211 protein-coding genes, 2 tRNA genes, 1 other RNA gene and 1 pseudogene (1 of these 215 cut by a window edge) are annotated in these 227,671 nt (G+C 71.2%); 133 read left to right on the top strand and 82 right to left on the bottom strand.

Annotated features, from left to right (window positions below; genetic code table 11):
- From EDF33_RS15925 to EDF33_RS15900, 6 genes are all read left to right on the top strand, one after another.
- Positions 1–450, top strand: partial view of a DMT family transporter gene (locus EDF33_RS15925; protein ID WP_181437562.1) — the 3' end only. Its footprint begins 462 nt before the window's first position; 450 of the gene's 912 nt are visible here — the last part of the coding sequence; the start codon falls outside the window, past its left edge; the stop codon is at positions 448–450.
- Between the two features lie 148 nt (positions 451–598).
- Entirely contained in the window at positions 599–1,810 is a 1,212-nt protein-coding gene (locus tag EDF33_RS15920; RefSeq protein WP_132100550.1) for a glycosyltransferase, read from the top strand.
- A gap of 10 nt (positions 1,811–1,820) precedes the next feature.
- A tRNA-Ile gene (locus EDF33_RS15915) sits at positions 1,821–1,895 on the top strand.
- A gap of 7 nt (positions 1,896–1,902) precedes the next feature.
- Positions 1,903–3,027, top strand: a complete 1,125-nt coding sequence (locus EDF33_RS15910; protein WP_207906710.1) for an AI-2E family transporter — start codon at positions 1,903–1,905, stop codon at positions 3,025–3,027.
- On the top strand, positions 3,024–3,854 hold the full coding sequence (locus EDF33_RS15905; RefSeq protein ID WP_132100549.1) for a DUF1684 domain-containing protein: 831 nt from the start codon (positions 3,024–3,026) through the stop codon (positions 3,852–3,854). Before EDF33_RS15910 ends, EDF33_RS15905 begins: the two co-directional genes overlap by 4 nt.
- 170 nt (positions 3,855–4,024) lie before the next feature.
- Positions 4,025–4,525, top strand: a complete 501-nt coding sequence (locus EDF33_RS15900; RefSeq protein ID WP_243692469.1) for a DUF3145 domain-containing protein — start codon at positions 4,025–4,027, stop codon at positions 4,523–4,525.
- A gap of 87 nt (positions 4,526–4,612) precedes the next feature.
- Here EDF33_RS15900 and EDF33_RS15895 read toward each other — a convergent pair whose 3' ends face one another.
- The 6 genes from EDF33_RS15895 to aceE all read right to left on the bottom strand — a co-directional run bounded on the left by EDF33_RS15895 (position 4,613) and on the right by aceE (position 12,327).
- Entirely contained in the window at positions 4,613–5,857 is a 1,245-nt protein-coding gene (locus EDF33_RS15895) for a beta-ketoacyl-[acyl-carrier-protein] synthase family protein (protein ID WP_123292578.1), read from the bottom strand.
- 83 nt (positions 5,858–5,940) lie between these two features.
- Positions 5,941–6,189 carry an acyl carrier protein gene (locus tag EDF33_RS15890; protein ID WP_017886710.1) on the bottom strand — a complete coding sequence of 83 codons (249 nt, stop codon included), beginning with the start codon at positions 6,187–6,189 and terminating at the stop codon, positions 5,941–5,943.
- Between the two features lie 120 nt (positions 6,190–6,309).
- Complete coding sequence (locus EDF33_RS15885) at positions 6,310–7,314, bottom strand: beta-ketoacyl-ACP synthase III (RefSeq protein ID WP_132100548.1); 1,005 nt, start codon at positions 7,312–7,314, stop codon at positions 6,310–6,312.
- Positions 7,311–8,252 (bottom strand): ACP S-malonyltransferase, encoded by a 942-nt coding sequence (locus EDF33_RS15880; protein ID WP_132100547.1) that lies wholly within the window; start codon positions 8,250–8,252, stop codon positions 7,311–7,313. Before EDF33_RS15880 ends, EDF33_RS15885 begins: the two co-directional genes overlap by 4 nt.
- Positions 8,253–8,330: 78 nt before the next feature.
- A complete protein-coding gene (locus EDF33_RS15875; protein WP_132100659.1) occupies positions 8,331–9,545 on the bottom strand; it encodes a helix-turn-helix domain-containing protein in 1,215 nt (404 codons plus the stop codon).
- Between the two features lie 37 nt (positions 9,546–9,582).
- Positions 9,583–12,327 carry a pyruvate dehydrogenase (acetyl-transferring), homodimeric type gene (gene aceE / locus EDF33_RS15870; protein ID WP_132100546.1) on the bottom strand — a complete coding sequence of 915 codons (2,745 nt, stop codon included), beginning with the start codon at positions 12,325–12,327 and terminating at the stop codon, positions 9,583–9,585.
- A gap of 241 nt (positions 12,328–12,568) precedes the next feature.
- On the opposite strand from aceE, the gene EDF33_RS15865 reads away from it, so the two are divergent.
- Positions 12,569–13,057 (top strand): peroxiredoxin, encoded by a 489-nt coding sequence (locus tag EDF33_RS15865; RefSeq protein WP_111085695.1) that lies wholly within the window; start codon positions 12,569–12,571, stop codon positions 13,055–13,057.
- A gap of 53 nt (positions 13,058–13,110) precedes the next feature.
- A complete protein-coding gene (locus EDF33_RS15860) occupies positions 13,111–14,037 on the top strand; it encodes an alpha/beta hydrolase (RefSeq protein WP_165918842.1) in 927 nt (308 codons plus the stop codon).
- Between the two features lie 174 nt (positions 14,038–14,211).
- Here the strand turns inward: EDF33_RS15860 and EDF33_RS15855 are convergent, their stop codons facing one another.
- From EDF33_RS15855 to EDF33_RS15835, 5 genes are all read right to left on the bottom strand, one after another.
- Positions 14,212–15,798: an alpha/beta fold hydrolase gene (locus EDF33_RS15855; protein WP_132100544.1), complete on the bottom strand. Its 1,587-nt coding sequence runs from the start codon at positions 15,796–15,798 to the stop codon at positions 14,212–14,214.
- Positions 15,795–16,763: an amino acid--[acyl-carrier-protein] ligase gene (locus EDF33_RS15850; RefSeq protein ID WP_207906709.1), complete on the bottom strand. Its 969-nt coding sequence runs from the start codon at positions 16,761–16,763 to the stop codon at positions 15,795–15,797. The genes EDF33_RS15855 and EDF33_RS15850 overlap by 4 nt, the downstream gene beginning before the upstream one ends.
- The gene (locus EDF33_RS15845; RefSeq protein WP_207895428.1) at positions 16,760–17,935 is read right to left on the bottom strand and encodes an acyl-CoA dehydrogenase family protein; all 1,176 of its coding nucleotides are present in this window, start codon (positions 17,933–17,935) and stop codon (positions 16,760–16,762) included. The genes EDF33_RS15850 and EDF33_RS15845 overlap by 4 nt, the downstream gene beginning before the upstream one ends.
- Complete coding sequence (locus EDF33_RS15840) at positions 17,932–18,240, bottom strand: acyl carrier protein (protein ID WP_123292585.1); 309 nt, start codon at positions 18,238–18,240, stop codon at positions 17,932–17,934. The genes EDF33_RS15845 and EDF33_RS15840 overlap by 4 nt, the downstream gene beginning before the upstream one ends.
- Before the next feature lie 124 nt (positions 18,241–18,364).
- On the bottom strand, positions 18,365–18,742 hold the full coding sequence (locus EDF33_RS15835) for a holo-ACP synthase (protein WP_123340429.1): 378 nt from the start codon (positions 18,740–18,742) through the stop codon (positions 18,365–18,367).
- A gap of 103 nt (positions 18,743–18,845) precedes the next feature.
- Between EDF33_RS15835 and EDF33_RS15830 the strand changes: the two genes are divergently transcribed.
- Together EDF33_RS15830 and EDF33_RS15825 are read left to right on the top strand one after the other, a co-directional pair.
- The gene (locus EDF33_RS15830) at positions 18,846–19,883 is read left to right on the top strand and encodes a hypothetical protein (protein WP_132100543.1); all 1,038 of its coding nucleotides are present in this window, start codon (positions 18,846–18,848) and stop codon (positions 19,881–19,883) included.
- Positions 19,880–21,463 (top strand): CoF synthetase, encoded by a 1,584-nt coding sequence (locus EDF33_RS15825; RefSeq protein WP_243692468.1) that lies wholly within the window; start codon positions 19,880–19,882, stop codon positions 21,461–21,463. Before EDF33_RS15830 ends, EDF33_RS15825 begins: the two co-directional genes overlap by 4 nt.
- A gap of 21 nt (positions 21,464–21,484) precedes the next feature.
- On the opposite strand, the gene EDF33_RS15820 is transcribed toward EDF33_RS15825, so the two are convergent.
- Genes EDF33_RS15820 through EDF33_RS15810 form a run of 3 tightly spaced genes read right to left on the bottom strand, consistent with a single transcriptional unit; the run spans position 21,485 to position 23,601 of the window.
- A complete protein-coding gene (locus EDF33_RS15820) occupies positions 21,485–22,036 on the bottom strand; it encodes a hypothetical protein (RefSeq protein WP_123292588.1) in 552 nt (183 codons plus the stop codon).
- A complete protein-coding gene (locus tag EDF33_RS15815; RefSeq protein ID WP_132100542.1) occupies positions 22,033–23,013 on the bottom strand; it encodes an aldo/keto reductase in 981 nt (326 codons plus the stop codon). Before EDF33_RS15815 ends, EDF33_RS15820 begins: the two co-directional genes overlap by 4 nt.
- 60 nt (positions 23,014–23,073) lie before the next feature.
- Entirely contained in the window at positions 23,074–23,601 is a 528-nt protein-coding gene (locus tag EDF33_RS15810) for a hypothetical protein (RefSeq protein ID WP_111085686.1), read from the bottom strand.
- A gap of 258 nt (positions 23,602–23,859) precedes the next feature.
- On the opposite strand from EDF33_RS15810, the gene EDF33_RS15805 reads away from it, so the two are divergent.
- Positions 23,860–24,759: a hypothetical protein gene (locus EDF33_RS15805; RefSeq protein WP_132100541.1), complete on the top strand. Its 900-nt coding sequence runs from the start codon at positions 23,860–23,862 to the stop codon at positions 24,757–24,759.
- A gap of 159 nt (positions 24,760–24,918) precedes the next feature.
- On the opposite strand, the gene EDF33_RS15800 is transcribed toward EDF33_RS15805, so the two are convergent.
- Both EDF33_RS15800 and EDF33_RS15795 read right to left on the bottom strand, forming a co-directional pair.
- Positions 24,919–25,776, bottom strand: coding sequence for a hypothetical protein (locus EDF33_RS15800; RefSeq protein ID WP_132100540.1), 858 nt, complete (start codon positions 25,774–25,776; stop codon positions 24,919–24,921).
- Positions 25,776–26,420 carry a SatD family protein gene (locus EDF33_RS15795; RefSeq protein ID WP_132100539.1) on the bottom strand — a complete coding sequence of 215 codons (645 nt, stop codon included), beginning with the start codon at positions 26,418–26,420 and terminating at the stop codon, positions 25,776–25,778. The genes EDF33_RS15800 and EDF33_RS15795 overlap by 1 nt, the downstream gene beginning before the upstream one ends.
- A 111-nt stretch (positions 26,421–26,531) precedes the next feature.
- On the opposite strand from EDF33_RS15795, the gene EDF33_RS15790 reads away from it, so the two are divergent.
- Both EDF33_RS15790 and EDF33_RS15785 read left to right on the top strand, forming a co-directional pair.
- A tRNA-Val gene (locus EDF33_RS15790) sits at positions 26,532–26,604 on the top strand.
- Positions 26,605–26,630: 26 nt separating this feature from the next.
- The gene (locus tag EDF33_RS15785) at positions 26,631–26,828 is read left to right on the top strand and encodes a hypothetical protein (protein WP_123938243.1); all 198 of its coding nucleotides are present in this window, start codon (positions 26,631–26,633) and stop codon (positions 26,826–26,828) included.
- A gap of 149 nt (positions 26,829–26,977) precedes the next feature.
- Here EDF33_RS15785 and EDF33_RS15780 read toward each other — a convergent pair whose 3' ends face one another.
- Positions 26,978–27,859, bottom strand: a complete 882-nt coding sequence (locus tag EDF33_RS15780; protein ID WP_131846194.1) for an NAD-dependent epimerase/dehydratase family protein — start codon at positions 27,857–27,859, stop codon at positions 26,978–26,980.
- Positions 27,860–27,940: 81 nt separating this feature from the next.
- Between EDF33_RS15780 and EDF33_RS15775 the strand changes: the two genes are divergently transcribed.
- Entirely contained in the window at positions 27,941–28,519 is a 579-nt protein-coding gene (locus EDF33_RS15775) for a TetR/AcrR family transcriptional regulator (RefSeq protein WP_123292596.1), read from the top strand.
- Positions 28,520–28,629: 110 nt separating this feature from the next.
- On the opposite strand, the gene EDF33_RS15770 is transcribed toward EDF33_RS15775, so the two are convergent.
- Positions 28,630–29,796 carry a N(5)-(carboxyethyl)ornithine synthase gene (locus EDF33_RS15770; protein WP_132100538.1) on the bottom strand — a complete coding sequence of 389 codons (1,167 nt, stop codon included), beginning with the start codon at positions 29,794–29,796 and terminating at the stop codon, positions 28,630–28,632.
- 88 nt (positions 29,797–29,884) lie between these two features.
- Complete coding sequence (locus EDF33_RS15765) at positions 29,885–30,571, bottom strand: HAD family hydrolase (protein WP_132100537.1); 687 nt, start codon at positions 30,569–30,571, stop codon at positions 29,885–29,887.
- A 130-nt stretch (positions 30,572–30,701) separates the two neighbouring features.
- Here EDF33_RS15765 and EDF33_RS15760 point away from each other — a divergent pair, with 130 nt between their 5' ends.
- The gene (locus tag EDF33_RS15760) at positions 30,702–31,691 is read left to right on the top strand and encodes a hypothetical protein (protein ID WP_132100536.1); all 990 of its coding nucleotides are present in this window, start codon (positions 30,702–30,704) and stop codon (positions 31,689–31,691) included.
- Positions 31,692–31,694: 3 nt separating this feature from the next.
- Positions 31,695–32,027: an ASCH domain-containing protein gene (locus EDF33_RS15755; protein ID WP_123938239.1), complete on the top strand. Its 333-nt coding sequence runs from the start codon at positions 31,695–31,697 to the stop codon at positions 32,025–32,027.
- A gap of 118 nt (positions 32,028–32,145) precedes the next feature.
- Here the strand turns inward: EDF33_RS15755 and EDF33_RS15750 are convergent, their stop codons facing one another.
- On the bottom strand, positions 32,146–33,156 hold the full coding sequence (locus EDF33_RS15750) for an AraC family transcriptional regulator (protein WP_123292601.1): 1,011 nt from the start codon (positions 33,154–33,156) through the stop codon (positions 32,146–32,148).
- A 235-nt stretch (positions 33,157–33,391) separates the two neighbouring features.
- On the opposite strand from EDF33_RS15750, the gene EDF33_RS15745 reads away from it, so the two are divergent.
- From EDF33_RS15745 to EDF33_RS15715, 7 genes are read left to right on the top strand one after another with little or no spacing between them, the layout of a single operon-like run.
- Positions 33,392–34,432, top strand: coding sequence for an LLM class flavin-dependent oxidoreductase (locus EDF33_RS15745; RefSeq protein WP_159573002.1), 1,041 nt, complete (start codon positions 33,392–33,394; stop codon positions 34,430–34,432).
- Positions 34,429–35,805, top strand: coding sequence for an LLM class flavin-dependent oxidoreductase (locus tag EDF33_RS15740; RefSeq protein WP_131878873.1), 1,377 nt, complete (start codon positions 34,429–34,431; stop codon positions 35,803–35,805). The genes EDF33_RS15745 and EDF33_RS15740 overlap by 4 nt, the downstream gene beginning before the upstream one ends.
- Positions 35,802–37,124 carry an NtaA/DmoA family FMN-dependent monooxygenase gene (locus EDF33_RS15735; RefSeq protein WP_123292604.1) on the top strand — a complete coding sequence of 441 codons (1,323 nt, stop codon included), beginning with the start codon at positions 35,802–35,804 and terminating at the stop codon, positions 37,122–37,124. The genes EDF33_RS15740 and EDF33_RS15735 overlap by 4 nt, the downstream gene beginning before the upstream one ends.
- A gap of 56 nt (positions 37,125–37,180) precedes the next feature.
- The gene (locus tag EDF33_RS15730) at positions 37,181–38,743 is read left to right on the top strand and encodes an ABC transporter substrate-binding protein (protein ID WP_131878871.1); all 1,563 of its coding nucleotides are present in this window, start codon (positions 37,181–37,183) and stop codon (positions 38,741–38,743) included.
- Positions 38,740–39,723 carry an ABC transporter permease gene (locus tag EDF33_RS15725; RefSeq protein ID WP_132100535.1) on the top strand — a complete coding sequence of 328 codons (984 nt, stop codon included), beginning with the start codon at positions 38,740–38,742 and terminating at the stop codon, positions 39,721–39,723. The genes EDF33_RS15730 and EDF33_RS15725 overlap by 4 nt, the downstream gene beginning before the upstream one ends.
- On the top strand, positions 39,720–40,616 hold the full coding sequence (locus EDF33_RS15720) for an ABC transporter permease (RefSeq protein ID WP_123938233.1): 897 nt from the start codon (positions 39,720–39,722) through the stop codon (positions 40,614–40,616). The genes EDF33_RS15725 and EDF33_RS15720 overlap by 4 nt, the downstream gene beginning before the upstream one ends.
- On the top strand, positions 40,613–42,256 hold the full coding sequence (locus EDF33_RS15715) for an ABC transporter ATP-binding protein (RefSeq protein WP_165918841.1): 1,644 nt from the start codon (positions 40,613–40,615) through the stop codon (positions 42,254–42,256). The genes EDF33_RS15720 and EDF33_RS15715 overlap by 4 nt, the downstream gene beginning before the upstream one ends.
- Before the next feature lie 143 nt (positions 42,257–42,399).
- Here the strand turns inward: EDF33_RS15715 and EDF33_RS15710 are convergent, their stop codons facing one another.
- On the bottom strand, positions 42,400–43,236 hold the full coding sequence (locus EDF33_RS15710; RefSeq protein ID WP_123938231.1) for an alpha/beta hydrolase: 837 nt from the start codon (positions 43,234–43,236) through the stop codon (positions 42,400–42,402).
- Positions 43,237–43,443: 207 nt separating this feature from the next.
- Between EDF33_RS15710 and EDF33_RS15705 the strand changes: the two genes are divergently transcribed.
- Positions 43,444–43,758 carry a hypothetical protein gene (locus tag EDF33_RS15705; protein WP_123672695.1) on the top strand — a complete coding sequence of 105 codons (315 nt, stop codon included), beginning with the start codon at positions 43,444–43,446 and terminating at the stop codon, positions 43,756–43,758.
- A gap of 77 nt (positions 43,759–43,835) precedes the next feature.
- Here the strand turns inward: EDF33_RS15705 and EDF33_RS15700 are convergent, their stop codons facing one another.
- Positions 43,836–44,168, bottom strand: a complete 333-nt coding sequence (locus EDF33_RS15700) for a hypothetical protein (protein WP_123292610.1) — start codon at positions 44,166–44,168, stop codon at positions 43,836–43,838.
- 104 nt (positions 44,169–44,272) lie between these two features.
- Between EDF33_RS15700 and EDF33_RS15695 the strand changes: the two genes are divergently transcribed.
- A complete protein-coding gene (locus EDF33_RS15695; RefSeq protein ID WP_243650021.1) occupies positions 44,273–45,208 on the top strand; it encodes an AraC family transcriptional regulator in 936 nt (311 codons plus the stop codon).
- A 121-nt stretch (positions 45,209–45,329) separates the two neighbouring features.
- On the opposite strand, the gene EDF33_RS15690 is transcribed toward EDF33_RS15695, so the two are convergent.
- On the bottom strand, positions 45,330–45,992 hold the full coding sequence (locus tag EDF33_RS15690; RefSeq protein WP_165918840.1) for a GAP family protein: 663 nt from the start codon (positions 45,990–45,992) through the stop codon (positions 45,330–45,332).
- Positions 45,993–46,009: 17 nt separating this feature from the next.
- Positions 46,010–46,264 (bottom strand): DUF6458 family protein, encoded by a 255-nt coding sequence (locus tag EDF33_RS15685; protein ID WP_123340453.1) that lies wholly within the window; start codon positions 46,262–46,264, stop codon positions 46,010–46,012.
- Between the two features lie 179 nt (positions 46,265–46,443).
- On the opposite strand from EDF33_RS15685, the gene EDF33_RS15680 reads away from it, so the two are divergent.
- The 9 genes from EDF33_RS15680 (at position 46,444) to EDF33_RS15640 (ending at position 54,028) form a co-directional block, all read left to right on the top strand.
- A complete protein-coding gene (locus EDF33_RS15680; protein WP_131878859.1) occupies positions 46,444–46,872 on the top strand; it encodes a DUF6325 family protein in 429 nt (142 codons plus the stop codon).
- Between the two features lie 8 nt (positions 46,873–46,880).
- Entirely contained in the window at positions 46,881–47,183 is a 303-nt protein-coding gene (locus tag EDF33_RS15675; protein ID WP_132100532.1) for an SHOCT domain-containing protein, read from the top strand.
- A gap of 56 nt (positions 47,184–47,239) precedes the next feature.
- The gene (locus tag EDF33_RS15670; RefSeq protein WP_132100531.1) at positions 47,240–47,740 is read left to right on the top strand and encodes a DUF1269 domain-containing protein; all 501 of its coding nucleotides are present in this window, start codon (positions 47,240–47,242) and stop codon (positions 47,738–47,740) included.
- Between the two features lie 28 nt (positions 47,741–47,768).
- Complete coding sequence (locus tag EDF33_RS15665; RefSeq protein ID WP_123292617.1) at positions 47,769–48,263, top strand: DUF1269 domain-containing protein; 495 nt, start codon at positions 47,769–47,771, stop codon at positions 48,261–48,263.
- Between the two features lie 81 nt (positions 48,264–48,344).
- On the top strand, positions 48,345–49,064 hold the full coding sequence (locus tag EDF33_RS15660; protein ID WP_132100530.1) for a GAP family protein: 720 nt from the start codon (positions 48,345–48,347) through the stop codon (positions 49,062–49,064).
- 31 nt (positions 49,065–49,095) lie between these two features.
- Positions 49,096–50,454: a hypothetical protein gene (locus EDF33_RS15655; protein WP_132100529.1), complete on the top strand. Its 1,359-nt coding sequence runs from the start codon at positions 49,096–49,098 to the stop codon at positions 50,452–50,454.
- Between the two features lie 51 nt (positions 50,455–50,505).
- The gene (locus EDF33_RS15650) at positions 50,506–51,717 is read left to right on the top strand and encodes an AI-2E family transporter (RefSeq protein WP_132100528.1); all 1,212 of its coding nucleotides are present in this window, start codon (positions 50,506–50,508) and stop codon (positions 51,715–51,717) included.
- Complete coding sequence (locus EDF33_RS15645) at positions 51,714–52,391, top strand: GAP family protein (protein WP_131878849.1); 678 nt, start codon at positions 51,714–51,716, stop codon at positions 52,389–52,391. The genes EDF33_RS15650 and EDF33_RS15645 overlap by 4 nt, the downstream gene beginning before the upstream one ends.
- Entirely contained in the window at positions 52,391–54,028 is a 1,638-nt protein-coding gene (locus EDF33_RS15640; protein WP_243692467.1) for a solute carrier family 23 protein, read from the top strand. The genes EDF33_RS15645 and EDF33_RS15640 overlap by 1 nt, the downstream gene beginning before the upstream one ends.
- Before the next feature lie 58 nt (positions 54,029–54,086).
- On the opposite strand, the gene EDF33_RS15635 is transcribed toward EDF33_RS15640, so the two are convergent.
- Together EDF33_RS15635 and EDF33_RS15630 are read right to left on the bottom strand one after the other, a co-directional pair.
- Positions 54,087–54,287, bottom strand: a complete 201-nt coding sequence (locus tag EDF33_RS15635; RefSeq protein ID WP_123292622.1) for a hypothetical protein — start codon at positions 54,285–54,287, stop codon at positions 54,087–54,089.
- Between the two features lie 144 nt (positions 54,288–54,431).
- A complete protein-coding gene (locus EDF33_RS15630) occupies positions 54,432–56,987 on the bottom strand; it encodes a LuxR C-terminal-related transcriptional regulator (RefSeq protein WP_132100527.1) in 2,556 nt (851 codons plus the stop codon).
- Between the two features lie 172 nt (positions 56,988–57,159).
- Here EDF33_RS15630 and EDF33_RS15625 point away from each other — a divergent pair, with 172 nt between their 5' ends.
- Positions 57,160–58,185 carry a formylglycine-generating enzyme family protein gene (locus EDF33_RS15625; RefSeq protein WP_132100526.1) on the top strand — a complete coding sequence of 342 codons (1,026 nt, stop codon included), beginning with the start codon at positions 57,160–57,162 and terminating at the stop codon, positions 58,183–58,185.
- Positions 58,186–58,193: 8 nt separating this feature from the next.
- On the opposite strand, the gene EDF33_RS15620 is transcribed toward EDF33_RS15625, so the two are convergent.
- The 3 genes from EDF33_RS15620 to EDF33_RS15610 form a co-directional block, all read right to left on the bottom strand.
- On the bottom strand, positions 58,194–59,858 hold the full coding sequence (locus tag EDF33_RS15620) for a SulP family inorganic anion transporter (RefSeq protein ID WP_132100525.1): 1,665 nt from the start codon (positions 59,856–59,858) through the stop codon (positions 58,194–58,196).
- Position 59,859: 1 nt separating this feature from the next.
- Positions 59,860–62,202, bottom strand: a complete 2,343-nt coding sequence (locus EDF33_RS15615; protein WP_132100524.1) for an arylsulfatase — start codon at positions 62,200–62,202, stop codon at positions 59,860–59,862.
- Positions 62,203–62,321: 119 nt separating this feature from the next.
- Positions 62,322–63,182, bottom strand: a complete 861-nt coding sequence (locus tag EDF33_RS15610; protein ID WP_132100523.1) for a mechanosensitive ion channel domain-containing protein — start codon at positions 63,180–63,182, stop codon at positions 62,322–62,324.
- A gap of 201 nt (positions 63,183–63,383) precedes the next feature.
- Here EDF33_RS15610 and EDF33_RS20575 point away from each other — a divergent pair, with 201 nt between their 5' ends.
- Positions 63,384–63,977, top strand: coding sequence for a DapH/DapD/GlmU-related protein (locus EDF33_RS20575; RefSeq protein WP_132100522.1), 594 nt, complete (start codon positions 63,384–63,386; stop codon positions 63,975–63,977).
- A gap of 210 nt (positions 63,978–64,187) precedes the next feature.
- Positions 64,188–64,604 (top strand): VOC family protein, encoded by a 417-nt coding sequence (locus tag EDF33_RS15600; RefSeq protein ID WP_123672882.1) that lies wholly within the window; start codon positions 64,188–64,190, stop codon positions 64,602–64,604.
- Here the strand turns inward: EDF33_RS15600 and EDF33_RS15595 are convergent.
- A complete protein-coding gene (locus EDF33_RS15595) occupies positions 64,585–65,550 on the bottom strand; it encodes an isoprenylcysteine carboxylmethyltransferase family protein (protein WP_165918839.1) in 966 nt (321 codons plus the stop codon). The two genes, EDF33_RS15600 and EDF33_RS15595, sit on opposite strands and share 20 nt — an antisense overlap.
- Before the next feature lie 30 nt (positions 65,551–65,580).
- Between EDF33_RS15595 and EDF33_RS15590 the strand changes: the two genes are divergently transcribed.
- A complete protein-coding gene (locus EDF33_RS15590; RefSeq protein ID WP_132100521.1) occupies positions 65,581–66,324 on the top strand; it encodes an alpha/beta hydrolase in 744 nt (247 codons plus the stop codon).
- Here EDF33_RS15590 and EDF33_RS15585 read toward each other — a convergent pair.
- A complete protein-coding gene (locus tag EDF33_RS15585) occupies positions 66,314–67,213 on the bottom strand; it encodes an SDR family oxidoreductase (protein ID WP_123938225.1) in 900 nt (299 codons plus the stop codon). The genes EDF33_RS15590 and EDF33_RS15585 overlap by 11 nt on opposite strands.
- A 108-nt stretch (positions 67,214–67,321) precedes the next feature.
- Here EDF33_RS15585 and EDF33_RS15580 point away from each other — a divergent pair, with 108 nt between their 5' ends.
- Both EDF33_RS15580 and EDF33_RS15570 read left to right on the top strand, forming a co-directional pair.
- Positions 67,322–67,663, top strand: coding sequence for a DUF3140 domain-containing protein (locus tag EDF33_RS15580; RefSeq protein WP_132100520.1), 342 nt, complete (start codon positions 67,322–67,324; stop codon positions 67,661–67,663).
- A 106-nt stretch (positions 67,664–67,769) separates the two neighbouring features.
- Complete coding sequence (locus tag EDF33_RS15570; RefSeq protein ID WP_123292629.1) at positions 67,770–68,024, top strand: Rho termination factor N-terminal domain-containing protein; 255 nt, start codon at positions 67,770–67,772, stop codon at positions 68,022–68,024.
- Here the strand turns inward: EDF33_RS15570 and EDF33_RS15565 are convergent.
- Positions 68,018–69,016, bottom strand: a complete 999-nt coding sequence (locus EDF33_RS15565) for an alpha/beta hydrolase (RefSeq protein ID WP_132100519.1) — start codon at positions 69,014–69,016, stop codon at positions 68,018–68,020. The two genes, EDF33_RS15570 and EDF33_RS15565, sit on opposite strands and share 7 nt — an antisense overlap.
- Positions 69,017–69,160: 144 nt before the next feature.
- Between EDF33_RS15565 and EDF33_RS15560 the strand changes: the two genes are divergently transcribed.
- Positions 69,161–69,364, top strand: a complete 204-nt coding sequence (locus tag EDF33_RS15560; RefSeq protein WP_111085656.1) for a hypothetical protein — start codon at positions 69,161–69,163, stop codon at positions 69,362–69,364.
- Positions 69,365–69,393: 29 nt separating this feature from the next.
- Here EDF33_RS15560 and EDF33_RS20225 read toward each other — a convergent pair whose 3' ends face one another.
- Positions 69,394–69,657 (bottom strand): hypothetical protein, encoded by a 264-nt coding sequence (locus tag EDF33_RS20225; protein WP_123672725.1) that lies wholly within the window; start codon positions 69,655–69,657, stop codon positions 69,394–69,396.
- 76 nt (positions 69,658–69,733) lie between these two features.
- On the opposite strand from EDF33_RS20225, the gene EDF33_RS15555 reads away from it, so the two are divergent.
- Positions 69,734–70,696 (top strand): SDR family NAD(P)-dependent oxidoreductase, encoded by a 963-nt coding sequence (locus tag EDF33_RS15555; RefSeq protein WP_165918838.1) that lies wholly within the window; start codon positions 69,734–69,736, stop codon positions 70,694–70,696.
- Positions 70,697–70,817: 121 nt separating this feature from the next.
- Here the strand turns inward: EDF33_RS15555 and EDF33_RS15550 are convergent, their stop codons facing one another.
- Positions 70,818–72,044 carry a cobalamin-independent methionine synthase II family protein gene (locus tag EDF33_RS15550; RefSeq protein WP_123292632.1) on the bottom strand — a complete coding sequence of 409 codons (1,227 nt, stop codon included), beginning with the start codon at positions 72,042–72,044 and terminating at the stop codon, positions 70,818–70,820.
- A gap of 79 nt (positions 72,045–72,123) precedes the next feature.
- On the opposite strand from EDF33_RS15550, the gene EDF33_RS15545 reads away from it, so the two are divergent.
- On the top strand, positions 72,124–73,131 hold the full coding sequence (locus EDF33_RS15545) for a transporter (protein ID WP_123340473.1): 1,008 nt from the start codon (positions 72,124–72,126) through the stop codon (positions 73,129–73,131).
- Positions 73,132–73,234: 103 nt separating this feature from the next.
- Here the strand turns inward: EDF33_RS15545 and EDF33_RS15540 are convergent, their stop codons facing one another.
- From EDF33_RS15540 to EDF33_RS15520, 5 genes are read right to left on the bottom strand one after another with little or no spacing between them, the layout of a single operon-like run.
- Positions 73,235–74,257, bottom strand: a complete 1,023-nt coding sequence (locus tag EDF33_RS15540; RefSeq protein WP_123340474.1) for a Gfo/Idh/MocA family oxidoreductase — start codon at positions 74,255–74,257, stop codon at positions 73,235–73,237.
- Between the two features lie 44 nt (positions 74,258–74,301).
- Positions 74,302–75,306 carry a Gfo/Idh/MocA family oxidoreductase gene (locus tag EDF33_RS15535; RefSeq protein WP_123938216.1) on the bottom strand — a complete coding sequence of 335 codons (1,005 nt, stop codon included), beginning with the start codon at positions 75,304–75,306 and terminating at the stop codon, positions 74,302–74,304.
- Between the two features lie 39 nt (positions 75,307–75,345).
- Positions 75,346–76,737, bottom strand: coding sequence for an ABC transporter substrate-binding protein (locus EDF33_RS15530; protein WP_165918837.1), 1,392 nt, complete (start codon positions 76,735–76,737; stop codon positions 75,346–75,348).
- The gene (locus EDF33_RS15525) at positions 76,734–77,678 is read right to left on the bottom strand and encodes a carbohydrate ABC transporter permease (protein ID WP_111085649.1); all 945 of its coding nucleotides are present in this window, start codon (positions 77,676–77,678) and stop codon (positions 76,734–76,736) included. Before EDF33_RS15525 ends, EDF33_RS15530 begins: the two co-directional genes overlap by 4 nt.
- Before the next feature lie 3 nt (positions 77,679–77,681).
- Positions 77,682–78,680 carry a sugar ABC transporter permease gene (locus EDF33_RS15520; RefSeq protein ID WP_111085648.1) on the bottom strand — a complete coding sequence of 333 codons (999 nt, stop codon included), beginning with the start codon at positions 78,678–78,680 and terminating at the stop codon, positions 77,682–77,684.
- A gap of 167 nt (positions 78,681–78,847) precedes the next feature.
- On the opposite strand from EDF33_RS15520, the gene EDF33_RS15515 reads away from it, so the two are divergent.
- Both EDF33_RS15515 and EDF33_RS15510 read left to right on the top strand, forming a co-directional pair.
- A complete protein-coding gene (locus EDF33_RS15515) occupies positions 78,848–80,095 on the top strand; it encodes an ROK family transcriptional regulator (protein ID WP_165918836.1) in 1,248 nt (415 codons plus the stop codon).
- A 93-nt stretch (positions 80,096–80,188) separates the two neighbouring features.
- A complete protein-coding gene (locus EDF33_RS15510; protein ID WP_132100515.1) occupies positions 80,189–80,998 on the top strand; it encodes a DUF1684 domain-containing protein in 810 nt (269 codons plus the stop codon).
- Between the two features lie 201 nt (positions 80,999–81,199).
- Here the strand turns inward: EDF33_RS15510 and EDF33_RS15505 are convergent, their stop codons facing one another.
- Positions 81,200–81,760, bottom strand: a complete 561-nt coding sequence (locus EDF33_RS15505) for a histidine phosphatase family protein (protein ID WP_132100514.1) — start codon at positions 81,758–81,760, stop codon at positions 81,200–81,202.
- Positions 81,761–81,898: 138 nt separating this feature from the next.
- Between EDF33_RS15505 and EDF33_RS15500 the strand changes: the two genes are divergently transcribed.
- The 21 genes from EDF33_RS15500 (at position 81,899) to EDF33_RS15400 (ending at position 105,888) form a co-directional block, all read left to right on the top strand.
- A complete protein-coding gene (locus tag EDF33_RS15500) occupies positions 81,899–83,545 on the top strand; it encodes a TIGR04028 family ABC transporter substrate-binding protein (protein WP_132100513.1) in 1,647 nt (548 codons plus the stop codon).
- Between the two features lie 16 nt (positions 83,546–83,561).
- Entirely contained in the window at positions 83,562–84,497 is a 936-nt protein-coding gene (locus tag EDF33_RS15495) for an ABC transporter permease (RefSeq protein WP_132100512.1), read from the top strand.
- The gene (locus EDF33_RS15490; protein ID WP_132100511.1) at positions 84,494–85,336 is read left to right on the top strand and encodes an ABC transporter permease; all 843 of its coding nucleotides are present in this window, start codon (positions 84,494–84,496) and stop codon (positions 85,334–85,336) included. Before EDF33_RS15495 ends, EDF33_RS15490 begins: the two co-directional genes overlap by 4 nt.
- Positions 85,333–87,045, top strand: a complete 1,713-nt coding sequence (locus EDF33_RS15485; protein WP_132100510.1) for an ABC transporter ATP-binding protein — start codon at positions 85,333–85,335, stop codon at positions 87,043–87,045. The genes EDF33_RS15490 and EDF33_RS15485 overlap by 4 nt, the downstream gene beginning before the upstream one ends.
- Positions 87,042–88,124 carry a putative FMN-dependent luciferase-like monooxygenase gene (locus EDF33_RS15480; RefSeq protein WP_132100509.1) on the top strand — a complete coding sequence of 361 codons (1,083 nt, stop codon included), beginning with the start codon at positions 87,042–87,044 and terminating at the stop codon, positions 88,122–88,124. The genes EDF33_RS15485 and EDF33_RS15480 overlap by 4 nt, the downstream gene beginning before the upstream one ends.
- Positions 88,121–88,744, top strand: a complete 624-nt coding sequence (locus tag EDF33_RS15475) for a CMD domain protein (protein ID WP_132100508.1) — start codon at positions 88,121–88,123, stop codon at positions 88,742–88,744. The genes EDF33_RS15480 and EDF33_RS15475 overlap by 4 nt, the downstream gene beginning before the upstream one ends.
- The gene (locus EDF33_RS15470) at positions 88,741–89,361 is read left to right on the top strand and encodes an alkylhydroperoxidase domain protein (RefSeq protein WP_132100507.1); all 621 of its coding nucleotides are present in this window, start codon (positions 88,741–88,743) and stop codon (positions 89,359–89,361) included. The genes EDF33_RS15475 and EDF33_RS15470 overlap by 4 nt, the downstream gene beginning before the upstream one ends.
- A complete protein-coding gene (locus EDF33_RS15465) occupies positions 89,358–89,996 on the top strand; it encodes a VOC family protein (RefSeq protein WP_132100506.1) in 639 nt (212 codons plus the stop codon). Before EDF33_RS15470 ends, EDF33_RS15465 begins: the two co-directional genes overlap by 4 nt.
- Positions 89,997–90,035: 39 nt before the next feature.
- On the top strand, positions 90,036–91,520 hold the full coding sequence (locus EDF33_RS15460) for a reverse transcriptase family protein (protein ID WP_132100505.1): 1,485 nt from the start codon (positions 90,036–90,038) through the stop codon (positions 91,518–91,520).
- A gap of 95 nt (positions 91,521–91,615) precedes the next feature.
- Positions 91,616–92,836 (top strand): acyl-CoA dehydrogenase family protein, encoded by a 1,221-nt coding sequence (locus EDF33_RS15455; protein WP_132100504.1) that lies wholly within the window; start codon positions 91,616–91,618, stop codon positions 92,834–92,836.
- 171 nt (positions 92,837–93,007) lie between these two features.
- Complete coding sequence (locus tag EDF33_RS15450; protein ID WP_132100503.1) at positions 93,008–93,829, top strand: LLM class flavin-dependent oxidoreductase; 822 nt, start codon at positions 93,008–93,010, stop codon at positions 93,827–93,829.
- The gene (locus tag EDF33_RS15445; RefSeq protein WP_207906708.1) at positions 93,826–95,103 is read left to right on the top strand and encodes an NtaA/DmoA family FMN-dependent monooxygenase; all 1,278 of its coding nucleotides are present in this window, start codon (positions 93,826–93,828) and stop codon (positions 95,101–95,103) included. The genes EDF33_RS15450 and EDF33_RS15445 overlap by 4 nt, the downstream gene beginning before the upstream one ends.
- A 288-nt stretch (positions 95,104–95,391) precedes the next feature.
- Positions 95,392–95,829, top strand: a complete 438-nt coding sequence (locus EDF33_RS15440) for a carboxymuconolactone decarboxylase family protein (protein ID WP_132100502.1) — start codon at positions 95,392–95,394, stop codon at positions 95,827–95,829.
- Between the two features lie 10 nt (positions 95,830–95,839).
- Positions 95,840–97,045 carry an LLM class flavin-dependent oxidoreductase gene (locus EDF33_RS15435; protein WP_132100501.1) on the top strand — a complete coding sequence of 402 codons (1,206 nt, stop codon included), beginning with the start codon at positions 95,840–95,842 and terminating at the stop codon, positions 97,043–97,045.
- Positions 97,042–98,478 (top strand): NtaA/DmoA family FMN-dependent monooxygenase, encoded by a 1,437-nt coding sequence (locus EDF33_RS15430; RefSeq protein WP_131846168.1) that lies wholly within the window; start codon positions 97,042–97,044, stop codon positions 98,476–98,478. Before EDF33_RS15435 ends, EDF33_RS15430 begins: the two co-directional genes overlap by 4 nt.
- Entirely contained in the window at positions 98,475–99,497 is a 1,023-nt protein-coding gene (locus EDF33_RS15425) for an LLM class flavin-dependent oxidoreductase (protein WP_132100500.1), read from the top strand. Before EDF33_RS15430 ends, EDF33_RS15425 begins: the two co-directional genes overlap by 4 nt.
- Positions 99,494–100,549: an ABC transporter permease gene (locus tag EDF33_RS15420; protein ID WP_132100499.1), complete on the top strand. Its 1,056-nt coding sequence runs from the start codon at positions 99,494–99,496 to the stop codon at positions 100,547–100,549. Before EDF33_RS15425 ends, EDF33_RS15420 begins: the two co-directional genes overlap by 4 nt.
- Positions 100,546–101,439, top strand: coding sequence for an ABC transporter permease (locus EDF33_RS15415; RefSeq protein ID WP_131920367.1), 894 nt, complete (start codon positions 100,546–100,548; stop codon positions 101,437–101,439). Before EDF33_RS15420 ends, EDF33_RS15415 begins: the two co-directional genes overlap by 4 nt.
- Complete coding sequence (locus EDF33_RS15410) at positions 101,436–103,070, top strand: ABC transporter ATP-binding protein (protein ID WP_132100498.1); 1,635 nt, start codon at positions 101,436–101,438, stop codon at positions 103,068–103,070. Before EDF33_RS15415 ends, EDF33_RS15410 begins: the two co-directional genes overlap by 4 nt.
- Entirely contained in the window at positions 103,067–104,713 is a 1,647-nt protein-coding gene (locus tag EDF33_RS15405; protein WP_132100497.1) for an ABC transporter substrate-binding protein, read from the top strand. Before EDF33_RS15410 ends, EDF33_RS15405 begins: the two co-directional genes overlap by 4 nt.
- Positions 104,710–105,888, top strand: coding sequence for an LLM class flavin-dependent oxidoreductase (locus EDF33_RS15400; protein WP_132100496.1), 1,179 nt, complete (start codon positions 104,710–104,712; stop codon positions 105,886–105,888). The genes EDF33_RS15405 and EDF33_RS15400 overlap by 4 nt, the downstream gene beginning before the upstream one ends.
- Before the next feature lie 443 nt (positions 105,889–106,331).
- Here the strand turns inward: EDF33_RS15400 and EDF33_RS15395 are convergent, their stop codons facing one another.
- The 3 genes from EDF33_RS15395 to EDF33_RS15385 are packed head-to-tail and all read right to left on the bottom strand — an operon-like array spanning position 106,332 to position 109,403.
- Entirely contained in the window at positions 106,332–107,366 is a 1,035-nt protein-coding gene (locus EDF33_RS15395; RefSeq protein WP_132100495.1) for an ABC transporter substrate-binding protein, read from the bottom strand.
- Positions 107,367–107,418: 52 nt separating this feature from the next.
- Positions 107,419–108,192, bottom strand: coding sequence for an amino acid ABC transporter ATP-binding protein (locus tag EDF33_RS15390; protein ID WP_132100494.1), 774 nt, complete (start codon positions 108,190–108,192; stop codon positions 107,419–107,421).
- Positions 108,192–109,403, bottom strand: coding sequence for an amino acid ABC transporter permease (locus EDF33_RS15385; protein WP_243692466.1), 1,212 nt, complete (start codon positions 109,401–109,403; stop codon positions 108,192–108,194). Before EDF33_RS15385 ends, EDF33_RS15390 begins: the two co-directional genes overlap by 1 nt.
- 131 nt (positions 109,404–109,534) lie before the next feature.
- Between EDF33_RS15385 and EDF33_RS15380 the strand changes: the two genes are divergently transcribed.
- The 4 genes from EDF33_RS15380 (at position 109,535) to EDF33_RS15365 (ending at position 113,882) form a co-directional block, all read left to right on the top strand.
- On the top strand, positions 109,535–109,786 hold the full coding sequence (locus EDF33_RS15380) for a DUF4287 domain-containing protein (RefSeq protein ID WP_132100493.1): 252 nt from the start codon (positions 109,535–109,537) through the stop codon (positions 109,784–109,786).
- Positions 109,787–109,835: 49 nt separating this feature from the next.
- Complete coding sequence (locus EDF33_RS15375) at positions 109,836–110,804, top strand: hypothetical protein (RefSeq protein ID WP_123292853.1); 969 nt, start codon at positions 109,836–109,838, stop codon at positions 110,802–110,804.
- Between the two features lie 76 nt (positions 110,805–110,880).
- On the top strand, positions 110,881–112,335 hold the full coding sequence (locus EDF33_RS15370) for an alpha/beta hydrolase (RefSeq protein WP_132100492.1): 1,455 nt from the start codon (positions 110,881–110,883) through the stop codon (positions 112,333–112,335).
- Positions 112,332–113,882, top strand: coding sequence for a GMC family oxidoreductase (locus EDF33_RS15365; protein ID WP_132100491.1), 1,551 nt, complete (start codon positions 112,332–112,334; stop codon positions 113,880–113,882). Before EDF33_RS15370 ends, EDF33_RS15365 begins: the two co-directional genes overlap by 4 nt.
- 80 nt (positions 113,883–113,962) lie before the next feature.
- Here EDF33_RS15365 and EDF33_RS15360 read toward each other — a convergent pair whose 3' ends face one another.
- Positions 113,963–114,529: a GIY-YIG nuclease family protein gene (locus EDF33_RS15360; RefSeq protein ID WP_132100490.1), complete on the bottom strand. Its 567-nt coding sequence runs from the start codon at positions 114,527–114,529 to the stop codon at positions 113,963–113,965.
- A 332-nt stretch (positions 114,530–114,861) separates the two neighbouring features.
- Positions 114,862–115,707 (bottom strand): siderophore-interacting protein, encoded by an 846-nt coding sequence (locus EDF33_RS15355; protein WP_131878768.1) that lies wholly within the window; start codon positions 115,705–115,707, stop codon positions 114,862–114,864.
- A 58-nt stretch (positions 115,708–115,765) separates the two neighbouring features.
- Here EDF33_RS15355 and EDF33_RS15350 point away from each other — a divergent pair, with 58 nt between their 5' ends.
- From EDF33_RS15350 to EDF33_RS15300, 11 genes are all read left to right on the top strand, one after another.
- Complete coding sequence (locus EDF33_RS15350; protein WP_131878766.1) at positions 115,766–116,449, top strand: biliverdin-producing heme oxygenase; 684 nt, start codon at positions 115,766–115,768, stop codon at positions 116,447–116,449.
- Positions 116,446–116,739 (top strand): DUF2470 domain-containing protein, encoded by a 294-nt coding sequence (locus EDF33_RS15345; RefSeq protein WP_207906707.1) that lies wholly within the window; start codon positions 116,446–116,448, stop codon positions 116,737–116,739. The genes EDF33_RS15350 and EDF33_RS15345 overlap by 4 nt, the downstream gene beginning before the upstream one ends.
- Positions 116,740–117,006: 267 nt before the next feature.
- Positions 117,007–119,664 carry a phosphoenolpyruvate carboxylase gene (locus tag EDF33_RS15340; RefSeq protein ID WP_132100489.1) on the top strand — a complete coding sequence of 886 codons (2,658 nt, stop codon included), beginning with the start codon at positions 117,007–117,009 and terminating at the stop codon, positions 119,662–119,664.
- A 324-nt stretch (positions 119,665–119,988) separates the two neighbouring features.
- Entirely contained in the window at positions 119,989–121,197 is a 1,209-nt protein-coding gene (locus EDF33_RS15335) for a multidrug effflux MFS transporter (RefSeq protein ID WP_235036022.1), read from the top strand.
- 60 nt (positions 121,198–121,257) lie between these two features.
- Complete coding sequence (locus EDF33_RS15330) at positions 121,258–121,593, top strand: STAS domain-containing protein (protein ID WP_123292661.1); 336 nt, start codon at positions 121,258–121,260, stop codon at positions 121,591–121,593.
- Positions 121,593–122,006 (top strand): ATP-binding protein, encoded by a 414-nt coding sequence (locus EDF33_RS15325; RefSeq protein WP_111085614.1) that lies wholly within the window; start codon positions 121,593–121,595, stop codon positions 122,004–122,006. Before EDF33_RS15330 ends, EDF33_RS15325 begins: the two co-directional genes overlap by 1 nt.
- Before the next feature lie 113 nt (positions 122,007–122,119).
- A complete protein-coding gene (locus EDF33_RS15320) occupies positions 122,120–123,079 on the top strand; it encodes an AraC family transcriptional regulator (protein WP_132100488.1) in 960 nt (319 codons plus the stop codon).
- A 29-nt stretch (positions 123,080–123,108) separates the two neighbouring features.
- A complete protein-coding gene (locus EDF33_RS15315; protein WP_132100487.1) occupies positions 123,109–123,684 on the top strand; it encodes an alpha/beta fold hydrolase in 576 nt (191 codons plus the stop codon).
- Between the two features lie 117 nt (positions 123,685–123,801).
- Positions 123,802–124,908 carry a hypothetical protein gene (locus EDF33_RS15310; protein ID WP_132100486.1) on the top strand — a complete coding sequence of 369 codons (1,107 nt, stop codon included), beginning with the start codon at positions 123,802–123,804 and terminating at the stop codon, positions 124,906–124,908.
- A gap of 71 nt (positions 124,909–124,979) precedes the next feature.
- Positions 124,980–125,825 (top strand): Nif3-like dinuclear metal center hexameric protein, encoded by an 846-nt coding sequence (locus EDF33_RS15305; protein WP_132100485.1) that lies wholly within the window; start codon positions 124,980–124,982, stop codon positions 125,823–125,825.
- Between the two features lie 2 nt (positions 125,826–125,827).
- On the top strand, positions 125,828–126,562 hold the full coding sequence (locus EDF33_RS15300; protein WP_132100484.1) for a hypothetical protein: 735 nt from the start codon (positions 125,828–125,830) through the stop codon (positions 126,560–126,562).
- 228 nt (positions 126,563–126,790) lie between these two features.
- Here EDF33_RS15300 and rnpB read toward each other — a convergent pair.
- The 3 genes from rnpB to map form a co-directional block, all read right to left on the bottom strand.
- Positions 126,791–127,151, bottom strand: an RNA gene (rnpB, locus tag EDF33_RS15295) — RNase P RNA component class A.
- Between the two features lie 242 nt (positions 127,152–127,393).
- Positions 127,394–128,143: a polyphosphate--glucose phosphotransferase gene (ppgK, locus tag EDF33_RS15290; RefSeq protein WP_111087008.1), complete on the bottom strand. Its 750-nt coding sequence runs from the start codon at positions 128,141–128,143 to the stop codon at positions 127,394–127,396.
- Positions 128,144–128,201: 58 nt separating this feature from the next.
- Positions 128,202–129,065: a type I methionyl aminopeptidase gene (map, locus tag EDF33_RS15285; RefSeq protein WP_123292854.1), complete on the bottom strand. Its 864-nt coding sequence runs from the start codon at positions 129,063–129,065 to the stop codon at positions 128,202–128,204.
- A gap of 149 nt (positions 129,066–129,214) precedes the next feature.
- Here map and EDF33_RS15280 point away from each other — a divergent pair, with 149 nt between their 5' ends.
- The 6 genes from EDF33_RS15280 (at position 129,215) to EDF33_RS15255 (ending at position 138,949) form a co-directional block, all read left to right on the top strand.
- Positions 129,215–129,394, top strand: a complete 180-nt coding sequence (locus EDF33_RS15280; RefSeq protein ID WP_111087009.1) for an SPOR domain-containing protein — start codon at positions 129,215–129,217, stop codon at positions 129,392–129,394.
- A 120-nt stretch (positions 129,395–129,514) separates the two neighbouring features.
- On the top strand, positions 129,515–130,852 hold the full coding sequence (gene glnA, locus EDF33_RS15275) for a type I glutamate--ammonia ligase (RefSeq protein ID WP_111087010.1): 1,338 nt from the start codon (positions 129,515–129,517) through the stop codon (positions 130,850–130,852).
- A gap of 13 nt (positions 130,853–130,865) precedes the next feature.
- Positions 130,866–133,817 carry a bifunctional [glutamine synthetase] adenylyltransferase/[glutamine synthetase]-adenylyl-L-tyrosine phosphorylase gene (locus EDF33_RS15270; protein ID WP_132100483.1) on the top strand — a complete coding sequence of 984 codons (2,952 nt, stop codon included), beginning with the start codon at positions 130,866–130,868 and terminating at the stop codon, positions 133,815–133,817.
- 503 nt (positions 133,818–134,320) lie between these two features.
- A complete protein-coding gene (locus EDF33_RS15265) occupies positions 134,321–135,922 on the top strand; it encodes a glycosyltransferase family 2 protein (RefSeq protein ID WP_132100482.1) in 1,602 nt (533 codons plus the stop codon).
- On the top strand, positions 135,915–137,525 hold the full coding sequence (locus tag EDF33_RS15260) for a glycosyl hydrolase (protein WP_123938183.1): 1,611 nt from the start codon (positions 135,915–135,917) through the stop codon (positions 137,523–137,525). Before EDF33_RS15265 ends, EDF33_RS15260 begins: the two co-directional genes overlap by 8 nt.
- Positions 137,522–138,949 carry a UDP-glucose/GDP-mannose dehydrogenase family protein gene (locus tag EDF33_RS15255; protein ID WP_123292672.1) on the top strand — a complete coding sequence of 476 codons (1,428 nt, stop codon included), beginning with the start codon at positions 137,522–137,524 and terminating at the stop codon, positions 138,947–138,949. Before EDF33_RS15260 ends, EDF33_RS15255 begins: the two co-directional genes overlap by 4 nt.
- A gap of 365 nt (positions 138,950–139,314) precedes the next feature.
- On the opposite strand, the gene glnA (EDF33_RS15250) is transcribed toward EDF33_RS15255, so the two are convergent.
- Positions 139,315–140,739 carry a type I glutamate--ammonia ligase gene (gene glnA / locus EDF33_RS15250; RefSeq protein ID WP_123938182.1) on the bottom strand — a complete coding sequence of 475 codons (1,425 nt, stop codon included), beginning with the start codon at positions 140,737–140,739 and terminating at the stop codon, positions 139,315–139,317.
- A 142-nt stretch (positions 140,740–140,881) separates the two neighbouring features.
- On the opposite strand from glnA (EDF33_RS15250), the gene EDF33_RS15245 reads away from it, so the two are divergent.
- Entirely contained in the window at positions 140,882–141,337 is a 456-nt protein-coding gene (locus EDF33_RS15245) for an RDD family protein (RefSeq protein ID WP_123292673.1), read from the top strand.
- Positions 141,338–141,521: 184 nt separating this feature from the next.
- Here EDF33_RS15245 and EDF33_RS15240 read toward each other — a convergent pair whose 3' ends face one another.
- Positions 141,522–142,235, bottom strand: coding sequence for a DUF4191 domain-containing protein (locus EDF33_RS15240; protein ID WP_132100481.1), 714 nt, complete (start codon positions 142,233–142,235; stop codon positions 141,522–141,524).
- 128 nt (positions 142,236–142,363) lie between these two features.
- On the opposite strand from EDF33_RS15240, the gene EDF33_RS15235 reads away from it, so the two are divergent.
- On the top strand, positions 142,364–143,194 hold the full coding sequence (locus EDF33_RS15235) for a hypothetical protein (protein ID WP_132100480.1): 831 nt from the start codon (positions 142,364–142,366) through the stop codon (positions 143,192–143,194).
- Positions 143,195–143,313: 119 nt separating this feature from the next.
- Here EDF33_RS15235 and sucB read toward each other — a convergent pair whose 3' ends face one another.
- The 3 genes from sucB to EDF33_RS15220 form a co-directional block, all read right to left on the bottom strand.
- Positions 143,314–144,813 (bottom strand): 2-oxoglutarate dehydrogenase, E2 component, dihydrolipoamide succinyltransferase, encoded by a 1,500-nt coding sequence (sucB, locus tag EDF33_RS15230; protein ID WP_132100479.1) that lies wholly within the window; start codon positions 144,811–144,813, stop codon positions 143,314–143,316.
- 73 nt (positions 144,814–144,886) lie between these two features.
- Positions 144,887–146,260, bottom strand: a complete 1,374-nt coding sequence (gene lpdA, locus EDF33_RS15225) for a dihydrolipoyl dehydrogenase (protein ID WP_123292677.1) — start codon at positions 146,258–146,260, stop codon at positions 144,887–144,889.
- A 154-nt stretch (positions 146,261–146,414) separates the two neighbouring features.
- Complete coding sequence (locus EDF33_RS15220; protein ID WP_131846138.1) at positions 146,415–147,893, bottom strand: leucyl aminopeptidase; 1,479 nt, start codon at positions 147,891–147,893, stop codon at positions 146,415–146,417.
- A 75-nt stretch (positions 147,894–147,968) separates the two neighbouring features.
- Here EDF33_RS15220 and EDF33_RS15215 point away from each other — a divergent pair, with 75 nt between their 5' ends.
- The 5 genes from EDF33_RS15215 to EDF33_RS15195 all read left to right on the top strand — a co-directional run bounded on the left by EDF33_RS15215 (position 147,969) and on the right by EDF33_RS15195 (position 153,852).
- A complete protein-coding gene (locus tag EDF33_RS15215; protein ID WP_131879155.1) occupies positions 147,969–148,898 on the top strand; it encodes a PAC2 family protein in 930 nt (309 codons plus the stop codon).
- Positions 148,899–149,054: 156 nt separating this feature from the next.
- A complete protein-coding gene (locus tag EDF33_RS15210) occupies positions 149,055–150,374 on the top strand; it encodes an MFS transporter (RefSeq protein WP_123938178.1) in 1,320 nt (439 codons plus the stop codon).
- Positions 150,375–150,567: 193 nt separating this feature from the next.
- A complete protein-coding gene (locus EDF33_RS15205; protein WP_123292681.1) occupies positions 150,568–151,818 on the top strand; it encodes an RNA polymerase sigma factor in 1,251 nt (416 codons plus the stop codon).
- 4 nt (positions 151,819–151,822) lie between these two features.
- Complete coding sequence (locus EDF33_RS15200) at positions 151,823–153,082, top strand: MurT ligase domain-containing protein (protein WP_131920324.1); 1,260 nt, start codon at positions 151,823–151,825, stop codon at positions 153,080–153,082.
- The gene (locus EDF33_RS15195) at positions 153,079–153,852 is read left to right on the top strand and encodes a hypothetical protein (RefSeq protein WP_132100478.1); all 774 of its coding nucleotides are present in this window, start codon (positions 153,079–153,081) and stop codon (positions 153,850–153,852) included. The genes EDF33_RS15200 and EDF33_RS15195 overlap by 4 nt, the downstream gene beginning before the upstream one ends.
- Positions 153,853–153,989: 137 nt before the next feature.
- On the opposite strand, the gene EDF33_RS15190 is transcribed toward EDF33_RS15195, so the two are convergent.
- Positions 153,990–154,214: a hypothetical protein gene (locus tag EDF33_RS15190; protein ID WP_071255055.1), complete on the bottom strand. Its 225-nt coding sequence runs from the start codon at positions 154,212–154,214 to the stop codon at positions 153,990–153,992.
- Between the two features lie 168 nt (positions 154,215–154,382).
- Here EDF33_RS15190 and EDF33_RS15185 point away from each other — a divergent pair, with 168 nt between their 5' ends.
- Positions 154,383–156,509 (top strand): DNA topoisomerase IV subunit B, encoded by a 2,127-nt coding sequence (locus tag EDF33_RS15185; protein ID WP_132100477.1) that lies wholly within the window; start codon positions 154,383–154,385, stop codon positions 156,507–156,509.
- 257 nt (positions 156,510–156,766) lie between these two features.
- Here EDF33_RS15185 and EDF33_RS15180 read toward each other — a convergent pair whose 3' ends face one another.
- Positions 156,767–159,253, bottom strand: coding sequence for a DNA topoisomerase (ATP-hydrolyzing) (locus tag EDF33_RS15180; protein WP_123292685.1), 2,487 nt, complete (start codon positions 159,251–159,253; stop codon positions 156,767–156,769).
- A gap of 26 nt (positions 159,254–159,279) precedes the next feature.
- Here EDF33_RS15180 and EDF33_RS15175 point away from each other — a divergent pair, with 26 nt between their 5' ends.
- Entirely contained in the window at positions 159,280–160,446 is a 1,167-nt protein-coding gene (locus tag EDF33_RS15175) for a nucleotide pyrophosphatase/phosphodiesterase family protein (RefSeq protein ID WP_132100476.1), read from the top strand.
- 47 nt (positions 160,447–160,493) lie between these two features.
- Here the strand turns inward: EDF33_RS15175 and sepH are convergent, their stop codons facing one another.
- Positions 160,494–161,528, bottom strand: coding sequence for a septation protein SepH (gene sepH / locus EDF33_RS15170; protein WP_131920312.1), 1,035 nt, complete (start codon positions 161,526–161,528; stop codon positions 160,494–160,496).
- 267 nt (positions 161,529–161,795) lie between these two features.
- On the opposite strand from sepH, the gene EDF33_RS15165 reads away from it, so the two are divergent.
- Entirely contained in the window at positions 161,796–162,095 is a 300-nt protein-coding gene (locus EDF33_RS15165) for a DUF4193 domain-containing protein (RefSeq protein ID WP_031263038.1), read from the top strand.
- Positions 162,096–162,194: 99 nt separating this feature from the next.
- Here the strand turns inward: EDF33_RS15165 and EDF33_RS15160 are convergent, their stop codons facing one another.
- Together EDF33_RS15160 and EDF33_RS15155 are read right to left on the bottom strand one after the other, a co-directional pair.
- On the bottom strand, positions 162,195–164,321 hold the full coding sequence (locus EDF33_RS15160; protein ID WP_132100475.1) for an acyltransferase family protein: 2,127 nt from the start codon (positions 164,319–164,321) through the stop codon (positions 162,195–162,197).
- Positions 164,322–164,350: 29 nt separating this feature from the next.
- Positions 164,351–164,788: a DUF3093 domain-containing protein gene (locus EDF33_RS15155; RefSeq protein ID WP_123938171.1), complete on the bottom strand. Its 438-nt coding sequence runs from the start codon at positions 164,786–164,788 to the stop codon at positions 164,351–164,353.
- A 66-nt stretch (positions 164,789–164,854) separates the two neighbouring features.
- Between EDF33_RS15155 and dut the strand changes: the two genes are divergently transcribed.
- The 6 genes from dut (at position 164,855) to EDF33_RS15125 (ending at position 172,777) form a co-directional block, all read left to right on the top strand.
- Positions 164,855–165,346 (top strand): dUTP diphosphatase, encoded by a 492-nt coding sequence (gene dut, locus EDF33_RS15150; RefSeq protein ID WP_123292689.1) that lies wholly within the window; start codon positions 164,855–164,857, stop codon positions 165,344–165,346.
- Entirely contained in the window at positions 165,343–166,080 is a 738-nt protein-coding gene (locus EDF33_RS15145) for a DUF3710 domain-containing protein (protein ID WP_243648788.1), read from the top strand. Before dut ends, EDF33_RS15145 begins: the two co-directional genes overlap by 4 nt.
- 25 nt (positions 166,081–166,105) lie before the next feature.
- A complete protein-coding gene (locus EDF33_RS15140; protein WP_132100474.1) occupies positions 166,106–166,897 on the top strand; it encodes a DUF3159 domain-containing protein in 792 nt (263 codons plus the stop codon).
- 129 nt (positions 166,898–167,026) lie between these two features.
- Positions 167,027–169,843: an aconitate hydratase AcnA gene (gene acnA / locus EDF33_RS15135; RefSeq protein WP_123292691.1), complete on the top strand. Its 2,817-nt coding sequence runs from the start codon at positions 167,027–167,029 to the stop codon at positions 169,841–169,843.
- A 199-nt stretch (positions 169,844–170,042) separates the two neighbouring features.
- Positions 170,043–171,974, top strand: coding sequence for a 1-deoxy-D-xylulose-5-phosphate synthase (dxs, locus tag EDF33_RS15130; protein ID WP_123938169.1), 1,932 nt, complete (start codon positions 170,043–170,045; stop codon positions 171,972–171,974).
- A gap of 68 nt (positions 171,975–172,042) precedes the next feature.
- Positions 172,043–172,777 carry a hypothetical protein gene (locus EDF33_RS15125; protein WP_123938168.1) on the top strand — a complete coding sequence of 245 codons (735 nt, stop codon included), beginning with the start codon at positions 172,043–172,045 and terminating at the stop codon, positions 172,775–172,777.
- A gap of 152 nt (positions 172,778–172,929) precedes the next feature.
- On the opposite strand, the gene EDF33_RS15120 is transcribed toward EDF33_RS15125, so the two are convergent.
- The 4 genes from EDF33_RS15120 to EDF33_RS15105 form a co-directional block, all read right to left on the bottom strand.
- Entirely contained in the window at positions 172,930–175,074 is a 2,145-nt protein-coding gene (locus EDF33_RS15120; RefSeq protein ID WP_131879926.1) for a 3-hydroxyacyl-CoA dehydrogenase NAD-binding domain-containing protein, read from the bottom strand.
- Positions 175,071–176,291, bottom strand: coding sequence for a thiolase family protein (locus EDF33_RS15115; protein ID WP_123292696.1), 1,221 nt, complete (start codon positions 176,289–176,291; stop codon positions 175,071–175,073). The genes EDF33_RS15120 and EDF33_RS15115 overlap by 4 nt, the downstream gene beginning before the upstream one ends.
- Positions 176,292–176,418: 127 nt before the next feature.
- Positions 176,419–177,600 carry an HRDC domain-containing protein gene (locus EDF33_RS15110; protein WP_123938445.1) on the bottom strand — a complete coding sequence of 394 codons (1,182 nt, stop codon included), beginning with the start codon at positions 177,598–177,600 and terminating at the stop codon, positions 176,419–176,421.
- A gap of 71 nt (positions 177,601–177,671) precedes the next feature.
- Entirely contained in the window at positions 177,672–178,253 is a 582-nt protein-coding gene (locus tag EDF33_RS15105) for a DUF3000 domain-containing protein (protein WP_123938166.1), read from the bottom strand.
- A gap of 23 nt (positions 178,254–178,276) precedes the next feature.
- On the opposite strand from EDF33_RS15105, the gene EDF33_RS15100 reads away from it, so the two are divergent.
- Positions 178,277–179,500, top strand: coding sequence for an alpha/beta fold hydrolase (locus tag EDF33_RS15100; RefSeq protein ID WP_165918834.1), 1,224 nt, complete (start codon positions 178,277–178,279; stop codon positions 179,498–179,500).
- Positions 179,501–179,628: 128 nt separating this feature from the next.
- On the opposite strand, the gene EDF33_RS15095 is transcribed toward EDF33_RS15100, so the two are convergent.
- From EDF33_RS15095 to EDF33_RS15070, 6 genes are all read right to left on the bottom strand, one after another.
- The gene (locus tag EDF33_RS15095) at positions 179,629–179,988 is read right to left on the bottom strand and encodes a hypothetical protein (RefSeq protein WP_123938164.1); all 360 of its coding nucleotides are present in this window, start codon (positions 179,986–179,988) and stop codon (positions 179,629–179,631) included.
- Between the two features lie 199 nt (positions 179,989–180,187).
- Positions 180,188–180,637, bottom strand: coding sequence for a hypothetical protein (locus EDF33_RS15090; protein WP_123938163.1), 450 nt, complete (start codon positions 180,635–180,637; stop codon positions 180,188–180,190).
- 274 nt (positions 180,638–180,911) lie between these two features.
- Positions 180,912–181,331 carry a DUF6188 family protein gene (locus tag EDF33_RS15085; RefSeq protein WP_123938162.1) on the bottom strand — a complete coding sequence of 140 codons (420 nt, stop codon included), beginning with the start codon at positions 181,329–181,331 and terminating at the stop codon, positions 180,912–180,914.
- Positions 181,319–186,694, bottom strand: coding sequence for a DUF6531 domain-containing protein (locus EDF33_RS15080; RefSeq protein ID WP_132100473.1), 5,376 nt, complete (start codon positions 186,692–186,694; stop codon positions 181,319–181,321). Before EDF33_RS15080 ends, EDF33_RS15085 begins: the two co-directional genes overlap by 13 nt.
- A gap of 144 nt (positions 186,695–186,838) precedes the next feature.
- Complete coding sequence (locus EDF33_RS15075) at positions 186,839–187,297, bottom strand: SufE family protein (protein WP_123938160.1); 459 nt, start codon at positions 187,295–187,297, stop codon at positions 186,839–186,841.
- Positions 187,294–188,199: a sulfurtransferase gene (locus EDF33_RS15070; RefSeq protein ID WP_123292706.1), complete on the bottom strand. Its 906-nt coding sequence runs from the start codon at positions 188,197–188,199 to the stop codon at positions 187,294–187,296. The genes EDF33_RS15075 and EDF33_RS15070 overlap by 4 nt, the downstream gene beginning before the upstream one ends.
- A 136-nt stretch (positions 188,200–188,335) precedes the next feature.
- Here EDF33_RS15070 and zapE point away from each other — a divergent pair, with 136 nt between their 5' ends.
- From zapE to EDF33_RS15055, 3 genes are all read left to right on the top strand, one after another.
- Positions 188,336–189,355 carry a cell division protein ZapE gene (zapE, locus tag EDF33_RS15065; RefSeq protein ID WP_123292707.1) on the top strand — a complete coding sequence of 340 codons (1,020 nt, stop codon included), beginning with the start codon at positions 188,336–188,338 and terminating at the stop codon, positions 189,353–189,355.
- A gap of 205 nt (positions 189,356–189,560) precedes the next feature.
- Entirely contained in the window at positions 189,561–190,835 is a 1,275-nt protein-coding gene (locus tag EDF33_RS15060; RefSeq protein WP_111086361.1) for an ammonium transporter, read from the top strand.
- A gap of 130 nt (positions 190,836–190,965) precedes the next feature.
- Complete coding sequence (locus EDF33_RS15055) at positions 190,966–191,616, top strand: tyrosine-protein phosphatase (protein WP_131879930.1); 651 nt, start codon at positions 190,966–190,968, stop codon at positions 191,614–191,616.
- A gap of 139 nt (positions 191,617–191,755) precedes the next feature.
- On the opposite strand, the gene EDF33_RS15050 is transcribed toward EDF33_RS15055, so the two are convergent.
- On the bottom strand, positions 191,756–192,727 hold the full coding sequence (locus EDF33_RS15050; RefSeq protein ID WP_131879932.1) for an aldo/keto reductase: 972 nt from the start codon (positions 192,725–192,727) through the stop codon (positions 191,756–191,758).
- A gap of 131 nt (positions 192,728–192,858) precedes the next feature.
- Here EDF33_RS15050 and EDF33_RS15045 point away from each other — a divergent pair, with 131 nt between their 5' ends.
- Entirely contained in the window at positions 192,859–193,827 is a 969-nt protein-coding gene (locus EDF33_RS15045; protein WP_132100472.1) for a beta-ketoacyl-ACP synthase 3, read from the top strand.
- Positions 193,828–193,925: 98 nt separating this feature from the next.
- Here EDF33_RS15045 and EDF33_RS15040 read toward each other — a convergent pair whose 3' ends face one another.
- Positions 193,926–194,828 (bottom strand): hypothetical protein, encoded by a 903-nt coding sequence (locus EDF33_RS15040; RefSeq protein ID WP_207906706.1) that lies wholly within the window; start codon positions 194,826–194,828, stop codon positions 193,926–193,928.
- Positions 194,829–194,866: 38 nt separating this feature from the next.
- Between EDF33_RS15040 and EDF33_RS15035 the strand changes: the two genes are divergently transcribed.
- Positions 194,867–195,496, top strand: coding sequence for a hypothetical protein (locus tag EDF33_RS15035; RefSeq protein WP_131879936.1), 630 nt, complete (start codon positions 194,867–194,869; stop codon positions 195,494–195,496).
- 35 nt (positions 195,497–195,531) lie between these two features.
- On the opposite strand, the gene EDF33_RS15030 is transcribed toward EDF33_RS15035, so the two are convergent.
- The 5 genes from EDF33_RS15030 to EDF33_RS15010 all read right to left on the bottom strand — a co-directional run bounded on the left by EDF33_RS15030 (position 195,532) and on the right by EDF33_RS15010 (position 199,874).
- Entirely contained in the window at positions 195,532–196,455 is a 924-nt protein-coding gene (locus EDF33_RS15030; protein ID WP_131879938.1) for a hypothetical protein, read from the bottom strand.
- Between the two features lie 258 nt (positions 196,456–196,713).
- On the bottom strand, positions 196,714–197,082 hold the full coding sequence (locus EDF33_RS15025; protein WP_111086356.1) for a flagellar assembly protein FliW: 369 nt from the start codon (positions 197,080–197,082) through the stop codon (positions 196,714–196,716).
- Positions 197,079–197,960 carry a flagellar hook-associated protein FlgL gene (gene flgL / locus EDF33_RS20715; protein WP_132100471.1) on the bottom strand — a complete coding sequence of 294 codons (882 nt, stop codon included), beginning with the start codon at positions 197,958–197,960 and terminating at the stop codon, positions 197,079–197,081. The genes EDF33_RS15025 and flgL overlap by 4 nt, the downstream gene beginning before the upstream one ends.
- 2 nt (positions 197,961–197,962) lie before the next feature.
- Positions 197,963–199,384, bottom strand: coding sequence for a flagellar hook-associated protein FlgK (gene flgK, locus EDF33_RS15015; protein WP_132100470.1), 1,422 nt, complete (start codon positions 199,382–199,384; stop codon positions 197,963–197,965).
- A 4-nt stretch (positions 199,385–199,388) separates the two neighbouring features.
- Complete coding sequence (locus EDF33_RS15010) at positions 199,389–199,874, bottom strand: flagellar protein FlgN (RefSeq protein ID WP_123292716.1); 486 nt, start codon at positions 199,872–199,874, stop codon at positions 199,389–199,391.
- A gap of 455 nt (positions 199,875–200,329) precedes the next feature.
- On the opposite strand from EDF33_RS15010, the gene EDF33_RS15005 reads away from it, so the two are divergent.
- From EDF33_RS15005 to EDF33_RS14915, 18 genes are all read left to right on the top strand, one after another.
- Positions 200,330–201,148 carry a sigma-70 family RNA polymerase sigma factor gene (locus tag EDF33_RS15005; protein ID WP_131846873.1) on the top strand — a complete coding sequence of 273 codons (819 nt, stop codon included), beginning with the start codon at positions 200,330–200,332 and terminating at the stop codon, positions 201,146–201,148.
- A gap of 117 nt (positions 201,149–201,265) precedes the next feature.
- Positions 201,266–202,105, top strand: coding sequence for a flagellin (locus EDF33_RS15000; RefSeq protein ID WP_207896253.1), 840 nt, complete (start codon positions 201,266–201,268; stop codon positions 202,103–202,105).
- A gap of 92 nt (positions 202,106–202,197) precedes the next feature.
- Positions 202,198–203,598 (top strand): flagellar filament capping protein FliD, encoded by a 1,401-nt coding sequence (gene fliD, locus EDF33_RS14995; protein WP_132100469.1) that lies wholly within the window; start codon positions 202,198–202,200, stop codon positions 203,596–203,598.
- 10 nt (positions 203,599–203,608) lie between these two features.
- Complete coding sequence (locus EDF33_RS14990; protein ID WP_123292717.1) at positions 203,609–204,082, top strand: flagellar export chaperone FliS; 474 nt, start codon at positions 203,609–203,611, stop codon at positions 204,080–204,082.
- Positions 204,072–204,428: a hypothetical protein gene (locus tag EDF33_RS14985; protein WP_132100468.1), complete on the top strand. Its 357-nt coding sequence runs from the start codon at positions 204,072–204,074 to the stop codon at positions 204,426–204,428. Before EDF33_RS14990 ends, EDF33_RS14985 begins: the two co-directional genes overlap by 11 nt.
- Before the next feature lie 219 nt (positions 204,429–204,647).
- Positions 204,648–204,992: a flagellar basal body protein gene (locus tag EDF33_RS14980; protein WP_123292719.1), complete on the top strand. Its 345-nt coding sequence runs from the start codon at positions 204,648–204,650 to the stop codon at positions 204,990–204,992.
- Complete coding sequence (locus EDF33_RS14975) at positions 204,989–205,384, top strand: flagellar basal body rod C-terminal domain-containing protein (protein ID WP_235035933.1); 396 nt, start codon at positions 204,989–204,991, stop codon at positions 205,382–205,384. Before EDF33_RS14980 ends, EDF33_RS14975 begins: the two co-directional genes overlap by 4 nt.
- Positions 205,384–205,719: a flagellar hook-basal body complex protein FliE gene (gene fliE / locus EDF33_RS14970; protein ID WP_131879949.1), complete on the top strand. Its 336-nt coding sequence runs from the start codon at positions 205,384–205,386 to the stop codon at positions 205,717–205,719. Before EDF33_RS14975 ends, fliE begins: the two co-directional genes overlap by 1 nt.
- On the top strand, positions 205,719–207,392 hold the full coding sequence (fliF, locus tag EDF33_RS14965; protein WP_131879951.1) for a flagellar basal-body MS-ring/collar protein FliF: 1,674 nt from the start codon (positions 205,719–205,721) through the stop codon (positions 207,390–207,392). The genes fliE and fliF overlap by 1 nt, the downstream gene beginning before the upstream one ends.
- A gap of 8 nt (positions 207,393–207,400) precedes the next feature.
- Complete coding sequence (gene fliG / locus EDF33_RS14960) at positions 207,401–208,459, top strand: flagellar motor switch protein FliG (protein WP_132100467.1); 1,059 nt, start codon at positions 207,401–207,403, stop codon at positions 208,457–208,459.
- Positions 208,452–209,114, top strand: coding sequence for a hypothetical protein (locus EDF33_RS14955; RefSeq protein WP_123292722.1), 663 nt, complete (start codon positions 208,452–208,454; stop codon positions 209,112–209,114). Before fliG ends, EDF33_RS14955 begins: the two co-directional genes overlap by 8 nt.
- Positions 209,111–210,454 (top strand): FliI/YscN family ATPase, encoded by a 1,344-nt coding sequence (locus EDF33_RS14950; protein ID WP_132100466.1) that lies wholly within the window; start codon positions 209,111–209,113, stop codon positions 210,452–210,454. The genes EDF33_RS14955 and EDF33_RS14950 overlap by 4 nt, the downstream gene beginning before the upstream one ends.
- Positions 210,454–210,885: a flagellar FliJ family protein gene (locus tag EDF33_RS14945; protein WP_123292724.1), complete on the top strand. Its 432-nt coding sequence runs from the start codon at positions 210,454–210,456 to the stop codon at positions 210,883–210,885. The genes EDF33_RS14950 and EDF33_RS14945 overlap by 1 nt, the downstream gene beginning before the upstream one ends.
- Complete coding sequence (locus tag EDF33_RS14940; protein WP_131879957.1) at positions 210,882–211,616, top strand: C40 family peptidase; 735 nt, start codon at positions 210,882–210,884, stop codon at positions 211,614–211,616. Before EDF33_RS14945 ends, EDF33_RS14940 begins: the two co-directional genes overlap by 4 nt.
- Positions 211,613–213,079, top strand: coding sequence for a flagellar hook-length control protein FliK (locus tag EDF33_RS14935; RefSeq protein ID WP_132100465.1), 1,467 nt, complete (start codon positions 211,613–211,615; stop codon positions 213,077–213,079). The genes EDF33_RS14940 and EDF33_RS14935 overlap by 4 nt, the downstream gene beginning before the upstream one ends.
- Before the next feature lie 25 nt (positions 213,080–213,104).
- Positions 213,105–213,548, top strand: coding sequence for a flagellar hook capping FlgD N-terminal domain-containing protein (locus EDF33_RS14930; RefSeq protein ID WP_131879961.1), 444 nt, complete (start codon positions 213,105–213,107; stop codon positions 213,546–213,548).
- A 56-nt stretch (positions 213,549–213,604) separates the two neighbouring features.
- Positions 213,605–214,780: a flagellar hook protein FlgE gene (locus EDF33_RS14925; protein WP_123292728.1), complete on the top strand. Its 1,176-nt coding sequence runs from the start codon at positions 213,605–213,607 to the stop codon at positions 214,778–214,780.
- Between the two features lie 769 nt (positions 214,781–215,549).
- Entirely contained in the window at positions 215,550–217,742 is a 2,193-nt protein-coding gene (locus EDF33_RS14915; RefSeq protein WP_207906705.1) for an arylsulfatase, read from the top strand.
- 129 nt (positions 217,743–217,871) lie between these two features.
- Here the strand turns inward: EDF33_RS14915 and EDF33_RS20560 are convergent, their stop codons facing one another.
- Complete coding sequence (locus EDF33_RS20560; protein ID WP_243692465.1) at positions 217,872–218,030, bottom strand: hypothetical protein; 159 nt, start codon at positions 218,028–218,030, stop codon at positions 217,872–217,874.
- 297 nt (positions 218,031–218,327) lie between these two features.
- Between EDF33_RS20560 and EDF33_RS14905 the strand changes: the two genes are divergently transcribed.
- Positions 218,328–219,140, top strand: a complete 813-nt coding sequence (locus tag EDF33_RS14905; protein WP_165918833.1) for an acyl-CoA thioester hydrolase/BAAT C-terminal domain-containing protein — start codon at positions 218,328–218,330, stop codon at positions 219,138–219,140.
- A gap of 46 nt (positions 219,141–219,186) precedes the next feature.
- Complete coding sequence (locus EDF33_RS14900; RefSeq protein ID WP_132100461.1) at positions 219,187–219,381, top strand: hypothetical protein; 195 nt, start codon at positions 219,187–219,189, stop codon at positions 219,379–219,381.
- Between the two features lie 436 nt (positions 219,382–219,817).
- Here EDF33_RS14900 and EDF33_RS14895 read toward each other — a convergent pair whose 3' ends face one another.
- From EDF33_RS14895 to EDF33_RS14875, 5 genes are all read right to left on the bottom strand, one after another.
- Complete coding sequence (locus EDF33_RS14895; protein ID WP_132100460.1) at positions 219,818–220,909, bottom strand: NADH:flavin oxidoreductase/NADH oxidase; 1,092 nt, start codon at positions 220,907–220,909, stop codon at positions 219,818–219,820.
- Between the two features lie 23 nt (positions 220,910–220,932).
- Positions 220,933–221,247, bottom strand: coding sequence for a putative quinol monooxygenase (locus EDF33_RS14890; protein WP_165918832.1), 315 nt, complete (start codon positions 221,245–221,247; stop codon positions 220,933–220,935).
- Positions 221,244–221,987, bottom strand: coding sequence for an SDR family oxidoreductase (locus tag EDF33_RS14885; RefSeq protein ID WP_132100458.1), 744 nt, complete (start codon positions 221,985–221,987; stop codon positions 221,244–221,246). The genes EDF33_RS14890 and EDF33_RS14885 overlap by 4 nt, the downstream gene beginning before the upstream one ends.
- 97 nt (positions 221,988–222,084) lie before the next feature.
- On the bottom strand, positions 222,085–222,486 hold the full coding sequence (locus tag EDF33_RS14880; protein WP_132100457.1) for a RidA family protein: 402 nt from the start codon (positions 222,484–222,486) through the stop codon (positions 222,085–222,087).
- Between the two features lie 32 nt (positions 222,487–222,518).
- Entirely contained in the window at positions 222,519–223,175 is a 657-nt protein-coding gene (locus EDF33_RS14875) for an NAD(P)-binding oxidoreductase (RefSeq protein WP_132100456.1), read from the bottom strand.
- Between the two features lie 149 nt (positions 223,176–223,324).
- Between EDF33_RS14875 and EDF33_RS14870 the strand changes: the two genes are divergently transcribed.
- From EDF33_RS14870 to EDF33_RS20220, 4 genes and pseudogenes are all read left to right on the top strand, one after another.
- Entirely contained in the window at positions 223,325–224,239 is a 915-nt protein-coding gene (locus tag EDF33_RS14870) for a helix-turn-helix transcriptional regulator (RefSeq protein WP_132100655.1), read from the top strand.
- A gap of 248 nt (positions 224,240–224,487) precedes the next feature.
- On the top strand, positions 224,488–224,970 hold the full coding sequence (locus tag EDF33_RS14865; RefSeq protein ID WP_132100455.1) for a histidine kinase dimerization/phosphoacceptor domain-containing protein: 483 nt from the start codon (positions 224,488–224,490) through the stop codon (positions 224,968–224,970).
- A gap of 303 nt (positions 224,971–225,273) precedes the next feature.
- A pseudogene (locus tag EDF33_RS20555) lies at positions 225,274–225,645 on the top strand (integrase core domain-containing protein); the annotation flags it as partial.
- Positions 225,646–225,839: 194 nt separating this feature from the next.
- Complete coding sequence (locus tag EDF33_RS20220) at positions 225,840–226,010, top strand: hypothetical protein (protein ID WP_165918831.1); 171 nt, start codon at positions 225,840–225,842, stop codon at positions 226,008–226,010.
- A gap of 459 nt (positions 226,011–226,469) precedes the next feature.
- Here EDF33_RS20220 and EDF33_RS14850 read toward each other — a convergent pair whose 3' ends face one another.
- Entirely contained in the window at positions 226,470–227,354 is an 885-nt protein-coding gene (locus EDF33_RS14850; protein ID WP_132100452.1) for a hypothetical protein, read from the bottom strand.
- Positions 227,355–227,671 lie beyond the last annotated feature (317 nt).

The raw sequence follows: 227,671 nt of genomic DNA, 5'->3' as shown, positions 1-227,671 counted from the left end.
CTGGTGACCGTCCTGATCATCCTGGCGGTGGTGCTCGTGCTGGTGCTGGTGTCGTTCCGACTCGTGGCCAAGCACAAGAGCGCGCTCTACTACATCGTCGGCGCGGGCATCCTCTACGGGTTCGTCGCGACGCTCGCCAAGGTCGTGCTGAACCGGTTCGTGAACGGCACGTTCGACTGGTTGACGGTCCTGGCGATCATCGGGGTGGTCGTCGCGGCGTCGCTCGGCGGGTACTTCGTGCAGAACGCGTACTCGGCCGGTTCGGCGGACCTCGTCATCGCGGGGCTGACCGTGATCGACCCGATCGTCGCCGTCGGGATCGGCGTGGTCGTGCTCGACGAGGCGTCCGGGGCACCGTGGGGTGCGGTCGCCGGGTTCGTGGTCGCGGCCGGCATCGCCATCACCGGGGTGTTCCTGCTCGCCAAGCACCACCCGCAGACGCGCGCCTGACCGCGCGGGCCGCGGGGCGGCGCCGCGCCGTCGCCCCGTCACCCCGCGGGAGCACGGGGTCCTCCGCGCGGCTGACGCGGCCGCGGAACCAGGTGCGGTACCGTCGGCAGTCCGACCAGCAATCGCCCACGAGAGGACGACGCCAGCCGTGTCAGGAGATGTCACCACCGCCACCGCCGAACCGACGGGTGCGACGGGCGGACACCGACCCTTGCGCATCCTGATCGCCGCGGACACCTTCCCGCCGGACGTCAACGGCGCCGCCACCTTCGCCGAGCAGCTCGCCGTCGGCCTGGCCGAGCGCGGGCACGAGGTCCACGTCGTCGCCCCGGCCTCGAGCCGCAACTACGGCACCTTCGACGAGGAGCACCAGGGCGTGACCCTCGTCGTGCACCGCCTGAAGTCGTACAAGTGGCCGCTGCACGCCTGGCTCCGTTTCGTGTGGCCGTGGAGCGTCAAGAAGTGGACCGGCCCGATCCTCGACGCCGTGAAGCCCGACGTCCTGCACATCCAGTCGCACGTCGTCATCGGTCGCGGGATCGTTCCCGAGGCGAACGCGCGCGGCATCCGGGTCATCGCGACGAACCACTTCATGCCCGAGAACCTGCTCGAGTACACGCCGTTCGGCAAGTGGACGCTGCCCATCGCGCTGAAGATCGCGTGGAGCGACGCCGCGAAGACCTACCGGCTCGCCGACACCATCACGACGCCGACGAACCTGGCCGCCGACTACCTGCGCAAGGCCATCGCCGGTCAGCGGGTGCTGGCGATCTCGTGCGGGATCGACGCGTCGCGGTACGTCGCGCGCGAGGGCCGTCCGGTCAACAACGACATCGTGTTCGTCGGCCGCGTGGCGCCGGAGAAGAACCTCAACGTGCTGGTCCGGGCCGTGGCGCTGCTGCCCGGTTCGCTCGCGGCGACCCTGACGATCGTCGGCGACGGCGAGATGATCCCGAAGCTGACCGCCCTGGCGAAGGAGCTCGGGCTCGAGGACCGCGTCCGGTTCCTCGGGTTCGTCTCGGACGAGGTCAAGCGCACCGCCCTGACGAACGGCACCGTGTTCGCGATGCCCTCCACCGCCGAGCTGCAGAGCATCTCCTCGCTCGAGGCCATGGCGTCCGGGCTGCCGGTCGTCGCCGCCGACTCGATGGCGCTGCCCCACCTCATCGACGGCAACGGGTACCTGTTCGCCCCCGGCGACGAACACGACCTCGCCGCCAAGCTCGAGGCGGTGCTCACGGCGTCGGAAGCGGAGTACACGGCCATGCGGGAGCGCAGTTCGGCCATGATCGAGGCACACGACATCAACCGCACGCTCACGACGTTCGAGGCGCTGTATCGTGGGGAACCGGTGGCCTGACGGTCGTCGAGGGGCGGTAGCCAAGCTGGTCAAGGCAGTCGGCTCATAACCGAACGATTCGCGGGTTCAAGTCCCGCCCGCCCTACGTGCAGATGAAACGCAAGCGCGAGGACGACCACGACGCAGCTGGTCCGACGCCGAACGTCACGTTCCAGGTGAACCGTGGTGGCACCGGCGTGCGCGTCAACGCCTTCCGCATCGGGTTCATGGGTGCCATCGGTGTGCTCGTCGCGCTGCTCGCCGGCACCATCATCGGCGAGCTCAGCACCGTCCTCGTCTACATCGGGGTCGCGCTCTTCCTCGCGCTCGGCATCGACCCGCTCGTCTCGTTCCTCGAGCGGCTCATCCCGCGGTGGGCGGCGATCACCGTCGTCGTCGTGGGGGTCCTTGCGGCGTTCGCCGGGGTCGTCTTCGCGGTCGTCCCGATCCTGGTCGAGCAGGCGACGAACCTGATCCAGAACTTCCCCGAGGTCGTCGACGACATCTCGAAGCAGCAGTGGGTGCAGGACCTGTCGAAGCAGTTCGCCGGGTCGTTCGACATCGACCACGCGCTCGAGTCGGTGCAGTCGTTCGTCGAGAACCCGGGCAACCTGCTCAGCGTCGGCGGCGGCATCCTGGCGGTCGGCAGCGGCATCCTGTCGGGGCTCACCGGCGTGCTGATCGTCCTCATCCTGATGCTCTACTTCCTCGCGTCGATGCGGGGCATGAAGCGTGCGGCGTACCGGTTCGTGCCGGCGTCCCGCCGCGAGAACTTCATCGACGTGAGCGAGCAGATCACCCAGGCGGTCGGTCGGTACGTCGTCGGCCAGGTGTCGCAGGCGCTCATCAACGGCATCCTGAGCCTGGTGCTCCTGCTCATCATCGGTGCGCCGCTGCCCGTGCTGCTGGCCTCGTTCGCGTTCCTCGGCTCGCTCATCCCGCTCGTCGGCACCCTCGGCGCCGCGGTCGTCATCTCGTTGCTCTGCCTCTTCGCGTCGCCCGCCACAGCACTCGCCGCGGCGATCTACTACCTCGTCTACATGCAGGTCGAGGCGTACCTCATCTCGCCGCGCATCATGTCGCGTGCCGTGCAGGTGCCCGGGGCCCTCGTGGTCATCGCCGCGGTGGCCGGTGGCACGATCGGCGGCGTGCTCGGTGCCCTGGTCGCCCTGCCCGTCGCCGCGTCGATCATCATCATCGTGCAGAAGGTCATCTACCCGCGGCAGGAGCTGGCGTGACGGACGCCGCCTCCGGCTTCGCCGACCACGTCGCGGAACGCGATCGCTGGGCGCGCAGTCCCCGTGGCCCCTTGGCCCTCGTGAACGCCCAGCACGTCGACCACCCGCAGCCGGTGTGGCCGGTGCCCGGCACCTGGGCGCCCGCGGTCGGCGGCCTCGCGGTGACGGCCGCCGCCACCGACGGTGTCGTCGTGGACGGCGTCCCGGTCGACGGCACGGTGCTCGTCGCCGGTGACACCGCCGTGGTGCCGTCCGCCGTCGCGTTCCCCGACGGCTTCGCGGGCACGGTGTCCGGCTCGACGCTGCGCGTCTGGGATCCCGCAGCGGAGCCGATCCACCGCTTCGAGCGCATCGCCCGGTTCGACCGGTCCGACGACTGGGTGGGTTCCGGCACGTACGTCCCGCTGGACGCCGGTGCGGGCGACGACCGGGAGGCCCGTGGCAGCGTCCTCGACGCCGCCGGCGACGCGCTGCCGGTCGCCGGGCACATCGAGACGGCCGTCGGCAGCACGACCATGCGGTTCGTCGCGGTCCGGTCCGCGGCGTTCCGGAGTGCTCCGCGGCTGCAGCTCATCGTGCAGGACGCCACGAGCGCCCTCGCCGAGGACGACCCTGGCAGCGCCTACTCGATGGGCCGCTTCCTGTACCTCGACGACCCCGGCGCCGCGGGCCCGGTCGAGCTCGACTGGAACCTGCTCGTCCTGCCGCCCTGCGCGTTCTCGTACCAGTTCGCCTGCCCGATCCCGCCGGCCGACAACCGCGTGCCCGTGCCGATCACGGCGGGCGAGCGGCACCCCGTCGACGCTGCGGGCACCGTCCTGCACTGAACCGGACCGCGCTCGGCGGGGTCCTTGCCGTTCCCAGCCGGAACGCTGCATAATGGGCGTGTCCTGTCGGGACATCACAATCGCATACCGAATGGTTCCGTGGCTCGCAGCCGCTCGGATCCTCCGCACCAGGTCGATGGGGAAGTCGCACCTGACGTATCGGAGGAACCGTGAACGGAACGACGACAGGAGTGCTCTACGTGCACTCCTCACCCCGCGCGCTCTGCCCGCACGTCGAATGGGCGGCAGGTCGCGCGATGAACCGCGCCGTGAACTTCTCCTGGCTCGACCAGCCGGCACAGGACGGTGCCCGGCGGACCGAGTTCACCTGGGCCGGCGCGGTCGGTGCCGGTGCCGCGATCGCCTCCGCGCTGCGTGGCTGGGAGCACCTGCGCTACGAGGTGACCGAGGAACCGACGACCGAGTCCGACGGTGGCCGCTGGATGCACACGCCTGACCTCGGGGTCTTCTACGCGCAGACCGACGTGACCGGGAACATGGTCATCCCCGAGGACCGCGTCCGCTACGCGATGGAGGTCGCGGGCAGCAACGCGCTCGAACTCCACCGTGAGCTCCGGCTCGCGCTCGGACAGGCCTGGGACGACGAGCTCGAGCCCTTCCGTCACGCGGCCGAGGGCAACCCCGTCGTCTGGCTGCACCGCGTCGGCTGACCCGTCGTCGGGCACTGGACGGTGCCACGGAACGACGGAAGCCCGCCCCGACGACGCGGGACGGGCCTCCTGGCAGGGTGCGACGGATCAGACGCTGCGGAACGCGACCACGGCGTTGTGGCCGCCGAAGCCGAACGAGTTGCTCACCGCGAGGAGGTCGCCGTCGGGCAGCGCGCGCGGCTCGCGCGCGACGTCCATGACGATCTCCGGGTCCTGGTCGTTCAGGTTGATCGTCGGCGGCGCGACACGGTTGTGCAGCGCGAGGACCGTGAACGCGGCCTCGATCGCACCGGCGCCACCGAGGAGGTGACCCGTCGACGCCTTGGTCGCCGACACGACGATGTCGTCGAGGTGGTCGCCGAACACTCGGCGCATGGCGTGGTACTCGGCGACGTCGCCGACCGGGGTCGAGGTGGCGTGCGCGTTGACGTGCACGACGTCCTCGCGGCTGGCACCGGCGTGGTCGAGGGCCTGCAGGACCGCACGGGCGGCCGCGCTGCCCTCGGGGTCCGGTGCCGTGATGTGGAACGCGTCCGAGGTGATGCCGGCGCCGGCGACCTCGGCGTAGATGGTCGCACCGCGGGCCTCTGCGTGCTCCTTCGACTCGAGGATGAGCGCCGCGGCGCCGTCACCGAGGACGAAGCCGTCACGGGTGACGTCGTACGGACGCGACGCGGTCTCGGGGGAGTCGTTGCGGCGCGACAGAGCCTGCATCGCCGCGAACGCCGCCAGGGGCAGCGGGTGCAGTGCGGCCTCGGCGCCACCGGTGATGACGATGTCGGCGTCCCCGTCGGCGACGTGGCGGTACGCCTCGGCCAGGGACTCGGTCGACGAGGCGCAGGCCGACAGGTAGGTGCGGGCGCCGCCACGGGCGCCGAACTCCATCTCGATGGCAGCCGCCGGACCGTTCGCCATGAGCATCGGGACCGTCATCGGCAGGACCCGACGCGGGCCCTTCTCGCGCAGGGTGTCCCAGGCGTCGAGCAGGGTGTTGACGCCGCCGATGCCGGTCGCCCAGTCGACGATCAGGCGCTCGGGGACGACGGACTCGGCGTCGATGCCGGCGTCGGCCCACGCCTCACGCGCCGCGACGAGCGACAGCTGCGACGAGGGGTCCAGGCGCTTCGACTCGGGGCGGGTGAGCTGGTCGGTGAGGAACCGACGTGCCTGGCCGGCGAACTCCACGGGGAGTTCGAGCTCGGCGTAGCGCGGGTCCTCGATGCGGGTGATGCCGGACTTGCCGGCGAGCAGCGCGTCCCACGTTTCCGGGGCAGTCGCGGCGAGGGGTGAGATCGCACCGATCCCGGTGACGACGACGGTCTTCTTGGTCATGGAACGACGGTTCTTTCGTTGGGGAACAAGATGAGCGCCGCGGCCGACGGTGACCGCTGGCCGCGGCGCTCAGGAAGCTCGTGTCAGGCCTGGGCCTTGACGATGTAGTCGACCGCGTTGCCCACGGTCTTGAGGTTCTTGACCTCTTCGTCCGGGATCTTCACGTCGAACTTCTCCTCGGCGTTGACCACGATGGTCATCATCGAGATGGAGTCGATGTCGAGGTCGTCCGTGAAGGACTTGTCGGCGGCGACGGTGTCGGTGGCGATACCGGTCTCGTCGTTGATCAGCTCGGCCAGGCCGGCGAGGACTTCTTCGTTGGACAGGGCCATGAGTTTCTCCTTGAGGGGGGTGTCGTTTGACCGTGGACCAGCCTAGGGCACGCAGCGTGCTCGCGCCCGGAGACTCGTCGGGGTGGTCGCTGGTCGCGCGGGATGCGCGGCCGGGTGGGATCAGGGCAGGACGACGACCTGGGCGCCGAACACGAGCCCGGCACCGAAGCCGATCTGCAGGGCGAGCCCGCCGGACAGCTCGGGGTGTTCCTCGAGCAGGCGGTGGGTGGCGAGCGGGATGCTCGCGGCGGAGGTGTTGCCGGTGGTGGTGATGTCACGGGCGATCGTGACCGACTCGGGCAGGCCGAGCTGCTTCGCGAACTCGTCGATGATGCGGATGTTCGCCTGGTGCGGCACGAACGCCGCGAGGTCCTCCGGTCGGACACCGGCGGTCTCGAGCGCTTCGCGGGCGACCTTCACCATCTCCCACACGGCCCAGCGGAAGACCGTCTGGCCCGCCTGGCGCATGGTCGGGCGGGGCGCGCCGGCCTCCCACTCGTTGTAGGTCGCCGTCATGCCGATGGCGTCCCACTTCGAGCCGTCCGAGCCCCAGATGGTCGGGGCGATGCCGGGGAAGTCGCTCGGGCCGACGACGGCCGCGCCGGCACCGTCACCGAGCAGGAACGAGATCGAGCGGTCGGTCGGGTCGACGACGTCGCTGAGCTTCTCGGCACCGACGACCAGGACGTGGTCGGCGAGGCCGGACTTGATGAACGAGTCGGCCTGGGCGATGCCGTAGGCGTACCCGGCGCACGCGGCGCTGATGTCGTACGCGGCGGCGGGCGTCGCGCCGATCCGCTCGGCGAGCAGCGACGCCATCGACGGGGTCGCGACGGTGTGCGTCACGGTGCTGACCAGCACGACACCGATCTGGTCGGGGGACAGACCGGCCTTCCCGATCGCCTCGCGCGCGGCGGTCTCGGCGAGGTCGACGGCCTCGACGTCCTTGCCGGCACGCTTGCGCGTGATGATCCCGGTGCGCTGGCGGATCCACTCGTCGGACGAGTCGATCGGGCCGACCAGGTCGTCGTTCGGCACGACGTTCTCGCCGCGGGCGGCACCGAAGGCCAGGATCCGGGTGAACTCGTGGCCGCGGCGCTGGGAGAGTGCGGGACGTTCGGTCATGCGGTGGCGTCTGCTTCCTGGTCCGCGCGCTGCAGCAGGTCGATCGCTGCGGGCAGGTCCTCGGGGGTCTTGATGGCGACGGACGGTGTGCCGCGCAGGCCGCGCTTGGCGAGCCCGACCAGGGCGCCGGCCGGCGCGAGCTCGATGATGCCGGTGACCCCGGCGGCGGCGAACGACTCCATCACGGCATCCCAGTGCACGGGGCTCGCGATCTGCTGGACCATCAGGTCGACGAACCGGCGACCGTCGTCGACCCGTGAGCCGTCGGCGTTGGTCCAGATCGGCAGGGTCGGGTCGTGCACCGTGGCGGCTGCGGCGACCGGGGCCACACGCTCGACGGCGGGGGCCATGAAGTGGGTGTGGAACGCACCTGCGACCGCGAGCGGGACCACGCGGGCCTTGGCGGGCGGGTCCGCCACGAGCGCGGCGATGCCGGCGGCCGTGCCGGCGACGACGGTCTGGCCGCCGCCGTTGTGGTTCGCGGGGACGAGCCCGTGGGACTGCAGTGCTGCGGCGACCGCGTCGGCGTCGCCACCGAGCACGGCGGCCATCGAGGTCGCTTCGAGGGCAGCGGCGTCCGCCATGGCCCGGCCGCGCTCGGCGACGAGCGACACGGCGTCGGTCGGCTCGAGGACCCCGGCGACCGCGGCGGCGGTGAACTCGCCGACCGAGTGCCCGGCGACCCCGCCGACGAGCGCACGGCGGCCGTCGGCCAGCAGCGCGTCGGCGGTCACGAGACCGGCGGCGACGATGAGGGGCTGCGCGAGTGCGGTGTCCTTGATGGTGTCGGCGTCCGACGTGGTGCCGTGTGCGGCGAGGTCCACCCCGATCGACTCGGACCACTGCCCGACACGTTCACGAACGGCGGCGTCCTCGAGCCAGGGGGCGAGGAAGCCGGGGGTCTGGGAGCCCTGTCCGGGCGCGACGACGACGATCACCGGACAATCCTGTCGCTCATGCACCGTGGGGCCCGTGTGGGCTTCCCACACGAAACCCCGCGTGACATTGTCGGTTCCCTACCGGCGCGGGACGATGCGGCGGCGACCGGTGGCTGATTCGGACATCGCGCCGAGGATCAGGGCCGACTGCACGATCAGGGCATCCCTGGCGTGCGTGGCATCCCACCCGATGATGTCGGCGACCCGGCGCAGGCGGTACCGCACGGTGTTCGGGTGCACGAAGAGTTCGCGCGCCGTGGCCTCGAGCGACCGACCGGTGTCCAGGTAGCACCACAGGGTCTGCAGGAGCTCGGTGGACTGGTCCTTGAGCGGCACGTAGATGCGCTGCACCAGGGCGGACCGCGCGAGTGGGTCGCCGGCCAGGGCGCGTTCGGGCAGCAGGTCGTCGGCCAGCGCCGGACGGGGGACCCCGCGCCATGCCCGCGCGACGGCGAACCCGGCGAGGGCTGCCTTCGCGCTGGTCGAGGCGTCGACGACCCCGGGGACCTCGTTGCCGAGCACCAGGTGGCCCTCGCCGAACAGCGGCTCGAGCGCCTGCGCGATCGCCGTGAACGAGACCGGGTCCTCGCCCTCGGGCACGTCGTCCCGCGGGGTCGAGCGCCCGATCACCACGACGAGCCGTGAGCCCTGCACCCCGACGAGCACGTCGGCGTCCATGTGGCGGGCGGTGCGGCGGACCTGGTCGACCTCGAGCTGCTTCGGTGCCGTGCCGACGAGCACCGCGACCTCGCCGTGCCCGTGCCACCCGAGGGCAGCGATGCGGGACGGCAGCTCGTCGTCGTACTCGCCCGACAGGATCGAGTCGACCACGAGCGCTTCGAGTCGGGCGTCCCACAGCCCGCGGGCCTCGGCCGCCCGGGCGTAGACGTCGGCCGCCGCGAAGGCGATGTCGCGGGAGTACTTGAGGATGGCCTCCTGCAGCATCTCGTCGTCGGCGGCGCGTTCCTCGACCACCGTGACGACCACGCGGATGAGCTGCAGGGTCTGCTGCAGGCTCACCGAGCGCAGCAGCTCACGCGGTGCTGAACCGAAGACGTCGGCCGCGGCGATCCACGGCGTCGACGCGGTGCCCTCGAGCCAGCTGATGAACGAGGTGATGCCCGCCTGGGCGACGAGGCCCACGGCGGAGCGGCGCCCCGGCGGCATCTCGCTGTACCAGGGGAGGGTGTCCTCGAGCCGCTTGATCGTGGCGGTGGAGAGTTCTCCGGACACCTGACGGAGCCAGGAGAGCGCCCGCTCGCGCGCGCTCTCCTGGCTCTGGGCCTTCGACAGGCCCTCGGTGTCCGGCTGGACGGGCGTCACCTGCTGATCAGCTCTCGCCGCCCGCGCTGCCCGTGGTGCCGGCGGTCACGTCGTGCAGGCGGTACTTGTCGATCGCCTGCTGGACGAGTGCGCCGTCGACCTTGCCCTGGCGGGCGAGCTGCTGCAGCGTCCGCACGACGACCGAGGGGCCGTCGATGTGGAAGAAGCGGCGAGCGGCCGGACGGGTGTCCGAGAAGCCGAAGCCGTCGGCGCCGAGCGTGGCGTAGTCGGTCGGCACGAACGGGCGGATCTGCTCCTGCACCTGGTGCATGAAGTCGCTGACGGCGACGACCGGCCCCTCGGTGGCGAGCAGGCGCTCGGTGACGTACGGCGTGCGCGGCGACTCGTTCGGGTTGAGGAACGCGTGCTGCTCCGCGTCGAGACCGTCGCGGTACAGCTCACCCCAGCTCGTGACGCTCCAGACGTCGGCGGAGACGCCCCAGTCCTCGGCGAGGAGCTGCTGCGCCTCGAGGATCCACGGCACGGCCACACCGGAAGCGAGCAGCTGGGCCTTCGGGCCGTCGTGCTCGCTCGGCTTGAGCAGGTACATGCCCTTGACGATGCCGTCGACGTCGATGCCCTCGGGCTCGGCCGGCTGGACGATCGGCTCGTTGTAGACCGTCAGGTAGTACATGACGTTCGGGTCGCTGTGCTTCGGCGAGCCGTCCTCGTCCGTGCCGTACATCCGGTCGAGGCCGGCCTGCACGATGTGCCCGATCTCGTACCCGTACGCGGGGTCGTAGGACACCACGGCCGGGTTCGTCGTCGCGAGGAGCAGCGAGTGGCCGTCGGCGTGCTGCAGTCCCTCGCCCGTCAGCGTCGTGCGACCGGCGGTGGCGCCGATCATGAAGCCACGGGTCATCTGGTCGCCGGCGGCCCAGATGGCGTCACCCGTGCGCTGGAACCCGAACATCGAGTAGAAGACGTAGACCGGGATGAGCGGCTCGCCCTGCGTCGAGTACGAGGTGCCCACCGCGGTGAACGCCGCCATGGCCCCGGCCTCGTTGATGCCGACGTGGATGATCTGACCCTGCGGGCTCTCCTTGTACGCCAGGAGCAGTTCGCGGTCGACCGAGGTGTAGTGCTGGCCGTTCGGGTTGTAGATCTTCGCCGTCGGGAAGTACGCGTCCATGCCGAACGTGCGGGCTTCGTCCGGGATGATCGGCACCACGCGGTTGCCGAAGTCCGGGGAGCGGAGCAGGTCCTTCAGCAGCCGGGCGAACGCCATGGTGGTGGCGATCTCCTGCTTGCCGGAGCCCTTCTTGACGACCTGGTACTTCGCGTCCTCGGGGAGGGTGATCGAGGTGTACTTCGTGCGACGCTCCGGCACGTAGCCGCCGAGCGCCTGACGACGCTCGTGCATGTACTGGATCGCCTCGTCGTCGTTGCCCGGGTGGTAGTACGGCGGCGTGTAGGGGTTCTCCTCCAGCTGCGCGTCGGAGATCGGGATGCGCATCTCGTCGCGGAACTGCTTGAGGTTGTCGAGCGTGAGCTTCTTCATCTGGTGGGTCGCGTTGCGGCCCTCGAAGCTCGGGCCGAGGCCGTAGCCCTTGACCGTCTTCGCCAGGATGACCGTCGGCTGGCCCTTGTGCTCGGTCGCGGCCTTGAACGCGGCGTAGACCTTGCGGTAGTCGTGGCCACCGCGCTTGAGGTTCCAGACCTGGTCGTCGCTGTAGCCCTCGATGAGCTCGAGCGCCTTCGGGTCGCGCCCGAAGAAGTTCTCGCGGACGTACGCGCCGTTCTCGGCCTTGTACGTCTGGTAGTCGCCGTCCGGCGTCTGGTTCATCAGGTTGAGCAGCGCGCCCTCGGTGTCGCGGGCGAGCAGGTCGTCCCACTCACGCCCCCAGACGACCTTGATGACGTTCCAGCCCGCACCGCGGAAGAACGCCTCGAGCTCCTGGATGATCTTGCCGTTGCCGCGCACCGGACCGTCGAGTCGCTGCAGGTTGCAGTTGATCACGAAGTTCAGGTTGTCGAGGCCGTCGTTCGCCGCGACCTGGAGCTGTCCGCGCGACTCGACCTCGTCCATCTCGCCGTCGCCGAGGAACGCCCAGACCTGCTGGTCGGAGGCGTCCTTGATGCCGCGGTTGGTCAGGTACTTGGCCTGCTGCGCCTGGTAGATCGCGTTGATCGGGCCGATGCCCATCGACACGGTCGGGAACTGCCAGAAGTGCGGCATGAGCCGCGGGTGCGGGTACGACGACAGGCCGCCGCCGGCGTGGGACTTCTCCTGACGGAACCCGTCGAGCTGGTCCTCGCCGAGACGCCCTTCCATGTAAGCGCGGGCGTACATCCCGGGGGAGGCGTGGCCCTGGAAGAACACCTGGTCGCCGCCGGACGCGTGGTCCTGCGCGCGGAAGAAGTGGTTGTAGCCGACCTCGTACAGCGCGGCGCTCGACGCGTACGTCGAGATGTGGCCGCCGACGCTGATGCCCGGACGCTGCGCGCGGTGCACCGTGATGGCCGCGTTCCAGCGGATCCACCGGCGGTACCGGCGCTCCAGTTCCTCGTCGCCGGGGAACTCGGGTTCGTTCTCCGGCGCGATGGTGTTCACGTAGTCCGTCGTCGGGACCATCGGCACACCGAGGTGCAGTTCCTTGGACCGCTTGAGCAGGCTCAGCATGATCTCGCGACCGCGCTGGTGTCCGTGGGTCTGGACCAATCCGTCGAGGGACTCACGCCATTCGGCGGTCTCCTGCGGGTCCTGGTCGTTCGCCCCGGTGCTGTACGGGTCCTGGTCGTTCACCGTCACCCTTGACCTCGTTCGTTCTCGTGGTGGTGGACATGGTGGCTCCGGTGGTCGGGTCACGACCGGATGGGGCCCCGTCCACTCTAGGCCCCAGCACCGACGGTGATGCTGATGGTGCGGTGCACGTGGCGGGTGCTTGCATTCGGGTGCGGTCGGCGTAGCATGGCCGATCGTGCACACGCGACCCGCGTGCGCACGGACCCGACGGGTACACCCCACACCCGAGGAAGAAGCACACGTCCCGATGGCTCTCGAGATCGGCTCTCTCGCGCCGGACTTCGAGCTCCCGAACCAGTTCGGTGAGCACGTCCGACTCAGCGACTTCCGCGGCAACCGCCCGGTCGCACTCGTCTTCTTTCCGCTCGCGTTCTCGTCGAACTGCACGAACGAGCTCTGCGCCCTGCAGGACAACGTCGCGATGTTCCAGGACCAGCGCGTCGAGCTGATCGGCATCTCGGTCGACTCCAAGGCGACGCTCCGCTCCTTCGCCGAGCTCAACGGCTACGACTTCGAGCTCCTCGCCGACTTCTGGCCGCACGGCGCGGTCTCGAAGGAGTACGGCGTCTTCCTCGAGCACAAGGGCTTCGCCACCCGCGCGACCTTCGTCATCGACGTGCAGGGCCGGATCAAGGCCTCGATCATCACGGAGCCCGGCCTGCAGCGCGACGTCGCCGAGTACAAGGCCGCGCTCGACCGCCTCGCCGCCTGCACCGCACCCGTCCCGGTCGGCTAGCGTTCCGAATCCCTCCTGCGACGCATCCGCGTCGACAGCGGACAGGAGGCCCGGTGCACGCCATCGACACGGACGCACGTGACCGTGTGGTCACCACCGAGGCCTACGCCCCCTACCCGGTGTCGCCCGCGCCCGCCGCGTGGCACCTCCGGCGTACCGAGGTCCTGACGCCCGCCGGACCCGTCGTGGTGCACCACCGCCCGGGTCCTGACCCGCTCCTGCTGCTGCACGGCGTCGCGGGCTCCTGGTCGACGTGGACCCCGCTGCTGACCGCGGCGCACGGCGTCGGTGACCGTGGCCTCGTGCTCGTCGACCTGCCGGGATGGGGATCGTCGCCGGCGCCGACCGGTGCGTTCGACCTCGACGACGTGACCGTGTCGCTGGTCACGGTGCTGGATGCACTCGGGATCACGACGGTGGACGTCGTCGGGCACTCGATGGGGGCCTTCGTCGGGATGCACCTGGCGGTCGTCGCGCCCCGGCTCGTGCGCTCGGTGGCCCTGGTGTCCGGCACGACCGTCGCGACCGCGGACGCCGCACGGCACCCGCTCCGAGGGCTCCGGACGCTGCCGTCGTTCACCCTGCTGCGTGCTGGCCTGTCGATCACCGGCGAGGCCGCGCGGCCGATGCTCCGCGCGCTGTCCCGCGTCGGGCTGCTGCCGCTGCTCGCCGCGCCGGTGTTCACGCACGTGCGGCGCCTCGACCGCAGCGTGCTCGACGCCTTCGTCCAGGAACTCCGGCCGACCCGGTTCACCGACGCGGCGCGGACCGCTGCGGGCTACGACCTCGGCCGCTGGCGGGGGATCACCTGCCCGGTCACCGCGATCGCCGGGCGCGACGACGTGTTCGCGCGCGTCTCGGACCTCGAGGCCCTTCGGGAGCTCGTGCCGCAGGTCCGCACGGTGCTGCTCGACGACTGCGGGCACTTCGCGCACGTCGAGCACCCGGACGCCGTGGCCCGGGAGCTCGGGCTCGCCTGACGCTCGCGCGGGCTGTCATTGCGCGCGCATGTTCCGACGAAGCACGCGTCGATCGACCGGTGGATCGTCGGAACATGCACACGCACCTGATGCGTGCGCACACTGCGACAGACCACGAGTCGATCCGCTCGTGGAACGTCGCTCGATGCACACGCACCGGAGCGGGTCGACGGGTCAGGCGGGGACGGGGAACGTCGCCGCGACGCGGGAACGCACCTCGGCGCGCACGGCGCGACGCATCACGGGGGAGAACAGCGAGTGGTCGCCGTCCTCGACCCGCACGATCGACACCGAACCGCGCCGACCGACACCGCCGTAGCGGCGCAGGGCCTTCTGTCCGCCGAGCCGGTCGAACAGCGCGGCGTCGTCCGGGGCGGCGATCACGACGACATCGGTGCCGTGCTCCACGAGCGGTCGGACGTGCTCGACGACGCCGCCGACGCGGTCCCGCCGCGCGATCCACTCGCGCAGGGCCTTCGGCACGACGGCGTTGTACCGCCGGCGGACCCACAGCCGACGTGCCGAGGGCGCGTCGACCGCGCGGACGGCGTCCTCGTAGCTGCCGGGGGCCGCCGGCTGCCGGCGGTAGTCGTTCGGGCTGATCTCGACGACCAGGCGCGGAGCCTCGTCCGCCGACCGACCGGCGAGCCACGCGCCGGCGCACATGCCGACGAGCACCAGGCGGTCCGAGGGGGTGCCGAGGTCGGCGACGACGGCGGACTGGTCCTCCACCCACTCCTGGGCGAAGAGGAAGCTGCGTTCGTCCTCGCGCACGCTGGTGCTCTCGCCGGTGGCACGGCGGTCGACCCGGACGACGCGGGCGCCGTCACGCGCGAGGGCACGGGCGAGGTCGACCTGGTAGTCGGTGGCGCCGACCCGGTGTTCGGCGGCGCCGTTGTGCAGGACGACGAGCGGGGCGTCGTGGTGCTGGGCGGACGACACGGTCTCGACGGCGAACAACGCGTCGGGGCCGAGGCGGACGATGCGCTCCGACACGCGGCCGTCGACGTCCAGGACCTCGTCGAGCACGGGCGGCACCACCGGCGCCGCAGCGGTCGGCGCCCAGGCGTCGAGCCAGGCGACGGCTCGGTCGACCGCGGCTCCGGGGATCCGGGCGTGGATGCTCGTGCCGTCGAGCAACTCGGCGCTGCCGGGCACCTCGACGGTCTCGACGGGTCCGAGGGCCTTCGGCGCGCGGGTCTCGGGCCGCACCAGCGCCACGGTCGGACCGGTGCGCGGCGCGAAGGCGAGGGCGGAGAGCGCCGTCGCCTCGTCGGGTTCGACCTCGATGCCGATCAGGCTCTCGACGCCGTCCACGATCCGCTCGCTGCCGATCGTGATCGTCGCGAGGGCACGTTGCCGACGGAGCCAGCCCCGACCGGACGCCGGGGCGTCCCAGACGAGCAGGGCGTCGGCGTCCTCCGCGGCGGCCGCGGCGACGAGGGCTGCGGAGGCGAGTCCGACGAACGCGACGTGCTGCACTCCCGACGTGCGGAGCACGGCGGCCGCGTGGCTTGCGGACCGGACCTGCGCGTCGGGGTCGGTGTCGGGTGCACCGTCACCACGTCCGGACGGGTCGTAGCGCACCGAGGCGATGCCACGGGCCTCCAGGCGGTCTGCGAGCAGGCGGAGCGTGCGGTACGCGATCACGCCCTCCTGTCCCAGCGGCGGGCAGATGACGACGCCGGCCCGCGCCGCGGGCGGCAGCTGCACGGCGGCCCGGACGGCCGGTGAACCGGACCATCCGTGCAGCGTCGTCACAGCTCGAGTGCCGCGCGGACCGACGCCGGCCAGGCGTCGACGTCCGTGCCGTGCGCGGCGAACAGGGCGATGGTGATGCGCTCCAGGCCGAAGGCGATGCAGGCGCTGTGGGCGACCTCGCCGTCGGCGGTGCGGAGGCCGAACGAGGTGCCGAAGTGGTCCTCGTGCAGGTTCGCCGAGCTGATCGCCGTGGTCGGGTGGTCGTCACCGTAGACGGGCGTGACGAACTCGAACTTGAGCGCCTGCTCGACCTGGTTGCGGGCGAGCATCTGCCCGACGCGGCCGAAGAACGGGTCGTTGGCGGGGACGACGTCGATCTCGAGGCCGAACGACTCGAGCAGCTCGCGCATCACCGGGATCCGGCCGTCGCGGTGCTGCTGGGCCGACGCCGGCGTGCCGATGTGCACGAACTCGTGCATGTGGAAGGCCTGCAGGCGCATCGGGTCGAGCGACGGCTCGCGGCGGAAGGAGTCGCCGACGATGTCGAAGAAGCGGCCCTCCTGCGGGATCGTGTCGCCGACCAGGCCGTACACCGGGTGGCAGACCGCGGGGGTGAGCATGAGGTCGGCGGGCTCGAGGAAGCCCTCCCAGCGCTCACCGCGCTCGCGGGCGGCGAGCAGTGCCCGGTGCGTGCGGTCGTCGCCGGTGAAGCCGGAGATCGACGCGGCGAGGTCCGGGAACGACGCGATGTAGTCGGTGCGCTCGAACGCGGCGAGCGGCTCGACCGGCGGGAAGCGCAGCACCTCGGCGTCGAGGTCCTGCTGGCTGCGCACGGCCGCGGCGTCGACGGCTGTGTACACACGCTCGAACACGCCGGTGCGGCCGTACAGCCCGGGGGAGCCGAGGTCGATGAGCACGCGGTCGGCGAGCAGGCGGGCACGGAGTGCGGCGCGCGCGGCGTCGAGGTCCGGAGCGGTGGGGCTGGTCGTGCTGGTCGTGCTGGTGGTGGGGTCCGTGATGGTCACAGGATCACTCCCGTCATGAGGGCCAGGTCGGCGTCGTTCTTGAGGAGACGGTCGTTGCTCACCATGACGGCGGCACCGTGGGCGTCTCGGAGGTGTCGGGCGATGCTCATCGGGCCGGAGGCGGCGTAGCCCGCGATCCCGACGATCCGCATCGCCTTCGTGACGATGTCGGTGACGCGCTCGGACGCCCCGATCTTCAGGGCGTTCGCGGCGAGGGCGTAGGCGCTCGAGGCGAGCACCTCGGGGTCGTCGGCGGCGGCGTCGAACCGCTCGGCGGCGTGCCGGACGGAGTCGGCGAGGGCCTGCAGGTCGACCAGGAGTTCGGCGAGCCGGAGTGCTCCGGGTGGGGTCGTCCCGATCGCGGCGCGGGCCTGCTTGCGGACGGCGGTCCGGGCGCGCTCGCTTGCCGAGGCGGCGATGCCGAGCCACACCGAGGCCCAGAGCACGTGCGACACCGGCAGGACCGTCTGCGCCGAGATCGCGGCGTAGTCGTCGCGGAACACCCGGTCGACGGTGGTCTCGGTGTCGAGGATCCAGCCGTTGCTGCAGGTCCCGCGCAGCCCCATGGTGTCCCAGGTGGAGGTCTGCGACAGCACCATCGAGTCGGTCCGGCAGATGAGCAGCCGCTGATCGGAGGCCGGAGCGTCCGGGTCGCGGCGGGCGGTGACGAACACCGCGTCGGCCTCGGTGGCGTACGAGATCACCGGCGCGTCCTTGCGCAGGCGGATCCGGCCGTCGTCGGTGGCCTCGATCGAGCACGTGGAACGGCGGGCGTCGCCGCCGACACCGCGCTCGGTGGTGGCCGAGGCGACGAGCGCGCCGTCGCGGACCGCTGCGATGGTCTCGAGCACGCCGGCACCGTCGCCGCCGTGCCGCCAGAGCGCCATCACCTGACCCTGGTGCATCGCGAAGACCATCCCGGTGGCGGCACAGGCACGCCCGAGCTCGGTGGCGATCGCGGAGAGCTCGGACACCGAGGCGCCCTCGCCACCGTGCTCGGCGGGGACGGCAGCGGCGAGCAGACCGTACTCGCGCATCGCAGCGATGGCCTCGCGCGGCGGACGGGCGTCGCGGTCGACCTCGTCCGCGAACTGCGCAGCGACCGCGGCGACGGCGGCGGCACGCTCGGCGAACCGGTCGACGACCGCGGTCGCCGCCATGGTCAGGGTCACGAGGCGAGCTCCGCAGCGGCCACGATCGACTCGACGGTGGCGAAGGTGGACCGGTTCAGGACCGAGTCGGGGAACTCGACGTCGAGCTCGGACTCGACGGCGAGCATGACGTTCACCGTGGCGTGCGACGACAGCCCGAGCGCGTACAGGTCGGCGATCGAGGCGACGTCCTGCGCGTCCACGGTCAGGCGCCCGTGGTCGGCGAGAGCGCGGCGGACGGCCTGCTCGATCGCCGGGTCGGCGAGCGTCGCGGTCGTGGTCGCCGTCGGTGCGGTCGTGCTGGAGAGCTGTGGTTCCTGGTCCATGACGGCAACGATAAGGAAGACCGGGCCTCGGGAAACCGCCGTGCGGGTGCGCGAAACCGCACGGCGTCCGACGCCCCTGTGCGGTGGTACAGGGTGGCGCGGGCGGTGGTGCCGGTGCGCCCCGTCAGCGGTCGGACAGCGCGACCGCCGTCGCCACGGCCAGACCCCGCTCGTGCGCGAGCGACACCGCGATCGGGCCGCACCCGACCGACTCGGCCAGCGCGGCGGCGGCCCCGGTCAGCTCGACCGTCGGCGCCCCGTGGTCGTCGAGGACGATCGCTACGTCGCGCAGCGGGATCGCCTGGTCCGGAGCGGGACGGAGGAGCTTCACCACCGCTTCCTTGCCCGCGAACCGTGCCGCCAGACGCTCCGGGTCGTCGCCCGCGTCGGTGCGCTCCCGCACGGTGAAGAGCCGGTCCAGGTACCGCTCACCGTGGGCGGAGATGCCCGCCACGACGTCCTCGACCGCGGCGAGGTCGGTGCCGGTCCGGATCGTGCCCATGGCAGCAGGCTACGCAGGTCGCGGTGGCCCCGCATGCCGGCAGCGGCATGGGCGTCGGAGGGGGTTCGTATGATCGGTGCCAGAGACCACCGAGGGGGAACCGATGGCATCACCGTGGACCGGCATCATCGAGGACGCGCGACACTACCCGTCGCCGCACAACTCGCAACCGATCGTCGTGCGTGTCGAGGACGACCGCACCGCGACCGTGTTCTACGACCTGCGACGGGGGCTGCCGGCGGAGTCCTTCGGCATCCCGTTCGGGCACGTCTGCGCTGGGGTGTTCCTGGCCGGGCTCGAGGTCGTCGCCCGGGCGCACGGCTTCACCGTGCAGGAGCGGCTCGACCACGCCGAGATGGACTTCGGCCGGCTGGACGGCGCGGCCGATGACCGTCTGCACCGCTTGGGCAGCGTGACCTTGCGTCCGCGGGCGGTCACGGTGGACGACCGGGAGGCCCTGGCCCGCTTCCTCGCGCGGCGCACCTCACGCAGGCCCTACGACGCCACCCTGGTGGACGACTCAGCGATCGAGGCGGCGTCCGCCATCGCGTCGGCCGCTGGGCAGCGCTTCCGCACCACGTCTGACCGGCCGACCGTCGACGAGATCGTGCGCGTGAACCAGGAGACGCTGTTCGACGACCTGCAGCACGACGCCGTGCACGACGAGATCCTGCACTGGCTGCGGTTCTCCAAGCGGCAGGCGGCGACGACCGGTGACGGCTTGTCGGCCGAGACGATGCTCATGCCCGGCCCGGTGCTCCGGTTCGCGATGGAGCACCGCGGGCTGTGGGAAGCACCCGGCGTCGGCGGGGTCTTCAAGCGCGTGTACCTGTCGACGATGCGCGGGGTCCGGCAGCTCGGCTGGCTCGAAGGGCCGTTCCGCACGCCGGCCGAGTACGTCGAGGCCGGCCGCGTGTTCATGCGGATCTGGCTCGAGTTCACTGCGCGCGGGATCGCCCTGCACCCGTTCGGCACCGTGATCACGAACCCGCGCTCGCACGCCGCCTTCGTCGAACAGGCCGGCGTCGACGAGTCCGACGGCCGGATGGCGTGGATGCTCTTCCGCTTCGGGCACAGCGCGCCACCACCCCTGGCACACCGCAGACCGGCGGCCGCCATGACACTCGGGGGTGCACGGTGAAGCGCGCCGCGGTCTTCACGGTCGTCTGGGTCGTCGAGACCTTCGTGGCGCTGTTCATGCCGCGCGTCGGCACCCACAAGCTCCTGCTCACGCCGGGCATCGAGCCGCTCCGCTGGACCCTCGGACGCTGGCGTGCCTGGCGGACCGTGGAGCGGGCTGCGAAGCGGGTGCCTGCGTACGGGGCGTTCCTGGCGGAGGCGGGGAGGGCCTCCCGTCCGTTCCGTCTCGACACGCGAGGCGGGATCGCCGCAGCGATCTCTGGGTTGCCCGAGATGGACAAGGAGTCCTACGTCAAGCGGTGGAGCATCCCCGAGCGCTGCGTCGACGGGCGGCTGCCCCGACGCGGGGTCGTCGTCGACGAGTCGAGCGGGTCGAGCGGCACGCCGACCAGCTGGGTGCGGGGTCCCGACGAACGGCAGGCCACACGGCAGCTGCTGCAGCTCGGGTTCTCGCGCACCGCGAAGCACCTGCCGAAGCAGCCGTTCGTGCTCAACGCGTTCTCGCTCGGGGCCTGGGCCACCGGCATGAACGTGACGGCGTCGCTCACCGAGTCGTCGATGATCAAGTCGATCGGGCCCGACCGCGACAAGATCGTGCAGACGATGCGCGAGTTCGGCACCGACTTCACGTACATCATCTGCAGCTACCCGCCGTTCCTGAAGGCGCTGTTCGAGGACGACCGGCTCGACTGGAGCGAGTACACGATCGTCGCGGCGTTCGGTGGCGAGGGCATCAGCGAGAACATGCGAGCCCACATCGAGCAGTACGCACAGGCCGTCCTCGGCTCGTACGGGGCGAGCGACCTGGAGATCAACCTCGGCATCGAGACGCCGTTCAGCGTGCAGCTGCGTCGGGCGATCGCGGCGTCGCCCGAGCTGTCCGCCGCGCTGACGAAGCAGGCCGAGTACGGCGTGCTGCCGATGGTGTTCCAGTTCAACCCGTTCGGGTACCTGATCGAGACGAACGAACTCGGCGAACTCGTCGTCACGATCACCCGGTCCGAGAACATCAGTCCGCGGATCCGGTACAACATCCACGACCGCGGGCACGTCGTGCGGATGCGTCCACTGCGGCAGACGCTCCGCGCACACGGCTTCGACGAACTCGCCGACGCAGCCGAGCTCGACCTGCCGCTGCTGTTCCACTACGGCCGGTCCGACCTGTCCGTCGACTACAACGGCGCGGTCGTCGCACCGGACGTCGTGCGCGACGTGGTCTACGGCGACCCGGAGCTGCTCGAGGCCGTCGAGAACCACCGGCTCATCAGCTACGAGGACGACCGGGGCGACCGCCAGCTGCACATCGCGTTCCAGCTCGCTGCGGGCGCCGGGTCCTTCGACTCGGACGCGGCGCGCCCCGCGGTCATCGCCGAACTGCGGCGGCTGAACAAGGACTTCTCGAACGCGATCCGGACGGCGCCGCCCGGCACGCTGCCGACGGTGGCGTTCTACCCGTACCGGACGGGGCCGTTCCGCGAGGACGGCAAGAAGCTCAAGAACGAGTACGTGTGGCAGTTGCCTGCCGGCTCCGTGGAGCAGTGGGAGCTCGACCTGACGTGGGTCGCGCCGAAGGAGGCGTGAGCGGGGGCGGTGCGGTGCTCGCTAGCCGTACTGCGGCGGCCAGTCGAAGGGGGCCGGCAGGCGCGGGACCTCGCCGATCGTCGTGACGATCAGGACGACCTCGCGCCGGTTCGTCAGCTCGATGGAGCGTGGGTTGCCGATCGTCCGGCGCCCGTCCACCCACACCGTGAGCTCGCCGCGCAGACCACCGACGTGCTCCGGACCGAGCGAGACGCCCCACTCGTCGAAGAACTGACCGAGCGTGAACGTCTGCTCGGTGGGGGACTCGACGTGCACGATGCCCGAGGTGTCGTGCGTGTGGATCTCGGCGGCGAACTTCCCCCGGTCCGAGTGCCCGATGTTCGCCGGGACCGTCACCGGGGTGTCACCGTCGAGGATCGTCAGGTGGGTGTGGACGTGCTCGGCGAGCCGCTCGCCCCACACGTTCCGGAGGCCCGCAGCGTCGGCACGGGCGGACAGGTCGGTCGGCCGCGGCCACGGCGGAGCGTCGCGCGACGCCCCCGCCCCCGGCGCTGCGCAGCCCGACAGCAGCAGGAGTGCGGCCACCGCGACCGCGACGACGCGGGTCCTCACCAGCGGTCGTGGACCGTGGCGCGGAACCACGTGTCGTAGAGGTCGCGCACCGTGGCGTCCAGGCCGTCGATCTCCGGCAGGTCGCCGGCCGCCGCGTTCGACCGGGCCTGCTCCGGGTTGCGGGCTCCGGGGATCGCCGCGGTCACGCCGTCCTGCGCGATGACCCAGGCGAGCGCCGCCTGGGGCACCGAGACGGCGTCCGGCAGCGACGCTGCGAAGGTCTGCGCCGCGCGCACGCCGTCGTCGTAGTCCACACCGCTGAACGTCTCGCCCTGGTCGAAGGCCTCGCCGTGGCGGTTGTAGTTGCGGTGGTCGCCCTCGGCGAACGACGTCTCCGTCGTGTACTTGCCGGACAGCAACCCCGATGCCAACGGGACGCGCGCGAGGATGCCGACCCCTGCCTCCAGGGCTGCCGGCAGCACGCGGTCGAGCGGCTTGAGCCGGAACGCGTTGAGGATGATCTGGACGCTCGCGACGCCGGGCCGGGCGATCGCGGCGAGTGCCTGGTCGGCCGTCTCGACGCTGACGCCGTAGGCGGCGACCGAGCCGTCGGCGACCAGCGCGTCGAGGGCGTCGTACACGGCGTCGTCGCCGATCACGTCGGACGGCGGGCAGTGCAGCTGCACCAGGTCGAGCGTGTCCTGCCGCAGGTTCGTCCGGGAGCGGTCGACCCACTCGCGGAAGTTCGCCGCGACGTAGTTCGCCGGGACTTGCTCGGCACGGCGGCCCATCTTCGTCGTGACCGTCAACGGCACGTCGGGGTTCGATGCGCGCCACGAACCGATGAGCTGCTCGCTGCGACCGTCGCCGTACACGTCGGCGGTGTCGAAGAGCGTGACACCGGACTCGACCGAGGCGTCCATCACGGCGTTCGCGTCCGCTTCGCTCACCGGACCCCAGTCACCGCCGAACTGCCACGTACCGAGACCGATGGGGGAGACTTCGCGGCCGGTGCGACCGAGGGTGCGACTCTGCATGCCGCCGAGCGTAGTCAGCGGGTTCCGGCGGTCGCTCAGCCGATGGTCCCGCGCGGTCGCTCAGCCGATCGTGGAGACGCCGCGGCGGAGCAGCGCACGGGCCGCTCGAGCGCGGGGGATGACCCACACCGCCGCCCACAGGACCATTCCGGCCCAGAGCAGGATCAACATCGTCGTGATGAGGGCGTCGTGCTGGTCACGCATCGACCACGTCATCGCGATCCACAGCGTGCCGAGGACGACCTTGCCCCAGCCGGCTCCTTCGCGGTCGGCCTGCGCCTGGACGAGCGGGATCCACAGCTCGGCGGGTACTCCGACCGGGATCTGGCCCTCGGCGACCCAGTCGCGGACCAGGACCGAGTTCTCGTACCCGCCCTCGGCGCGCCAGGACCGGAGCTGCAGGTACACGGCGATCGCGGCACCTGCCGCCGCGGACGGGATGCCGACGGAGACCAGGACGGTGGTGGTCGCCTCGGTCCACGACGACAGCACGAGCATGACGAGGACGACCGCGAACGCGGCACCCGTCACCCCGGAGCCGAGGAGCCGCAGCCGCCCGGATTCGTCGAGGACACCGGCACCGTTCACGAGGGAGAGGGTACCCGCCACCCCCGGGGTTCTCGGGTGCGGGTGCGCCCGAGGTTCCGCGGTGTGCCGCCGAGGTTCCGAAATCTCGGCATCTCGGGCCGCTGTTCGCCCGGATCGGCACCTCGGCGATCATCGCGCGGCATGTCGTGGAACCTCGCCACGTCCTTCCGGTTCGGACTGGAGGCCCGTCCCACGTCGTTCTCCACAGATGCGTCCGACCGTGGTCGGGCCCGACACCTCGTGCGCGATGCTCTCGTCATGGGGAACCGAGCACGCGTCGACCACCCGCCGAGGCCGTTCCTGGTGCGGCAGGCCATCGCGGCCGGAGCGAGCCCTGCGCGGCTGACCCGTCGTGACCTCAGGGCTCCGGTCCACGGCGTCCGGGTGCGAGCGGACGTCCCTGTGACGGTCGTCGAAGCGATCGCCGTCGTCCTCCGGAGCGACCAGTTCGTCAGCCACACCACGGCCGCTCGGCTCTGGGGAGCGCCGCTCCCGTCACGGCTCGACGACGAACTCGTGCACGTGACGGCGATCGGGACCGCGCCGATCATGCGCCGCCCCCAGGTCATCCCGCACCGGCTTCGGATCGAGGGCTTCCGGCCGGAACTCGTCCGCGGCATCCCGGTCAGTCCGCCAGCGCGCGCGTGGTTCGAATCCGCGTCAGTGCTGACCGCCGTCGAACTCGTCGTCCTGGGTGACCACCTCGTCGGTCCGAGCGGGCTCGCCACCATCGACGGACTGGCGGCCGCGATCGTCGCGGGGAGTCGCTCGGCACGACGAGCACGAGCGGCGCTGGACAAGGTGCGGACAGGAGTCGAGTCACCCATGGAGACGCGTCTCCGGCTCGGAGTCGTCGACACCGGGTTCCCGGAACCCGAGGTGAACGTCGACGTCGTGGACGACCGCGGTTCGTTCCTCGGCCGAGCAGACCTCGCGTGGCCGACACTCCGGATCGCGCTCGAGTACGACGGCGACCACCACCGTGACCGCCGCACTTTCCAGCACGATCAGCGCCGGTCGAACGGGTTCGCGGTGAACGGCTGGATCGTCATCCACGCGACAGCTGCCGACACCGGGCGTCCGGCCGTGCTGTTCGAGCGACTCCGACAGGCGTTCGTCCAACGTCAGGTCGAGGGTCGGGCGCGCCGCGCAGCCTGACGAGGCTCCGAAAGCGCCCGATGCCGGGCTGACTCGCTGGGCCGAGGTTCCACGACTCGCAGCCTGTTCATCGCCGAGGTTCCACAGCGGCGCGCTCGGGGCCGCGAGATGCCGAGATTTCGGAACCTCGGGAAACGCGCGCGACGGGCTCCGCGCGGGTCAGCTGTGCGCCAGGAGCCAGCACATGCCGGCGGCGGCGAAGGCCATCGCCCAGCTCACCAGGCTGCCGATCAGGAAGTACTCCGCCTGGTAGCCGGTCGTCTCGCGCCGGATCTCGGGGAACCGGACGATGCCCTTGGCCGCGATCAGTGCGGCGACCACCGGGAAGGCCCCTGCCATCGCGAACCCGGCCAGCAGCAGTCGTTCGATCGGGCCGATCAGTCGTCCACCCTTGAGGCTCACCGTGCTGTCCCCGGACTGTTCGGCGTCGGCGTCGGCGCGTCGGCGTCGCCCGAACCGGCGGCGGAGGTCATTGGCCTCGGCGCCCGTGGTGGTTCCGCGCTGCAGTCCCGGCGGGAGTGCCTGGGCGACGACCACGTTCGCGGAGTCGACGAGGAACAGCGCCGAGCCGACACCGCCCACGACGGCGGCGAGCGGAACGGCGTCGACGAACGCCAGGCCCGAGCCGTCGTGCCAGTCGACCACGAAGCCCGTGCCGTCGGGCAGTGGCCCCCAGAGCAGCAGCACGGCGACGGCGAGGGCGAGCAGGACCGCTGGCCAGGACCCGGACCGCCGCAGCAGCCCCCGGGTCGTCGGCGCGTCATGGTCGTCGTCGGCGGTCCCGGTACCGGCTCGGACCGGCGCGGTCGTGGCGATCCACGCCGCCGCGAGCACCACCGTGACGAGGACACCCCACACGGGGACACCGAGACCGAGCCACGCCACGGCGGACACCCCGGCCCACAGCACGACGACCGCGATGGTGGTCAGCGTGCGCTGCCGGTGTGCATCGGCACCGGTGCGGGCCCGGACGACGTCGCCCAGACCGATGAGTGCGAGGAGGATCCCGGCGAGCATCAGCGTTCCTGTCCCACGAGGACCCGGAGGCCCTCGACGATCGCGGCCACACCCGACTTCTGCACCGACTGGGACACCGCTGACGGGGTGATCCCCTCGGTCGCGGCGATCTGCGCCTGGGTCCGGCCCTGGACGAGGCCGAGCGCGATGCGTCTCGTCCGGGGCGTCAGGCGGGCCATGACGTGGTCGCGGCTGAGGAAGTAGGCGTTCACGAGTCGCTCCTCGGTGTCGTGGCGATCGTCGGACGCGTGGAACCACGACCGGAGGAAGGACGTCCTGCCGTCTTCACGGCGGTGCGTCTCGTTGATGGCGTCGCGGGCGGACCACCACGCCGGGCCGTCCTGGAGCGGACCGCTCGTACCGGACCCCACCGTCCGCACCGTCCCGCGACCCATCCCGAGCCGGACCTGCACCGTCGGTGGCAGGGCGAGCATGGCGGCGGTGCTGGCGACGAGCGCGTCGGTGAGCGTGGCGTAGATCACCTGGAATTCGTCGCCGACGGTCGCGTGCACCGGGTCCACCGGGGTGACGTCGGTCGTCTCGCGGAACGCCTGCTCGACCTCGCGCTGTGCGGCGGGGCGGTCGTCGAGCGTTCGTGAGTCGACGAGGTCGAGGATCACGGCGTAGACGGGGTCGTCGGACATGGGTTAAGTGTACGGCTTACTATCGGCGAAATGAAGCCGAGCGCTGAACTGGCCAACGGACGGGATGTCCAGCGCAACGATACGGGGAATCGACCTCTAGGATCGTGTCGCGGGCTCTTAGCTCAGTTGGTAGAGCACTTCGTTTACACCGAAGTGGTCGGCGGTTCGAGCCCGCCAGAGCCCACCGCAGACGCGATCACGGGGGGTCCGATGAACAGCCGACGACACGAGCCGGTCCGACAGCACTCCGTCGACTTCTTGCCGGGAACGAGTGGGAACCCGGTCGCCCCGTTCCAGCGCGACCACCAGCCCGGACAGGGTCCGATCCGTCACGACTGGGTGTACCTCGTCCCGATCGGCGCGGTCTTGGTCGGCGGGGTCATCGCGTTCTTCGTGTGGGGGAACTGACCGCACCGCCTGACGACCGCACCGGTCCGCGCGACCGACGCGGGGCAGGTCACGCGCGCCGACGGCGGACGGGAGGCACGGTGCGGGCCTGCACCGCGCCTCCCGTCCGTCCCTCGGTCGCGCCCAGGGCGCGACGTCAGCGCTCGACGTCAGCGCTCGACGTGTTCCAGGTCTGCCAGCAGTGATTCGTGGACCGGCTCCCAACCGAGCGTGCGACGCGTGTGCTCACTCGACGCCGGCTGGTCCATCACGAAGATCGGGGCGAACGCCCCGAACGTCTCATCCGCGACGCGCTCGACCGGCAGTCCGAGCCGTCGGCCGATCACCTCGGCGAGGTCGCGCACCCGGTCGCCCTCGTCGGCCACGGCGTGCCAGACCGTGCCGGCCGGTGCGACCTCCAGCGCCAGTCGGAAGAGCACGGCAGCGTCCCGAGCGTGCACGGCGGGCCAGCGCTGTTCGCCGTCTCCGGGGTACCCGGCCACACCGCTGCCTCGGGCCGTCTCGGTGAGGATGCCCGCGAAGCCGCCCGTGCCGTCGGCGTGCACGGTCCGCGGCAGGCGGATCGCCGACACCCGGACGCCGCGCTCCGCGAGCTCGAGCGCGGCGAGCGTCGACCGAGCGCGGCCGGCGACCGGTCCCTCGAGGGGCAGAGGGTCGGCCTCGGTCGACGCCCTGCCCGGGACCCACGGGGTGCCGGACACGACGACGAACGGGCGGTCGGAGCCGACGAGTTCCTCGCCGAGTGCGGCCATCGCGTCCGCCTCCTCGGCGATGCCCCGGGTCAGGGCGTCCGGCGAGCTGAAGTCGCTCGAGAACGCGAGGCTGACGACGCCGTCGGCGGCGCGAGCACCGGCACGCAGGACGTCGAGGTCGCCGAGACCGCCCCGGATCGGTTCTGCGCCCGCCGCGGTGAGGGCTGCGGCCGAGCGTTCTGAGCGGGCGAGCGCAGTGACGCTGTGGCCTGCGGCGATGAGTTCGGCGACGACGGCCGTTCCGATGGTGCCGGTGCCGCCGGTGATGAAGACGCGCATGAGATCCTCCAGTGATGGGACAAGTGTCTCGTCACCGTACACCTGTGATGAGACAATTGTCCCGTCCCGTAGGATGCTTCCATGGCGCGATGGGAACCGGGAGCTCGGGAACGGCTGGTCCTGGCCGCCGTCGACCTGTTCTCCGAGCAGGGGTACGACGAGACGACCGTGACGCAGATCGCCGAGCGAGCGGGGGTCACGAAGAGCACCTTCTTCCGACACTTCCCGGACAAGCGCGAACTGCTCGTCGCCGGGCAGGAGACGCTGAGCCGCTTGTTGTCCGAGGGGATCACCGACGCAGCGCCCGAACGTTCACCGCTCGACGCCGTCGCCGCTGGGCTCGAACGTGCATCGGGCGAGATGGGTCCGATGAACCGCGAGCTGGGACCGCGACTCAAGGCCGCGGTCGCCGCGAGCGCCGAACTGCAGGAGCGCGACGCCCTGAAGAGCGTCGGGATGGCCGCCGCGATGACCGATGCGCTCATCGAGCGCGGGGTCGCGGAACCGACGGCCCGGCTCGCGAGCGAGATGGGCGTGCTCGCCTTCAAGCAGGGGTTCGACCGGTGGGCCGGTGCGGCACGCGCTGATGACGACGGACTCGCGGGTCATGCGCTCGCAGCGTTCGCCGAGCTGCGGGAGGCTGCTGCGGCGCTCCGGTGAGCACCGCCGACGCGGTACGACGAGGCCGTTGTCGCACGACGTCGACCTCGTCGTTCCGCATCGGGTCAGCGCCCGACCGGCGCCCGACCAGCGCCCGCCCAGCGCCCGGGTCAGCCGGCCACCGCGTGCGGGTACTCGTCCGAGCGCCCCTGGAACGCGAGGATCGCCGGGTTCCGCACGTGGCCGTCCTCGATCTCGACGGCGCGTCGGATCGTCTCCGAGTCGGCCCACGCAGCCGCACCGGCCATCACCGGCCGGAGGAACGGCATCAGCGCGTCGCTGATCTCCCACGTCGTCGAGTTCCAGAGCAGCGACGGGCTGTGGTCGACGGCGTAGTAGTTCGTGCTCTCGCCGACGGTGGTCATCGGTTCGGCGAAGGTCGTCGCCTGCGCCCATTCGAACCCCATCCCCACGTCGATCGAGACGTCGACGATGAGGCTGCCCGGACGGAACACGCCCAGGTCCTCGGTGCGCAGGTACGTGAGCGGCGCGTTCGGGTCCTGGAGCGTGCAGTTCACGACGATGTCGTTCTCGGCCAGGTACGGCGCCAGCGGCACCGGACCGTCCTCGGTCTTGACCGTGTTGCCGCTGGGGTCGTGGTCGTCCTGGCTGATCTGCAGCATGTCGACGGAGGGGATCGGCGACCCCACGGCGGCGATGTCGCGGTTGGTCAGGACGCGGACGTCGTGGATCCCGTGGGCGTTCAGCGCGGTGACGGCACCGCGGGCGGTGGCCCCGAAGCCGATCACGACCGCGGTGAGGCGGCGGCCGTAGTCCCCGGTGGAACCACAGAGCTGCAGGGCGTGGATGACCGAGCAGTAGCCCGCGAGCTCGTTGTTCTTGTGGAACACGTGCAGGCTGAACCCGCCGTCCGACCGCCAGTGGTTCATCGACTCCCACGCGATGAGGGTCAGGCGCTTGTCGATCGCGACCTGGGTGAGGGCGGGGTCCTGCACGCAGTGCGGCCAGCCCCACAGGACCTGCCCGTCCCGCAGGTCCTCGAGGTCGGACACCTGGGGCTTGGGCAGCAGGACGACGTCCGACGCGGCGATGAGCTCGGCTCGGTCCGCCATGGCGCCGACGAGGGGTTCGAGCTGGTCGTCCGTGACGCCGAAGCGGCGACCGTACCCGCGTTCCAGGATGATGTTCGCGCGCAGGTCGGGGTCGATGCGCTCGAAGTGGGCGGGGTGGATCGGGAGGCGGCGTTCGTCGGGTTTCCGCGACTCGGCCAGCACCCCGAGGTGCAGCAGCGGCGATGCTGCCGGTGTTTGGGTCATGGTGCACTCTACGGCCGCTTGCCGCCGCCGAGCGGCCGAGCCGTCGAGCCGTCGAGCGGCCGAGCCGTCGAGCGGCCGAGCGGCCACGTCACCCGCGGCGGTCGGCGAGCGCCGTGAGCACCAGGGTCTCCATGTCGGGGCCGTCCGTGGCCTCGTGGTCGATCAACAGCCCGTGCATCCCGGCGGCCCAGGCCGCCTCCACGTCGTGCGCGACACTGTCCCCGACGAACAAGCAGCCGCTCGGCTCGACGCCGAATTCGGCGGACAGGGTCTCGAACGCGCGACGGTCCGGCTTCTGCACCCCGATCCGCTCCGAGGTGCACACGACGTCGACCGCGTCGAGCAAGCCGGTGCGGCGCAGCTTGTCGACCTGCTGCGTCTCGGTGCCGTTCGTCAGCACGCCGATGCGGTACCCCTGCACACGGAGCGTCCGCAGCAGCGGCAGGCTCCCCGGGTACGCACGCCACGATGCCTCGTACTGGTGCCGGTACGCGTCGAAGAGCTCGTCCAGCCCACCGTCGTCGGCGGGGATCGGCACGCCGAGCGCGGGAAGGACGGCCCGCAGCCGTTCGCGCCGCTGCTCGGGGAAGCTGATCTGCCCTGTTCGCCACCGCTCGAACTGCTCGGTCTCGGCGGCGAACCAGCGGCCGATGGCGAACGCCGAGGCGTGCACGCCGAGTGACTCGAGGAACCGGGCGGCACCGGCGGTCGCTGCGCCACGGTGGTCGAACAGCGTCCCGTCGAGGTCGAACCCGACCGCTCGCAGATGCGCCATGTCCTCAGCGTAGGGACGGCGACCTCGACGACCTGACGTGATGCGGTTCTCCGCACGAAGTGGGCCGGCCCGTCGGCGCTCGGCCAGGATGCACTGGGAGGCGTCGTCCTGCCGGAAGAGGAGTCACCCCATGCGGGTCCTGAGCTACGTCCTGCTCATCGTGCTGATCACGGCGCTCACCCTCGGGGGCACCCTGCTGGCGGTGTTCGAACTCAGCGACGTCTCGGACGTCCTGATCATCGCGGTGAGCGTCAGCATCCCGATGTTCGTCGTCGGACCTGCGGTGGTCGGGTCGTTGGCGGGCTACTGGGACCACCGGTCGTCCACGGACAGCTCCCGGTACCTGCGGTGGTGGCTGCTGGGCGTGGTCGCCGTGGACGTGGCGGGTGCGGTGGTCATCGTGCTCGCGTCGGTCTCGGCCGGTGCGCCGGTCTGGGTGCCGGTCGTGCTGATCGGGGGAGCGGCGGCGCTGCTGGTGATCGCGCGTCCACTCGGTGCGCTGTTCCGGCGCACGGAGCCGTCGCCGTCGGCGTACCCGGTCGGCTACCGGTTCGGACCGGCCGAACTCCGCCACACGATCGTGGTGATCGCGGTGACCTTCGGCGTGTCCATCGTCGTCGTGACGATCGGCGTGGTGGTCCTGGCCGCCCTCACCGGGGACGACCCCGCTGGACTCACCCAGGCGGCCTTCCTCGCCGGCCAGCTGGTCTTCACTGCGACCGCGTTCGCGGCCCTGCTCCAGTCGCTGCCGTTGAACGGGCTCTTGCGGGCGTCCGCCGGCCACGACCTCGGTCGACTCCGTCGCTTCGCGAAGATCGTGGCCCGCGGCGCGGACCTGCCGCTCGACCCGGCTGAGCAGGTCGGCGCCGTCCGGTACGCCACGGTGGTCCCACTCGCGCTGCGGTTCCAGCTCGCGTACATCGGGCTGCTCTACACAGCGCTCGCGTTCCAGATGGTGTCGACGTGGATCCGCGGCGACCTCGGGATCCTGCCGCCGGTGTTCCTCGCGCTCATGGTGGCGGTGCTCGTCTGGATCGTCCCGCTGACGCTCCGCCGGATCCGCCGTGCGACGGCCTACGCCGCGCGGCACGCGGACCTGGTCGACATCGACCAGACTTGATCCGTGTCCCAGACGATCCACTTCCACCAGAAGCACCACGACGCCGTCCAGCGCGGCGAGAAGGTCACGACGGTGCGCTGGCACGAGGACGTTCGCACCGGCCCCGCGGTGTTCGTCTTCGACGAGCACCCCTCGGCGACGCCGTTGGCCGGCCAGGTCACCGAGGTGACCGACCACCGCCTGGCGGAGCTCACCCCTCGGGCGGCGCACCAGCCGGCCGACACCGACATGGTCGACTTCGCCCGGCAGCTGCGCGCCAACTACTACCCGGACATGCCGGACGACGCGGTGGTCCAGGTCGCGGTCATCGCGCTCGACGCGACGCCGTCTGCGTGACGTCCGTCAGGGCGGTGGACGGCACGACCTGACGGACGGGAGGCGCGGTCCGGGCCCGCCCCGCGCCTCCCGTCCGCCCGTCGGCCCTGCCCAGGGCACGTGGCGCGCGCTCGACCGGTCACCGGTGCAGCGTGGCCTTCGGGTACTCGCCGTAGCGGCTCGTGTACTCCGCCGAGAACCGGCCGAGGTGGGCGAACCCCCAGCTGCGGGCGACCTCGCTCACCGAGGTGGTCGCGGTGTCGAGTCGCAGCAGGTCGCCCCGGACGCGCTGGAGCCGGACGGACCGGACGTAGGCCGACGGCGGCATCCCGAACAGCCGCTGGAACGACTCCTGCACGGCACGGACGCTCAAGCCGGACACCGCGGCGAGGTCCGATACGGCGATGGGTTCCGCCGCGTGCTCGTGCACGTGGTCGACCGCTCGCCGGATCCGGGCGTTCCGGGGTGCCCACAGGGCGCTCGACGGTTCGGCGGCCTTCGGTGGGTACAGGGCGAGGAAGGCGACGGCGACGGCCCGGGTGGCGTCCGACCAGGCGGTGGAGGCCACACCCTGCGCCGCGAGGACCCGACGAGCGGACTCGAGGACCTGCCGCCAGCGCACGACGGCGTCCGCTGCGGGGACGGCACGCTCGTCGAGGTGCAGGCCGCCGGAGGGCAGGCCGTGGCGCTCCTCGGCGACGGACCGCACGAACGCGCGGGTGAGGTGCACCATGACGGCGTCGTGGTTGCTGGCCTCGACCACGGCGCGTCGTTCGGTGGGCATCAGCGCCGGCACGCCGTTGTCGACCGGCCCGCCGCCGCGCAGGAGGTCGAGCGTGACGACGCCGCCGAGCACCAGGACGACGATGTACGCGTCGTCGGGGGCCACGGTGCCGCGGACGTAGCCGCGCATCTGCGACCGGCGCAGCGTCACGTTGCCGTCACCGACGGCCAGGTACCGGAACGAGTACGCCCCGGTGGTCGGACGGGTCTGCCAGGAGGTGCCCGTGACGAGGCCCGGCAACTGCTCGAGGGCCTGCTCGGGCGAGGACGCCGAGGCCTCCAGGCGGACCGGTGCGGCGGCGGTGGCGGTGCTCAGTTCGGTGGTGGTGGTCGCGGATGACGTCTCGTCGACGGATTCTTGCGGCACGGTGACACTCCCTGATCGTCTCGAGGAACACAGGAGTTCCGGCGACCGGGGTCCGGGGCAGCTGCCGCCAAGCTACGTCGGTCCTGCTCCGGGCACAAGGGCGGCGATGATGCTCCTGTTCCGCGCGGTGCGCGCTCTCCTACGTTCCGTGACGAATCACTGCGTCCCGTTACGTCGACGCTCGTGCGCGTCGCTCGCTCGTGTTTGCATCGCTCCACTGACGAGGGAGTGTTGCATGACGCACGTCGAACGCACCGCCCGCGCGGCCACGGTGCCGTTGCGGATCGCGGTGTTCTCGCACGGCACCGAGGCGCCGCCGGCGACCCGGGCCTACCGCGAGGAGCTCGAGCTCTTCACCGCGGCGGAACGCCTCGGGTACGACGGGGCCTGGGTCCGCCAGTTCCACTTCCGGCACGACGACGCACCGGCTCGCGGCGGTCTGCCGTCCCCGTTCGTCTTCTTCGCCGCCCTCGCCGAACGGACGTCCACCCTGCGCCTCGGGCTCGGCGCGGTCACGTTGCCGCACGAGGACCCGGTCCGGGTCGCCGAGGACGCCGCCGTCCTCGACGCGATCAGCGACGGCCGGGTGGAACTCGGCGTCGCGAACGGTGGCGGCCCGGAGACCCTCGACGTCTTCGCGCCCGGTCTGGTCGGGGCCGACCACGACACCCGTCGTGCCGCGTTCGACGAGCAGCTCGCACGGCTGCTCGACGCGCTGCGTGGTGCATCACTCGGCACGGGGACCGCACGCCTGAACCCGGACGGCAGCGGGCTGCTCGACCGGATCTGGGACGCCACGCTCAGCGCCGAGAGCGCCGCCATCGCCGCCCGTCGGGGGCACGGAGTGCTGATCGGCACCACGCAGACCGTGCCGGCCGAGGTCACCGCGGACGCCTACCACGCCGCACTGCCAGACGGCGCTGTTCCCCGCGTCGCGCTCTCGACGGCGATCTACCCGGCCCCGGACCGCGAGACCGCGCTGCGCGAGGCGCGTGCGGGCATCGAGGCGAAGTACGCGTGGGGCGAGTCGTTCCTGCCGCCGGCGACGACCCTGGCCGAGAAGGCCGCGTCGCTCAACCTCCACTACGGCACGGCCGACGACATCGCGGAGTCGATCGCGTCGAAGCCGTACTCCCGGTACGCGACGCAGCTCAACGTGCAGGTCGACGACGGCTACTCCGACGTCGGTGCACGGACGGACGCCCTCGCGCTGTTCGCCGAGCAGGTGGCCCCGCAGCTCGGCGCCGTCCTGGCCCACGAGGCGGTGACGGCATGACCCGCGACGGCGGCCTGGTGCTCGGCGGGATGGTGTTCTACCCCGGCGGCGAGCACGTCACGAGCTGGCGCCTGCCGGGCAGCGAACCGAACGCCTACCTGGACGTCGAGTACTACGTCCGGTTCGCGCAGACGCTCGAGCGCGGTGGGTTCGCGACGCTGTTCATCGCCGACGAGCTGTACGTGTGGGACCGCTTCGCATCGGGCATCGACCACGCCGTGAACATCCGCACCGAGCCCTTCACCCTGCTCGGTGCCCTGTCGCAGCGGACCGAGCACATCGGGCTCGCCGCGACCGTCTCGACCACCTACAACGAGCCGTACCACGTGGCCCGGAAGCTGGCGTCGATCGACCACCTCAGCGAGGGCCGGGCCGCCTGGAACCTCGTCACGAGCGCCTCGGACGAAGAGGCCTGGAACTTCGGTCGCGACGCGAACCTCGACCACGCCGTCCGCTACCGCCGGGGTGCCGAGTTCGTCGACGTCGTGCAGGGCCTCTGGGACAGCTGGGACGACGACGCGTTCCTGTACGACCAGGAGTCCGGGTACTTCGCGAAGCGCGACGGACTGCACGTGCTCGACCACGAGGGCGAGTTCTTCCGCGTGCGCGGGCCGCTCAACATCGCCCGGCCGCCGCAGGCCCACCCGGTGCTGTTCCAGGCCGGGGCGTCCGAGGCCGGCCGCGCGCTGGCCGGGGCGAAGGCCGAGGGCGTCTTCACCCTCTGGCAGGACGACCTCGCCGACGCGCAGGCCCTGTACGCCGACTACAAGCGCCGCGCCGTCGAGCACGGACGTGACGCGTCGTCGATGCTGATCCTGCCGGCGGTGTCGCCGGTGATCGGCGACACCGAGGCCGACGCGCTGCGGCAGCTCGACGAGATCGAGGAACTGACACCGGACCGCGTCTCGCTCGACCTGCTGTCCCACTACCTGCAGACCGACCTGTCCGACCGGCCGCTCGACGCACCGTTCGAGCACGTCTTCGACGAGACGGCGATCAACCAGTCGAAGTCCGTCTACGAGTCGATCCGCCGCATCGCCGCCGAGGCCACCACGCTGCGCGAGGTCTACCGGACGATCCTGCGCCGTCGGTTCCTGCCGGGCACGCCCGAGCAGATCGCCGACTGGCTGGCCGAGCGCTACGAGCAGGACGCCGCCGACGGCTACATGCTCGCGTTCTCGTCGATCCCGGTGAGCGTCGACCGGTTCGTCGACCAGGTCGTGCCGGAGCTCGAACGTCGTGGCGTGTACGACCGCACGTACCGCGGCGACACCCTGCGGGAGCACCTCGGGCTGGCGCGACCGGCGAGCCGGTACGACGGTTCGGCAGCCGCGCCCGCGCCCGCGGCTGTCGACCAGGAGGCGTCCGCATGAGCGACCGCATCCTGCTGGGCGCCTTCGCCTTCCACCCGGGCGGCGCGCACGTCACCGGGTGGCGGCACCCGTCCTCGCGCCCCGCCGAGCACCTGAGCATCCGGCACCACCGCCACATCGCGCAGACCGCCGAGCGCGGGGTCTTCGACACGCTCTTCCTCGCCGACGGCCTGTACTTCTGGGACCGGTACCCGTCGGGCGTCGACCACTACGGTGCGCTGCGGCCCGAACCGTTCACGCTGCTCGCCGCGCTGTCCCAGGTGACGTCGCGGATCGGCCTCGCCGCGACCGTGTCGACGACCTACAACGAGCCGTACCACGTGGCCAGGACCCTCGCCTCGCTCGACCACCTCAGCCGTGGGCGAGCCGCGTGGAACCTCGTCACGAGCCGCTACGACGAAGAGGCTCGCAACTTCGGTGGTGACGCCCACATCGACCACTCCCGGCGGTACGAGCGCGGTCGCGAGTTCGTCGACGTCGTGAACGGGCTGCTGGACAGCTGGGACGACGACGCGATCGTGGCCGACCCGTCGTCCGGGGTCTTCGCGCGCCGCGACGGCCTGCACCGTCTCGACCACGAGGGCGAGTTCTTCCGGGTGCGCGGGCCGCTCAACATCGCCCGGCCGCCGCAGGGCCACCCGCTGCTGTTCCAGGCCGGCGGGTCCGAGTCCGGGCTGGAACTCGCCGCCGACACGGCCGACGCGGTGTTCACCCGTGGTGGCTCCACCGCGGACGTCCGACGCTTCGTCGACGACCTGCGCGCCCGCGCCGTCCGGCATGGCCGCTCCGCCGACGCGGTGAAGATCATGCCGTCGGTGATGCCGGTCGTGGGGGAGACCGCCGCCGACGCCCGAGCCGAGGCGGACGCGATCCTCGCCCTGACGCCGGACGCTCTCATCCTCGAGGACGTGTCGCACCAGATCGGGCAGGACCTGTCCGGCCGCGACGTCGACGTGCCGTTCGACTACGCCGAGGAGTTCGACACCTCGAACGAGACCCGCTCGCCGAAGCCCGCGGTCGACCGGCTCCTCGCCGACGGCCCCGCGACGCCCCGCGACGTCTACGCGTGGTCGTACCGCCGCAGCCTGCTGACGGGCACCGGACCGGAGATCGCCGACCGGTTCGAGGAGCTCGCCGACGACGGTGGCGCCGACGGCTTCATCGTGCAGTTCCCGTACCTGCCCGGCGGGATCGACCGGTTCGTCGACCACGTCGTGCCCGAACTGCAGCGCCGCGGCCGGACCGCCACGGCGTACGACGACCTCACCCTGCGCGAGCGCTTCGGACACCCCCGGGTGCCGGACCGCGCGCACCGCTGACCGCTCCACCCCTCCCAGCACCGCACCCCTGCAACCCGAACCCCTAGGAGTCATCCGTGACCGTCGACCTCACGTCGCGGCGGCGTCGCCTCAAGCGCCTCGCCCTCGCGGCCACCGCGTCCGCCCTCGCCCTCACGCTCGCCGCGTGCTCGTCCGGCGGCGACGCCTCGCCCGGATCGTCCTCGGACACCGGCACCTACACGCTCGGACTCCAGGAGCCCGACAGCACGATCAACCCGCTCACCACCTCGGACTACAACGCGATGTTCATCGTGGGGTTGGCGTCCGAGGGCCTGCTCAGCCAGGACGCGAAGGGCAAGCTCGAGGGCCGTCTGGCCGACTCGTGGAAGGCGTCGTCCGACGGACGCACCTGGACGGTGCAGCTCCGCGACGACCTGCAGTTCTCCGACGGTGCCGCGCTCACGAGCAAGGACGTCGTCGCGACGTTCGACTCGATCATCGGCAAGGACAGCCAGTCGCCCGGCAAGTCGAGCTTCGACGGCATCCTGCAGTCGGTCGCCGCCGACGGTGCCTCGACCATCGACTTCACGCTCGCCAAGCCGTACGCCGACTTCCCGTACCTGCTCACGGGCTCGAACACGACCATCCAGCCGGCCGGCTTCGACGCCGGCGCGAACTGGGCCAAGCAGCCCGTCGGCGCCGGACAGTTCGTGCTGACGAAGTACTCGGCCGGCCAGGGCGCCACGTTCACGAAGAACCCGGACTACTGGGACGCGAAGGACGTGGAGCTGCAGCAGGTCGACGTGAAGTTCTACGCCGACGACCAGGCCCAGCTGCTCGCGTTCCAGAGCGGGGAGATCGACCAGATCGCCGCCAGCCCCACCGCGACGTCGACGCTGCAGGCCTCGGACTACACCGAGACCGAGCCGTACTTCAACAAGTTCGACGGCATCTTCCTCGACGTCACCAAGGCGCCCTTCGACGACCCGAAGGTCCGTGAGGCCTTCGCCCTCGCGATCGACCGTGAGGAGATCGTCAAGACGGTCTACGGCGGCGCAGCCGAGGTCGGCAACGACACCACGTTCTTCCCGAGTTCGGCGATCCGACCGAAGGGACTCGAGCAGCGCGAGCAGGACAAGGCCGAGGTCGCGGACCTGCTCGGCGGCAGGACGGTCTCCTTCGAGATCACGACGCTCGACGCCGAGAAGGCCCTCGCCCAGGTGGTGCAGCAGCAGCTCGAGGCGGTCGGCGGGTTCGACGTCACCCTCAAGGTGCTGACGAGCGCGCAGTACTACGCCGACGGCGACGACACCCCGTGGCTGAACGCCCCGGTGACGATCACCAACTGGGCGCAGCGCCTGCCCGCGCAGTACGTCGACCTGATCTACCGCGACGGCGCGGTCTGGAACGCCTCGAAGTACTCGAGCCCGGAGCTCGAGCAGCTGACCGACCGGTACGAGTCGACGACCGACGAGTCGGAGCGGCAGGACCTGGCGAACCAGATCGCCGAGATCGAGTGGACCGACCTGCCCGTGATCGTCCCCGCGTTCGCGTCGAGCAGCATCCTGCTGCAGAAGCGCGTCACGGGCACCTTCCGGTCGGGGCAGGACTTCCCGGGCGGGTTCGACTTCCGGGGCATCGGGGTCACCGCGTCATGAGCACCGCGCGCCGCCGTCGTCTGCTGACCCTGGTCGGGCAACGGGTCGTCCAGATCCCGCTCGTCCTGGTCGTGGTCTCCGTCCTGACGTTCTGGCTCGTCCAGGTCGTGCCGGGGGACCCGGGCCGGAACGCCCTCGGGCAGTACGCGACGGCGGCGCAGGTGCGCGCGTGGAACGTCGACCACGGCCTCGACGGGTCCCTCGTCAGCCGGTACCTGCACTGGATCGGCGGGTTCGTCACGGGGGACTGGGGCACGAGCTTCGTCTACTCCGAGCCGGTCCGCGACCTGGTGCTCGGTCGTCTCGGCAACTCCCTGCTGCTCGGCGCGTACGCGTTCGTCATCATGGTGCCGGTCGCGATCACGCTCGGTGCCGTGCAGGCGTACCGGCAGGGTCGCCGCTCCGACCGTGCCGTCACGGTCGGGCTGCTGACGATCTCGGCGGTGCCGGAGTTCGTCGTCGGGATCGTGCTGCTGCTCGTCTTCGCGGTCTGGCTGCGGGTGGTGCCCGTGCAGGCGTCCGGTGCGCTCGACGCCGGGTTCGGCGAGCGGCTCCGGGTGCTCACGCTGCCCGCCGTGGTGCTCGCCCTGGCGTACCTCGCCGTCCTGACCCGGATGGTGCGTGCGGGGACGATCGAGACGATCCGGTCGCAGTTCCACCGCACCGCCGTGCTCAAGGGCCTGACCACCGGCGAGGTCGTCCGCCGGCACGTCGTCCGCAACGCGCTCATCCCGACGTTCTCGGTGCTCGGCATCTACCTCGGCACCCTGCTCGGCGGCAGCGTCATCGTCGAGACCCTGTTCTCCTACCCGGGCCTCGGCGCGCTGCTCGTGTCGGCCGCCGAGCGCAAGGACGCCCTGCTGCTCGAGAGCGGGGTGATGCTCGCCGGGGCGCTCTCGCTCGGCGCGCTCCTGCTCACCGACCTGCTGTTCGTGGTGGTCGATCCCCGGATCCGCTTCGAACGGGTGGCCACCGCATGACCGCCGTCGTCCCCGGCGCCGTCGAGACCGACGCCCTCGCTGGTCGGCCGTCGGCGTCGACCACCACGGGCACCGCACGGGTCACCCGCCGCGGGTGGCGCGGACTCCTCCGGCGTCCCACGTTCCTGGTCTCCGTGGCGATCCTGCTCTGGTGGGTCGTCCTGGCCGTGGGCTGGCACCTGCTCGGCCTGCAGCCCTTCGCCCGCACCGGTGAGCTCCTGCAGGCGCCGAGCGCTGCGCACTGGTTCGGCACCGACTCGCTCGGCCGCGACGTCTTCGCCCGCGTCGCCGCCGGGGCCCGGCCGGCGCTCGTCATCGGCCCGTTCGGCGCGGCGCTGGCGACCGTCGTCGGCGGCACCCTCGGCCTGCTCGCCGGCTACCACCGCGGCTGGGTCGACACCGCCCTGATGCGGTTCTTCGACGTGCTGCTCGCGTTGCCCAGCCTGATCTTCCTGGTCGTGCTCGTCGGTGCGTTCGGGGTGTCGACGCCCGCGCTCGTCCTCATCGTCGGCGTGCTCTTCGCGCCGGGCATCGCGCGGATCGTCCGGGCCGCGGTGCTCGTCGAGATGGGCAAGTCCTACGTCCAGGCCGCACGGCTGCAGGGCGAGAGCGCCGTCCGGGCGATGGTCACCGAGTTGCTGCCGAACGTGATCGGGGTCTTCGTGATCCAGGCGGTCCTGAGCCTCGGTGCCGCGATCTTCATCACCGCGTCGCTGTCGTTCCTCGGGCTCGGTTCGCAACCACCGGCCGCCGACTGGGGGCTCGACATCAACGCGAACCGCGCCTACCTGCAGGCCGCGTGGTGGACGGTCGTGTTCCCGGGTGTCGCCGTGGCGTCGATCGTCGTGTCCGCGAACCTGATCGCCGACAACCTCAAGGAGGTCTCCGAGTGACCGAGCAGACCGGCACGCGCGAGCAGCCCCGGACCACCGGCACGACCGACGCACTGGTCCGCGTCGAGGGGCTCACCGTGTCGTACCGCGGCACCCGGGTGGTCGACGACGTCGCCTTCGTGATCGAGCCCGGTGGCTCGTACGGGCTCGTGGGCGAGTCCGGCTCCGGCAAGAGCACCGTCGCCGGCACGCTGACGGCGTCGCTCGGCCCGGACGCCGCCGTCGGATCGTCGGCGCTGGTCGTCGACGGCGTCGACGTCGCGTCCCTGCGCGGTGAGCGCCTCCGGCGGTTCCGGCGCGACGTCGTGGCGGTCGTCCACCAGGAACCCGGCCTCGCCCTCAACCCGACGATGACGGTCGGACGCCAGGTCGCCGAGGTCCTGCGCGCCACGGGCTCCGGCCGCGCGGCTGCGGACACCGCGACGATCGAGGCGTTCACGCGGGTCGGGCTGCCCTCGCCGACGACGATCGGGGTCCGGTACCCGCACGAGCTGTCCGGCGGTCAGCAGCAGCGCGTCGCGATCGCCATGGCCCTGGTGGCCCGTCCGCGCCTGCTCGTGCTCGACGAACCCACCACCGGCCTGGACAGCACGGTCGAGGCGGGCATCATGGCGCTCATCGACGAGCTCCGGACCGAGATCGGCTTCGCGACCCTGCTCATCAGCCACAACCTGCCGCTGGTCGCGGCGCACTGCGGCCGGGTAGGGGTGCTCCGCCACGGGGTGCTCGTCGAGGAGGGCCCCGCGACCCAGGTGCTGCTCCACCCCACGGAGCCGTACACGAAGCAGCTCGTCGACGCCCTTCCCGACATCACGACGGGCAAGGCAGGAACGGCGGGCAAGGCGGGAACGACGGGCAAGGCGGGAACGACGGGCACGACCGCCGAGACCGCGCAGCACGACGTCCTCGCGACGATCAGGGGCCTCCGCAAGGAGTACGACGGCGCCGTCGCCCTCGACGGCATCGACCTCGAGCTGCGCCGCGGTGAGGTGCTGGGCGTCGTGGGGGAGTCCGGCTCCGGCAAGACGACCTTCGGCCGAGCCCTCGCCGGACTGGTCCGACACGACGGCACGATCACGCTGGACGCCGGCGACCGGACGCCGACCGGCACCCCACCCGTGCAGGTCGTGTTCCAGAACGCGGACGCCTCGCTCAACCCGCGACGGACGGTCCGACAGGTGCTCGGACGGGCGATCCGGCTGCTGCACGGCGACGGCACCGCCGAGCAGCTCGCGGCGCGGGTCGGGCTGCCCGCCGACGTCCTCGACCGCCGGCCGGCCCAGCTGTCCGGCGGGCAGAAGCAGCGCGTCGCCATCGCCCGGGCGTTCGCCGGACCGGTGCCGCTGGTGGTGTGCGACGAACCCACGTCGGCCCTCGACGTCTCGGTGCAGGCGCGGATCCTCGACCTGGTGCTCGACCTGCAGCGCACCACCGGCACGACCTGTGTTTTCATCTCGCACGACCTCGCCGTCGTGCGCCGGGTCGCCGACCGCATCGCGGTCTTCGACGGCGGTCGTGTCGTCGACGTGGGCCCCGCGGAGCGGCTGTTCGACGCGGGCGCGCACCCGCGCACCCGCGAGCTCGTCGCGGCCGCGCTCGACCTGCGCCGGCGCGCCGGTCTGGTGGCTCCCGCGGCCTGAGTGGGGCCCTGGACCTGCGCACAGGGCGGACGGGCGCGGGCCGATCAGCGTGACGCGCCAGCGGCACGCGGGCCGCGCCGACCGAGCCTGCGAGGGAGGGGTGGCGGGTCTGCCACGGGCCTCCCGTCCGCCCTGTCTCCGCGCTACTTCGCGAGGAACGCCAGCACCACGCGGTTCCACTCGTCCGGGTGGCTGACGTTGACGCCGTGCGGGCCGCCGGCCACGACGTGCAGCTCGGAGCCGGCGATCGCGGCGTGCGTGCGGGCACCCGAGCCGTCGAACGGCACGGTCGCGTCTCCGTCACCGTGGATGACGAGCGTCGGCACGGTGACCTTCGGCAGGTCGTCACGGAAGTCGGTGTTCGCGAAGGACGCCATCGCCTCGAGCGCGGCGGTCTTCGACGCCTGCTTCGCGAGCGTGAGTGCCTGCTGCCGGTCCTCCTCGGAGACGACCAGGGTGCCGTCCACCGAGAAGAAGTCGGTCGTGAACTGGTCGTAGAACGCGTCCTCGTCCTTCGTCAGGCCCGCGGTCATCTCGGCCGCCTGCTCCTTCGGCAGCGGGCCGTCCGGGTTGTCCGACGTCTGCAGCAGGTACGGCGGCACGGCCGAGGCGAAGACGACGCTGTGCAGCCGCTCGGTGCCGTACTTCGAGAAGTAGCGGGCGACCTCGCCGCCGCCCATCGAGAAGCCGACGAGGGTGACGTCCTGCAGGTCGAGCTCGGTGAGGATCGTGTGCAGGTCCTCGGTGAGGTGGTCGTAGTCGTAGCCGGTCTTCGGCTTGTCGCTGCGACCGAAGCCGCGACGGTCGTAGGTGACGACGCGGTGTCCGGCGTCGACGAACGCCGGGACCTGCTTGCTCCAGGACTCGCCGGACAGCGGCCAGCCGTGGATCAGGACGACGGTGCGGCCGGAGCCGCCGGTGTCGTCGACGTGCAGGTTCGTGTCCTTGAAGAGCCCGTGGTGGGCGGTGATCTCGGTCAAGAGTCGCTTCCTTCCCGCGCCGCACGGGAGGCGGCACGCACCTCGTTGCTACCAGCGGGATCCCGAGCGACAGCGCGGAGTGGACAGACCCCTCGGCGTCGGCGTCGGCCTCGGTGTCTGTGACGCTCGCGGGGACCACGGCCTACTGTCCAGCAGGATCAGGGAACCGTCACCGCGGCGGATGCCCCTCGTCACGAGGGAGCACCGATGAAGTACGTCAACTACGCGGGGACCGTCCGGGTCCTGACCGGTGACACGGTCGCCGACGCGGTGATCCGGTACGCGGCCGCCCTGCACCAGAGCCGGTTGAGCGACGTCGTGTCGGTCCCGACGACCGACGACTTCGGTGCGGCCAGCACGGTGGAGCTGCTCCTCGCACCAGCGGTGGCAGTCGCCCTGGAGCCGGCGCCGGACGACGACCTGGAACCCGAGAGTGGGGCGTTCCTGGCCGAGCTGAGCCGACGGACCGAGGCGGTCCTGGCGGTCGACGCCAGCAGGTTCCCGACCGACCTCGGGCGGTGAGCGCGGTGAGCGCGGTGCGCACGGTGCGCGCGGTGGGCGCTGTGCGCGCGGTGCGTGTCGCTCCGACCGCGCTGCGGTCAGGCGACCGGTCCGTCGCCCGTCAGGTCCGAGCGGGTGTCGGCGTGGATCGTCTCAGGGTGGTCGAACGTCCGCGCTGCAGCACGCAGGCGTTCCACGAACTCACCGTTCTCGACCTCGAGCTCGTCCTCGTCCGCGTCGGCGACGACGATCTCGCTCGACGGGCCGATGAGGATCTTCGTGGTCGTCATCGTGCCGTCCTCCGCCACCGTCGGGACCGCGATCGCGTCCGCGCGACTGCCGCCGGCGAGCGCCGCGGCGTACTCGATCACGGCGTCGGCGACGTCGTCGCTCGTCAGGAACGTGGAGCGGTCGTACTGGATGTACTTCATGTCGCATCAGTCAAACGCGCGGATGCTGGTCGTCGTCCAGGAACCCCGGCGCGTCGTGCGTTGCGCGGATGCCGACATGTCGCGAGGATCATCACGTGCCCGAGATGATGCACCGCACGCAGCGGGAGATCAGGACAGACGAGCCGTCGGTCGCGGCCGAGGCACTGTCGGTGACCCACGTGACCCACGGACTCACCGTCGAGGCGACCGGAGAGGGCTTCGTCTTCGAGGAGCGCGTGCGGGGCACCGCCCTGCTCTCCCTCGAGTCGACGCGGTGCACGGGTGCCCTGAGCGGCGCGGTCGAGCCCGGGCGGGCGATGATGATCGTCTGGGTGAAGGCCGGTTCGGCGCAGGTCGACGACAACCCGGTGCAGATCGGCCGCCCGGTGCTCTACCGACAGGACCCGCAGCGGTTCCGGTGGGTGGACTTCCAGCACGACGTGCTGCGCATCGACCGGTCGATCGTCGAGCAGGTCGCCGCCGAACGCGGTGACTGGGCGCCGGGTCCGCTGGAGTTCCGTCCCCGACACGTGCCAGAGGGTGCGCCGCTCGCCGCCTGGTGGCTCATGGTCCGGTCGGTCGCGCAGGAGGTCCTGCAGGGTCCGACGGACGTGCCGCTCGAGCGGGAGCGCGAGCTCGCCCGGTTCGCGGCCGGCGGCTTGCTGACCGCGATCCCGCACTGGCCGGTGGGGCAGCACGAGCCGGTGATGGCGTCGACCGCGCGCTTCGCCCGTGCCGAGACGTTCCTGCTCGACCACGCGACCGAGCAGATCACCGTCAACGACGTCGCCGAGGCCGCGGGGCTGAGTGTCCGCGGGGTGCAGGCGGCGTTCCAGCGGCACCACGGCATCACGCCGACGATGTACCTGCGTCGGATCCGGCTCCTGCTCGCCCGGGAGCAGCTCGAGGCCGGTGACGACCGCAGCGTCGCCGAGATCGCCCGGGCGACGGGGTTCGCGCACCTGGGCCGGTTCGCGGGGAGCTACCGGCAGGAGTTCGGGGAGCTGCCGCGGCAGACGGCGCTGGCGGCGCGGGAGTAGCGGTCCGACGTTCCGTCAGCCGCCGGTCGGCGGTCGGCGGTCGGCGGTCGGTCGTTGTCGACGGTCGGCGGTCGGTGGTCGGTCGTTGTCGACCGCTCCGCGCCGGCTCATCCGTCGGGCGTCAGAGCCGTCCGAGGCCGTCGCCGACCAGGACCGCGCCGACGAGCACGAGGACGACGACGGTCACGGCGCGCGAGTTGTGCCGCAGCCAGGCGCGGAACCGCTCCAGGTCCGCGCGGGCCGGCTCCCCACCGACCAGCGCGAAGACGATCGGCCCCGTCACCGTGGCCGTCATCAGCAGGGTGCTCGCCCCGACGAGGACGGTCGACGGCACCGCCGGCAGCTCAGCCGGGGCGAGCACGATGCCGACGCTGGACGCCAGCAGCAGGGCCTTCGGACGCAGCGCGAGCACGGCGCCCACGGCGAGCGCGACGGCGGGTCGGACGGTGCCGACCGCCGCCGTCAGGAGTGCGCTCGTCCGGCTCGGTCCCGCTGCGGCGGGGCGCCGGAACACGACCCCCGCGGCGACGACCGAGACGACCCCGAGCAGGCACTCGCCCAGGCCGAGGCCCGGTGACGCCGTCGCCGGCAGGTCCACGACGAGGACACGGCCGAGCAGCGCCGTCGCGGCGACCGTGACGACGAAGACCCCGGTCACCGAGCCGACGGCGAACAGGACGGCCGGACCGAGGCCGCGCCCGCCGAGCAGCAGGGTGAGCACCGCGGCGATGGGGACGGAGCTCAGCGCACCGGCGATGGCGAGGGGCAGCAGCTGGCCGATCACGGCGAGCACGGTGCCGGTCAGACCCCTCGGTCGTCCTCGTCGACCCGGCGGACGACACGCTGTCCGGTCACGGGGTCGATCTCGGTGACGACGCTCGTCGTGGCACGGCGCGGGCGGAGCCGGAGGACGATCCCCAACACGAGGACCAGGAAGCCGGCGACCATCAGGATGTAGCCGATGAGCTGGATGTCGATGCCGACGACCGTGAAGTCGAACGCGAACGCCATGATCGCGCCGACGACGAGCAGGAAGATCCCACCGCCGATGCTCACGGTGTCACCGCGGGTCGTGCTGTCACGGGGTTCATGGACGCAACGATCAACGGCCGGTGCCGGCGGTGCATCACCCGCCCCGGGTGATCTGCGGAGGCATGCCAGATCACCCGCTCAGGGTGGTGCCCGACCGGTTCCGCCGCGGCTACACCTGGTGCCATGACCACAGGGGAGGCACCGTGACCACCTTCACGTACGGCCCGGCCGAGGTGTTCGTCGTCTCGTTCCGAGGCGAGCTGCCCGACGACGCCGTGCTCGGCGCGCTCGTCGACCTGACGGACGCCGAGACGGTCCGGGTCCTCGACCTGCTGCTCATCAGCCGGGCCGAGGACGGCACCGTCAACGTCCGCGAGGTCGACGACGTGACCAGGACCGGCACGTCCGGCTCGGTCGCCCTCGAAGCCCGCGGCCTGGCCGCCAACGACGACGTCGACCAGGTCGCGGACACGCTCGCGCCCGGGACCTCGGCCGCGATCGTCGTGATCGAGCAGCTCTGGGCCAAGGACCTGGCGGAGCGGTTCGCCGACAGCGGGGGCCAGCTGCTCTGGAGCGCACGCGTCCCCGCACCGGAACTCAACGACCTCGCCGCCTCGGCGCACATCGGTTAGGAGACACCATGCCGTTCCGACGATTCGGCCGACCCGGCCTGCTCGGGCTCGCTGCACGGACCGCGGTCGTGGCCGGGACCGCGTCGGCGGTCGGCGGTGCGGTGCGCGGGCACGAGGAGCGTGCGGCGGAGGACCGCGCCGCAGAGGAGCGGGTGGCAGCGGAACGCGCCGCAGCGGAACGCTCCGTGGCGGACGTCCCCGCCGCTCCCGACCTGCTGAGCGAGCTCGAGCGACTCGGCCGGCTCCGGCAGCAGGGCCTCCTGTCCGACGACGAGTTCGCCGCCGCCAAGCAGCGCCTCATCAGCGGGTGACGGACACCGACCACCTGCAGCACGACCGTTCGACAACCACCAGGAAAGGGAACCCCATGGCCACCACGACCACCGCCACCGACTCGACCGTCGGTGTCTTCGCCACGAGTGACGAGGCCCTCGGCGCCGCCAAGGCGCTCAAGGACGCCGGGTACGGCGACGACGTCGTCTCGATCGTCGGCAAGGGCGTCAAGGACGACAAGAAGGTGCACGGCTGGATCCCGGTCGGCAACGAGGCCGGCACGTTCGGCGGATGGGGCGCCCTGTGGGGCGCGCTCACCGGTTGGCTGCTGCTCGGGTTCGTCTGGCTCCCCGGCATCGGGTGGGTCGCTGCCGCCGGGTGGCTGGCCAGCACGCTCGTCGGAGCCGGCATCGGTGCGGGTCTCGGCGCACTCATCGGCCTGGCCGTCCCCGAGGACGAGATCCCGCAGTACGAGGACGACCTGAAGGCCGACCGGTACCTCGTCATCGTGCACGGTGACGGCGCCACCGTCGACGCCGCCCACCGCATCCTCGACGGCGCCGGCCCCGTCCGGGTCAGCCGCTACTCCGAGTGACGACCACCACCAACGGAAGGAAACGATCATGGCAGACCTCATCGTGATCTCGTTCGACGACGACGCCAGTGCCGTCGCCGCCTACGAGGAAGTCCAGCAGCTACAGAGCGACCTCGTCGTCGAGCTGTCCGGCCTCGCGCTCGTCCGCGTCGACGACAAGGGCAAGACGCACGTCGAGACCCCTGGTCCGGCGGGCAACGTCGGGGCCGGTGCCGCCGGAGGTGCCCTGTTCGGCACCCTCCTCGGACTCCTGTTCTTCGTGCCGTTCTTCGGACTGGTGATCGGCGGTGCGCTCGGCGCGCTGTTCGCCGGGCTCGACAAGACCGGGCTGAACGCCGAGTTCCGCGACCGGGTGAAGAGCGCCGTCGCGGACGGTCGTTCCGCGGTCGTCATCTACGCCACGAAGATCACCGAGGACAAGTTCGGTGCAGCCCTCTCCCGCTTCGGCGGGACCATCGTGCAGACCTCGTTGTCGGCAGACGACGAACACGAGCTCGCGCACGACATGACCGGCGCGCGCTGAGCGTGCGCCCCGGGCGACGCGCCGCCGACACCTGACGTCGGCGGCGCGTCGCCACCCCCCCACCGTGGAAGGACCGGGCTCATGGGTGCGCTCATCGTCGGACTCATCGCGCCGGCGCTCGGGATCCTGCTCAGCCCACTGGCGATCATGGCCCTGGTGGCCGAGCTGCTCTCGCGGCGGTACCGCGCCAACGGCCTCGCGTTCTTCATCGGCTGGTTGCTCGCCACCGTCGTCGTCGTGGGGGTCTCCGTCGCGGTGTTCACCGCGATCGACTTCCACCCCCGGACCGACACCCCGCTCTGGACGGCCGTGGTCCGGCTGGTCATCGCACTCGGGCTGATCGCCGCCGCGGTCTGGGTGTTCCGGCGCGGCGGCCGTGACCTGCGGAAGATGTCCGAGGCGTCGACGCCAGAGCAGGTCGCGGCAGCCGCACCACAGCTGCCCGGCTGGCTGCAGAAGGTCAGCGAGTTCACGCCGGCGCGGTCCCTCGCACTCGGGTTCGGCATCTTCGCCGTCAACCCCGTCGACGCCTCGTGCGCGATCATCGCCGGCATCGACATCGCGGGCGCTCCGGTGACCGCCGGGCAGGGCGCCGCCGTGGCGATCGCCTTCGTCGCCGTCGGGGTCGCACCGATCGCCGTCCCGGTGTTCTTCGTGCTCGCGCGTGGGGACGCTGCGGCACCGCTCCTCGAGCGCCTGCGCACCTGGATCGCCGGCCACACCAACGTGCTGAACGCGGCGCTCATCCTGGTCATCGGTGTGCTGCAGCTGCAGAAGGCCGTCTCCGCCCTGATCTCCTGACGTTCGCCGCTCCCGGGAAGGACCGCAGCCCATGACCACCACCGAGGACGAACTCGCCGCACTCCGCGCCGAGAACGAGCGCCTGCGCATCCGGCTCGCCGGGCAGGACTCCGACGACATGACGGTCCACCGCCGCGGGTGGGGCTGGGCGATCCCGTCCGCCGCACTGATCGTCGTCGGGGCGCTGCTCGCACCGGTGGTGGTGATCACCACCTGGGCACAGCGCGAGGTCACCTCGACCGAGGCCTTCGTGGCGACGTTCGCGCCGCTCGCCCGCGACCGGGCGGTCCAGACGCTGGTCGCGGACCGCACGGTCGGCGCGATCGAGGACCAACTGGACGTCGCCGGGCTGACGGGAGCGCTCTTCGACGGCATCCGCGGGCTGGACCTGCCACCCCGGGCCAAGACCGCGCTCTCGGCGCTCGAGGCACCGGCGACCGCCGGCATCCAGGACCTGGTCTCCGGCACCGTGGACCGGTTCGTGGCGTCCGATCAGTTCGCCGACCTGTGGAAGCAACTGCTCCGCACCGGGCACACCCAGATGGTGGCGTCGCTCAGCGGCGACCGACGGGCAGCGGTCGCGATCGGGGCGGACGGGTCGATCGGCATCCAGCTCGGGCCGGTGGTCGCCGAGGTCAAGGAGCGGCTCGTCGACCGGGGGCTCACCTTCGCCGAACGGATCCCCGCGGTCGACCGGACCATCGTCATCGCGACGTCCGACGCGGCGGTCCGGGCGCAGACCGGGTACACCCTGCTGCAGGTGTCCGCCGTGTGGCTGCCGTGGCTCCTGGTCGCCTGCATCGCCGTCGGCGTCGTCATGGCCAGACGTCGGGCCCGGGCGCTCACGCTCGCCGCGGTCGGCGTCGCCCTCGCCATGCTCGCCACGCTCGCCGGGATCGGGATCGGACGGGTGTTCGCGGTGCGGGCGCTGGCGCCGGACCTCATGCCACGCAACGCAGCTCGAGCCGTCTACGACACCGTGGTCGCCTTCGCCGCGCACGCCGCCGTGGCCGGCGCGGTCCTTGCGGCGTGCGTGGCCCTCGTCGCGTGGTTCGCCGGCTCGTCCGACACAGCCCGACGTCTGCGGCACCTCGCCGTCCGCGGTGCCGGGGCACTCCGCCGCCGCGGCGACGCCCTCGGCATCGGCACCGGGCGGGTCGGGGTGCAGCTGTACCGGGGCAGGGTCGTCATCCGCGCCCTCATCGCGCTCGGTGCGGGCACCGTCATCGTGCTCGGCCGCCCGCTCGAACCGGCGCTCGTCGTGTGGACACTGGTCGGCGCGCTCGTCCTCGTCGCCGTGCTCGAGGTCCTCCAGCGTCCGGAGGGGGCTCGCGGCGACGCCGGGGTCTCACCCGGAACTGACGATCCCGTCGGTTCCGCAGCGCACTAGCGTCCGAGCACGGCATCCGGGGACCGGGGCCGCGAGGGAGACGAGGCCCCGATGTCACTCTGGAAGCGCCGATCGCACCGACCGCGCCGACCCGCCGATCCGGCGACGCCGAGCCACGCCGGGCCCGACGTCGGTCCCGACGCCGCGCCGGTAGCCACTGTCGGGTCGGGTCGCGGGCTGCGCATCATGCTCGGTCTCGCCGCAGCGGTCGTCATCGCCGTCGGCTGCTCCCGGTTCGCCGGCATCATCGCTCCCACGGCGCTCGCCCTCGTCGTCACCATCTGCGTCCAGCCGGCCCGGGTGTTCCTCGAACGACTCGGCCTCGCCCGGAGCCTCGCCTCGACGGTCGTCATCGTGGTGATCCTGGTCCTGCTGGTGGGGTTCTCGCTGGCGCTCGTGGTCTCGGTGGCCCAGTTCGCCACGCTGTTCCCGCAGTACGCCGACCAGATGCACGCGGTGGAGGACCAGCTCGGGCAGTGGTTGACGTCGCTCGGCGTCGGGCAGCAGGAGGTGCAGAGACTGCTGGCGGGGCTGAGCCCCGGCACCGTCATCGGCGCGGTGTCGGACCTGGTCGGCAGCGTCTTCGGCCTCGGCGTCGGCCTGGTCGTCGTCCTCGCGCTGATCGTCTTCATGACCCTCGACGCAGGGTGGGGTCGACTCATCGCCGACCGGCTCCGGCCGGTCCGCCCCCAGCTCGTCGAAGCACTCACCGGGTTCACCGTCAGTGTCCGCCGGTACATGGTCGTCACGGCCGTCCTCGGCGCCGCGGTCTCCGCGCTCGACGCCCTCGCGCTGGTCCTGCTCGGGGTCCCCGGTGCGGCGCTCTGGGGCCTGCTGGCCTTCATCACCGGCTTCATCCCGAACATCGGGTACTGGATCGGCATCATCCCGCCGGTGATCCTCGCCCTGCTCGCGAACGGCTGGCAGAACGCGATCGTCGTCATCGTCGTCTACGCCGTGATCAACGGGGTCATCCAGTCCGGCCTGCAGCCGCACATCGTCGGGTCGGCGGTGTCCCTCAACCAGACCATCGCGTTCCTGTCCGTCGTCTTCTGGTCGGCCGTGCTCGGGCCGATGGGTGCCGTCCTCGCCATCCCGCTGACCCTGCTGGTCCGCGCGGTCCTGGTCGACGCGAACCCGGACGCGCGGTGGATGCGCCCGGTCCTCGGCGACGTGACCGGCCTCGGGCCCCCCACTGGGCGGACGGAACGCCGCGCACCGACCGCTCCCGGCGGCACCACGACGACGAAGGGCACCCCGTGAACACCGCTCCGCTCATCGGCGAGCTCCTGCCGCAGGCCGTGACCATCGCGATCAGCCCGATCCCGATCATCGCCGCGATCCTGATGCTGCTCGCGCCGCGCGCCAGGTCGGTCGCGACGGCGTTCCTGGTCGGCTGGGTCGTCGGCATCGCGGTGGCCGTCGTGGTCGTCACCCTGCTGTCGTCCCTGATCCCGGCCGGTGACCCCGACGCGTCGCAACCCGTCGCCGGTGCCGTGAAGCTGGTGCTCGGCGTGCTGCTCGTGCTGCTCGCCGTGCGGCAGTGGCGGGCACGGCCGGCCCCTGGCACCACGGCGACGCCCCCGAAGTGGATGTCCGCGATCGACTCGATGACACCGGTGCGCGCCGCCGGACTGGCCTTCCTGCTCGCCGCCGTCAACCCGAAGAACCTCATGATGGCCGTGGCGGCCGGCGTCACCGTCGGTACCAGCGGCGCGGACACCGGGTCGGTCGTCTGGGCGCTCGTCGTGTTCGTCGTCCTCGCCTCGCTGAGCATCGCCGTCCCCGTCGTCGGCTACCTGGTCGCCCGCACCCGGGTGCAGGGAGCGCTCGGGGCGCTGCGCGACTGGCTCACCGCCAACAACGCCACGATCATGGCGGTCCTGCTGCTCGTCATCGGTGTGACGACCATCGGCAAGGGCCTCGGTGCGTTCTGATGCGCATCCTGGCCGGGCTCGACCGTCACTCGTGGCGCACGGAGGCCCTCTCCGGCGTGACCCTCGCAGCGATCGCCATCCCGCTGAACATCGGGTACGCGCAGATCGCCGGTCTGCCACCGACCGCCGGGCTGTACTCCCTGATCGTGCCGGCGGTGCTGTTCGCCCTGCTCGCGTCGAGTCGACAGCTGGTGGCGTCGCCCGACGCCGCGGCGGCCGCGCTCGTCGGATCCTCGCTCGCCGGGCTCGCGGCGACGGGCAGCGCGTCGTACGTCCAGCTCGCACTGGCGCAGGCACTCGTCGGCGCCGTCGTGTTCGCCCTGTGCGCCGTCCTGAAGCTGGGGTTCCTGGCGAACTTCCTGTCCGCGCCGATCCTGGTCGGGTTCGTGGGCGGGCTCGCGCTCGACATCCTGCTCAGCCAGGTGGCGAAGATGCTCGGGGTCAAGGTGAACAGCGGTGACGAGTTCCTCCCGCGGTTCGGGGAACTCGTCACCGGGCTCGGACACCTCAACGTGTGGTCGGTGTGCCTGTCCGTCGGGTCCGTGGCCGTGCTGGTCATCGGCCGTCGGTTCCGAGCGATCCCGTGGGCACTCGTCGTGCTCGTCCTGACGACCGTCGTCCTGATCGTGTTCCGGCTGGACGACGCCGGCGTGGCCGTGCTCGGCGAAGTGCCCGCCGGACCACCGACCCTGACGTGGCCGCAGATCTCGTGGCACCAGTGGGTCCAGGTCATCCCGAGCGCCGTCGCCCTGACCCTCGTCGCGATGGCCGAGGGGCTGCTCGTGGCCCGCCGGTACGCCGAAGCGCACGACTACACGGACCGGGCGAACCGCGACCTCTGGGCGTTCGGTGCAGCGAACCTCGGCTCCGGCCTCACCGGCGGGTTCACGGTCGGTTCGTCGGCCTCGCGGACGGCGGCCATGGACCAGAGCGGGTCCAGGACCCAGCTGCCGTCGCTGATCGCCGCGGTGCTCACCCTGCTCGTCGTCTGCTTCGGCACCGCGCTGCTGCAGGACATCCCCTCGCCGGCGATCGGCGCGATCGTCGCCGTCGCGGTCGTGCCGCTCCTGGGCCTCCGCGACTTCGCCCGGCTCTGGCGGCTCCGACGGTTCGAGTTCGCCGTCGCCGCCGTCTGCTTCCTCGGGGTGCTGCTGCTCGGCCCGATCATCGGCATCGCGATCGCCTTCGTCCTGTCGCTCGTCAACGTCATCCGGTCCGCCGCGAACCCGCCCGCCGACGTCCTGGTGCCGAGCGGCGACCCGGTCGACGTGTTCCGGGCTGCCCGAGACGGCAGCGTCTCGTCGGCACCCGGCGTCGTGGTCCTCCGGTTCTCCGGACCGCTCTTCTTCGGCAACGCCCAGCGCTTCGCATCGGCGGTCCGCTCCGTGCTCGCCCCTGACGACCAGGCTGTCCCGGTGCACGCCCTGGTGCTCGACTGCAGCGCGGTCACCGGGATCGACACGACCGCGGCGGACGTCGCCGGCGAGGCGCTCGACTGGGCCCGCGCCAACGGGGTCGAGGTCGGCTTCTCGCGAGCACGGGCGGCGACGCGGGCCGACCTCGAGCACTTCGACCTGGTCGGGGGCAGTCGCTTCTTCCCGAGCAACCGGGCGGCCGTCGCCGAACTCGGCCGCTGAGGTCACTGAGCCCGCTGAGTGCGCCGAAGCCCCCGAGGCCGCGTGCGCCCGTCCGGTGTCAGCGCAGCTGCCGGAGCTCGGCGATGTCGAGCCCGAGGTCGGCGATCCGGGCAAGCAGCCCGTGCAGCTGCGTCTGGTCGGACAGGTCGCCGACGAGCAGCGTCTCGCCGGGGCCGATCTGCACCAGCGAGAACTCCGGGAACGCGGCGACGAGGGTCTCCGACATCGCGTAGGGAAGACGGACCTCGTAGCGGCTCATCGTCGGCCTCCTGCTCGTCGTGGAGCCACGATCATCCCGCGCGGGGGCCGGTGCGGGGTTCCCCTGATCCGGGTGAGGTCTCCGTCGTGTCCGCAGCACGCCGGGGGTCCGGCCCGAGCGTGCCGGGTCCCCGGTCGGACTGCCTCAGAGCAGGCCGCGCCGACGAGCGGCCTGCACCGCCTCGGTGCGCCCCGCGGCGGACAGCTTGCCGTAGATGCTCCGCAGGTGGGTCTTGATCGTGTTCACGCTGAGGTGGTGCTTCGCCGCGATCTCGGCGACGGTCTGGTGCGCCGGAAGCTCGAGCAACAGCTCCTGCTCCTTGGGGGTCAGCGGGACCGTGGCCTCCGGACGTTCCAGCCCGACGCCGATCCGCTCGTGCTCCGCCAGCGCGAGGACGTGGTCGGCGTACGGTTCGAGCGCCCCGTACGACCCGTGGTGCCGGAACACCAGCTGCGCGCCCGCACCCCGGCAGGCGAGGAACTCGCGGGCGTAGCCGAACTCCTCGCTCACGGCGAGCGCGCGGCGGATCCGCTCGGCCGCCTCGGCGGGCCGGCCGTGGGTGCACGCGTGCTCGGCGAGGGCGAGGTGGGCGTTCACGATGCTCGTGCCGGACCACGCCGCGTCGTCGCCGTCGACCGCCGCGGCCAGGTCGCGTTCGACGAGGTGGTCGGTCCGCCCGCCGGCCAGCAGCCGGAGCGTGTTCACCTCGAGGGAGTCGGTGCCGAGGACGTCGGCGACGATGCGGCGGACCTCGGCCGCTGCGGGTGCGCCGTGGAGCGTGCTCGACCAGGCGTGCAGGCGCGTCGCGGCCCCGGCGACCACCCGCGGGTGGTCACGGCCGTCGAAGCGGACGAGCTGCACGAGCCGGGCGAGGGCCTCCCGCGGGGCGGGCGAGGCGTCGATCGCCGCGACGAGGAGCAGTGCGCGCACCTGGAAGAGCAGCCCGAGCTCGCTGCCGGTCGGGTCGGCCTGGTCGATGCGGTGCAACGAGGTGAACGACACCGGTTCGCAGCGCAGGTAGGCGCGTGACGTCGCGAGCAGCAGTGCGCGGGCGGTCGCGCGGTTGTAGGGCGGTGCGGTGTCGAAGGGCAGTGCGCCCATCCGCGCCTCGTACTCGCAGGCCGTCCGCCAGTCGCCGGTGCGGACGGCGAGCGTCGCGGCGGTGTCGCAGGCGATGAGGAAGACCCACGAGAACCCGGCGTGCGCAGCGGCCGCCTGGATCGAGCGGAGCAGTTGGTCGGCGTCGCGGCGGCGGCCGGCGACGACGAGGCACCAGGCGACCGCAGCCCGGAGCAGCAGCGCGACGTCGAGCGACTCGACGGGCGTCTGCCGCAGGTACGCGCCGAGTTCCTGCAACCGCGCCGAGGCGTCGTCGGGGTCCTCGACGGTGAACGACCGGAGCGCCTCGACCACGGGCCGCCAGGCCCGTGCCTCGTCGGGTGTCGCGGCAGCGAGCTGCACGGCGGCCTGGGCGAACCGCTCCTCGGTGCCGATGCGGTCCGGGAACGACGGGGCGTCCATGCCGATGCGGATCGTGAGCGTGGCCAGTGAGTCCTGGCTCGGTGGGAGCGCTCGCAGAGCCGTCGCCACGATGGCCGCGCGGCCCTCCATGAGCAGGACACCGCCGGACCGCTCCAGCTGCCCGCGCACCGCCGACTGGTCGCGCGCGAGCAGTGCCTGTTCGAGCGCGAGGACGTGCAGGCCCCTGGACTCGTACCACCCGGCCGCCGCGACGTGGTTGCGGACCGCGCCGCACTCGTCGCGGCGACGGAACTCGGCGCGCATGAAGCCGGCGAGGATCGGGTGGAACCGGAAGCCGTCCTGGTCGGCACTCGTGGTCACGAGCACGTTCCGGGCGCTCAGCCGCTGCAGCACCGTGCCGACGTCGGCACGCCCGGTGAGCTCGACGGCGAGGGCGAGCGGGACCTCGGACCCGACGGCCGTCCGCATCAGTACGTCGCGGTGGTCGTCGTCGAGCGTGTCGAGGACCCGTGCCACCAGGTAGTCGGCGACCTGGTGCTGGTCGCCGCCGAAGTGGCGGACCGCTGCGCCGCGGTCGGACTGCTCGAGCAGGTACGGCATCGCCAGCGCGAGCCCCGCAGCCCACCCCGCCGTCCGGTGGGTGAGCGTTTCGGCATCCTGGATCGGCAGCACCAGGTCGAAGCGGAGCGCGAGGGCCAGCGTGTCCTCGACGCTGAACGCGAGGTCCTGCGTCGGGACGACGAGCCGCCCGCCTGCCGCCTGCGTGACGGCGGCGAACCCGCTCGGCTCGAAGCGTCCGGCGACGACGACGCGGGTCCGGGGACCGCACGCGCGCAGGAGTCGGATGAGCGGCGGGACACCGAGCCCGCCGAGCAGACGGTCGACGTCGTCGAGGAACAGCCACTGCTCGGTGTCGTCGTGCACGGTCTGCGGAGGGTCCTCCTGCAGCAGTGTGTCCGCGTCGAGCCACCGCACGACGACGTCGTCCGCCGAGAGGACTTCCGCCCACGCGGCGAGCGCGGTGGACTTGCCGGCACCACCCGGCGCCCACATGGTGAGCAGGCGTCGGTCGGAGCGGCGGAACCGTCGGAGGTGGTCGAGCAGCCGCGGTCGCTCCAACGCATCGGTGGGTGGGACCGTCGTGGTCGGGTCCGACCCGACCGGCGTCCCCGTGCCGGTGCGCTGTCCGCTGCTCCTGGTCTGTTGGAAGGTGTGCATGTGGAGGCCTTTCCCTGAAAAGGCTTGCGTTGCTCACGATAGGTGCGGCGGGCGGTTGAGGCGAGGGATCGTCGTGCGCGTTGAGGACATTCACCCCATCCGGGTGAGGGCGGGCCGCCTCATCCGGTCCGGGTGAGGCGGCCCGCGGTCCCGACGCCCGAGGATCGGGTGCATGCAGACCCTGCTCGAGGCCGTGGACGTCGCGGGCGGTGCGTTCCTGATGGGTTCGGACCGCTACTACCCCGACGAGGGGCCGGTGCACGAACGCACGGTCGCCGCGTTCCGGATCGCCGCGCACCCCGTCACGAACGCCGAGTTCGCTGCCTTCGTGGCGGCGACCGGGTGGACGACCGAGGCGGAGCGCGCGCTCGACCCCGTGCAGTACCCCGACCTGGCGCCGGCCGACCGGGCTCCGGGGTCGCTGGTGTTCGCGCCCACGACCGGACCGGTGGACCTCGGCGACTGGCGGGCCTGGTGGACCTGGTGTCCGGGTGCTGACTGGCGGCACCCGGCCGGGCCGACGTCGTCGGTGGACGGACGCGAGGAGCACCCGGTGGTCCAGGTCTCGCACGGCGATGCGGCGGCGTACGCGGCGTGGGTCGGTGGGCGACTGCCGAGCGAGGCCGAGTGGGAGTACGCGGCGCGCGCCGGCGGTGACCCGTCGTGGCCGTTCGCCTGGGGGAGGGAGGCGCACCCGGGCGGCCGGACGATGGCCAACACGTGGCACGGGGCGTTCCCGTACCGCAACAGCGGGGCTGCCGGGTGGACGGGGACGTCGCCCGTGGGGTCGTTCCCCGCGAACGCGCTCGGTCTGGTGGACATGATCGGCAACGTGTGGGAGTGGACCGATTCGCGGTACACCGAGCGGCACGATCCGTCGACGACCCCGACGACCCCGACGACCCCGACGACCCCGACGACCCCGACGACCCCGACGACCCCGACGACCCCGACTACCCCGACGCCGCCGGCCGAGGCGCGGGCGACCGAGTCGTCCGCGCACTGCGGCTGCGGCCCGACGGACACCCACCACGACGCCGCCCCGGAGACGCCGTCGACCGTCACGCGGGTCCTCAAGGGCGGGTCGCACCTGTGTGCGCCGGAGTACTGCCTGCGGTACCGGCCGGCGGCTCGGTCGCCGCAGACCAGCGACTCCGCCGCCACCCACATCGGCTTCCGGGTGGTCTGGGACGGCTGATCCCGGCCTCAGCCCGGGTCGGCAGCCGCAGCCTGAGCCGTCCGCGCGGCCATCGCGGCGTCGACCGTCGGCAGCACCCTGCCGTCGTCGACGAGCCCGCGGAACCACGCGGTCCGCGCCGCCGTCGCCGTAGCCGACCCGGGGAGGCCCACGAGCAGGAGCACGACGCCGCGTTGCGCGAGCTCGTGATCGAGGTCGGCGAGGCCGTCGAGGACGGTGACGGTCGCCTCGTGCATCCGCGACAGGTCGAGGACGACGGCGTCGGCCCCGTCCTCGTCGTCGGCGAGCCGGAGGACGGCGTTCTCGTACGCCAGGACGTTCGCGGTGTACACGGCGCCCTCGATCCGTGCGCTGATCGTCGTGCCGACGGCGGGGCCCGGTGCCAGCCGGACGCGCTGCAGTTCGCGGAGGACCAGGAAGTACGTCCCGGCGACCCCGGCGACGACGGCTGCCAGCAGTCCGGCGGTCAGTCCGACCGCCGCGGTCACCACGGCGAGCCAGAAGTCGCGTCGGCTGATGCGGGCCAGCCTCCGGAGCGCGGGGACGTCGATGAGTCCGACGACGGCGGTGACGACGAGCGCGGCGAGGGTCGCCGTGGGCATCAGGGCCAGGACCGGTCCGAGGACGAGCGCGACCAGCACCGCGAGCGCGACGGTCACCAGGGTCGACACCTGGGTGCGTGCGCCGGCCCGTTGGTTGACCGCGCTCTGCGAGAACCCGCCGGCGGCCGGCAGTGTCTGGGTCAGGGATCCGGCGAGGTTCGCGGCGGCGGCCGCGAGCAGCTCGCGGTCGCTGTCGATCGGCGGCTCGCTCGGCTGCCGGATCCCACGTGCCACCGCTGCGGACTCGAGGAACGCCATCATCGCGATGCCGAGGGCACCGGGGAGCATCGCCGGCACGAGGGTCAGGTCGGGCAGCACGGGTACTGGGAGACCGGTCGGGACGGGGTCGATCACCTCGACGCCGAGGTCGGTCAGGTGCAGGACGGCCGAGGCCGCGATGCCGCCGGCGACCACGACGAGCGGACCCGGCACCGCGGGCACGAAGCGGCGCAGCAGCAGGAGCACCGCGACCGAGGCGACGGACAGCGCGACCGTCGGGCCGTGCGCACGGGGGAGCGCCTCGACGACCGCCACCACGGAGCGGATGAACCCTGCCCCGGTCGGGTCGTCGGTGAGTCCGAGCAGCTTCGGCAACTGCCCGACCGCGACGGTCGCGCCGACCCCGATCTGGACGCCGATCAGCGTCGACTTGTTGATGTTCTCGACGAGCGAGCCCAGGGTGAGCAGCCGGGCGACGACGAGGACGACGCCGACGAGCAGGGTGAGGGTCGACAGTGCGCGGAGCGCGTCGTCGGAGGAGACCGCGACGCCCGCGGAGACGAACGTCGTGGCGCTGAGCGTCGCGATCGTCGACGTCGTCGACACGCTCATCGCGCGTGACCCGCCGAGCAGGGCGTAGACGGCCATCGGCGCCATGCACGTGTAGAGCCCGACCTGTGCCGGCAGCTCCGCGATGCTCGCGTAGGCCATGGCCTGGGGGACGACGACCGCGCCGGCGCTCAGGCCGGCGAGGACGTCGCGCCCGAGCCACCGGCGGTCGTAGCCCCGGAGGGTGGGGGCGAACCACGTCCGGCTGCGCGCCGGTGCCGCCCCCACCTGCCGGGTCGCCATCTCAGTCGCGCGACATCGCGGCGGCGAGGTGCGCCTCGAGGTCGACGTAGGCGTCGTCGGCGATGTCGAACACGACCTTGTGGATCGTGCCGTCGTGGAACTCGAACCGCTCGCCCGCGTAGGCCTGCGTGACGGCGTCGCCACTGTCGTAGCCGATGCAGAGTCCCTCGCCGCAGAGCGAGAAGTGCCCGAGCACGGTCCTGATCGGCGTCTCGGCGACCTGCTCGTCGTCGACGAAGAGCGCGAGCGGTCCGGTGGCCTCGCGGTACTCCCCGGTACCCTCCTTCGTGAAGGAGACCCCGACGAGGTGCCGCCCGGAGGTGGGAGCCGGGGTGGAGACGACGTTCTCGGGCGGGATGCCGAGGAAGTTGTACACGTAGGACAGCTGCCCGTCCTTGACGTACAGGGCGTGGCCCCCGAACCGTGATCCGTGCGCGAACACGACGCCCTCGGTGTCCGGCGTGAAGTCGACGTCCGCGACGATCTTGTACGACACCCCGTGCACATTCGCCGCGGAACGCTCCGGCACCTCGGTGGTGCCCGGGTAGTACGTGTACTGCCCGCTCGGCGGGACGGGGACCTTGAACTCCATCGTGATGAAGGTCTCGAAGTCCTCGGGGTTCCCCAGGATCTGCAGGTCGTTCAGGGGCAGCACGTTGTTCGCCTTCGCCTCCGCGAACCAGCGCGCCACGAGTTCCTCGACCTTGTCCGGGTGCTCCGCGGCGAGGTCGTGCGCCTCGGAGCGGTCGACGTCGGTGTGGAACAGCTGCCACCGGTCGCTGTCGAAGCCGCTCGTCCCGGCTCCCGGTCCGTGCTCGGTCACCGCCTTCCAGCCCTCGTGCCAGATGCCACGGTTGCCGAACATCTCGTAGTACTGCGTGTGCTTCGACGTCGGCTCGTCGGCTGCGTCGAAGGACGACCGCATCGAGACCCCGTCGAGTGGTCGCTGTTCCACGCCGGCGTACGTGTCCGGGAACGTCACGCCGCAGGCGTCGAGGATGGTCGGCACGATGTCGGTCGAGTGGTGGTACTGGTTCCTGACCTCGCCGCGGGAGGCGATGCCGGCCGGCCACGAGATCACCAGCGGGTCGCAGATCCCGCCCTGGTACACGTACCGCTTGAACATCCGGTACGGAGTCGAGAACGCCGCTGCCCATCCGGTCGGGTAGTGGTTGTAGGTGTCCGGGCTGCCGAGCTCGTCGACCATCGTCAGGTTCTGCGCGAGGTCGTCGGGGTAGCCGCCGAAGATCTTGCCCTCGTTGACCGAACCGTTCGGGCTGCCCTCGCCCGACGCGCCGTTGTCCGCGCAGTAGACGACGATGGTGTTGTCGAGCTGCCCGGACTCCTCGAGGTAGTCCACGATGCGGCCGACCTGCGCGTCGGTGTACTCGGAGAACCCGGCGTAGACCTCGGCCATCCGGCTGAACATCGCGCGTTCCTCGGCGTCGAGTTCGTCCCACGGACGCACGACGTCGGAGTCCGAGAACGTGCCGGGGGTCATCGGGTTGAGCCCCGTGAGCTCGGTGCCCTCCGGGAGGATCCCGCGTTCGATCATCCGGGGGAGCACCCACTCACGGTAGGCCTCGTAGCCGTCGTCGAACTGTCCCTTGTACTTGTCGATGTACTCCTGCGGGGCGTGGTGCGGAGCGTGGTTCGCGCCCGGGCAGAACCACAGGTACCAGGGCTTGTCCGGCTCGGTCTGCTTCGTGTCGCGGATCATCTTCAGCGCCTGGTCGGCGAGGTCCTTCGACAGGTGGTAGCCGTCCTCGGGCAGCGACGGTTGGTCGATGTAGTGGTTGTCCTCGGCGAGCGAGGGGTACCAGTTGTTCGTCTCACCGCCGATGAAGCCGTAGAACCGGTCGTAGCCCTGCGCGAGCGGCCAGTTCTTCTTCGAGGCGCCCGCCGTCCACTCGTCGATCGGGACGTTGTGGTTCTTGCCGACCCAGAACGTCGACCACCCGGCGTCACGGAGCACGTTCGCCATCGTCGCGTTCTCGGGCGGGATGTGCGAGCTGTAGCCGGGGAACCCGGTCGACGACTCCGAGATCGACGCGAACCCGTTCGCGTGGTGGTTCCGGCCGGTCAGGAACGTCGACCGCGTGGGGGAGCAGAGCGCCGTGGTGTGCCACTGCGAGTAGGTGAGGCCGTTCGCGGCGAGCCGCTCCATCGTGGGCATCTGGATCCGGCCGCCGTACGGTGACCACGCTGCCTGCCCGGTGTCGTCGTAGAGCACGACGAGGACGTTCGGGGATCCCGTCGGCGCCTTCGACGGGATGAACGCGTCCCAGTCGGCGACGGAGTCGCGCACGTCGAGTTCGATCTTGCCGGAGAACTGCTTGGCCATGGTCCGCTCCTGTTCGTTGGTCTGCGCGACGAGCCTCACCGCCCGGCGCGTCGACGTGCACGCCCGGAACGGGTGAGATCGCACGACCCCGCACGACCCCGCACGACCCCGCAGAACCGTCAGTCCACGGCGTCGACGAGCGCGGTCAGGAACCGTGGTCCGTCCGACGACACCGAGCAGGTCAGGCCGGTGCCGCCGAGCGCCACCGCGACCGCGCGCACCACCGACGACCGGGCGGCCTCGCGGTCGTCGTACGCGGACCAGAACCGGATGGTGATGTCCGCCCAGGCCGGCGTGATCGTGTGCAGGAAGACCTCGGGATCCGTCGACGACACCGAGGACCCCGACGACACCGAGGAGACCGAGGACACCGAGGACACCGAGGCCACCGCGTCCAGCAGCACCGGGCAGACCCGGTCGAGGTCCGGTGACCCGTGCAGCCGCGCCCGGACCTCGCTCCGGACCGACCCCGACTCGCTGGCGTTCCAGAGCGGGTTCTCGAGCAGCATGGTGTTCGGGATCCGGATCGTCCTGCCGTCCGAGGTGGCCAGCAGGACGGAACGCCCCGTCAACTCGACGATGCGGCCGGCCACGCCCTCGACCTCGATCGAGTCGCCGATCCGCACCGGTCGTCGGGCCTGGATGACCAGCCCCGCGCCGAAGTTCGCCGCGATCCCGCGCAGGGCCAGGAACGCGACGGCACTGATGATGATCACCGCGGCGAGCACCGGCTGCAACGGCGCGCCGAGCACGGTGAGGACGATGCCGATCGTGAGCAGGAGGATCGAGTAGCGCACGAGACGCGCCACGAGGTTCGTCCCGCTCGGTCCGAGCCCGCTCCACTTCGCCAGCGCCACGACGACGCCTCGCCGGGCCCACACGGACGCGAACCACCCGACGACCAGGACGACGACGGCGAGGACCACGTCCCAGGCGCCGAAGGACGAGTTCTGCACCAGACCGCTCACGAATTCCTGCATGTCGCCTCCCAGCCGCAGCACGGTAGGCGTGCACGGGCGCTGCCCGGATCGCACCGACCGGGTGAGATCGCCCGCCGTGCCGGCCGGCGGGCGATACCGCAAGGATCGCGCAACCACCAGTGCGTCCGTTGTCGAGCGGCCCTGCAGCGCCTACGTTTCGGCTGTGCGACCCCGCACCGTCCCCCGAGCCCAGGAGGCCGCATGGCCACGCCAGCCGTCCCCGTCCCCGTCCCCGTCCCCTCGACGTTCGCCCGACGCCTCCGCGAGGACGTCGCGCACGCCCGGGAGCACGTCCTGCTCACGGCCCTGCTCGGCTCGCCGTTCCTGCCGCGGGTCGTGCGACGGCTCCTGCTGAACGCCGCGGGCGCGCACGCCGAGTCGGCCCCCGGCGTCGGCTTCTCGCTCACGGGCGACCCGCGCAACCTGTCGGTCGCGCGGGGCGTCTACTTCAACCGCGCGACGACCATCGAGGCCATCGCCCCCGTCAGCATCGGTGCGAACGCCGCGATCGGCATGCAGGTCCTCATCATGACGAGCCACCACGCGATCGACGCCGACGGCCGGTGGAGCGACACCGCGACCGGCCGTCCGGTAGTCATCGAGGACCGCGTGTGGATCGGCGGCCGTGCGACGATCCTGCCCGGCGCGCACATCGAGCACGACGTGGTCGTCGCGGCCGGCGCGGTCGTCACCGGGCGCCTGCTGGCGCACGGCGTCTACGCCGGCGTGCCGGCGAAGCGCATCCGTGACCTGGCCGGGGCAGACCCGGCCACGGACCGCAGAGCGACCGCCTGACGGCCTGGAGGCGCGGGGCGGCGCCGCCACCCCTCCCTCGCAAGCTCGGTCGGCGCGGCCCGCGTGCCGCTGGCGCGTCACCGCTGAGCGGGTCGCGCCCGTCCGCATCGCACGCCCGTCCAAGGCGCGGTGCCCTTCCGCGGGCACGTCGCGTCTGCGACGATGGGCGCGCAGCGGGCGACGACGCCCGCCCGTCGTGAGGAGTCCACCATGTCCGTGCGTCTCAACCCGTACCTCGGCTTCCGCTCGGGGGCCCGCGAAGCCCTCGACTTCTACCACTCGGTGTTCCACGGCGAGCTCACGATCGGCACCTTCGGCGAAGCCGGCATGAGCCAGGACCCCGCCGACGCCGACAAGGTCATGCACGGGCAGCTGGAGGGCGAGAACGGCCTGCTGCTGATGGCCTCGGACGCGCCGACGGGCATGGAGACGCCGTCGGAGAGCACGATCTCGTTGTCGCTCAGCGGCGACGACCACGAGGCCCTGACCCGCTACTGGAACGGGCTCGCCGAGGGCGCGTCGATCATCGAACCGCTCACGACGGCCCCGTGGGGCGACACCTTCGGGATGCTCACCGACCGGTTCCGCGTCACGTGGCTCGTGAACATCACCGGCGCGGCGAGCTGAGGGGGACCGGGACCCCGCCGACACTCGCCGCGATGGGCCACCGCGGCACCCAGCACCGGACCCGCGCGGCGTAGCGACGGAAGTCGTCGCCGAAGCGGGCCTCGAGGTCGGCCTCCTCGAGCGGCCGGACCACGCAGTTCCACACGATCGACCCGGCGAGCGCGTAGACGACGACCATCCACGACCCGAGCAGCAGCCCGACGGCGACGCCCTGCGTGATGCCGGCGAGCGCCATCGGGTTGCGCACCGAGCGGTACGGGCCGGCGACGACCAACCGGTTCGCACTGGCGGACGGCAGCGGGGTCCCAGCGCCCTTGGTCGACATCGCCGCCGCCGACGCGATGCCGAGCGCGCTGGCGAGCGCGAGGACGACGAGCCCGACCACCAGCAGCGCGGTCACGACCGGTCCGGGCAGTGCGGGGTGCAGCCGCCAGCGGTGCTCGGCGACGGCGATGGCCACGGGGAACACCCCGAGGAACAGCCCCCAGAAGACGACGATCTGCACGGTCGTCGCGACCACGTGCCGTGACGTCGCGGCACCCGGGTCGGCCGTGCGGAACCGCAGTGGACCGGACGTCAACCACTCGGTCGGCACCCGACCGAGCAGGACGAGGGCGAGGGCCAGCACGGAGCCGACGGTCGCCGCGGTCATGACGACGACGCCCCAGCCGGCCTCGCCGGTGACGGTCGCCCAGACGGCGAGCCCGGCGAGGACGAGCGCGGTCCACGCGGTGGCGACGGTTGCCGCGATCCGCCCGACCGCACCTGCGGAGACCGCTGCGAGCGCCGAGGCCACGACGAAGAGCGGGACGTCGAGGGCAGCGACGACCACCGGGTCCAGCGAGCCGAGCGTGAGCGTCCGGATGGCGGGGAGCGTCGCGACGGTGATCCACCACACCGCGCCGCCGAGGGCCTGCAGTGCGAAGTAGAGCCGGCCCCAGGACACGTCTGCACGCTAGCAGTGGGAGACTCACGCATGGGACACACCTGGACGTCCGACCGCGGGGGAACCGGCCCCGTCCTGCTCCTGCTGCACCCCGGCGGGACCGACTCGCGGGCGATGGAGCCGCTCGCTGACGCGCTGTCCGGCTACCGGGTCGTGCTCGCCGACCGCGCCGGGCACGGCCGGACCGCCGACGTCGAGGGCCCCTGGCACCTCGCGGACGCGGCGGCCGAGATGGCCGTGGTGATCGAGACGCTCGGTGTCGGTCCGGTCCACGTGTTCGGCTGGAGCGACGGCGCACTCGTCGGACTGCGCCTGGCGCTCTCCCGACCCGACCTGGTGCGGACGCTGGTGCACGGCGGTGCACCGTTCGACGTGACGGGGTGGTACCCGGGTGTGCTCGACGGCGTGCCACCGCAGTTCATGGCCGACGCGTACGCCGAGGTGTCGCCGGACGGAGCCGCGCACTGGGCGGAGGTCACCGAGAAGTCGCGGGCGCTGCACGAGACCGAGCCCGCGTTCGGGAAGCGCGAGCTCGCCGAGCTCGCGGTCCCCGTGCTGCTGCTGTACGGCGACGACGACGAGGTCCGGATCGACCACGTCACCGCCGCACTCCACGTGCTGCCCGACGCCGAGCTCGCCGTGGTCCCGCGGGCCACCCACGGCCTCATCGTCGAGAAGCCCGCACTCGTCGCAGCGCTCCTGCGCGACTTCCACGTGGCGGACAAGACGGACGGCGTCGCACCACGGAGGCGGGATCCGCAGGTCAGGGCGTGACCATGCCGCCGTTCACGTTGAGCGTCTCGCCGACGACGTAGCTCGACTCGTCCGACGCCAGGAAGACGTAGGCCGGTGCGAGTTCGGCTGGCTGTCCGGCGCGGCCCATCGGCGACTCGCTGCTGCCGAACTCGGGCAGCGTCGACGGGTCGACGCCGCCGCTCGGCTGCAGGACCGTCCACGTCGGCCCGGGAGCGACGACGTTGACGCGGATGCCGCGCTCGACGAGCAGCTGCGACAGCCCCTTCGACAGGTTGTTGATCGCGCCCTTCGACGCCGCGTAGTCGAGGCGATCGGGTGCCGGCTTGTACGCCTCCATCGACGCCGTCGTGGTGATCGTCGCACCGGGTTCCAGGTGCGGCAGCGCCGCCTTGACGAGGCGGAACAGCCCGAAGACGTTCACGTCGAAGGTCGCCTCGAACTGGTCGTCGGTGATGTCGAGCACGTCCGGCTGCCAGCGCTGCTTGCCGGCGACGCTCACCAGGGCGTCGAGTCCGCCGAGTCCGGCGACGGCCTGGTCGACGAGCTCCTGCGCGTACGCCTTGTCACGCAGGTCGCCCGGGATCGCCACGGCGGTGCGTCCGGCGGCACGGATCTGTTCGAGCACGTGGTCGGCGTCGGACTGCTCCTCCGGCAGGTAGGCGATCGCGACGTCGGCGCCCTCGCGGGCGAACGCGATCGCGACGGCGCCGCCGATGCCGGAGTCGCCGCCGGTGATCAGGGCCTTGCGGCCGGCGAGCCGGCCGGTGCCCCGGTAGCTCGTCTCGCCCAGGTCGGGGACCGGGTCCATGGCGGACTGGAGGCCCGGCTCGTCCTGCGTCTGCGGCTCCGGCTTGACGTCGGGGTAGCGGGTGCGCGGGTCGCCGTGTTCGTACTGGTCGGTGGGCATGCGAGTTCCTTCCTGCTCGTGCCTCCACGGAACCCGTCCCGGCTGGACGGCGGCGGAGCGCCATCCGCCCTGCGCACCCGTCCAGGACCGCGGGGTTGCCTCGGGACCATGAGTGACGACGACGACGACCAGCAGACCGAGCGCGACTTCGCCGACGCGGTGAACATGACCCCGTCGGAGCTCCGCGAGTGGCTCGACACCGACGAGTCGAAGCACGTCGGGCAGAAGCCCCCGGGCGGCGGTGAGTCGACCGGGCACGAGAGCGGGCGGCACGTCATCCGGATCCTCGAGAAGCACGAGGCGGACCGGACCGACGACGACCACGCCCACATGCGGAAGGTGGTCGGCTACGTCGCCCGGCACTCGGAGCAGCGGCCGGACGGTGACGTGCGCGACACCCCGTGGCGGTGGTCGTTGATGAACTGGGGCCACGACCCAGAGAAGCACTGAGCCGCCAGCGGCTCGGAACGACGCCGGGCCGCCGCCGGCGCGGAACGACGCCGGGCCGCCGCCGGCGCGGAACGACGCCGGGCCGCCGCGCGTACCGTGACGCACCATGCCGAACCAACTCAAGAAGCCGGACATGTACGAGGAGCTCCGCAAGGAGGGCAACTCGAAGGAGAAGGCCGCGCGGATCAGCAACGCCGCAGCGGCCCGCGGCGAGGAGGCCGTCGGGAAGAAGGGCGGCGAATCCGGCTCCTACGACGACTGGACCGTCGCGGACCTCCGGAAGCGGGCGAAGGAGATCGGCCTGACCGGGTACTCGTCGAAGCGCAAGGCCGAGCTCGTCGAGGCGCTCCGGGATCACTGACCGAGGTCGGCGACCGCGTCGATGCCCTCGGCGATCTCCGCCGCGTGCGTGTGGTGCAGGTAGTGCCCGCCGTCGAGCAGGACGACCTGGCCGTCGGTGACCGACGCCGCCTGCTCACGGTGCAGGCGCTCCCACCCCGGCACATCCGGGTCGTCGCCCACGACGAACAGGCGGACCGGCAGATCGGCGGGGAACGCGAGGCTGCGGGCGTGCCGGAAGTTCGCGCCGAGGTGCTCGTACTCGTCCAGGTACGTCGCGCGCATGCTGGTGCGGTGTGACAGCAGGGTCATCTGCTCCTTCTGCGCATCGGTGTAGGGCAACCCGGCGTACGCGTCGCCGGACACGGCAGTGAGCACACGGGCGAGCCCGGTGGCCTTCACGAAGCGGAACAGGCCCGACCCGACGGCCGCGTCGATGCCGGGCTGCGTCGGCACACTGCTGTCGATGCCGACGAACGCCTGCACCTCGTCCGGGTACGCGTTCGTGTACTCGAGCGCGTAGATCCCGGCGACCGAGTGCCCCGCGAGCACGTACCGGTCGATGCCGAGGGTCGACAGCGCCTGGTGCACCTCGTCGACGATGTTCGCGCTGGTCCGGGGCCGGTCGGTGCCGTCGCTCAGGCCGTACCCGAGCGGCTCGACGACCACCACCCGGTGCGTGTCCTGCAGCCGGTCGACGAGCGGGGCGAAGTCGATCACGGGGGATGCCGTGCCGAAGCCTGGCAGCAGCACGACGGTCGACGCCCCGGACCCGGTGACGGCGACGTTGACCCGGCCGCCGGTGACGGGGACGAGTTCGCCGTACGGGCGGATGTCGTCCCGTTCCGCCGCCGTCGCGATCGCGTCGTAGGTGGCCGTGCCGCCGAGCGTGAGGGCGCCGAGGCCGACGAGCCCGACGAGCGAGAAGCCGATGATCCGGAGCGGGCGACGGCGTCGGCGTGCAGGGCGGGCCGGAGTGCTGGTGGGGGTGGCCGTGGGGTGGTGCGTGTCCATGCCTGCACGCTAGGTCCGGCCGGCGGCGCCGCACATCGGAGCACGGTACCGACGTGCCTCGCCCGCGTCGTACCGCGGGCTGACGTCGGGCGACCGCACGGCGGGCGCGGCATGGGGGAGAATGGCCGGGTGAACGAGACGGGCATGCCGCGCTTCCGACGGATCTGGTCGACCGTGCAGGTCGGCGTGCTGGCGATCGCCGTTGCCTTCTGCATCGTGATGCTCGTCATCGGGCAGGGGAAGCTCGACCGCGTCTACGCCGTCGCCGCGATCTTCTTCGGCCTGGCGCTCGTCGGGCACAGCACGTACCTCTGGCTCCTCGCCCGGAACGCCCGCACCGGCCGCTGAACCGAACGGCGACGCGGGCTCGGCTCCGGCTACACGCCGAAGCGCAGCGCGAGCGGCACGAGCAAGCCAGCCACCCAGACGAGCACCATCACGAGCGCACCGATCGCGATGAACCGACGGCGACGACGCAGCTTCGGACTCCGCTCCTCGCCCCACATCTGTGCACGGACCAGCACCCGGTTCGCCTGCTCGACGACCTTGCGGACCTCGGGGTCGTCCAGCTCGAGGGCACCGGACCGGGCGTGTTCGGCGATGACCGTGGCTTCGTCGACGGTCAGGTCGTCCTTGCGCATGCTCCATCCTCGCACCGGGGCGAGGGGTACGGCTCGTCTGTGCGGGAACGGACCAGCAGGCGCGTACCAAGGACGCATGGGACATCGGTACCGCGGGAAGATCGTCGTCGTCACCGGAGCATCGAGCGGCATCGGGAGGGCCGCGGCGCACGAGTTCGCCCGACAGGGTGCCACGCTCGTGCTCGCCGCACGCGGCCACGACTCCCTCGAGGCCGCCGCCGCCGAGTGCCGCGCACTCGGGGCCGACGCGGTCGCGATCCCGACGGACGTCGCCGACGAGCACCAGGTCAAGGACCTCATCGGCACGGTGACGAGTCGGCACGGGCGGATCGACGTCTTCGTCGGCAACGCGGCCCTGTTCGTCTACGGCCTGTTCGAGCAGACCCCCACCGAGGCGTTCAAGCGGGTCGTCGACACGAACCTCTACGGCCACCTCAACGCGATCACGCACCTGCTGCCGCACTGGAAGCAGCGCGGCTCGGGCACGTACGTGCTCGTCGGCTCGATCCAGTCGCTGCTGTCAGCGCCCTACCAGTCGGCGTACGTCACGAGCAAGCACGCGGCGCTCGGCCTGGTCGACGTCCTCGGTGACGAGTTCGCGCACACCGGCATCCGCTTCACCACGCTGCTGCCGTCGACGATCGACACGCCGATCTACCAGAACGGCGCCAACTACACCGGCAAGAACTCGCACCCGCTGCCGCCGACGGTGTCGGTCGAGCGCGCGGGTCGTGCCGTCGTGACCGCCGCCACGCACCCGAAGCGGTACCGCTACGTCGGCCGCATCCAGGCGTCGCTCGTCCCGCTGCAGTACGTGTTCCCGGGGCTGTTCCACAAGATCACGAAGCCGATGGTCGAGACCTTCGCGCTGCGCGGGAAGGGCGACCCGACCGACGGCAACCTCTACGCCCCGGCGGACGCCGGCAACGCCACGAACGGCGGCTGGGTCGCGAAGCGACGGCGTGTCACGCGTCCGCTCGTGTGGCTCGGTGGCGCTGCCGCGGTCGGCGCGATCGTCCTCGGCCGCGCACAGCGGTAGCCCCTGAGGCCTGCCGAAACCGGGCGTACCGCTCCGAAACGGGCGTACCTGCCGTGATCTTCGTGGCAGGTACGCCCGATCTCGCTTGCTACCGCAGCAGTTCTGGGAAGGAACGTGCGGCTCAGAAGAGCTTCGCGCTCGCGCGGCGTGCGCCCTCGCCGAGCGACTCGAGCTTCGCGGCGGCGATCTGCGGGTGGATGCGGCCGCCCAGGCCGCAGTCGGTGCCGGCGATGACGCGCTCGCGCCCGACGACCGAGGCGAACCGCTCGATGCGCTGCGCGACCAAGTCGGGGTGCTCGACGACGTTCGTGGCGTGGCCGACGACGCCGGGGACGATCACCTTGCCGTCGGGCAGCGTGACGTCCTGCCACACGGTCCACTCGTGTTCGTGCCGGGCGTTCGCGGCCTCGAACGAGTACGCGCCGGCGTCGATGTCGAGCATCAGGTCGACGATGTGGCGGAGCTCGATGTCGGTGGTGTGCGGACCGTGCCACGAGCCCCAGCACAGGTGGAAGCGGACACGGCTGGTGTCGAGCCCCTCGAGCGCGTGGTTGAGCGCCTCGACGCGGATCCGGGTGAAGGCGCGGTAGTCCTCGAGGCTCGGCTCCGGGTTGATCTGGTCCCAGTTCTCGGCGATCGAGGGGTCGTCGATCTGCAGCACGAGGCCCGCGTCGAGGATGATCCGGTACTCCTCGCGCAGGGCGTCGGCCCAGGCCCAGATGTGCTCTTCGTCGGTGGCGTAGTACTCGTTCGCGACCCGGGCCGCGGAGCCGGGGGAGAGTGCCGTGATGAAGCCGTTCTCGGCACCGGCGGCCTCGACGGCGTGCCCGAGGTTGGCGGCGTCGGTGCGTGCGGCCTCGTGCCCGGTGTAGGCGATCGGGCCGGTCGTGGTGGGGAAGGCGGTGGCGTTCTTCCCGGTGCCGATGCCCGACGCCGGGTCGGTGTAGGCCTCGCGGAAGATCGTCCAGTCGCGACGGTCCGGGAAGCTGGTGAGCTGCACGTTGCCCGGGCTCGAGCGGACCGGCTCCTGCGTGAAGATGTCGGCGTCCGTGAGCGAGAGTCCGCTGACCCGCTGGAACGAGTAGCCCCACCACGCGCCGTAGTCGACGCTGTTCGACATCGCCTTGCCGAACTCGCCGTCACCCGGCTGCGTGATGCCGAGGGCGGTCTGGCGGGCGACGACGTCGTCGACGGCCGCGCTCGTCATCGCGCGGACCTCGTCGGTGGTCTCGAGCGTGAAGCCGTCGGCGCCCACGGGGCGGGCGGCGTTCGCGGCGATGAGCTCCGGCGTGCGCGGGAGCGACCCGGCGGTGGTGGCCTGGACGTGGTCGCTGTTCTCGAAGGGCATCGGCCCAATGTGCCACGGGGCGCCTGCGAGCCGGGCTCCGTTACGCGGCACGACGCGAGCCGGGGACAATGGGACCCCTATGCCCAGCGCACGCCCGACCTCCCGCATCCCGCTCAACACCCTCGCCGCACCGTTCGGCCTGGCCGGCTTCGCGGAGACGTGGTCGTACGCGGCACCCGTCCTCGGCGTGCCGCCCGTCGTCCCGCAGGTGTTCTGGGTGGTCGCGGCGGTGGCCTGGTCGTGGTTGCTCGGCGCGCACGTCCTGCGGGGCGTCCGGGTCGACGAACGCCTGGTCGACCAGCTCCGCCACCCGGCGCAGGGCCCGATCGCCGCCCTGGTCCCCGCGACGGCGATGCTCCTCGGCGTCGACCTCGCGCGGTTCTGGGAGATCGGGGGACAGGTCCTCGTGGTGCTCGCGGTGGCGGTCGCCGCCGGGTTCGCGGCGTGGTTGCTGAGCACGTGGTTCGAGGGGCGCCTGACCCTGGAGGCCGTGCACGGCGGTTACCTGCTGCCGACGGTCGCCGCGGCCCTCGTCGCTTCCGTCGCCACGCACGAGGTCGGTGTGGGCTGGCTGTCCTGGGCGTGCTTCGGCGTCGGCGTGTTCTTCTGGGGCGTGATGACCGGGCTGCTCCTCATCCGGCTGTCGTTCCGCCCTGCACTGCCCGACCCGCTCGTCCCCACGATGGCGATCCTCGTGGCTCCGCCCGCGGTGGCGACGGTGTCCCTGTTCGCGCTCACCGACGACGCCCGAACCCTGCCCGTGCAGGCCATCGCGGGCCTCGGGGTCCTCATGCTCCTCGTGCAGCTCGCCCTGCTGCCCCGGTACGTCCGGCTCGGGTTCTCGCTCGGGTTCTGGTCGTTCGTGTTCCCGGCTGCGGCGGTCGCGACGGCGGCGATCGAGTGGTTCCGGGTGCTCGACCTGCCGGTGGCGTGGGTGCCCACGACCGTGCTGCTCGTGCTGCTCACCCTGCTCGTCGTCGTGGTCGGGGTGCGGTCGCTGAGCCTGGCCGCGCGGCACCTGCTCGGGCAGGCCGAGTCGGTGCTGCACGCCGCCGATGACGAGGACGCGGCACCCGCGACGCACTGACGTGGCGGTGACGGTGGCGCGGTGCGTCAGCACCCGTTCTGCGACGAACCACGCGTCGAACGACTCGTGGTTCGTCGCAAAACGGGTGCGCGATCCGCGCGGATCAGGCGCTGACGGTCTCGTCCGCCGTCAGCACCGGGGCGATGGTCCCCGTCCGGGCACCCTCGTACGCCGCCAGGATCATGCCGAGCACCGCGATGCCCTCGCGCTCCGTGTGGATCGGCCGCGTACCGTCGCGCAGGCACGCCCCGAACGCGCCGATCTCGGCCGCGAAGGTGTCGACCTCGTCGAAGGTGACCGACTCGCTCGTGCCGTCCCGCAGGTCCCACCGCAGCGTGGTGCCGTCGCTCGTCAGGGCGCCGTGTTCGCCGACGACGCTGAACCGCTCGGTGCCGGCGGCCGGGTCGTACGCCCAGCTCGTCACGAGCTGGCCCACGGCGCCGTTGTCGAACCGGAACAGGGCCTGTGCCGAGTCCTCGCCCTCCATGAACGCCAACCGGTGCGTGGACAGCATCGCGGTGGCCTGCACGGGGACGCCACCGGCCAGGTGCATGAGCAGGTAGCTCGGGTGGTACCCCGTGTCGATGAGCTCACCGCCGCCGCTCGTCGACGCGTGGGCACGCCACCCCATGTTCGACGGGTCGAACTCGTTGCGGAACGAGTCGGTGGTGCGGACCTCGTAGACGGTGCCGAGTGCCCCGCCGTCGATGAGTTCCTTGGCCTTGGCGACCGCGGGCATGAACAGCTGGTTGTGCGCGCACATCAGGGTGATGCCGGACTCGGACACCGCGCGCTGCACGTCGGCGGCCTCGTCGGGGCTCAGGCACAGCGGCTTCTCGCACAGCACGTGCTTGCCCGCCTTCGCCGCGGCGACGATCGCGTCGCGGTGCAGGTGGTGCGGCAGACAGATGTCGACGGCGTCGATGTCCGCCTGCTCGAGCATGGCGAGGTAGTCGGTGAAGAACGGGACGCCGAGCTCCGCCCCGCGTTCCTCGGCCGTGGCCGCGAACGCGTCGGCGACCGCGGCGATGCGGATCGTGTCGGGGTGCTCGGCGTACCCGGCGATGTGCGCGGACGCGATGCCGCCCCCGCCGATGAGGCCGACGCGGATGATGTCGCTGGACATGGTGACTCCTGTGGTTGGTTCGAGGTGCTGGACTGCTGGGACGGTCAGGCGGGTGCGCCGACGAGGGCGTCGCTGGTCGCGGGCTGACCCGCGGCCTCGTTCGCGGCGACCACCAGGCGGGTGAGCTCGACGGCGCGGGCGAGGTTGTCGTCGGCACGCGTGTCGGCGGCGATGTGGTCCACCCACTGACCGAAGGCGTCCTGGGCGTCGGCGGGGACGTCGAGGGTGACCGGCTCGTCGCCGTAGGCCGGTCCGCCGGCGGTGAGCCGGGCCTCCTGGTCGGAGTACGCGAGCCAGCCCCGGGTGCCGGCCACGTCGATCGTGAACGGCGTGCCCGCGACGAAGCCGGCCTCGATGACGCCGATCGCCTGCGAGGCGTAGCCGACGGTGACCACGGCGTGGTCCTCGACCGCGCGGCCGGTGTAGGAGCGGTAGACGGCCTCGACGGTGTCGGGGCGGGCGCCGAGGAACAGCTGCGTCAGGTAGACGGGGTGGCAGCCGAGGTCGGTGAGGGCGCCGCCGATCGCCGTCGCCGGGTCGAAGAAGCGCTCCGGCAGCCACGGTGCGACGGCACCGTCGTGCGAGAGCCGGACGCGGGAGTACGTGACGTCGCCGAGGCGGCCCGCGTCGAGCTCGCGCCGGATCGCGGCCGTGTAGCCGTGGTAGAGCCGCGGGAGCGAGACCACGAGCGTGACCCCGGCGGCATCGCAGGCGGCGATGACCGCGTCGCACTCCTCGACGGTGGGGGCGAGGAGCTTCTCGGTGAAGACGTGCTTGCCGGCCGCTGCCGCGCGCTCGATCACGTCGCGGTGGACGTCGGTCGAGGTCGTGATGGTGACGGCGTCGACGTCGGTGCGGGCGAGCAACGCATCGAGGTCGTCGGTGTACTCGACACCGAACCGTTCGGCGCCGGCTCGGCCGCGCTCGGTGTCGTCGTCCCAGACGGCCACGAGCTCGGTGCCGGGGTGGTCGACGGTCTGCTGCGCGTAGTCGCCGGCGTGGACGTGCCAGAAGCCGAGGACGGCGACGCGCAAGGGGGTGGAGGGCATGTGTGTTCCTTTCGTGGTGGGTGACCAGAGCGTTCCTGCTCAGATCCGGACCTTGTCGTAGTCCTTCGGCAACTTGAACGGCGAGTAGGTCTGCATCATCGGGTCGACGCGGTTCTGCGCCCGCTCGACGGCTTCCTGCGGACTCGCGGTGCCGAGCAGGACGCTCGACCGCGCGTCGGCGAGGGAGTCCCACCACGCGCCGCCGACGGGCAGCGGCGGGCGGCAGGTGGACGCGCCGATCGACTCGGTGAAGAAGCGGATCGACTTCGCGGAGCCCTTCGGGTCCTTCAGCGCCGCGATGTTCGACGGCACGCTGGTGGCCGGCACCATGTAGGTCTCCTGGCCCTGCTTGCTCGTGAAGTACTTCATGAGCTCCCACACGGCCTTGTTCTTCTTCGAGCCCTTCGGCACGCACAGCGCGAAGCCACCGGACCACGTGTACTTGTCGCCGCCGTCCTGCTGGGTCGGCAGGTACGCGGTGCCCCAGTCGAGGTCCTTCGGGCCGTAGTTGTCGAAGGTCTGGATGGTGGAGGGGACGCTGACCATGAACGCCATCCGGTCCGCCATGAACGCGGTCTGTCCCGGCGGGTGCCCGGTCGGCTCGTAGGTCGCGATGAAGGTGTCGGCGTCCTTGTAGCCGTACCGCTTCGCCCAGTCCTCGTAGAACTCGAAGATGCTGCGGACGCTCTTCGAGTCCATCGTCATCTTCGAGTCCTGCTGGTCGAAGTACGACGCACCGAGGCCGAGCCCCCACGTGAACGGCCAGCCTTCGCCGTACCAGGGGAGCAGTCCCATGTGGGTGTAGTTGCCACCGGACTTCTTCGTGATGCGTTCGCTGACGTCCCACATCCGGTCCATGCTCACCGGGCCGTTGTGCTCCCAGTCGAACTCGTCCGGGTCGATCCCGGCACCGGTGAGCATCTTCCGGTTCACGAACATGCCGCGGGCGTCGGTGTCGTGGGGGAGGCCGTAGGTCTTGCCCTGGTAGCTGACCTCGCCGATCGTGAACCCGAGCCACTGCGCCAGGAACTCGTCCTTCGGCTGGTCCTCGAACTCCTCGATCATGTCGTCGATCGGTTCGATGAGTCCGATCGCCGCGTACTGCGCCGCACTGAACCGGTCGAGGAGCCACAGGTCGGGGGCGGTGCCGCCGCGCACGGCCGTGATGATGCTCGTGGCGTCGCCGGTGCCCTGCGACGGGACGACGTTCACCTTGACGTCGACCTCGGGGTGGATCTTGTTGAAGTCCTTGATCACCTTCGTCTGGAACGGCACGAACGTGCCGGTGACACCCCAGATCGTGACCTGGTTCGGGTTGCTCCGGCCGCTCGAGCCGGAGGCGCACGATGCGGCGAGGAGCGCGAGCGCCCCCGCACCGCCGGTCGCGGCCGCACCGCGCAGGAACGATCGTCGGTCGAATGCGCTGCTCACTTGAAGCTCCCGATCTGGACGCCCTTGATGAACGTCCGCTGGAACACGAAGAACAGGACCACGAGCGGCAGGATGATGAGCACCGATGCCGCCATCAGCTGGTTGAACTGGAAGTCCTGCGAGTTGTTGAGGCGGAAGATCTGCAGCCCGATGGACAGCGTCTGCACGTTCTCGTCCTGCAGGTAGATGAGCGGCCCGAGGAAGTCGTTCCAGGCACCCACCGCCGCGAAGATCCCGACCGTGACGAGCGCCGCCTTGGCCTGCGGGAAGACGATCCGCCAGAGGATGCCCCACTCGGAGGCGCCGTCCATCCGCGCTGCGTTGAGCAGGTCCTTCGGGATCTGCAGCAGGAACTGCCGGAGCAGGAACACGTAGAACGCGGACCCGAACAGACTCGGCACGATCAGGGGCAGGAAGGTGTTGATCCAGCCGAGTCGGGCGTACAGGTCGAACATCGGGATGAGCGTGACGGGGAACGGGATGAACAGCGTGGCGAGCACGACGTAGAACACCTTGTCGCGGCCGCGCCACTCGAGGCACGAGAACCCGTACGCGATCACGAGGTTCGACACCATCGAGAAGAGCGTCACGCAGACCGTGATGATGAGCGTGTTCCGGAAGAACGTGAAGAACGGCATCGCGTCGATCGCCTTGCCGAAGTTCGACCAGTCGAGCCACTGCGGGAACCAGGTGGGCGGGAAGGCACCGAGTTCGGAGTTGCCCTTCAGTGCCGAGATGACCATCCAGTAGATGGGGATGAGGAACAGCAGGCTCATCGCGATGAGGAGCACGCGGGCGAGGACGGACGACCACGGTGAGCGGATCGAGCCGTCGGCGTTCCGGGAGCGGTCGTCGGCCCCCTTGCGACCGCGGGGCCGGACGGACTCGATCGACGAGGTGACGGTGTCGCGGTCCGGGTGTCGTTCAGTGCGCAGTGTCATCGGTCACTCCCCGGTCACGTCGTAGTTGACGAAGCGCTTGGACAGCCAGTACACGAGCCCGGACAGGATCATGCCGGCCAGGAACAGCAGCACGGCCATGGCGCTGGCGAACCCGAGCTGCGCGTAGCTGAACGCGTTCTTGTAGAGGTAGAGCATGTAGAACAAGGTCCCGTTGTCCGGGCTGCCGAGTCCTCCGGTGCCGGACGAGATCACGTACGCCTCGGTGAAGACCTGCAGGCCGTTGCTGATGCCGGTGATCAGGTTGAACAGGATCACGGGGGAGAGCAGCGGCAGCGTCAGCGCGAAGAACTGCCGGAGCGGTCCGGCCCCGTCCACGCGAGCGGCTTCGTACAGGGTCTTCGGGATCCCGCGCAGCCCGGCGAGGAAGATCAGTGCCGCGTTGCCGGCACCCATCTGCGCGAGTGCGACGATGACGAGCTTCGCCGTGGTCGGGTCGCCGAGCAGGTTCGTCGCCGGGATGCCGACGAGCTTCATGACCTGGTTGACGAGGCCGGTCTGCGGGTTGACGAGCACCACGAAGATGAACGCCAGCGCGAAGGTCGGGATGAGCGACGGGATGTAGAGGGCCGTCCGGTACCAGCCGATCTCGCGGACGTCCTGGTTCATCGCGATGGCGATCACGATGGCGATGACGATCCCGACGGGCACCGCGATGACGGCGTAGAACAGGGTGTTGCCGACCGCGGTATGCACGAGCGGGTCGATGAACGCGGCGACGTAGTTGGCGAACCCGACCCAGGTGATGTCGGCCATGCCCGAGTACCGGGTCAGGCTGATCGCGAACGAGTAGATCAGGGGGTAGGCGATGAACACCAGCACGCCGAGGATCCACGGCGAGATGAACGCGATGCCGACGCGCAGCCGGCGCTTCTCGGCCGGGGTCCACGGATGCTTCTCGCGTGGTCGTCGACGGACCGCGACGTCACCGCCCGTGCGCGTCCGTGGTGGTGCAGTGGTTCCGGATCGTGCGGTCGTCGTCACGAGCGTCCCTTCCGACCCCGTGCCACGCCGGTGTGGCACGGGCGAATCCGTCGTCGGACGGGCGAACCGATCGCACCGTCGCGGTTTCAATCCAATTGATTGACAAATTCGTATGACCAGAGATGCTAGGGACCATGTCCGAGCCGCGTCAACCCTTTCCTGACACCGTGGTGCAGGGCAGAACGGGCGGCACGAACCTCGTGCGCGTCGGGGTCCAGAACCGTGCGCTGGTGCTCGATCTCGTCCGTCGCCGGGGACCGTTCGCCCGCGCCGAGCTGATGCGTGCGACCGGGCTCAGCGCGCAGACGGTGTCGAACATCGCGGCCGGACTCGTGGCAGCGGGACTCGTGCGCGAAGCACCGGGCGGCGGGCGACGACTCGAGGTCGTCGCTGGGTCGCGGTCGGCGATCGGGGTCCACCTCGACCCGGCGCACCTCGTCGTCGTGCGCACCGACCTGACCGGCGCCGTGCTGGCCGTCGAGCACGTCGACCTGGACGCGACGGACGACCCGGCGCGGACGCTCGACACGATGGCGGCGGCGGTGCACCGGGTCCGCGGCGACGGCAGTCGGGCCCGCTCGCGCACGGGCGTGCCCGCCCCTGCCGGCATCGGCCTCGCCGTCCCCGGCTCGATCGACCCCGACGGCGTCCGGATGGGCACCCCCGCGCAGTTGCCCGCCTGGTGGTCGCTGCCGGTCACCGACGAGCTCGCCGCCCGGACGGGTCTGCCCGTGCGGCTCGAGAAGGACGGCGTCGCGAGCGCCCTCGGCGAGGTCTGGTCCGCTGCCGGTGCCGACGACCTGGTCTCCGTGTTCCTCGGCCACGGCATCAGCGCCGCGACGGTCGCCGCGGGCGAGGTGGTCCGCGGCGCGACCGGCAACGCCGGCGAGTTCGGTGGCATGCCCGTCGAGGCGCACGGCCGCTGGACCGAGGTCTGGGAAGCCTGCCAGCCCCTGCAGCAGGTCCGGCGCGGGATCGACGCCGGGCTGCTCCCCAGGGGCATCCCGCTCGACCGCGCCAGCGACGTCCGGCACGCGTTCGAGCGGCTCTGCGCGACGCCGTCCGCGGCGCCGCTGGTCGCCGAGGCCGGCGCCGCCCTCGGATCCGCGCTCGCCCACGTCGTCGAGCTGCTCGACGTGCCACGCGTCGTGATCGGTGGCAGCGCGGCCCTCGCCGGCGGCGACGTCTTCATCGCTGCCGTCCGCGAGCGGCTCGCGGTCCGGCTGCCGAACGGGCCGTTCCCGACGGTCGCGGCGACCGCCTTCGGCGAGGCCTCGGTGGCCCGTGGCGCCGCCTGCGCGGTGCTGCAGGCCGACCTCGCCGTGCCTGCCCCCGTCGGCCGCGGCGCCGGCGTCGGTACGGGGCGTCGACCGGGAGGCCCGGTGCACGTCCGCAGCATCGCCCACCCCTGGTGAGCGGGACCGTCCAGGGCCTCGGGTCGGCCGTGCGCGTGACGTCGCGCGACGGGGACGTCGCGTTCGCGGCCCGGGCGTCGTAGCGTCGGGGGCATGAGCACGACGACGCCGACCGCACCCGAATCCGCCACCGAGTGGGCGGCCTGGCACGACGCCCACGAACGAGCCCGGGCGAGCGAGCACGGCTTCCTCGCCATCACGAGCATCCGGTGGCTGACGAGCACGCCCGAGCGGTTCGACGACGCCCCGGGCACCTGGTCGACGGGCGAGGACGGCCCCGTCGTCGAGCTCGCGGACGGCGAGACCATCACGGTCGACGGGCAGCCGGTCACCGGCACCCACCGCTTCGGACCACTGCCCGAGCGCTCGAGCACGAACGTCGTGTGGCAGGACGGCGACGAGACCGTCGTGATCGAGGTCGCCCGTCGTGGCGGCAGTGACGTCATCCGGCCCCGGCACCCGGGCAACCCGACCCGGACCGAGTACCCCGGCACCCCGACGTACGAGCCGTCGGACCGGTTCGTCGTCGACGCGCACTTCGAACCGTTCGACGAACCGCGCGAGGTCACCGTCGGCTCGGTCGTCGACGGGCTGCAGCACGTGTACTCGGCCCCGGGCGTCCTCACCTTCGACCTCGACGGGCCGCGGTCGCTCCTCGCGTTCAACGGGCACGGCGACGGTCTGCACGTCCTGTTCACCGACCGCACCAGCGGCGTCACGACCTACGCCGCGAACCGGAGCCTGGACATCGCCGCCCCGGATGCCGCCGGCGCGACCCGGATCGACTTCAACCGCGCGACGAACCTGCCGTGCGCGTACACCGCGCACGCCACGTGCCCGCTGCCGCCGGCCGAGAACCGGCTCGACGTCGCGGTCGAGGCGGGGGAGCGGCTGCCCGCCTGAGCGCGCCGCCGCGGTGCGACGCGGTAGGACGTCCTCGATGTCGTTCGCTGCGCGTGCATCGTCCGACACTCCACGAGGTGATCGACTCGTGGAACGTCGGAACATGCACGCCCACTCGATGCGTGCGCAAGAGACGACGATCCACCCGATGATCAACGAGTGGAACGTCGGAACATGCACGCGCACCGGCCCGCGTGCGCGTCAGGCGAGGGGCACGCGCTGCCAGGTGCTCGTCGCCCGCCACGCCCGCGCATCGAACGCGAACACGCTGCCCATGCCGGGTTGGTCGAGCGCGCGTGACACCGGCGCTCCCGTCAGGTCGGCGAGGAGCAGCGCCCCGACCGCACCGTGCGACACGATGGTGGCGTCGCCCGCCGCAGTGAGCCGCCGGACCGCTCCGACGATGCGGGCCTGGGCGTCGACGGCCCGCTCCCATCCGCGGACCGATCGGGTCGGCTCCGCGAAGAACCGGTCGACGACACCCTCGAACTCGGCCGGCGGCAGGTAGCCCGTCGCGCTGCGGTCGATCTCGCCGAGCACGGGTTCCTGCGCGGGCACGAGCCCGACCGCGGCCCCGAGCAGCTCGGCGGTCTCGACGGCCTTGCGCTCCGTGCTCGACACGAGTGTCCGGACGCCCGGATCCCAGGCCAGCGGACCCGACCGCGCTGCGCGTGCGCGTCCCGCGGCGGAGAGCCCCCACGACTCGATCGGGTCGGCGGGTTCCACGACGACCTCGGCGTGGCTCAGGAAGTACGAGACCATCCGGCGATCCTGGCACGGACCCACAGCGGCGCCGAGCAGCCGTGTTACGGACCGTGAAGCTCCGTCGCTTCCTGGGAGCGTTCCTGTGATGAGGTGAAGCATTCCCCCGACCGCTCCACAGCCCGGAAGCGAACCCCGATGACCCGAACCCGTCGCGCACTCCTCGCGGCCCTGTCCGTCGCAGCCGTCTCCGCACTCGTCGCCGGCTGCTCGAACGGCAGCACCGCGTCGAGCAGCAGCACGCCGCAGGACGGTGGCACGCTGACGTACCTCGAGCCGCAGACCTGGAACACGCTGTACCCGCCGTCGGCCGGCTTCTACCCGAACGGCGGCATCGTGAACAACATCACGGACCGCCTGCTGTACCAGGACCCGAAGACGCTCGAGCTCGAACCGTGGATCGCCACGGCGCTGCCGAAGGTGAACGCTGACGCCACCGAGTACACCTTCACCCTCCGTGACGGCGTCACCTACTCGGATGGCACCCCGCTCGACGCCGAGAACGTCGTGAAGAACTTCGACCTGTACGGCAAGGGCGACACCGATCGCGCGCTCACCGTCTCCGAGGCCATCAACAACTACGACCACGGCGAGGCCGCCGACGACCACACGGTGAAGTTCTTCTTCTCGGCGCCCGCTCCGGGCTTCGCGCAGGCGACCTCGACGATCAACTCCGGGCTCGTCTCGAACGAGACGCTCGACCGCACGGGTGAGGAGTTCGGCCCGGGCAACGCCGAGGACGTCATCGGCTCCGGACCCTTCGTCGTGGCGAAGGAGAAGGTCGGCACCGAGATCGACCTCGCCGTCCGCAAGGACTACGACTGGGCGCCGGAGTCGGCGGACCACGACGGTCGCGCCCACCTGGACGGGATCGACATCGTGCTCGCCGGCGAGGACAGCGTGCGCGTCGGGACGGTCACCAGCGGCCAGGCGGACGTCGCCCGGCAGATCCCGGCCCCGGACGGGAAGCAGTTCGACGCGAGCGGCCTGTCGATCGTCGCCGCCCCGACGAACGGCGTGAACAACGGTCTGAGCTTCCGCTTCCGGACGCCGGAGCTCTCCGACGTCGCGGTGCGCAAGGCGATCATCGCCGGCATCGACCGCAAGGACATCCTGTCGAAGCTCTTCACCGACAACTACACGCTCGCGACCGGTGCGCTCGCGAAGACCGCCGCCGGCTACGTGGACACGTCGGAGTACTACGAGTACGACCCTGCGAAGGCGAAGGACCTGCTCGACGACGCGGGGTGGAAGGAGAACGGTGACGGTGTCCGCGAGAAGGACGGTGTCACGCTCAGCCTGACCTTCAACGAGGCGCTCCCGCAGCCCCGCTCGAAGGAGGTCGTGACGCTCATCCAGGAGCAGCTCAAGGAGATCGGCGTGCAGGTCGAACTGTTCTCCGGCGACCAGGCTGCGCAGACCGAGGCAGCCCTCGACCCGGACACGATCCAGGTGTACCACTCGATGGTCGGCCGAGCGGACTTCGACGTCCTGAAGTCCCAGTACTTCTCGAAGAACCGCAACACCCTGCTCAACCTCGACACCGCGGACGAGAGCATCGGCGACGAGCAGCTCGACGACGACCTGAACGCGATCGCGTCCGAACCGACGACCGCGGAGCGCGCGGCCGCGTCGAAGAAGGCCCAGGAGCGGCTCGCCGAACAGGCGTACATCCTGCCGATCTTCGAGGAGCCGCAGGTGTTCGGTCTCCGTGACACCGTGCGGGGCTTCGCCACCGAGTCCGTCGGCCGTCCGTCGTTCTACGACGTCTCCAAGTCGAACTGACGAGGACGCCGACCCGATGACCTTCCTCTCCAGGCGTGCCGGGCAGGCGCTCGTCGTGCTCGTCGTGGCGTTCGTCGCCGCGTACGTGCTCCTCGCGCTCCTGCCCGGAGACGCCGTGCTCGCCCGGTACGGCAGCCCCGAACTCGGGCTGTCGCCGGACCAGCTCGCCGACATCCGGGCGTCCTACGGCGCGGACGACGCGTTCCCGGTGCGGCTCTGGCGGTCGGCCCTCGGGTTCCTCACCGGTGACTGGGGCTACTCCGTGCAGAGCGGCGCGGCGGTGTCCACCCTGATCGCGACCGCACTGCCGGCCACCCTCGTGCTCGCAGCCCTCGGCTTCGCGCTGGCGCTGCTGCTGGCCGGCACCATCGCCTTCACGGCGACGTACGGCCGCGGCCGGTGGCTGCGCCGGGTGTTCCGCTCGCTGCCGCCGTTCTTCGTGTCGCTGCCCGTGTTCTGGATCGGCATCATCCTGATCCAGGTGTTCTCGTTCCGGCTCGGCCTGGTGCCGGTGCTGAACGCGAACCCGGTGCAGTCGCTCATCCTGCCGGTGATCACGATCGCCATCCCGATCGCCGCCCCGCTGGCCCAGGTGCTCATGCGGAGCATCGACGAGGTGTCGGAGCAGCCCTTCGTGGCCGTCGTCCGGGCGCGCGGCGCGAGCACCTCGTGGCTGCTCTGGAAGGACGTCAGCCGGAACGCGCTCCTGCCGACGCTGACGATGGGCGGCCTGCTGTTCGGCGAGCTCGTCGGCGGCGCGGTCGTCACCGAGGCCGTCTTCGCCCGCGAGGGCATCGGCCAGCTGACCGCACAGGCCGTCGCGAACCGGGACACCCCCGTCCTGCTCGCGGTCGTCGTGCTGTCCACCGTCGTCTTCGTCGTGATCAACCTGGTCGTCGACCTGCTCTACCCCGTGCTCGACGCACGCCTACGCACGGGAGGCGCCCGATGACCGCGGCCACCATCGCCACCGGGACGCTCGGGCGCTCCCGCGTCGCCGTCCGACTCGTCCCCGGACTCGTGCTGCCCGGACTCGTCATCGCCGTCGCCCTCGTCGCGGCGGTGTTCCCGCAGCTCTTCGCACACGGTGACCCGACGACCTCGGTCGGCACCTCGCTGCAGGCGCCGAGCGGTGCGCACTGGTTCGGCACCGACTCCACCGGACGCGACCTGTACACGCGGGTCGTGTACGGCGCATCGCAGTCGGTGGTCGGTGCGCTGGTCGCCGTGCTCGTCGGACTGGTCGTCGGCACCGCCATCGGCGTCGCGGCGGGTTCGGCCGGCGGGGTCCTCGACGACGTGCTCATGCGCGTGGTCGACGTCCTGCTCGCGATCCCCGCCCTGCTGCTGTCGCTCAGCGTCGTCATCCTGCTCGGGTTCGGCACCACGAACGCGGCGATCGCGGTCGGCGTCACCTCGATCGCGGTGTTCGCTCGACTGTCGCGGTCCGAGGTCGTCCGTGTCCGGGTGAGCGAGTACGTCGAGGCGGCGTACGGCTCCGGTGGGCGCGGTGTCGTCGTGCTGCTCCGCCACGTGCTGCCGAACTCGCTGACCCCGGTGATCGCCCTCGCCGCCCTGCAGTTCGGGTCGGCGATCCTGCAGATCTCCACGCTCGGGTTCCTCGGCTACGGCGCACCGCCGCCCACGCCGGAGTGGGGGCTCCTCATCGCCGAGGGCCGCAACTACGTCGCCACCGCCTGGTGGCTCACCGTCCTGCCGGGGGTGGTCGTGGTCCTGGTGGTCCTCGCCACCAACCGGCTCAGCCAGGCCATCCGAGGAGGCGTCCGATGACCGCCCTGCTCACCGTCCAGGACCTGCGCGTCGCCTACCGCACGGCCCGCGGCGACGTCACCGCCGTCGACGGGGTGGACCTCGAGGTCGCCCCCGGCGAGGTCACCGCCCTGGTCGGCGAGTCCGGCAGCGGCAAGTCGTCGGTCGCCCAGTCGGTGATCGGGCTGCTCGCGAGCAACGGTCGCGTCGCCGGCGGGTCGATCCGCCTCGGCGACCGCGAACTCACCGGCCTGTCCGAGCGCGAGTTCCGGAGCGTCCGCGGTCGCGCGATCGGGCTCGTGCCGCAGGACCCGGGCAACTCGCTCAACCCCGTTGCGACGATCGGCGCGAACATCGCCGAAGTCCTGCGGATCCACGGGTGGAAGGACCGGGTGAAGACCCGGGCGCGTGTGCTCGAACTGCTCGAGCGCGTCGACATCGACGACCCGGAGACCCGGATCCGCCAGTACCCGCACGAGCTCTCCGGCGGCATGCGGCAGCGGGTCCTCATCGCGGCGGCGATCGCCCTCGAGCCCGCACTGGTGATCGCCGACGAGCCGACCAGCGCGCTCGACGTGACCGTCCAGCAGCGGGTCCTCGACCTGCTCGACCGCCTGCGCAGCGAGACCGGGACGGGCGTGCTGTTCATCACGCACGACCTGGCCGTCGCCGCCGAGCGGGCGGACCGCGTGGTCGTGATGCGGAACGGCACCGTGCAGGAGTCCGGCCCCGCCGACCGGGTGTTCTCGGCACCGCAGTCCGACTACACCCGCACGCTGCTGACGGACGCTCCGTCGCTGACGCAGGTGGTGGTCCGGGACCGGCCACGCGCGGACGCGACGGACACGGGCGGGCGATCCGGGCCTCCCGTCCGCAGTGACCTGCTGGTCGTCCGCGACCTGCGACAGGAGTTCCCCCGGCGCGGCGCCACGCCGCTCGTCGCCGTGGACGATGTGTCGTTCCGCGTCGCCGTCGGCACGACGCACGCCATCGTGGGGGAGTCCGGCTCCGGCAAGACCACGACCGGCCGGGTGGTCGCCGGGTTCGCCCGGCCGACCGCCGGCACGGTCACGGTGGGCGACACCGAGGTGACCGCGCTGCGGTCGCGGCGTGCGCTCCGCGACCTGCGGCGCACGACGCAGCTGGTGTACCAGAACCCCTACGGCTCGCTCGATCCCCGGCAGAGCGTGCGGCGGATCGTGCGCGAGCCGCTCGACAACTTCCGGATCGGGGACGCGGCCGAGCGGAGCGACCGCGTCGCGGAGCAGTTGCGGCACGTCGGTCTCGCGCCGGAGATCGCGGACCGGCTGCCCCGGGAGCTCTCCGGCGGACAGCGGCAGCGCGTCGCGATCGCCCGCGCCCTGGTGCTCGAACCGCGGCTCGTGGTGCTCGACGAAGCCGTCTCGGCGCTCGACGTCACGGTGCAGGCGCAGATCCTCCGACTCCTCGCGCGGCTGCAGGAGGAGCTCGGCCTGACCTACGTGTTCATCTCGCACGACCTGGCCGTGGTGCGGCAGATCGCGGACACCGTGTCGGTGCTGCGCCGCGGGGTGCAGGTCGAGCACGGCACCGCCGAGCAGGTGTTCGACCAGCCGGAGCACGAGTACACACGCCAGCTGCTGGCGGCGATCCCCGGGCGCGCAGGCAGGGCGTCGGCCCAACCGGCCCAGCCGGCCACCCCGGCCCAGTCGGCCCCGCAAGAACCGCAGGAACAGGAGGCACACGCATGACGGACCACGAGCAGCCCGCTCCCGCACGCACCGGGTTCTTCACGAGGATCCTCGAGGACGCCCCCGCCGCCGACCGCTACCGCTTCGCGCTCGAGCAGATCGAGACCGCCGAGCGCTTCGGTCACGCCAGCGCCTGGGTGGCCCAGCACCACTTCCACGAGCACGAGGGCGGGCTGCCCTCGCCGTTCGTCCTGCTCGCCGCGGCCGCCAGCCGCACGACCACCATCGCGCTGGCGACCGGCGTGGTGACGCTGCCGATCGACGACCCGCTCCGCGCCGCCGAGGACGCCAGCGTGCTCGACGCGATCAGCGGCGGTCGCGTGCAGCTCGGTGTCGCCGCGGGCGGCACACCGTCCTCGTTCCCGCCGTTCGGGCGCGATGCGGCGGACCGCCGGACGGTCTTCGCGGACCACCTCGACGTCTTCACGGACGCCCTCGCCGGACGGGGGATCCGCGGTACCGGGGCGACCCTGTACCCGCCGGCCGACGGACTCGTCGACCGGCTGTGGGAGGGCACCTTCTCGGTCGGCGGCGGCACCCGTGCGGGCGCAGCGAGCCACGGCCTGATGCTCTCGCGCAGCCAGCCCCGCCCGGACCGTGCCCCCGACCTGCTCCTGCACGACCTGCAGCTGCCGATCGTCGACGCGTACCGCGCGGCCCTGCCCGAGGGTGCGCCGTACCGGGTGCTGGCGTCCCGGTCCGCGGTGGTCGTCGACGAGTCCGACCGCACGCGCGTGCTCGAGGAGGCCGAGCCGCACCTCCGTCGGTTCGCGGCCACGATCGTCGGGCCCGACCGCGCGGCCGAGCTCGACCTCGACGGCCTCGTCCGGGTGACGGACACGCACGTCGGCACCGTCGACGAGGTCGTCGCCTCGCTCGCGCGGGACGAGACCCTGACCGTCGCCACCGACGTCACGTTCCAGGTGCACTCCGTCGAACCGCGGCACGAGACGACCCTGCGGTCGATCGAACTGCTCGCGACCGAGGTCGCCCCGCGCCTCGGCCTGGCCACCGGCCTGGACGCCGCCGCGGCGCTCCGCGACGCCCACCGCACCCGCACCCCCGAGAGGACAGCATGACCCAGCCCACGGCCGACGTCATCGACCTGCTGGCGGGCATCGCGCCCGGCAGCCACCTGGACACGATCCGCGCGCGACGCCCCGAGGCCCGCGTGAACGCGCAGCGCAGCTTCGCCGCCCTGCTCGAACCCGCCACGCCGGGCGCGTTCCCGCTCGTCGACCGGTACGTGGTCGCCGCGTTCGTCGCGGGACTGCACGGGTTCGACCGCGCCACCGCGTTCTACGCCGACCTGCTCGCAGACGAGGCCGACGCAGCCGTCCTGGAGGCCCTGCACCGGTCCGTCGCGCAGGCTGCGACCGCGGGGCCGGCCGGCTCCTACCGCGAACCCGGCTTGGCAGCGGAGAGCACCGTCGCCGCCGTGTGGACGCCGGAGGCGTCGGAGGCCGACGTGTTCGGTGCGCGCCTGACGGCGGCGCTCGTGCACGCGCAGCTGCTCGTCCTGCGGCCGCGTGAGGCGTCGCCGGACGCCGTGCGCGCGCTCGTCGACGCCGGGTGGGACGCGGACGGGATCGTCACGCTGTCGCAGCTCGTCGCGTTCCTGTCGTTCCAGCTCCGCTCCGCATGGGCGTTGTCCGTGCTGCAGAGCGCTCCCGTCCCCGTCGAAGGAGTCCTCCGATGAGCATCGTCCACGAGTACCCGGACCTGCACCGCCCGGACGCGTTCACCCAGCAGGGCCTCGGCTGGGTGCCGTGGGTGTCGCCCCTCGAGCGTGATGCGCTGACGGAGGAGCACGTGGCGGCCCTGGTCGAACCCGCGCGTGCCGCCAACCCGTACTTCCGGCTGCTGGCACGCGACCCGGCGGCGCTCGAAGCACGCACGCGCACCGACCTCGACATCTTCCACAACGTCGACGCCGGCGCCGGGCGCGCCGAGCGGGAACTCGCCGCCGCCGTCACCTCGCGCCGCAACGGCTGTGTGTTCTGCGCCTCGGTGCACGCGGCCGCCGCGACCCGCGAGTCCGGTCGCGAGGACGACGTCCAGCGGCTGCTCGACGACGGCGTGGACGCCGACCTCGGCGACGAGCGGTGGAACGCCGTCGCCGCAGCGTCCTCGGCCCTGGCGGACACCCCGCTCGGCTTCGGCGCGTCCGACGTCGAGGGGCTCCGCGCTGCCGGGTTCGACGACGCCGCGATCGTCGACGTCGTGAACGGCGCCGCGTTCTTCAACTGGGCGAACCGGCTCATGCTGTCCCTCGGTGAACCCGAGGTCCCGGCGCGCCGACGGGCCACCTCGTGAGCGCCGCCGGCCTGCTCGACCACGTCGTCATCGCCGGCCCGGTGCTGGCCGACGTCGTCGCCTGGTTCGCGGACCGCACCGGGGTCACCGCTGCCCCCGGTGGCGTGCACCCGACGGGCACCGCGAACGCCCTCGTGGCCCTGACCGTGGACGGGCAGCGGGCGCCGCACTACGTCGAGCTCATCGGCCCGGACCCGTCCCGCGACGTCGTCCCCACGACCTTCGGGATCGACGGGCTGACCGAGCCGACGGTCGTCACGTACGCCGTGCACCCCGACGACGTCGCCGCGACGGTGGCCGCTGCGCACGCCGCCGGGCACGACGCGGGCGAGGTCGCCGACCTGTCGCGCCGCACGCCGGACGGCACGCTGCTCGAGTGGCGGCTGGCGCGGAGCGACCGGTTCGACGTGCCGTTCCTGATCGACTGGGGGAGCACGCAGCAGCCCGGCCTCGGCGAGCTGCCCACCGTCGAGTTCGTCGCACTCGACGTCGTCCGTGCCGACCCGGCGGCCACCGCTGCGGCGACCGCGGCCCTCGGCCTGCCCGAGGGGTCCCTCGCGCCGATCGTCGCTGGGGAGTCCGACGCGCTCCGACTGACCGTCCGCACCGAGGACGGCACACTCGTCACCCTCTGACCGGTGCCGGGTGTCACCGCGTCGCCGTAGGGTGAGCGCGTGGAGTTCCCGGGGGAGGCGGCCGGCGCGCGTGACGCGTCGACCTCTCCGGGGTCACCCCGGGGCACGCAGGACCAGCAGGACGACACGCCCCGAGCAGGCGAGCGCGCTCCGCGCGCGACGCTGCACGGAGGCACCGACAGGTCCTCCGGGAACCCCACGCCCCTCTCCGTCGTCACCGCGGCGCTGGCCGATGCGTTCCTGACGGCCGAGCGGTGGGCGGCGGACGAGCTGGCGGCCGCCGGGTACGTGGTCGTCGGCGTCGAGCGCGCGTACGTCGGGCTCGCGGTCGCCGCTGCGCTCGAGGCGTACCCCCGGCCACCGGTGGACGCTCCGCGCCAGCTCGCCGCCGTGCTCGCCGTCGCACCCCGGCTCGTGGCGCTGCACCGGTCGCGCGAGGACCGCCGGCCGGTCCGTGTGCTCGTGCGCCGGGCCACCGCGGTGCGTGCCCGTCCGGAGACCGCGAGCCCGTTGCTCGTCGACACCCTGCCCGAGCTCGCCCGGGCCCTCGACCTCACCGTCGGCCGGTTGCTCTGGCTCGCCGACACCCGCGCGTGGAACCGTCGCTCCGGGCCCTCGAGCCCGCTCCACCACTACCGGCACGAGTGGATCACCAGACCCGGTCGCGCACCGCGCCTGCTCGAGAAGCCGATGGACATGCTCCGCCGCACGCAACGGACGATCCTCGACGAACTCCTGACGATGTTGCCCGTGCACGACGCCGCGCACGGGTTCGTGGCCGGGCGGAGCGTCGTCACGGGAGCGGCCGTGCACACCGGCCAGCAGGTCGTGGTCACCGCCGACCTCACGACGTTCTTCGCGAGCGTCAGCGCCCCGACGGTCTACGGCGTCTTCCGGGCCGCTGGGTTCGCTGAACCGCTCGCGCACGTGCTGACCGGGCTGTGCACCCACCGGGTTCCGGTGCACGTGCTCAGCGCGATGCCCGCCGGTGGCTCGCCGGAGGAGCGCCACGCGCTCCGCCAGGCGCTGGCGACGGCGCACCTGCCCCAGGGGGCACCGACGTCGCCCGCGCTGGCGAACACCTCGCTCCGGCACCTCGACGCCCGGCTGGTCGGGTGGGCCGGCGCCGTCGACGCGGTGTACACCCGCTACGCCGACGACCTGACGTTCAGCGGGGGAGACCAGCTGGCCGCGCGACCGGACGCGTTCCTGCGGGGCGTCGACCGGATCGTGACCGAGCAAGGGCACCGCCTCAACCCGTCGAAGACCCGGGTGCGGCGCCGCGGGGTCCGGCAGTCGGTCACGGGCGTCGTCGTCAACGAGCGGACCTCACCAGGGCGCCGCGAGGTCGACCGGCTGCACGCCGTCCTGCACAACGCCGCGGTGCACGGGCCGGCCTCGCAGAACCGTGCGGGACACCCGGAGTTCCGGGCGCACCTGCTCGGGCGCATCGGGTGGGTCGAGCAGGTCAACCCGGGCCGGGCCCGACGGCTCCGCGACGAGTTCGCGCGCATCGTGTGGTGAGGCCGTCCGCGCACCGTGTGACGTCCGGTTGCGCTCGGTTGCCCCGCGTTGCGGCGCCCTGCCGCTCGCCGCGCGCACCTGGGTAGCGTGCCGGCATGTGTCCGAGTGAGCTCCCGGCCGACGACCACTACGACGCGCTCATCGCGCCGCTCCGGCCCGTCATCGAGCGGATCGGTCTCGATGCCCGCCAACGGGAACGCGAGGAGCGTCTCGCCACGGAACAGCTCGGTTGGCTCGTCGACGCCGGCTTCGCACGGTGGCGGACGCCGGTCGCGTGGGGAGGCGTCGGTGCCCGGCTGTCCGACGTGTTCCGGGCGATCGCCGAGATCGCCGAGGTCGACCCGAACCTGGCGCACGTGTGGCGGAACCACTTCTCGTTCGTCGAGGACCGCGTGCACGCCGAGGGCGCCGCGTTCGACCGTGCGATCGTCACGCGGCTCGGCGACGGCGAGTTCGTCGGCGGCGGGTGGAGCGAGTCGCCGAACACGACCGGGGTCGACCTCACCACGCGGATCGTCCATGACCCGGACGGGTCCTGGCGGTTGACCGGTCGGAAGTTCTACTCGACGGGCAGCGTGTACGCCCGGTGGATCACGGTGCTGGCGGTCGACGACACCGGCGCGAAGTCCGTCGCGCTCGTCGACGCTTCCGACCCCGGTGTGCTGATCGGCGACGACTGGGACGGCTTCGGCCAGCGGATCACCGGCAGCGGGAGCGTGACCTACACCGACGTGCCGGTGCCCGACGAGCGGGTGCTGCCGTACGCGACCCGGTACCCGTACCAGGAGCAGTACTACCAAACGGTGATGCACGCGATCCTGGTCGGCATCGGCCGCGCTGCCCTGCGCGAGGGCGTCGAGGCGCTGCGGTCCCGGGCGCGCGGACACCACAACGGCACCGCGGCGGATCCGACCCACGATCCGGAGCTGCTGGGCGTGATCGGCACCGTCGACGCCCGGGTGCACGCCGCCGACGCCGCGTTCGCCGCGAGCCTCGGCCCGGTGGACGCGGCCGTCGACCGGCACACCGCCCTGCGTGCAGCCGGTGCGGACCCGTCGACGGACCCGGCGCTGCGTGCGGCGCTCGAGCGCAGCTGGGTCGCGGTGGCGCGCGCCCAGACCATCGTCACGGACGCCGTGCTCGACGCGACGACGCTCGTGTTCGACGCGCTCGGGTCCTCGGGGACGTTCCGCTCGCTCGGTCTCGACCGGCACTGGCGGAACGCCCGCACCCTGGCGTCGCACAACCCGCGCGTGCACAAGCGCCGCATCGTCGCCGACCTGCTCGTCAACGGTGCGAGTCCGCTGGACCGCTGACGGCAGGCCGCTGAGCGCTCCGCCGTAACGGACCGTCACGGGGCGCAACCCGCCGACACCTGCGTGCAGCGTGCCGAGGTGAGCACCTACGGTCGGTGCACCGGCTCGCCACGGACGCTGGGGAGGTGACCGTGGCGGGCCGTTCTGCGCACCTCGAACGGGAGGACCACCGTGACCACCGCGCCCAGCGCCCCCGCACCACTCGTCGTCGCCGTCCCGGACACGGACCTCGCCGCGGCGGCCGCCGCACCCGGCGGCATCGCCCGACTCGCGGTCCGCATCGTCGGTTCCGGAGCCGCCGTCGTGGCGATCGGCACCGACCGCCTCGACCCCCTGACGAGCACCGGCCACCGGCTGGACCCGACGACCGCGGCGCTCACCCTCGGCCGTGCCCTGCCGGAGCACGGGTTCCTCGTCGCCGTGGCACCGACCCGCGAGCACCCGTACAACGTCGCCCGTCGGGTGCTCTCGCTCGACCACGTCCTGGACGGCCGGGTGGGCATCGTCGTCGGCGCCCGGGACCACGGCGCACCGAGCACCGGAGCCCCGAGCGCCGGCGCACCGCACGACCCTGCCGAGTTCGCCCGGGTGCTCCGCGGGCTGTGGCGCACCTGGCCGCTCGACAGCATCGTCGGTGACCGCACGTCGGGGGTCTTCGCGCACACCGACCGGATCCGACCGCTCGACCACGACGGCGGACCGGACGGCTACCGCGTCCGGGGACCGCTCACGACGCCGTCGAGTCGGCAGGGCGAACCCGTCCTCGCGGTCTGGCACGACGTCGACGTGCCCGGAGCGGACCTGGTGCTCGGCGGTGCGGCGCACCCGCTCGCACCGCTGCCGGGGGCGACGGACGGGGCGGAGCCGCACCGGGCCTCCCGGTCGACCGTGACGCGACCTCCACGACCGACGCGACCAACGCGACCGACACGTCCGACGCTCCGCGCCCTGCTCGGGCTGGCCGTGCCGGACGCCGCGGCGGTGACCGCGTGACGGGCGCTGGCGGCGACGCCGGCCTGATCCTCGGCGTGAACCTGCAGGGCTTCGGGCAGCGTCCGGCGGCCTGGCGCACCCAGGACGTCGACCCGACCGACCTGCTCACGGCCGAGTTCTGGGGCGACCTCGGGCGCACCGCCGAACGCGGGCTGCTCGACATGGTCTTCTTCGCCGACCACCCGGCGTTCGGCGACCCGAACGTCCGCGCCTACGGACTGCTCGAGCCGTTCGTGGCGCTCGGGGCGATCGCCGACGCGACGAGCCACCTCGGGTTGGTCGGCACCGCGTCGACGACGTACAACGACCCGTTCGACGTCGCCGAGCGGCTGCTGTCGCTGGACACGGTGTCCGGCGGGCGCGTCGCCTGGAACGCCGTCACCACCTACGACCGCTCGGTCTCCGCCAACTTCGGTGTCGCGACGAACCCCGACCGGCCCGAGCGGTACGCCCGCGCGGGGGAGTTCGTCGACCTGGTGACGGCGCTCTGGCGGTCCGCTGCGACGGGGAAGCCGGTCCTGCACCACGGCGAGTTCCTCGACCTCGAGGGCGTGCTCCGGGTCCCGCCGTCGGCGCAGGGGCACCCGGTCGTGTTCCAGGCCGGGGGATCGCCGCACGGTCGTGACCTGGCGGCGCGGGTCGCCGAGGGCGTCTTCGCCGTCGAGCTGACGCCGGAACCCGCCCGCGAGCACCTGCGTGCGGTCAAGGTCGCCGCCGAGACGTACGGCCGGAGTGCAGCCGACGTCGCCGTCGTGCCCGGACTGTCGCTCGTGCTCGGCAGCACCGAGGCCGAGGCGCAGCGCCGGTTCGACGAGCTCGAGGCCCTCGCGCCGGACGGCTACTCGCTCCGGGCGCTCGGGACGCACCTCGACGCCGACCTGTCGGGGCTCGACCCGGACGCGCCGATCCCGTCGGCGGTCCTGGACCGCGAGGTCGACCCGGTCACCTACGGGCCCTCGCTCGGCTACCACGAGACGGTGGTGCGGTGGGTGCGGGCCAACAACACCTCGTTGCGGGACGTGCTGCGGGGCTTCGGCGGGTACGGCGCCCGCATCGTGGTCGGCACGCCCGAACAGGCTGCCGACACCATCGAGGACTGGTACCGCACCGGTGCCGCCGACGGCTTCAACCTGATGATCGACGAGTTCCCGCGGGGCCTCGAGACCGTCGTGGACGAACTCGTGCCGATCCTGCAGCGCCGCGGGGTGTTCCACCGGTCGTACGAGGACGTGACGTTGCGCGGGCGGTTCGCGGCGCGCGCCCGGGGGCTCTGACGCCGCACGGTGCGCGGTCCGCGGTACGGCCGCGCTGCCGCACGGTGCGAGGTTGTTCACCCCGTGCGGGCTTGCAGCCCCGCACCAGGTGATCAACCTCGCACCGCCGGCCGACCCCGCCGCCGCCGGCCGACCGCCGCCGCCGCCGCGCGGCCGCGCCGCGCGCCCCGCGCCGCGCGTGACGCCGTGTGACGGCCGGCCGGCGGCACCGTGTCACACGACGACACCGCCGGTCACGGTCCGCAACACCCGTCGCCTCGGGGCCCCGACCGCCCTAGCGTCGCCGACATGACCGACTACCTCGACCGCGAACAGGACAAGACCTTCACGAAGGTCTACAAGCAGCAGACCCCGGACATCCTCAAGGCCTTCGTCCAGTTCGACGAGTCGGTGTTCCAGGCCGAGGGCCGCGCGATCCCGCTCAAGTACCGGGAGCTCATCGCGCTGGCGGTCGGGATCACGACGCAGTGCGTCTACTGCGTCGACGGGCACAGCCAGCGCGCCGTGACGGCCGGTGCGACCGAGGCTGAACTCGCCGAGGCCGCCTGGGTCGCCACGGCCATCCGCGCCGGCGGCGGGTTCGCGCACGGCCGACTCGGCTTCAAGTTCGGCGCCGACGCGACCCCCGTCGACGCGAACCCGGCCGACGCAAACCCGGCCGACGCGGCCCCCGCCCACGCGACCCCCGCGCCGGCCGCCGCCGACCACGCCGCGCACACCCACTAGGAGGACCGCCATGCCCGACCGCATCACCCTCGTCACCGCGCTGCAGGGCGCCGGCTGGCACCCCGCCGCCTGGCGCGTCGCCGGCCCGACCGCGCAGCGCCTGTCGAGCCTCCGGCACTGGCGCGACGTCGTCGTCGAGCAGGACCGGCTCGGCATCGACGCCGTCACCATCGAGGACTCGTTCACCGCGGGCCCGACGGCTGCCGACCACGACCTCGACACCACTACCGTCGTCGGACGGCTCGACGCCCTCCTCGTCGCGAACGCGGTCGCCCCCGCGACCCGCGCCGTCGGTCTGGTGCCGACCGTCTCGGTGACGCACACCGAACCGTTCCACGTCGCCACGGGCCTCCAGACCCTCGACCACGTCTCGCTCGGGCGAGCCGGGTGGCGGATCCAGGTGAGCCCCACGACCCGCGAGGCGGCCCTGTTCGGCCGTCGACCCGGCGGCGACGACGCGGCCACACTGTTCGACGAGGCCCGCGAGGCGGCGGAGGTCGTCTCCCGCCTCTGGGACAGCTGGGACGACGACGCGATCATCCGCGACGTCACCACCGGGCGCTTCATCGACCGCGACCGGATCCACAACGCCGAGTACGCGGGCCGTGCCCTGTCCGTGCACGGCGCGTCGATCGTGCCGCGGTCGCCGCAGGGCCGGCCGCCGGTCTTCGCCCTGGCCCACCGCGCCGACGCTGCCGCGTTCGCCGTGGACGCTGCGGACGTCGTGCTGGTCACGCCCGGGTACCAGGGCCGGGAGGCGCGGGACCTGGTGGGCGAGGTCCGTCACCTCGAGCAGGTGGCCGGGTCGGACGTCCGTCGTCCGGTCCTCGCCGACCTCGCGGTGCTGATCGGCTCCTCGACCGCTGCCGCGGCCGACGAGCTCGCCGCGCTCGACGCCGCTGCCGGTGCCCCGTACGCCGTCGGCTCCGGGTCGGACACGTCCGTGCTCGCGACGACGGTGCCCGAACTCGTGTCGCTGATCGGAGACCTGCGAGGCATCGGCTTCGCCGGCGTCCGGCTCCGCCCCCTGCGCATCCCGATCGACAGCACCGCCATCGCCAGGCAGCTCGTCCCCGCCCTCGTCACCGCCGGGCTCCGCGCCGACGTGGCGTCCCGTCCCACCGCCGACCTGCGCACGCGGCTCGGCATCGCCCCCGCCGTCAGCCGGTACGCGTCCGCACCCGCCGGTTCCGTCTCCGTGGAGGTCTCAGCATGAGCACCAAGCGTCAGGTCCACCTCGCCGCCCACTTCCCCGGCGTGAACAACACCACGATCTGGAGCGACGACCGCGCCGAGAGCCAGATTGCGTTCTCGTCGTTCGAGCACTTCGCCCGCAACGCCGAGCGTGGGTTCTTCGACTTCCTGTTCCTCGCCGAGGGCCTGCGGCTCCGCGAGCAGAAGGGCCGCGTCCACGACCTCGACGTCGTCGGACGCCCGAACACCCTCGCGGTCCTGGCCGCCCTGGCCGGGGTCACCGACCACATCGGGCTGGTCGGCACCCTGCAGACGACGTTCAACGAGCCGGTCGAGCTCGCGAAGCAGCTCGCCACGCTCGACCACCTGACCGACGGCCGTGCCGGGTGGAACGTCGTGACGAGCTCGGACGCGTTCCACGGCGCGAACTTCCGCCGCGGCGGGTTCCTCGACCACGCCGACCGGTACACGCGCGCCGCCGAGTTCATCGCGCTGTCCCGCGAACTATGGGACTCGTGGCAGGCCGACGCCGTCGTCGCCGGCACCGCCGCGGGCGGCGCGCTGGCGGACGGCGTGTTCGCCGACCGGTCGCGCATCCGCGACGTCGACCACCACGGCGCGCAGTTCGACGTCACCGGTACGTTCCCGGTGCCCCGCAGTCCGCAGCGGCACCCGGTGATCGTGCAGGCCGGTGACTCCGACGAGGGGCGCGACCTCGCCGCCACGAACGCCGAGGTGATCTTCTCGCTGCACACCGAGTTCGACGACGCGCAGGCGTTCTACCGCGACGTGACCGAGCGGCTCGAGCGGGTCGGCCGGTCGAAGGACGAGCTGCAGATCCTGCCCGGCGCGACGTTCGTGATCGGGTCGTCGGCGGAGGACGCCGAAGAACGGTCGAACGCCATCCGTCGGGCCCAGGTCAGCCCGGCCACGGCGATCGCGTTCCTCGAGCAGGTCTGGAACCGCGACCTGTCGTCGTACGACGTCGACGGTCCGCTGCCGACGATCGAGCCCGACTACGAGGGCACCGCGATCACCCGCGGGCGCGCACGGCACACCCGCGACGTCCCCGCCCTGGTGCAGTCCTGGCGGGACCTGGCCGAGGCCGAGCACCTGTCCATCCGCGACCTCGTCATCCGCGCCTCGACCCGCGGCGGGTTCGTCGGGACGGCGTCGCACATCGCCGCCGAGATCGACCGGTACGTGCAGGAGCGCGCCACCGACGGGTTCGTCGTCGTGCCGCACACCAACCCGTACGGCCTCGACGAGTTCGTCGACACGGTCGTCCCGCTGCTGCAGGAGCGCGGTGTCTACCGGCAGTCCTACGACGAGGGTGCGACCCTCCGGCAGACGCTCGACCTGCCCGGCACGATCCGCGACCGTTCGGCCGCCGCACGCACGGCCGCTGCGGCGGGTCCGGTGCGTGCGGCAGCGTCCGCCGGGGTGCTCGCGTGACGGTCTCGAGCCTCGCCATCCTCGTCCCCGGCAACTTCGAGGACGACGCCCCCGTCGACGGCCTCGAGGCCACCCTCGACCTGTTCGCCACGGCCGAGCGGCTCGGCGTCGACGGCGCCTGGGTCCGGCACCGGCACCTCGAGCACGGCATCGGCTCGGCCGCGGTCTTCCTGGCGGCCGCGTCGCAGCGCACCACCGCCATCGAGCTCGGCGTCGCCGTCGTGCCGATCGGGTGGGAGAGTCCCTTCCGCCTGGCCGAGGACTTCTCGCTCGCCGACGTCCTGTCGCACGGTCGGCTGCAGGTCGGGCTGTCCACCGGCTCGCCGCACGCCGAGATCCTCGGTGACCTGGTGTTCGACGGCGACTGGCGCGCCTTCGACCGCGGGTACGGGCGGGTCTCCCGGTTCGTGGAGAACCTGCGCGGCGCGTTCCTCGGCGTGGACGACACCGTCATCCAGAGCCCCGGGAACGTCCAGCGCCCCCGGTTGCAGCCCTACGCCCCGGGTCTGGTCGACCGGGTCTGGTACGGCGGCGGGTCGCTGCGGTCGGCCTCCTTCGCCGGCAGTTCCGGGCTCAACCTGCTGCTCGGCAACCTCACCTCGGGCGAGGGCACCGACGACTACGGCACCGCCCAGCGGAACCAGCTCGCGGCGTACCGCGCCGCGCTGCCGACCGGGCGAACGCCCCGCGTGGCCTGGGGCCGGTGCGTCGTACCGACCGACTCGGCCGACCGGGTCTCGCGCGAGCGGTACCGCACCTGGTACGAGTCCCGTCTCGCACGGCAGACCGCGCCCCAGGGACCGCGGCGGACCCTGTTCTCCGCCGACCTGGTGGGGCCCGCCGAGCAGATCGTCGAGCAGCTCGTGCACGACGCCACGCTCGCCGAGGTCGACGAGTTCCGGATCGAGTTGCCCTACGAGTTCGCCGGTGACGAGTACGAGCAGATCGTCTCGGACGTCGTGGCGAAGGTGGCACCGGCGCTCGGGTGGACGCGTGCCCGGACGGCGGTGGCTGCATGACCCGCTACGTGCTCTCCCGCATCGGCCAGGCCGTGCTCGTGCTCTGGGCGGCGTGGACGATCTCGTTCTTCGTCCTCTACGTGCTGCCGAGCGACCCGGCCCGCATCATGGTCGGCCCGGACGCCACCGACGTCACGGCGGCGCAGCTCGACGCGCTCCGGCACCAGTACGGCCTCGACCAGCCGGTGCTCGTGCAGTACGTCCAGCACCTCGGCGCCCTGCTCACCGGCGACCTCGGCCGCTCGATCGGCGTCGGTCGACCGGTCGCCGAGGTCATCGGCGAAGCGATCGCGCCGACCGCCCAGATCGCGGTCGCCGGCCTCGTGCTCGCGATCGTGTTCGGCGGCGGGATCGCGGTCCTCGCGACGTGGACCCGGAACCGGGCCCTCGGCCAGTTCCTGCTCCAGCTGCCCCCGATCGGCGTCGCCGTCCCCGGGTTCTGGTTCGCGCTGCTGCTGGTGCAGTGGTTCTCGTTCGGGCTGCACGTGTTCCCGGCGTTCGGTGGCGAGGGCCCAGCGTCGGTCGTCCTGCCGGCGATCACCCTGGCGCTGCCGACCGGTGCCACGATCGCCCAGCTGCTGTCGAAGTCCCTCGTCCAGACGCTCCGCGAGCCGTACGTGGACACCGCCTACGCCAAGGGCGCCGGGCGGTGGCGGGTACAGCTCCGGCACGCGCTCAAGAACGCTGCGCTGCCCGCACTCACCGTGACGGGACTCATCGTCGGGCAGCTGTTCTCCGGCACCGTCGTCACCGAGACGGTGTTCTCCCGCCCGGGCCTCGGCCGGGTCACCGCCACCGCCGTGCAGCAGCAGGACATCCCCGTCGTGCAGGGCATCGTGCTGCTCGCCGCCGCGGTCTTCGTCGTCGTGAACCTGGTCGTCGACCTCGTGTACCCGCTGCTCGACCCGCGCGTCGTCGTCGCCGGCAGCCGTCGGAAGCTCCGCGACCACGACGGAGCGACACCTGGCGCGACGCCGGGCGGGACGCCCGGCACCACCCCGGCCGGCACCACCCCGTCCAGCGCCACCGAACCGAAGGCGGTCCCCGCATGACCGAGACCACGCAGCTCGCCATCGGCCGCCCCGCGTCGCTCGTCAGCGACCGCGTCCCCGGCGGCACGACGACAGCGCTCCGCGCGCTCGTCGCCCGTCCGACGCTCACCATCGCCATCGTCTGGCTCGCCCTCGTCGTCCTCGCCGCGCTCCTGCCCGGAGCACTCACCCACCACGACCCGCTCGCCGCCGATCCGGCCGCCAAGCTCACCGCTCCCGACGCCGCGCACTGGTTCGGCACCGACCAGCTCGGCCGCGACCTGTACGCCCGCGTCGTGCACGGCACCGCGCTCACGCTGCAGGCCGCGGTCCTCGCGATCGTCATCGGCCTGGTCGGCGGCTCGCTCGTCGGGCTCGTCGCCGGCTTCATCGGCGGGGTCGTCGACGCCGTGCTGATGCGCGTCGCCGACGTCCTACTGGCGATCCCGAGCCTGCTGCTCTCGTTGACGATCGTCACCGTGCTCGGCTTCGGCACCGTGAACGTCGCGGTGGCGGTCGGCGTCGCGAGCATCGCCACGATCGCGCGCATCATGCGTTCCGAGGTCGTCCGGGTCCGCACCGCGCCGTACGTCGAGGCCGCGAGCGCGAACGGCAACCGCTGGTGGCGCGTGCTGCTCGTGCACGTGCTGCCGAACGCGGCCGGTCCCGTCCTGGTGCTCGCCGCCCTCGAGTTCGGCACCGCGATCCTCGCCGTCTCCAGCCTGAGCTTCCTCGGGTACGGCGCGCAGCCACCGCAGCCCGAGTGGGGTTCCCTCGTCGCCACCGGGCGCGACTACATCGCGTCCTCGTGGTGGCTCACGACCATCCCCGGCCTGGTGATCGCCGTCACGGTGCTCGCCGGCAACCGCGTCGCCCGTGCACTCGACACCGAACGGAGGGCCGTCCGATGAGCCTGCTCAGCATCCAGGACCTGACCGTCACCTACGGCCGCGGGAGCAGTGCGCGCACCGCGCTCCACGGCGTCTCGCTCGAGGTCGGCCGCGGCGAGCGCGTCGCCATCGTCGGCGAGTCCGGTTCGGGCAAGTCGACGACGGCGCACGCGGTCCTCCGGCTCCTGCCCGCAGCGGCGGAACTGACGGGAGGCACGGTGCGGCTCTCCGGGGCGGCCGACGGAACCGGGGACCTCGACCTGGTCACCGCGACCGACCGCCAGGTGCGGTCCGTGCGCGGCGTCCGGATCGGCTTCGTGCCGCAGGATCCGACGGTGTCGCTCAACCCCGTGACGCGGATCGGCACCCAGGTCGCCGAGGTGCTCCGGATCCACGGACTCGCCACCGGCGCCGAGGCCCGGGAACGCGCCGTCGAGGAGCTCCGCCGTGCCGGCATCGACCGTCCCGAGCTCCGCGCGCGGCAGTACCCGCACGAGCTGTCCGGCGGCATGCGGCAGCGGGTGCTCATCGCGATCGCCCTGATCGGCGACCCCGAGCTGCTCGTGGCGGACGAACCGACGAGCGCGCTCGACGTCACGGTCCAGCGCACGATCCTCGACCACCTGGACCGGCTCGTCGCCGAACGGGGCACGAGCGTGCTGTTCATCACGCACGACCTCGGGGTCGCCGCTGACCGGGCCGACCGCATCGTCGTGATGTCCGAGGGACGGATCGTCGAGCAGGGCACCCCGGCCGAGGTGCTCGGCGCACCCCGTGAGCCGTACACGCGCGCGCTGATCGCAGCGGCGCCCAGTCTCGACGACGTGACCGCGTCCGTGGGGGTCCGCACGGGCCTCCCGGCCGACGGCGACCCACTCGTCGTCGCGACCGGACTGCGGAAGTCCTTCGACCGCGTGACCGCCGTCGACGGGGTGGACGTGACCGTCCCGCGGGGCCGCACCCTGGCGCTGGTGGGGGAGTCCGGGTCGGGCAAGTCGACCACCGCGCGCCTCGTGCTCGGACTCGAACGCCCGGACGCCGGCAGCGTGCGGTTCGACGGTGCCGACGTGGGCGGAGCCCGCGGTGCCGCGCTGCGGGCGTACCGGCGGCAGGCGCAGGTCGTGCAGCAGAACCCGTACGCGGCGCTGCACCCGCGGTTGTCGGTGGGGGCGGTGATCGCGGACCCGCTCGCGGCCTTCGGCATCGGCACCCGGCGGTCCCGTACGGCTCGGGCGGCGGAGCTGCTCGACCTCGTCGCGCTGCCGTCGTCCGTGCTCGGTCGTCGACCGGCGGAGCTCTCCGGCGGACAGCGGCAGCGTGTGGCGATCGCCCGCGCGCTCGCACTCGACCCGTCGTTCATCGTCCTCGACGAACCCGTCTCCGCACTCGACGTGTCCGTCCAGGCGCAGATCCTCGACCTGCTCGCGGAGCTGCAGTCGACGCTCGGCGTCTCCTACCTGTTCATCTCGCACGACCTCGCTGTCGTCCGTCGCATCGCGCACGAGGTGTCCGTCCTGCGGGGCGGCCGCGTCGTGGAGCACGGCGACGTGGCGCAGGTGCTGCACGACCCGCAGCACGAGTACACGCGCGCACTGCTCGACGCGATCCCGGGACGATCCCGGCGCGTCCCCACCACTGAAGGAGTCTCATGACCACCCACCGCACCCCGTTCCGTCTGGTGGCCGCGATCGCGGCCGGCACCGCGGCGGCCCTGGTCATGGCGGGCTGCTCGTCGGGCGGTACCGCGTCGACGTCCTCGTCGTCGAAGCCCGTCGACGGCGGCTCGCTCACCTACGCCATCGCGAACGACCCGATCACGCTCAACCCGACGGGTACCGGCGCGGGCAACGACACGCTCGCGATCACCCGGCAGCTCGTCGACTCGCTGCTCTGGCAGGACCCGTCCGACGGCTCGCTCAAGCCGTGGCTCGCGACGAAGTACTCGGCGAACGCCGACGCCACCGCGTTCACGTTCGACCTGCGCTCCGGTGTCACGTTCTCGGACGGCACCGCGTTCGACGCGACGGCCGTCAAGGACACCTTCGACGACATCGCCTCGGCCGGCGCATCGAGCACGGCCGCCGCGTACTTCTCCGGCTACGAGGGGACGAAGGTCGTCGACGACGACACGGTCGAGGTCGACTTTTCGACGCCGAACGCCGCGTTCCCGAACGCCACGTCGTCGGTCGCCCTCGGCATCGTCGCCCCGAAGACCACCGAGACCCCGTTCGAGGACCGCGCCGACGGGAAGGCCGTGATCGGGACCGGACCGTTCACGCTGCAGTCGTACACGAAGAACACGTCCACGATCCTGACGAAGCGAAAGGACTACGACTGGGGTCCCGCAGCCCGCGGCGGCTCCGGGGCAGCGCACCTGTCGAAGGTCACGTTCCAGGTCGTGCCCGAGGCGAGCGTCCGCACCGGCAGCCTGCAGTCCGGGCAGCTCGACGCGATCAGCAGCGTGCAGCCGAGCGACGTCGACACCCTGCAGGCGCAGTACGACCTCGTCACCCGCGCCAACCCCGGCCAGGTGTTCGGTCTGACGTTCAACCAGAAGCGGCCGATCGTGTCGGACCTCGCAGTCCGGAAGGCGATCGCACAGGCCGTCGACCCGAAGGCGGTCCGGGACACCTCGCTGAACGACCTGTTCAAGGTCGCGAACTCGGTCCTCGGGTCGACGACGCCCGGGTACGCGGACACGTCGTCGGGCTCGGCCACGTCGTCGGGTTCGGCCGCGTACGACCCCGCCGCAGCGAAGAAGGCGCTCGACGCCGCCGGCTGGGAGAAGGGCTCCGACGGCATCCGCTCGAAGGACGGCACGAAGCTGCAACTCAAGCTCGTCTGGATCACGAACTTCGGACCGAACCAGACGTCCCTCGAGCTGATCCAGCAGGAGCTGAAGAAGGTCGGCGTCGGCGTCACGCTCGAGAGCGGGACCGTGCCGCAGTACCTCGCCAACCTGACGAGCGGCGACTGGGACCTGTCGTGGGACAACAGCTCGCGCGCAGACGGCGACGTCCTGCGATCGAAGTTCTCCAGCTCGGGTGCCCAGTCGATCGGTGCATCGGACAAGACGCTCGACGCGCTCTTCACGAAGGAGCTGTCGCAGTCGTCGGCGTCCGACCGGTCGGCCACCTTCGGGGAGATCCAGCAGCGCATCGCGTCCCAGGTCGACTTCGTCCCGGTGCACGAACTCACCAGCATCATCGCGCCGGCGACGGACGTGCACGGCATCGTCTTCGGGGCCGACACCCGGCTCGACCAGCTGACCGGCGCGTGGAAGGACGCCTCGTGAGCGCCGCTCGCTCCGTCCCGCTCTCGGTGCTCGACCTGGTGCCGGTGACCGCCGGGTCGTCCGCAGCCACGGCGCTGCACCGCACCGTCGACCTGGCCGTCGCTGCCGAACGTGCCGGGTACGCCCGCTACTGGCTCGCGGAGCACCACCTCAACCCCGGTGTCGCGGGCAGCGCGCCGACCATCGTGATCGGGGCGGTCGCCGCGGCCACGTCGACGATCCGGGTCGGCAGTGCGGCGACGCTCGTCGGCAACGTCCGCGGGCTGCAGATCGCCGAGACCTTCGGCACGCTCGCGGCGCTGTACGGGCCGCGGATCGACCTCGGGCTCGGCCGCTCCGGGGCGCCGGCACCCGGCACCCCCAAGCCGCCGTCGCTCGCGCCCCGTTCGGACGAGGTCGTCGACGGACTGCTCGTGCCCGCACCGTTCGACTTCCACATCGCACCGGGCAGCCGGTTCGCCCTGCAGGGGGAGCTGCTCGGACGCGTCCCCGGTGACGTCGACCGGTTCGAGGGCGAACTGTCGCTCATCCGGGCGCTGTTCGCCGGCACCTGGTCGCGGGACGGCGCCGTGGTCGAGGCGCCGCCGGCAGCAGGAGCGTCCGTCGAACTGTGGATCCACGGGTCGACCGGCGGTGAGAGCGCCCGGGTCGCCGGAGCACTCGGACTGCCGTACGGCGCGAACTACCACACGTCGCCCGGCACGGTCCTGGCGTCGGTGCAGGCCTACCGCGACGCGTTCCGCCCGGGGGTGCTCGACGCACCGCACGTCATCGTGTCGGCGGACGTCGTCGTCGGGCGCACCGAGGCCGAGGCCGCGGAGCTGTCGCTCGGGTACGCGGAGTGGGTGCACTCGATCCGCTCCGGCGTCGGGGCGATCGAGTACCCGACGCCGTCCGCGGCACGAGCTGCGCCGCTCGCTGCGGCAGAGGCGGCGTCGGTCGCCGATCGGCTCGCCACCCGGTTCGTCGGCGACGCTGCGGCCGTCGCGGACCGCCTCGAGGTCCTGCAGCGGGCGACCGGCGCGGACGAGCTCCTGGTGACGACGATCACGCACGACCACGACGCCCGGGTGCGTTCGTACGAGCTGCTCGCGGCGGAATGGGCAGCGCGGGGTGCGGGTGCTGGTGCTGGTGCTGTGCGTGCCGGGGCTGGCGTGGGTGCCGGGGTGCGCTGACCGTACTGGTCCGTGTCGACCCGGAACGACGAGCTCGACGTCGCGCGACATCGGGCTCGTCGTTCGTGCGCGCGTGCAACCGTGGCGCGCGGAAGGAGCGACACCGTGGTCGTCGTGCGACGTCGACGATGTCGTTCGGGGTCGGTGCGCGTGCGGTCCGTGCGCGTGCATGTTCCGACGATCCACCCGTCGATCGTCAGGTGGATCGTCGTCTCTTGCGCATGCATCGAGTGCGCGTGCATGTTCCGACGATGCACGCGTCGATCGCCTCGTGGAATGTCGGACGATGCACGCGCAACGAGCGACATCGTGGTCGTCGTGCGACGTCGACGATGTCGTTCCGCATCGGCGCCGACCACCCGCGCGCGCACAGAACGACTCCCTCGACGTCGTGCGACATCGAGGGAGTCGTTCCGAGTCGTTCGGACCCGCCCGAACCCGGCTCAGCTCGCGTCGAGCGGCAGCCCCTCGGGGTTGACCTCGGAGTGCTCCACGGCCTCGTTCGACAGGTTGTACGACTTCAGCCACTTCGCGTACGTGCCGTCGTCGATCAGCTCGTCGATGGCGTCCGCGATGGGCTCGGCGAGCCCGCTGTCCTTCTTCGTCGTCGCCGCGATGAGCCCCTGCAGGTCCCCGCCCGCGCCGGAGAACGTGCCAGCCGTCTTCGTGGGGTTCGCGCCGTCCGCGCTCAACGTGTTCTGGTACGCGACCGTCGGGTTCGGCCCGAAGTAGGCGTCGATCTTGCCGGAGTCGAGCGCCAGCTTCACGGCGTTGCCGTCCGGGTAGTACTTGATCGAGATCGTCTTGCCCTGCTTCGCCAGGTCGGCCTTCCAGCCGAGCAGGATGAGCTCCTGGTTGGTGCCGGAACTGACGGCGACGGTCTTGCCGGCGAGCACGGACGGGTCGCCGTCGAACGTCAACGAGGAGTCCTCCGGCACCTGCAGCGCGAGGTTGTCCTGGCGGTACGAGGCGAAGTCGTACTTCTCCTTGCGCTGCTCGGTCACCGTGATGTTCGAGAACCCGGCGTCGTACTTGCCGCCGTCGATCCCGACGAACAGGTTGTCCCACGTGGCGTTCTGCACCTGGGCCTCGAGGCCGAGCTTCGCGGCGACGAGACGACCGAGGTCGGGCTCGGAGCCGGTCAGCGTCTTCTGGTCGTCGCCGGTGAACGCGAGCGGCGGGAACCCGGCCGGCAGCGCACCGATGCCGACGACGAGCTTGCCGGACTTCTTGATCGACGCGGGGAGTTCGTCGTGCAGCTTCTCGTCCGCGTCGACGGTGACCTTCGTCTCGGTGGCGGCACCGTTCGACGCGGCGCCGATCGTGACCGTGCCGTCCGACGCGCCGCCAGAGCCGGAGCCGGAGCCAGAGCCGGCGGACGCCGACGTGGCGCACCCGGCGAGGGCGACGACGACTCCGGTGGCGAGGACGAGGGCGCCGGCGCGGTTCCGCCAGCGTGCGGGGGTGGTGGGGGACATGGTTCTCCTGGGATCGGGTGGAAGGGGAAGAAGGAACGTCGAGGGGACGGCGTCAGCGGACGCGGGACAGGAAGTCCCGCGTGCGAGCGTGCTGCGGATCGTCGAGCACCTGGGCGGGGGAGCCCTGCTCGACGACGCGGCCGTGGTCGAGGAACACGACGTGGTCGGCGACCTCGCGGGCGAAGGCGATCTCGTGCGTGACGATGACGAGCGTGGTGCCCGTGTCCGCCAACCCCCGGATGACGCCGAGCACCTCGCCGACGAGCTCCGGGTCGAGCGCCGAGGTCGGCTCGTCGAGCAGAACGACCGACGGCGCGAGCGCCAGTGCCCGCGCGATGGCCACGCGCTGCTGCTGCCCGCCGGAGAGCTGCCGCGGCCGGGTGTCGCCACGGTCGCCGAGTCCGACGCGCTCGAGCAGGGCCGCCGCACGGTCGCGCGCCACGGCACGGGGGACCCCGGCGGCGATCGGCCCCTCGGCCACGTTCTCGAGCGCGGTCAGGTGCGGGAACAGGTTGAAGTGCTGGAACACGAAGCCGATCCGCGACCGCTGCCGCAGGATCAGGCGCTCGGGGAGTTCCTTGTACCGGGCGACCCCGTCGCGCCCGGTCCGGAGCCGGACGCCGATCGTCTCGCCGCCGACCGTGACGACGCCGCGGTCGAGCGGTTCGAGGTGGTTGATCGCGCGCAGCAGCGTGGACTTGCCGGACCCCGACGGGCCGAGCACCACGGTGACGCTCCCGGACGGCAACGACAGGTCGACGCCGTCGACGACGACCGTGTCACCGAACGCCTTGACGGCTCCGTGGATGCTGATCGCTGCGCTCATCAGATGGTCCTGTCGTCGATGGTGGAAGCGGGGCCGGACGCGACCACGCGCGCGCCGGAGGCGGCCTGCCGGGCGCGATCCGGGCCTCCAGGCCGTCCCGACCCACGTCCGGAACCGCGACGCACGGCGGCCCGCACCCGCTGGAACGGCGTGGGCGGCAACGCCCGGACCGAGCCGCGGGCGGTCCACCGCTCGACGTAGTACTGCACGACCGACACCGCGCTGGTGAGCGCGAGGTACCAGAGCGTCGCGACCACGAGCAGCGGGATGATGTCGGTCGGGTAGGTGCTCGACAGGTTCTGCACGACTCCGAACAGGTCGAGCAGCGACACGTAGAACAGCAGCGACGACGCCTTGAGCAGCCCGACGACCTGGTTCACGAACGCCGGCACGATCGACCGCAGTGCCTGCGGCAGGATCACCCGCACGAACTGGCGACGCCGGGGGAGCCCGAGGGCCTGCGCGGCCTCGTGCTGGCCGTGGTCGACGGCGAGCACGCCGGCGCGGACGATCTCGGAGGCGTAGGCGATCTCACTCAGGCTCAGGCCGATCACCCCGATGGCCAGGTCGCCGAGGACGTTGGTCGTGGTGACCTCGACCTGCGGCCCGAACGGGATCCCGATGCCGATCGTCGGGTACAGCGACCCGAGGTTGTACAGGAAGACGAGCACGAGGATGAGCGGCACGGAGCGGAACAGCCAGACGTAGCCCCACGCCAACCCGGACAGCACCGGGTTGCGCGAGAGCCGGGCGATCGCGACGACGATGCCGCCGGTGAAGCTGATGACCGCGCTCAGCGCCGTCGCGAGGAGCGTGAGCTGCAGGCCGGTCAGGATCGCCGGGCTGAACAGCCACTTCCCGACGGCCGGCCAGCCCCACGACTCGTTCGTGAACAGCGTCTCGACGAAGTTCAGGAGCACCACCAGCACGACGGCCGCGGCGATCCAGCGCAGCGGGTGCCGCAGCGGGAGGACGGGTCGGTCGAGCGCGGCGCGTCCGGCGGCGTCGACGGAGGTGTCGGTCGCGTCGGCCGGGTCGGTCGCGTCGGTCGCGACGGTCGCGTCGGTCGCGTCGCTCGCGACGGTCGGCCGGGAGGCCCGTGGTGCGTCCGGCGCTCCGGCCGCGTGGTCGACGCCGGTCGCGTCGACCCCGTCGGTGCCGGCGACGGCGCTGGTCGCGTCGCGGGGCAGTCCCGTTCTGGTGTCGGTCATGTCGCGACCGTAGAAGGGTCGCGGTGCCTGGACAACGCACCGTGAAACACACCGCTACGGGGCGGAACGCTGCGTCACAGTCGCCGCGCGCGTGACGTTCCGTGACGCCGGGTGCGCAGTACTGTTCTGCCATGACAGCGCACCGTGTGACCGCTCCAGCGCCCCCGGCGGACGGCAGCACGGCGAAGGGGCCGGCGTCGTACTTCCCGAGCATCGAGAAGACCTACGGCCGCCCGGTCCAGGAGTGGCTCGACCTGGTCACCGAGCAGCTCGACGAGCACCCGCACATGCAGGTCGTCGCCTGGCTGAAGACCGAGCACGGGCTCGGCCACGGCCACGCGAACGCGCTCGTCGCCTACGCGAAGCAGGCCCTCGCGGGCTGAGCGCACCCCGGTTTCCCGCAGTGTCGGTGGCGGTGCCTAGCGTGTGGACGTGGCCGAACCCGTCGACGCGTGGTGGCGCCGCCGACAGTGGTCGCGCGGCGAGGCGGTGCCGTACGCCGTCGGGCAGTTCCGCGCCGACTGGGCGCCGTACCCGGTGCTCATCCGGCAGTACCACCCGGACTGGAACCACGGCGTCGTCCTGACCCAGGTCCCGCCGGCGGCCGAGGTCCTGCTGACGTGGGAGTGCGACGTCGGCCACGTCTTCGTCGCCACGCCGTCCGAACAGCGGTCCCGGCCGGGTCGTGAACGCCGACGCTCGGTGTGGTGCCCGGAGTGCGCGGTGCAGGCGCAGCCCCAGCGCTGGCCGGTCCTGCCGTCCGACTGGCCGTCGCAGGTGCCGGTCCCGCAGCGGGTCGTCCGGGCCACCGGTCGCCAGACCCTGCCGGCCGCGCCCTCCCGCGGCACCCCGGCGGGTGCTGTCGCCTCGAGCCGCACCCGCGCACGTCGACCGGCGCCGGGCACGCCGCGACGTCCGAGTCAGCCGGTGCCCCGCACGATCTGCCCGAAGACCCCGCGGCTGCCCTCGGGCGAGTCCTTCACGAGCGTCTGCGCCCCGGCGACGGCCTCCGCGGTCGAGGCGGAGCTGCGCGCGGCGCTGTCCGACCGGTTCGCGTTCACCTACGACCACTCCGCGATCCGCCTCGACCGGCCGTTCTTCGACCACGTCGAGGTCTGGCCGGACATCATCCTGCCCGAGCTGCGCGTCGCGATCGAGTACGACTCGACCGGCCGCCACGGCCTCGAGCACGTCGGCCCGCGGCAGGACACCGACCGCCGGAAGGACCGCGCCGTCCGTGCCGTCGGCTGGGAGGTCGTTCGCATCCGCACCGGACGCCTGCCGGCGCTCGGGCCGTACGACCTGCAGGTGTCCGGCATCTCCGGCCGGACCGTCGATCGGCTCGCCGACACCCTGCGGGAGATCCGCGGCGACCTCTTCGTGGACGCGTACGCACGGTGACCGATCGGGGTACAGGATCCGCCGACGGGGTACACCCCGCCTGGGTCCACCGCGGAGCGACCGGTAGGCAAGAGGAGTGACCCCTGCGTTCTGCCTCCACGCGTTGGGGGCGAGCTCCGAGGAGTTCGCCCTGCTCCGCCGCGCCCTGATCCGCGACGACCTCGAACTCATCGGGATCGACCTGCCCGGCTTCGGCCGCAGCCCGGCGTCGTCCGGCACCACCGTCGAGGAGATGGCCGTCCTCGTCGAGCGCGCGATCGGCGCCAGTGGCGCGAGCGAGTGGGTACTGGTCGGTCACTCCATGGGGGGCAAGGTCGCCACGGTCGTCGCGGACCGGACGATGTCCGGCGCGAACGGCCTGTTCGGGTTGCGCGCCGTGGTGCTGCTCGCGGCCTCGCCGCTGGCGCCCGAACCGATGGACGACGACCGCCGCGCCGCGATGCTGTCCTGGGCGGCGGACGGCCCGATCAGCGCGGCGCACGCCGCCGAGTTCGTCGACGCGAACACCGCGTCCACCCTGGCGCCCGAGCGACACACGACGGCCGTGCAGGACGTCGAGCGCGCCGATCCCGGTGCGTGGACGGCGTGGCTCACGCGCGGCAGCCGCGAGGACTGGTCCGACGCGGCCCCGAACCCGGTGCCGGCACTCGTGCTCGCCGGTGCCGAGGACGGCGATCTGGACGCCGAGGCACAGCGGCGCCTGACGCTGCCGCACTGGCCCGACTCGGAACTCCACGTCGTCGAGGGTGCTGCCCACCTGCTGCCGTGGGAGCAGCCCGAGGCGGTGGCGGACCGCATCCGCGACTTCTGGACCCGCCGGTTCACCGGGGCGCCCGTCGTGCCCGTCGAGCAGGCACGGGTGATCGCCTCGCCGCGGGTCAGCGCGCGCATGCGCTCCCTGTTGGCGGCCCGGGCGCTGCCCGATGACCCGACCGCCGAACCGCGAGCGCTCACTGCTCGGCAACTCGACACCCTCCGTGCGATCGCGCGCATCGTCGTGCCGCAGCCCGGCGACGGTCAGGTGGACCTCGCCCTGCGCGTCGACGACCAGCTCGCCGCGGGGCTCGGTGACGGATGGCGCGTCGACGGCATGCCCACCGACCTCGAGGCGTACCGGGCAGCGCTCGACGTGCTCGCCGGGCCGGCACAGGACGGCGTGCTCGACGGCGCCCTGCAGGACGTGGCCGCCGGTCGGTACGGCGTCGACGGTGTGCCCGATGCCGGACGCGACGCCGTGGTGGACGCCGTGCTGGACACCGAGATGGATGCAGCGCAGCTGCGCGCTTGGTACGAGGACGCCAGCGTCGACCTCGTGAAGCACTGGCTCGCGCACCCCGCGACGATGGCGGCGATCGACTTCGACGGCTTCGCGAACGGCGGCGACGGCGTCCGCAAGCAGGGCTTCGAGTTGCTCGCCGCCGACCAGCGCGAGGCCTGGGAGCCAGCGGCACCCGACCGTCGCGAGCGCACCCGCGACGACACGCACGACAACACGCACGACGGCACCACGACGACGGAAGCAGCACGATGAGACTCGACGGACAGCGCACCTACGGCACGGACGACGTCGTCGACGTGGTGGTCGTCGGCACCGGAGCCGGCGGAGCGCCCCTGCTGGCATCCCTGGCCCGACGTGGCCTACGGGTCGTCGCCCTCGAGGCCGGTCGCAACACCGAGCCGGGCGACCACGTGCCCGACGAAGTCGCCGCCCCCGGGGACATCAACTGGATGGACGAGCGGCTGAGCGGCGGCGGCGCACCGACGGCGTTCGGTCCGAACAACAGCGGCACCGGGGTCGGTGGTTCGACGCTGCACTGGGGCGCGTTCACCCCGCGTCCGAGCACGCACGACCTGTCGCTCCGCTCCGCGTCCGGTGTCGGCGAGGACTGGCCGATCAGCCACGCCGAGCTCACCGGCTGGATCGAGCAGGTCGAACACGACGTCGGGGTCGCCGGACCCGAGCACTACCCGTGGGACCCGTCGCGCCGCTACCGGATGCGTCCGCCGGCGCGCAACGCCTCGTCGGACATGATGATGCGCGGGGCGGCGGCCGCCGGCATCACCGCGACCGATGCCCCCGTCGGGCTGACCACCGAGGACCGCCACCAGGAGCACCACGGCCTGCGGCACGCCTGCGTCTCCTGCGGCTCGTGCCACCAGGGCTGCCGCAACGGCGCGAAGGTCTCGATGGATACCACCTACCTGCCCGCCGCGGTGGCGTTCGGCGCCGAGATCCGGCCGGACTCCTTCGTGCACGGCATCGAGCTCGATGCTTCCGGCGAGGTCAGCGCCGTGCTGTACACCCACGACGGCCGCGAATACCGGCAGCGCTGCCGGGCCCTCGTGCTCGCCGCCGGCGGCATCGAGACCCCGCGCCTGCTGCTGCACACCGGGCTCGCGAACAGCAACGGCCAGGTCGGCCGGAACTTCACCGCGCACGGCGCCACCCAGGTCTGGGCACGGTTCGACGAGTCGATGCGCTCCTACCGCGGCTACCCGTCGTCGATCATCACCGAGGACTTCGTCCGCCCCGCCGACGCGGACTTCGCCGGCGGGTACCTGATCCAGAGCCTCGGCGTGCAGCCGCAGACCTTCGCCAACACGCTCATCCGGGGCGGCGGCCTGCGCGGCGCGGAGCTCGTGCGGGCGCTGCAGGACTACCCGCACTCCGCGGGCGTCGGCATCAACGCCGAGTGCCTGCCGTACGACGACAACCGGCTGGTCCTCGCGGACGAGGTCGACGAGCACGGCGTGCCACGAGCCCGGGTCTCGTTCACCCCGGGCGCGAACGAGGACGCGATCCGCCGCCACGCCGTCCGCACCATGACGACCATCGTCGAGGCCGCCGGCGGCAAGGACGTCCGGGTCCTCGAGCGCACCGCACACACCATCGGCACGGCACGCATGGGCGCGGACCGCGAGACCTCGGTCGTCGACCCGGACGGCCGCTCGTGGGACGTCCCGAACCTGTGGATCGCCGACAACTCGGTGTTCCCGAGCGCCGTCATCGCGAACCCGGCGCTGACGATCATGGCGCTGTCCCTGCGCACCGCCGACCGGATGCTCCGCGCGGCCTGACCGGCCTGGGCGGGCCGCCGACGTGGGCGGGCTGCCGACGTGGGCGGGCCGCTGGCGCGGACGCGTTCCGGTCCGCTCGGTCAGCCGCGCAGGGCGAGTGCCTCGCTCGTCCACCGGGCGTGCACGTCCCACGGGTCGTCCACACCGGCGGCGACGGCGTCGACGTGCGCGAGCAGGTCCGGTGTCGCCCGGAACCACTCGGTGCCGGGGTACCGGGTGGCCGCGAACTGCGCGTGCCGCCGACGTTCGAGTGACCGGTCGCCCCGCTCGAACGCCAGGAGGTCCTGGTGCGGGATCGCGGCCAGCCGCTGCCTCGGGTTCATCGTCGTGCCGATCTTCACCCGGTCGCCGAAGTCGTCGCGCATCCGCAGGTAGTACACGACGTCGACCCGCGGGGGAGCGAGGTCGCCGTCGGGCACGTCGCCCCACCGCCACTCGCACCGTGCGCAGACGAAGCCCGTCGGGAACCGCACCCCGACACGGGATCCGCACACCGGGCACGGGCCCGGCAGGGTGTCCTCGACGCCGACGTGCTCGGCCGCGAACTCGGTCACCAGCGTGACGTGCGTCGCGCACAGGGGCACGCCCGCGAGCGCGTCCGCAGCGGGACCCGCGCAACCCGGCACGCAGCACGACGAGGTGACCATGCCCGGAACGCTAGCCGGACCCACCGACGCGCCCCGGGCCTCCCGACCGCCTTGCGCACCTGCGCACCCGCGCACCCGTGCCGGACCGGTGCGTACCTGCCGAGACCGGGCGTACCTGGTCGGTTGGAACGACCAGGTACGCCCGTTTCCGCTTCCCACCGCAACCGCTCTGGGAAGAACCGGGCGTACCTACCGGGACCGGGGCGCGCCCGAGCCGGACCGGTGCATACCTGCCGAAACCGGGCGTACCTGGTCGGTTGGAACGACCAGGTACGCCCGTTCCCGCTTCCCACCGCAACCGCTCTGGGAAGAACCGTGCAGGCCGAGACCCGTCAGTCGGTGAAGATCACGCCGACCGGCTCGCGCTTCTCCTCCTGGAACTGGTCCTCACCGCGGCCGAGCGCCCAGTAGGCCGACAGCGACATCTCGCGCTTCTCCAGCCCCCAGCCGTCCTGCAGCAGCCGACGGATCGCCTTCATCGCGGTCCGCTCGCCGTGTGCGAACACCTGGACCGGCCGGGAGGCACGGGGCAGCGCCCGGGCCGCGTCCAGCAGGAGCGTGCCCGGCTGGGCGCCGGTGGCGTCGCGGTGCAGCCACCGCAGGTCGACCCCGGCCGGGTGCGCGATCTCCTGCTCGTCGGCAGGGCCGGCGACCTCGACCAGGGCGACGCCCGTGGCCGTGTCGGACATCGACTCCAGCGCGGCGCCGATGGCCGGCAGGGCGCTGTCGTCGCCGAGGAGGACGTGGGTGACGTCCGGGTCGTCGACGGGCGCGTAGCCACCGCCGGGACCGGACAGCGCGAGCTTGTCGCCGGGCTGCGCCGCTGCGGCCCAGGGCCCGGCGAGCCCGTCGTCGCCGTGCACGACGAAGTCGACGGCGATCGTCTTCGCGGTGTGGTCGACGGCCCGCACCGTGTACGTCCGGCGGGCCGGTCGGTCCTGCTTCGGCAGCGTCTCGCGCAGTTCCTCGAGGTCGTACGGGGGCTCGAGGCCGAGCGACGGCTTGGCGAGCAGGAGCTTGACGTACTTGTCGGTGGCGGCCAGCTTGTCCGGGTCGGCCGTGCCCACGAAGTCGTCGAAGGCCGGGCCACCGAGGTGGACGCGCACCATGTGGGGCGACAGTCGCTCGGTCCGGTCGACGACGAAGACGTGCTGGGGGCGTTTGGGCTTGGAGCTCATCGGTACGAGCGTCCTCTCTCCTGCTTGACGTTTGTCGAACTAAGGTTAGCCTTACCTCATGGACACGACCGTCATCCCGTTCTCCGAGCTGCTGCGCAAGCGCACGCGTCGCTCGCACGGTTCCTCGGCCGGGAACGGCTTCATGCACGACCTGCTCGGCGGGAAGTGCGACGTCGCCGACTACGCGGCGTTGCTCGGACAGTACTCGTTCGTCTACGACGCCCTCGAACGTGCAGCCGAACGGATGGCGGACCACCCGGTGGCGGCACCGTTCGTCACCTCGCAGCTCACCCGGATGCCGGCCATCCGCGCCGACCTCGAGTACCTGATCGGCCCGGACTGGTCCGAGCTGGTCTGCCCGCTCCCCGCCACGACGGCGTACGTGCGGCGGCTCAACGAGGTCGCGGCCGAGTGGCCGGGCGGCTTCGTCGCGCACCACTACACGCGGTACCTCGGCGATCTGTCCGGCGGGCAGATGATCGGTCGGATGCTCTCCGACCAGTTCGGCTTCGACACGAACGGCGTCCTGTTCTACATCTTCGACCAGGTCGCGGACCCGAGTGCCTTCAAGGACACCTACCGTGCGCAGCTCGACGCGGCGCCGTGGACGGCCGACGAGCAGGAGCGGGTCATCGCCGAGGTCGAACTGGCGTACTCGCTCAACAACGGCCTGCTCGAGGGGCTCGACGCCCGGCGTCGCCCGGTGACCGACGGCGCCGGCGACGTGGCGGTGACCGCGTGACCGAGCCCTTCGACGACGAGGCGCGCCGAGCGATCCTCCGGCACATGAACGTCGACCACGCGGTCGACAACCTGGCGATCGTCCGCGCGAACGGGGCCGCGACCGCGGTGGCCGCGACGATGACCGAGATCGATGCGATCGCCGGTGTCTGGCTCGCCCGGCTCGACGACGGCGACGAGGAACAGGTCATCGTGCCCTGGACGTCGCCGCTGACCGACCGCCGCTCGGCGCGGGTGCAGATCGTCGAGGTCCACTCCGCCGCGCAGGCCCAGCTCGCCGAACCGAGCTGAACCGAGCCGATCCGATCCGCGCTGATCCGAGCCGATCCGCGCCGACCACAGACCCGCCGGGATCGCGGACCGCGTCGCAACTGCAGGGGTGCTCCCGCCACGCGTCGCGATCCCGGCGTCCCCCCTGCATGCCCGCGCTGCGCGCGCGTCCGCGTTCCGGGCACCCTGCCCGCTGGTCCGTCCGGACGGTCGACGTCACGGGTGGCCACGGGCCGATACGCTGCTCGGAGCCGGGACGGTGTTCCCGGACGACCCCGAAAGGACCCCATGACGGCGATCGACGGATCGGCGCGCCATGAGCGCGCTCGGGACGACGTCAGCGGCGCGGTCGACAGTGACCTGCGCGCCGACGTGCGCTACCTCGGCAACCTGCTCGGCCGGGTGCTGCGCGAGAACGGTGGCGACGAGCTGCTGCGTGACGTGGAGTCGCTGCGTGCGGCCGTGATCGACGCCTACGAGGGCGACCACGCCGAGGGTGCTGCCCGCGCGCAGACCCTCGTGTCCGCGATGTCGGCCGAGCGCGCCGAAGCGGTGGCGCAGGCCTTCACGACGTACTTCCACCTCACGAACCTGGCCGAGGAGCACCACCGCGTGCGGGTGCTCCGGCAGCGCGGCGACGACGGCGGCCTGGCCGGTGACTCGTTCCCCGCGACCTACGCGGAACTCGTGGCCGAGGTCGGCGAGGCCGAGGCGGCCGAGCGACTCCGGACGCTGCGGTTCCACCCGGTGCTGACCGCACACCCGACCGAGGCCCGCCGTCGTGCGGTCACCACGGGCGTGCGGCGCGTCACGGACCTCATCGACGAGCGCGACCGCTCGAAGAACGCCACGGCACGTGCCGAGAACGAGCGACGGCTGCTCGAGGAGATCACGACGCTCCTGCGCACCTCGCCGCTCCGCACGACCCGTCCGACCCCGCTCGACGAGGTCCGCACCGCCATGAGCGTCTTCGACCAGACGCTGTTCGAGATCGTCCCGCAGGTCTACCGCCTGCTCGACGACCGGCTGCAGGGCGACGACGCCGGTCGCGCACCGGTGACGGCACCCGCGTTCGTGCGGTTCGGCACCTGGATCGGTGGCGACCGCGACGGCAACCCGCACGTGACCGCCGACATCACGCGCCAGGCTGCGGAGATCGCGGCCGAGCACATCCTGATCGGGCTCACCCGCGCCACCACCCGCATCGGTAGCGCCCTGACCCTCGACGCGAGCGACACCCCGGCCGACGCCGGGCTCGCCGCGCTCGTGGCGGCGCAGGAGTCGCTCGACCCGGGCATCGCCGAGCGCATCGGCGTCCGCGCCCCGAACGAGACCCACCGTCGCGCGCTCCTGTTCACCGCCGCGCGCATCGAGGCCACCCGCCAGGGCACGACGCCGCTCGCGTACGACGGCCCGGACGCCCTGCTCGCCGACCTCCGGACGATCCAGGCGTCGCTCGTCGCCGCCGGCGCGATCCGGCCGGCGAACGGTGAGCTGCAGAACCTCATCTGGCAGGTCGAGACCTTCGGGTTCCACCTGGCCGAGCTCGAGGTCCGGCAGCACTCGCAGGTGCACCGCACGGCCCTGGCGGAGATCCGGGCCGGCGGCGCGCTGAGCGAGACCACCGAAGAGGTCCTCGCGGTCTTCCGGACCATCGCCGACCTGCAGGACCGCTACGGCGTCCGCGCCGCCAGCCGGTACATCGTGTCCTTCACGCAGTCGGCGGCGGACCTGGCGAACGTGCACGAGCTCGCCGTCGCCGCACTCGGCTCGCCCGAGGCCGCGCCGGTGCTCGACGTCATCCCGCTGTTCGAGACCTTCGCCGACCTGCACGCCAGCGTCGACATCCTCGACGAGGCCGTTCGCACCGAGACGTTCCAGCGTCGCCTGGCCGCGACCGGCCGTCGGCTCGAGGTCATGCTCGGCTACTCGGACTCGTCGAAGGACGTCGGTCCTGTCTCCGCGAACCTGGCGCTCTACGACGCCCAGGCGCGCATCGCCGACTGGGCGCGGGACAACGAGGTCGAGCTCACACTGTTCCACGGCCGCGGCGGTTCGCTCGGTCGCGGTGGCGGGCCGGCCAACGAGGCCGTCCTCGCGCAGCCGCCGGGATCGATCGACGGTCGCCTGAAGCTCACCGAACAGGGCGAGGTCATCTTCGCGCAGTACGGCGACCAGGACATCGCGGCCCGCCACCTCGAGCAGATGGCCTCGGCCACCCTGTTCGCGTCATCGCCGTCCAACGAGGCGCGCACGGCCGCTGCGGCCACCCGGTTCGCCGACCTCGCGCAGCAGCTGGACGACGTCTCGCGCGTCGCGTTCTACGACCTGGTCAAGGCGGACGGCTTCGCTCCGTGGTTCGCTCGGGTCACCCCGATGGAGGAGATCGGGCTGCTCCCGCTCGGCTCCCGCCCGGCCCGCCGCGGGCTGTCGGTCGAGTCGCTCGAGGACCTCCGGGCGATCCCGTGGGTGTTCTCGTGGACCCAGGCGCGGATCAACCTGGCCGGTTGGTACGGGCTCGGCTCCGCGCTCGAGGCGGTCGGTGACGTCGACGTCCTGCGTGCCGCCTACGCCGAGTGGCCGCTGTTCGGCGCGATGATCAAGAACGTCGAGATGTCGCTCGCGAAGACCGACGAGCACATCGCCCGCCGGTACCTCGAGCTCGCGGACCGCGACGACCTCGCCGCCAAGGTGCTCGACGAGATGACGCGGACCCGTGACTGGGTGCTCCGGATCTCGGGTGGCAGCGACGTGCTCGAGGACCGTCCGGTCCTGGCCCGGGCCGTGCGCCTGCGCAGCCCCTACGTCGACGCCCTGTCGCACCTGCAGCTCCGCGCGCTCCGGTCCATCCGGACGACGGGCAGCACCGACCCGACGGACGCCGACCACCGTCTGCTCCTGCTCACCGTGAACGGGATCGCCGCCGGCCTGCAGAACACCGGCTGACGCCGGACGGTCCGCCCCGGCCGGCCCGGCTCCGCACCGCTGAGTGGTCACGAACCGTCGGCTCCGTCGTCGCCGCGCGACGGTTCGCGACCACTCGGCGGACGTGAGCGGCGCGCCGTGACCGCTCGCGGTGGCGGACGGGAGGCCCGTGGCGGCGCTGTCCCGGGCCTCCCGTCCGCCACCGCGCACGTCCAGGGCTGCACCGTCGAGCGGTCACGCGACGTCGGCTGCCCGGTCGCCGCGCGACGGTTCGCGACCAGTCGGCGGACGTGAGCGGCGCGCAGGGCCCGTCGAATCGATTCGGGTGCGCGTAGCGTGTCGGTCGTGACGACGGAGCGCACCCGGAAACCGACCACGACCACCCTGCCGCCGATCGTGCCGCTGGCCCTGATCGTCGGGGTGTCGCCGTTCGCCACCGACATGTACATCCCGGCGCTGCCGCAGATCGCCCACGACCTCGGCACGACCCCCGGTGCCGTGCAGTTGTCGCTCACGGCGTTCCTCGTCGCCTTCGCGGTCGGGCAGTTGCTCGTCGGACCCGTCAGCGACGGGGTCGGTCGGCGGCCGATGCTCGTCGTCGGCACCGCGGTGTTCGCGCTCGCCTCGGTCGGGTGCGCCCTCGCGCCGGACGTGGTCACGCTCGTCCTCGCCCGCATCGCCCAGGGGCTCGGCGGGGCGGCCGGAGCGGTCGCCGGCCGGGCGATGGTGTCGGACGTGGCGAGCGGGACCCGGATGGCGAAGGTCTTCGGCACGCTCGCCGCGATCAACGCGATCGGCCCCGTCGTGGCACCGCTGGCCGGAGGGGCCGTACTGACGTTCGGCACGTGGCGGATCATGTTCGTCGTGCTCGCGGTGCTCGGCGCGCTGTTCTTCGCGATGGTGGTGCTGCGGTTCCGCGAGACCCTGCCGCCGGAGCGACGCGGGGGCGTGGGCTTCGCCGCGAACGGTCGACGCATCCGCGAACTGCTGGCGATCCCGCGGTTCCGGGCCTACGTGCTGAGCGGGGTGCTGTCCACCGTGGGGTTCTTCGCGTACATCGCGACCAGCTCGTTCGTGTTCCAGACCCAGTTCGGCTTCTCCGAGGGCATGTACACGCTGGTCTTCGCCACGAACGCCTCGATGATGATCGTCACCACGCTGGTGTTCGGCCGGGTCGTCGGACGGTTCTCCGAGGACTCCCTGCTCACCGTCGGACTGCTCGTCGGCACCGCGGGCGCGGCGGCGGTCCTCGTCTCGGCGCTGCTCGACCTCGGTCCGGTGCCGGTCTGGTGCGCCCTCGCGGTCGTCACGGGTGCGTGGGGCTTCGTGCTGCCCGCGGCGATGACCCGGACGCAGCACGTCGGGGCGGCGCACCCGGGGACGGCCGCGGCCCTGCAGGGCGGCCTGACGTTCGGGATCGGCGGCCTCGGGACACCGCTCGCCGGCGCGCTCGGCGGGACCGCGCTGGCGATGGGCGGGGTCATGGCGGCACTCATGGCCGCAGCCGTCGTGGTGCAGGTCACCGCGACGCGTCGGGATCGCAGCGGGACCTGACGCGGCGGAGCCGGTAGGTTGCTGGTTGCAAGGCGCACCGATCAGAGGAGACCACCCGGCATGGACATCGTCGTACACGAAGCGCAGCCCGACACCGCGGTACTCGAGTGCAGCGGGCGCCTCAACATGGTGTCCGCCCCCGAGTTCCGCGAGGCGGTCGCGAAGGTCGTCGACAACGGACGTGCCCGCGTCGTGGTCGAGCTCTCCGGTGTCGAGTTCATGGACTCGTCCGGGCTCGGCGCGCTGGTCGGCAGCCTGAAGACCGCGCGGCAGGCGGGCGGCGACCTCCGCATCGCAGCGCCGTCCGAGCAGGTGCAGATGGTCCTGCAGCTCTCCAACATCGACAAGATCCTCCGCACGTACCCCGACGGGGACGCTGCGGTCACCGACTGGTGATGACCGCCTCGGCCGCCGAGCACACGCTCGCGTTGTCGTGCCCGCCGGACGACGTGTCCGCCGTGCACGAGTTCCTGGCGGGCGTGTGGCAGCACGAACCCTCGGTCTCCGTCGAGGACCGGATGGCCCTCGAGCTCGCGATCGTCGAACTCACCTCGAACGTGATCGAGCACGGGACACGCCCGGAGGGAGTCTCCTGCCGCCTGCGCCTCGAGATCGGAGCGGACCGGTTCGCCGCACTGCTCTCCGACGACGGCGTCGCCGCCACCGTGGACACCGAGTCGGCCGAGTTGCCCGACGGACTCGCCGAGAGCGGTCGCGGACTCGCCCTGGTCCGGATGGTCGTGGACGACCTGCGGTACGAGCGGATCGCCGACGAGAACCGGTGGACGGTCCTGCGCGCCCGTCACTGACCGCCACCACGCGACCGGTCGCTTCGTCCGTCTCGCGCACTCCGTGGGCCACAATCCGCAAGGTGCCGCGGGGGATTCCCGGGGTTCCTGGCCGCCGTGTCACGATTCGCGCGATGACAGCCGAACCGGATCCCAGGATCAGCTTCGAGACGTCGGGGGCCGATCTCGACGCTGCCGTGCACATGTACGAGGACGCCTACGCCAGTGTGGGCTTCACTGCGACCCGCACGGAGCGTCCGTTCGCGTACCGTTTCCGCGTCGTCGGCGACGACGTGATGTCGTTCCGCTCGACCCGGTTCGACGCCCGCATGCAGGGTGAGCTGGACGTCCGCGACGAGTACGTCGTCATGTGGATCACGGACGGCGGCGGGCGCGTCGACATCGGCCGGCAAGAGGTCGCGTTCACGCCCGCCACCCCGATGATGTTCCCGACCGGCCGTCCCTTCGCCTTCGACCTGCAGGACGTCCGGCAGAGCCTGGTGCAGTTCGACCGCACCGCCCTGGAGCGCGTCGCGGCTGAGGTCCACGGTGCGCAGCCGGGTCCGCTCGTCTTCGACCACACGGCGACGCCGCGCACGGCCGAGCTGCGGGGCTGGAACGCGCAGGTCCAGCGTGCCGCGGCGGTCGTGCTCGGTCGGGCGTCGGTCAGTTCGCTCGCCCTGGCCGAGGTCGCGCGGGACACTGCCCGGTCCCTGCTCCGGACGTTCCCGCACAAGCTGCTGGCCCCGGACGTCCCCCTGCCGCAGGGCGCCACGGGCCGTGTCCGCGAGGCCGTCGAGTACATGCACGCCTTCGCACACACGCCGATCTCGACCACCGACGTCGCCGAGCACGTCGGGTTGAGTGTCCGCGGTCTGCAGCAGGCGTTCCAGCGACAGGTCGGCACAGCCCCGAACGCGATGCTGCGCGGGATCCGTCTCGACCGGGTGCGCGAGGAACTCCGCCGTGCGTCGACGGGCGACCTGACCGTGGCGAGCGTGGCGATGCGGTGGGGCTTCGCACACCTCGGCCGGTTCTCTGCGGCGTACGCAGCGCGCTTCTCCGAGTACCCGCGCGACACCCTGCAGCGCTAGGTCCGTCCGGGGTTCGCTACGCTGCCCGGGTGAGCAGACCTCGACCGTGGGTGATCGTGCCCGGGATCTGGAACTCCGACGCGGAGCACTGGCAGTCCGTCTGGCAGCGGGAGCGCGGTGACGACGCCGTCCGCATCGCACCGGCGTCCTGGGGTGAGCCGGACCCGGGGGACTGGCGAGAGGCCATCTCCCGCGCGGTCGCCTCGTGCGCCGAACCGCCGGTGCTCGTCGCGCACAGCCTGGGCGTGCTCGCCGTCGCCGACTGGCTCGTCGCAGCCGCCGCCGGCGCCGCTGGCCCCACCGTCGCCGGCGCCTTCCTCGTCGCGCCCCCGGACCCCGCGGCACCGGGCTTCCCCGCGGCCGCCTCCGGGTTCCCCGCGCCCCGCCCGATCCCGGTCGGCACCGCAGCGGCCCGCGTTCCGACCCGCCTGGTGGTGAGCGACGACGACCCGTACTGCACCGCCGACCGTGCTCTGGCGTTCGCGGAGACGATGGGGGCCGCGGTGCTCCGGGTCGGCCCGCTCGGCCACGTCAACGTCGCCAGCGGTGTCGGCGCCTGGCCCGCCGGTCGGGAGCTCCTCGGCGCGTTCGAGCAGACGCTCTGACCCGACCCCGGGGCGACGGGCGACACGCCGTTCACGTTCGGGGCGATATGGCAGGGATTGCTGCGACACACCGCGGATGTCCCGAGTTTCGGCGCGCGCGATATTTATCCTTCGGACATGGAGACCCAGTCCGGTGCACGCACCCCCCTCGTCGACCCGTTCGGTCGCGAGGTCGAGGAGTGGCTTCGCGACGCCCCGGCGACGCGCACGCCGTACGTGGCGGACCTCGTGGTCCCGCCCGTCACCGGCCCGGTGCAGCGCCCCGGCGCCGTGGCCGACGCCACCGCCGTCCAGACGCCGGACCCCAGCACCGCGGCTGCAGCAGTCGCCGCGCCTGAAGCCAGCACCGCGCCTGAAGCCAGCACCGCGCCTGAAGCCAGCACCGCGCCCGAAGCCAGCACTGCGCCCGCAGCCCCCGCGTTCCGCCGCGACCGCGCCCGGCACGCCGCCGTCTGCGCACCGTCGTTCCCCGAACCGCCGGAGCGCCTCGCCCTGCGCATCGAGGACCTCGCGATCCAGGTCTCGTCGTCCACCGGTCGCAGCACCATCGAGCGGATCGTCCTGCTCGAGGACGAGGTCCGTCGCCGCGACGAGGACCTCGCCCGCCTCGCCGCCTGGGAGGCCACCGTCGACGGCGCGGACGACCCGGAGGTCACCGCAGCCCGCGCCTTCGCCCAGACCGTCTTCGCGGACCTGCTCGAGGACGCCGCCGCCGAGTCGGACCGTCGCGACCGTGCAGCCGCCCGCCGTGCCGCGACCGCTCCGGTCGCCGTCGTGACCGGCGTTGCCCCCGCTCCCGCGGTGGCCGTGGTCCGCCCCGCACCGGCGGCAGCAGCCGCACCGGCAGCCGACGTCGTCACGGCGACCCCGGCCGTGGCGCTGGTCGCCCCGGAACGCGACGAGCCCGTGCGACCGGTGCTGGGCCTCCCGGCCGTGTCGCCGGTGTCCGCGAACACGCGACCCACGCCGCTCGTCCAGCCCGCCACCGGGCCGACGGTCATCGACCGTGCCGCGTTCGCGGCCGCCCTCACCGCCCACCAGGGCACGACCGCGAGCACGCCCGTCGTGCTGCCGGACCTGATCGCCGTACCCGTCGTCGAGACGGCCGCCCCGGCGAGCGTCGACACCGAAACCGGCACCGAAACCGGCACCGACGAGCCGGCCCGGCCCGGCTGGTGGTCGCGACTCGTCGCCGGCCTGCTCCGTGCGCTCGGTCGCCGCTGACCGGGAGGCCCGGATCACCCCGCGCGGACCGGCTGCCGGTGCCGACGCGGTCGCCTCGGTAGACTGACCGGATGCCGACGCTCCGCGAACTCCAGGCCGTGATCGAAGACCTGTGGCCCGCCGCAGGAGCCGAGTCGTGGGACGCCGTCGGACTGGTCGCCGGCGACCCGGACGCCACCGTCGAGCACGTCCACCTGGCCGTCGACGCCGTCCCCGCGACCGCACGTGAAGCGGTCGAGCTCGGTGCCGGGCTCCTGCTCACGCACCACCCGTTGCTCCTGCGCGGCGTGACGACGATCGCCGAGTCGACGTACAAGGGCAGCGTCCTCGCGACCCTCGTGCGCGGTGGCAGCGCCCTGATCGCGGCCCACACCAACGCCGACGTCGTCACCACGGGGACCTCGGCCGTGCTCGCCGACCGGATCGGCCTGACCGACCAGCGACCGCTCGACGCCGGCACCGACGACGCGACAGGCATCGGCCGCGTCGGGGTCCTCGCCGAGGGCACGACCCTCGGCGCCCTGGCCCGGAAGCTCGTCGACCTGCTGCCGCCCACCGCGACCGGGGTCCGGGTGTCCGGCGACTTCGACCAGCCCGTCCGCACCGTGGCACTGTGCGCCGGCGCGGGGGACTCGCTGCTCGGCCACCCCGCCGTCCTCGCTGCCGACGTGTACATCACGAGCGACCTCCGCCACCACCCGGCGTCCGAGTTCCGCGAACAAGCACTGCTCGGCGGCGGTCCCGCCCTCATCGACACCTCGCACTGGGCCACCGAGTGGCTCTGGCTCGACGTCGCGGCCGCGCAACTGCGCGACGCCGCCGGCGTCCGGGTCACCGTGAGCGACCTCCGCACCGACCCGTGGGACTTCGCGGTCCTGCCGGCGGCCGAACCCACCACCCCCACTGAAGGAGTCTGACCATGAAGGCAGCACCCGAGGACCAGGTCATCCTCCTCGACGTCCAACGACTCGACAACGACGTCACCCGCATCGCGCACCGCATCACGTCGCTGCAGAAGGGCGACCAGCTCACCGAACTCGGCACCAAGGCGGCCGGGCTGCGCAGCGAACTCGTCGCCGCGACCGGCCTCGTCGAGGACGCCGAACGCGAACTCGCCCGTCTCGAGTCAGACACCGCCACCGCGCAGGCCCGCGTCGAGCGCGACACCACGATGCTGCAGAACGTGTCGAACTCGAAGGACGCGACCGGGCTGCAGAACGAGCTGGAGTCGCTGCAGCGGCGCATCGGTGGCCTCGAGACCGCCGAGCTCGAGGTCATGGAGAACCTCGACGGCCTCCGCGCCCGGGTCGGCGACATCGAGGCGCAGCTCGCCGACGTCGAGGCCGCCCGCTCCGGCCTGGTCGCCGAGCGTGACGCCGAGATCGCGCGGCTGTCGTCCGACCGTGCATCCGCCGAGCAGGCCCGTGCCGACGTCGCCGCGAAGGTGCCGGCCGAGCTGCTCGCGCTCTACGACCGGCAGCGTGCTCGCTACGGCTTCGGTGCGTCGCTGCTGCAGGGTGGGGTGTCGACGGCCTCGGGCGTGGCGCTGAACAACTCGGACCTGCAGGACATCCGCCGGGCCGCGCCGGACGACGTGGTGCTGTGCCCGGACAGCGACGCGATCCTGGTGCGGACCGCCGAGTCGGGGCTGTAGGCGCTCGCACGCTGCCGACGGCAGGCGCGGTGCCAGCTGGCACCGCGCCTCCCGTCTGCGGTGCACGGTGCGGGGTGTGGCGGTGCGGGGGCGCACGGTGCGGGGTCCGTCGCCTGGTGCGAGGTTGCACGCTCGGTGCGGCCTTGTGGCGCTGCACCGAGCGTGCAACCTCGCACGGGATCGCGAGCGCCGCACCGTGCGTCGAGCACGGGTCTCGTGGAAGTGGGGCGAATGGGCCGGCCGTACGCCGGGTTCTGTCCCGCCGCTTGCACGGCGGTGACGGCCATCTCTCTCGGACCGACGTTGCCGTCGGCCTCCAGCGGTCTACCCGAGGACTCGGCGAGCAGCCTCAGCGTCCTCTGTCTGACCTTGCTCCGGGCGAGGTTTACCGAGCGGATCCGGTCACCCGGACCCCTGGTGGTCTCTTACACCACCGTTTCACCCTTACCGACGTTGCCGCCGGCGGTCTGCTTTCTGTGGCACTGTCTCGCGGATTGCTCCGGGTGGGTGTTACCCACCGCCCTGCTCTGTGGAGCCCGGACGTTCCTCGGCACTCCCGGAGGAGTGACGCGACCGTCTCACCGACCCATTCGCAGGTCCGAGTCTACCGGCCCCGCGCCCGTGCCCGCGCCCGCCCGTGCCCGCGCCCCGAGGTTCCGAGATCTCGGCATGTCGGCGCGCACGAGGGGGCTCCGTGGAACCTCGGCGCACCGCAGACGGCGAGTCGTGGAACCTCGGCGCCAGCGGCCGGGCGCGTCGAACCGCACCGAACACCTCCCGCGCCGCACGGTGCAGGCCAGTGCGGGCTCGACCGTCCGACCGATCGCCGGGTCAGGCGCTCCGGGCAGCCAGGGTCGCGGCGCCGATGATGCCGGCGTTGTTGCGCAGGGTCGCGGGGATGATCTCCGCCTGCAGGTCGAGCAGCGGCAGGAACTCCTCGTACTGCTTCGACACGCCGCCGCCGACGACGAAGAGCTCGGGGGAGAGCAGGGCCTCGAGCGTCGAGTAGTAGGTCTGCAGGCGCTTCGCCCAGTGCTTCCACGACAGGTCGTCGCGCTCCTTGGCAGCGAAGGAGGCGCGCGACTCGGCGTCGTGCCCGTCGATCTCCAGGTGTCCGAGCTCCGAGTTCACGATGAGCACGCCGTCGTTGATGAGCGCGCTGCCGATCCCGGTGCCCAGCGTCGTGACGATCACCAGGCCGTCCTTGCCCTTCGCCGCGCCGAACTGCTGCTCGGCGAACCCGGCGGCGTCGGCGTCGTTGACGAAGTGGATCGCGCGGCCGAGCTCCTTCTCGAACAGCGCTTCGGCCTCGAAGCCGATCCACTTCTTCGAGACGTTCGCGGCCGACATGGTCTTGCCGTCCCGCACGATCGCGGGGAAGCACACGCCGACGGGGACGTCGGCCGCGGGTGCGAGCTCGTCGAGGATCGAGGCGACGACGGCGGTGATGTCGTGGGGCTTCCCGCCTTCCGGGGTGGCCTTCTTGATGCGGTCCGTGGTCAGTTCACCGGACGCGACGTCGACGATCGCGCCCTTGATGCCCGTACCACCGATGTCGACGCCGACTGCGAGGGAGGTCATGAGGTTGTCGTGCCTTTCGGTTGCCTGCCGGAGTGCCCGGTCAGGAAGGGGTGTCCGGTCAGGAGACGGTGAGGAGCTCCGCGCCGCGTTCGGTGACGACGAGGGTGTGCTCGAACTGCGCGGTCCACGACTTGTCGCGCGTCGAGACCGTCCAGTCGTCGGACCAGATGTCGGCCTCGATCCCGCCGAGGGTCAACATGGGCTCGATGGTGAACACCATGCCCTGCTCGATGACGTCGTCGTACTGCGGCGCGTCGTAGTGCGGGATGATCAGGCCGGAGTGGAAGGCACGACCGACTCCGTGGCCGGTGTAGTCGCGGACGACTCCGTAGCCGAAGCGCTTCGCGTACGCCTCGATGGCGCGGCCGATGACGTTCACCTGCCGGCCGGGGGCGACGGCCTTGATGCCGCGTCGGAGCGCCTCTTCGGTCCGCGTCACCAGGTCCGACACCTCCTGCGACGCCTGCCCGACGATGAACGTGCGGTTCGTGTCGCCGTGCATCCCGTCCTTGTAGGCGGTGATGTCGATGTTGACGAGGTCGCCCTCCTGCAGGACGGTGTCGTCGGGGATGCCGTGGCAGATGACCTCGTTGAGGCTCGAGCACAGCGACTTCGGGTACCCGCGGTACCCGAGCGTCGACGGGTAGGCGCCGTGTGCGACGACGAAGTCGTGGCCGATGCGGTCGAGTTCGTCGGTGGTCACGCCCGGACGGATCGCCGCGCCGACGGCGTCGATGGCCTGGGACGCGATGCGGCCGGCGGTGCGGATGCGCTCGACCTCGTCGGGGGAGTACGTGTCACCGAGGCCGTGCTCGTGCGGTTCGACCTTGCCGACGTACTCCGGGCGTTCGATGTCCTTCGGGACGGTCCGGAGCGGGGAGACGCGGCCGGCGGTCAGGTGTCCGTGTTCGTCCCGGGGCATGCCGACCACTCTAGCCGCGGCGCGACGCGCCGAGCGCAACCGCCCCCTGCTGCGGCCCGACGGGGTGAGCGCCACTGCCTGGAGGCCCGGTGCCGGTCCGCCGGACCGGCACCGGGCCTCCAGGCCGTCACCTGGGTACGGTGGGCGACATGAGCGACGAACGCATCGAGTCCCAGTGGTGGTTCAACGACAAGACCGGCCAGGTCGAGCAGGGTCCGCAGTCCCCGCAGCGCGACCGCATCGGCCCGTTCGACACGCGCGAGGAAGCGCAGCACGCGCTCGACCGGATCGCGGCGAACAACGAGAAGTGGGACGCCGACGACCAGTGACGCACCGGTGACGGCACGGTGACGGACCACTGACGCGTCGCACGGCCCCGCGCACGCCGCGGGACCACTAGCCTGGGACGAGGCCCGCCCGCGGCCACCCGATACACGGAAAGGTCGTGCATGGACAAGCAGACGGACTTCGTGCTCCGCACCATCGAGGAGCGCGGCATCAAGTTCATCCGACTCTGGTTCACGGACGTCATCGGGACGCTGAAGTCGGTGGCGATCGCCCCGGCCGAGGTCGAGGGCGCCTTCGCCGAGGGCATCGGGTTCGACGGCTCCGCGATCGAGGGCCTGTCCCGCTCGTACGAGGCCGACGTGCTCGCGCACCCGGACCCCTCGACGTTCCAGATCCTGCCGTGGCGCGGCGAGGTCGACCCGACCGCGCGGATGTTCTGCGACATCACGACGCCGGACGGCCAGCCCGCCGTCGCCGACCCGCGCAACGTGCTGAAGCGCACGTTGGCCCGCGCGAGCGAGCGTGGCTTCACGTTCTACACGCACCCCGAGATCGAGTTCTACCTGCTCAAGAGCCGCGAGTGGAAGGACGGCGGGCCGCAGCCCGTCGACCAGGCCGGCTACTTCGACAACGTCCCCGGCGGCAGCGCGCACGACTTCCGTCGCCGTTCCGTCCGGATGCTCGAGGACCTCGGCATCTCGGTGGAGTTCAGCCACCACGAGGCCGGCCCGGGCCAGAACGAGATCGACCTCCGCTACGCCGATGCACTGACGATGGCGGACAACATCATGACCTTCCGCACGGTCGTGAAAGAGGTCGCGATCGAGCAGGGCGTCTACGCGACCTTCATGCCGAAGCCGATCTCCGGCCAGCCGGGTTCGGGCATGCACACGCACGTCTCACTCTTCGAGGGCGACCAGAACGCGTTCTACGAGGCCGGCGGCGAGTACCAGCTGTCCCGGACCGCCAAGCACTTCATCGCCGGTGTGCTCAAGCACGCACCGGAGATCACCGCGGTCACGAACCAGTTCGTGAACTCGTACAAGCGCCTCTGGGGTGGCGACGAGGCCCCGTCCTTCGTGACGTGGGGCCACAACAACCGTTCGGCGCTCGTGCGCGTGCCGCTGTACAAGCCCAACAAGGGGCAGTCCTCGCGCATCGAGTACCGCGGCATCGACTCGGCGGCGAACCCGTACCTGGCGTACTCGCTGCTGCTCGCTGCGGGGCTCAAGGGCATCGAGGAAGAGTACGAGCTGCCGGCCGAGGCCGAGCACGACGTCTGGAGCCTCACCGACGCCGAGCGTCGTGCCCTCGGGTACAGCCAGCTGCCGTCGAGCCTCGACCACGCCCTCAGCCTGATGGAGGACTCCGAGCTCGTCGCCGAGACGCTGGGCGAGCACGTGTTCAACTTCGTGCTCCTCAACAAGCGCCAGGAGTGGAAGCGCTACCGCGACCAGGTCACGCCGTTCGAGCTCGACACCAACCTCGGCGCCCTCTGAGAGAGCGCACCACATGACCGGTCGGACGACGTCGTCGCGTTCCGAGTTGGCCCGCCTGGGCTTCGCCGAGCTGTCGGAGAGCCTGGAGCGGATCGCCGACCTGGAGGCGCGGTTCGGCTCCGTCGTGCCGCTGCCGGTGAGCGGCACCCCGGCGCTGTGGGGCATCACCGCGGATCCTGACGGCGCGCTGCGGCTGCTGGAACGGCTGCTCGAGCGTGCTCCGGACGAGCTCCGCCCCGTCCTGACGGACGAGGCGGCGACGGAGCGGCTGATCCGCCTGCTCGGCGCCTCGGTCGGTCTCGGCGAGTTCCTGCACCGTCGTCCTGCCGAGCTCGCACTGCTGCTCGAGCCCGTCGTCGCACCCTGGTCGCAGGAGCGGTACACGGCGTCCCTGCTCGAGGCGATCGACGGTGCCACCGGCGAGGACGCACGGATGTGCCTGAGGGTGCGGTACCGCCGGCACCTCGCGCAGATCGCCCTGTACGACGTGCTGCACTCGTCGCCGACCGAGGCGTTCCCGGCCGTCGCTGCCGGACTGGCCGACCTCGCCGGGGCAGCGCTCGACGCCGCGGTCGACGTCGCCCGGCGCGAGGTGCCGTTCCCGGCCGCCGACGTCGCTGCGACCCCGCTCGCGGTGATCGCGATGGGCAAGGCCGGCGCACGCGAGCTCAACTACGTCAGCGACGTCGACGTCATCTTCGTCACCGAGGCCACCGACGACATCGACACCGACCGTGCCGTCCGCATCTCGACGCGGATCGCGATCGCCGCGACCCACGCGATCACCGACCTGGCCGCCGAACCCGGTCTGTGGGAGGTCGACGCGAACCTGCGACCGGAGGGCAAGGACGGCGCCCTCGTCCGCACGCTCGACTCGCACGTCGCGTACTACGAGCGCTGGGCGAAGTCGTGGGAGTTCCAGGCGCTCCTCAAGGCCCGGCCGATCGCCGGCTCGGCCGACCTCGGCGCGCGCTACGCCGAGGCCGTCGCACCGTTCGTCTGGAGCTCGTCGGCGCGCCCCGGGTTCGTCGAGTCGGTGCAGCGGATGCGCGAGCGCGTCACCGACCACATCCCCGACGGCGAGGTCGACCGGCAGCTCAAGCTCGGTCCGGGCGGCCTGCGCGACGTCGAGTTCACCGTGCAGCTCCTGCAGCTCGTGCACGGTCGTGACGACGAGTCCGTGCGCGTCCGTTCCACCCTCGAGGCGATGGACGCCCTGACCGCGGCCGGGTACGTCGGACGCGCCGAGGCCGCCCACTTCGGTCCGGACTACGCGCTGCTCCGGGTCCTCGAGCACCGCATCCAGCTCCGCCGACTGCAGCGGACGCACCTGATGCCGACCGACGAGGAAGAACTCCGCGTCCTCGCCCGGTCGAGCGGTCTGGCCACCTCGGCCTCGGCCCTCGAGACCCGGTGGCGTGCGGTCAAGCTCGAGGTCCGCGGCCTGCACGAGCGGCTGTTCTACCGTCCGCTGCTGTCCGCCGTCGCCACGACCGAGGGCGAGATCGTGCTGACCGACGACCAGGTCGTCGACCGGCTCGGCGCGATCGGGTTCGTCGACCCGCCCGGTGCGCTGCGGCACATCCGGGCGCTCACACAGGGCACGAGTCGACGTGCGGCGATCCAGCGCAACCTGCTGCCGGTGCTCCTGCGGTGGATGGCCGAGGGGCCGGCGCCGGACCGGGCCCTGCTGGCGTTCCGAAGGCTCAGCGACACCCTGGGGGAGTCCAGCTGGTTCCTCCGGATGCTCCGCGACTCGTCCGGGGCTGCGCACTCGCTGACCACCGTGCTGTCGGAGTCGGCGTTCCTGTCCGGTCTGCTCGAGCGGCTCCCGGAGGCCGTCGCCTGGCTCGACGAGCCCGAGTCGCTCCTGCGTGCCCGCCCGATGGACTCGTTGCTCGCCGAGATGACCGCGACGACCGCGCGGCACGGCAACGACGTCGACGGTGCGGCCAGCCTGCTGCGCTCGGCGCGCCGCCGCGAGACCCTGCGCCTCGGCATGGCTGCGGTGCTCGGCCACCTCGACGTGGACGCTCTGGGTGCTGCACTCAGCGACGTGACCGAAGCGACGCTCGCCGGGGCCCTCGCGCTCGCCCGGCGGGACGCCCCCGCGGACTTCGAGTTCGGGATCATCGCGATGGGCCGCTACGGCGGGCGTGAGCTCGGCTTCGGCTCCGACGCCGACGTCCTCTACGTGTACCGCGCCCCGGACTTGGCGACCGAGGTGGCCTCCCGGACGGCACAGACCATCGTGCGCGAGCTGAACCGGCTCACCGAGGACACCGTCCACCCGCTCGACCTCGACATCGACCTGCGCCCCGAGGGGAAGAACGGCCCGGTGGCGCGCACGCTCGAGTCCTACGGCGCCTACTACGCCCGGTGGTCGCTGACGTGGGAGGCGCAGGCGCTGCTCCGTGCCCGTGGCGCCGTGGGGGATGCCCAGCTGCTCCGGGACTTCGAGCACCTGGCCGACCGGACGCGCTACCCGGAGCGGATCGACGAGAACGAGGTGCGCGAGGTCCGACGCATCAAGGCCCGTGTCGAGTCCGAGCGACTGCCACGTGGGGCCGATCCGGCTCGCCACCTGAAGCTCGGGCGCGGATCGCTCAGCGACGTCGAGTGGTTCGTCCAGCTCCTGCAGCTGCAGCACGCCCTCGAGTTCCCCGCGCTCCGCACGACCTCGACGCTCGAGGCACTCGACGGTGCCGTAGCTGCCGGGTTCGTCAGTGCCGACGACGGCGAGCGGCTCGGTGCGGCCTGGCGCTTCGCCTCGCGGACGCGCAGTGCGCTGGTGCTCTGGTCGGGGAAGACCACCGACGTCCTGCCCGTCGACCGAGTCCAGCTCGAGGGCGTCGCGCGGCTGATGGAGTACCCGCCCGGCTCGGCGAGCGAGCTCGAAGAGGACTACCTCGGCGTCACCCGACGTGCACGGCAGGTCTTCGAGCGCGAGTTCTACGGCGCCTGACGCGGCACCGACACGCCCGGGCGTGCTCCCCGGACGCGAAGGTGACGAGTCGTCGCAGGTTAATTCCCCGTGTCGCGCACCGTCCCCCGTTCGTTTCGGACTGTACCCCGATTCGGACAGACGGGTCCGTCGTTACTTCGCCGTGACCACCACGCCCCGGGCCGCCGGCAGACGTGCCAGAGGTCCGCGCCGACTCGCCCGGTGACCCTGTCGTGAACAGGGGTTTCCCGGTGCGGTGATCCGCGCCTCCCGGCAGTGATCGCCGCCCACCAGGGTGAGTGACAGGGTGAACGCGGTCCGCAGGAGTGCTGTCAGCACGAGGGGGGACCACCGGTCCCGGTGGAGATGGGGACAAGTGTGTACCCCGTAACGCGCTCGAAACGCCCCCGGACGGGGGTCGCGTTGCGCGGGGGTTCAGGTTTCTGCGTCAATGGGGTCACCCGAACCGACCCTGATTCCCCAACGTCGCGGAATCTCCACCTCGAACGTTGAAGCAGGGATCAGTGTTCACCTTCATTCTGCAGATCAGGCAGATGGTCGAAGGCCACCCCGAGTTCTACCTGTTCGCCGTGTACTCCGCGGTGATCTGGTTGCTCTGGTTGGTCAAGGTCGTCATCTCCGCCCGCTACCGCCCGTTCACCGGCACCTTCGTCGGTACCACCAGCGTCGTCGTCCCCGTCGTGGACGAACCGCTCGACCTGTTCCGCGACGTCATCGGTCGCATGGTCGAGCAGCGACCCGGCGAGATCATCGTCGTCATCAACGGCGCCCGCAACGAGGCGCTCGAAGCCGTCTGCGACGAGTTCGCCCCGCTCGTCCGCTGGACCCACACGCCCATCCCGGGCAAGCGCAACGCCGTCAAGGTCGGCACCGAGATGTCCAACGGCGACATCACGGTGCTCGTCGACTCGGACACCGTCTGGACCCCCGGCGCGCTCGAGGAACTCCTCAAGCCGTTCGCCGACGAGTCTGTCGGCGGTGTCACGACCCGGCAGCGCATCCTCGAACCCGAGCGCAGCTGGATCACCCGCTGGGCCGACTGGCTCGAGAACTCGCGAGCGCTCTACTCGATGCCCGCGCAGAGCGTCCTCGGGCAGATCGGCTGCCTGCCCGGGCGCACGATCGCCTTCCGGCGGAGCATCCTGATGCGCGTCATGGACAAGTTCATGCACGAGAAGTTCATGGGTGTGTTCCTCGAGGTCTCCGACGACCGCACGCTCACGAACCTCACGCTCAAGGAGGGGTACCGGACCGTCTACCAGTACACCTCGCTGGTCTACACGGACGCTCCGCTGCAGGTGAAGAAGCTGTTCAAGCAGCAGCTCCGCTGGGCCCGTGGCTCGCAGTACAACACGCTGCGCATGCTGCCGTGGATGCTCGGCCACGCCCCGGTGCTCGCGGCGTTCTTCATCACCGACATCATCCTGCCGTTCATGCTCTTCGGCGTGATCGCCGGCTGGATCTACCGTGCCTTCACCGGGCAGGGCGAGAACCTGTACCAGGGCATCCTGTCGCAGTACGGCTTCTCGACGGGCTTCGTCTACGTCGCCGCCCTGATGGTCGTCTCGTCGGTGCTCAGCATGGCCATCCGGCAGATGCGCCACCTGGCCGAGAAGCCGAGTGACTTCTTCCGCCTGCCGATGTTCATCATCGTGTCGACGTTCTTCCTCATGCCGATCCGGCTCATCGGCTTCTTCCGCCTGGCGCACGCGTCCGGCTGGGGGACCCGCGCCGGCGCTTATGCCGGCGGTCCGATGCAGGAGGACCCGTCCGACGCCGCGCAGCCGTCGTCCTTCGGCACCCAGACCCCGGTCAGCCCGATCGACGCCGCGGACCGTGCCCGGGCCGTCGACGGACGCGTGCCGCTCGGGAGTGACCAGGTGGCCGTGGACCGCGCGTTCGACGAGCTCTTCGGGGCCGACGCCACCACCAACTCCACCACGACCGTGCTCGCGACCCGGCGCGAGGCCGCTGCCGCAGCAGCAGTGCAGCCCACAGCCCCACGGACCGCCCCCGTGAAGGCCCGCCGGTACAACCCGTACGCCGCGATCCCGTACTGCATCGGCATCGCGATCTTCGTCCTGGAGGCCTTCCTCATTGTCTGACATCATCCGCTCCTCCAGTACCTGGTGGGCGCAGTCGAGCAAGCACGCCCGCTGGACGGCCGTCGGCACGACCGCCATCGTCCTCGCCCTCGCCCTCATCACCTGGTCGGTCTGGGTCTCCCCGGCCGGCCCCGTCTCCACCGCCGTGCACCAGGCCCTCGGGGTCACCGCCCCGAAGGCCAAGAAGGTGTCCGCCGCCGAACTGCAGACGCAGCTCGACGCCGCCCAGGACCGCATCTGGGCGCTCGAGGGCAAGCTCGACTCCCGCACCGCCCAGGCCGGGTCGCGTGGCGACCAGATCACGGAGCTCAAGGCGCAGGTCGCGTCGCTCCAGTCCCAGCTCGGTTCCGCGAAGGGCTCGGGAGGCTCGTCCTCCGTCAACGCGTCGGGCTCCGGTGCGAACGGGGCCGGCACCTCGGGCTCCGGCTCGGGTTCCGGGACCGGCGGGTCCGCCGTCTCCGACAACGGGTCCGGGTCGGGTTCCGGCTCCGGTTCCGGCGGTAGCTCGGCCGGTGGGTCGGGTTCGAGTGGCGGCTCCGGCGGCTCGGGTGGTGGCTCCGGTGGGGTCACCAACCCGAACCCCGGCCCGTCGACCGACCCGGGCACCACGCCCGTGGCGGTCCCGACCAAGGCGGACATCCTCGGGCAGCAGTCCCGCTGGTACGGCCTGTACACGGCGCAGTCCCCGTTCAACTGGTCCGAGTACGACCAGGTCTCGCAAGAGGTGGGGAAGGCGACGAACATGGTCGGCTTCTTCCAGGGCTTCGACCAGGACTTCAACCAGAACGCGGTCCAGCGCTCGTGGGCGAACGGTCGTCTGCCGATGATGACGTGGGAGTCGGTGCCCGCGAAGACGGGCAACGACGAGCCGTACGTCGAGGGCTACACCAACGAGGACGTCATCTCCGGCAAGTTCGACGCCTACCTGACGCAGTACGCCAAGTCCCTGGCGGCGAACGGCCAGCCGCTCGTCATCCGGTTCGACCACGAGATGAACGGCCAGTGGTACAACTGGTCCGAATCGGCGAAGCAGCAGAACGCCGCCGGCTCGTACACCGCGATGTGGCAGCACGTCTGGAACGTCTTCCAGGCCAACGGCGCGAACCAGTACGCCATCTGGGACTGGTCGCCGTCGCGCATCGACAAGCTCGGCAACGCGAAGTACCAGACGCTCGAGTACATGCAGAACTACTACCCGGGCGCCGAGTACGTCGACTGGGTCGGCATGAGCGGCTACTACCGTGACGCCACCGAGCAGCCGACCTTCGAGAACACCTTCGGTGCGACGCTCGCCCAGATCCGGCAGGTCGCGCCCGGCAAGGGCATCGTGCTCAACGAGATCGGGGCCACCGAGACCGGGGGCAGCGTCTCGAACCCCCAGAAGACCCAGTGGATCAACTCGCTCTTCGACGCCCTGGCCGACCCCGCCAACTCGGACATCATCGGCTTCGCGTACTTCAGCGAGACCGCGACCACGATCGTCGACGGCACACGCACCACGAACGACTGGCGGCTCAACTCGCGAGCCGACTCCCTGGCGGCCTTCGCCGAGGGCATCAAGCGCAACGACATCGACTACGACCTGCAGGAGGTCACGCCATGACCGCGTCCAAGAAGTCGCCCGACCAGGCCGACACCCGTCCCGCACCCGTCATCAGCGTCATCGGTACCGGCTACCTCGGTGCCACCCACGCGGCCGCCATGGCCGAGATGGGCTTCGAGACCATCGGCGTGGACGTCGACCCGGCGAAGCTCGCCGCGTTGTCCGCCGGCGAGGTCCCGTTCTTCGAACCCGGCCTGCCCGAGCTCATCACGAAGCACGTCGCGAGCGGCAAGCTCCGGTTCACGGCGGACATCGCCTCGGCCGTCGCCGCTGCGGACGTCCACTTCGTCTGCGTCGGCACCCCGCAGAAGGCGGGCTCGCACGCCGCCAACCTGGCGTACGTCGAGAGCGCCACCCGCGGCGTCGCCGAGAACCTCACCCACCCGGGACTCATCGTCGGCAAGTCGACGGTCCCGGTCGGCACCGCGGCGCGACTGCGCGGCATCGTCCGCGAGTTCACGCCCTCGGGGATCGACGCCGAGCTCATCTGGAACCCGGAGTTCCTCCGCGAGGGCAAGGCCGTCGAGGACACCCTGCACCCGGACCGCCTGGTCTGGGGCGGCGCGTCCGAGGCTGCCGACGCCGTCATCCGCGAGGTCTACGCCGCGCCGATCAGCGAGGGCACCCCGGTCATCACCACCGACCTCGCCACCGCGGAGCTCGTCAAGGTGAGCGCCAACGCGTTCCTCGCCACGAAGATCTCGTTCATCAACGCGATCTCCGAGATGTGCGCGATCACCGGCGCCGACGTGTCGACGCTCGCCGACGCCCTCGGACACGACGCTCGCATCGGCCGGAAGTTCCTGAACGCCGGCCTCGGGTTCGGCGGCGGGTGCCTGCCGAAGGACATCCGAGCGCTCATGTACCGCGCCAACGAGATCGGTGCTGGCCAGGTCGTCGGCCTCATGCAGCAGGTCGACGAGATCAACATGGGCCAGCGTCAGCGGGTCATCGACATGGCGATCGACTCGGCCGGGGGATCGGTGCTGAACCGTCGCGTGGCCGTCATCGGTGCCGCGTTCAAGCCCCTGACCGACGACGTGCGGGACTCCCCGGCGCTCAACGTGGCCGCCGCGCTGCACCTGCGCGGCGCCCAGGTCACCCTCTGGGACCCCGAGGCGATGGAGCCGGCGAAGCGCTCGTTCCCGACGCTGAGCTACGCCGCGTCGATGGCGGACGCGATCGAGGGCGCCGACGTCGTCCTGGTGCTCACCGAGTGGGACGAGATCATCACCGCCGACCCGGTCGCCCTCGGTGACCTCGTCGGTCGCCGCGTCGTGATCGACGCGCGCAACTGCCTCCCGGTCCACGACTGGGTCAAAGCGGGGTGGACCGTCCGTTCCCTGGGGCGGCCCACGCCGGTCACGGGTGCACCCGTGAGCGTCGCAGCGGGGACGAACGACTCGTTGGCCACGGCTCGCTAGTCACCGTTCGCGAAGCGGGGTCCGTGCCGGGCGGCACGGGCCCCGTTCCCGTGTGCGCGGTGCCGGGTCGGATCGGATCGAGCACAGGTGGTCGAAACGGGCGTACCTGGTCGGAACTTTCGACCAGGTACGCCCGATTCGGCTTCCCAGTCCGGGTGCGATGGGAAGGAACGTGCGTCGCGACCAGCCGGGAGGCCCAGTGCCGGCCCGCCGGACCGGCACCGGGCCTCCAGACGGTCGCGTCCGTACCCCCCCCCCGCCAAAGCGACACATTCCTGCGGATGGTTCGCGGCACACTGTCGCTGTCGCGACACACACGAAGGCCCCGCACCTGACGGTGCGGGGCCTTCGTGTGTCAGCGAGGATCAGACGCCGAAGTACAGCTCGTACTCGAACGGGTGCGGGCGCTGCGCCAGCGGGAGGATCTCGTTCTCACGCTTGTAGTCGATCCAGGTCTGGATGAGGTCCTCGGTGAAGACGTTGCCCTTCGTGAGGAACTCGTGGTCCGCCTCGAGGAAGTCGAGCGCCTCGTCGAGGGAGCCGGGGACCTGCGGGATGCCCTTTGCTTCCTCGGGCGGGAGCTCGTAGAGGTCCTTGTCGACGGGCTCGTGCGGCTCGATGCGGTTCTGGATGCCGTCGAGGCCCGCCATCAGCTGCGCGGCGAAGGCGAGGTACGGGTTGCCCGAGGCGTCCGGCGCGCGGAACTCGATGCGCTTGGCCTTCGGGTTGGTGCCCGTGATCGGGATGCGGATCGCAGCCGAACGGTTACCGGCCGAGTAGACCAGGTTGACCGGAGCCTCGAAGCCCTTGACCAGGCGGTGGTACGAGTTGATCGACGGGTTGGTGAAGGCGAGCAGCGCCGGAGCGTGCTTCAGCAGACCGCCGATGTACCAACGGGCCAGGTCGGACAGGCCGCCGTAGCCGTTCTCGTCGTAGAAGAGCGGCTTGCCGTCCGACCAGAGCGACTGGTGGGTGTGCATGCCCGAGCCGTTGTCGCCGAAGAGCGGCTTCGGCATGAACGTGGCGACCTTGCCCCACTGGTCCGCCGTGTTCTTGACGATGTACTTGAACTTCAGGATGTCGTCCGCGGCGTGGACCATCGTGTCGAACTTGTAGTTGATCTCCTGCTGGCCGCCGGTGCCCACCTCGTGGTGCGAGCGCTCGAGCTCGAAGCCAGCGTCGATCAGCTTGAGGGTGATGTCGTCGCGCAGGTCGGCGGTCTTGTCGACCGGCGACACGGGGAAGTAGCCGCCCTTGTACGGGGTCTTGTTGGCGAGGTTGCCGCCCTCTTCCTCACGACCGGTGTTCCAGGCGCCCTCTTCGGAGTCGACCGCGTAGAACGACTCGTTCTGGGTGACGGAGTAGCGGACGTCGTCGAAGATGTAGAACTCGGCCTCGGGGGCGAAGAACGCGGTGTCCGCGATGCCCGTCGACGCGAGGTACTTCTCGGCCTTCTTCGCCACCTGGCGCGGGTCGCGGCCGTAGATCTCGCCGTTCCGCGGGTTGTAGATGTCGAAGATCATGATGAGCGTGCGCTCGGCGCGGAACTGGTCCACGTAGGCGGTGGTCACATCGGGGATCAGCTGCATGTCGGACTCGTGGATCGACGCGAACCCGCGGATCGAGGAGCCGTCGAAGAGCTGGCCGACCGAGAAGAAGTCCTCGTCGACGGTCGAGGCGGGGATGTTGAAGTGCTGCTGCACACCCGGCAGGTCCGTGAATCGGATGTCGAGGAACTTGACGTCGGTGTCCTTGATGAAGGCCAGGACCTCGGAGGAATCGCTGAACATGGGGGCCGATCTCCAATGGGTTGGGTGATGTCGGAGGTACCGATCAAGGCACCTCCGACGAGGCTATTGACACGGGGTTTCCCGGACGTGACTGAATTGTTTCGGGCGTGTTACGGGCGGCAGGTCGCCTACGCTTGGGGGCATGGCCCGCAGCTCCTCCAGTCCGTCCGCGCCCTCCGAGCACCCCGACGGCTGGCCGGGCAAGGACCTCGGTCTGCCGGAGGAAGGACCCCGCAGCGTCGGGCGGATCGGACGGCGGATCGTCGCCCTGCTCATCGATGGTGCCCTCGCCGACCTCATCGCCTACGTGACCGGGGTCTGGTCGCCGGTGAACGGTTCCGGGGACATCGCGCACTCGTGGGTGCAGTTGGCGATCTTCGCCGCGCTCCAGGTGCTCTTCATCTGCCTGTTGTCCGGATCGTTCGGGCACATCTGCGTCGGGCTGCGCGTCGTGCCGATGCGCGGGGGCTACGTGGGGGTGTGGCGTCCGGTCGTCCGGACCGTCCTGCTCTGCCTGGTGGTGCCGGCGCTCATCATCGACCGGGACAGCCGCGGCGCCCACGACCGCATCGCCGGCACGGTGCTCGTCCGCCGCTGACCGGCGCCCCGCGCCACCGGTCGCACGCACGGTGCGAGGTTGATCACTCCGTGCGTCGTTCCGTCCTCGCACCGAGTGAACAACCTCGCACCACCTGCCGCCACCAGCGACCGCAACGCACGCACGCAGAACGCCCCCGACCTGGCACGGTCGGGGGCGTTCTGCGTGGTGGTTCGGGGACGGGTCAGCGCGGACGTCCGGCGCGGGCCCGCATCGGGTCCATGCCCTTCGGGATCGCCGCGGCAGGGCTCTGCGTGAGCGAGTCGAGGCGGTTCGCGACGGCCAGGACCTCGTTGCGGTTGAGCGACTTCTTGAACTTGTTCATGGCACGGGGGAGCTTGTGCAGCGTGAGGGTGTCGTCGCCGTCACCGACGCTGACCACGTGGACCGCGACGTTCGGGACGATGCGCTGCACCTTGCGACGCTCTTCGTCGACCTGACGCTTCAGGTTGCCGCGCTGGCCCTCGGTGATGAGGACGACGCCGGGGCGCCCCACCGCGCGGTAGACCGCGGACTGCGAGCGACCGTGCACGGCGACGGGCATCTCGCTGGAGCGCCACTGCCGACGCAGCGAGTTGGAGAGCACCGCTCCGACGGCGCCGGGCTGGCCCTCGATCTGCGAGTACGCCGCCCGCTCGGCCAGCCGGCCGAGGACGATGAGGAAGAGCAGCACGCCCATCAGGACACCGGCGACGATCCACAGGATCATCGCGAGCCAGTTCTGGCCCGGGAGCACCAGCGCCAGCACGATGCCGAGGACGACGGGGCCGCCGAATGCGAGGGCGAACCACCAGACGGACGACGGGTCGGCCCGTCGGGTCATCTGGAAGACCTGGAACATCTGCTTGAGACGCCCCGGCTCCTTCGCCTTCGTGTCTGTGGAAGTGCTGCGTGCCATGCTGACAGGATACGGCCTCCGCGGTCCGGGGGAGACCGCAGTCGGTCCGGCTGTGCGCGAACACGCGTTGTCCACAGACCGGGCAGGACGGACAGGAGGCCCGGCTCGCCTCCGCCACGCTCGTCACCATGGACCCGAGCACCGACCAGAGCGTCGACGACGCCCGCAGCGACCGTTGGGTCGCGCCGGCCGACGACGCTGCCGTGGCGGCCTGGATCGCGGACCGGTGCGCCACCGGACACCGGCACCTGGTGCCCGTCGAGGCGGTGGGCCGGACCGGGGCCGGCGGGCTCGTGACCCTGCTCGACCGCCCACGCGGCACGCCGCTCCCGGTGGCGCTGGACCGTCTCGGCACCCCGACGACCGGGGTCGCGGTGACCCTCTGCGTGCCGCTGCTCGAGCTCCTCGTCGCGGCCGTGGACGGCGCGGTGCGGCTCGGCGTCGCGGGGATCGACGACGTCCTGGTGGACGACGCGGGCGCCGTGGTGCTGTGCGACCACCCCGCTGGAGCCGTCCGCGACGGCACGGAGCTGCCCGGTGACGATGCTGCACGGGTCCTCGTGCTCGCCGCCCGGGTCGTCTGGGACCGTGTCGACCCGCGCGATCCGAGTCGCGACGACGTGGACGCTGCGCTCCTCGCGGCGCTCGACGGCGACCGCAGCACCGTGTGCGCGGCGCTCGAGGCGGTCCGGGGTGCGGCGCCGCCGCGGCCGTTCCGATGGGCCCCACCGCCGGCCGACCTGGTGTTCGCCGAGGCGGACCCGCCGCTCGACACGACGGGCCCGGCAGCTCGACTGCGCGAGGTCGTCGAGCGCGGCATCCCGCTCGGTGCCGGTCGGCGGTTGCCGCTCCGCCGCGCCGTGGTCGGTGTCGTCGTCGCGATCGGTACGGTCGTCGCCGCGGTGTCCGTGCTCGGTGCCGGAACGGACACCGGGACCGGTGCGGGTGGTGGTGGCTGACGCGCCCGGACACCCCCGGACGCCCCCGGACGCCGACGAACCGGAGCGGGAACGGGAACGGCCCCGGCTCCCCACGAGAGGGAACCGGGGCCGTCGGCCGTGGTGCTGGGGTGCTGGGGTCAGTACCCGAGGTTGGGGGCGAAGTTGCCCGCTTCCAGGCGGTTCTTGACCGCGACCAGGTAGCGCGAGGCGTCCGCACCGTCGATGATCCGGTGGTCGTACGACAGCGCGAGGTAGACGAACGAACGGATCGCGATCGCTTCCTGGCCGTCGACCCTCACGACCGCGGGACGCTTCGTGACGATGCCGGTCCCGAGGATCGCCGACTGCGGCAGGAACACCACGGGGGTGTCGAACAGCGCGCCACGCGAACCGGTGTTCGTCAGCGTGAACGTACCGCCGGCGAGCTCGTCGGGCTTGAGCTGGTTGTTCCGGGTGCGCTCCGCCAGGTCCGCGATGGACTTCGAGAACTGCGCCAGGTCGAGCGAGGCTGCGTCCTTGATGACCGGGGTCAGCAGGCCGCGCTCGGTGTCCACCGCGATGGAGACGTTCTCGGACTCCGGGTAGACGATCTCGTCGCCCTCCACGGTCGAGTTGATCTTCGGGTGGGCCTTGAGCGCCTCGGACGCCGCCAGGGCGAAGAACGGCATGAACGAGAGCTTCGAACCGGTCTTCTCGAGGAACTCCGCCTTGTGGGCGTCGCGGAACTGCGCCACCTTCGTGACGTCCACCTCGACGACGCTCGTGAGCTGTGCGGTCGAGGTCATCGACTGCACGGCCCGCTCGGCCACGACCTTGCGCAGGCGGGTCATCTTCTCGCGGGTGCCGCGCAGCGGCGAGACCTCGGCGATGAACGGACCGGACGCGGCGGCGGGTGCAGCTGCACCACCGGCGGCCGGGGCCTTCGCGACGGCCGCGAGCACGTCCTCCTTGCGGATGCGCCCGCCGACACCGGAACCGGTGACGGTGGACAGGTCGACGCCCTGCTCGTTCGCCAGCTTGCGGACGAGCGGCGTGACGTAGCCGGAGGCTGCGCCGTCCTGCGTCGGGTTCGGAACCGAGGCGGCGGTGGTCGCGCTCGGCGCGGCCGGTGCGGGTGCAGCAGCAGCCGGCGCCGGGACGGCGGCCGGGGGTGCGGCGGCGGGCGGCGGGACCGGAGCGGCCTGCGGGACCGGAGCGGCCGCGGGCGGTGCGGACGGGGCCTGCGGGGCCGCGGGCTGCGTCTGTCCGGCGGGGGCCGGCTCGGGCTCGGTGGGCTCCGGGGCGGGGGTCTCGGACTCCTGCTCGGTGCTCGGCTCGGCCTCGGGGGCCTCTGCCTCGGCAGCGGCTTCGTTCGAGGACTCGTCGGACGAACCGGAGTCGGAGGAACCGGAGTCGGACGAGCCGTCGCCGATCTTCACCAGCGCGGTGCCGACCTCGACGGTCTCGTCCTCCTGCACGAGGATCTCCTCGATGACGCCGGCGACGGGCGACGGGATCTCGGTGTCGACCTTGTCGGTCGAGACCTCGAGCAGCGGCTCGTCGACCTCGACCCGGTCACCGACGTTCTTCAGCCATCGGGTCACCGTGCCCTCGGTGACGCTCTCGCCGAGCGCCGGGAGGCTGACGGATTCGCTCATCGGGTGGACTCCTCTTCGCGGGGGGTTGCAGTTGTTGTGGATGTCATTGTCACAGGGCGCGGACTCGTGCGGGTCACAGCGCGTGCAGCGGCTTGCCCGCGAGGTGCATGAACGCCTCGCCCAGGGCCTCGTTCTGCGTCGGGTGCGCGTGCACGAGCGGAGCGATGTCCTCCGGGTACGCCTCCCAGTTCACGGCGAGCTGGGCTTCACCGATGAGCTCGCCGACGCGGGCGCCGATCATGCTCACGCCGACGACGGGGCCGTCGACGACGCGGACGACCTTGACCGAACCGGACGTGCCGATGATGTGGCTCTTGCCGTTGCCGGCCAGGTTGTACTCGTACGAGTCCACCTTGTCGGCGCCGTACTCGGCCTCGGCCTTGGCCTGCGACAGGCCGACGGAGGCGACCTCGGGGTCGGAGTACGTGATCTTCGGGATGTTCTTGTCCTCGATGATCACCGGGTTCAGGCCGGCGATCTCCTCGGCGACGAAGATGCCCTGCTGGAAGCCGCGGTGTGCGAGCTGTAGGCCGGGGACGATGTCGCCGACCGCGTAGACGTTCGGCAGGTTGGTGGCGAGGCGTTCGTTCGTGGTGACGAAGCCGCGGTCCATGGCGACGCCGACCTCGTCGAAGCCGACGTTCTGCGTGACCGGGCCACGACCGACGGCGACCAGCAGGACGTCGCCGTCGAAGGTCTTGCCGTCCTCGAGCGTCACGACGACGCCGTTCTCGTGCTGCTCGACGCCCTGGAACCGGACACCGAGCGAGAACTCGATGCCGCGCTTGCGGAAGGCGCGCTCGAGCTGCTTCGACATCGACTCGTCCTCAGCGGGGACGAGGTGGGGGAGCGCCTCGACGATCGTGACCTCGGCGCCGAAGGACTTCCAGACGCTGGCGAACTCGACGCCGATGACGCCGCCGCCCAGGATGACGACCTTGTTCGGCACGTAGTCCATGCGCAGTGCGGTCTCGGAGGTGATGACGCGGCCGCCGATCTCGAGCCCGGGCAGGGACTTCGAGTAGGAGCCGGTCGCGAGCACGACGTTCTTGCCGACGATGTTCTGGTCGCCGACCTGCACGGTGTTCTGCGAGGTGAGTCGACCCCAGCCCTCGACGACGGTGATGCCGCGGGCCTTGATGAGGCCCTGCAGGCCCTTGTACTTCGAGGTGATGACGCCCTGCTGGTACTCGATGACCTTCGGGACCTCGACACCGGCGAACTCCGCGATCACGCCGTACTTCTCGGCGTCACGCGTCGCGTCGGCGACCTCGGCCGCGTGCAGCAGCGCCTTGGTGGGGATGCAGCCACGGTGCAGGCACGTCCCTCCGAGCTTGTCGCCCTCGATGAGCGCGACGCTCATGCCGAGTTCGGCGGCCCGGAGCGCAGCGGCGTAGCCACCGCTCCCGCCACCGAGGACCACGACGTCGTAAGTCTGTTCCGTCACCTGGTGCAACTCCCTCGTGCGTGTCGGGCCGATCGGGCCCTACGTGGACACCGCGGGGGCGGCGTCCGACGGTCGGACCGCGTGGTTCCGGTCCCGTCCCGTGCAGTACCGGTGGGAGGCGCGTCGATGCCCCGTCCCACCGGTACCAAACCTACTACTCGGACTGGAGGTCTTCTGCGAGCGCGATGAGCGTGCGGACCATCACACCCGTCGCGCCCTTGCCGAGCCACCCGTAGCCGCCGCCCTTGTGCTCGGACGGACCGGCGATGTCGAGGTGCGCCCACGGGATGTCCTCGCCGACGAAGCGCTCCAGGAACTTGCCCGCGAGCAGCATGCCGCCGGCCGGGTTGCCGACCGTGGCGTTGACCATGTCGGCGACGTCGCTGGCGAGCCGGGCGTCGAGTTCCTCGGGCAGGGGCATCGGCCAGATCGGCTCCGACACACCCTCGGCCACGGCACGGAGCTTCGCGACGAGGTCGTCGCTGCCCATCAGGCCGGTGGTGCGGTCGCCGAGCGCGACGACCTGCGCGCCGGTCAGGGTGGCCACGTCGACGATGGCGTCGGGCGTCTCGAGCGAAGCAGCGGCCATGCCGTCGCCGAGCACCAGGCGGCCCTCGGCGTCGGTGTTCGTGACCTCGACGGTCTTGCCGTTCTTGAGGGTGAGGACGTCACCCGGGCGGGTCGCCGTGCCCGACGGCATGTTCTCGGCGAGTGCGAGCCAGGCGGTGACGCGCACGTCGAGGCCCAGGCGTGCGGCGGCGACGGTCGCGGCGAGCACCGTGGCGGCGCCGGTCATGTCGGTCTTCATGCCGAGCATCGACGCCGCCGGCTTGAGCGAGAGCCCGCCCGAGTCGAACGTGATGCCCTTGCCGACGAGGGCGAGGTGCTTCGTGGCGGACTCCGGTGCGTAGCGGACGACGACCAGGCGCGGGGGACGCGCCGAACCACGGCCGACGCCGAGGATGCCGCCGAAGCCCTGCTCCTCGAGTGCCTGCTCGTCGAGGACCTCGACGGTGAGCGGGAGGTCCGAGGCGAGCCCGGTCGCCACGTCGGCGACGTCCTGTGGTCCCAGGTCGCCGGCGGCGGTGTTCACGAGGTCGCGGACCAGCGACGCGGCGTCGGCCACGATCGCCGGACGGACCGCGGCGTCCGTCGCGGCGGACGGCGCGAGGACCGTCACGCGCTGGTCGCCACGCGTCGGCCCGGTCGTGCCGGCACCCTTGTGCCGCGTGAAGGCGTAGGCACCGAGCGCCGCGCCTTCGAGCGCTGCCTCGACGAGTGCGTCGGTGTCGGTCGGCAGCGCGAGGGCGATCGACGCGGCGTGCGGCAGCTGGCGGACGGCGCTGCCGGCGGCCGAGCGGTACGCGGCCGCGTCGGTCCCGGTGCCGAGCCCGATGAGCGCGATGCTCGCGGCGTCGACGCCGACGGCCGGGATGCGCACGAGCTGGTCCTTGGCGCCCGTCGCGCCGATCGCCGCGAGGTCGAGGTCGTCGAGCGCGGAGAACGGTGTCGTGGCCGGCTGGGCGATCGTCGCGGGGGCACCGTCGGCACCGGGCCGGACGCCGACCACGAGGACGTCGGCGGAGATCGAGGAGGGGGCGGAGGAGTCGGTGGAGAGCGTCGGTCGGACCATGCTCCAACCCTATCCACGCACTGTTCGCTGTCGGCGTGGTCGTCCCGCGCGGGGGCGTCGGTGGCCCCGCCTAGCATGGGGACGGTGAACCACCCCGAGGAGCTCTACACGTTCGACGAGGCCGCCCCGACCGTCCCGGCCGGGCTGCACCTGGTCGCCGGGCTCACCGGCTTCGCGGACGCCGGTTCGGCCGTTGCCCAGGTCACGACGTCGGTGCTCGAGGACCTCGACACCCAGCTCGTCGCCGAGTTCGACCCCGACGTGCTGCTCGACTGGCGTGCACGCCGGCCCGTCATCACCTTCGAGCACGACCACATCGCCGCCGTCGAGCCGCCCCGGCTGGCGCTGCACCTCGTGCGTGACGAGATCGGCCAGCCGTTCCTGTTCCTGTCCGGGTACGAGCCGGACTTCCAGTGGAACCGGTTCGTGGACGCCGTCACCGGGCTCGCCGCCCAGCTCCAGGTCGCGGACACCACCTGGGTGCAGTCGATCCCGATGCCGGTCCCGCACACCCGCCCGATCAGCCTGACCGTCTCCGGCACCCGCGCCGACCTCGTCGAGCAGATGAGCGTCTGGAAGCCCGAGACCCAGGCGCCGGCGAACGTCCTGCACCTCGTCGAGCACCGGCTCGCGACCTCCGGTGCGCAGGTCACCGGGCTCGTCCTGCTCGTCCCGCACTACCTGTCGGACACCGAGTTCCCGGACGCGGCCGTCGCGGCCCTGTCCGGCATCGCCGCGGCCACCGGCCTCATCTTCCCGACGGACGCCCTGCGCGAGGCGGGTCGCGAGTTCCTCACCCGGGTCGAGGAGCAGGTCGCCGGCAACGCCGAGCTGCAGCGACTCGTCGGTGTGCTCGAGGAACGCCACGACACGTACATGGAGGGCAACCCGGTCGCGTCGCCGCTCACGGACGTCGACGGCGAGGTGCCGACCGCGGACGCGATCGCGGCCGAGCTCGAGCGCTTCCTGGCGGATCGTCGCACCCAGGGTGACGGCGGCGAGTAGCCGGGTCGGGCCCTGGACGGTCCGGAACGGCGGCCTGGAGGCCCGGGGCGGGCCCGCACCGTCCCTCCCGTCGGTCGTCCGGTCGCGACCAGGCCGTCACCTGCGTCGGCGACACACGTCGCGTATCCGGCTCCGCCGGATCGGTAGCCTGTCGGGGTGAACTCCCGTCGCGCCTACCTGATCTGGGGCATCGCGGTGCTCGCCTACGTCCTGGCGGTCGTGCAGCGGTCCTCGCTCGGGGTGTCCGGGGTGGACGCGCAGGACCGGTTCGCCGTCTCGGCGGCGGTGTTGTCCACGCTCGCGGTCGTGCAGATCGCCGTGTACGCCGGACTCCAGATCCCGGTGGGCGTCGCGCTCGACCGGGTGGGGCCGCGCAAGCTCGTCCTGCTCGGCGCCGCGCTGCTCGTGGTCGGCCAGGCCGTCGTGGCCTTCTCGCCGACGATCGGCCCGGCGATCGCGGGCCGGGTGCTCGTGGGCGCCGGCGACGCGATGACGTTCATCTCGGTGATCCGCCTGGTGCCGATGTGGTTCAGCGGCCGGATCCTGCCGCAGATCTCGCAGTGGACGGGCAACCTCGGGCAGATCGGCCAGATCCTGTCGGCGTTCCCGTTCGCCGTGCTCCTGCACGCCGCGGGGTGGACGCCCGCGTTCGGGGTCGCCGCCGCCGCGAGTGCCGTCGGGCTCGTCCTGGCGTTCGTCTTCGTCCGCAACGGCCCCGTGGTCGTGCGGACCGGAACGATCCCGCTGCCGCACTCGTGGGGCGCCGCGTTCCGGACGTTCGGGCACGCGTTGCGTCGGCCGGGCACGCAGCTCGGGTTCTGGTCCCACTACGTGACGCAGTCGTCCGGCACGGTGTTCTCGCTGCTGTGGGGCGTCCCGATGCTCCGCGGGCTCGGGTACAGCCCCGCCGAGGCCGCCGGCTTCCTGACGATCATCGTCGCCGTGGGCTTCGTGGCCGGGCCGGTGCTCGGGCTGCTGTGCGCGCGGTTCCCGATGCGCCGCTCGAACCTCGTGCTCGGCGTGGTCGTGCTGCTCGCCGTGGTGTGGACCGCGATCCTGCTCTGGCCCGGCCACCCGCCGACCTGGCTGCTCGTGCTCCTCGTCGTGGCGATGGGCATCGGCGGCCCCGGTTCGCTGATCGGGTTCGACTTCGCCCGGACGTTCAACCCCGTGGGTTCCCTCGGGTCCGCGAACGGCGTCGTCAACGTCGGCGGGTTCCTGGCGGCCTTCGTGATGATGTACCTGATCGGGCTGCTGCTCGACGTGATGTCCCGCGTCACCGGTGAGACCGTGTTCGCCTGGGACAACTTCCGCGTGGCCCTCACGGTGCAGTACCTGGTGGTCGGGTTCGGTGTCGCGATGCTCCTGCACGCCCGGCACCGCACGCGCCGGGTGCTCCACGCGGAGGAGGGAATACGCGTCGGACCGCTCTGGGTTGCACTCGTTGCGCGCCTGCGGAAGCGGCACGTGCAATAATGATCACGGACCCACTCAGGACCCCCATCCTGTCGGAGCACTTCGGAGCGCCGATCAACCCGGGGGACTTGACATGGGTCTTAGTGCTGCCCGGAACGGTAGGACTCGACGACGCGGGGGACTGCGGCTCGGGCCCTGGGCGGCGAGGGAGGCCACGACCCCACGAACGTGGCACGACGAGAGAGGTGATCGCATGGCTGCCCGGAGCACGACGATCGATCCCACGAAGGACACTCAGCCCGAAGGTGCTGTGGCAGAGGACGCCACGGACGCCGAGGGAACCGCCGCGCCGAAGAAGCGCGCCACCAAGGCCCCCGCCAAGAAGGCCCCGGCCAAGAAGGCCGCCCCGAAGGCGAAGAAGGTCGACCCCGTCGACGAGGCGAACGAAGCCACCGACGAGCCGACCGAGGACGTCGAGGACACCGACGACAAGGCGATCAAGCCCGACGCCGCCGCTGCGGTCGCCGCTGGCGCGCTCGTCATCTCGCAGACCGACGACGACGAAGCCCCGGTCTACTCCACGACCATCACGGGTGCGACCGCCGACCCGGTGAAGGACTACCTCAAGCAGATCGGCAAGGTCGCCCTGCTCAACGCCGAGCAGGAGGTCGAGCTCGCGATGCGCATCGAGGCCGGCCTGTTCGCCGAGGACAAGCTGCAGCACTCGACCGGGCTGACCAAGCCGGCCGAGCGTGAGCTGCGCTGGGTCGCCCGCGACGGACAGCGCGCCAAGTCGCACCTGCTCGGCGCGAACCTCCGCCTCGTGGTGTCGCTCGCCAAGCGCTACACCGGCCGTGGCATGCAGTTCCTGGACCTCATCCAGGAGGGCAACCTGGGCCTGATCCGTGCGGTCGAGAAGTTCGACTACACGAAGGGCTTCAAGTTCTCGACCTACGCGACGTGGTGGATCCGCCAGGCGATCACCCGCGCCATGGCCGACCAGGCCCGCACCATCCGCATCCCGGTGCACATGGTCGAGGTCATCAACAAGCTCGCTCGTGTCCAGCGCCAGATGCTGCAGGACCTCGGTCGCGAACCCACTCCGGAAGAGCTCGCCCGCGAGCTCGACATGACCCCGGAGAAGGTCGTCGAGGTGCAGAAGTACGGTCGCGAGCCGATCTCCCTGCACACGCCCCTGGGCGAGGACGGCGACTCCGAGTTCGGTGACCTCATCGAGGACACCGAGGCGGTCGTGCCGGCCGACGCGGTGGGCTTCACCATGCTGCAGAAGCAGCTCGAGAGCCTGCTCGACTCCCTGTCCGAGCGTGAAGCGGGCGTCATCCGCATGCGCTTCGGCCTCGGTGACGGCCAGCCGAAGACCCTCGACCAGATCGGTGACACGTTCGGCGTGACGCGTGAGCGCATCCGTCAGATCGAGTCCAAGACGATGGCGAAGCTCCGCCACCCGTCGCGGTCGCAGTCGCTGCGCGACTACCTCGAGTAGGCCGATGCGGTTCTTCATCCCGATCCTGATCGGGCGGATCCTCCGTGCCCTCGCGCGAGCGCGGGGCGGGGGATCCGCGTACCCCGGCTTCATCGTGCTCAAGCTCGTGCCGGACTTCCTGCAGCACGTGACGAAGCAGTTCCCGAACGGCGTCGTCTTCGTGCTCGGCTCGAACGGCAAGTCGACGACCACGCACATGATCTCGGACATCGTCCGGGCGCACGGGCTCCGCGTCTTCACGAACCCGTCCGGGGCGAACCTGCCGCAGGGCATCGCGTCGGCGCTGCTGTCCGAGGTGTCGCTGACCGGTCGCCTGAAGGCGGACATCGGCATCCTCGAGGTGGACGAGGCCTTCGCGGTCGAGCTCGCCGGCATCCTGTCGCCGTCCACGGTGACGATGCTCAACGTGCAGGTCGACCAGCTGTACCGGTTCTTCGAGACCGAGCGCGTCGCCGACATGATGCTCGACACCGCGGCACTGTCCACGGCGAACGTCATCACGAACCGCGACGACCAGTTCCTCGACGCCTACGTGGCGCGCACCGGGCAGCGGGTGCTGCGCTTCGGTGCGAGCGCCGAGGTCGTCGCCGCCGCGCCGAACGGCCTGCAGAACGCCGACGACTTCGACCGGCAGGACGCCCAGCCGAACGCCGCTGAGTCAGAGGTCGTCATGAACACCGGTGACGGTGCGACGATCCGCTTCGACGGTGCCGACATCGCGGTGCGCCTGCCCGCACGCGGCCTGCACTACGCGGTCGACGCTGCTGCTGCCACCGCCACGGCCAGCGCGGCACTCGGCACGCAGTTCCGCGCCGACGCCGTCACGAAGGCCTTCGGCACGATGAAGCCGGCGTACGGCCGCGGGGAACGACTCCCCATCGCCGGCGAGTCGGCCGAGTTCACGATGTTCAAGAACGCCGCGAGCCTCCAGCTCAACCTCGACGCGCTGCCGGACCGCCCCGAGCAGGTCCTCATGGCGATCGACGAGGGCACGCCGGACATCTCCTGGATCTACGACATCGACTTCTCGAAGCTCGACCACGTCGACGTCGTCTCCGGTGACAAGGCCTGGCAGATCGCGATCGCCCTCGAGCACGCCGGTGTCCGCATCGGCCGGGTCGACCCCGACGTCGAGGCCGCGATCAAGCACATGGAGCAGCTCGGGTCGACGACCAGCGGGACGAAGAACTTCATCGTCAACTACGAGATCATGATGATCGCCCGCAAGGCCCTCGGCCACCCGGACATGGAGAAGACCGCATGACGGCCGACCGGCTGACCATCCTGCACGTCTACCCCCGGCAGATGGGCGTCTCGGGGGACCGCGGCAACGTCGCGGCCCTCGTCCGCCGTGCCGCCGCGGCCGGCCTCGACACCGAGGTGCTCGAGTACGCGCCCGGCGACGACCTGCCCGCCGCGGCCGACGTCGTGGTCATCGGCAACGGTCCGCTCAGCGCGATGCGCTCGCTCGGTGCCGACGTCGCCCGCATCGCCGCTCCGCTCCGTTCGTTCGCGAGTGACGGCGTGCCGGTCATCGCCGTCGGCGGCGGGTTCGACCTGGCGACGAACGAGGTCGTGCCCACCGAGGGTGCTCCGCTCGCCGGGTTCGGCGTGTTCGACGCCCGAGCCGTCCGCGGTGCCGAACGTCGGGTCAACTACTTCGTCCTCGAGACCCGGTACCCGCTGCTCCCCGGTGCGTCGAAGCGGCTCGCCGGCTTCGAGGACCACGCCACCACGATCGAGCTCGCGGCCGGGGTCACCCCCTTCGCCGACGTCGTGTCCGGCGGCGGCAACCAGGCGGGCGCCCCGGTCGAGGGCGCGATCGTCGGCACGTCGTTCGGCACGCACACGCAGGGTCCGATCCTGCCGCTCAACCCGCAGCTGACCGACGGTGTCCTCGCCGCGGCCGCCGCACGGCTGGGCCGCGAGTACTCGCCGGACCCGGAGCAGACGGCGACCATCGACCGCTACGCACGCGAAGCGCGCGCGACGGTCGACCGCTACGTCGACAAGGCGTTCAAGCGCATCGCGTGACGCTCACGAAGGCCGGGTCCCGACGGGACCCGGCCTTCGTCGTCTCCGCGCGTTCTGAGACGGGCAACAGACAGACGGGAGGCCCGGTGCCAGCTGGCACCGGGCCTCCCGTCTTGCTGTGCTCGCGCCTTCGCGCGCTACTTCGACTCGTAGAGTCGGCTGCTCTCGTCGTGCCACTCGATGGCGGTCGCCGCGAGCTTGTCCTTGAACTCGGCGCCGTGGTGCGCGCAGAAGAAGAGCTCGCCGCTCGACATGGTGGCTCGGATGTAGGCCTGCGCTCCGCAGCTGTCGCAACGGTCGGCGGCGGTCAGCTGGTGGTTGCTGACTTCGTCGATGGAGGGGTCCTGCACGGTCTGGGTCATTGCTGTGCTCCTCACGGATCGCAGGTGGTGCCGGGTGGTTGCACCATTTCAACACGTGATGCCTGAGAACGATGCATTGTGCAGCGCTGTTTCGCTGAGCGCGGATCGGTTGTCCCCAGTGCGAGTGTCCGCGCCGAGGGTGTCGGTGCCGCTCGGTAGCATCGGACGGTGAGCTCCGACTACTCCGCACGCCATCTCTCCGTCCTCGAAGGGCTCGAGGCGGTCCGGAAGCGTCCGGGGATGTACATCGGCTCGACCGACTCCCGTGGGCTCATGCACTGCCTGTGGGAGATCATCGACAACTCCGTCGACGAAGCCCTGGCGGGGCACGGCGACGAGATCGGCGTCGTGCTGCACGCCGACGGTTCGGTCGAGGTCCGCGACACCGCTCGTGGCATCCCGGTGGACGTCGAACCGAAGACCGGACTGACCGGCGTCGAGGTCGTGTTCACCAAGCTGCACGCCGGTGGCAAGTTCGGGTCGGGGTCGTACGCGGCGTCCGGCGGACTGCACGGCGTCGGTGCCTCGGTGGTCAACGCCCTGTCCGAGCGCCTCGACGTCGAGGTCGACCGCGGCGGCAGGACCTACGCCATGTCGTTCCACCGCGGCGAGCCCGGCACGTTCGACGACGCCGAGGGCATCGGTCCGGACGCCCCGTTCAGCCCGTTCACCTCGGGCAGCGAGCTGCGGGTGGTCGGCAAGGTGAAGAAGGGCGTCACGGGTTCCCGGATCCGGTACTGGGCGGACCGGCAGATCTTCACCGCCGATGCGCGGTTCAGCACCGATGACCTGGTCACCCGGGCGCGGCAGACGGCGTTCCTGGTGCCCGGACTCGGCATCACGATCACCGACGAGCGCGTGTCCTCGATCGAGGCCGCAGCTGCGCGTGCCGAGGCGACGGGGACCGCCGTCGAGGCCGGCCCGGTCGTCGAGCGCTTCCGCTACGAGGGCGGCATCGGCGAGTTCGTCGAGCACCTCGCGGCCGACACCGCCGTCACCGACGTCTGGCGCGTGCAGGGCACCGGGACCTTCACCGAGACCGTCCCGATGCTCGACGACAAGGGCCACATGGTGTCGACCTCGGTCGAGCGCTCCTGCGAGGTGGACCTCGCGCTGCGGTGGGGCGACGGGTACGAGACGGTGTTCCGCAGCTTCGTCAACATCATCGCCACGCCGAAGGGCGGCACGCACCAGGCCGGCTTCGAATCCGGTCTGGTCAAGGCCGTCCGTGCGCAGGTCGAGGCGAACGCCCGGAAGCTCAAGGTCGGGCAGGACAAGCTCGACAAGGACGACGTGCTCGCCGGCATGACCGCCGTGCTGACCGTCCGGCTGCCCGAGCCGCAGTTCGAGGGGCAGACGAAGGAGATCCTCGGCACGCCGGCGGTCCGCAAGATCGTCGACCAGGTCGTGTCGAAGCGCATCACCGAGATCCTGACGTCGACGCAACGCACCGAGAAGGCCCAGGCCGCGACCCTGCTCGAGAAGGTCGTCGCGGAGATGAAGACCCGCATCTCTGCCCGCGCCCACAAGGAGACGCAGCGCCGGAAGAACGCGCTGGAGAACTCCTCGCTGCCGACGAAGCTCGCGGACTGCCGGTCGCAGGAGACCGAGGGAACCGAGCTCTTCATCGTCGAGGGGGACTCGGCTCTGGGGACCGCAAAGCTCGCACGCAACAGCGAGTACCAGGCGCTGCTGCCGATCCGCGGCAAGATCCTGAACGTGCAGAAGGCGTCCGTGTCGGACATGCTGTCGAACGTCGAGTGCGCGTCGATCATCCAGGTCATCGGTGCCGGCTCCGGCCGGACGTTCGAGATCGACCAGGCGCGCTACGGCAAGGTCATCATCATGTCGGACGCCGACGTCGACGGCGCCCACATCCGCACGCTGCTGCTGACCCTGTTCTTCCGGTACATGCGACCGATGATCGAGCAGGGCCGGGTGTTCGCCGCCGTGCCGCCGCTGCACCGGGTGGTCGTGGTGAACCGCGGCAAGCCGAACGACACGCTCTACACGTACTCCGAGCAGGAACTGCAGACCGTGCTGAAGAAGCTCGAGAAGACCGGCAAGAAGTACCAGGAGCCGATCCAGCGGTACAAGGGTCTCGGTGAGATGGACGCCGACCAGCTGGCCGAGACCACGATGGACCGCGCGCACCGGACCCTGCGGCGGGTGAACATCACGCACGCCGAGAGCGCGGCGAAGGTGTTCGAGCTGCTCATGGGCAACGACGTGGCCCCGCGCAAGGAGTTCATCCTGGCCGGCGAGGGTCTGGACCGCGACCGCATCGACGCGTAGCCGCACGGCGGCACCGGGCGCGGTGCGTTCTCACGCACTGAGCGTCAGTTCACGCGGCTGGCGGCGCGCCAACTGTCGCTCAGCGCGAAAGTCCGCGCGCGTGCTCGACGGCGGCGCGTGGCGAGGCCGCCCCGCGCCTCCAGGCCGGCGGGGCGTGCGATCTGACGCGGTCAGCGACAGTTCACGCGGCCATCGGCCCGTGAACTGTCGCTGGGCGCGAAAGCGCGCGCCGCGCGCCGCGCCCCGGAGTCCGCGCGCTACGCGTCGCCAGCGGTGCCGTCGAGCGCCGCAGCACTGCCACCGATCGAGCCGATGACCGCCTCGAGCGGCGCCCCCGACCCGTCACGCTTCGACAGCCAGTCGGGCAGGGTCCGCGCGGCGCCGTCCGTACCGACCGCGTGCGGGGGAGCGATGCCCGCCCAGCCCACGGTGAGCCCGTCCTCGCCCTTCAGGAACGCGTGCGCCCGGACACCCTGGGTCGCCCGGCCCTTGGCGGGGAACTCGGACAGGGCGGAGACCTTGGCGCGGCCGGAGTCGGTGCCCGGAAGCGCCGTGGAGGTCGTGGACACGGTGGCGACCACGGCGTCGTCGGACCGGGCGACGGACCCGAACCAGATCACCGAGGACCCGGACGCCAGCGCCATGCCCGCGACACCGCCGGCCGGCAAGCCCTGGGCACGGACGCCGGACGCGGGGAAGCGCAGGAGCTGGGCGTTCGAGCTGATGAACACCAGGTCGTCGGACTCGGGTGCCTGGGCAGCGCCGACCACCGCATCGCCGGGCTTCAGGCCGATGGCGACGAACTCGGGCTTGTCGGGCCAGGCTCCGGGGACGACGCGCTTCACGACGCCCTGCGCGGTACCGATGGCGAGGGAGTCCGACGACGCGCCGGACAGGTCGACGAGTGCAACGACCGTCTCGCCCTTGGTGAGCACCAGGAAGTCGGTGACCCGTACGCCGGCGTCGAGCCGGACCGCGGCGGGCGGCACCGCCGGGACGTCGACGGGGGAGAGCCGCAGGACCCGCCCGGTCGAGGTCAGCGCGCCGACCTGGCCCCGGACGGTGCTCACCACGGCGGACCGGACGGCGTCGTGCTTGGAGCGCTTCGGCACGCGGACGATGCTGAGCTCCGACGTCGGGATGTCGACGCGGATGAGCCGTCCGGTGGTCGAGAGCAGCACGCGGCACGGCGAGTCGGCGACCTGGAGCGACTCCGGGTCGACCGCGGCCTTGCGACCGCCCTTGACGGGGGCGTCGGCCTCGGTGAGCAGGGTTCGGCGCGGGGTGGCGAACTTGTCGGAGACCTCGGTGAGCTCGAGCGCGACCTGGGCACGGAGCCGTTCGTCGGACGCCAGGAGTTCCTCGAGCGCAGCGATGTCGGCGAGCAGCTGGTCGCGCTCGGCCTCGAGCTCCATGCGCGAGAACTTCGTCAGGCGTCGGAGCCGCAGTTCGAGGATGTACTCGGCCTGCACCTCGGACAGGTCGAACACGTCACGGAGCCGGCTCCGTGCGGCTTCGGAGTCGTCCGAGGTGCGGATGACCTGGATGACCTCGTCGATGTCGAGGATCGCGATGAGCAGTCCCTCGACCAGGTGCAGCCGCTCGCGACGACGCGCGAGCCGGTACTCCGACCGCCGGGTGACGACCGACAGTCGGTGCTGCACGTAGACGTCGAGCAGCTCGCGCAGCCCGAGCGTGCGCGGGGACCCGCCGACGAGCGCGACGTTGTTGATGCCGAATCCGTCCTCGAGCGGGGTGTGCTTGTACAGCTGCTCGAGCACCGCGGTGGGGTTGAACCCGCTCTTGATGCCGATGACGAGCCGGAGCCCGTGGTTGCGGTCGGTCAGGTCGTTGACGTCCGAGATGCCGACGAGCTTCTTGGACTGGACGCCGTCCTTGATCTTCTCGATGACGCGCTCGGGGCCGACCAGGTACGGCAGCTCGGTGACGACGAGCCCGACCTTGCGCGGGGTGAGGTTCTCGACGCTCACCTTCGACCGGGTCCGGAACGTGCCACGCCCGGTGGCGTAGGCGTCGCGGACCCCGGAGAGCCCGACGATGGTGCCACCGGAGGGCAGGTCCGGCCCCGGCACGAACTCCATCAGCTCTTCGAGGGTGGCCTGCGGGTTCATCAGCAGGTGCTTCGCGGCCTCGACCACTTCGCCCAGGTTGTGCGGCGCCATGTTCGTGGCCATGCCGACCGCGATGCCCGACGCGCCGTTGACGAGCAGGTTCGGGAACGCCGCGGGCAGGACCCCGGGCTGCATGATCTGGTTGTCGTAGTTCGGGACGAAGTCGACGACGTCCTCGCCGAGGCCCTCGGTCATCGCCATCGACGGTTCGGCCAGGCGGGCCTCGGTGTACCGGGCGGCGGCGGGACCGTCGTCGAGCGACCCGAAGTTGCCGTGGCCGTCGATCAGCGGCACGCGCATCGTGAACGGCTGCGCCATCCGCACCAGCGCGTCGTAGATCGCGCCGTCGCCGTGCGGGTGCAGCTTGCCCATCACCTCGCCGGTGACGCGGGCGCTCTTGACGTGCCCGCGGTCGGGCCGCAGGCCCATCTCGGCCATCTGGTACAGGATGCGCCGCTGGACGGGCTTCAGGCCGTCGCGCGCATCGGGCAGCGCCCGCGAGTAGATGACGGAGTACGCGTACTCGAGGAAGGAGCCCTGCATCTCCTCGGAGACGTCGACGTCCTCGATGCGCTCACCGTCGGGCAGGCCGACTGCGTCCGTGCGTGCCATGGCACCTTTCTGGAAGACTCGTTGGAATGGGAACAAGCGTACCGACGGCCCCCGACGCCGCCGCGAACCTCGCCGACGTCTTCCCGAGTTGCCTCGTGGCGCTCGGGGCTGCGGACGGCGCGTGGTCGCGTGACCACGGCCTGGAGGCCCGGATCGCCCTCCGTCCCGCCCGTTCCGCGATCGTCGTCCTGGTCGACGGCCTCGGGAGCGTCGCGCTGTCGGCTCGCGCCGGACACGCCCGCTGGCTCACGGCCGCCAAGGGGTCCGGCACCGCGAAGAAGCTACGCAGCGGGTTCCCGACCACGACAGCCGCGGCGCTGAGCACCCTGACCACCGGACGGTCGCCCGGCACGCACGGCGTCGTCGGCTACAGCGGCTGGAACCCGGACACCGGCGCCGTGATGAACCTCCTGGGCGGGTGGGACACCGAGGTCCCCGCGGACTGGTTCCTCACCGAGACGCTCTTCACCCGCGCCGCGGAGCTCGGCGTCGACCCCGTCGTCATCGGCCCCGATCGGTACCGGGCGTCGGGCATGACCGCGAACGTCCTCGGCGGCGCGCGGTACGTGTCGGCGGACACGATCCCGGAGCGCATCGACGCTGCCCTGGCCGAGACCGCCACCGGTCGGTCGCTCGTGTACCTGTACGTGCCGGAGCTCGACTCGATCGGCCACAAGTCCGGGTGGCAGTCCGACCGGTGGACGGCGACGCTCGAGCTGCTCGACGGCGAGCTCGCCCGCCTCGATGCCCGCGGTGCGTCGGACGTGGGTGTCCTGGTCACCGCGGACCACGGTGTGCTCGACGTGCCCGACCACGCGAACATCGCCATCGACTCGCTCCTGTTGACGGACGTCGTCGGGGTGGCGGGCGATCCGCGGTGCCGCCAGCTCACGGTGGCGCCGGGCACCGACGTGCGCGGGCTGGTCGGGGCGTTCCGGGCGCGCTACGGCAAGAAGGCGTACGTCGCGAGCCGCGACGAGGCGATCGCCGCCGGGTGGTTCGGTGCGGTCGCGCCACAGGTCGTTCCGCGCATCGGCGACGTGATCGTCGTGGCACGCGGGTCGTGGGCGTTCAACGACGACCGCGCGCTGCGGGACGGCGAGGTACCGAAGCGCATGATCGGTCAGCACGGCGCGATGACCGACGAGGAGACGTTCGTCCCGCTTCGGCTTGCCGGGGCGTTCGCGCAGTAGCAGCCGGCCGCGGGTCAGTCCGAGCTGATCAGGTCAGTCCGAGCTGATCAGGCCGGGTCCTCCGGGCGGGTGCCGAAGACGATCTCGTCCCAGCTCGGCATGGACCGGCGGTTGCGCTTCTTGCGCTCCGCACGGCCCTCGGCTTCGGGCGCCGATGCCGGACGGGCGTCGGCCGACGGCGGGACGGTGTCGCCCTCGGGCTCGTCCTCGAACCCCTGCAGCGGGATGTCGACGACGCTGATCGAGGTGCCGCGGGCCGGCTCGTCACGCTGTTCGCCGAACGAGGCGGCCTCGCGCTCCCCACGGCGGCGGCGGAGCGCCTCGAGCAGGTCGGCGGTCTCGTTGCCGGGTGCGCGCTCCTCGACGGCCGCCTGGCCGATGCGGGGCAGCGGTGCACGGAGCGGTGCGCGGTCGGGGACGTCGGGGTTCGTGACAGCCTCGTCCTCTTCCTCGACGCGGAAGGCGCCGGAGTCGAAGCGGGTGCCGTCGTCGTCCTGCTGCTCGTACTCCACGGCGCGCAGGCGGGGCGCGATGCCCTCGTCGTCGGTGTGCGAGAGCCGGTGCGCGTCGCCGTTGTCCGGCACGAGCGTCGAGGTCTTCGGGTCGAAGCGCCACTGGGCGTCGTGCTCGACCTCGGCCGCGGTGTAGCGGACCCGGACCTGCCAGCCGCTCTCCGGGTGCTTCCACGAGCCCCAGCTGATCGCGGTGGCCTCGCCGGCCTCGAGCTTCGCGGTGATCGCCGCGCCGAAGGTGTCGGGGGCCTCGTCGTCGACCGGGGTCACCGGGACGCGGTGCGAGGCGTCGAGGACGAACGCGCGCTCGGCGAGCACCGGGCCCTCGAAGCGTCGGACGTACTCGACGTCGACGTCGAGCGCGGCCGCGACCTCGGCGGCGTCGGCACCACCACGGATGCGGGCCTGGACGTCCTTGGGGGAGACCCGCTTCTGCGGACCGGCGTCCGGGTTGGCCTGACGCACCTGCCCCGGCAGCGAGGACGTGACGGGCAACCGGAACTCGGTACCGCCGTCGGTCGCCAGGAGGAGTGCGCCTGCCTCGACTCCGATGACTCTCACGTCTTGCATGGTCCAGCCTTCCCAGCGTCGCGTACGGTCGTGCGTCGTACCCCGTGAGTATGCAGTGGTCGCGGACGGTTTCCACGGAGGCGCACGGGCGTGCCGCGGAGTCTGCGCATCAGTGGCGACGGGTGTCGGGAATGTTCCGATCCGGTCACGGGTTGCAGCGCCGTGACGACCCGCCGCAGATCTCGGTTTGCACTCTGGCGGGACGTAGTGCAAACTGTCGCCGCCGATCACCCGGCGACGACCTCTCGATACGAGAAATGGATGGGCATGGCCACCGATTACGACGCCCCCCGGAAGACCGATGACAACTCCGATTCGGAGTCGATCGAGGCCCTCAAGGAGCGCGTTCCCGACAAGATGTCGGGGGTCGTCGACGATGATTCGGACAACCCCGGCAGCTTCGAACTCGCCGGGCAGGACCTGAGCGACGTCGACCTCGACGTCGTGGTGCTGCCCCCGCAGGTCGATGAGTTCACCTGCGTCGAGTGCTTCCTCGTGAAGCACCGCTCCCAGCTCGACCACGAGTCGAAACTCGGGCCGGTCTGCGCGGAATGCGCAGCGCTCTAGACGCACCGATGACCGAAGGCCCCGCATCCTCCAGGATGCGGGGCCTTCGTCGTACGGTGCGGGACGGACGCGTGCCGGGCCTCCCGTCACCTGTGCGTGTCAGCGTCGCAGCAACGCGTCCCAGTCGACTGCGCGACGCAGCACCGGGACCAGGCGGTCCGCGAACGCTCTCGTGGTGTGCACCTGGTCGACCCGGACGAGCGTGTCGTCGATCACCGCGGGGCACGACGAGCCGTCGCTGCTGCACGACCACGCGGCCATGTCGACGTACGCCGCGCCCGGTCCGCTCGAGCGGACCGCGGCGGCCTCCGCGGTGCGTTTCGCTCGGGCGTCCGGGGTGACCGAAGCGGCGCACGGTCCGAACCCGTGGATCCGGTCGGGGCACGTGGATGTGTCCGGACCGTACTGGGGTGCGCTGAGCACGAGCACGCGGTGGTGGTCGCGGCGGAACGCGCGGATCGTCTCGGCCATCGACCGTTCCCAGAGCGCGGCTGCACGGCCCGCTGGGAGGTCGCCGAGGTGCTCCCGGTACTCGCCCGTGACGGCGCTGATGACCACGAGTCGGGGGTCAGCCGCTGTGACCGCCCGGTGGAGGGCCCGTTTGGCCGTCAGACAGGCATCGGACCACCGGTGCCGCACCGCGCGTGTCGGGATGACGGCGCTGCAGCTCGCCACGCCTGTCACGCCGATGGCGGTACCCGTCGGTAGCGCTCCGACGACGGTCGGCGACCACGCGACGGTGGTGGAGTCGCCGACCACGAGCACATCGGCCCCGGTCGTCGCGCCGCACGTCCGGAGGGGCTCGCCGACGCCGACGAGGCAGCCGCCGTCCCGCATGGCGGGCGGCAGGGAGGCGCGGGTGGCACCGGCGGCGAGTGCTGTGGCGTCCGGGTGCCCGTCGACGGCCACGGCGGTGCGGAGTGCGCGAGCGTCCGCGAACGGGAGTCGCTCGGGGGCGTTCGTGGGTGGTCGCTCGAGCAGCCGCGCCGCGGAGGCCGGATCCCCGACGGTCATCGTGGCGACCGACAGTGTGACCACGATCGCCGGGACCACCAGTGGGAGCCGTCGGAGGCGCTGTCGGTGTCGTGGCCGGTGCCCGACGGGACGTCGGGTCCGGAGCGGCTCCTCGACGTACCGCGTCGAGAGGGTGGCGAGCACGAGTGTGACCGTCACCGCAGCCGCCGTGCCCATCGCCCCGGGGGCGACGACGGCGGCGAACACCAAGAGCGGCCAGTGCCAGAGGTACGCCGAGTAGGAGACCCGACCGAGCGCGACCACGGGCCGGACCACCCACCGCACCGCGGGGAGCCGGAGCTGCAGGTCGCCGGCCACGAGCACCAATGCGGTCCCGACGACGACCGGGACCGTCGGGAACGGCGACACGGGGGCGAGGAGCACCCCGATGATGACGCCACCCGCGCCGACCGATCCGAGCCCGACGGTGACGGCTGTCGGCAGTGCCCGCGGCGTCGGGTGCGCGGTCACGGTCGACCGCGTCGCCACGGTCGGCAGCGTCGCCACGGTCGGCAGCGTCGCCACGGTCGCTCCGAGGAGGAGCTCCCATGCCCGGGCCCAGGTCTGGAAGTAGGCAGAGTCCGTGACGGGACCGGCACCGACGGCGACGACGGTCCCGACGGCCGTGAGTGCGGCGACCACAACAGGGACCAGACCAGCGCGCCGACGTCCGCAGACCGCCAGGACGGCGAGCAGGAGCACCGGCCACACGGCGTAGAACTGCTCCTCGACGGCCAGCGACCAGAAGTGCCGGAGCGGCGAGGCCGCGGTCTCGGCGAAGTAGTCGGCATCCTGGCGGACGAGATGCCAGTTCATCGTGCCGACGAGCGCCGCGAGGGCGTCGCCGAGCACGGACACGAACCTGGGCCGGAACCAGAGCGCCGCCGAGACCGACACGGTGACGACGACGACCACGAGCGCGGCGGGGAGGAGACGCCGGATCCGACGCACCGCGAACCCGACGAGGTCGATGCGGCCGGTGCGGACGTGCTCAGCGAGCAGGCTCCGCGTGATCACGAACCCGGAGAGGACGAAGAACACGTCGACTCCGAGCCACCCGCCGGCAGGGGTGCCGAGCGCGTGTTCGGTGATCACCAGGGCGACCGCGACGCCGCGAAGGGCCTCGACATCGATCCGCTTCGTACTGGGTGGTTTCGTACTGGGTGGTTTCGTACGGGGTGGTTTCGTACGGGGTGGTGGAGAACGATCCATCACCCCAGACTGGCATGTGAGATACCAGGTCAGCGCGTATGTTGCATGGCCTCGACCACCTTGGTGGGCTGCCGGACGCTGACCAGCCAGTAGGGCGTCGGGTCGGCGTCGTCGCGGACCTCGACCTTGACGACCCCGCGCACGTAGCCGCGGAAGAGCGTCCACGCTCGTGCGTCGAGCTTCGGGCCGCGCTGCGTGGTCGCCTCGGCGCCTTCGAACGCCTCAACGCTGCCGACGAGTGCGCGGGGGAGGTGCGCCTTGCCGGCGCGGAACTCGCTGTCCGTGACCTCGATGGTGGGTGCGAGTGCCCACAGGAGCACGAGGACGCCGAGCTCCATGCCGATCGCCACGAGCACACCGGCGAGCACGCTGATGGGCAGGAACACGAGCAGGGTGGCGGGGATGACGAGCGCCGTCGCCAGGTACAGGGCGGGCGGGGCCCAGAGTCGTTCGCGGTACAGGGTCACGGGTCCATTCGACCACGACTCGGAGCAGGTCACGGTCGGGTCACGTCTCTGCACTACCCTCGACACGTGACCGAACCAGTCGACGTCCTCTGGACCGGGGAGAACCGCCCCGGACACGCCCACCCCGGCGACGCCGGTGCCGACCTCGTCTCGACCGAGGCCTTCGTGCTGCAGCCGGGCGAGCGCCACCTGGCCGCGACCGGGCTGCGGATCGCGCTCCCCGAGGGGTACGCCGCGTTCGTGGTCCCGCGCAGCGGGCTCGCCGCCAAGCACGGCATCACCGTCGTCAACAGCCCGGGCACGGTCGACTCCGGGTACCGCGGTGAGATCAAGGTCTCGCTGCTCAACACCGACCGGTCCGAACCGTACGAGGTGCACGTGGGTGACCGGATCGCACAGCTGATCGTCATGCCCGTGCCGCGGGTGACGTACACGCACGTCGAGGAACTCCCCGACAGCGTCCGGGGCCAGGGTGGCTTCGGCTCGTCCGGCTACGGTGACCGGAGCGGTGCCGTGACCGGCGCCGCCGATGATGTTCAGGAAGGAACGCGCGCATGAAGTTCGGTCGACGCAAGCGTGACGAGGGCGAGGTGGCCGAGGTCGAGGTGGCCGAGACCGTCGCCGACGAGGTCGAGATCGCGGACACGACCCCAGAGGTCGACATCGCGACGGACGCCGACGCGGACCTCGACGAGGTCGACGGGGTCGCCCCGACGGACAAGTCCGCACCCGAGGACCGTGCCGAGAACGGCCCGCACGACGAGACCGAGGCGAACCTGGTCCGTCCGTACGTCGACCTGGGCGGCGTGAAGGTCCTGCCGCGCGAAGGCCTGCACCTGCGCCTCGAGGTCGAGGAGGGCTCGCAGCGCGTCGTCGCGGTCGGGCTCGACTACGACGACTCGACGCTGCAGGTCCAGCCGTTCGCCGCACCGCGCTCGACGGGTCTGTGGCACGAGATCCGCGCACAGATCGCCGAGCAGATCGAGCGCCAGGGCGGTGTCGTGACCGAGGTCGACGGCCCGTTCGGCCCCGAGCTCCGCGCGTCCGTGCCCGTCGCGGTCGACGGCGACGGCGGCACCGCCGGCGTCCGGCCGGCCCGCTTCGTCGGCGTCGACGGCCCGCGCTGGTTCCTGCGCGGGGTGATCGCCGGCAAGGCCGCCGAGCAGCCCGACGACGCGAGCGAGATCGAGGAGCTGTTCCGCAGCGTCGTCGTCGTGCGCGGCACGACGCCGATGCCGCCGCGCGACCTCATCCCGCTGCACATGCCGAAGTCGACGCAGACCGCGATCTGACGACCTGACCCGCCCTGGAGGCACGGTGCCGGAACACGACGACACCCAACGACCCGAGACGGCCGGGTCCGAAGCCGTGCCCGCGTCCGCTGGGATCCCTGACGCTGCGCCGGCGGCGCCGTCGTTCTCCTCGCAGTTCCGAGACGCGGTGCAGAACGCGGGCATCGCCCGCGTCGCCCCCGGCGAGGCGCCCTCCGGGCGCGCGCTGCTCGGAGCGGTCGGCGGGATCCGCGGGCTCGCCGAGTCGGTGCTGCCCGGGTTCGCGTTCCTCGTCGTCTACGCGATCACGAAGGAGCTCGTGCCGAGCGTCGTGATCCCGGTGGTCGTCGGCCTGGTGTTCGTCGTGCTCCGCCTGGTGCAGCGACAGTCGCTGACGATGTCCTTCGCCGGGATCCTCGGCGTCGCGGTGTCGGCCGGCCTCGCCCTCATCACCGGACGCGCCGAGAGCAACTTCATCCCGGGGATCATCATCAACTCGGTGTGGTTGGTCGGGCTCCTCGTGTCGCTGGCCGTCCGCTGGCCGCTCATCGGTCTGGTCGTCGGGTTCCTGCTGCCGGCGAACGAGGACGGCTCGCACGTCGACTGGCGCGCCGACCCGGTCAAGCGCCGCGTACTGACGGTCGCCACCTGGATCTGGGTCGGGCTCTTCGCCCTCCGCCTGGCCGTCGAGGTGCCGCTCTACCTCACCGCCCAGGTCGAGCTGCTCGCCGGCCTCAAGCTCATCCTCGGCGTCCCGCTCTACGCCGCCGTGCTCTGGGTCACCTGGCTGCTGGTCCGCACCGTGTTCGTGCGGAGGGACGACGCCGCCACGGTGTAGAGTTGTCTCGACATCAAGAGACTTTCCCGTCAGGCGCTCCGGCGTCAGCGGGATTAGGTTTGCCTTGCTGGTGGGACGGACCACGGCCCGCGATGATGAGGGCAAACCGATCAGTAGGGAGGCGGCACGGTGGCTGCAGTCAATAGCTTCGGCTCGAAGGACACACTGTCGGTTGGGGGTGTCGACTACGCGATCCACCGGATCGACACGGTGCCCGGGCACGAGAAGCTCCCGTACAGCCTGAAGGTGCTGCTCGAGAACCTCCTCCGCACCGAGGACGGCAAGAACGTCACCGAGGCGCAGATCCGCGCGCTCGGCTCCTGGCGCCCCGACGCCGACCCGGACACCGAGATCCAGTTCTCGCCGGCGCGCGTCGTCATGCAGGACTTCACGGGCGTGCCGTGCATCGTCGACCTCGCCACCATGCGCGAGGCGATGGCGGACATCGGCGGCGACCCGAACAAGATCAACCCGCTGTCCCCGGCCGAGATGGTCATCGACCACTCGGTCATCGCCGACCTGTTCGGCAGCACGGACGCACTCCAGCGCAACACCGACCTCGAGTACGAGCGGAACGGGGAGCGCTACCAGTTCCTCCGCTGGGGCCAGACCGCGTTCGAGGACTTCAAGGTCGTCCCGCCGGGCACCGGCATCGTGCACCAGGTCAACATCGAGTACCTGGCGAAGGTCACCTACACGCGTGACTTCGACGGCGAGACCTACGCCTACCCGGACACCCTCGTCGGCACCGACTCGCACACCACGATGGTGAACGGGCTCGGCGTGCTCGGCTGGGGCGTCGGCGGCATCGAGGCCGAGGCAGCGATGCTCGGCCAGCCGGTGTCGATGCTCATCCCCAAGGTCGTCGGCTTCAAGCTCTCCGGTGAGATCCCGGCCGGCGTGACCGCGACCGACGTGGTGCTCACCATCACGCAGGAACTCCGCAAGCACGGTGTCGTCGGCAAGTTCGTCGAGTTCTACGGCGAGGGCGTCAGTGCCGTCCCGCTCGCGAACCGCGCCACCATCGGCAACATGTCGCCCGAGTTCGGCTCGACCGCTGCGATCTTCCCGGTCGACGACGTCACGCTCGACTACCTGCGCCTGACCGGTCGCGACGAGGCGCAGATCGCCCTGGTCGAGGCGTACTCCAAGGCCCAGGGCCTGTGGCACGACGCCTCGGTCGAGCCGGCGTACTCCGAGTACATGGAACTCGACCTCTCCACGGTCGTGCCGTCGATCTCGGGGCCGAAGCGTCCGCAGGACCGCATCGAACTGTCCAAGGCGAAGGACCAGTTCGAGGTCGACCTGAACAACTACACGACCCCGAGCGAGCAGACCGACCTCGACGACGCGGTGGAGGAGACCTTCCCGGCCTCCGACCCGATCGCCGCGGGCTCGACCAACGAGGACACCAACCTGCACGAGCACGTCTACGTGTCGAGCGCCCCGTCGACGGCCTCGGCCCCGACGAAGGTCGCGATGGACGGGGCCGACCCGTTCACGATCGACCACGGTGCCGTCGCGATCGCCGCGATCACCTCGTGCACGAACACGTCGAACCCGTCCGTCATGATGGCGGCCGGCATCCTCGCGCGGAACGCCGCCGCCAAGGGCCTCACCTCGAAGCCGTGGGTCAAGACGACGCTCGCCCCCGGTTCCAAGGTCGTCACCGACTACTACGAGAAGGCCGGTCTCACGACCTACCTCGAGCAGCTCGGCTTCTACACGGTCGGCTACGGCTGCACCACCTGCATCGGCAACTCGGGCCCGCTGCCCGAGGAGATCTCGCAGGCCGTGCAGGACAACGACCTGGCCGTCACCGCCGTCCTGTCGGGCAACCGCAACTTCGAGGGGCGCATCAACCCCGATGTCAAGATGAACTACCTGGCGTCCCCGCCCCTGGTCATCGCGTACGCCCTCGCCGGGTCGATGCACTTCGACTTCGACAAGGACGCCCTCGGCAAGGACCAGGACGGCAACGACGTCTACCTGCAGGACATCTGGCCCGACGCGGCCGAGGTCCAGCAGGTCATCGACGAGTCGATCGACACCGAGATGTTCACCCACGAGTACGGCTCCGTGTTCGAGGGCGACGACCGCTGGAAGAACCTGCCGACCCCCACGGGCGACACCTTCGAGTGGGACCAGGAGTCGACCTACGTGCGGAAGCCCCCGTACTTCGAGGGCATGACCATGCAGCCCGACGCGGTGTCCGACATCTCCGGCGCCCGCGTGCTGGCGAAGCTCGGTGACTCGGTCACGACCGACCACATCTCGCCCGCCGGCTCGATCAAGGCGGACAGCCCGGCCGGCAAGTACCTGGCGGAGCACGACGTGGACCGCAAGGACTTCAACTCCTACGGCTCGCGTCGCGGCAACCACGAGGTGATGATCCGCGGCACGTTCGCGAACATCCGCCTGCGCAACCAGCTGCTCGACGGCGTGGAGGGCGGGTACACCCGTGACTTCACGACCGCCGACGGCGAGCAGTCGTTCATCTACGACGCCTCGCAGCACTACCAGGAGCAGGGCATCCCGCTCGTCATCTTCGGTGGCAAGGAGTACGGCTCGGGTTCGTCGCGCGACTGGGCGGCCAAGGGCACGAACCTGCTCGGCGTCCGCGCCGTCATCACCGAGAGCTTCGAGCGGATCCACCGCTCGAACCTCATCGGCATGGGCGTCGTCCCGCTGCAGTTCCCGGCGGGCGAGACGGTCGAGTCCCTCGGGCTCGACGGCACCGAGGTCGTCTCGATCTCGGGCCTGACCGAGCTCAACGAGGGCCGGACCCCGAAGACCGTGCACGTCACCGCGACGCCGAGCGAGCACTCGCCCGCCGGCAAGCAGCCGGTCGAGTTCGACGCGGTCGTCCGGATCGACACCCCGGGTGAGGCCGACTACTACCGCAACGGCGGCATCCTGCAGTACGTGCTCCGCTCGCTCGTCTGAGCGACGTACGCACGGGTCGCTGACGCGACCACAGGACGGACGGGAGGCCCGTGGCGACACCGCCACGGGCCTCCCGCGCGCTCCGCATGATGCGACGCGCCAGCGGCGCGCGGCGCCAGCGCCGACCGAGCCTGCGAGGTCGGTTGAATGGGAGTCCACGAGAATAGAGTGGGCCGACAGCCCCACGAAAGGAGCGCCCGTGAGCCTGCTCAGCAGCATCACGTCGCCGCGCGACCTGAAGCGTCTCTCCGACGTGCAGATGACCGAACTCGCCGCCGAGATCCGCCGGTTCTTGGTGGCCGAGGTCGCGAAGACCGGTGGGCACCTCGGGCCCAACCTCGGTGTGGTCGAGCTGACGCTCGCGATGCACCGGGTGTTCGACTCGCCGAACGACCCCTTCGTGTTCGACACGGGGCACCAGTCGTACGTGCACAAGCTCGTCACCGGGCGGCAGGACTTCTCGAAGCTCCGCGAGCGGGGCGGCATCGCCGGCTACCCGCAGCGCAGCGAGTCCGAGCACGACATCGTGGAGTCCTCGCACGCGTCGTCGTCCCTGTCCTGGGCCGACGGGATCTCCCGCGCGTTCGGGCAGACCGGACAGACCGACCGCACCGTCGTCGCGGTGGTCGGTGACGGCGCCCTCACCGGTGGGATGACGTGGGAGGCGCTCAACAACATCTCGGACGACAACGACCGCCGCCTGGTCATCGTCGTCAACGACAACGGCCGCTCGTACGCTCCGACGATCGGCGGCATGGCGCGGTTCCTCAGCTCCATGCGCACGCGGCGTGAGTACCGGGCGCTGTACGAGACCTCCCGTGCCGTGGCCGACCGCTTCGGTGCTCCCGGCCGGGCCGTGTACCGCGGGATGCGCGGGGGGCTGCACGGGTTCCTGTCGCGCTTCACGAACAACGAAGCGCTGTACTCGAACCTCGACATCAAGTACATCGGGCCGGTCAACGGACACGACCAGCGGGCCATGGAGGCGGCGCTCCGTCAGGCGAAGGCCTACGGTGCCCCGACGATCGTGCACGCGATCACCGAGAAGGGGCACGGGTTCGAGCCGGCCCTGCGCGACCAGGCCGACCAGTTCCACGCCGTCGGACACATCGACCCGGAGACGGGGGAGTCGCTCGACGCCGCGTCGGGTCCGTCGTGGACCTCGGTGTTCGCGTCGACCCTGGCTTCTGTGGGCGATTCGGACCCCCGTGTCGTCGCGATCACGGCTGCGATGCTCCGGCCGACCGGACTGCACCTGTTCCAGGAGCAGCACCCCGACCGCGTGTACGACGTCGGCATCGCCGAGCAGCACGCCGTGACGACCGCCGCCGGCCTTGCGTACGGCGGCCTGCACCCGGTCGTGGCGCTCTACGCGACGTTCCTGAACCGGGCGTTCGACCAGGTGCTGATGGACGTCGCGCTGCACAAGGCCGGCGTGACGTTCGTGCTCGACCGTGCCGGCATCACCGGACCGGACGGACCATCGCACCACGGCATGTGGGACCTCGCGTTGCTGCAGGTCGTGCCCGGCATCCGGATCGCCGCACCCCGTGACGCAGCGACCCTGCGCGAGGAGTTCCGCGAGGCGATCGCCGTCGACGACGCCCCCACCGTGCTGCGGTGGTCGAAGGGCCAGGTCGGGCCCGACATCCCCGCCGTCCGTCGCCTCCACGATGGTGTGGAAGTGCTGCACGCCGCTGCGGACGGCGTCGAGGACGTGCTCTTCGTGGCCGTCGGCTCCATGGTGCCGACGGCGCTCGAGGCCGCGGCGCTGCTCGAGGCGCAGGGCATCGGCGTCACCGTCGTCGACCCGCGCTGGGTGGTCCCGATCCCGGGCTCGCTCATCGAGCTGTCGCGGACGCACCGGCTCGTCATCACGATCGAGGACGGCGTGCGCGTCGGTGGCGTCGGGACCCGACTCCGGCAGGACCTGCGGGCCGCCGGGGTCGACACGGGCGTGAACGAGCTGGGGCTGCCCGACGAGTTCATCGACCACGCGACCCGGTCGCAGATCCTCGCCGACGTCGGACTGACGGCGCAGGCGATCGCCCGCGACGTGATCGACCAGGTCGTCGGGACGAAGTTGCCGCAGGCGAAGCCCGCGCGGTCGCGGGAGTCCGCCGACCGCTAGGCGGGTCGCGGAGGGTCACGCATGCCGACAGGGGCATGTCCCTCGGGGACGTCTGGCAGGATCGCCGCATGCGACGGGGGTTCAGGACGACGGCGGTGGCGATCGGTCTCGCGGTGGTGGCGCTGTCCTCAGGGTGCGCAGCGATGAACGACGGCACGGTCACGCCGGAGCTCGGTGCAGATGCCCGGGTCGGCGCCAGACAGACGATGCACCGTGTGGTCGACTGGGAGGGCACCGCCGCAGTCCACCGGGTTGATGCCACCTGGACGGACTCGTGCGGCCACGCGAGCAACTCCGGGTTCTTCCAGCCCGCTTCGGGCACGACGTGTCGGATCGACGCCGGAGCGGTGTACACGATCGACGGTGCAACCACACCGGTCGACGCGGTGCGCATCGCCGGACCGGCGCTGCGCACGGGCGGCCTGACCGACGAGGACCTCGTGGCACAGGCGATCCAGCCGGACGGCTCGACACCGTACTTGGTCGACATCGGTGGGCGGCAGTCGATCGCACTCGGCAACGACCTCGGGCAGGACCGGTTCGCGGTCGTGCGGGTCCGCGGTTGGGACGGGTCACTCGGACTGTGGCAGTCGGAGGGGTCGTCCGTCGTGCAGTCCGCACCGGGTCTCGGCGTCGACGGACGCGACGACGCGGTCCGGGCGAGCGGGGCGGACTACGTGCTCGTCGTGACGCACAGCGCCGCGTACTTCACGTCGTACGACAACGAGCCGCCCGAGCCGCCGGCACCACGGCCGTCGGTCCCGCCGTGCTTCAGCGGCAGCAACGACTGCGTCGGTGGTTGACGGCGGGCGCTGTCGGAGGCGGCGGACGTCGGGGATGCTGGCGGCGGCGGCCCGCATCAGTGCCGCACAACCGAAGTCACCCCGAACCACGGCGATCTGCGGTTCGGGGTGACTTCGGTTGTGCGGGGGGGGGGGGGGGGGACTCGCGCCGGCTACCGGGAAACCGGGCCGACGATCAGTGGGTCGTGGAAGCTCCCACCGAACACGCGCTCGGACGCACCACTGCGGTCGAGGTAGGGGCTGATCCCACCGGCCTGGAACGGGTAGCCCGCGCCGAGGATCAGGCCGAGGTCGATCTCCTCGACGTGCTGGACGACCTCGTCCTCGAGCATGCGGTGCAGCTCGTCGGCGAGGGCGTCCTCGAAGCGCTGCTGCATCGCGGCGGCGTCGACCGGCTTCGCGTCCTTCTTCGACGGCGCGACGAGCTTGACGGCGGCGGGGTCGTACCCGGTCGCGTTGCCCTTCTTGTCGCGGGTCAGGATCTTCCCGTGCTCGGCGATCTTCTTCAGCCCGTCACCGGGGTAGAAGCGCTCCGGCCAAGCGGCGTGGTGCGAGTCGAGCACGTGCGCACCCACCGGCAGACCGACGAGCTCGAGCAGTTCGAACGGCGACATCGGCAGTCCGAGCGGCGCGGCACCGGCCGCCACGACGTCGAACGAGGTGCCCTGCTCGACGCCGCGCATCGCCTCACCGAGGACCCGTGCGAGCACCCGGTTGACGACGAAGCCCGGCTGGTCGGCCGTGATGATCGCCGTCTTCTTGAGGGTCTTCGCGACGGCGAGTGCCGTGACGAGCGTCTCGTCGGAGGTGTCGGCAGTGCGGACGACCTCGAGCAAGGGCATCACGGCGACCGGGTTGAAGAAGTGGAACCCGACCAGGCGCGACGGGTCGGACAGCACCGAGCCCATCTCGGAGACGGACAACGACGAGGTGTTGGTGGCGAGGATGGCGTCCGGCGCGATGACCTGCTCGATCTTCCGGAAGACCTCTTGCTTGACGCTCATCTCCTCGAAGACGGCCTCGATCACCCAGTCGGCGTCGGCGAAGGCGTCGTACGACACCGACCCGCTGACGAGTGCGGTGATGCGGTTCGCGTCGTCGGGGGAGATCCGCCCCTTCTCGAGCAGCTTGCCGACCTCACCGCGGATCCGCTCCACACCGGCGTCGACGCGGGACTGGTCGACATCCGTGATCACGACGGGGACGCCGAGTCGTCGGGCGAAGAGCAGCGCGAACTGCGATGCCATGAGACCAGCACCGAGGACGCCGACCTTCGTGATCTTCTTCGGCTCGACACCCTCCGGAGCACCGACGGGCTTCTTCGCACGCTTCTGCACCAGGTCGAACGCGTACATCGACGCGGCGAACTGGTCACCGGAGAGCAGGTCGGCGAGGGCGTCGTCCTCGTCGGCGAACCGTTCGTCCAGGGAGCCGCCGCGAGCGGCGGCGACGAGGTCGAGCGCGCGGAACGGCGACTTCGGCACCGTCCCGATCTTCGACGCGACCTGCCCACGGGCGACCTTGACGACCGTGCCCCAGGCAGCCTTCTCGAGCATGCCCGGTTCGCCCGGCCGCTTGACCGACACGCGACCGGCAATGACGCCGTCGGCCCACGCGACGGCTGACGGCAGGAACGTCACCGACGGGATCAGCGCGTCGCCGATGCCGATCTCGACCGCGGCCGCTCCGTCCATCAGGCGGTTGTTCTTGAGGGGGTTCTCCACGATGACCCGCAGCGCGCGCTCCGGACCGATCAGACGGGGGAGCAGCGTCGCGCCGCCCCAGCCCGGGATGATGCCGAGGAAGACCTCGGGCAGGCCGATGCCCTGCGCCGCGGACGAGAACACCCGGTAGGTGCAGTGCAGTCCGATCTCGAGCCCGCCGCCGAGGGCGATGCCGTTGATGAACGCGAACGACGGCACGCCGAGGTCGGACAGCTTGCGGAGGGTGGCGTGGCCGAGGGCCGCGAGGTCGTGCGCCACGTCCCGCGACGGCACGGACGCTGCCTGCGACAGGTCGGCACCGGCAGCGAAGCAGTACTCCTTGCCGGTGATCGCGACGCCCTGGATCGTGCCGGCCGTCGCCTCGGTCTTCAGGGTGTCGAGCACACCGGAGAGTTCGCGCAGCGTCCGCGGCCCGAGGGTGCTCGGACGCTTGTAGTCCTTGCCGTTGTCGAGCGTGATGAGCGCCAGGGTACCACCGGAGGGCATCGTGACGTGCTTGACGAACGAGTGCGTGACGACCTCGTCCTCGCTGAGTTCGGACAGACGGTCGGTGTCGACGGTGGTCATGCTCATGCCCCCTTCCGAGCCGAACGTGCTGCGGACTTGCTGAAGCCGGGGTTCTCCCAGATGACGGTGCCGCCCTGGCCGAGTCCGATGCACATCGTGGTGATGCCGTACTGGACGTCCGGACGCTCGGCGAACTGCGCGGCGAGCTGGTTCATCAGGCGGACACCGCTCGATGCCAGCGGGTGGCCGACGGCGATCGCGCCGCCCCACGCGTTGACGTTCGTGGAGTCCTGCGCGATGCCGTAGTTGTCGAGGAACGCGAGCACCTGCACCGCGAACGCCTCGTTGATCTCGAACAGGCCGATGTCGTCGATCGACAGGCCGGCCTTCGACAGCGCCTTGTCGGTGGCGGGGACCGGGCCGACGCCCATGACCTCGGGCTCGACGCCGGCGAAGGCGAACGAGACCATGCGCATCTTCGTGGGCAGGCCGTGCTCCTTGGCGCCCTCGGCCGAGGCGAGCAAGCTCATGGTCGCGCCGTCGTTGAGGCCGGCGGCGTTGCCGGCGGTGACCCGTCCGTGCGGGCGGAACGGCGTCTTCAGCGCGGCCAGCGCCTCGAGCGTCGTGCCCGGACGCGGCGGCTCGTCGGTGCTGATGACGTCCCACCCGTCGCCCTTGTTCACCTCGACCGGGATGACGTCGGGCTGCAGCTTGCCGGCGGCCCACGCCGCGGCGTAGCGCTGCTGGGACTGGACGGCGTAGGCGTCCGTGCGGTCCTTCGTGATCGCCGGGAAGCGGTCGTGCAGGCGCTCGGCGGTGGACCCCATCACCAGCGCGTCGCTCGACACCATGCGTTCCGCGATGAACCGCGGGTTCGGGTCCGAGTTGAAGCCCATCGGGTGGCGTCCCATGTGCTCGACGCCACCGGCGATCGCGATGTCCGCGGCACCGAAGGCGATGGCACCCGCGAGCGTCGTGACGCTCGTCATGGCACCGGCGCACATGCGGTCGATCGCGTACCCGGGGACCGACTTCGGCAGGCCGGCCAACATGCCGACGGTGCGGCCGAGGGTCAGCCCCTGGTCACCCTGCTGCGTGGTCGCCGCGACGGCGACGTCGTCCACCGCTGCGGTGTCGAGCGAGGCGTTCCGGTCGAGCAGTCCGCGCATCGCGTGCACCGCGAGGTCGTCGGACCGGGTCTTCCAGAACACCCCCTTCTCGCCGGCTCGTCCGAACGGTGTCCGAACTCCGTCCACGAACACGACGTCTGATGCCTTTGGCAATCCGGGCCTCCCAGATCCTCATCGATCGGGCCGGAACGCTGGTCGCTCCGGCCGGCCGGGCCTCGCCCGGCGACGCTCCCGACGCTATGCCCCCAGGCTGGGCGGCCGCATGCCGGTTGGGCGGTTCCTACGACTCGACGTCATCCGTCGGCGCGGGCTGCTGTGCAGCAGCGACAAAGGCCGACGCGATGATCGAGGAGAGTTCCTCCACCTGCCAGGGGCGGGCCTCGTGTGCGGCGAGGGCGGCCCCGACCAGCTCGGTCGACGGCGGCGACGGCGGTGCCCACGAGACCACACGCAGGGTCTCCGGCGTGAGCAGGTTCTCGAGCGGGATGTCGAGCTCCTCGGACCGCTTCGTCACCGCGGCCCGTGCGGCCTTGTACCGGCGGTCGGCCGCGGGGTTGCGGTCGGCCCAGGCGCGGGGCGGCGGGAGCGTCGCTTCACCGGATCCGCGGAGCTTCGGCAGGTCCTCGGTCGTCAGGCCTTCGTCGACCGCGGCCCACCAGCGATCGAGCTCGGAACGGCTGGCGCGACCCGTGAAGGCCTTCAGGCCGCCGAGTTCGGCGCGCGACGACGGTGCGGCGGCTGCCGCTGCGACGATAGCGGCGTCGGGGATCGTGCGCCCCGGAGCGATGTCGGCGGCGCGGGCGTACTCGTCACGGGCGACCCAGAGCGACCGGGCGATCGCCAGGGCGCGGGCGCCACGGAGCGCGTGCATGCCGGACAGCCGGCGCCACGGCTCGGCACGGACGGGCTTCGGGGCGCGGTGCAGCACCGCGTCGAACTCCTCTTCCGCGATCCGGGACTTGCCGGCCTCGTCGAGCTTCGCGGCGAGGGCGTCACGCAGGTCGGGCAGGAGTTCGACGTCGAGCGACGCGTACACGAGCCACGACTGCGGCAACGGCCGGGTCGACCAGTCCGCTGCCGAGTGCGCCTTGGCGAGCGTGATCCCGAGCAGCTGCTCGACGACGGCGCCGAGACCGACGCGGGGGAACCCGGCGATGCGGGCTCCGAGTTCGGTGTCGAAGATGCGGGTCGGGACGAGACCCACCTCCTGCAGGCAGGGCAGGTCCTGCGAGGCGGCGTGGAACAGCCACTCCTCGTCGACGATGGCCGCCTGCAGTTCGGAGAAGTCGCCGATCGGGATCGGGTCGAACAGGAACGCACCGGCACCGCGACGGAACACCTGGATCAGGTAGGCGCGCTGCGAGTAGCGGTAGCCGCTGGCGCGCTCGGCGTCGACGGCGACGGGCCCGTGACCGGCGGCGATCGCCGCGACGGCGTCGAGGTAGTCGTCGCGCGAGTCGATGACCTTGACGGCCTCGTGCGAGTCCTCGAACGCGGGGTCCGGTGCACCGGGGGTCGAACTGGCGGGGTCGGTCACTTGGCGAGCCTCCTCGGGGCCAGCAGGGTCACGCCGTCCGAGGCAGGAGGCAGACCGGCGAGCATGGCGACGATGTCCTGCCATGCCTGGACGTGTGCGGTGAGGTCGTCGCCGCGGGGCGTCCACGACGCGCGGAGTTCCAGCTGGGCGCCGTCGCCCTGTGCGGCGAGGTCGCCGTACCCGCGCGAGATGATCTTGGTGGCCGTGCCCGAAGCGTGGTCGTACTCGGCACCGTGCGTCTCGAGCGCGTCGACGAGCCAGCTCCACGTGACGTCGGCGACGAACTCGTCGACACCGATCTCGGGTTCGAGTGGTGCTTGCGCGAACGAGACCACCCGGAACGCGCCGCCCCAGCCCTCGGGTTCTTCGGGGTCGTACAGGGCGATGAACCGTCCGGTGCCGAGGTCCGACTCGACGCCGTGCGCGGTGCCGGACACGTCCGCCGCCAGGGCGATCGAGAACGGTGCGATCCGCGTGGGCGAGGGGATCTCGGTGACGGTGGTCTCGGAGCGGCTGCTGCCGGAGGACACGAACGCGCGGAGCCGCGCGAAGGCGTCGGGCTCTCGGGTTTCGGACACACATGCAGACTAGGCTCCGGGCCATGTCCCGATCCGCGCGACCCGCCGAGGACGCCGTCCAGGAGACCGCACGATCGGCCGGCTTCATCGCCCTCGGTGCCGGTCTGGCCGCCGCCGCGGTGGGGACGGCCGTCATCGGTGGCTTCGTCGCCGCCGTCGCCCGCGCCGTCGTCACCCCGGACCGCAAGCGCACCGAACGCGTCCCGATCCACGCCGTCGACCCGGTCCGGATGACGGTGACCATCGAGCGGACCGCCGACACCGAGCTGCAGGGTCGCTACTCGCTCTGGTTCGGCGCCGGCACCGGGCACATGCGCGTCGGCGAGGTCCTCGGCACCACCGAGACCACGGTCACGCGCCGCATCATCGCGATCGACGCCGGCGACCCGACCGCTGCACGCCGCGGTCGCTGGGGCGGCTGGTTCTACCTGACCCCCGGCGAGCTCGACGTGCCCGTCGAGGACATCGACATCCCCACCCCGAACGGCCCCGCACCGGCCTGGGTCGTCCGTGCCGACGACCCGGACGCCCCGTGGGCCGTCCTGGTGCACGGCCGCGGTGTCACCCGCGCCGAGACCATCCGCGCCGTCCCCGTCTTCCGCGCCGCCGGCTACTCGGTCGTGCTCGCCTCGTGGCGGAACGACGGCGTCGCACCACCGAGCGTCGACGGCCGCTACGGCCTCGGCAGCACCGAGTGGGAGGACATCGACTCCGTCCTCCGGTGGCTCAGTGCGCAGAACGCGCAGAGCGTCGTGCTCATGGGCTGGTCGATGGGCGGTGCCGTCGTGCTGCAGACCCTGTTGCGCTCACGCTTCGCCGGACTCGTCGACGGCGTGGTGCTCGAGTCGCCCGTGGTCGACTGGCACGCGGTGCTCAAGTCCCAGAGTCAGTTGATGGGGTTGCCGCGGCCGGTTCGCGAGGTCGCTCAGCGTCTGCTCCGCACCCCGGTGCTGCACCGGCTCGCCGGCCTGCAGCAGCCGGTCGACCTGCGCGAGCTCGACATGGTCACCCGGTCCGCCGAGCTGACGGTGCCGATCCTCCTGCTGCACAGCGACGACGACGGGTTCGTGCCGTCCTCGGCCTCGCACGACCTCGCACGCGCCCGACCCGACCTGGTACGGCTCGAGGTGCAGACCACGGCCCGGCACACCAAGCTCTGGAACCACGACGCCGACTGGTTCGACGCCCGCATCCTCGCGTGGCTCACCGAGGTGGTCCAGCGTCGCGGGGCGGCCAGCGCGCGGTAGACGCAGGGACAGACGGACGGGAGGCCCGTGGCGGATCCGCCACGGGCCTCCCGTCTGCCCTTGCGTCCGTTCGGTCGCATAGTGAGCAGAAATGGTCGGATCACCGTCGCGCACTCGACCCTTTCTGCTCACGAAGCGGCCGGTGTGGCACTCGTTCCGTTCGTCGTCTGCTGGCGAGGCCCGACCTCCTCGAGACGAGTCGCCGGTCGGCCGGGCTGCGCTGGGCCGTGCGTCCGGTCGAAGGCATCGCTCATCGTCGTGAGCGGCGGTCGGACCGTCACGGTCCATTCGCCGCTGTCGAACGCGTCGATGCGGACGACCAGGTTCGTCTCGTCGGTCAGGTCCGTGCCAGGGAGGTACCCGAGGAACTCGCCGTCGATGAGCTGCCAGATGCTGTCGGCGATGTCCGTCGCCTCGGCTTGGTTGAGGATGAGCCCTGGGTCCTCCGCCGTGTTGACACGGCGTTCGAGGGGGAGCGCCTCGACCAAATGGTCAGGGGACGTGACGGCGGACAGCGTCGTGAGGACCCAGACGAGCTCGGTTGAATCGAGGCCTGGTGTCTCGCGCCCTGGCGTTTCGAGCCCTAGTGTTTCGAGCCCGCGAAGAACTGCACGAGGTCGGGTAACGCGACGTGATCAGCGGGGATCGTGTGCGTGACCATCCCCAGGTCGCTCGGCACTGTCGTGGTCATCCGTTCTCCTCGGTCGTTCCTGTCTGGGGCGAGAGCCCGCCGACGCTCATGGCGGCGAGGACGTCGATCCTGCCGGGCGTGAACGCGGTGATCGCGACCGCGGCGTCAGCCTGCACGGTGCAGAACCCCGGCTGCTCGCTACCGAGCGGCACAAGCGCACGTGCGAACCCGTCGAGTCCACGGACGTCGAAGCCCTTCTCGGCGGCCATCGTGTACTTCGTCAGGAACGTCCGTGCCGTCGACAGCGCGCCCTGCTCGAAGATGCGGACCCGCTCCTCGGACCGACACTGCGATGCCACCTCGAGCGCCAGTTCCACCCCCGGGGCGTTCGACACACGGAGGCGCGCGCACAGCTCCTCGACGGTGATGTGGACGAGACCGACGAATCGGTCGATCGCCGTGGCCGCCACGAGCGTTCGATCCGTCGCGAAGAGCACCACGGTCACCAGTTCATCGCCGTGCTCGACCTGACAGATCAGGACGTCCTCCTCCCCGAGGGCTTCGAGTGGGTCGATGAACGGTACGAGGTTCGGCTCCTGCTTCGAGTAGGTCCGCCGGATGGAGCTCCACAGTCGAATCGTTGGTGACCGCTCGGAGATGGCCGATCGAGATGTCCGGGGGTGCGTCCGTCACCGTCGGATCTCCGCCGACGATGGGTTGTGTCGGTTCCGGACCTCGTCTGGTCGAGGCATCTGGCTGCGCGGCCATCCTCAGCTCAGCTCAACCGCGCTCGATCGGAGTGCCGTCACCAGGTATCGAGATGAACAGGTTGCCACCTCCGAGAGCGGTCGCTCTGACCGGTGGCGTCTCAGGGCCGGAGTAATGCCACGATTCGTAATCGTCGTCCGGTTCTGCTCGAAGAGTCGTTCCCGATGAGAATGTGATTTCGAGCGCACTTTCGTCGATCCGAGCTCCCGTGACGTTCTGTGTGTGGAGATGGAGAGCGGGGAGCAGGGAATCCTTGTCTTCCGGATCCACCGAGACCGTCACACCATCCGTATCCCTGATCGCGAAGGTGGTCTCGAACGAGACCATGCTCCGGTTCGAGAACGCGAGGGTGAGCCTGAAGTCGATCCAGATGAGGTCGACAGTCTCGCCGACGAGTGCGAGGTGAACGTCATTTGCGGTCAGTTCGGCCATCCGAGGTACTCTCCCTGGTGCTCACTGGGAACATGGCTGTCCGGCTTTGAGCCGGGCTTCCCCGTTCGGGGATCGAGCCATTGCCCGTAGTCGTTGCTGTAACGGCTGTAGCCGTTCGGATACCGTTCGGTGGGTTCCATCACCCGGATCATGTTGGCATCGTCGTGCATGCCCGGGTTCGCTGCAGAAGCAGGATCTTGCGCAACGAGCCCTCGGTTGGTCCGAGCCGGTCCGATGTCCCAACCAGCAGGGATGTCGTAGGCCGTCCCCTGTGGCGTCACGACGAACGTCTTCCCGCTCGACGGGAGGACGTTGACAGGCGGGGTCGGCGCGAGGTCGTCCAACTTGTTCACCGCGGTCGGCAGGTGCACCTTCGACATCGTGCCGCCGGTGGCCGCCGACGTCGCGGCACCTTCGGCCGCGTTCCGGAGCAGACCACCCGGGGTCACCGGCTGGCCACTCACCGCGTAGTTCGCGACGTTCTCGACCGCTCCTTCTGCCGCGTTCCCGAGCAGGTGTTTCCCGATCAGGGCTCCGGCACCACCGCCGACGGCACCGAAGGCCCCGCTGACGGCCACCTGGCCCCAGTTCACCTCGCCGGTGGTGGCCTTCTGGATGATGGTGTCGGCACCGGCGCTGATGAGCATCGCGCCGACCGGACCGCCGACACCGGTGGCGACGAGCACACCGCCCGCAACGACCATCGCGCCGCCGGCGACGTACTCCCAGTTGTCCGCGAACCAGTCACCGGTGGCCGCGGCGGCCCGGGCGAGCGGACCCTGTTCGGCCGCCGCGTAGGCCTCCAGTTCCGCGTCGGTAACGGGCGCGAGACCGAGCGGGTCGATGGCGTGCAGCGGATCGTTGCCGGCGAACGAGTAGGGGTTGCCCGCCCAGGCTGCTCCGGCGGGCGCGGTGACCGGGTCGATGGACAGGAAGCCGCGCGACGACGAGTCGTAGGCGCGGGCACCCATCCACTCCAAGCCGGCGACCTGCAGCGAACCGTCGGCGCCGAGGGCGATCCCGCCGGGCAGGCCGGAGCCGCCGAGGTCGAGGAGCGTCTGCCACGGGTCGGCGTCGTCGGCTGCTCTCGTGGTGCGCCGACCGCTGGTTGCCCACCCGTCGCCCACCCCCGTGAGACCACCGGGAGCGCGGACGACCGGGGTGTCGCCGACAGCGAGGAGCGTCGGCGCGAACGCGGCGGTGTCCCAGTCGATCGGGACGCCGTCGACATCGGCGAGTTCACCGAGGGCGTCGACGTGCAGGTCGGTCGTGGTGCTGCCCGCCGCGGTGGTCTCCGCCACCCCGGTGAGGTGACCCTGCGGGGCCCAGCGGTACGTGGTCGCGACGCCGTCCGTTCGGACCGTCTGGATCCGTCGACCTGCGCCGTCGTAGGCGTACTCCGCCTCGGGCGCCCCGTCCGGAGCGTCGACCCTGGTCAGCTGTCCGGCGGCGTCGTACGAGAACCGTCGGGCCCCGGAGTCCGTTCGTTCCTCGACCAGGCGACCTGCTGCGTCGTAGACCCAGCCCGTGCGACTGCCGTCCTGGACGGACGCCACCAGCTGCGCGGCATCGTCGTGCTCGTAGGTGGTGCTCCCGCCGGGTCCGTCGACCCGGGTGATGCGCCCGTCGGCGTCGCGCCCGATGGTGCTGAGGTGCGTGCCGTCCGAGTCGATGCGCGCGTGCCGGACGACGTGTCCGTTCGCGTACTCCCAGGTCTGCAACTGATCGCCGGCGCGGGCCTGCAGGAGCTGGCCTGCCGGGTCGTGTTCGTACCGGACCTCGCCGAAGACCGAGTGCTCGACCCGGACGACCCGTCCGGTGGCGTCGTGCGTGTACCGGGTCGTGGACCCGTTGGGGGACTGCACCGAGGTGCGGAGCCCGTCGGCATCGTTGGTCCACCGCGTTTCCCGGGCGCCGGTCGAGCGTCGGACGAGCTGCCCCAGCCGGCTGAACTCGAGGACGTGGGCAGTGGGGGAGTCCGGACGGGTCTCATCGGTGATCGTCACCGTGCGGGCGCGGGCATCGCGGTCGATGCGGCCGATCAGACGGTCGCCGGCGTACTGCGCGGATTCCCGACCGGCTGCGTCGTACTCCCACCGCAGCACGGTGCCGTCCGGGTCGGTCTGGGTGAGCTGTCGTCCGGCGGGGTCGTAGGTCGCCGTCGTCGTGCGCCCGAGCTGATCGGTGGACGAGGCCACGTTGTCGAGCTGCGTGTACGTCCGGACGGTCACGCCACCCAGCGGATCGACGGTGCGGACGAGGCGTCCACGCTGGTCGTGCTCGTAGCGGGTGGTGCCGCCGAGCCCGTTCACCGCAGCGACGAGCTGTCCTGCGGCGTCGTACCGGAAGGTCCGCTGGCCGAAGCGGGTGTCCCGCGCCGAGACCACGCGACCGACCCGGTCGTACCGGTACCGGACGGTGCCGACCCCGGGGACGTCGGCGTGGACGACCCGGCCCTGGCGGTCGTACTCGGTGCGTGCGACCTCGCCGGTCGGCAGGGTGCGCGCGACGACCCGCGAATCGGCGTCGTAGGTCAGCGTGGTGCGTGCGCCGGCGGGATCGATCGCGGAGACCGGTCGGCCGCACGCGTCGTACTCGTACCGGGTGGTGCGGCCCGCCGGGGTGGTGACGGCGACGACGCGTCCGGCGAGGTCACGTTCGATGCGGGCGAGGCCACCGTTCGCGTCGACGAGCTCGACCGGGCGGCCGCACGCGTCGTACGTCGTCAGCTCAGCAGAGGAATCCGCGTGCTCGAGCCGGGTCGGACGCCCGAACTCGTCGGTCGTCACGGACACGGCGTCGAAGGCGTCGCGGACCGTGGAGACGCCGTCCGCGCGCGAGCGCCCGACCTCAGTGCGGACACCGGTCGGGTCGACGGTGGCGCCGAGGGCTCCGACCGCGTCGTACTCCCGCTCCCAGGTGCCACCGGCCGGGTCGACCACGGCTTCGAGCCGGGAGAGCGCGTCGTGCACGAACGCCCACTCGGCACCGTCGGGCAGGGTCATCGTCGACACGTTGCCGAACGCGTCGAAGTCCTTCGCGACGACGCGACCGAGGGGGTCCGTGGTGGAGACGACCTCGCCGTGTGGACCGTAGGTGACTTCCGTGCGGGCACCGGTCGGGTCGATCGTCGCCGTGACCCGACCGCCGTCGCCGTGCTCGAACCGCCACAGTCCCCCGTCCGGGTCCTCGCGCGCGGTAAGCAGCCCGGCGGCGTCGTAGCGGTACCGGGTCCGGTTGCCGAGCGGCGTGACGGCCTCGACGATCCTGCCTCCGGCGTCGCGCATCAGACGTGCGGTGTCGCCGACGGCGTTCTCGACGCCGACGAGCTCACCGGACGCGTCGTGGTGGAACGTGACGACGACGCCCGTCGGATCGGTGGTGCGGACGAGCACGCCGTCCCGCCACTCGAGCAGCGTGCGACCGCCGACAGGGTCGATGACGACGGACGGGTTCCGGTCGTCGCCCGTGTACCCGTACTCGACGACCCCACCGTTCGCGGTGACCACCGTGGTCATGCGGTCCTGCTCGTCGTACCCGAAGGTCAGATCGGCGCCCTCCGGCGTCACGGTCCGGACCCGACGCCCGCGGTCGTCGTACCCGTGGACGGTCACCTGACCATCGCGCTCGGTCACCGAGACGAGGTTGCCGTGCGGGTCGTACGACATCGACTGGCGCTGCCCGTCGGTGTCGATGATCCCGACGACGCGGCCCTTCCGGTCGGCGATCCAGGTGTTCGCGTGGACCCCGTCGATGTCGGAGACCGAGGTGACCCGACCCGGCAGGTACGAGAACCGGACCCGTCGACCGAACGGTGTGCGCTGCTCGACGACCCGGCCGCGGTCGTCGTAGGTGTTCTCGCACTCGACGACTCCCGTCGCAGCGGTCACCCGGTCGATCAGGCCGTCCGCGTTCCAGCGGTACCGGCGACTGCCGACGGCGTCGGTCGCCCGGACCAGCCGGCGGCCCTCGTCGTAGTGGTACTCGACGCGGCGCCCGTCCGACGCCGTCGCGGACGCCACCCGGTCGCCGCTGTACTCGATGTCGACGAACCGCCCGAACACGTGCGCGAGCCGCGTGATCCGATCGTGCTCGTCGCGTCGCACGGTCACGGCGGTGCCCGCTCCACGCGCACTGCTCAGCCACAGTCCGGACGGCGTGAACGCCCACCGGCCGCCGGCGTTGTCCCGCACGACGAGCGAGTCCTGCTCGGCCCGGAGCCACAGGTCCTCGCCGACGCCGCGGCTCCACCCGTCCCCCTGCCGTGGGAAGTCGACCTGCCGGCCGTCGTCCAGCACGACCGAGGCGGCCTCGTCGCTGACCTCGAGCCGGATGTCGAGGATGGAGGACCACCCGAGTCCGAACACCCCGACGCGGCCGTCGAGTGAGTTGTACATGCGGGTGAGCCGGAGCGACGCGGCCTGCCCCGCGAAGGACAGGTCGGTCTCGGGCTCGAGGAAGTTGCCGGTGGCCGTGTTGACCGGGTCGTCGGCGAACCCGTTGGTCGGGGGCGTCCCCATCGCCGAGAACGGCCCGATGGTGAAGTCGTCGCGACCTGCGTCGATCCCCGCCGAGGACAGCGCGGCCGCGATCGCCGCGTCCGACAGCGTCGCAGGCCCGGCACCGCCACCGGCGGCCTCGAACTGCGCTGCGACGGTGCCCGCCCAGTCGGCGTCCTTCCCGTTCGCCGTGAGCCAGTCGTTCACCGCGGTCAGCAGCGACTGGGCGTTCAGGGTGCCCCAGCACGGGTTGCACTCGGCCTCGTAGTCGCTCAGGGCGTTCCGGAACGTCGAGACGGCGCCGGACAGATCGGCGTCGAGCGTCCGGGTGGTCGCCTCGAAGGAGCGGAGGTCCGCGGGGACGGCGGACGACGTCCCACCGCTGGTCCCGCCGCCCGCCGGGAACTCCCGCCCCGTGACGCTGACCTCGTCCGCCTGCAGTCGTGGCTCCGGCTCGGGCTCCGGAGGCTTCGGGTCGTCGCCCCCGCCGAACCACGTCGAGACCTCGTGCCCGGCGGCGACGAGGAAGTTCTCCTCGCGTTCACGCTTGCGGGCGTCCCACGCCTTCGCCTGCTTCCGCCGGTCGTCCTCGTCCTTCGCGGCGTCGCGCAGCTGCTGCACGAACCCCGACAGGCTCTGCAGCGACTCGACGAGCTTCGTCGCGCTGCGCGAGGCGATGTCGGCGTTGTCCGCGAAGACCTCGGAGAAGTAGCCCCGGAACTCCGCACGCGCAGTCGTCACCGATGACGACCGCGACCCGGACTGGCCGTCGATCGACGACGCGAGCGCCGTCGAAGCCGACTTGAGTGCATCCGCCGCGCTGTACGAGTAGCCGGTCGGATCGTTCCCGTGGATCTTCGCCATCGTCATTCCCCCCTGGTGCTGACCGCACCATCCTGGCACGGATCCGGACTGAAATTCCAGAGGACGGCATGCGTGCCGAGGGGAGATGGACGGGAGGCCCGTGGCGGATCCGCCACGGGCCTCCCGTCCGCTTTCCGGTCGCGTCTACGACACCGCAGCCTGCACCTGACGCTGCACGCGTCCGAGCATGCCCACCATGCCGCGGATCCGCAGCGGGCTGACCGCCTCGGACAGGCCGATGGTCAGCGGGTAGTCCGCCGGCACGGCGAGCACCTGCGCTGCCGTCAGGCCGCTCAGGCCCTGCGCGAGGATGGAGGCGAAGCCGCGCGTGGTCGGCGCCTCGCGCGGCGCGGTCGCGTGCATGCGGACGACGTCGAGTGCGTCGCCGTCCTCGCCCACGGTCACCGTGATGAACACGGGGGACTGGCACTCCTCGACCCGTTCGAGTTCGTCCTCGTGCCCCTGCAGCCGTTCGGGCAGCGCGGGCAGCTCGTTCGAGAACTCGAGGAGGAGCTGCAGGCGGTCCTTCTGGCCCAGGGCGAGGAAGTCGTCGCGGATCTCGGCGAGGGTGGCGGGGAGGGTGGCCTCGGTGCTGTCGTTCATCGGTTCGGAACTGTACCCGGCTCCGCGCCCTGCACGATCGGGACGCGGACGGCGCTGCCCCACTCGGTCCACGAGCCGTCGTAGTTGCGGACGCTGTCGTAGCCGAGCAGGTGCTGGAGGACGAACCAGGTGTGGCTCGACCGCTCGCCGATGCGGCAGTACGCGATGACCTCGTCCGCATCGCCGATGCCGGCGCCCTCGCGGTAGATGGCGTCGAGTTCGGCGCGCGGCTTGAAGGTGCCGTCCGGTGCGGCGGCGGTCGCCCACGGGATGTTCACCGCGGTGGGGACGTGGCCGCCGCGCAGCGCACCCTCTTCCGGGTAGTCGGGCGCGGTGGTGCGGGAACCGTCGTACTCGCCCGGGCTGCGCACGTCGATGAGGGGCTTGCCGAGGTGGGCGAGCACGTCGTCCTTGTAGGCGCGGATCTCGGTGTCGATCCGGTCGACGACCGGGTACTCGGCCGGCGTGACGACGGTCTCGTCGGTGGTGAGGGCGCGGTCCTCGGCGATCCACTTCGCGCGGCCACCGTCGAGCAGGCGGACGTCCTCGTGGCCGAACAGCGAGAAGACCCAGAGGGCGTACGCGGCCCACCAGTTGTTCTTGTCGCCGTAGACCACGACGGTGGTCTCGCGGCCGATGCCCTTGCTGCCGAGCAGCTCGGCGAACGCCTCGCCGTCGATGTAGTCGCGCTGCACCGGGTCGTTGAGGTCGGTGTGCCAGTCGATCTTGACCGCGCCGGGGATGTGTCCGGTCTCGTAGAGCAGGACGTCCTCGTCGGACTCGACGACGACCAGGTCGGGGGTGTGGGCGTCCAGTTGTTCCTGCAGCCACTCGGTGGAGACGAGACGCTCCGGGTGGGCGTAGGCGGTGAACTTCTCGGACGGGTCGACCGGTGCGGTCATGGTGGGCTACCTCCAGGTGGTCATCCGGCACCGGACTAGGATCGGTCGTCGGTGCCTGTGGGCAACGGTACGCGGACGTACCGTGCCCCAGCCGCAACGTGACACCGCACGACTTGCTTCCCGGAAGGGTCCCTGATTGTCCACGAACACCGCGCCAGCGCACCTCGTCGACCGTGACCCCCAGGTGACCCCGCAGCAGATGGCCGCGGCACTCGTGCCACCGCCCCAGTTCGCGGCCGCCTCGTTCGACTCGTACCGGCCCGACCCGGACTACGCCTCGCAGGCCGACGTGCGCGACGCCGTCGCCGCGTTCGTCGCGGCCGGGCCGACCGACGCGCCACGTCGCGGGCTGTTCGGCCGCCGCAAGCAGTCGGTCGAGCCCGCCGCGAAGTCGGGCGTCTACCTGGACGGCGGGTTCGGGGTCGGCAAGACCCACCTACTCGCCGCGGCGTACCACGCGGCCTCCGGGCGGAAGACGTTCGGCACGTTCATCGAGTACACGGCCCTGGTCGGCGCGCTCGGGTTCCAGGGCACGGTCGACCTGCTGCGCGGGACCGCGCTGGTCTGCATCGACGAGTTCGAGCTCGACGACCCGGGCGACACCATGGTCATGACCCGCCTGATCAAGGAGCTGAGCGAGACCGGCACCCGGTTCGCCGCCACCTCGAACACGCCTCCCGGCGCGCTCGGAGAGGGCCGGTTCGCGGCCCAGGACTTCCTGCGGGAGATCCAGGCGATGTCCGACCGGTTCGACACCATGCGGATCGACGGGCTCGACTACCGCCGCCGCGCGGTCGACGAATCGGCCGGCGTGGTGTCCGACGTGGCCGCGGCGCTGCCGGCCGGCACCGTCACGCTCGACGACTTCTCGGCCGTGGTCGCGCACCTCGGCTCGGTGCACCCGTCGAAGTACGTCGCGCTCGTCGAGGACCTCGACGCCGTCGGGCTCACCGACGTCCGGGCCTTCACGGACCAGACCGACGCGCTCCGGTGGGTGGCGCTCGTCGACCGGCTGTACGACGCCCAGGTCCGGATCGTGGCCTCGGGCACGCCGCTCGACCAGGTGTACCCCGACGCCATGCTCGACGGCGGCTACCGCAAGAAGTACCTGCGCGCAGCGAGCCGTGTCGTGGCCCTGAGCCGCGCCCAGGACTGACCCGCACCGTCCGGGGCATCCGCTGACCGGTCGGTGCACCCCCTGTCCAGGGGGCATCGGGCCGTGCGAAACACGACGTTTACAAACCGCGCCGTCGCGTTACATCCGCGAAACACATCGTGCCCCCTCGTGAAACGTCACCTCGCCAGACTCGGTGTCACCCGAGGCGGTCCAAGAGCCGCTCGTGCAATCGAGAGGTGAACAGATGCTTGATCAGGGCAACACGACGTTCGTGTTGGTCATGGCGGCGCTGGTGTTGTTCATGACACCCGGCCTGGCCTTCTTCTACGGCGGTTTGGTGAAGGCCAAGTCCGTCATCAGCATGATGATGATGTCGTTCGGTGCGATCGCACTCGTGAGCGTCCTGTGGGTGCTCTACGGCTACGCGATCGCCTTCGCCAACCACGGGGACGGCACGGCGGTCTCCGGTGTCGTCGGGTTCTTCAGCATCGACTGGAACCAGATCGGCCTCGGCCAGGCCTTCGAGGAGGCGCAGTCCTCGAACATCCAGGCCGCGTACCCGTCGATGGCGTTCGTCGGCTTCCAGGCCACCTTCGCGATCATCACGGTCGCGCTCATCTCCGGCGCCATCGCCGACCGCGCCAAGTTCGGCGCCTGGATGGTCTTCGCGGGCATCTGGGTCACCGTCGTCTACTTCCCCGTCGCCTCGTGGGTCTTCAACCTGACCTCGGGTTGGGCTGCCACGTGGGGCGTCATCGACTTCGCCGGTGGCACCGCGGTACACATCAACGCCGGTGCAGCAGGTCTCGCCCTGGCGCTCGTCCTCGGCAAGCGCGTCGGCTTCGCCAAGGGTGCGCACAAGCCGCACAACCCGCCCTTCGTCCTGCTCGGCGCCGCCATCCTGTGGTTCGGCTGGTTCGGCTTCAACGCCGGCTCCGAGGGCGCCGCTGACGGCATCGCCGCGATCGCCTGGGTCAACACCCTCGCCGCACCGGCCGCCGCCATCCTCGGCTGGCTGCTCGTCGAGAAGCTCAAGGACGGCAAGGCCACCTCGGTCGGCGCCGCCTCGGGTGCCGTCACCGGTCTCGTCGCCATCACCCCGGCATGTGCCAACCTGACCCCGGGTTGGGGCATCCTGCTCGGCTTCGTCGCCGGCATCATCTGCTGCTTCGCCATCGACTGGAAGTACCGTCTCGGCTTCGACGACTCGCTCGACGTCGTCGGTGTCCACCTGGTCGGCGGCATCGTCGGCACGCTGTACCTCGGCTTCTTCGCCAACGACACCGGCCTGATCTACTCGGGCTCGTTCGAGCAGCTCGGCAAGCAGGCCACCGCGGCCCTGGCCGTCGGCATCTACTCCTTCGTCCTGGCGTTCGTCATCGGCTTCCTCATCGAGAAGACGATCGGCTTCCGCGTCAAGACCGAGGACGAGGTCGCCGGCATCGACACCGCGGTCCACGGCGAAGAGGGCTACGTCCTCTACGAGCAGACCGACGACTCGCCGGTCTCGGTCCGCTAGCCAGCAGACACCAGCTCCACCAGCACCACCCGCACGACGACGGGCCCCGCGCACACAGCAAGCGCGGGGCCCGTCGTCGTGCGGTCTGTCGTCGGTCATCTGGCGTCTGGCGTCTGGCAGGGTTGACGGCATGACGACGACGTCGACCCTCACCAACCTGCGCGAGGTCGGGGGACCGGCCCTGCAGGACGCCCGCCCTCGCACCGTGTACCGCGCCAACACCGAACGCGTCGGTGCCGACGCCTACCCGCACGGACTCGCGGCCGTGGTCGACCTGCGCCGTGACGACGAGGTCGCCCGCGTCCCGCACCCGCTCGGCACCACCGACGGCTACCGGCTCGTCCCGCTGTTCGACCCGTCGACCGTCGAGTCCGGCACCCAGGCCGTGCAGCTCGAGGAGCAGTACATCGACTGGCTCGAGCGCCACCGCACCGGGATCGCCGCCGCGTTCCGCGCGATCGCCCGGTCCGACGGCGACGTGCTCGTCTGCTGCTCCGCCGGCAAGGACCGCACCGGCGTCGTCAGCGGACTGCTCGCCCGACTCTGGGGTGCGTCGATCGAGGCCGTCGGCGACGACTACGCCGCCAGCGCTGCCGGGCTGTCCGATCGGTTCGCCGCAGAGCGTGCGGTCAGCACGGACCCCGAGGCGACCGCTGTCGCGCAACGGTGCGTGCCGGAGACCATGACCACCGTGATCCGGCACGTCGAGGCGCGGTGGGGCAGTGTCACCGCGTACCTGCGCTGGGCCGGGCTGACGGACGCGGAGATCGCAGCGCTCTGACGGGCGTGCGTCGTCCTGGCGACTTGCCACGGGCAGTGGTCGCAACGGCGGACGGGAGGCACGGTGCGCGTCCGACGCGCACCGTGCCTCCCGTCCGTGGTCCTGATCGCGGGCCGTGGTCCCGGCCCGTTCCGTCAGCTCACCAGGCGTAGTCCTCCGGTGAGGTCTTGTGCCCCGGGAAGATCTCGTCGAGCCGGTTCAGCGCACGCTGGTCCAGGCGGATGTCGACGGCGCGGACCGCGGACTCCCACTGCTCCATCGTGCGGGGGCCGGTGATCGGCGCGGTCACACCGGGCTGGTGGAGGAGCCACGCGAGGGCGAGCTCGCCGGGCGTGTGACCGAGCTCCTTGGCGAACGACTCGTAGGCGGTGAGCTGGTCGCGGTGCCCCTCGACGTACTCGGCGCTGCGACCCGACAGACGGCGGGAGCCGTTCTCGGTCTTCTCGATGACACCACCGAGCAGGCCGCCCTGCAGCGGGGACCACGGGATGACGCCGAGGCCGTACTCGCGGGCGGCGGGCAGGACCTCGCGCTCGATGTCGCGCACCACGAGGTTGTAGATCGACTGCTCGCTCACCAGGCCGAAGGTGTGGCGGCGCTTCGCAGCCTCCTGCGCCTGGGCGATGTGCCAGCCGGCGAAGTTCGACGACCCGACGTACAGGACCTTGCCCTGCTGCACGGCGACGTCGATCGCCTGCCAGATCTCGTCCCACGGGGTCGCACGGTCGACGTGGTGGAACTGGTACAGGTCGATGTGGTCCGTCTGCAGGCGCTGCAGGCTGGCGTCGAGCGACTGGCGGATGTTGAAGGCGCTGAGCTTGCCGCCGTTCGGCCAGTCGATCATGTCGCCGTAGACCTTCGTCGCCAGGACCGTCTTCTCGCGACGGCCGCCGCCCTTCGCGAACCAGCGGCCGATGATCTCCTCGGTGGCGCCCTTGCCCACCGAGCCGCCGTAGCCGTTGGCGGTGTCGAAGAAGTTGACGCCGAGCTCGTGGGCCCGGTCCATGATGGCGTGCGAGTCGTCTTCAGTGGTCTCCGGGCCGAAGTTCATCGTGCCGAGCACTGCCCGTGAAACCGACAGCCCTGTCCGTCCGAGGTGTGTGTAGTCCATGGGTCCGGTCTACGCGCTCCGAGGGGCACCCTGCCAGGCCCTGGGAGTACCGGTTCTGCATGCTGCGTCGCTGCGCCGCCGCATGCCGTCGGGGGCATGTTCTGGTTCGGGGGAGGAGTACCGTGACGACGGTGAACACCCCAGCACTCCGTGGCAGCCGGATCCTCGGGTTCGGTCACCACCAGCCCGAACGCATCCTGACCAACGACGAACTCTCGACCATGGTCGACACCAACGACGAGTGGATCCGCACCCGGACCGGGATCCAGACCCGCCACATCGCCGGGCCGGACGACACCGTCACGTCGATGGCGATCGAAGCGGGCCGCAACGCCCTCGCCGACGCCGGCGTCTCGCCCTCGGCCGTCGGACTCGTCATCGTCGCCTCCACTACGCACCAGGACCGTGCGCCCTACACCGCCGGTCGGGTGGCCGCCGCGCTCGGGATGACGAACGGCCCGGCGCCCATCGACATCAACACCGCGTGCAGCGGGTTCGAGTACGCGCTCGCCCTCGCCGACCAGTCGATCCGCGTCGGGTCCACCGACGTCGCGCTCGTCATCGGGTCCGAGACCCTCTCCGCCATCGCCGACTGGACCGATCGGTCGACGTGCGTGCTCGTCGGTGACGGGGCCGGGGCCGCCGTGCTCGGCGCGGCCGACGTCCCCGAGATCGGCCCCGTCTCGTGGGGCAGCGTGCCGCACCTGCTCGACGCGGTGCGGGTCGAGGGGTCGCCGGGTCGGTTCAACCAGGAGGGCCGATCGATCTACCGCTGGGCCATCACCGAGGCCGAGGGGCACGCCCGCAAGGTCGTCGAGGCCGCCGGGCTCACCATGGACGACATCGAGGTGTTCGCGTTCCACCAGGCGAACCTGCGGATCATCGAGCCGCTCGTCACCGCACTGGGCGGGGAGTCGAAGTTCGTCATCCGCGACGTCGTCGAGTCCGGGAACACCTCGGCCGCCAGCGTCCCGCTCGGGTTGTCGAAGGCGTGGGCGCGTGGCGACCTGCCCGAGGGCGTCCCCGCGCTGTTGTTCGGCTTCGGCGGCGGGTTCGCGCACGCCGGACAGGTCGTCAGGACGCCGGTGCGGTCGTTCTGATCGGGCCTCGGTCGTTCTGATCGGGCGTCGGTCGTTCTGATCGGGCGTCGGTCGTTCTGATCGGGCCTCGGCCGTTCTGATCGGGCCTGCCGCCCGGCTCAGCGCTCGGGCGTCTCCGACCAGAGGTCCTCGTCCTTCGCGGAGCCGCGGCGCCAGCCGAGTTGCTTCTGCTGCTTGGGCTGCTTGGGCTCCTTCAGCTGCTTCTCCTTGGGCTGCTTCTCGGGCTTCGCGGGCTTGGGCTCGAGGATGATCGGGAAGTGTGCCGACGGCGGCCCGAACCCGGTCCGCGAGGCCTGGATGACCTTCCGCCCGAGCGCGTGGTTGCCGAGCCCGCCGACGGCTGCGCCGATCCCGAACGGCAGTGCACGGCCGAGCACCGACGTCCCCTGACGCACTGCGAACCGCTTGATGAACTGGTCGCGGACCTGCCCGCCGAGGCCGTTGACGACCTGCTTCGGCAGGGACGAGGTCACCATCTCGCCCCAGAACGCCGTGCGCGCCTGACCGCCGGCGATCTGCCCGCCGAGCTGCTTGATGAGCTGTGTGCCCGGAGCACCGAGGATCATCGCCATCACCAGGGTCCGTGCCCGTTCGGGGTCATCCAGGGCGATGCCGTGCACCTCGGTCACCGACTGGGCGAACAGCGCGGTGGTCTCGAGGAACCCGACCGTCTCCGCGCCGCTCAGCCCGAGGGCGGCCACCATCCCGACGCCCGGGATGACCGCGCTCGCACCGACCGCTGCGCCACCGGTGGTGACCGCGGTGAGGTACTGCCGCTCGAGGATCTGGATGACCTCGGCGGGGGTGGCGTCCGGCTTGCGTCGGCGGATCGCGTTGACGTGCGCCACGACCACCGGGCGCTGGACGCTGATGGCACGGTCGAGCCACTTGACCCACCCGCCGGGTTGTTGCGGCTGCGGGGTCCGGGAGTCGTCGGGCATGGGGGAGACCTGGGCGTTCGGCAGCGGCACGATCGCCTGGTCCTTCGGGGAGCGGGCCATGCGCTCACCGTACGCCGGGCATGTGGGAGGCTCGCTGGATGGACATCGACGGCGCGCCCGGTCCGGCTGACGACGCTCGTCGGGCCTCCGGGTTCCTGACGGTCGCCGAGGTGCGCGGCTTGCTGCCCGAGGTCGTGGTGCTCGACCCCGGCTCCGTGCTCGTCGGCGCGGACGTCACCCTCGCAGCCGGGGTGGTGCTCTACCCCGGAGCCGTGCTCGAGACGCGTGCCGGGGGCTCGATCACCGTCGCATCCGGCGCGCGGCTCGGTCCGGGCCCGGTCTCCGTCGTCGCCACCGCGGCCCGGGTGACCATCGGTTCCGGTGCCGAACTTGGCCCGGGGCCCGTCACGATCACGGCCACCGTGGCGGACGTGCGCGTGGGGAACGGCGCTCGGTTGTCGGGCGGCTGCCTCGTCGACGGCCCCACCGAGCTCGGCGCCGGTGCCCAGGTGCTCGGGACGGTCGCCGTCCGCGACGCCGAACTCGCAGCCGGGGGCGACCACCGCGAGCCCGACCCGGATCGCCGTGCCGGTGTGGTGAAGGGCGTCGGGCGGGTCCACGGCGTGCGGGTCGGCACCGGCGAAGTGATCGTCGGCGGTGGCGTGCCGAGTGCACCGCTCGTGGTCGAACGGCAGCGTGCGCACCACCCGGAGGCGCCGAGCCGCTGATCCCGGCCGGCCCCTCGGAGCCGCTCGCCTGCGCATCACCGGCACGGGACACCCGCCCGGCGGAGTGCTGCACGCACGCGGTCGGGCTGCATGAGGTCGGCCCACGACAACCGGATGACGAACCGGACCTCGGGGAACGACCGGACGAAGTCCTCGCGACGCTTCTCCTGCCAGTGCGCCTCGGCGGTACTCCGCCCCTCGAGCATCGTCGGGTCCTCGTACTTCGCGCGACCGTCGACCTCGACCACGACGCCCTGATCCGGGAACCAGAAGTCCACGACGGCCGTCCCACCGCCGGTCCGTCGGAACTCGTGCTGCTGCACCGGCTCCGGCGCCCCGACCTGCCGGAAGCGCACCCGGCACACCGACTCCGCCGGCGACCCCGACTGCGCCGACCCCATCCCGATCGCCACCCTCGCCTTTGCCTGCGCCGAGCCCCGCAGTTCGAGATGAGCGGCCAGCGCCTCGGGCGTCGTGCGCCGATCGGCGAGCAGCTGGTCCACGACCGGCAGCGACTCGAGCAACGGACGGGTCGCAGCGACGTCCACCGCGCTCCGCGCCCACCCGGTGGTCCGCAGTCCGCCGGACTCGATGTACGCGGTCGGTGGCCGGGCTGCGGTGCCGTGCCGGACGAACCAGGCGGTCACCCGCGTGTGGGTGGTCGTCGGGTCGGACACGTGGACCTTCATCGGAGCTTCGCCGACGAGCGGCAGCCCGAGCACAGCGCACGCGGACTGGTGCGACACGAGGTCAGTGGCGCGGACGCGGTGGAGCGATGCTCGGACGAGCACGTGGTGTCGTTCACCAGGGTGGAGATGGTCGAGCGCCCCGGGCCGGACCAGGACGCCGGGGCGGATCCGTTCGAGGACCCCGCGGTGGACATCACGCTCGAGCGCCCGGCGTTCGGGATCCGGAAGGCCGGTCGTGCGGATGAGTTCGATGTCGTTCGCTCTGCCCATGCCCCACAGGCTGCTGGAAGCGAGTCGGAGCGAGGGCCCGACTGCGACGATCTGTGGACAGTCGAGCGCAACCGCCCTGTGTGGAGGAACGAGGGCGCTCTATTCGTGTGCACCTTGCGACGATGCACGTGTTGATCACCTCGTGCTTTGTCGACTCATGCACACGCAACGGTTGCGTGCGCATGTTCCGACGAACCACGCGCCGATCGACTCGTGGATTGTCGCAAAACGCGTGCGGCCGACGAGCCCCCGCAGCACCTACGCCCGCGCGAGCTCCGCCCGCAGCGGCAGGTCCTGGTCCTCCAGGATGAGCTGCGCGCCCACGGCGGTCCGGGCGTTCACGACGATCGGCGCGAGCAGGTTGACGGTCGTGCCGGACGCGCCGGGGTTCGCCACCACGAGCAGCATCGCGTCGGCGGGATCGGTCAGCTCGAGCCCCGCGGCCTGCTCGTCGGTGAGCTCGGGCGAGTACGACGGCAGGTGCACTGCGGCGTCGAGCACGAACAAGCGCGAGGAACCCCCGACGAGGGTGAACAGGCCCTCGGCGCCGTCCACCGGGGTCAGCGTGAAGACCGGTGCGGGGGACAGGCCGAACGGCGGGACGGCGAAGGTCAGGGAGATGCTCATCGGAGGTAGTCCATCAGGGTCGGCTGCAGGACCTTCGCGGTGACGGCGAGGGCTGCCTGGTAGTTGGTCTGCTGCACCTGCAGGTCGAGGACGGCCTTGGCGAGGTCGACGTCCTCGATGCCGGCGCGGCGGTTCTCGAGTGAGACGGCTGCCGTCTTCAGCGAGTCCTGCGCGGCGAGGGCGGTCGCGTGCCGGACACCGACGTCGGCCTGGGCGCCGCGGACGGCCCCGAGCGCGCCGTCGACGTCGTTGATCCGCGCGTTCACGTTCACCCCGTTCTGCAGGTCGCTGACGATGGAGTCGAGCACCCCGAACACGGACGACGCGCCGGTGCCGAAGACGTCCGCCCCGGCGGTGTCGACGCGCACGGTGGTGCCGTCGCCGATCCGGCGGGAGACGTCCGTGCCGGAGGCCGCCCACCCGGTCGCCGGGTCGTACGCGGCGGCGGCGGTCGAGGCGCCGGCGAAGACCGAGCGGGTGCCGTAGGTCGTGTTGGCCCGTGCCTCGAGGTCGGACTTCAGCGACTGGAACTGCGTGATGAAGGCGTCGCGGTCGGTGTCGCTCATGGTGCCGGAGTTCGCCGCCTGCACGGTCAGGTCCCGCACGCTGTTCAGCACCGAGTAGACGCTGGACAGGGCGCTGTCGGTGGTCGCGAGCCAGGCGACGGCGTCGTTCGCGTTGCGCGTGTGCTGCGCGGCGGCGGCCTGTTCCTTGCGGACCTGCATCGACGACGCGGTGCCGACCGGGTCGTCGGACGGCTTCTGGATCGCCTGCAGCGTGGTGGCCTGCTCGGTCAGCTGCGCCACGCGCGCCGCACCGGTCTGCAGCCGTGCCGAGGCCGCGGCCATCGACATCTGGGTGGTCACCCGGGTGATCACGATCAGCCCCTCCCGACGAGTCCGACGCGGTTGATGATGGTGTCGAGCATCTCGTCGACGGCGGTCAGGACGCGTGCCGCGCCCTGGTACGCGTGCTGGTAGCTCAGCAGGTTCACGTTCTCCTCGTCGAGGTCGACGCCGGCGCCCGACTGCTGCTGGGTGCGCGCGTTGGTCAGGGCGAGTCCGGTGAGCGTCGACTCCGTCGCGGCCGACCGGGAGGCGGTGCCCACCCCCGCCACGAACGTCGCCCAGGTCGTGTCGGCGGCTCCAGGGCCCGTGCCGAGTCGCGAGAGCGCATCGGCGAACGAGTCGTCGAGCTGCCCCGCCGCGTTCCGCGTCGCCAGGCCGGTGCCGTCCGTCGGGACGACGGACAGGCCCTGCGCTGCGGGGACGCCCGCCGCGAGGGCGAAGAACGCGGTGCCGGTGGTGCCGGCCGGGGTCGTGCCGGTGGCATGGACGGCGTTGACGGTCGCCGCGAGCTGGGTCGCGACGGCGTCGTAGGACGCGGCGGCCTGGGCGAGCGCGCCGCCCGTGCCGTTCCCGTTCGCCGGGGCGAGGACGGCGAGGGCGCCACCGATCGACCCGCCGCTGAGGGACACCGCGCCGGCGGTGCCGGAGGTCCAGGTCAGGGTGACCGCGGCGCCGTCGGCGAGGCGTTCGCCACCGCCGAGGGCGACGGCGCGGGCGTCGGTGCCCTGCACGAGCGGGTTGCCGCCGAGCAGCACGTCGACCGTGCCGTCCGCGTTGGTGCGGGTCGTCCCGCCGGCGAGCGTCGCGATCTGCTCGGTGAGCTGGTCACGCTGGTCGAGGAGTTCGTTCGCGGTGCCGCCGGAGGCCAGTGCGGTGCGGATCCGCCCGTTCAGGTCGGCCACCTGCTTCGCGGCGTCGTTCAGCTGGGTCACCTGGCCGGCCGCGGTGCCCCGGACCGAGGACCACTGCGCGTCGACGGCCTTCGATCCGGCTGCCAGCGCCGAGGCGACGGTGCCCGCTGCGCCGAGGACGGCGCTGGCGGCACCCGGGTCGTCGGGGTGACTGGCGAGTTCGCTCCACGACGACCAGAAGGCATCGAGCTTGGCGCTCAGGCCGTCCTTGCCGGGCTCGTGCAGGCCGGTCTCGAGGGCGGACAGTGCCGTCGCACGGGCGTCGGCGTAGGCGGAGGACCCCGCGGCGACCCGGACGCCGACGTCGAGCGTCAGCGATGCCAGGCGGGCGATGCCGTCGACGGAGACGCCCTGACCGGCGAGGGCGGCGGTGCCGCGCATGAACCCGGTCTGCGTCGCGGGGATGGAGTTCTGCGTGACGCGCTGCCGCGTGTACCCGGCGGTGCCGGCGTTCGCGATGTTCTGGCCGGTGACGTCGATGCCGGCACGGGCTGCGGCGAGGCCGGAGTACGCGGTGGCGAGGGAGCCGAAGGTGCTGACCACGGGGTTACAGGGTCCCCTCGAACAGGCGAGCGCCGTCGGAGCCGGGACCGGAGGTGCCCGAGGCGTCGTAGGTCGCGGCGGTCGTCACGGTGCCGGCGAGGGTCTCCTCGGTGGCCTGGGCGGCGGTGCGCAGGAAGCGGTCGTTCTCGTCGCGCAGGGCGCCGATCTGGGTGGTCAGCTCGACCATCGCGGTCAGGTGCGCGGCGAGGATCTCGCCCCACGGGCCGTTCGGCGCTGCGGCGACGACGTCGCGCAGGGGTGCATCGGCGGGGACGCCCCACTCCTCGGCGACCTCGGCACTCGACGCGGCGCGCTCGAGTCCGGTGCTGCGGAGTCGTTCGAGGACCTGCTCGACCTCGCGGCTGGCGTGCGACACCCAGCGGGAACGGCCCGCGGTGAGCAGGAGCTGCTCCTCCTCGAGCTTGAAGGTGAGCAGCTCGAGCAGTTCGCGTTCGCGCCAGAGCACGGCGGACAGGTCGTTCACGCTCATCAGCTCCTCCCGTGTGGGTCGTCGTCGGGTGTTCGGGTCCACCATCCGGCGGACACCGAGACCTATCGACCCGACGGCGGTGGTCGTAAGCGGCGGGGGACGTGACCTGCGAGGCGGACGTCCCCCGGGCCTCCCGGACAATCGGGAAACGCACCCCGTCCGGGGGACGGAAACGGTCGTTCTACGCGCTGGGTCCCCCCAAATGCCGACCGGGAAACACCGCGAATGCCCCCGCACTGGGGACGGATGAACCCCTGTTCAGGACATTGCCAGCCGATACATTCAGAACGCACCACGAGGGCGACCTCGAACCGCCTCACAGGGGCGCGGGGTGCACCGCTCGGAGGGAACCGGGCGGGTCTTCGGCGTACGCACCGGCCATCCGAGGCCGGCGTCCGTCGTGCCCAGGGACGGGTGAGTCGAGACAGTCACGTCAGGTCGATCAGGGGATCAGCATGGACCGCACCGCACGCAACGCGATGATCGTGGAGCACCTCCCGCTCGTGGGCTACATCGTCGCCGACGTCCGCTCCCGTGCCACGCACCTGGACCGCGACGACCTCGCCGCCGTCGGCTCCCTCGCCCTCGTCGCCGCTGCCGACGCGTTCGACCCCACCCTCGGCGTCCCCTTCGGCGCCTACGCCCGGACCCGGATCGCCGGAGCCCTCGCCGACGACATGCGCTCGGCCGACTGGGCATCCCGTGGCACCCGGAAGCGGATCCGCGAGACCCTCGCCACGCAGGAGGCCCTGTCCGCCCGACTCGGCCGGAGCGTCGGCGTGCAGGAGATCGCGGACGCGATGGGCGTCGACCGGCAGACCGCCTCGGACGCCATGAGCGACGCGGCCCGCCTCGTCGCGCCCCTCGACGAGACCGTGCACGACCTCGTCGCAGCCGACCTGCCGTTGCCCGGCGACGACCTGCTCGAGACCGAGAAGCGCCGCTACCTGCGCGCAGCCGTCGAGGCACTGCCCGAGCGGATGCGCTTCGTCGTCGAGGCCGTCTACTTCGGGGACCGCTCGGTGACCGACGTCGCCGCGGAACTCGGCATCACGCACTCCGCCGTCTCGCAGCAGCGCTCCGAGGCGATGCGCCTGCTCCGCGACGGACTGGCCGCCCACTACGGCGACGGCGGTGCCGCTGCCGAACCCGCCTCGCGCACCACCGCGGCCCGCCGGAGCGCCTACCTCGCACGCGTCGCGTCGAACGCCGCTGCCGGCGTCGCACGTGCCGTCCACGACGCGACCGCGCCGGTCGCCGTGGCGGCGAGCTGAACCGTCGACGGGTATTTCCGTCGATTCCCTAACGGCTCCCGGCACCCGGTCGAGAGTCATCCACGTCAGCCCACGGACGGGCTGTAGCACGACCCAGCATTCACGGAGGAAACCACCATGGGTATGTCCATCAACACCAACCTCTCGGCACTCAACACGTACCGGAACCTCAACTCGACGCAGAACGACCTGTCGAAGTCCCTCGAGAAGCTCTCGTCGGGTCTCCGCATCAACCGTGCTGCCGACGACGCGGCCGGTCTGTCGATCTCCGAGGGGCTGAAGTCCCAGGTCGGTGGCCTCACGGTCGCCGCCCGCAACGCGCAGGACGGCATCTCCGTCGTGCAGACCGCTGAAGGTGGGCTCACCGAGACCCACTCGATCCTCCAGCGCATGCGCGACCTGGCCGTCCAGGCCGGTAACGACTCGAACAACGAGGACTCGCGCACGGCGATCACCACCGAGGTCGGCGAGCTCACCAAGGAGCTCACCCGCATCTCGCAGTCGACCAACTTCAACGGCATCAACCTGCTCGACGGCTCCGCCGGCGCAGCGGGCGTCCTGAAGTTCCAGGTCGGCGCCAACGGCGACGCGGCGAGCCAGATCGACGTCGACCTGTCGAAGTCCAACGTGGAGTCCGTGTCGACCGCTGTCGGCGCCCTCACCTTCGACAGCGCGACGAACGCTCAGGCCGCCATCACCGCGATCGACGAGCAGATCAAGTACGTGTCCGCGGCACGTTCGAGCATCGGTGCTGTCCAGAACCGCTTCGACCACGCCATCAACGTGACGAACGTGGCCAAGGAGAACCTCACCGCTGCCGGTTCGCGCATCACCGACGTCGACATGGCCGAGGAGATGGTCAAGTACACCCGCGACAACATCCTCAGCCAGGCCGGCACGTCGATGCTCGCGCAGGCGAACCAGAGCACGCAGGGCGTGCTCTCGCTCCTGCGCTAGCACCCACGACGCCGCCTTCCGGGATCGTTCAGGCTTCCCGGGAGGCGGCGTCGCCCTCCTGACCATCCCCACGACGCCAGGGAGTGTCGACGATGTCATCGTCCGTGTCCTCGAGCACCAGCCTCGCGATCGACGGGCTCGTCAGCGGGCTCAAGACGACCGACCTCATCAACTCGTTGATGAGCGTCGAGGGCGTGCCGCAGACCCTGCTCAAGAACAAGCTCACGAGCACCAACTCGTTCATCTCGTCACTGCAGACGATCAACGGGTTGGTGCAGGCCCTCGCGACGAAGGCGAAGGACGCCGCGAAGGCGACCTCGCTCGACCTGTTCACGGCCACGAGCTCGTCGTCGGGCGTCACCGCCGTCACCGGCACGAACGCGAGCGCCGGGTCGCTGACGTTCAGCGTCGGCTCGACCGCTTCGGCCCAGGTCGGGGTCACCGCCGCGATGTCCACGTGGTCGGCCGCTGCCGAACCGATCACCCTGGTGGGTGCCGACGGCACGAAGACCACCGTCACGCCGTCGTCGGGCTCCCTCGACGACACGGTGTCGGCGATCAACAAGTCCGGGGCCGGCGTCACCGCCACGAAGGTCGCCGCGGGTGCGGCCGCCGACGGCACCAAGCTCTACCGGTTGCAGCTGACGTCCGCCAAGACCGGGGCCGCGGGTGGTTTCGAGGTGCACCGGGGGACCGCCGAGCAGGTGGCCGCGGGCACCGCGACGAACGTGCTGACCGAGGTCGGCGCCGCGGTCGTCGCGCAGGCGAAGGACGCCAGCGTCACGCTGTGGGCCGGCACCGCCGCCGAGCAGACGATCACGAGCGCGACGAACACGTTCACCGACCTGGTCCCCGGGCTCAGCGTCACCGTGTCGAGGGCCTCGACGGATCCGGTCACGGTCGGCGTCGCGCAGGACACCACGAAGGCCCAGTCCGTGGCGTCCGGACTCGTCGACGCGATGAACGCGGTCTCGGCCTACTACAAGACGAACACCGCGGTGACGAGCACCACGAGTGCCACCAGCGGATCGACGACCACGACCGCCGGGGTCCTGATGGGCGACGGCACCACGCGCGACGCCGTGCAGCGCCTGGGAAGCACCATGTCGGCGCCCGTCGGCGGGAAGTCGCCGTCGTCGATCGGCATCTCGATCACCAAGGACGGCAGCTTCACCTTCGACGCCGAGGTCTTCCAGAAGGCCCTCGCCACCGACCCCGAGGGCACCCAGGCGATGCTGTCCGGTGTCGCCGCGAACGTCGGCGCCGCCGCCACCGCGGCGTCCGACAAGTACGACGGGTCCATCACCACGACGATCACCGGCCAGCAGGCGGTCGCCAAGGACCTCAACACCCAGATCGACAGCTGGACCGACCGACTCACGATGCGCCGCGCATCGCTCCAGACGCTGTACTCGTCGCTCGAGACCAGCCTCAGCAAGCTCCAGTCCCAGTCCAGCTGGCTCGCCAGCCAGCTCGCGGCGACGACGAGCTGACGGGATCACCATGACCTTCGACTTCCAGGCCGCAGCCTTCCGCCAGGCCGCGCAGCCCCGCACCGTGACCGACCAGCGTCGCGCCCAGTACACGAACGAGGCCGTCCTGTCGGCCACCCCGGCGCAGCTCGTGACGATGCTCTACGACCGGTTGCTGCTCGACCTGCACCGCGCCGAGGCCGCACAGACCAGCGCCGACTGGGACGCCGCCCGCGAGCAACTGCTGCACGCGCAGGCGATCGTCGGCGAGCTGTCGTCCACGCTGCGGATCGACGTCTGGGACGGCGGCGAGGGCCTGCTCGCCGTCTACAACTACGCGTCGACGTCCCTCATCACCGCGAACGTGCACCGTGACGTGCAGGCGACGCGCGACTGCATCCGGATCCTCGAACCCCTGCGGCAGTCGTGGCACGACGCCGCGGCGTCGCTGCCGGCGACGCCGGCCCGCCAGCAGTCGACGGGCGGAGCCCTCGGTGTCGCGTGAACCGGCACCGTCGCCTGAACCGGCACCGTCGCCTGAACCGGCACCGTCGCCCGAGCAGGTCGACCACCGCCTCGCCTGGGAGGCCCTGCTCGACTCCCTGGAGCACGACGCCGCCCGACAGGCGGCCGACCCCACGGCCGTGGTGGGGTGGTCGGAGCCGGCCGGGCTGGGTCCGGTGCCGCGCGCGTTGGTGGGGCGTGCCTCCCGGCTGCTCGCTGCGCAGCGCGACCGCATCGCGAAACTGGAGTCGGACCGACGAGCGACGCTCGAGCACCTCGGTGCGCTGCGCGCCGTCGACGCGACCCGCGAGCCCCGTGGCGCGGTGTACCTCGACGCGTCCGCCTGACCCGCGCTCCCGCCACACCTGTTCCGCGACGAAGCACGCGTCGTTCGACGAGTGGTCTGTCGCAGAAGTGGTGCCACCCCCGTTCGGGGCGAGGGCTAACGCGGCCGGGGACGGGCACCGATAGCGCCACACGAGCACGGATCGCTCACCAGTTCGGCCACGGATCGGCCACCACCGCACGGCGACGTCCCACGGGCGACGCCTGACGAGGGGACCACCGTGTTCGATTCCGTGACGAGCGTCGCGCTGCAGAGCGCACTCGACGGCCTGTCGATGCGCCAGAAGGTGATCGCGAACAACATCGCGAACATCAACACGCCGAACTACCACGCCGAGAAGGTCCAGTTCGAGGACGCCCTGGCGAAGTCGATCACCGACGGCAGCGGGAACACCGCGCCGACGGTCGCCCGCAGCCTCGAGCCGACGAACACGAACGGCAACAACGTCAACCTCGACGAGGAGACGCTCTCCAACGTCGACACCGTGCTCCGGTACCAGTTCGCCACGCAGGCGATGAACTCCGAGCTCACGAGCGTCCGTGCGGCGATGCGGACGAACTCGTGACGACCTTCGACGCGATCGGCATCGCGAGCACCGGCATGACCGTGCACCGGAAGTGGCTCGACGCCGTCGCCGACAACATGGCGAACGCGAACACCGTGAAGTCGATGGACGACACCGCGTTCCAGGCCCGCTACGTCGAGGTCCAGGAGGGCAACGGCGTGTCCGGCGCCTACGTCAAGGGCGCCGCGTTCGGCAGCGCCGCCGGCCGCGTGACCTACGACCCGGACAACCCGCTCGCGAACGACGAGGGCTACGTCCGCATGCCGGACATCGACCTCGGCACGCAGATGGCGGACCTCATCATGGCCCAGCGCGGCTACCAGGCGAACGCCGCCGTGGTCGACCGTGCCAAGACCGCCTACGAGGCGGCACTGCAGATCGGGAAGAACTGATGCCCATCGACGCCGTCAACGGTGTGACCACCAACGCGATGACGAACGCACTGACCAGTGTGTCCGGCACCTCCAGCGACGTCACCGGCGCTACGGGTGCGACCAGCACCGACGGCAGCGGGTTCGCCGCCAGCCTCGGGAACGCCGTCGACGGGCTGCAGGCGCTGCAGAGCGACTCGAAGACCCTCGCGCTCAAGGCCGTCACCGGCAACCTCGACGACATCCACGACGCGACCATCGCCGCCACCCGCGCGCAGGTCACGCTCGAGCTCGTCTCCGCCGTCCGCAACAAGGGCGTCGACGCGTTCAACGAGATCATGAGGATGCAGGCCTGATGCCCGTCGCCGTCAAGAACGTCTTCGCGCGCCTGTCCGCGTACGTGAAGGGCTTCTCCGCCGCCCAGCGCACCATCGCGATCCTGGTGATCGCCGCGCTCGTGCTCGGGGGGATCGCCCTGGCGTCGTGGCTCGGCAAGGCGTCCTACGCGCCGCTCTTCACCGGGCTGGCCGCCGCCGACGCGAGTTCCATCACCGACCAGCTGCAGACCGACGGTGTGCCGTACCAGCTCACCGACGGCGGCGCGACGATCCTGGTGCCGCAGGCGCAGGTGTACTCGGAGCGCCTCAAGGCCGCGTCGAACGGGCTGCCGTCGTCGAACGAGGGCGGCTACTCGCTGCTCGACCAGATGGGCGTGACGAGCTCGGAGTTCCAGCAGGACGTCACCTACAAGCGGGCGATGGAGGGCGAGCTCGCCAAGACCATCGGTGCGATGGACGGCGTGCAGACCGCGACCGTGCAGCTCGCGATCCCGGAGAAGTCCGTGTTCGTGTCCGAGGAGAAGGACCCGACGGCGTCGGTGTTCATCGCCACCGACAACGGCACGCAGCTGAGCACCGACCAGGTGCAGGCGATCGTGCACCTGACCAGCGCCTCGGTCGAGGGCATGCAGACCACCGACGTCTCGGTCGTCGACGCCAAGGGGCAGACGCTGTCCGCCGTCGGGACCGGTGCGACCGGCAGCGGTGCCGACCAGGCCGCCGACTACGACGCCGCGACGAGCAAGAAGATCCAGGACCTGCTCGACACCACCCTCGGCGCCGGCAACGCGACCGTCGTGGTCTCCGGCACGATGAACCAGGAGTCCGGCACCCGCACGTCGGAGAGCTACACGTCACCGACCTCCGGTCCGGTCGCGCTCAACGAGTCGAGCACCACCGAGCAGTACGGCTCGGGTGCCGCGGGGGCGTCGAGCGGTGCGACCGGGGTCCTCGGCCCGGACAACATCGCGGTGCCGAACGGCACCGCCACGAGCGGCACCGGTGACGACGGCTACACCAACGAGTCGGCGACCAAGAACAACGCCGTCGACCACACCACCGAGACCACGCAGATCCCGTCGGGGTCCCTCGACCGGCAGACCATCTCGGTCGCGCTGAACTCGAAGGCCGACGCCGTGCAGAACGCGAACCTGCAGAGCATCAACGACCTGGTGTCGGCCGCCGCCGGTGTCGACCAGGACCGCGGCGACCAGGTGAAGGTCGCGATGATGGACTTCGACACCAGCGGAGCCGACCAGGCTGCGAAGGCCCTCGAGGCGCAGCAGAAGGCCGACCAGCAGGAAGCCCTGTGGTCGTCGATCCGCACCGCCGGCATCGTCATCGGCATCCTGCTCGCGCTCATCGCGGTCATGTTCGTCATCGCCCGTCGCAGCCGGAAGCAGGAGCGCGAGGCCGTCGACCTCGGCGAACTCGACGCCTTCGCCGGCGAGACGTTCCAGCTGCCCCTCGCGATGGACGGCGCCGCCGACCGCGCGACCCTCGGTGCCGGTGACGCCCCCACCGCCGTGCTCTCGACGATGCCCGCCGGTGACCCGCCGACCGAGGTGCTGACGACCGACGAGATCACGGCCGAGCGCCGCCGTCAGGACATCTCCGCGCTGGCCGAACGCGACCCGAAGCGCACTGCCGAGCTCCTGCGCGGGCTCCTCGACGACCGGGCACCGGTGTGAGCGCCCTGATGCCGAGCGGCAGCAACGGCAACGGCCCGGGCACCGGCAAGGGCTCGAACGACCGTGCGCTGACCGGCGCCCAGAAGGTCGCGCTCATCCTCATGCAGATGGACACCGACCGCGCGGCCGAGGTGATGAAGCAGTTCACCGAGATGGAGGCCGAGGAGATTTCGGCCGAGATCGTCCGGATGCGCCGCGTCGAGGACACCGTCGTCGACCAGACCATGTCGGAGTTCCACCGGATCACGATGAGCGGCCGGCTGCAGAAGCGTGGCGGCAAGGAGACCGCGCTCGGGCTGCTCGAGGCGTCCTTCGGCGCCGAGCGCGCCGCCGGCGTGATGGACCGACTCGCCTCGAACCTGGCCGGCCAGTCCTTCGACTTCCTCGACGACGCCGAGCCCGGGCAGGTCATCACCCTGCTCGAGGGCGAGCTGCCCCAGACCATCGCCCTCGTCCTGGCACACCTCAAGCCCGGTCAGGCGAGCGCCGTCCTCGCGGGTGTCGACGAGCGCGTCCGCACCGACGTCGCGCAGGCGTTCGCCACGATGGGCAGCGCGACCCCCGAGGCCGTCGGGATCGTCGCCGGTGTCCTGCGGCAGCGCGCCGGCGCCGTCGTGTCGCCGCGCGAGAGCGTCGAGGTCGTCGGCGGCATCGCGCCCCTGGTCGACATCATCAACCGCTCCGACGTCGCCACCGAGAAGGCCGTGCTCGACGGACTCGAGGCCCGCGACCCGGAACTCGCCGAGGACATCCGCTCGCGCATGCTCACCTTCGAGGACATCGTGAAGCTCGAGTCCCGCGACATCCAGCAGGTGCTGCGTGGCATCGACTCGAAGCTCCTCGCGACCGCCATGAAGGGTGCCGCCGGACCCGTCGTCGAGACGATCCGCGCGAACGTGTCCGAGCGCAACCGCTCGTTGCTCGACGACGAACTGCAGGCCATGGGCCCGGTCCGCGTCTCGCAGGTCGAGGAAGCGCGCGCCGAGGTCGTCCGTTCCGTGCGCGAGCTCGAGGCGCAGGGCGTCATCACCGTGCACCGTGCCGAGGAGGACGAGCTCGTTGACTGACACCACGACCGCCGGCACCGTGCAGCGCATCGCCTTCCCCGCGATCGGCACCGCCGCCGCGACCGACCGTGCGTCGGGTGCCGACGTCCGCGGCCACGCCGCCGGCTACACCGCGGGACTCCGCGCCGCACAGGCCGAGACGGACGCCCTGCGCGCCCGCCTGCAGGCCGAGCACGCCGCGCTGACCGCGTCGCTGCGCGCGGACACCGTCCGCCGCATCGCCGTCCTCGACGCCGCGACGAACGCGATGCTGTCCACGGTCGCGCCCGTCCTCAGCGACGCTGAGGCGTCCGTCGCCAGCGCGGCCACGGACCTGGCCGAGGCGATCGTCGGGTACGAGATCCGTGCCTCCCGTCCGGCGGTCGGTACCGATGACGACCGGGAGGCCCGGATCACGTCCGGTGCCGAGACCACCGTCCGGCGGGCGCTCGCGTCCATCGACCGCAGCGTCCCGGTGGCCGTCCGGCTCAGCCCGGCGGACGCCGCACGCGTCGCCGACGTCGACCTGCCGGTGCCCGTGGTCGCCGACCCCGCGCTGCGGGACGGCGACGCCGTCGTCGACCTGCCGGACGGCATCCTCGACGCCCGGATCGCCACCGCACTCGACCGTGCCCGCACCGCGCTCGGTGTCGAGCTGCAGGGGGTGTCCGCGTGACCGCCACGCTGCTCCGCCCCCGCGGGCTCGACGACGCCCTGCGGCAGGCCGCACCCCAGCGGGTCGGCGTCGTCACGAGCGCCGTCGGCCTCGGGCTGACCATCGCCGGGCTCGACGCCCACGTCGGCGAGGTCGTCACGGTCGGACCGGAGGACGGCGTCCAGACCGCCGTCGAGGTCGTCGCGACCGACGCCACCGGCGTGCGCTGCATGCCCCTCGGACGCCTCACCGGTGTGACCGCCGGCACCCCCGCACGCCCCACCGGCCGGCCGGTGCTCGTGCCGACGGGTGCCGGGCTGTTCGGCCGTGTGCTCGACGGGCTCGGCCGACCGATCGACGACCGCGGACCGATCGTCGGTGCCGGTGGCGAGCCCGTCGACTGGGTGCCGCTCGACCACGCGACCCCGAACGCGATGGCACGCACCCGCATCGACACCCCGATGCAGCTCGGTGTGCGGGTGCTCGACACCCTCACCACCGTCGGCCGCGGCCAGCGCATGGGGCTCTTCGCGGGCTCCGGTGTCGGCAAGTCGTCGCTGCTGTCGATGATCGCGCGGGGGAGCGACGCCGCGGTCAACGTGATCGCACTCGTGGGGGAGCGTGGCCGCGAGGTGCGCGAGTTCCTCGAGGACGACCTGGGCGCCGAGGGGCTCGCCCGCTCGATCGTCGTCGTGTCGACCTCGGACGAGCCCGCCCTCATGCGTCTGCGCGCCGCGTTCGTGGCCACCCGCATCGCCGAGTCGTTCCGCGACGCCGGCCAGGACGTCGTGCTCATGATGGACTCGCTCACCCGCGTCGCGATGGCGCAGCGCGAGATCGGGCTCTCGGTGGGGGAGCCGCCGGCCACCCGGGGCTACCCGCCGTCGACGTTCTCGGTGCTCGCCGGGCTGCTCGAGCGTGCCGGGACGGACCGCGTCGGCAGCATCACCGGCATGTACACCGTGCTGGTCGACGGCGACGACCACAACGAGCCGATCGCCGACGCCGCCCGCAGCATCCTGGACGGTCACGTCGTGCTCGACCGGAAGCTCGCGATCACCGGGCACTTCCCGTCGGTGGACGCCCTCGGCTCGGTGTCCCGTGTGGCCTCGAAGGTGACGGACCCGGCGCAGCGCGGTGCCGCGACGACCCTCCGCAAGGTGATGGCAGCACGTGCCGCCGCCCAGGACCTGCTCGACGTCGGCGCGTACCAGCGCGGCTCGAACCCGCTCGTCGACGCCGCCGTCGACCACCAGGGTGCGATCGACGCGTTCCTGCGCCAGGGGATGGACGAGCGGGCGACCGCCGACGCGTCCTGGCAGCGACTCGGCGGTCTCGTGCAGCAGCTGGGGGTGTCGTGATGGCCCGCCGGTTCCCGCTCGCGGGGCTCCTGCGCCTGCGGCACACCGAACAGGACCGCGCCGCTGCCTCGCTCGCGACCGCGAACGAGCGCGTGCGCGATGCCGCCGACGCCCGGATCGCCGCGCGCCGCAGCCTCGCCGACGCCGAGGGCGCGCAGCCGATCGAGGACGCCGCGACCCTGAGCGCCGTCGCCGCTGCGCGTGCTGCGACCCGCGGGATGCTCGAGGAGCTCGACGCCGTGGTCCGGACCCGCCGCGCGGACGCCGACCGGGCACAGGAGGAGTACACCGCCGCACGCCGTGCCGCGGTCGGCCTGGAGAAGCTCGAGGGCAAGCACGCCGCCGAGCAGGCCGCCGAGGAACTCCGCACCGAACAGAACGCCCTCGACGAGATCGCGGCACGACGCCGCACGGAAGGTGGTGCCCGATGAGCGTCGAAGCGGTGCTCTCCCGGATCTCCGAGATCCGCTCCCAGATCGACACCCTGCGCGGTGGCTCGGCCGCGGCGACGAGTACGTCGTCGTCCGCCGGGTCGACCAGCGCGTCGTCGAGCGCCTTCGCCGACGCCCTGGCCACGGCGACCGGGAACACCGGCACCGGGACCGCGACCGCTGCTGCCGCCGCTGCGGCGACCACCAGCAGCGCGCCCGCCACGTCGGTCGACGCTGGCGCGGGCACCCTCGCGACGGGCAGCGGCGCCACCGGGTCGGACGTCGTCGCGGACGCGAAGAAGTACCTCGGCGTGCCCTACGTGTTCGGCGGCACGACGACCTCTGGCATGGACTGCTCGGGCCTGGTGCAGACGGTGTTCAAGGACCTCGGCGTCACCATGCCGCGGGTCGTGCCGGACCAGGCGAAGATGGGCGTCGAGGTCGGCTCCCTGAAGGACGCACAGCCCGGCGACCTGATCATCCCGAAGGGCGAGGGCCACGTCGTCATCTACGTCGGCGACGGCAAGGTGCTGCACGCGCCGCGCCCCGGCAAGGACGTCCGCATCGTCGACAACTGGTACTCGGACGCCGACATCGCCACCATCCGCCGCATCGTGCCGGCGCAGGCGTCCGCCACCCCGGCGACGACCGCGACCACCGCCGCGAGCAGCGCCACCGATCTGCAGACCGCCGCGCTGCTGTCAATGATGCAGTCCGGGAGCGCCGCATGAGCCTGACCATCGCCACCCAGCCCGCGCCCGCTCCGGCGAGCAGCGCTGCGCCCGCCCGCGCCACGTCCGACCCCGGCGGTGCCGGTTCGTTCGACGCCGCCCTGTCCGCGGCCGCCGCGACCGATCGTCGTGCCGGTGAGCGTGCACCGGCGCGCCGGGAAGACTCCCGCACAACCGACGACACCGGGTCGACCACGCCCCCGAACGCTGCCACGACCGCCACCGGGACGGACTTGGCGGCTGCCGCTGACGGCGCGGCCGCTGCTGCCGGGGAGGGGCAGGCGTCCACGCCCACGCTCCCACTCGCCGGGACGGTGCCCGCCCCGGCCGCTCCGATCGTGGTGACGACCCCTGCCGAGACGGTCACACCGGTGACGGCGACCGCGTCCGAGCCGACGGCGCGGGACCTCACCGCGACGACGGCGGCCCCGGCGCCGGCCCCGGAGACGACCACGCCGACGACGACTGCTGCCGTCTCCTCCGCCGCCACCGGGGCTGCCACTGCCACGGGGGCCGCGGTCTCGCTGCCGGCCACGACGGCGCCGTCGGCCAGCACCACGGCGTCCGTCGCATCCGCCGCCGTACCGGCACCGGGCACGACCGCCGCAGTCCCCGCCGACGGCCCCGCACCGTCACCGGCGTCCGACATCCCGAGGCCCGGCACCCCGTCCGGCGGGACGACCGGCACCGGCACCGTCGGAGTCACGAGCACGAGCACGAGCAGCGCGCCCGCTGCCGCGGCCGCTGGGGCCGCGGTCGCCGCGACGCTCCAGCCGACCGGCCCGACCACCCAGCCCACCGACGGCTCCGCGACCGCGACCCCGGCCGTCGTCACGGTGGCAGCGGCGACCGCCGCGCGGGGTGGGCAGACCGGCCACGGGACGGACCAGCAGGGATCGACGGCGGGTGATCCGGGCCTCCCGGCAGTCACCACCACGCGCGGCGGCGAGACGCCCTTCGTCCTGCCCACCACGCCGACCGCCGCGCCCGCCCCCGTCGCAGCCGCCGCGCCGGTCACGTCCCAGACGGCCACGCCCGCGCCCCTCGGGCAGCAGCTCGCGCGACCGGTGTTCTCGCTCGCGCAGGCCGGGCCCGGGGAACACGTCGTCACCGTGCAGGTCGTGCCGGACAGCCTCGGACCGGTCACGGTCCGCGCGCACGTGACGGCGCACGGCATGCACGTCGAGCTGTTCGCGGCGTCCGAAGCGGGCCGCGACGCGGTCCGCCAGGTGCTGCCGGACCTGCGGCGCGACGCCGCCGGCACCGGGCTGAGCACCACGCTCGACCTGTCGTCGCAGAACCACCCGGGCACGTCGGCCGGTCGCGACGAGCGACCGGCCGACGGCCGCCTGCGTGCCGACACCGGCCTGGAGGCACGGCGCACCTCCGCCGCGCAGCCAGCCGCCGCCGCCGCCACGTCCACCTCCACCATCCGCACCGCGGGACTCGACGTCCTCGCCTGACCGGCTCACGAACAGGAACGCAACCATGCCAATCGACGGCATCACCGGCAGCGTGGACCAGGCTGCCCAGGCCGCGGCCCTCGCCGCGAACTCGACCGCGAAGAAGTCCCAGACGATGGACTCCGAGGTGTTCATGAAGCTGCTCGTCACGCAGCTGCAGAACCAGGACCCGTCGTCGCCGATGGACACCAACCAGATGATCAGCCAGCAGACGCAGCTCGCGATGATGGAGCAGATCACCAACCAGACCACGACGGGGAACGAGAACTTCTCGCTCCAGATGCGCATCGCCGCCGCGAACCTCGTCGGCAAGCAGGTCAGCTACACCGACGCTGCGACCGGTACCGCCGTCACCGGGACCGCTTCGGCCGTGTCCTACGCGAACAGCGTGCCCACGGTCACCGTGAACGGGAAGGAGGTCGCTCTCGACGTGATCTCCGGCATCACCACCACCGCTCCGGCTCCCTGACCGTTCTCCTTCCCCTTCTCCTTCCTGCTCTCCCTGCCTCTCCGAAAGGACGCACCATGCTCCGCTCGCTCTACTCCGGGATCTCCGGCCTCCGCTCGCACCAGCAGATGCTCGACGTCACCGGCAACAACATCGCCAACGTCAACACCGTCGGCTTCAAGGCCTCGTCGACGGTCTTCCAGGACACCCTGTCGCAGATGACCCAGGGTGCCGGCGGACCGCAGACCGGTGTCGGCGGCACCAACCCGGCGCAGATCGGCCTCGGCGTCCAGGTCGCCGGCGTCTCCACCAACTTCGCGCAGGGCTCGGCCCAGGCCACCGGCAAGGCCACCGACCTGATGATCTCCGGCGACGGCTTCTTCGTCACCCGCCTCGGCAACGACACCGTCTACACCCGCGCCGGTGCGTTCGACTTCGACGCGGACGGCCGCCTGGTCACCGCCGACGGCAAGATCGTGCAGGGCTACCCGGCCACGAACGGCGTCGTCAACGACAACGGTGGCCTCGCTGACATCACGCTCCCGCTCGACGCCGCGGCACCGGCCGTCCGCACCACCTCCGCCTCGGTCGCCGGCAACCTGCCGTCCGAGACCGCCGTCGGCGACACCATCACCCGCGAGGCCACCGTCTACGACGCCTCGGGCGCCAAGCACACGATGTCCCTCGCCTACACTCGCACCGGCACCGGCTGGGACGTCACCGCACGCAACGGTCAGGGGACCACCACGAACGGGTCGCTCACGTTCGGCACCGACGGCAAGCTGACCTCCGGCGGCGCCCTCACGGTCGGCGGCATCGCCGTCGACATGGGGGAGCTCACGGGCTTCGCCTCGCTCAACACCGCGTCGATCGGCTCGCAGAACGGCCGCGAAGCCGGCGCCCTGCAGGGCTACGCCATCTCGAAGGACGGCACCGTCACGGGCACGTTCTCGAACGGTGCGTCGCTCGCCCTCGGCCGCATCGCCCTCGCGACGTTCGCCAACCCGGCGGGCCTCGAGAAGACCGGCGCCTCGGGCTACCGTGCCACGGGCAACTCGGGCACCGCGACCGTCGGCGGTCCCGGTTCGGCCGGCGTCGGGTCGCTCGCGGCGGGCACCCTTGAGATGTCGAACGTCGACCTGTCGCAGGAGTTCACGAACCTGATCGTGGCGCAGCGCGGGTTCCAGGCGAACGCGCGCATCATCACGACCTCGGACGAGGTGCTGCAGGAGCTGACGAACCTGAAGCGGTAAATTTGCGGGAAACTCCGCTGTCTCCTGTAAGGGCCGTCTCCCGAAAAGTGCGGAGGCGGCCCTGTCTCTGATGTCTCGCGCGGGTGCATACTGTGTCCGTCGAGAGGCGTGCGATGACGCGAGTTGGGCTGCACCACGGAGGTGTATGGGACGAACCGACGGTCGGTCGTGTGTTGGGGGTCGAGCCGCTCCAAATCGAACCCCGCGAGGCGCCGGTCCTCACCGTGGATGGGCAGGTAGAACTCGATGCCTCGGCATGGCTCCGACACGTTGCTTCCCAATCCTTCCGACCGCACCAGACTTCGACCCCGCTCACACGAGCACAGAGCCTGCGACACCTGCTCCAATGGCTCACCGAACGAAACGGCTCGCTGCGCGGCGCAACCAATCAGCAAATCCGCGACTACCTGCTGAGCCGAATCGAAGGACCCGGACGAGTCTCCGGGAACACCCTCGCGAACGACCGAACCGCAATCAAGCAGTTCTTCGAGTGGCTTCGAGAAGAACGAGACATCCCGCTGCCCATCACGATCGACCTCCTGAAAAGTTCGCGCGGAAGCCTCTCATCCATGCGCGAGGGGCGCGGGATTACAGCTGCAAGCGCCGCCGCTACGCCGCTCGAGCCGCCGCAAGTCGACGAACTCATGGCAGCTGCTATCAAATACGGCGCGAATCGTGCACCTAACGGCACCTACACCGGGATGCGGGACGCCGCGTTCATTGCACTCGGGGCGGCCTGCGGTGGCCGCGCCAAAACGCTGACGTGGTCGTGCTCATCGACGACGCCGGCTACGGCCTGGCGAGCACGTTCGGTGGACTCATCGAGACCCCGACGTTCGATCGGTTGGCCGATGAGGGGCTCCGCTACTGCCAGTTCCACACCACCGCGCTGTGCGCGCCGACCCGTGCTTCCCTGCTCACCGGTCGCAACCACCACACCGCGGCGAGCGGGGTGATCGGCGAGCAGGCGACGGGGTTCCCCGGTTACACCGGCATCATCCCGAAGAGCTGTGGCACCTTCGTTGAGACGCTGTCGCAGAACGGCTACGCGACCGCGTGGTTCGGGAAGAACCACAACGTCCCCGACAACATGACCAGCCCCGCGGGCCCGTTCGACAACTGGCCGACGAACATGGGCTTCGACTACTTCTACGGGTTCATCGCCGGTGAAACCGACCAGTTCTACCCGCAGCTGGTCCGGAACACGACTCCGGTCGAACCCCCGCGGACACCCGAGGAGGGCTACCACCTCACCGAGGACCTCGCGGACGAGTGTGTCCAGTGGATGCGGACGCAGAAGAGCATCGCCCCGGACCGTCCGTTCTTCGCCTACTTCGCCCCCGGCGCGATGCACGCACCACACCAGCCGCCTCTCGACCGGCGGGGGCGTCACGACGGGCAGTTCGACTTCGGCTGGGACGAGTACCGCGCCCGGGTGTTCCAGCGCCAGCTCGACCTGGGCGTCATCCCGTCCGGCACCGACCTCACCGAACGGCACGCGGAGATCCCGGCGTGGGACGACCACACCGAGGATGAACAGCACCTGTTCCGCCGGCAGTTCGAGAACTTCGCGGACTACCTCGCCGCGACCGACGAACAGGTCGGCCGACTCGTGGACACGCTGGAGGAGCTCGGTGAGCTCGACAACACGCTCTTCCTGTACGTGATGGGCGACAACGGGTCCTCCGCCGAGGGCACCCTCATCGGTACCTTCAACGAGATCCACACGCTGAACGGCTACCAGGAGGACATCGCCGACCTCCTGCCGCACGCCGAGGAGTGGGGCATGCCCGGCAGCTCCCCGCACATGGCCGTGGGGTGGGCGCACGCCGGGGACACCCCGTTCCAGTGGACGAAGCAGATCGCGTCGCACTTCGGCGGAACGCGCAACGGGATGGTGGTGCACTGGCCGGCCCGCATCACGGACGCCGGTTCCCGGCGATTCCAGTTCCACCACGTGATCGACGTGGCTCCGACCGTGCTCGAGGCAGTCGGCATCAGCGAACCGACCATGGTCAACGGCGTTCCGCAGACGCCGATCGACGGTACCTCGTTCGCGTACACGTTCACGGATGACCCGGCGACGAGCCGGCACCGTACGCAGTACTTCGAGATATACGGCAACCGCGGGATCTACCACGACGGGTGGATGGCCTCTTGCTGGCACGGACGCCTGCCGTGGATCAACGCCGGGTCGTTCCCGTGGGACGACGACACGTGGGAGCTCTACGACATCGCCGAGGACTTCTCCCAGGCGCACGACCTCGCGGCCCTGCACCCGGAGAAGCTGACCGAGATGCAGGAACTGTTCCTCGTCGAGGCGTCGAAGCACAACGTGCTGCCGTTGGACGACCGGTTCGCGGAACGGCTCGACGTGCGACTGCGCCCGAGCTACTTCTTCGGCCGGGAACATGTCTCGTTCCCACCGAGCCTGCGCCGGCTTCCCGAGGGAAGCGGGCCGAAGCTCAACAACGTCGACCACATCGTGTCGGTCCCGGTGACCATCCCGGACGACGGTGCGGAGGGTGTTCTCTTCCACGTGGGCGGTGACACCGCGGGGTGGGTGCTCTACGTCCGCGACGGCAAGCTCGTGTACCACTACAACTTCTTCAACCTCCGTCGGCACACGCTCGAGTCCGACCGGCCCGTGCCGCACGGTGACACCACGCTCGGGTTCCGGTTCACCAGCGCAGACGTTCCGGGCGGCAGTGCCACGGTCGACCTCGTCGTCGACGGGGAACCCGCGGGGCACCTCGACCTGCCGGAACAGGTCCGGGCACGGTTCGGGGTCGAGAGCATGAGCGTCGGCGTGAACACCGGGTCCCCCGTTGACGAGTATTACCGGACCCGCGGCGGCTTCCCGTTCACAGGCCGGATCCACCGTGTCGACATCGACTTCGTCTCGGACGTCGCTGACATATCACCCGAGGAGAAGGTCCGCCAGTACCTCGGCATGGACTGACTGCCGAACACCGGCTTCGTCGCCGACTCCTCCCGACATCGCTCCTGAGAGGCATGAGGCGCTGCCCGTTAGCCGGTCGGCTACCAAACGCCGCCTCGGTCGCTCTTGGTCGTTCCGGTAGAGGATCCGCTACTGGGACGGTCTGAATGGCCAGTCGTGGGACTGGTCCATCGGGGTCGCGACGATCTGTACTTCGTCCTCGTATGTGATGCGCCCCGGTGAGGTGGTGCGAAGCTCGACCCAGGGGACGCGGTACCGGTCGAGGCGGTCGAGGTACCCGACGCTCATTGCGAGCAGGGTCGTCGCGTCAGCTCTGAACCAGGATCGTGCTCCCGGATGAAGCGTTGGGTCGTAGCAGTTCGGTTCGACCGTCGACGGATCCCGATACTGAGCTGTGGCCTGCTCGTTCGCACGCAGCAGCCAATTAGCGTCAGCAGGGTCGAGCATGCCGTTGCGCCGGAGGCCGTTGGCAAGCGCAAACACTCCGGGGAACGTGCCGCGTGGGTTCGGGGCTGCGCTTTGATACCGAATGAACAGGGGCACGTCTCGAGGGTAGTGAACCAAGGTCTCGGCCAGTATGAGACCGTGCAGCAGATCCCGATCACGGCGCCTGAGGGGGTGCGGTTCGTCCCGGACGATGCGTCGGGCGACGCGGTGCTGGTGATCGCGGGTTCTAGTGGCAGGGTCGATGTCGATCGTGCGCGGGTGTTCGCTGAGCACGGCTTCATCGCGGAGTCCATTCGGTGGTTCGGCGGTCCTGGTCAGCATGCGGGCCCGTGGGAGGTCCCGTTGGAGTGCTTCTTCGACCGGATCGCCGCGCTGGAGTCTGTGAGCGACCGGGTGTGGGTGGTTGGTACCTCGCTGGGAGCCGAGGCGGCGCTGCTGATCGCTGCGCACCTTCCGTCGGTGGCTGGGGTGATCGCGTTCGCGCCTTCAGATGTTGTCTGGTCGTGGACCGACGATGCGGGGACGGAGCGCTCCCACTGGACGCTGGCGGGCAGCCCGGTGCCATTCGTGCCGCTTGCGTGGGGTGGCTACGTGCGTGAGACGCCGCCCAGGTTCCGGCCGCTCTACGAGCAGTCCTACGCGCAGTCACCAGCGCGGGTCGAAGCAGCTGGCATCCCTGTGGAGCAGATCCAACAACTCGTCCTGGTGGCCGGCGGGGACGATCAGGTCTGGCCGAGCAGCGAAAGTGCGCACCGCATCAGTGCTCGGCGGCGGCGTGCGGGCCTCGAGACCACCGTCGTCACCAGGGCGGATGCGGGACACCGAACGATCCTGCCTGGTGAAACGGTCCTTACCGGAGGGCAATCGATGCAGCGTGGTGGGTCCGAGCATGCCGATCGCGCACTCGGTCGAGCTGCATGGGCAGCGATCAGGTTGACAGTCGCGCGGTAGAAGATCCTCTATCGGTCGCCCGACGGGGCTCCGGTAGCATCCCGGCGTGAGATCAATGAAGCCCTGGCCTCGGGCCTTTGCCTGGTTCGTTGCCATCGCTGCTGCTCTAATGCTTGCCCTGGGGCTTTTGAACTTGGTCATCAACACCGGGATGATCGGTTCTTGGCTGCCCCTGATCGTTCTCATGCCTTGGTCTCTGTACCTCGGCGTCTGGAGCCTCCGCAACCAGGACAAGCGCTGAGTTAGCAGAAGACCAGGTGCGTGTCCGGAAGCCGATCGGCGGTTTCAAGGGGTCGTTGCAACGGGTGGTTGTTTCGGGTCCGAGAGTAGCTGTTCGAATGCTTCTGCAGGGCTGCGGTAGTCGAGGGTCTTGCGGGGGCGGCCGTTGAGCTCGGCGGCTACGTGCGAGCGCTTCGTTCGAGGCGTTGCGAACATCGGCCGGGTAAACGACAAAGTCGGGAGGGGCGCCGACTGCGACCTCCGGATGCGTCCCCAGCGGTGACGAACACAGTTCCGGACCCGTCTCGCACGTAAGCCTTCTGCGTGCCAGTACCGGTCATGAAAGCTGATGTCGCCGAGGATGTGCGTAACCAAGCTTGCCTCCTCGTTGGCCGGATCCTGGAAGCCGCTGACGCACGACCTCCTGCGTGCGTCAGCGGCTTGAAGGTGGAGGCGGGTTACAGCGCGTAGTCGTACTGCTCGATGTAGCGCGGCTGCTGGCCGAGGTCCGTCGCGGCGTTGTTGATCCAGGACGCGTCGCGCAGCAGCGGCCGGCCGAGGAAGACAGCATCCACGTGCGCGTCCGCAACGAGCTCAGCCGCCCATGCGGGATCGTTGATCCGTCCGACTCCCGCCACCGTGAGGCCGGTTTCGGCCTTTATGCGTGCGCTATTGCGGGTCTGGTAGTCGCGGTTCCGAGGAATCGGGGCGGGTTCGGTTCCGCCGCTGGAGCCGTCGATGAGGTCGATTCCGTGCTGGGCGGCGATACGGGCGAACTGGACGGTCTCGTCAACTGTCCAGCCGCTCCGGTCATCGTCCGGGTTCTCATCGATCCAGTCGGTCGTGGAGACGCGCAGGAAGACGGGCTGCTCCTCCGGCCACACCGCGCGGACCGCGTCGATGACCTCGAGGGGGAAGCGGATCCGGTTCTCGAAGCTGCCGCCGTACTGGTCGGTGCGGGTGTTCGACGCCGGTGACAGGAACGAGTGCAGCAGGTATCCGTGGGCGGCGTGGACCTCGACGACGTCGAAGCCGGCGGCACGTGCGCGGACCGCGGACTCGGCGAACGCAGTGACGATCTCGCCGATCTCGGTGACGGTCAGTTCAGCGGGCTCCGGGTGACCGGGGAACGGTACGGGGCTCGGACCGACGGGGTTCCATCCGTGCCGGTCCGCGTCGAGCGGATCGCCGCCGAGCCAGGGCTTGTCGACGGACGCTTTCCGGCCTGCGTGTGCGAGCTGGACGGCGGGGACTGCTCCTGCAGCTCGGATGGATGCTGCCAGCCGTGTAAACGCGTCTGTCTGAGCGTCGTTCCAGAGGCCGAGGTCGTAGGGCGAGATCCGGCCGTCGGCACGGACGCCGGTGGCCTCGATCATGACCAGTCCGGCGCCGCCAGCTGCACGGGCTGTGTAGTGCGCAAGGTGGAAGTCGGTCGGGCTTGCAGTCGCATCACCGGTAGCGGCAGCGCTGTATGTGCACATCGGCGACATCCAGAGCCGGTTGCTGATCTCGAGACTGCGGATGCTGATCGGGGTGAAGGGCGTGGGCATGGAGTGCCTTTCGGTTCGAGGGGTCAGAGAGCGAGGGGTTCAGCGACGACGATGCGTGCCGGCTGTTCCAGGAGCGCCTCGCTCGCTGCGGCGTAGGCGAGGAAGTGCGGTGCGGAGAGGTGCGAGGCGAACGCTTCCCGTGTTGCCCACTCCTCGAGGAACAGCAGATGGTTCGCGTTCGCGGTGTCCTGGATGACGGCGTAGGAGATGTTTCCGCTCTCGTCCCGAGTGCCGGAGACGAGGGGGAGGAGCAGTGTGTGGAGTTCCTCTGCTCGGCCGGGCACGATGTACGCCTCGGCGACGACCCGGACAGTGCGTGCCCCGATGTCGGCGCTCACCAGTTCTGCTTCGTCGGCGAGATGACGAGGTCGTTCACGGTGACGTTCTCGGGCTGGTCGAGTGCGTACACGACCGCCCGGGCGACATCTTCGGAGGTGATCGCGATCCGGTTCAGTTCCTGCGCAGCCTTCCGGCCCTCGGGGTCGGTGACCTTGTCCGCCCATCCGGTGTTGATCACGCCGGGGCTGACGGTGTTGACGCGGATACCGTGGTTGACGCCGAGGTCCTTCCGCATCGATTCGGTGGCTGCCTGGATGAAGAACTTCGTCGCACTGTAGACACCTGCGGCGGGGTCGACTTGGTGTCCGGCGACGGAGTCCATGTTGAGGATCTGCCCGGCGCCCTGCGCCCGCATGACGGGCAGGACCGCGGCGATGCTGTTGAGGTACCCCTTGATGTTGACGTCGATCATGCGGTTCCAGTCGTCGACGGCGAGGTCGCTCCAGTAGGAGAACAGCATGAGACCGGCGTTGTTGACGAGCACGTCGACGGAGCCGTACGTGGTGTTCGTCCAGTCGGCGACGGTGCGCATCGCGTTGAGGTCGGTGACGTCTGCGACTTGGGCCGCGGCCGTTCCGCCCGTTGTGGTGATCTCCGAGACGACGGCGTCGAGGCGGTCCTGGTCCTGGCCGACGAGGATGACGGTGGCGCCGTGGGCGGCGAGGGCTTTTGCGGCGGCTGCACCGATGCCGGACGATGCCCCGGTGACGATGACGGTCTTGCGTTCGAGGTGGTTCATGGTCGATCACTTTCCTGACGCGGCGGAGCCGGTTCCGCCGTTGCGGGTGCCGGCTCCGTCGGAGTCGTTGGAGGCCCACGCTGGGCGGGCGGGGTGCTTACGCGGGGAGCGTGGTGTTAGCGATAAAGTTGATCTCCAGCAGCTGACCGGGGAAGAACAGCGAGTCGACGCCGACGGTGGTGCTGGTGGGGCGATGGTCGCCGAAGTACGCCAGGTGTGCTGCGGCGACGGCTGCTGCGTTCTCGGGGAGGTTCACGACGAAGACGCCATCCTGCACGATCTGGTTCCGGGTGATGCCGTAGTGGTCGAGGACCTTCTGGAGGTTCGCCCAGATCTGCTGGAACTGCCCGTCGAGGTCGTCGGCGTGGATGAATTCTCCGGCGCCGTCGTGGGAGAGCTGGCCGGAGATGTATACGGTGTCGCCGACCTTGACGGCCTGCGCAAAGCCGAACTCTTTCTCGCCAGAGACGTCGTGGCTGTAGCTGTCGATGGTGGTCATGGTCAGTCCTTTCGAGGGGGGGGGGGCTTGTTTCAGGCGGCGCGCGGCAGGGCCGTGACGGCATCGTCGATGGCCACCTCACCGTCAGTGAGCTCGACGATGACGTGGTGCAGCGACGTGTCGTGCAGGGCTGCTGCGATGAACGCGGCGACGTTGTCGCGGCTGACGGTTCCGTATTCAACGGCCAATCCCGCGGTGACGTGCTCGCTGCCGGGCTCGTCGGTGAGTAGGCCCGGTCGCACGATGATCCAGTCGAGGTCCGTGGTGGTGAGGTACACGTCGGCGGTCTTCTTCGTCGCCATGTAGTGCTCGAAGTCGTCACCGAGTCCGGCGGCTCGTTCTGATTCAGGGAACGCGGACACGAGAATGAACCGGCGAACACCCGCTTGGACTGCTGCTTGCGCAGCTTTCACGAGGCCTTCCCCGTCGATCTGTGTCGTCATGTCCCGGCCGGTGCCATGCGCGCCGGCGGAGAACACGACAGCGTCGTGTCCCGCCATCAGTTGGGAGAGGTTGTCGACGGTCGCCGCGACGAGGTCACCGCGGACGGGGGTAGCGCCGGTCTCGGCGATCGCGGCAGCTTGTTCCGGTGCGCGGTGCATCCCGGAGACCTGGTCGCGTTGGGCGCTCAGGCGGCGGGCGAGGAGACGACCGACGTTACCGCCGGCGCCAATCTGGAAGACCTGCATGGGGTGACCCTTCTCGAGCTGTTGCTGTGTCTCCGACTCAACAACACGCAGCGGACTTCGAGGGGGTCGTTGCTGGTTGTGTGCTGCATAGGCCGCAGAGGACCACCCAAGACGTGCAGCACAGCAAAAATGTGGAGGAAGATCGTGGGATGACTCGGAACGTCGAACTTGGCGGGTTCCTCCGCGCGTCGCGGGCGCGGCTGTTGCCGGCGGACGTGGGCCTGGATCCCGTAGGGTCCGTGACGACTGCCCAGGGTGGCCGTCGTGTCAGTGGGCTGCGCCGTGAAGAGGTCGCGCGGCTTGCGGGAGTGAGCGCCGATTACTACGCGAAGCTGGAACAGGGTCGCACAAAGCAGCCGTCAGCGTCGGTGCTCGGTGCCCTTGCAACGGCGTTGCGGTTGAACGACACGGAGCGGGAGTACCTCCTCACGCTCGTGCAGCCGCATGTCGTGCGCGGGGAGCACGGATCCCAGGTGCCGGCGCGGGTCCGCCCGGGGGCGCGCCGTCTGCTGGGCACGTTCACGAATGCTCCGGCGTTCATCATGGGACGTGGCACCGCGATCCTGGCGATGAATGACCTCGCTAAGGCGTTGTTCTTCGACCTCGACGATCGGCCGGCAGCGCTTCGGAACTTGACGGTATGGACATTCCTGGACCCGGAGGCTCGGGATCGTTACGTTGATTGGCGGTTGGTCGCTGCGGATAACGCAGCGATCCTTCGTATGGACGCGGCGTCATCACCGGATGATCCCGACATCGCGGCGATCGTCGGGATGCTGTCGGTGAAGAGCGACGAGTTCCAGGACATGTGGCGTGAGCGCCGCGTCTACGAGTGCACGTACGGGCGCAAACAGTTCGACCACCCCGTTGTGGGACGGATGGACTTGGATTATGAAGCGCTCGACGTTCCGGGCAGTCCCGGGCAGTCGTTACACGTCTACAGTGCCGCTCCCGGTTCGCCCTCCGACAAGGCTTTGGTGCGACTGGCACAGTGGACTTCCGGCGACGCAGGCATCTCCGCGATCGGTGTCGTCGAAGGTAGCGACATAGGACCACGCGCGTAGCCCCTCGATCGAGGCTCGAGGCTCGATAGCTAGCGAGTGCGACTGGTTCCTATTCTTTGAGACTGCTGCAGGAGCATGCGAGGGTCCAAAGGCGGTGCAGCAGACCCCAGCTTGAACGTCCTAGCCATGAGCACCTAAGTGACTCCCACCTAGTCGAGTCGAGAGGTCGGTCGGATCACTCGGAATGACGAGGGCAGTCCACCTCGAGAACAAGGCCGTGGAACGACGCGGGCTCTATCGTCGGGTAGGTGCAGACACGACCGTCGCCGACCCAGCCGACGTCAGACGATGCGTATGACCGGATTAGTGTATTGGCGTCGAACGGATTGCCGTTCGGCCGAACGCGTACGAAGCGCAGTCGTGCACGATTGGCGCAACTGGTCGCTGAGCGCGATGCTGCGCGCGCTGAGCGGGCAGTTGCAGTCGAGCAGGAACGCCTCCGCGCGGCTCGTGAGATGCACGACGTCATTGCCCATCGTCTTGCGGCGATTCTTGCACTGACCCAGGGGGCACAGTTCGTGCGTGCAGCCTCGGGCGCTGAAACTGAACAGGTAGCCGCGGCGCTCGAGAACATCAGCGCCCTTGGGCGCGATGCTCTCGGTGAGACTCGGGAGTTCCTCGCCGGGCTGCGCGTCGCCGGCAACGCATCGCAGACGGATCCGGTGGATCTACTGGTCCGGCTCCGCCAGATCAGTGCGCGCCCGTCCGCGGACAACGACCGATCTCGCTGATGAATACGGTCGCGTCAAACCATCGCGCAGGGCGTCCGGGACTGCTGCAGGTTTGGTTGACGTCGTTGACGTGCCCCACGGAAATCCTCTGCGGATCGGGTCCGTTCTGAGAGGCTCCAACCGTGCCACAACCGTTTCCGCCGAAGTTCCGTCGACGGGCCGTCGCGCTCGTCCGCGCCGGCAAACCGATCACGACCGCAGCAGTCGAACTCGGCGTCAGCGCAGCAGCCATCCATAACTGGGTTCGTCAGGGCCAGATCGACCGCGGGGGACGGCCCGCGTCACGACACCGGAGAGCATAGCCAGGACACCCACCTCGTCGTGAACGCCCTCGACGTGGCCATCAAAGCACGGCGACCAAGAGCCGGTGGCATCGTGCACGCCGACCACGGCGTCTAGTTCACATCCTGGGCGTTCACCAGCAGGATCCGCGACGCGGGCCTGATGCCGTCGTTCGGCACGATCGGCGACTGCTACGACGACTCCATGATGGAGTCGTTCTGGTCGAGCAGGCAGAACGAGCTGTTGAACCGGAAGAAATGGCGCACCCGCACCGACCTCGAATACATCGAAATCTTCTATAACCGGCAACGCCGGCACTCGAAACTCGGATACACCACATTCATCGAGCACGAACTACGCTTCACCACGACACCCATCCCCGCCCGAATATAAGAGCAAAACGGGTAACCAGACCGTAGGGCGCGTCAGAGTCAAGCGAACCTGCATCAGTCCCTTTCTTGACTTGCTCGACGAACATCCTGGAACAAAATTGCGAGCCCCGGTCCGCTACCAGACCAAGATCGGCCCCGGTGGCGGGAAGCCCTTCGTGAAGACCGCCAAGAAGAACTGCAGTTAGGGTCCATTCGATGTTGTTGAAGTTCATCGCGGTACCGATCGTCGTCCTCGGCCTGATCGGCTTCCTCACCGACACCAGTTGGTGGTTGCTCGCCATCCTCGGGGCAGCCTCGGCACTCGCACTCATCGCGGGTGACGCTCTGATCGCTCGCCGCAAGCGGCGTACGGCACCACGCCGATAGACACTGACGGCCAAGGAGAGCCCCAACACCGATCGGTGTGCTGGGGCTCTCCTTGCTGTGCCCCGTGCCACGAGCATGCGGAGGACCGCGTTCAAAATGCGGCAGACCAACGTGAACAGTCACACCTGATCGGTCGTGAGCTCGTCGACTCCGACGAGCTGCACAAACGTGGTCGCCACGGCGCCCGGTAGCGGATCGGCTACCGGACGCAGTCAGTCGTACGCGCCGATGGAGTGTCGGAGGCGATCGATCTGCGCTTCAAGCGCTTCGTGGCACTCCTGGTCGGTCGGAGCATGCCCCAGATCACGTCCCCGGTCGCTGCGCAACCTGTCTGTCATGTGCTGCATCAGTGGGCCGACAGCGCGAATAGTCGACTGCGCCGAGGAAGGCTGTTGCGAGGTTCGCAAGGACGCCGACCATGATGCGACGGCCGTCAAGGCCATTCCGACATTGGCTGAATCAGCCCCCGTGGATCGCGGCCATCACGTTCTGCAGGTGCGGCATCAGCCGCTCCACAATTTCGGTCGCGCCCGCGGACGCACCAGCGGCGATCGCTGCTGTCACAGCCTTATTGCTCAGTTCCCGAAGACGCGCGCCACGGGCGGGTCCTTCCGCTTCCGCTTCCAGTTCCCCGAGAGTGACTTCCACCGCCGGCCGCCCTTCGTCAGCAAGCTCAGGCAGGTGCCTGCGGATCTCGGCGACGAGCTCGAGTACCGCGGCCGCGCCGGATCGGTTGTCCTGTTTCTGGCTGACGTGCTGCGAGTGGCTCGCGATCTGGTTGTTGCCACCGGAGATAACGAACTGAGCCCCACCAGGCTGTGTCGACTCGTCCCACACAGAGCGCCCGCGCTCCACGACATCCTCGCCACGCTGGGTGCTGCTGGCACGAATCGGGGCCGAGGAGTTGTTTGCCATGACGCCGCCGATCAGCTCCCGGTCGTGCAGCCACTTCCCGGCACGCTCGATCTCTTGCGCCGTGTACACGTCGCCACACCAATTCGGTTCGGTCGCCTCAAACCGGTCGGGATACGCATCCGATCCCTGATCCGCTTGCTCCCAAACGTAGCGAAGGTACTGGTCCATCAGGTTGCGTCTTCTGGCCGCGGCGTCTGACTGGCGGGCTCTGAACGCGTCGACGGCGGCATACCCCGCGGGGCCAACGTTGAGCGAGCAGGAACCATCCATCGTGTAGTCGACGAACCGGCCGTACAGCTCCCCCTCGATCGCAGCAACCAATCCACGATCCGGCTCCGTGAACGTGTGGCCCGGATCCACGATCGCCTGTTCGAGCGTCTCGATGACCCTCAGCTCAGGGTCACCCGGTCGGTCGGATAGCGAAGTCATGAAACGACCGTAGGCCCGAGGAGTCGATCTGAGCTGAATCGGATACGACGGATGGCGCAGCCAGACCTGTCTCGATAGCCGATCTTGGGTTCAGCCGGTCGTTGCAACACCACCGTGATTTGGAGTGTTGCTGATGGGATCGAGGCTGGAACACCGTGCCCGAGAGGCGCGGTTCTGGGAGCTGTTGAGACGGGGCCTTGGGCGTACGGCGGCCTGTGATGTTGTCGGCGTGGACCGACGTCAGGGATATCGATGGGTCAAAGCAGCCGGCGGGCGGAACCCGTTCGCCCACACGCCCCGCTCCGACAGGTACCTCA

This window comes from Curtobacterium sp. PhB146, from assembly GCF_004342995.1.
GTDB lineage: Bacteria > Actinomycetota > Actinomycetes > Actinomycetales > Microbacteriaceae > Curtobacterium.
The sequence above is the reverse complement of the archived record's forward strand: the minus strand, read 5'-3'. Positions and strand labels throughout refer to the sequence as shown.

Excerpts from the sequence above, each read along its gene's own strand:
- EDF33_RS15910 (WP_207906710.1), top strand. The coding sequence starts at position 1,903 with ATGAAACGCAAGCGCGAGGACGACCACGACGCAGCTGGTCCGACGCCG.
- EDF33_RS15895 (WP_123292578.1), bottom strand. The coding sequence starts at position 5,857 with ATGACCAAGAAGACCGTCGTCGTCACCGGGATCGGTGCGATCTCACCC.
- EDF33_RS15890 (WP_017886710.1), bottom strand. The coding sequence starts at position 6,189 with ATGGCCCTGTCCAACGAAGAAGTCCTCGCCGGCCTGGCCGAGCTGATC.
- EDF33_RS15885 (WP_132100548.1), bottom strand. The coding sequence starts at position 7,314 with ATGACCGAACGTCCCGCACTCTCCCAGCGCCGCGGCCACGAGTTCACC.
- EDF33_RS15865 (WP_111085695.1), top strand. The coding sequence starts at position 12,569 with ATGGCTCTCGAGATCGGCTCTCTCGCGCCGGACTTCGAGCTCCCGAAC.
- EDF33_RS15840 (WP_123292585.1), bottom strand. The coding sequence starts at position 18,240 with ATGGACCAGGAACCACAGCTCTCCAGCACGACCGCACCGACGGCGACC.
- EDF33_RS15835 (WP_123340429.1), bottom strand. The coding sequence starts at position 18,742 with ATGGGCACGATCCGGACCGGCACCGACCTCGCCGCGGTCGAGGACGTC.
- EDF33_RS15830 (WP_132100543.1), top strand. The coding sequence starts at position 18,846 with ATGGCATCACCGTGGACCGGCATCATCGAGGACGCGCGACACTACCCG.
- EDF33_RS15815 (WP_132100542.1), bottom strand. The coding sequence starts at position 23,013 with ATGCAGAGTCGCACCCTCGGTCGCACCGGCCGCGAAGTCTCCCCCATC.
- EDF33_RS15805 (WP_132100541.1), top strand. The coding sequence starts at position 23,860 with ATGGGGAACCGAGCACGCGTCGACCACCCGCCGAGGCCGTTCCTGGTG.
- EDF33_RS15800 (WP_132100540.1), bottom strand. The coding sequence starts at position 25,776 with ATGCTCGCCGGGATCCTCCTCGCACTCATCGGTCTGGGCGACGTCGTC.
- EDF33_RS15795 (WP_132100539.1), bottom strand. The coding sequence starts at position 26,420 with ATGTCCGACGACCCCGTCTACGCCGTGATCCTCGACCTCGTCGACTCA.
- EDF33_RS15785 (WP_123938243.1), top strand. The coding sequence starts at position 26,631 with ATGAACAGCCGACGACACGAGCCGGTCCGACAGCACTCCGTCGACTTC.
- EDF33_RS15780 (WP_131846194.1), bottom strand. The coding sequence starts at position 27,859 with ATGCGCGTCTTCATCACCGGCGGCACCGGCACCATCGGAACGGCCGTC.
- EDF33_RS15775 (WP_123292596.1), top strand. The coding sequence starts at position 27,941 with ATGGCGCGATGGGAACCGGGAGCTCGGGAACGGCTGGTCCTGGCCGCC.
- EDF33_RS15770 (WP_132100538.1), bottom strand. The coding sequence starts at position 29,796 with ATGACCCAAACACCGGCAGCATCGCCGCTGCTGCACCTCGGGGTGCTG.
- EDF33_RS15765 (WP_132100537.1), bottom strand. The coding sequence starts at position 30,571 with ATGGCGCATCTGCGAGCGGTCGGGTTCGACCTCGACGGGACGCTGTTC.
- EDF33_RS15760 (WP_132100536.1), top strand. The coding sequence starts at position 30,702 with ATGCGGGTCCTGAGCTACGTCCTGCTCATCGTGCTGATCACGGCGCTC.
- EDF33_RS15745 (WP_159573002.1), top strand. The coding sequence starts at position 33,392 with ATGACGCACGTCGAACGCACCGCCCGCGCGGCCACGGTGCCGTTGCGG.
- EDF33_RS15740 (WP_131878873.1), top strand. The coding sequence starts at position 34,429 with ATGACCCGCGACGGCGGCCTGGTGCTCGGCGGGATGGTGTTCTACCCC.
- EDF33_RS15735 (WP_123292604.1), top strand. The coding sequence starts at position 35,802 with ATGAGCGACCGCATCCTGCTGGGCGCCTTCGCCTTCCACCCGGGCGGC.
- EDF33_RS15725 (WP_132100535.1), top strand. The coding sequence starts at position 38,740 with ATGAGCACCGCGCGCCGCCGTCGTCTGCTGACCCTGGTCGGGCAACGG.
- EDF33_RS15720 (WP_123938233.1), top strand. The coding sequence starts at position 39,720 with ATGACCGCCGTCGTCCCCGGCGCCGTCGAGACCGACGCCCTCGCTGGT.
- EDF33_RS15705 (WP_123672695.1), top strand. The coding sequence starts at position 43,444 with ATGAAGTACGTCAACTACGCGGGGACCGTCCGGGTCCTGACCGGTGAC.
- EDF33_RS15700 (WP_123292610.1), bottom strand. The coding sequence starts at position 44,168 with ATGAAGTACATCCAGTACGACCGCTCCACGTTCCTGACGAGCGACGAC.
- EDF33_RS15695 (WP_243650021.1), top strand. The coding sequence starts at position 44,273 with ATGATGCACCGCACGCAGCGGGAGATCAGGACAGACGAGCCGTCGGTC.
- EDF33_RS15675 (WP_132100532.1), top strand. The coding sequence starts at position 46,881 with ATGCCGTTCCGACGATTCGGCCGACCCGGCCTGCTCGGGCTCGCTGCA.
- EDF33_RS15670 (WP_132100531.1), top strand. The coding sequence starts at position 47,240 with ATGGCCACCACGACCACCGCCACCGACTCGACCGTCGGTGTCTTCGCC.
- EDF33_RS15665 (WP_123292617.1), top strand. The coding sequence starts at position 47,769 with ATGGCAGACCTCATCGTGATCTCGTTCGACGACGACGCCAGTGCCGTC.
- EDF33_RS15660 (WP_132100530.1), top strand. The coding sequence starts at position 48,345 with ATGGGTGCGCTCATCGTCGGACTCATCGCGCCGGCGCTCGGGATCCTG.
- EDF33_RS15655 (WP_132100529.1), top strand. The coding sequence starts at position 49,096 with ATGACCACCACCGAGGACGAACTCGCCGCACTCCGCGCCGAGAACGAG.
- EDF33_RS15650 (WP_132100528.1), top strand. The coding sequence starts at position 50,506 with ATGTCACTCTGGAAGCGCCGATCGCACCGACCGCGCCGACCCGCCGAT.
- EDF33_RS15640 (WP_243692467.1), top strand. The coding sequence starts at position 52,391 with ATGCGCATCCTGGCCGGGCTCGACCGTCACTCGTGGCGCACGGAGGCC.
- EDF33_RS15635 (WP_123292622.1), bottom strand. The coding sequence starts at position 54,287 with ATGAGCCGCTACGAGGTCCGTCTTCCCTACGCGATGTCGGAGACCCTC.
- EDF33_RS15630 (WP_132100527.1), bottom strand. The coding sequence starts at position 56,987 with ATGCACACCTTCCAACAGACCAGGAGCAGCGGACAGCGCACCGGCACG.
- EDF33_RS15625 (WP_132100526.1), top strand. The coding sequence starts at position 57,160 with ATGCAGACCCTGCTCGAGGCCGTGGACGTCGCGGGCGGTGCGTTCCTG.
- EDF33_RS15620 (WP_132100525.1), bottom strand. The coding sequence starts at position 59,858 with ATGGCGACCCGGCAGGTGGGGGCGGCACCGGCGCGCAGCCGGACGTGG.
- EDF33_RS15615 (WP_132100524.1), bottom strand. The coding sequence starts at position 62,202 with ATGGCCAAGCAGTTCTCCGGCAAGATCGAACTCGACGTGCGCGACTCC.
- EDF33_RS15610 (WP_132100523.1), bottom strand. The coding sequence starts at position 63,182 with ATGCAGGAATTCGTGAGCGGTCTGGTGCAGAACTCGTCCTTCGGCGCC.
- EDF33_RS20575 (WP_132100522.1), top strand. The coding sequence starts at position 63,384 with ATGGCCACGCCAGCCGTCCCCGTCCCCGTCCCCGTCCCCTCGACGTTC.
- EDF33_RS15600 (WP_123672882.1), top strand. The coding sequence starts at position 64,188 with ATGTCCGTGCGTCTCAACCCGTACCTCGGCTTCCGCTCGGGGGCCCGC.
- EDF33_RS15590 (WP_132100521.1), top strand. The coding sequence starts at position 65,581 with ATGGGACACACCTGGACGTCCGACCGCGGGGGAACCGGCCCCGTCCTG.
- EDF33_RS15585 (WP_123938225.1), bottom strand. The coding sequence starts at position 67,213 with ATGCCCACCGACCAGTACGAACACGGCGACCCGCGCACCCGCTACCCC.
- EDF33_RS15580 (WP_132100520.1), top strand. The coding sequence starts at position 67,322 with ATGAGTGACGACGACGACGACCAGCAGACCGAGCGCGACTTCGCCGAC.
- EDF33_RS15570 (WP_123292629.1), top strand. The coding sequence starts at position 67,770 with ATGCCGAACCAACTCAAGAAGCCGGACATGTACGAGGAGCTCCGCAAG.
- EDF33_RS15565 (WP_132100519.1), bottom strand. The coding sequence starts at position 69,016 with ATGGACACGCACCACCCCACGGCCACCCCCACCAGCACTCCGGCCCGC.
- EDF33_RS15560 (WP_111085656.1), top strand. The coding sequence starts at position 69,161 with ATGCCGCGCTTCCGACGGATCTGGTCGACCGTGCAGGTCGGCGTGCTG.
- EDF33_RS20225 (WP_123672725.1), bottom strand. The coding sequence starts at position 69,657 with ATGCGCAAGGACGACCTGACCGTCGACGAAGCCACGGTCATCGCCGAA.
- EDF33_RS15555 (WP_165918838.1), top strand. The coding sequence starts at position 69,734 with ATGGGACATCGGTACCGCGGGAAGATCGTCGTCGTCACCGGAGCATCG.
- EDF33_RS15550 (WP_123292632.1), bottom strand. The coding sequence starts at position 72,044 with ATGCCCTTCGAGAACAGCGACCACGTCCAGGCCACCACCGCCGGGTCG.
- EDF33_RS15545 (WP_123340473.1), top strand. The coding sequence starts at position 72,124 with ATGCCCAGCGCACGCCCGACCTCCCGCATCCCGCTCAACACCCTCGCC.
- EDF33_RS15540 (WP_123340474.1), bottom strand. The coding sequence starts at position 74,257 with ATGTCCAGCGACATCATCCGCGTCGGCCTCATCGGCGGGGGCGGCATC.
- EDF33_RS15535 (WP_123938216.1), bottom strand. The coding sequence starts at position 75,306 with ATGCCCTCCACCCCCTTGCGCGTCGCCGTCCTCGGCTTCTGGCACGTC.
- EDF33_RS15525 (WP_111085649.1), bottom strand. The coding sequence starts at position 77,678 with ATGACACTGCGCACTGAACGACACCCGGACCGCGACACCGTCACCTCG.
- EDF33_RS15510 (WP_132100515.1), top strand. The coding sequence starts at position 80,189 with ATGAGCACGACGACGCCGACCGCACCCGAATCCGCCACCGAGTGGGCG.
- EDF33_RS15505 (WP_132100514.1), bottom strand. The coding sequence starts at position 81,760 with ATGGTCTCGTACTTCCTGAGCCACGCCGAGGTCGTCGTGGAACCCGCC.
- EDF33_RS15500 (WP_132100513.1), top strand. The coding sequence starts at position 81,899 with ATGACCCGAACCCGTCGCGCACTCCTCGCGGCCCTGTCCGTCGCAGCC.
- EDF33_RS15495 (WP_132100512.1), top strand. The coding sequence starts at position 83,562 with ATGACCTTCCTCTCCAGGCGTGCCGGGCAGGCGCTCGTCGTGCTCGTC.
- EDF33_RS15490 (WP_132100511.1), top strand. The coding sequence starts at position 84,494 with ATGACCGCGGCCACCATCGCCACCGGGACGCTCGGGCGCTCCCGCGTC.
- EDF33_RS15485 (WP_132100510.1), top strand. The coding sequence starts at position 85,333 with ATGACCGCCCTGCTCACCGTCCAGGACCTGCGCGTCGCCTACCGCACG.
- EDF33_RS15480 (WP_132100509.1), top strand. The coding sequence starts at position 87,042 with ATGACGGACCACGAGCAGCCCGCTCCCGCACGCACCGGGTTCTTCACG.
- EDF33_RS15475 (WP_132100508.1), top strand. The coding sequence starts at position 88,121 with ATGACCCAGCCCACGGCCGACGTCATCGACCTGCTGGCGGGCATCGCG.
- EDF33_RS15470 (WP_132100507.1), top strand. The coding sequence starts at position 88,741 with ATGAGCATCGTCCACGAGTACCCGGACCTGCACCGCCCGGACGCGTTC.
- EDF33_RS15455 (WP_132100504.1), top strand. The coding sequence starts at position 91,616 with ATGTGTCCGAGTGAGCTCCCGGCCGACGACCACTACGACGCGCTCATC.
- EDF33_RS15440 (WP_132100502.1), top strand. The coding sequence starts at position 95,392 with ATGACCGACTACCTCGACCGCGAACAGGACAAGACCTTCACGAAGGTC.
- EDF33_RS15435 (WP_132100501.1), top strand. The coding sequence starts at position 95,840 with ATGCCCGACCGCATCACCCTCGTCACCGCGCTGCAGGGCGCCGGCTGG.
- EDF33_RS15430 (WP_131846168.1), top strand. The coding sequence starts at position 97,042 with ATGAGCACCAAGCGTCAGGTCCACCTCGCCGCCCACTTCCCCGGCGTG.
- EDF33_RS15420 (WP_132100499.1), top strand. The coding sequence starts at position 99,494 with ATGACCCGCTACGTGCTCTCCCGCATCGGCCAGGCCGTGCTCGTGCTC.
- EDF33_RS15415 (WP_131920367.1), top strand. The coding sequence starts at position 100,546 with ATGACCGAGACCACGCAGCTCGCCATCGGCCGCCCCGCGTCGCTCGTC.
- EDF33_RS15410 (WP_132100498.1), top strand. The coding sequence starts at position 101,436 with ATGAGCCTGCTCAGCATCCAGGACCTGACCGTCACCTACGGCCGCGGG.
- EDF33_RS15405 (WP_132100497.1), top strand. The coding sequence starts at position 103,067 with ATGACCACCCACCGCACCCCGTTCCGTCTGGTGGCCGCGATCGCGGCC.
- EDF33_RS15395 (WP_132100495.1), bottom strand. The coding sequence starts at position 107,366 with ATGTCCCCCACCACCCCCGCACGCTGGCGGAACCGCGCCGGCGCCCTC.
- EDF33_RS15390 (WP_132100494.1), bottom strand. The coding sequence starts at position 108,192 with ATGAGCGCAGCGATCAGCATCCACGGAGCCGTCAAGGCGTTCGGTGAC.
- EDF33_RS15385 (WP_243692466.1), bottom strand. The coding sequence starts at position 109,403 with ATGACCGACACCAGAACGGGACTGCCCCGCGACGCGACCAGCGCCGTC.
- EDF33_RS15380 (WP_132100493.1), top strand. The coding sequence starts at position 109,535 with ATGACAGCGCACCGTGTGACCGCTCCAGCGCCCCCGGCGGACGGCAGC.
- EDF33_RS15365 (WP_132100491.1), top strand. The coding sequence starts at position 112,332 with ATGAGACTCGACGGACAGCGCACCTACGGCACGGACGACGTCGTCGAC.
- EDF33_RS15360 (WP_132100490.1), bottom strand. The coding sequence starts at position 114,529 with ATGGTCACCTCGTCGTGCTGCGTGCCGGGTTGCGCGGGTCCCGCTGCG.
- EDF33_RS15355 (WP_131878768.1), bottom strand. The coding sequence starts at position 115,707 with ATGAGCTCCAAGCCCAAACGCCCCCAGCACGTCTTCGTCGTCGACCGG.
- EDF33_RS15350 (WP_131878766.1), top strand. The coding sequence starts at position 115,766 with ATGGACACGACCGTCATCCCGTTCTCCGAGCTGCTGCGCAAGCGCACG.
- EDF33_RS15340 (WP_132100489.1), top strand. The coding sequence starts at position 117,007 with ATGACGGCGATCGACGGATCGGCGCGCCATGAGCGCGCTCGGGACGAC.
- EDF33_RS15330 (WP_123292661.1), top strand. The coding sequence starts at position 121,258 with ATGGACATCGTCGTACACGAAGCGCAGCCCGACACCGCGGTACTCGAG.
- EDF33_RS15325 (WP_111085614.1), top strand. The coding sequence starts at position 121,593 with ATGACCGCCTCGGCCGCCGAGCACACGCTCGCGTTGTCGTGCCCGCCG.
- EDF33_RS15320 (WP_132100488.1), top strand. The coding sequence starts at position 122,120 with ATGACAGCCGAACCGGATCCCAGGATCAGCTTCGAGACGTCGGGGGCC.
- EDF33_RS15310 (WP_132100486.1), top strand. The coding sequence starts at position 123,802 with ATGGAGACCCAGTCCGGTGCACGCACCCCCCTCGTCGACCCGTTCGGT.
- EDF33_RS15305 (WP_132100485.1), top strand. The coding sequence starts at position 124,980 with ATGCCGACGCTCCGCGAACTCCAGGCCGTGATCGAAGACCTGTGGCCC.
- EDF33_RS15300 (WP_132100484.1), top strand. The coding sequence starts at position 125,828 with ATGAAGGCAGCACCCGAGGACCAGGTCATCCTCCTCGACGTCCAACGA.
- ppgK (WP_111087008.1), bottom strand. The coding sequence starts at position 128,143 with ATGACCTCCCTCGCAGTCGGCGTCGACATCGGTGGTACGGGCATCAAG.
- map (WP_123292854.1), bottom strand. The coding sequence starts at position 129,065 with ATGCCCCGGGACGAACACGGACACCTGACCGCCGGCCGCGTCTCCCCG.
- EDF33_RS15280 (WP_111087009.1), top strand. The coding sequence starts at position 129,215 with ATGAGCGACGAACGCATCGAGTCCCAGTGGTGGTTCAACGACAAGACC.
- glnA (WP_111087010.1), top strand. The coding sequence starts at position 129,515 with ATGGACAAGCAGACGGACTTCGTGCTCCGCACCATCGAGGAGCGCGGC.
- EDF33_RS15270 (WP_132100483.1), top strand. The coding sequence starts at position 130,866 with ATGACCGGTCGGACGACGTCGTCGCGTTCCGAGTTGGCCCGCCTGGGC.
- EDF33_RS15255 (WP_123292672.1), top strand. The coding sequence starts at position 137,522 with ATGACCGCGTCCAAGAAGTCGCCCGACCAGGCCGACACCCGTCCCGCA.
- glnA (WP_123938182.1), bottom strand. The coding sequence starts at position 140,739 with ATGTTCAGCGATTCCTCCGAGGTCCTGGCCTTCATCAAGGACACCGAC.
- EDF33_RS15245 (WP_123292673.1), top strand. The coding sequence starts at position 140,882 with ATGGCCCGCAGCTCCTCCAGTCCGTCCGCGCCCTCCGAGCACCCCGAC.
- EDF33_RS15240 (WP_132100481.1), bottom strand. The coding sequence starts at position 142,235 with ATGGCACGCAGCACTTCCACAGACACGAAGGCGAAGGAGCCGGGGCGT.
- EDF33_RS15235 (WP_132100480.1), top strand. The coding sequence starts at position 142,364 with ATGGACCCGAGCACCGACCAGAGCGTCGACGACGCCCGCAGCGACCGT.
- sucB (WP_132100479.1), bottom strand. The coding sequence starts at position 144,813 with ATGAGCGAATCCGTCAGCCTCCCGGCGCTCGGCGAGAGCGTCACCGAG.
- EDF33_RS15220 (WP_131846138.1), bottom strand. The coding sequence starts at position 147,893 with ATGGTCCGACCGACGCTCTCCACCGACTCCTCCGCCCCCTCCTCGATC.
- EDF33_RS15215 (WP_131879155.1), top strand. The coding sequence starts at position 147,969 with ATGGGGACGGTGAACCACCCCGAGGAGCTCTACACGTTCGACGAGGCC.
- EDF33_RS15205 (WP_123292681.1), top strand. The coding sequence starts at position 150,568 with ATGGCTGCCCGGAGCACGACGATCGATCCCACGAAGGACACTCAGCCC.
- EDF33_RS15200 (WP_131920324.1), top strand. The coding sequence starts at position 151,823 with ATGCGGTTCTTCATCCCGATCCTGATCGGGCGGATCCTCCGTGCCCTC.
- EDF33_RS15195 (WP_132100478.1), top strand. The coding sequence starts at position 153,079 with ATGACGGCCGACCGGCTGACCATCCTGCACGTCTACCCCCGGCAGATG.
- EDF33_RS15190 (WP_071255055.1), bottom strand. The coding sequence starts at position 154,214 with ATGACCCAGACCGTGCAGGACCCCTCCATCGACGAAGTCAGCAACCAC.
- EDF33_RS15180 (WP_123292685.1), bottom strand. The coding sequence starts at position 159,253 with ATGGCACGCACGGACGCAGTCGGCCTGCCCGACGGTGAGCGCATCGAG.
- EDF33_RS15175 (WP_132100476.1), top strand. The coding sequence starts at position 159,280 with ATGGGAACAAGCGTACCGACGGCCCCCGACGCCGCCGCGAACCTCGCC.
- sepH (WP_131920312.1), bottom strand. The coding sequence starts at position 161,528 with ATGCAAGACGTGAGAGTCATCGGAGTCGAGGCAGGCGCACTCCTCCTG.
- EDF33_RS15165 (WP_031263038.1), top strand. The coding sequence starts at position 161,796 with ATGGCCACCGATTACGACGCCCCCCGGAAGACCGATGACAACTCCGAT.
- EDF33_RS15160 (WP_132100475.1), bottom strand. The coding sequence starts at position 164,321 with ATGGATCGTTCTCCACCACCCCGTACGAAACCACCCCGTACGAAACCA.
- EDF33_RS15145 (WP_243648788.1), top strand. The coding sequence starts at position 165,343 with ATGAAGTTCGGTCGACGCAAGCGTGACGAGGGCGAGGTGGCCGAGGTC.
- EDF33_RS15125 (WP_123938168.1), top strand. The coding sequence starts at position 172,043 with ATGCGACGGGGGTTCAGGACGACGGCGGTGGCGATCGGTCTCGCGGTG.
- EDF33_RS15120 (WP_131879926.1), bottom strand. The coding sequence starts at position 175,074 with ATGAGCATGACCACCGTCGACACCGACCGTCTGTCCGAACTCAGCGAG.
- EDF33_RS15100 (WP_165918834.1), top strand. The coding sequence starts at position 178,277 with ATGTCCCGATCCGCGCGACCCGCCGAGGACGCCGTCCAGGAGACCGCA.
- EDF33_RS15085 (WP_123938162.1), bottom strand. The coding sequence starts at position 181,331 with ATGGCCGAACTGACCGCAAATGACGTTCACCTCGCACTCGTCGGCGAG.
- EDF33_RS15080 (WP_132100473.1), bottom strand. The coding sequence starts at position 186,694 with ATGGCGAAGATCCACGGGAACGATCCGACCGGCTACTCGTACAGCGCG.
- EDF33_RS15075 (WP_123938160.1), bottom strand. The coding sequence starts at position 187,297 with ATGAACGACAGCACCGAGGCCACCCTCCCCGCCACCCTCGCCGAGATC.
- EDF33_RS15070 (WP_123292706.1), bottom strand. The coding sequence starts at position 188,199 with ATGACCGCACCGGTCGACCCGTCCGAGAAGTTCACCGCCTACGCCCAC.
- EDF33_RS15060 (WP_111086361.1), top strand. The coding sequence starts at position 189,561 with ATGCTTGATCAGGGCAACACGACGTTCGTGTTGGTCATGGCGGCGCTG.
- EDF33_RS15055 (WP_131879930.1), top strand. The coding sequence starts at position 190,966 with ATGACGACGACGTCGACCCTCACCAACCTGCGCGAGGTCGGGGGACCG.
- EDF33_RS15050 (WP_131879932.1), bottom strand. The coding sequence starts at position 192,727 with ATGGACTACACACACCTCGGACGGACAGGGCTGTCGGTTTCACGGGCA.
- EDF33_RS15040 (WP_207906706.1), bottom strand. The coding sequence starts at position 194,828 with ATGGCCCGCTCCCCGAAGGACCAGGCGATCGTGCCGCTGCCGAACGCC.
- EDF33_RS15035 (WP_131879936.1), top strand. The coding sequence starts at position 194,867 with ATGGACATCGACGGCGCGCCCGGTCCGGCTGACGACGCTCGTCGGGCC.
- EDF33_RS15030 (WP_131879938.1), bottom strand. The coding sequence starts at position 196,455 with ATGGGCAGAGCGAACGACATCGAACTCATCCGCACGACCGGCCTTCCG.
- EDF33_RS15025 (WP_111086356.1), bottom strand. The coding sequence starts at position 197,082 with ATGAGCATCTCCCTGACCTTCGCCGTCCCGCCGTTCGGCCTGTCCCCC.
- EDF33_RS15010 (WP_123292716.1), bottom strand. The coding sequence starts at position 199,874 with ATGAGCGTGAACGACCTGTCCGCCGTGCTCTGGCGCGAACGCGAACTG.
- EDF33_RS15005 (WP_131846873.1), top strand. The coding sequence starts at position 200,330 with ATGGACCGCACCGCACGCAACGCGATGATCGTGGAGCACCTCCCGCTC.
- EDF33_RS15000 (WP_207896253.1), top strand. The coding sequence starts at position 201,266 with ATGGGTATGTCCATCAACACCAACCTCTCGGCACTCAACACGTACCGG.
- fliD (WP_132100469.1), top strand. The coding sequence starts at position 202,198 with ATGTCATCGTCCGTGTCCTCGAGCACCAGCCTCGCGATCGACGGGCTC.
- EDF33_RS14990 (WP_123292717.1), top strand. The coding sequence starts at position 203,609 with ATGACCTTCGACTTCCAGGCCGCAGCCTTCCGCCAGGCCGCGCAGCCC.
- fliE (WP_131879949.1), top strand. The coding sequence starts at position 205,384 with ATGCCCATCGACGCCGTCAACGGTGTGACCACCAACGCGATGACGAAC.
- fliF (WP_131879951.1), top strand. The coding sequence starts at position 205,719 with ATGCCCGTCGCCGTCAAGAACGTCTTCGCGCGCCTGTCCGCGTACGTG.
- fliG (WP_132100467.1), top strand. The coding sequence starts at position 207,401 with ATGCCGAGCGGCAGCAACGGCAACGGCCCGGGCACCGGCAAGGGCTCG.
- EDF33_RS14945 (WP_123292724.1), top strand. The coding sequence starts at position 210,454 with ATGGCCCGCCGGTTCCCGCTCGCGGGGCTCCTGCGCCTGCGGCACACC.
- EDF33_RS14940 (WP_131879957.1), top strand. The coding sequence starts at position 210,882 with ATGAGCGTCGAAGCGGTGCTCTCCCGGATCTCCGAGATCCGCTCCCAG.
- EDF33_RS14935 (WP_132100465.1), top strand. The coding sequence starts at position 211,613 with ATGAGCCTGACCATCGCCACCCAGCCCGCGCCCGCTCCGGCGAGCAGC.
- EDF33_RS14930 (WP_131879961.1), top strand. The coding sequence starts at position 213,105 with ATGCCAATCGACGGCATCACCGGCAGCGTGGACCAGGCTGCCCAGGCC.
- EDF33_RS14925 (WP_123292728.1), top strand. The coding sequence starts at position 213,605 with ATGCTCCGCTCGCTCTACTCCGGGATCTCCGGCCTCCGCTCGCACCAG.
- EDF33_RS20560 (WP_243692465.1), bottom strand. The coding sequence starts at position 218,030 with ATGAGCGTCGGGTACCTCGACCGCCTCGACCGGTACCGCGTCCCCTGG.
- EDF33_RS14895 (WP_132100460.1), bottom strand. The coding sequence starts at position 220,909 with ATGCCCACGCCCTTCACCCCGATCAGCATCCGCAGTCTCGAGATCAGC.
- EDF33_RS14885 (WP_132100458.1), bottom strand. The coding sequence starts at position 221,987 with ATGAACCACCTCGAACGCAAGACCGTCATCGTCACCGGGGCATCGTCC.
- EDF33_RS14880 (WP_132100457.1), bottom strand. The coding sequence starts at position 222,486 with ATGACCACCATCGACAGCTACAGCCACGACGTCTCTGGCGAGAAAGAG.
- EDF33_RS14875 (WP_132100456.1), bottom strand. The coding sequence starts at position 223,175 with ATGCAGGTCTTCCAGATTGGCGCCGGCGGTAACGTCGGTCGTCTCCTC.
- EDF33_RS14870 (WP_132100655.1), top strand. The coding sequence starts at position 223,325 with ATGACTCGGAACGTCGAACTTGGCGGGTTCCTCCGCGCGTCGCGGGCG.
- EDF33_RS20220 (WP_165918831.1), top strand. The coding sequence starts at position 225,840 with ATGTTGTTGAAGTTCATCGCGGTACCGATCGTCGTCCTCGGCCTGATC.
- EDF33_RS14850 (WP_132100452.1), bottom strand. The coding sequence starts at position 227,354 with ATGACTTCGCTATCCGACCGACCGGGTGACCCTGAGCTGAGGGTCATC.